The organism is Streptomyces sp. SP18CS02, from assembly GCF_036322365.1.
GTDB lineage: Bacteria > Actinomycetota > Actinomycetes > Streptomycetales > Streptomycetaceae > Streptomyces.
In genome coordinates this window covers 1-230,686 of record NZ_JAQYXC010000280.1, presented here as the reverse complement: position 1 = coordinate 230,686, position 230,686 = coordinate 1, and the positions used below count along the sequence as shown (strand labels likewise).

Below are 230,686 nucleotides of genomic sequence, written 5' to 3'. Positions count from 1 at the left end.
AACCGGTGGTAGTGGTCGACCGCCACATCGCCGGTGTGGCCCTCGAAGACCTTCCCCGGTGTGCGGGAGAAGGTGTCCCAGATGGAGGGGGTACGGCCGTCCTCCTGGGCGGCGCCCTCGATCTGGTAGGCGGCGGTCGCGGAGCCCCAGAGGAAGCCTGGCGGGAACCGGCGGGTCGCGGTGAGCGGCCGGGCATCGGACGCAGTCATATGGGAGCGCTCCCAACGTTATGGCGGGTCAACACGGAGACGCGTCGACGCAGAGACGGGTTCGTGGCGAGGGCGGGAGGTGAGGGCGGCGCGGGACGCGTCAGCTCTTGACCGCGCCCGAGGTGATGCCGCCCACGATGTGCTTGCCGAGCAGGGCGAAGACCAGGAGGAGCGGCACGGTGGAGATGAGCGCACCGGTCAGGACGATCGCCTGGTTCACGGTGTGGTTGCCGGAGCCGAGACCGGCGAGCGCGACCTGGAGCGTCGGATTGCCGTCCGGGGTGAGCGCGATGAAGGGCCAGAAGAAGTCGTTCCACGCCTGCACGAAGACCAGCATGCCCAGGACGGCCATGGCGGGCCGCGCGACGGGGAACACCACGTGCCAGATGACCCGCAGGCTGTGCGCCCCGTCCATCCGGGCCGCCTCCACCAGCTCGATGGGCAGCGCCTCCAGCAGGTACTGCCGCATGAAGAACACGCCGAACGCGGCGACCAGCGAGGGCAGCACGACCGACTGCAGCTGGTCCACCCAGCCCAGGTCGGTGATGATCCGGTACAGCGGGATGACGCTGAGCTGCGGCGGGATCGTCATCGTCGCCACCACGAGCGCCAGCATCACATTGCGGCCGCGGAACGGCAGCTTGGCGAAGGCGAAGCCCGCCAGGGTGGAGAAGAGCACGGTGGACAGCGCCACCAGCCCCGCCACCACGGTGGTGTTGATCAGTGCCTCGCCCATGTCGACCTGGTTCCAGGCGAAGGTGAGGTTCTCGAAGAGGCGGGGGCCGGGCAGCAGCGGTGCCGGGGCCTCGACCACGCGCTCCCCGCTGTGCGAGGCGGCGACGAGGTTCCAGTACAGCGGGAAGAGCGAGACCACGGCGGCCAGGATGAGCAGGAGGTACGTCAGCGGTCCGGCATGGTGCTGCCGTCCGGCCTTCTGCCGCAGCCGCCTCGGCCTGTCGAGTGTGGACGTCATCGAGGTCAGCCCCCCAGCTTGGAGCGGTTCACGCGGGCGACGAGCAGCCGGAAGGCGCCGATCAGGAGCAGCAGCAGGAGCATCACCCAGGCGATCGCCGAGGCCTGTCCCAGTGCGCCGGTCATCCAGCCCTTCTCGTACATGAGCAGGCTGAGGGTCTGGAACTGGTTGCCGCTGCCGCCGCTGACCCCGAGGCTGCCGCCGAACAGCATCGGCTCGCCGAAGAGCTGCGTGGCGCCGATCGTCGAGACGACGATGGTGAACAGGATCGTGGGACGGATCGAGGGAATGGTGACGCTGATGAACTGCCGCCAGCGCGAGGCCCCGTCGAGGGCCGCGGCCTCGTACAGGTCCTGCGGGACGGCCTGCATCGCGGCCAGGTAGATCAGCGCGTTGTAGCCGGTCCACCGCCAGGTGACGATCACCGAGATGGCGATCTGGGCGGGCCACTTGGACGACTCCCAGTCGACCGGATCGAAGCCGACCCAGCCGAGCATGGTGTTGATCAGCCCGTAGTCGCTGTTGAACAGCTGTGCGAACACCAGGGTCGCCGCCGCGATCGACGTGGCGTACGGGGCGAGGACCGCGACGCGGAAGAAGCCGCGGCCGCGCAGTTTGTAATTGAGCAGATGGGCCAGCCCCAGCGCCATCAGCAGCTGCGGAACGGTGGAGAGGACCCCGATGGTGAACGTGTTGGCCAGCGCGTTCCAGAAGAACCCGCTGTCCCACAGGCCGGTGTAGTTGTCGAAGCCGCGCCACTGCGCGTCCCCGCCGAGCTCGACCCGGTGCAGCGAGAGCCAGCCCGTGTAGATCAGCGGGAAGAGCCCGAACGCCGCGAAGCACAGGAAGAACGGGGTGACGAAGGCGTACGGGGTGGCTTTGAGGTCCCAGCGGTACAGCCTGCTGCGCCAGCCGGGGCGGTCGGGTGCCTGTTCCGGGAGGACGGGGGGCGGCGCGGCGGGCGGCGGGGCGCCGTCGGCCGCCGCCCGGACGGAGGTGGCCACGAGGGCTTCCTTCCAGCTCGGTGCGTGTGGTGGTTCGGTCCGGTCACCGCGCCGGCGCGTGCCGGGCGGTCCGTGCGGGTGGCCGCCCGGCGGGGGAGCGCCGGGCGGCCACCCGCGTCCCCCTACTGGTCGATCTTGTCCTCGATCAGCTTCTTCACGTTGTCCCAGGCCTTGTCGGGCGCCGTGCCGCGCTGCTCGATGTCGAGGATGCCGTTGTCGGTGATGAACGTCTTCACCTGGCCGTCGTGCCGGCTGACCGGGGCCGGGGCGATGCCGGCGGCGGCGGTCGAGTAGATCTTGCCGACCGGGGTGTCACCGAAGTACGGGATCTTGGCGTTCTGCACCGCGGGCGAGGCCAGGGTCGCCTTGGTGGACGGGATGTTGCCGTTCACCCCGAAGACCTTCGCGTGCTGCTCCGGGGCGGTCAGCCAGGCGGCGAGCTTGGCGGCCTCCTCGGCGTTCTTGCCGGACTTGGGCACGGCCAGGAACGAGCCGCCCCAGTTGCCCGCGACCGGCGGAGCCGCGATGTCCCACTTGCCCTGGTTGCCGGCGCCGGCCTGGTCCTTGATCATGCCGGTCATCCAGCTCGGGCAGGAGACGGTGGCGAACTTCGAGTTCTTGAAGCCGGCGTTCCAGGTGCCCTTCTCGTCGAACTGCCGCAGCTTGGCGGAGATCCCGCTCTGCGCGGCGTCGACGGCCAGGCTCCACGCCTTCTTCACGCCGGGGCTGTTCTCCCAGGCGAGCTCGCCCTTGTCGTCGGCGTACTGCTGCGGCTGGCTGGCCAGCACGGCCTGGAACAGGCCGCTGGAGGAGTCGAGGAAGGCGGTGCCCGCCGGGGCGTTCTTCTGGTACGTCTTGCCGACGGCGACGTACTTCGCCCAGTCGCCCGCCCAGAGCCGGGCGACCTGGGCGCGGTCGGTGGGCAGCTTCGCCTTGGCGAAGAGCTCCTTGTTGTAGCAGATGGCCATCGGGCCGATGTCGGTGCCGAGGCCGATGAGCTTGCCGTCGGCGCTGGTGGCCTGCTTGACCTTCCACTCCAGGTAGGCCGAGGTGTCGGCGCCGCCGGTCTTGGAGAGGTCCACCCACTTGCCGGCCATGGCCGGGCCGGTGGCCTCGGCGATGTAGCCGACCTCGATGGCCTGGATGTCCGCGAGACCGCTGTTGCGGGAGAGCCGCAGCTTCAGCGTGTCCCAGTACTTCTGCCCGTCGGCCACGTTCGACTCGACGATCTTGATGTTGGGGTGGAGCTTCTCGTACTCGGCGTAGAGCTTGGCCCCGTTCTCGTTGTCGTACCCGAAGGCGCCGAAGGTCCCGATCCGCAGGGTGATCTTCCCGTCGCCGCTCGCCGCGCCGGATCCGCCCTCGTCGCTGCTGCAGCCGGTGATCAGGACCGCGCCGGTCACGAACGCCGCGGCTGCTGCCAGTGCGGGGCGGCGCCCGCGGGTTCTGCTGGAAGTGCGCATTCCATCTCCTCGTCCAGGGTGGTGCTGCTGTGCGCCGAATGAGAGGTCCGAGGTCGGCTTCAGCGGCTCGGCGGCGGCCGGATCGGACATAGCTGCAGGTCGCTCGGGGGTCGGCCGCAGAATGAGTGGGAGCGCTCCCACGTCGTCTGCCGGAAGGTTGCTGCCTCCTGGGGGTGAGTGTCAAGAGATGAAGACGAATTCGTCGGGTGAGGGGCAACCGAGGGTCACGAGCCGAGAGTTGACGTCAGTTCCTGAATGCTCGCAGTGGCGCCCGACGGGTTCGTCCCCTACCTTGGGAGCGCTCCCACGATTGAACGGCGTGCTCCGGGACTCCCGCTGACCGCATCCTCCGGGGCACCCTCTAGGTTGGCTGAGTCATTACCTCATTCGATGGGAGACCGATGGCGGCGAGCGGACGGCAGACCGGCAGGCCCACGCTGGAGGAGGTCGCCGCGCGGGCCGGGGTGGGGCGCGGCACCGTGTCCCGGGTGATCAACGGCTCCCCCCGGGTGAGCGACCGGGCCAGGGCCGCGGTCGGCCAGGCCATCGCCGAGCTGGGGTACGTCCCCAATCGCGCCGCCCGGGCCCTGGCCGGGGCGCGTACCGACGCCATCGCCCTGGTCATCCCCGAGACCGAGGCGCGTCTCTTCGCCGAGCCCTACTTCCTGGACATCATCCGGGGTGTCAGCGCCGAACTCGCCGACGCGGACATGCAGCTGCTGCTGACCCTGATCCGCACCCAGCAGGAGCGGCAGCGGTTCGAGCAGTACCTCGCCGCCCAGCGGGTGGACGGCGTGCTCCTGGTCTCCGTCCACCGCGACGACCCGCTGCCGGACCTGATGGAGGAGCTGCGGCTGCCCACCGTCCTCAACGGCCGCCGCTCCGAGAGCGAGCCGGTGGCGTACGTCGACTCCGACAACGTGGGCGCGGGCCGGTCCGCCGTGGACCATCTGACGGGGCGGGGACGGCGCAGGATCGCGACGATCACCGGGCCGCTCGACATGTACGTGGCGCGGTGCCGGCTGGACGGCTACCGTCAGGGCATCGAGGCCGCGGGGCTCGCGGCGGACGAACGCCTGGTGGCCCCGGCCGACTTCACCGAGGAGGGGGGGCGCCGGGCGATGCGGGAGCTGCTGGAGCGCTGCCCCGATCTGGACGGGGTCTTCGCCGCGTCCGACGTGATGGCGGCCGGCGCCCGTGGCGTGCTGCGGGAGTCGGGCCGCCGGGTGCCCGAGGACGTGGCGCTCATCGGCGTCGACGACTCGGCGGTGGCCCGGCACATGGAACCGGCGCTCACCAGCGTGCGTCAGCCGATCGAGGAGATGGGCCGGGTGATGGCCCGCGTCCTGCTCCAGGAGATCGCGGGCGGCACGGCGCAACCGCGCCAGCTGGTGCTCCCGACGGAACTGGTGGTCCGCGACTCGACCTGAAGCGCGCGGCCTGGAGGGGGCGGCCTGGACGGCGCGGCCTGAAGGGGAGCGGCGCCGCCGCGGGCGTCGGCTCCCGGCCGGCCGCCGTGGCGTACGAGGGCGGCCCGGCGCCCGCCCGGGCCGCACGCCCGCCCTCCGCGACGCCCTGCCCCGCCCGGACCCCGTCCCGTCCCACCCCGGCCCCTCACCCCCGGCTCCGCACCTCTGTCTTCTCACCACGCCTTCGCCGGCGTGCCGTCGGCCTCAAGCCCGTAGCGGCGCAGGTCCTCCCACTCCGCGTGCCCCGTCCTCCGCAGAGCGGCGGCCAGCTCGTCGAGCGCGCTCCCGTACCCGGCGTCGGCGGCCGACCGGTACAGGCGCCGGGCGTCCTCGACGCTCCCCGAACGGGCCCGCAGCCGGGCCGTCACGGCCAGGGCGTCGACGTGTCCCGCGTGGGCGGCACTGCGGGCCGTGGCTTCGGCCCCCTCCCGGTCCCCCGCTTCCTCGCGCAGCCGCGCCAGTTCGGTCAGCGCGCGCGTCTCCCCGAGGGCGACGGCCTTCAGGAAAAGCCGCTCGGCGTCCCGGATCTCACCGGCCTCCTCCCGCAGGTGCGCCAGACCGGCCACGACCCGGCTCGTGCCCGCGAGGGCCAGCCGCTCCGCCCCCTGTTTGTCCCCGCTCTCCTCCCGCAGCCGCACGAACTCGTTGAGCACGAGGCTGTTGCCGCCGAGCGCCGCGAGCCCGACGAGGCGTTCGGCGCCCGCCTTGTCGCCGGCCTGCTCCCGCAGACGGGCGAGGAGGACGAGCGCGCCGGTGTTGCCGGCCCGCGTGGCGGTACGGGCCAGGCTCTCGGCCTGCTGGGAGGCCCGCGCGGTCTCGCGTACCCAGACGAGCTCCGCGAGGGCGAAGGTGCTCCCGCCGTCGGCGGCCTCGCACGCCATCCGTTCGGCCTCCTTGCTGTCCCCCGCCAGCTCCCGGAGCAGGGCGAGCGCGGCCAGCGCGTCGGTGTTGCCCCGGTCGGCGGCCGCCCGGTAGAGCTCCTCCGCACCGCCCGTGTCGCCCGCCCTGTCGCGCAGCCTGCCCAGTTGGGTCATGGCGAACGTACTGCCCGCTTCGGCGGCCGTCCCCAGCAGGCTCTTCGCACCGGGCCTGTCCCCGGCCCGGGTGCGCAGGCGCGCCAGCTCGGTCAGGGCGAACCTGCTGCCCGCGTCCGCCGCCACGCGCAGCAGCCGCTCCGCGCCGGCCGTGTCGCCCGACTGTTCGAGCAGGCGGGCCATCCTGGCCGCCGGGCGGACCCTGCCCGCCCGGGCCGCGGCGACGACGAGGCGTTCGGCACCGCCCCCGTCCCCCTGTCCGTGCCGGATCCTTACCAGCTCCGCCAGGGCGTACGTGTACCCCGCGCGCAGCGCCGCGAAGGCGAGCTCCTCGGCGCCCGCCCCGTCGCCCGCCGCCTCCCGGGAGCGGGCCAGTTCGGGGAAGGTCTGGATCTTCCCCTGTCTGGCCGCGGTGGACACGAGGCGCTCCGCGCTCTCCTTGTCGCCGGCCTCCTGCCGCAGCCGGGCCAGGTCCGCGAGGAGCTCCGTGTCGCCCGTGTCGGCGGCCTCGAACGCGAGGCGTTCCGCCCCTTCCCGGTCGCCGTCCCGCTCCCGTAGGCGCACCAGCTCCCGGCGCACGGTGTGGTCGGCCTCGTAGGAGGCCTCGTAGAGCTCGCGGGCCCCGCCGGTGTCGCCGGTCCTCTCGCGCAGCCGGGCCAGCTCGGGCAGGGCACCGGTGTTCCCGGCCTCGGTGGCGGCCCGGAAGAGGTCCGCGGCGTGCCGCAGACGTCCCCGCACCTCTGCCGCGTGGGCCAGGGCCAGGAGGTCCTCGCCGTGGGCGGCGTGCCGGGCCGCCGACTCCCAGAAGGAGCGGGGCGGGCAGTTCAGCCGCCGCTCGGCGTTGCCGTGCTGCTCCAGGTAGTCGGCGAGGCGGTAGGCGACGGTCGCCAGCCGCTCGCCCCTGCGGCGGACCCTGGTCAGCGGGCCGGGTACGCCGCGGCAGGGCTCGGCGCAGTATTCGAGGGCCGACTCCAGCCAGCCCTCCCCCAGGGAGTCGAGTTCCCGGTCCGTGAGGTAGTCCTCGACCGCTCCTGCCAGCAGCGCGTGGGGCAGCGCGCGTCCGTGTCCCAGGCGCCGGAAGTCCATCGCCGCCCGGATCAGGGCGGCGGCGCCCGGTGGTGCGTAGCGGTAGTGGTCCCGCAGGGCCGGGACACCGGCCAGGAACTGGGTGACCTCGCCGTCGGCGGCCCCCTCCAGGGCGCGGGCCAGCCGGGGGTCGCGGCGGGCCTCGCGGTGGGCCGAGTCGATGTCCGCGCTCGTGAAGGACTTCGGGACGGGGAGGCGCAGCCCTACGCCGGTGAGGAGCTCGCGCTGCTGGGCGAAGGAATCCTGGGTCGCCGACGCGGACAGCACCGTCAGGGGCTCCCAGAAGCGCGGCCACATGGTGGCCAGTACGAGGACGGGGGCCCGGCCCGGGTCGCGCAGGAGGGTGCGCAGACCGGCCGTGATCCGTTCGGCGGTTCTCGCCTCCGGGGCCAGGAGGTAGTGCTGGGCCTCGTTGAGCCAGATCACCGTGCGCGGCCCCACGTCGGCCAGATGACCGAGGGCGGCCTCCGGGCGGGTGGGATCGTACGGATGCCACACCCGCCAGCCGGCCGGCAGCCGCCGCAGCGCTTCCCAGCAGGCACGGGTCTTGCCCGTCGAGGACTCGCCGATGAGGGTCACCAGCAGACTCTCCCCGGCCGCCGCCCGGTCCATGATCCGGTGGAGCTGGCGATCGTGCTCCCGCTCCACGTACGACGGCAGGGTCGGCAAGGCGCCCTGTCCGGGCAGGGTGATGGCCTGGTGCACCTCCAGCGCGAACGGGTCCAGATCCCTCACCGGCACGCCCAGCCGCGGGGTGAGCCGCGCGGCGACCCACAGATCCCTCACCCGGCGCGCCACGTCCGCGACGTCCCAGCGTGCCTTCCGCGCAAGCACGGTCGCCACGGACACGAGGTCGGCCTGGCCGGCCGTCGGCCCGGACGATCCGATGATCCCGCGCACCGACTCCTTCGAGAGACCCGGTCGCGGGGCACGGTCGCGGGTGACCGATGCCGCGATGTACGCGGCGGAAGGCGCGCCGGCCTCCGTGTGGAGCCGGTGCACGAGCTCCTTCAGCGCCCGTGCCGCGGGCGTGGCTCCCGCGGGCTGTCCGATGGGCGGCTGGCTGCCTCCGGGCGGTCCGCCCCTGTCGCCGGTCACCGCAGCATCCTCGCCCATCCGGACGCGCGGCGTGCACGAAGCGGGACAGACACAGGTGCGTGACGGAGGGGCCGTCTTCGGGACCGGCCGGCGCACGCGGAACCCCCGCCCCGGCGGGGTGCCGGGGCGGGGGCTCTGGTCAGGGGCGGGTCAGAGCGCCGGGTAGGCGTTCTTCATGAGCTCCTGGAACTGGGCCGAGAACCAGTGGCCCGACAGCGGGGCGTCCGCGAGGGCGCCCGAGAGGTTGTTGCCGTTGCGCGGGTTGCCCGTGTAGGTCGGGTCGCACATCCGGTCGAAGCCCTTGCCCTCGGTGTTCGGGATCTCCTTGCTGGCGCCGTCGGACTCGCCCGGAGGCTTCATCCAGACGTACGCGTCGATACCGGCGGCGGGGGCCGCCTTCGGGCGCTCGCCCAGACCGGCGCCCGACTGGTTGCACCAGTTGCCGAGGTGGATGCGACGGTCGTACTTACCGCCGTTGACGTAGGTGTCGACCGTGGTCTTCGCCCCCGGCGCGGTCGGCCGGGCCGTGCCGCCCCAGCCGTTGCGGGAGGTGTCGATCAGCATGCCGATGCCGGAGTCGAAGCCCAGCGAGACCAGCTTGGCGCGCATGGCCTGGGCGTAGGACAGCTCGTCGGTGTACCGGTTCCAGTCGACCCACTTCGACTGGCGTACGGAGACGCCGTTCACGCTGTCGTCGATGGTGAAGTGCTCCTCCTTCAGCGCGCTGTAGTTGGCGGTGTTGACGATGAAGCCGTGCACCTTGGAGACCGTGGCGCCCTCGGCGGTCGCGGCCTGCTTGAAGAGCTCGGCGGAGGCGCCGAAGTTGTCGTCCCAGCCCAGCCAGCCGTGATGGCCCGCGTCCACGTAGTTGTAGACGTTGCCCACCGCGCCCAGCTTGTTCAGCGCGTACCCGACGCCCTTGGTGTAGTTGCCGTTCGCCTTCATCACGTCACAGTTGGGCGTGGCGGTGGGGCGGGGCGTGGTGTTGGTGACCAGGTTCGGCAGCGAGTCGATCTCGACCGTGTTGACGATCCGCAGCCCGGCGTACTTCGGGTCGGCGAGGATCGCGGCGATCGGGTCGATGTACTGCGTCTTGTACTTGTCGATCTCGGTCGGGCCGAGCTCGCCGTTGGAGGCGAGCGCCGCGCAGTCACGCCCGGGCAGGTTGTAGATCACCAGCTGGATCGCGAGCTCTCCGGTGCCCTTCTGCTTCAGGGCCTCGTCGAGGTGGTCGCGCAGTCCCATGCCGCCGTTGACGCCCTCGATGGCGGCGATCCGGTCGAGCCACACACCGGTCGGCTGGTTGGCGATCCGGCTGCCGCCGGGCTCGGCGGCGGCCTTCGCGGACCACTCCGGGTTCACGTAGACCTTGGCGCCCGCGTACGGGTTGTCGACCTTGCCACCCGTGGGCGGCGGGTCGGTCGGGCCGGGCGGGTCGGTCGGATCGGTGGCACCGTTGCAGGTGATGCCGTTCAGCTTGAACGAGGTCGGTATGGCGTTCGTCCCGCTGTACGCGGCGTTGAAGCCGAAGGAGGCGGAACCGCCCGTGGCCAGGGTGCCGTTGTACGAGACGTTCCTGGCGCTGACGGCCGCCCCGGTCTGGCTGACCGCGGCGTTCCAGCCCTGCGAGATCCTCTGGTTGCCCGCGAAGGACCACTCCAGGTTCCAGCTGCTCACCGGGTCGCCGGTGTTCGTGACGGTGACGTTGGCGCCGAAGCCGGCGTCCCACTGGTTGGTGACCTTGTACTCGACCTTGCAGCCGGGCGCGGCGGCTCCGGCGGTGGTGGTCATCGCGGTGGCCGTCGCGCCGGTCGCCGCGATCAGTGCGCCGGCGGCCAACAAGGCCGTACGGCGCCGTGAGGGTGCCGTGTCGGTGCGGCTCATACGGTTCGTTCCTCTCAGTCCTGGGCGCGCAGATGGTCGCGCAGCCCGATGCCGAATGCGGTGGGTGTGCCGTCGTAGTTGCTGATCAGGGCCGGACCCGAGGAGCAGTCCCAGGTGTTCCAGGTCCAGCCGAGGTAGGACAGGCCGCGGTCGTCGAACCACTTCATGACGCGGTCGATGAAGGCGTGTCCGCAGGTGTTCTCGCCGATCTCGCCCGCCACCAGCGGTACGCGTGCGGCGACCGGTGCGAGGGTGGAGTTCCAGCACGTCTCGGTGGCGCAGGTGTTGAAGTTGTAGACGTGCCAGGCGGCGGCCAGATTGCCGGCCGGGTCGACCGGTGCGTGGGTGAGCCACTGGCTCAGGTCGTTGGAGTACGCCACCCCGGGGACGAGGACCAGGTTCCGCGCGCCGGTCACGCGGACCGCGTCCAGCAGGTCCTGCATCCCGGCGACCTCGTAACCGATGCCGGGGCAGTCGCCGCCGTCGCGCCAGCAGGTCCACGCCTGGGCGGCGGTGGGGGTGGCCCGGTCCGGGTACGGCTCGTTGAACAGGTCGAAGACGACCCGGCGGTCGTTCTTGAAGGTGTCGGCCACCGAAGTCCAGAAGGCCGGGGTGTACCTGGCGTTGGGCATCGGCTTCTGGCAGGTGGCGTGGACGTCGGCGCAGCCGGCGGAGTTGCCGGTGTACTGGCCCCAGGTCCAGTGGAGCTCGACGACCGGTGTCATGCCGTGCGCCTCGACCCGGGCGACCAGGTCCTTCACGGCGTCGATGTACGCGGTGCCCCGGTACGCGGGGTCGATGTTGTCCAGGCCCAGCCAGCACTCCTCGTTGAGGGGGATACGTACGGTGTCGGCGTTCCAGTCCGCGATCGCCCTCACGGACGGGTCGTCGACCGGGCCGTCGAAGATGCCGCGGCCCTGGACGCACATGAACTCTCCGCCGGAGCGGTTGACGCCGAGCATCCGGCGGGTGGCGCCGTTCTCGTCGACGAGCCGGTTGCCGTTCACGCTCAGCACCGGTGGCCCGTCTGTGGGTTCCGGCGGGTCCGGCGGATCGGTGGGACCGCCCGGGTCCGTGCCGCACGCCGTGCCGTTCAGCGTGAACGAGGCCGGCGGGGGATTGGTGCCCGACCAGGAGGCGAGGAACCCGGTGGTGACCGAGGCGCCCGTGGCGAGGGAACCGTTCCAGCTCTCGTTCACGGCGGTGACCGACGTACCGGACTGGGACCATGCGGCGCCCCAGCCCTGGGACACCTTCTGACCGCCGGAGAAGGAGAAGCCGAGGCTCCAGCCGTTCACCGCCGGACCGTTGTTGGTGAGGGTGACCGCTCCCTGGAAGCCGCCGGCCCATGAGCTCGTGACGCCGTAGTCCACGGTGCACACGGGGGCGGCCGCCCCGGCGGTACCCGCGGCGGCGGACGCCGTCGGTACGACCGGGGAGAGTGCGGTGCTCACCGTCGCGAGCACCGCACCGGCCAGCAGTGCGAGTAAGCGGAAACCCGAACGCGGGGGATGACGTGAAGGGTGACGCGGGGGATGGCGCGGGGGATGTCGCATGAAGCGAGTCCTTGCAGCTCGGGCGCGTACCTGACAATGCGCCGACTGAAATGGAATCGCTCCCACTGGTGGGGCAGACCGTAGCGCCAAGTGGCGTCAAGGAACAGAGGGTCCGTCAATTTTCACTTTCGATTTTCTTCGACTCTTCAAGCACCTTGACCCCCAGGCCCCCTCTCCGCATAGTGGGAGCGCTCCCACTGGTTCAAGGCTTGTGTTCATCTCCGTACGGTCCCCACCTGTACACCCCTCCGCCGAGCCGCGAGGAGAAGCAAGCGCATGTCACCAGGATCAAGAAAACGACCACGCTCCCGGCTGCGCCGGGCCCTGGCCGCGCTGGCCGCCGCCGTCTCCCTCCCCCTCGGGATGACGGCCGTCGCGGGCGCCCCCGCCCACGCCGCCGACGTCCAGTGCAGCGTCGACTACAAGCCCGTCAACGACTGGGGTTCCGGGTTCACCGCCGAGCTGACCCTCACCAACCGGGGCACCGCAGCCCTGGACGGCTGGACCCTGACCTACGATCAGGCGGGCGACCAGAAGCTCACCAACGGCTGGAACGGTGTCTGGTCCCAGTCCGGCAAGGCCGTCACCGTGCGGAACGCCACCTGGAACGGGACCGTCGCGGCGGGCGCGGCGGTCACCACCGGCGCCCAGTTCACCTACACCGGCACGAACGCGGCGCCCACGGGCTTCGCCGTCAACGGCACCCTGTGCGCCGGTGCCCAGCAGCCGCCCGTCGCCGTGCTGACGAGCCCGGCGGCCGGCGCGGTCTTCACGACCGGTGACCCCGTCCCGATGGCCGCGACCGCCGCGGCCGCCGCCGGCGCCACCATCGGCAAGGTCGAGTTCTACAGCGACACGACCCTGCTCGGCACGGACACCACCTCGCCGTACACGTACAGCGCGCAGAACCTGGCCGCCGGCGGTCACTCGCTCTACGCCAAGGCCTACGACAGCCGGGGCGCCTCCGCCGAATCGGCCCCCGTCGGCATCACGGTCGCCGCCGGTCCCGCCCTGGTCGCCACCCCCTCCCAGCTCGGCATCCGCCAGGGCACCACCGGCACGTTCGAGCTGAAGCTCTCCACCCGGCCGACCGCGAACGTCACGGTCGCCGTCGCCCGGACCTCGGGCAACACCGGCCTCAGCGTCACCGCGGGTTCGGCTCTCACGTTCACCCCGGCGAACTGGGCCACCGCCCAGAAGGTGACCGTCACGGCGGCCGCCACCGGCACCGGTTCGGCCGTCTTCACCGCGACCGCCCCCGGCCACACCAAGGCCGAGGTCACCATCGCGCAGCTGGCGGCGGACTCCACGTACGACGCCCGCTTCCTCGACCTCCACGGGAAGATCACCAACCCGGCCAACGGCTACTTCTCGCCCGAGGGCATCCCGTACCACTCGGTCGAGACGCTGATCGTCGAGGCGCCGGACCACGGTCACGAGACGACCTCGGAGGCGTACAGCTACCTGATCTGGCTCCAGGCCATGTACGGCAAGATCACCGGCGACTGGACCAAGTTCAACGGCGCGTGGGACACCATGGAGAAGTACATGATCCCCACGCACGCCGACCAGCCCACGACCGGCAGCTACAACGCCTCCAAGCCGGCGACGTACGCCCCCGAGCACGACCTGCCGTCCCAGTACCCGGCGAAGCTCGACCCCGGCGTCGCGTCCGGCGCCGACCCCCTCGCGGGCGAGCTGAAGAGCGCCTACGGCACGGACGACATCTACGGCATGCACTGGATCCAGGACGTCGACAACGTCTACGGATACGGCAACGAGCCCGGCAAGTGCTCCGCCGGCCCCACGGCCACCGGGCCCTCCTACATCAACACCTTCCAGCGCGGCCCGCAGGAGTCCGTCTGGGAGACCGTCACCCACCCCACCTGCGACAACTTCTCCTACGGCGGCAAGAACGGCTACCTCGACCTGTTCACCGGGGACGCCTCCTACGCCAAGCAGTGGAAGTTCACCAACGCCCCCGACGCCGACGCGCGCGCCGTCCAGGCGGCCTACTGGGCCGACATCTGGGCCAAGCAGCAGGGCAAGGGCGGCCAGGTCACCGCGACCGTCGGCAAGGCCGCGAAAATGGGTGACTACCTGCGCTACGCGATGTTCGACAAGTACTTCAAGAAGGCCGGCGACTGCGTCGGACCGACCGCCTGCCCGGCCGGCACCGGCAAGAACAGCGCCCACTACCTGATGTCCTGGTACTACGCCTGGGGCGGCGCCACCGACACCTCGGCCGGCTGGTCCTGGCGCATCGGATCCAGCCACGCCCACGGCGGCTACCAGAACCCCCTCGCCGCCTACGCGCTCAGCGAGTACGCGCCGCTCAGGCCCAAGTCGGCCACCGGGCAGCAGGACTGGGCGACCAGCCTGGACCGGCAGCTGGAGTTCTACCGCTGGCTCCAGTCCTCCGAGGGCGCCATAGCGGGCGGGGCCACCAACAGCTGGCAGGGCCGCTACGCCACCCCGCCGGCCGGCACGCCCACCTTCCACGGGCTGTACTACGACGAGAAACCCGTCTACCACGACCCGGCGTCCAACCAGTGGTTCGGCTTCCAGGCGTGGTCGATGGAGCGGGTCGCCGAGTACTACCACCAGACCGGTGACGCCGCCGCGAAGACCGTCCTCGACAAGTGGGTCGGCTGGGCCCTGTCCAAGACCACAATCAACCCGGACGGCACCTACCGCATCCCCTCCACCCTCCAGTGGTCGGGCAAGCCCGACACCTGGAATCCGGCGAGCCCCGGCGCCAACACGGGACTGCACGTCACCGTCGCCGACTACACCGACGACGTCGGCGTGGCCGCCGCGTACGCCAAGACGCTGACGTACTACGCCGCCAAGTCCGGTGACGCCGAGGCGAAGAGGGTCGCCAAGGCGCTCCTGGACGGCATGTGGCAGCACCACCAGGACCCGCTGGGCATCGCCGTTCCCGAGACCAGGGCCGACTACAACCGCTTCGACGACCCGGTGTACGTGCCGAGCGGCTGGAGCGGCGTCATGCCCAACGGCGACAGGGTCGACTCCTCGTCCACCTTCGCCTCCATCCGCTCCTTCTACCAGGACGACCCGGCCTGGCCGAAGATCGAGTCCTATCTGGCGGGCGGCTCGGCCCCCGTCTTCACGTACCACCGCTTCTGGGCCCAGGCGGACATCGCCCTGGCCATGGGTTCGTACGCGGAGCTCCTCGAATAGCCCCGCGGCCTCCGCGTACGTCACAGCCGGGCGTGCCGCGCTGCCCGCGGCCCGCCCGGCTCTCTCCCATCCCCCCGCCCGGAGAGGAATCCCCCTGTGCGCAAGAAGAGGAGCCTGCTCATCGGCCTGGCGCTCGCCGCCGGTCTGCTGACCGGCGCGGCGCCCGCCGCCCAGGCCGGGCCCGAGACCCGGCCCGAGCCCCGGGCCGCGGCGGCGGAGCCCTACACCTGGAAGAACGTCCGGATCGACGGCGGCGGCTTCGTACCGGGCATCGTCTTCAACCGGACCGAGAAGAACCTCGCCTACGCCCGCACCGACATCGGCGGCGCCTACCGCTGGCAGCAGACGACCAAGTCCTGGGTGCCGCTGCTGGACTCGGTCGGCTGGGACCGGTGGGGCCACACCGGCGTCGTCGCCATCGCCTCCGACTCCGTCGCCCCGAACCGGGTGTACGCGGCCGTCGGCACCTACACCAACAGCTGGGACCCCGGCAACGGAGCCGTCCTGCGCTCCGCCGACCGGGGCGCGACCTGGCAGAGGACCGACCTGCCGTTCAAGCTGGGCGGCAACATGCCCGGCCGCGGCATGGGCGAACGCCTCGCGGTCGACCCCCACCGCAACAGCGTGCTGTACCTCGGCGCGCCCAGCGGCAACGGCCTGTGGCGCTCCACCGACTCCGGCGTCACCTGGTCCCGGGTCACCTCCTTCCCCAACCCCGGCACCTACCGCCAGGACCCCGACGACACCACCGGGTACGCCTCCGACAACCAGGGCGTCGTCTGGGTCACCTTCGACGAGTCGACCGGCACCCCCGGGAGCGCCACCAGAACCGTCTACGTCGGGGTCGCCGACAAGGAGAACTCCGTCTACCGCTCCACCGACGCGGGCGCCACCTGGACCCGCCTGCCCGGTCAGCCGACCGGACTCCTCGCCCACAAGGGCGTCCTGGAGGCGGCCGCCGGGCATCTGTACCTGGCGTACAGCGACACGGGCGGCCCCTACGACGGAGGCCGGGGCCAGGTGTGGCGGTACGCCACGAGGACCGGCACCTGGCAGGACATCACCCCGGCCGCCGACGCCTCCTACGGCTTCAGCGGGCTGAGCGTCGACCGGCAGAGGCCCGGCACGGTGATGGTCACCGGTTACAGCTCCTGGTGGCCCGACACGCAGATCTTCCGCACCACCGACAGCGGCGCGCACTGGACCCGTGCCTGGGACTACACCTCGTACCCCGACCGCTCCAACCGCTACACCATGGACGTCTCCTCCGTCCCCTGGCTGACCTGGGGCGCCGCCCCGCAGCCGCCCGAACAGACCCCCAAGCTCGGGTGGATGACCGAGTCCCTGGAGATCGACCCGTTCGACTCGAACCGGATGATGTACGGCACGGGGGCCACGGTCTACGGCACCGAGGACCTCACCCGGTGGGACACGGGAAGCCCCTTCACCATCCGGCCGATGGTGAAGGGGCTGGAGGAGACGGCGGTGAACGACCTCGTGTCCCCGCCCTCCGGCGCCCCGCTGATCAGCGCGCTCGGCGACGTCGGCGGCTTCCGCCACACCGATGTCACCCAGGTGCCCGGGCGGATGTTCACCCAGCCGGTCTTCACCACCACGACCTCCCTCGACTACGCCGAGACCAGCCCGAACACCATGGTCAGGGTCGGCGACCTGGACAGCGGACCGCGGATCGCCTTCTCCACCGACAACGGCGCCAACTGGTGGGCCGGGCAGGAACCGCCCGGAGTGTCGGGCGGCGGCACGGTCGCCGCCGCGGCGGACGGCAGCCGCTTCGTCTGGAGCCCCGCCGGGGCGGCCGTGCACACCGCGTCGGGCTTCGGTTCGTCGTGGACGGCCTCCCGGGGCATCCCGGCCGGCGCGACCGTCGAGTCCGACCGGGTCGACCCGAAGACGTTCTACGGCTTCAAGTCCGGCACCTTCTACGTCAGCAGGGACGGCGGCGTCAGCTTCACCGCGAGGGCCACCGGCCTGCCCGTCTCGGGTGATGTCCGCTTCAAGGCGGTCCCCGGCCGCGGCGGCGACATCTGGCTCGCCGGCGGCGCGGCGGCCGGGCAGTACGGGCTGTGGCACTCCACGGACGCGGGCGCGACGTTCACCAGGGCCGCCGGTGTCGAACAGGCCGACACCATCGGCTTCGGCAAGGCCGCGCCCGGCGCCGCGTACCAGACGCTGTACACCAGCGCCAGGATCGGCGGCGTGCGCGGCATCTTCCGCTCCATCGACGCGGGCGCCACCTGGGTCCGCGTCAACGACGACGCCCACCAGTTTGGCTGGACCGGTGCCGCGATCACCGGCGACCCCCGGATCTACGGAAGGGTGTACGTGTCGACGAACGGCCGCGGCATCGTCTACGGCGACGCTACGGGGTGATCACCGACGGCCGGGGTGCGGGCGCCATCCCGGCACCGATGTGGAAACTCGGGTGCGGGGGCTGGTTGTAGGCGGTGTTCTGCCAGGCCAGCCCCGTGCGGTACATGGTGTCGTGCAGAAGCGTGGTGATCCGCGTGTCCGTCTCGTACGGCGTCGAGTAGATCCGCAGCGCCCGGTTGTCGGACGTGCGCCAGACGACCTCCTCGCGCCAGTCCCCGAGGATGTCCCCGGAGAGCGAGGGGGTCGCCTTGGTGCCGTTGCCGGACGCGACGGAGGCCCCCGTCAGCAGCCGGGTGTCCCCGCCGGTGCCGTACTTGTCGATGCGGGTGCCGTCGAGCAGCTCGCGCGAGGTGTCGCCGTCCCACCAGCTCACGAAGTTGGCCGACGACGGCTCACGGCCCTTCGCGGCGCCCGCCTCGTCCCGGACGGAGGTGTCGGAGGCGGACCACACCTCGGCCCCGTCGTTGCCGGCGTGGATGTCGGCGGCCACGCCGCGCCCGTTGTCGCAGCAGGCCGCCAGCTTCCAGCGCACGGCCCCATTGCCCGGGTCGAGGTACAGCGCGGAGGGCTGGGACGCGGACTCGGACACCTTGAAGTACTCCAGGCCCGGATCCCCGGGGTCGAGGTCGGCCAGATGCTGGGCGTCGCCGTGCCCCGTCCTCGCCGTCCACAGGCCGTTGCCGTTGTCGTCGACGGCCATCGACCCGTACACGATCTCGTCCTTGCCGTCCCCGTCCACGTCTCCCACCGACAGGCTGTGCGAGCCCTGGCCGTCGAAGCCCTTGCCGACGTTGGCCGACGCGTCGGTGTCGAAGGTCCAGCGCCGGGTCAACTGCCCGCCGCGCCAGTCCCAGGCCACGATCACCGAACGGGTGTAGTACCCGCGCGCCATGATCAGCGACGGCCTCGCCCCGTCCAGGTAGGCGGTCCCGGCGAGGAACCGGTCGACGCGGTTGCCGTAGCCGTCACCCCACGACGACACGGTGCCGCGCGCCGGGACGTAGCCGGTGGTCCCCATCGCCGCGCCGGTGAGGCCGTCGAACATGGTCAGGTACTCGCCCCCGGCGAGGACGTAACCGCTGGAGTTGCGGTGGTCCGCCGAGGCGCTGCCGATGACCTTCCCGGTGCCGTCGACGGTGCCGTCGGCGGTCTTCATGGCCACCTCGGCCCTGCCGTCGCCGTCGTAGTCGTACACCTGGAACTGGGTGTAGTGGGCTCCGGAGCGGATGTTGCGCCCCAGGTCGACGCGCCACAGCCGGGTGCCGTCGAGCCTGATGCCGTCGACGACGGTGCTGCCGGTGTAGCCGGACTGCGAGTTGTCCTTGGCGTTGGTCGGCTGCCACTTCAGTACGAAGTCGAGGTCGCCGTCGCCGTCGAGGTCGCCGACGGACGCGTCGTTGGCCTCATAGGTGTACGCCACTCCGTCGGGCGTGGTGCCGCCCGCCGGGGGAGTGAGCGGCACGTCCTTGTACCCGGCCCGGAACTGGACGGCGTGCACGGAGTCGCCCTGCTCCACGCCGCCCACGACCGCGCGGACCGTGTAGTCGGCGCTGTTGGGCGCCCCGGCGTGGAAGTAGTTGGTGGAGCCCGTGACGGGCGTCGCGTTCACCTTCGTACCGCCCCGGTAGACGTTGAAGGCGACGGAGTCCGGGTCGGTCGCGAGCCAGCGCCAGCCGACCAGGTTGCCGGTGCCGGTGTGGACGCTGACCACGCCCCGGTCGAGCCGTTCGGCCTGGCGCGCGGTCGCGGCCTCGGACGGCCCGGCGAGAGCGGTGAGCCCGGCGACGGAGACGGCGCCGGCGACGGCCGCGGCCATGAGGGCGCGCAGAGGGCGGCTTCTCCTGCGGGGTGTCTGCGGGTGCTGCACGTTTCCTCCTGGGGGGAGAGAGGGCGTCGCGTACCTCACAGTCGCCGCCGCGGGGGGAACGGTTGCCGGCCCCGGACCGGCCGGGAAGCGGGCGGGGTCCGGAGAACGGCCGAGGCCCCGGTTCGATGAACCGGGGCCTCGATCTTGCAGTCGCGAACCGCTGCCGGATGGAACGCCACGGCTCCAACCGGATCGAGCAGGGCCACGCCGGCCCGCTCCTTGACACCCTGGTCCTTTTCGCCGACGCGACCGGCGTCCCCCTCCGACCTCGTCCGGCCCCCGCCCACCCTGCGGTCCGGCGGCTGCGTCGGATGTCCCCGGTCGGGGGTGGAGGAGAGCCACCGCCCGGCCGCGACGGGGGGGGCGCGGCCGGACGGGGCAGTCGACGGAGCTCAGCCAGCAGGGTGCGGAGCCCGCTCTGGGCGGGGGGCGGGCTCGATGACTCGGGCGGGGTGGTCCAGCCAGATCCGTTGTCCCTCGGCCGAGACGGACAGACCGAACCGGTCGAGCTCGGGCGCGCCCAGCTCGATGTACTCCACGTGCGCCTGCGCGATCTCCTCCCACAGGTCGCGCGGCCCGTACTGCCGCACTTCCCCGCCCGTCGCGGCCGTGGCCGCTGAGCCGTCACCGTCCTGCGCCCACACCTGTACGCCGTCATCGGACTCGGAGTGCCACATGCGCACCCCAGGCAGGCGGGTGCCTGCATACAGGGCGAAGCCGTGGTTGAGGACCTCGCGCGGTTCGACATCGCCGATGGAGGCCTCCCGGGCGGTCGAGTCGTCCACCGATGCGCCGGCCGGGGTGCGGTGTGCGCGCATCGGCATGTACGAGGCCGGGGTGCGGAAGCGACCGGCCGCTACGAGCCCGACGACGTCGAGTTTGACCACCGCGCCGGTCCAGAAGTCGCGGTGGATCGGCGCCACGATGTGGCCGCCGGGCCGGACCTGACGGACGAGGGCGTGCGGGACGTCCCGCAGAGCGCACGTGGCGATGACCCGGTCGAACGGGTCGGTGTCCGGCCAGCCCCACGCCCCGTCGGAGCAGGCCAGATGCGGCAGGTACCCGGCGGCCCGCAGCGCCCGCTGTGCATGGCCGGCCAGCGCGGGGTCGAGCTCGACGCTGTACACCCGGCGGTCGCCGAGCCGCTTGCACAGCAGGGCTGCCACGAACCCGGACGCGGTGCCGATCTCCAGTACGCGGTGACCGGTCTGGATGCTGAGCAGCCCGAGCATCTTGGCGACCATGCTGGGCTGGGAGTTGGACGAGGTGGCGATGCCGGGACCGTCGGTGTGCCCGTCGTCGAGCTGGATGATGACGGGCTCGTCGCTGTGCGCGAGGGCGAGCCGGTCGCCCTCGGTCGTGATGGGCTCGCATCCGGTCGGGCCCTGCCGCCAGATCTGGTGGGGGAGGAAGTCCTCGCGGGGGACGGCTAGCCATACGTCGCGCCATGCGTCGGTGAGCAGACCGCGCTCGTAGAGGTCGTCTACGAGCGCGGCGTGCCCGCCCTTGTGGGCGGTCGTCACATCAGCTCCCGGTGCTGTGCTTGCTCGGGCCGGAACCGTCGGGGGACGGCGGGGCCGGCGGGGGCGTCCACGGCTTGTCGCTCGGCTCGCCGCCGTGCTTACCGTCGTCGGACATACGGACCTCCTGGGTCGTGATCGGTCGTTTCTGCGGGGAGGTAGTGCCCGGCCGCTGCCCCGTCCCCGCCATCGGTCACAGGCAGCGGGCGGAGATCAGGAGCTCGGCCGCTGGGGCCACGCGGTGCGCGTGTAGTAGTGGTAGTGATCACCCTTGTGTCGCGGCGACAGGGTGCAGTGCAGCGGCGGATGGCCGGGGCGGACGCTCCAGCACACGTGGGTGATGGTGCGCGCCGCAGGCTGCTCACTGGGCGGCGTCACGATGCCGCACCGTGATTGGGCGCACATCCGTACAGCTGGCCGCACTTGCGGCACTGCGGCCGACCCTGTTCGTTGGGTGCGATCACGCCGCCACACTCGCAGAAGAGCCGCAGGATCCCCATCGCCAGGATGCGTCGCGTCACGTCGCCGGCCTTACAGTGTTGAGGGGCAGCATCCGCTCGGGCCCGCCCTCGGGGCGGACGAACGCCATCGGGCTCTGGTCCCGGTGGCCGGCCATCCGGGCGGGGTCCTCGTAGTCGCTCATCACGCCGACCAGTACGGCCGTCTTTCCTGTCTTGTCGACGACGAGGCAGCCGATGTCGTCCTCCGTGACAGCATGGGCCTCAGTCGCCGCGATCACAGGGTGCCCGGCCGACGTCGGGCTGTCTCGGCCGTGCAACGGCGGCAGACGCACGTGGGACGAGCTGGCGTTCGAGATGGTGTCGGCCGGCTCGATCGATTCCTCGGGCCGGATCGTACGGCGCGCGCCGTCCGGTAGAACGCGGTACACCTTGATCGTCATCACGGGTTGGGTCTCCCCGGGGTTGTCCGCTTCTGGATACGAGACCAGCGTGGCGCTCCAGGGAGACCGCAGCGCTCACAGATTTGTGAGCGCTGTGAGCGTTCTATAGGCCGATCCAGGCGGCCAGGTGGTTCAGGGTGTCGGGGGGGCGGCGCGCGGTGTGGAGCAGCCCGGTGATCGCGTCCCGGGCGCCAGGGTGATAGCGGGTCTGCTCGGGGGCCACCCTCCGCGCTTCCAGCAGATACCGCAGGGCGTGATCGGGATGCCCGGTCTCCATCTCCGCTACGGCCCGGTCGACCATGTACCGTGCCCGCCGCGAGGTGAGCGTGGAAGCCGGCAACCGAATCCTCCGGGCCTGGGAGAGGGCCTCATCGAAGCGGCGCTGATGCAGCGACGCGGTCATTTCATGCAGCGCCGCATTGACGTAACCGAACGACAGCCAATGCACCTCGGGCGCCTCTCCGCCTACCCGGCCGGCCAGTTCTCGGGCCTGCGCAATGTGCGTGGCAACGGCGGCCGCGTCCTCGGCTCGGGCTGCGACCGCGGCCGCGCCGAGGTGCAGCTGCCCGGCGACGGCCAAGGCCTCGCGCGAGGTATCCCCTTCGAGGAGCCGCTGGCCGGCCTCGATGAGCCGCTGACCGAGCAGGTGATCGGCCCGCTTGTGCCCCAGTGCCCGCTTGTAGTGCCGGATGGCACCCAGGCATGGGTCGGAGGCGCGCTCCGCGGCCCACCCCATGCGGTCAAGAGCGATCGTCGCCAGATCCCGGTGACCCAGCTTCAACGCGACGTCGTGAGCCGTGCGATACGTGGACGCGAGTGCCTGCCACGTGGCCGTCGTGGGGTTGGCCTGCGCAGCGGCGGTCAGCGCGGTGATGAGCGGAGGAAGGTTGCGGGCTGCCTTGCGCAGATGGGTGGCGCGTACGTCCTGGCACACCTGGTCTGCCGCCACGGCGAGGTCAGCCACTGGCCTGGCCGGGTCTGTCATCGGTGCGTCCAGGTCGTACCAGGCCAGTGCCTCGCGGATCGGGCGCACCAGGGCAGCGATGCGGTCTCGCTGGACCTCGCTCACATCAGCGGGGCCGGTAAGCACGGTGGCATCAATCCGGAGCACACAGGCGACCGCATCGACGAATGCAGGGGTTGCCGGTCGCGCCCCGCATTCCACCTGGTTCAGCAGACTGTACGAGTAGGGGATTCGGTCCGCGAGCTGCCGCTGCGTCAGCCCGGCCCGTTTCCGCTGCTCTCGGATGCGGGCGCCTGTGTGCTCGTCGTCGTGGGTGGGCATACTGGTCTCCGTTCCGGACTCGTCATCTGGGACGGTACCCGCGCCATCACGCGCTGGACCCTCAACTGCCCTCATCCCACTCGGGATGGGGGCAGTCGTGTGTGTTCGGATAGGCGCATGACGAGGACCCTGTATCTGTTCTGTTCGGCTGCTCCGCCGACCTTCGACGTAGCGCGCGTGATCGAGGACGCCCAGGCCCGTGGGTGGGACGTGTGTCTGGGACTCACGCCCACCGCGTCACGGTGGCTCGCCCCCAGCATTGACGGCCTGGCCGCGCTCACCGGGTACCCGGTCCGGTCTGAGTACCGGATGCCCGGAGACCCGGATGTGTGGCCCACGGCGGACGCGATCCTGTTCGCCCCCCTGACGTTCAACTCGGTGAACGAATTGGCCTTGGGACTCACGTCGAAGTGGGTCGTGGGCGTGGTGGCCGAGGGAATCGGCAAGGGCATCCCGCTCGTCGCGATGCCGTGCGTGAACGCGGCGTACGCACGACACCCCCAGCTCGACCGATCGATCGAGACGCTACGCGCGGCCGGGGTCAAGGTCCTGTTCGGTGATGGCGGGTTCGTGCCCAACGAGCCGGGCCAGGGGCGTCCAGAGGCGTACCCGTGGGGGCTGGCACTGGACGCTGTTGCGTGAACTGTTCGGCCGCGGAGACCTGACCCCAGAGGGCCGGAAGTGCCTCCCTGCCTGACCCTCAAGGGGTCGGGCAGGGGGCTTCGTCACATCATGGGTACTGCCGGCCGCCGAGGGCCATCGGTAGCAGGCCGGGCCGCTCGGGTGCGGGAGTCGGGGCGGGGCCGGGTGCTCCGGTGCGTCGGCAGATCAGGGCGTCGGGGTCGCCGGCCGGGGCTGGAGGGTCTGTCCGTCGGGGCAGGGCTGGCCAGCGGGGCCGGTCTCGCCCTGGGGGCCGGGCGGGCCGGCCGGTCCGGCGGCGCCGTCCTGCCCGTCCGCATCGTTGGTGTCCGGGGCGCCGGTCTGGCCGACCCCGGGCGCACCGTCGGTCCCCGACCGGCCGGGCCAGCCGGTGGGGCCTGGGGGCCCGGACGGGCCTGTCCCGCCGCGGGACCCGGGTATCGGTGCCGGCACCTGGTCCGGTCCGGCAGATCGGCCACCGCGCAGGCGGGGTCCGGCTCGGCCGGGGTCTCACTCGTGGCCGCGACCTGCGCGTGCAGCACCCGCACATCGCCGACCAGCGTGCTGACCGCGATGCCCCGCAGATGTCCACGGAGCGGGTGGCGCAGGCCGCGAGCGGTACGTCGCCCGGAATCGCTGGCTGCGCCATGAAACCTCGCCACGCATCCATCCGTGAGGCCATCGTCCGCCGTGCGCCTCGACCAGGGTCTGAAACTGTTCAGCGGCAGGGCGCTCGCCGAAGAGTTCCGTCCGCCAGCTCCCGTCCTGGCGCCACTTCACCTGGAAGGCGCAGCTGCCGTCCTTCCTGGGCCGTTCCACGATGCTCGCCGTGGGCAGACGACAGGACCGTTCCCCGGGTCGGTGTTCCCGCGGTGTTCCCGAAGTTCCGGGAATGACGAAGGGCTGACCTGTTTTCACAGGTCAGCCCTTGATCATTCAGGGTGAGTAACGGGACTCGAACCCGCGACATCCTGGACCACAACCAGGTGCTCTACCAGCTGAGCTATACCCACCACGACCGGTCTTTTTCCCGACCGGCCGAGAAAAAGTGTACAGGGTCCGGGAGGGTGCTCGCTCCCGCCTTCCGGGCGGCCTACTTCACGGGTGTCGCGGGCAGCACGTGGCGGGCCGCGATGGCCTTGGCCGTGTCGGAGTCCGGGCCGGGCTGGGCCACGAAGATCGCTTCGCGGTAGTAGCGCAGCTCGGCGATGGATTCCCGGATGTCGGCGAGGGCCCGGTGGTTGCCGCCCTTCTCCGGACTGTTGAAGTACGCCCTCGGGTACCAGCGCCGGGCCAGTTCCTTGACCGAGGAGACATCGACGATCCGGTAGTGGAGGTACTGCTCCACCTTCGGCATGTCGCGGAGCAGGAAACCGCGGTCGGTGCCGACCGAGTTCCCGCACAGCGGCGCCTTGCCGGGCTCCTTGACGTGCTCACGTACGTAGGCGAGGACCTGCTCCTCGGCGTCGGCGAGGGTGGTGCCCCCCGCCAGCTCGTCGAGCAGCCCCGAGGCGGTGTGCATCGCGCGCACCACGTCGGGCATGGTCTCCAGCGCCTCGTCCGGCGGACGGATGACGATGTCCACGCCGTCGCCGAGCACGTTCAGTTCCGAGTCGGTGACCAGTGCGGCCACCTCGATAAGTGCGTCGTCCGTCAACGAGAGCCCGGTCATCTCGCAGTCGATCCACACCATGCGATCGTTCATGCGTCCTACCTTAGAGGGGCGGCCGCCGGGCGGGTGCTGTCGTGCACCTGCCCGGCGGCCGCCCCTGCGGTCCCGCGCGTGCGGTTACGGCGCGCTGCGCTGGCCCGGGAGGGCCGCGCGCCCCTGCGTGTAGGCGTCCGCGTGCGGCTTGCCCGCCTCGGACATCGCCGAGGCGCGCCTCATTCCCGGCGGCACCTGCTGCGGCAGCACCGCCTCCACGGCCGCCGCCGGCACTGCCGTGTCCGCCTGCGGCCGACGGGCCCGGTAGGCGGCCCGGTAGGCCGCCGGGGACGAGCCCAGCTGGCGCCGGAAGTGCCCGCGCAGGGCCACCGGCGAGCGGAAGCCGCAGCGGCCGGCCACCTCGTCGACCGAGTAGTCGGAGGTCTCCAGCAGCCGCTGCGCCTGGAGCACCCGCTGGGTGATCAGCCACTGCAGCGGCGCGCTGCCGGTGAGCGAGCGGAACCTGCGGTCGAAGGTCCGCCTGCTCATGTACGCCCGCGCGGCGAGCGTCTCCACGTCGAACTGCTCGTGGAGGTGCTCCAGCGCCCAGGCGACGACCTCGGCGAGCGGGTCGGCGCCGATCTCCTCGGGCAGGGACCGGTCGAGGTACCGCTCCTGTCCGCCACTGCGGCGCGGCGGTACCACGAGGCGCCGGGCGAGTGCCCCGGCCGCCTCACTGCCGTGGTCCGTGCGCACGATGTGCAGACAGAGATCGATTCCGGCCGCCGTCCCCGCGGACGTCAGCACGTCGCCGTCGTCGACGAAGAGCTCCCGCGGGTCCACATGGACCGACGGGTAGCGCTTGGCGAGCGTCGGCGCGTACATCCAGTGCGTGGTGGCCGGCCGCCCGTCCAGTAAACCGGCGGCCGCGAGCACGAAGGCGCCTGTGCACAGCCCGACGATCCGGGCACCCTCCTCGTGTGCGCGGCGCAGCGCGTCGAGCGCCTCGGCCGGTGGCGGCGAGGTGATCGACCGCCAGGCCGGTACGACGACGGTGCCCGCCCTGCTGATCGCCTCCAGGCCGTACGGCGCGGAGAGCTCCAGCCCTCCGGTCGTACGCAGCGGCCCTTCTTCACCCGCACAGACAAGCAGCCTGTAGCGGGGCACTCCGGCGTCCTGGCGGTCAATCCCGAACACCGAGAGCGGGATGGAACTCTCGAAGATGGGGCCGCCGCTGAACAGCAGCACTGCGACGACCTCGCGACGGCGGCGGCCGGACAGTTTTCGTCCGGTCTCCGGTGCGGCGGAGTCCTGGCTCATGACGCTAAGCCCCCCTCGGTGTTCGCGTCTCCTAGGTCCTGTCGCTCCTGCACGTTTCCCCTCGGTTTTGCACGAGTCCCCAGTCTTCGATAGTCATGATCGAATCTACTGTGTCCCGTGGCGCCGGCGTGACAAGTTCCCCAACCAGCGCTATGTCGACAAGGCAACTTGGCGCGAAGCATTCGATCACGAAGCGTTCCACTCGCGGGCCGCGCAGGGAAGTGCGCCTCACGCGCATGGCCCATCCACGTAGGGTGCGGACGACCCCCACGGTCCTTTCCTCCCTGGTGACAAGGGGGTTGGCAGGCCATTCGGGCAAGGATCGGCCGGTTGGCCGAAGTTGGCTGAAAACATACGGGCGCGTGTGTGCGAACGCGTCAGTCTCCGGGCGCACACCCCGCCCCGGGGCGCCCTCCGTGACGCGCCCCGGGGCTCGTGCGGGAGTGCCGGCCGCGCGGCGGGCCCGGCGGCCGCGCGTGCGCGGGCGAATCCTCCACGAGCGGGCGGACCGGGGTCCGCTCGGAGCGCCGCAGCAGGATCCGGCAGACGGCGGTCACGGCGGCCAGGCCGACGGCCGTGGCGGCGGCGCCGCCGACGGAGGTTCCGTACACCACGAGCACCACGGGTACCAGAGCGCAGCTGAAGGCGGCCCATCGGACCACATCGCTCGCCGATTCGGAGGCGGACGACGGGCTCGGGGCGGCCGGTGGTGCGGGCACGGAGAGCTCCCAGGGGACGGTGGGGCGGGCGGGTGGACCGGGGGGTGTCGGGCGGACGGGGGCGAAAGGGCCGGGCCGGCCGCGGGACACCCCCTGGCCAACGAGTAGCGGAGCGTTCCGGTCACTGGGCCCGAGGGGCGCGACGGGGGTGCCGGAACGGGTGCGAACGGTGTCCGGTGGACGCCTGTAGGGCACATCCGGCATTGCCATACGGGACGGGCTCGTGCATGCTCCCTGGGACGCCGCGTGCAGGGTGGCGGACACTGGGCAGGAGGGGCGTGCCGCCGTACCCTTGGGGGTATGGGGCTGGGAAGACGATTCCCGGACACCGCTCCGCGCCGACCGCTGTTCTGCCGCTCCCTTCCCACAAGGACCTTCTTCGTCGAGACACCGATGGCCGGTCACGAAATCCCTGAACCCGCGGACCGCAGGCAGGTCGCCGATCCCACGGTCGACCCCCTCGCGGCGGAAGAGACACGCCACTCCCGCGATCCCGCGTTCCAGCACGGCGTGGTCGTCGGCTTCGACGGTTCGACCTCCAGTGAGCGGGCGCTCGCCTATGCCATCGGCATGGCCCGGCGCTCCGGCTCCGGGCTGATCATCGTGCACGTGGCCAACCGGCTGCCCACCACGGTCTGGGCGGGCTGCGAGCCGCCGGTCTTCGTCGACGTACCGGATCACCGCACCGAGGTGCTCGGTCTGGAGCTCGCCTGCGCGGACTACCTCAGCGAGGTGCCGTGGATCCTGGTCGAGCGCGGCGGCGACATCTGCCACGAGCTGGAGGAGGTCGGCCGGGAGTACTCGGCCGACGCGATCGTCGTCGGCTCCACCCACGGCATCGTGGGACGGATGTTCGGCTCGGTGGCCGGACGGCTCGCCCGGCGCGCCCAGCGGCCCGTCGTCGTCATCCCGTAGCGTCGCCGTCCCGCGCCGGGACGATCAATCCGCGACGTCCGGGTGCGTCCCGAGGCCGCGACGTCGTCCCGTGGTGCCGCCGGACCGCCTTTCCCCGTCGTCGCGGACGGGGTGGACATGAGAGACCGTCATCTTCCCCTACTGGTACAGGAATTCGGCCATGTTCCGAGGTTGCTTGTGCGCTTGTGAAGGGTAAAGGGACAGTGCTGGGAAGCAGCGCAACCGCACATGAAGGGAGCCCGCCGTGGACAACGACGTCTCTGCGGGAAGCACCACGACCTCCACTCTCGGCCATCTCGCACTCGGCCTGACCCTGCTCGCGTTCGGCATCGGCGGCACCGGCGCGATCGACAACGTCACGGCGGCCGACGCCTCCTCCCTCGCCACCTGGATCGGCGGAGTCGCCCTGTTCGTCACGGGCCTGCTCGGACTGCGCGCGGGCGACGGCCGTACCGGCACGGCCTTCGCGGGGCTGGGCGCCTTCTGGTTCACCTGGGGCACCGGCGTGGGCACCGACGCCTCCGCGGAGGCCACCGGCCTGTTCCTGCTGGTGTGGTCGCTGCTGGCGCTCACACTGACGGCCGCGTCCGCGGGCGCCGGGCTGCTCGGCCAGGGCGTGTACGGACTGCTGTTCGTGTCGCTGCTCCTGGGCGGCGTCGGCTCCTTCGCGGACGTCGGCGGCCTGGCCACGGCGGGCGGCTGGGTCGCGGCGGTGGCGGGCCTCGGGGCCTGGTACGGCGCGACGGCGGGCCTGGCCAGGTGGCCCCTGCCGGGGAGCCGCTCCCCGGGCCGGGGCGTGACGGCCGCCGGCTGACCCGGGGGTCCGGCCCGCACAAGGCCGGCCGGGGCCGCTTCGTGGCCTCGCCGGGACCGCTTCCGGAGCATCCGCGGACCACTTCGGGACCACAAGGCCGGTGTCAGGGCGGCGCCGGCCGTACGGAAAGGGCGACCCCCCGCGCGTTGGTGGCACGCGCGGGGGGGGCGCCGCATTTCCCCGGCCGGGGCCGGCCGACGGCCGCCCCGGCACCGGGCCGGACTACTCCACGGTGACCGACTTGGCCAGGTTGCGCGGCTTGTCGATGTCCCGGCCGAGGGCCAGGGCGGTGTGATAGGCGAGGAGCTGGAGCGGGATGCCCATCAGGATCGGGTCCAGCTCGTCCTCGTTCTTCGGGACGAGGATCGTGTGGTCGGCCTTCTCCTGGACCTGGTGCGCGACGGCGAGGATCCTGCCGCTGCGCGCCTTGATCTCCTCCATCGCGGCCCGGTTCTTCTCCAGCAGGGAGTCGTTCGGGACGATCGCGACGGTCGGCATCGCGGGCTCGATGAGCGCCAGCGGACCGTGCTTGAGCTCGGAGGCCGGGTAGGCCTCGGCGTGGATGTAGGAGATCTCCTTGAGCTTCAGGGAGGCCTCCAGGGCGACCGGGTAGCCCCGGACGCGGCCGATGAACATCATCGACTTGGCGTCCGCGTACTCCGCGGCCAGCTTCTTGATGTCCTCTTCGCCTTCGAGGATCTCCTGGATCTGCGCGGGCAGCCTGCGCAGGCCCTCGATGATCCGCTTGCCGTCGGCGACCGACAGGTCCCGGATGCGGCCCAGGTGCAGGGCGAGCAGCGCGAACGCGACGACCGTGTTGGTGAAGCACTTGGTGGAGACGACGCAGACCTCCGGGCCGGCGTGCACGTACACGCCGCCGTCGGCCTCGCGGGCGATCGCCGAGCCCACCACGTTGACCACGCCGAGGACGCGGGCGCCCTTGCGCTTGAGCTCCTGCACCGCGGCGAGCACGTCGTAGGTCTCACCGGACTGGGAGACGGCGATGTACAGGGTGTCGGGATCGACGACCGGGTTGCGGTAGCGGAACTCGGAGGCGGGCTCGGAGTCGGCCGGGATGCGGGCCAGGCCCTCGATCAGCGAGGCGCCGATCATGCCCGCGTGGTACGAGGTGCCGCAGCCGAGGATCTTCACCCGGCGGATGCCCCGGGCCTCACGGGCGTCCAGGTTGAGGCCGCCCAGGTGGACGGTGGAGAACTTCTCGTCGATGCGGCCGCGCAGGACGCGGTCCACGGCGTCGGCCTGCTCGGAGATCTCCTTGTGCATGTACGTGTCGTGGCCGCCCATGTCGTAGGAGGCGGCCTCCCACTCCACGGTCTCAGGCGTGGCGGTGGTCACCGTGCCCGAGGTGGTGTAGGTGCGGAAGTCGTCGGCCTTCAGGGTCGCCATCTCGCCGTCGTCGAGGGTGACGATCTGGCGGGTGTGGGCGATCAGCGCGGCGACGTCGGAGGCGACGAGCATCTCCTTCTCGCCGATGCCGAGGACGACCGGGGAGCCGTTGCGGGCGACGACGATGCGGTCGTTGAAGTCGGCGTGCATGACGGCGATGCCGTACGTGCCCTCGACGACCTTCAGCGCCTCGCGGACCTTCTCCTCCAGGGTCTCGGCCTGGGAGCGGGCGATCAGGTGGGTGAGCACCTCGGTGTCGGTCTCGGAGACGAAGACCACACCGTCCGCCTCGAGCTTCGCGCGCAGCTCGTCGGCGTTGTCGACGATGCCGTTGTGGACGACCGCGACCTTGTTCTCGGGGTCCATGTGCGGGTGCGAGTTCACGTCGCTCGGGGCGCCGTGGGTGGCCCAGCGGGTGTGGGCGATGCCGGTGGTGCCGGTGAAGCGCTTGGGGACCCGGGCCTCCAGGTCACGGACCCGGCCCTTGGCCTTGACCATCTTCAGGCCGGCGGCCTTCGGGCTGGTGATCACCATGCCCGCGGAGTCGTAGCCCCGGTACTCCAGCCGCGCCAGACCTTCCAGCAGCAGCGGAGCGACGTCACGCCTACCGATGTAACCGACAATTCCGCACATAAAGTCTCTGCCCCTCCGAAAACGTACAGGTGTGTGCTCAGCCGTAGACCATGCGGCGCAGCTGCCGGAGCGAGAGCTCCGGTGGCGCCACGGCGCGGTGCGGCAGTTCCGCCGCGATGCGCTCGAAGATCGCGGAGTTCACGGCGCCGCCGGCCTGGAGCTCGCGATGGCGGCGACGGACGAACTCCTCGGTCGTCTCGTCGAAGTACGCCAGCACGTCGAGCACCACCCGGGACGCCTCACCGCGCGGGAGCGCGGTGCTGCGGACCAGATGGTCGATGAGGTCGTCATGCGACGGGCGGCGTTCGAGCACCCGTAGATACTGGGGTCAGGAAGCGGTTCTTTGCAAGAATCCTGCCCGATATCGGGCAGGACTCTTCGTGATCCACCGCATACGCGAGTGGAATCGGCCCGTCCGTGGTGCATCGTCCGTGACCCGTGACCCGTGACCCGTGACCCGTGACCCGTGACCCGTGACCCGTGACCCGTGACCCGTGACCCGTGACCCGTGACCCGTGACCCGTGACCCGTGACCCGTGGTCCGTGCTCTGCGCTCCGAGTCAGAGCCTTGAGTCGGGGGGAGTCGGGGGCCATCAGTCAGGAGGCCTGAGGCCCTGTGTCCGGGCCGGGAGCTCAGAGCTGCCTGAGAACCGCCTGCTTGGCGGTGGCGAACTCCTCGGCGGTCAGTATTCCCGCCTGGTGGAGCTCGCCGAGCTCCCGCAGGCGCCGCAGCAGCACGTCGTGATCGACGGCGTCGGTGGCAGGGACTGTCGCGGGGGCCGTGGCGGGGGCCGGCCCGGGTGTCGCGGCGGGCGGCGGGGTGAGGGCGGGCGCGGTGCGCGGGGCGTTGGGGTGCGGCAGCCGGGCGACCACGGCGGCGGCCACCAGCGCCATGAGGGGGTCCTTGCGGAAGCCCCACAGCTCCACGGCGTGCGGATCGTGCTTGGGCGCCGGGGCGGGCGTCCCGCCCGTACGGAAACGCAGGTACCCGTTCTCCAGCCCGATGGCCGGCAGCCACTCCACCGCGTCCACGTCGGCCAGCGCGAGGGTGCGGTCCCCGCCGGACGCCTTGGACTCCTCCGTCTTCCAGTTCCACTCCAGACGGATCCGCTCCCCGTCGAAGGTGACGGTGCCGTCACCCGCTCCGACGGTGAGCGGCAGCGCGGGCCCGGGGAGCAGATACCCGGTCACCGGGCCGGACTCCACCTGTTCGAGCAGCAGCGCGCCGCGCACCTCGTCGACGAAGTACTCGGCGCCCCCCGCCCGGTCGTTCGCCACGGTCAGCCGGTACGGGTCCGCGCCGTCCTCCAGCTTGCCCCCGGTGATCGCCAGCAGGGGATCGGCCCCGTCCCGCAGCCGCAGCCGCAGCCGTCCCGCCTTCTTCCCCGCCTCGAACGAGATGCCGGCCAGCGCGCGCAGGGGTACGGCGACCTCGCCCAGCGTCCGGCGCAGCAGTCCGACGCTCCTGTCCCCACCCGGCACGATGCGCAGCGTGTCCCCGTCGAAGGTCCAGGTCCCGTCCTTCTGGATGATCTCGGCCATGGAGGGATTGTTCCATCCGGGTACGCGAGTACGGTCCGCACCGTGACCGCGAACAAGGCGCGCGGCACGCACGGCGGCGCGGGGCGCGCGGCCGCCGGAGCCCGGCCCGGCGGCATCGACCGCCGGCTCCCGGCAGGTGCCCTGGTCCGCGCGGGAGGACCGGCCCGGCCGGACGTACTGGACCGGCGCCCGGGGACCGTCCCGGGCGCCGGCCAGGTCCAGGGTCTCGTGCGGACCGGACCGGGCTCACCGGGCCCGGTCCGGTCCGCACGGGGGCCTCAGCGGGCGAACCGCGCGATGGGGTTCCGCAGCGTGCCGATGAGCTGGAGCGCGCCGGACGGGTCCGCCAGGTCCACCATCTGCCGGTTGTTGCGCAGCTGGAGCCGGTTGAGGCAGGAGAGCGAGAACTCCTCCGCGAACATGTCGTACTGCTTGAACCTGTCCGCCAGCTCCGGCACCGAGTCCTGGTACCCGTGCACGCACTCGGCGACCGTGCGCCAGAAGTCGTCCTCGCCCAGCACCCCCTCCGCGGCGAGCGTCGCGCCCAGGAAGCGGAAGAAGCAGTCGAAGACGTCGGTGAAGACGGACAGCAGTTTCGTGTCCTCGGGCACCTCGACGCGGATGCGCTCGACGGCGGGCGGCAGGACCGCGTCCATGTCCATCACCGCGATCTCCTCGGCGATGTCCTTGAAGATCGCACGCTGGACCGCGCCGTCCTCGACGACGAGGATGACGTTCTCGCCGTGCGGCATGAACACCAGGTCGTACGCGTAGAACGTGTGCAGGATCGGCAGCAGGTAGGCGTCCAGGTAGCGGCGCAGCCAGACGGCGGGCTCCAGGCCGGACTCGGCGATCAGCGCACCGGCGAACGACGCGCCCTCGTGGTCCACGTGCAGCAGGGACGCCATCGTGGCGAGCCGCTGCCCTTCGTCGAGGGTCGGCACCGGGCTTTCCCGCCAGAGCGCGGCGAGCATCTTGCGGTAGGGCGAGTAGCGGTCGGTGGCGGCCTCGTACTCGAGGTGGCGGTAGCCGACGGCCGCCCGCTCACGAATGATCGAGAAGCGGGCCGCCCTGAGGACGCCGTCGCTCTCGATCAGGCCCGCCAGCCAGTCGTTGATGGCCGGGGTGGCCTCCATGTAGGCGGCGGACAGACCGCGCATGAAGCCCATGTTGAGGACCGACAGCGCCGTCTTGACGTAGTGCTTCGACGGATCGCTCGTGTTGAAGAACGTACGGATCGACTGCTGGGCCAGGTAGTCGTCGTCGCCCTCGCCCAGGTAGACCAGCCGCTGCTGGGCGATCTCGGCGGCGAAGGTGACCGACAGCTTGTTCCACCACTGCCAGGGGTGGGCGGGCACCAGGAGGTGGTCGGCGAGGTCGAGACCCAGCTCGGAGAGTTTCCGGGCGAAGCCGTCCACGGCCGCGTCACCGAGCTCCGCGCGGATGAAACCGTCGTAGTCGATGCCCGCGCCGGCGGTGAAGGTGGCGCGGTCGCGGCGGGCGGCCAGCCAGATCAGCCGGATCGGGGTCGCGGCCTCCGGGGCGTACGCGTGGTACTCGTCGATGCCGAAGCCCAGGCGGCCGTTGTTGGCGACGAAGCAGGGGTGGCCCTCGGTCATGCCCGTCTCGACGGCCTGGAAGTCCGACTTCGCCAGCTCGGCGGCGCTCACCCGCGGTTTCGTCGACTTGAACGCCGTACCGGAGAGGGTGGAGGAGATCTCCTCCAGGTAGACCGGCAGGATCTCGTCGCTCAGGCCGAGCGCGCCGCGCAGCCCGATGACGAACTCCAGCGCGTCCAGGGGGAGCTCGGCGCCGTCGCGGTGGCGGGTGATCGAGTCGGCGTCCACCTGCCAGTGGTCGAGCGCGAACCGTGCGGCGGCGAACCGGTACTCGGTCGCGCCGTCGTCGGCGAGGACCCGGTAGCGGTCGTCTCCGAGCGGCTCGGGCGTCAGCAGCCGTTCATGGCTGAACTCGGCGAGTGCCTTGCGGATCAGCAGACGGTCGGCGTCGGCCCAGCGCTCGGGGGTGAGGTGGGAGACGGGGCTCGTGGGGCGCTGGTCGCTCATCGGGCGGCTCCCGCTGTCGCGTGGTCGCGGCTCTTCAGGAACTGCTCCCGGGTGCAGACGCTCAGGTACGCGTCCTTCTCCGGCTTGGCTATCCTCTTGACCTTCTCGAAGCCGACCGCCGCGTTGAGCGCGTGGACGGCCTCGTTGCGCACGTCGGGCTCGACGACGACCCGGACGGTCGCGGGGTCCGCGAACAGCTCCTCCATCACGGCGGTGATCACCGCGCGGGTGAAGCCGTGGACCGGGGTGTCGGTCGGCGCGACGAGGAAGTGCATGCCGACGTCGCCGGGCTGCGGCTCGTACAGACCGGTCAGCTCGACGTACCGGGGGTCGTACCGCTCCATCAGGAACGCCGGCTTCCCGTCGTGCAGCCCGATGAAGGCGTCGTGGTGGGGGTGGGCCGCGATGGCCATGTACTCGCGCTCGACGTCCTGGAGTCTCGCGTCCTGCATCATCCAGAACGCGGCCTTCGGGTGGGTGACCCAGGGGTGGATCAGCTCCGCGTCGCTCGGACCCTCACCGCCGGTGGGGGAGGGGTCGAAGGGACGGAAGGTGAACGTCCCGAGGGGGTGGGTGGTGCTCATACGGAGAACTCCTGGAACGCGATGGACTTCTCGACCGGGTAGTACTCGGTGCCCAGCAGTTCGCCGATGATGTAGGCGTTGCGGTAGGCGCCCATGCCCAGGTCGGGTGAGGTGATCGAGTGGGTGTGCACGCCGGCGTTCTGGAGGAAGACGCCCCGGCCGGTCGTGTCGATGGAGTAGTTGCGCGCGACGTCGAAGCGGCCCTGTCCGTCCCAGCGCAGCCGGTCCTTGACGGGGGCCAGGAACTCCGGGACGACGTACTTGTAGCCGGTGGCGAGCACCAGGCCCTCGGTACGGATCTCGAAGTCCTTGCCCTGCTCCTCCTGGCGCAGGCCGAGGGTGTACGTCCCGTCCTCGTAGGACGCCGTGTTGAGCGACGCGTTGGTGAGCAGGCGGGTGGGGACGGGGCCCTTGAGGTTCTTCTGGTAGAGCAGGTCGAATATCGCGTCGATCAGCTCGCCGTCGATGCCTTTGAACAGGCCCTTCTGCTGGGTCTCCAGCCGGTAGCGGGTGGCCTCGGGCAGCGCGTGGAAGTAGTCGATGTACTCCGGGGAGGTCATCTCCAGCGTGAGCTTGGTGTACTCCAGCGGGAAGAACCGGGGGGAGCGGGTGACCCAGTTCAGCCGGTAGCCGTGCACGTCGATCTCGGAGAGCAGGTCGTAGTAGATCTCCGCGGCGCTCTGACCGCTGCCGACCAGGGTGATGGACTCCTTGGCCTGGAGCGCCTCCTTGGACTGGAGGTAGCGCGAGTTGTGCAGGAAGTCGCCCTCCAGGCCCTGGCACGCCTCGGGGATGTACGGCGGGGTGCCGGTGCCCAGGACGAGGTGACGGGCGCGCAGCGTCTCGCCGCCGTCGGTACGGACGAGGTACAGATCGTCCTCGGCGTCGTGCTCGACCGAGGTCACGGTGGTGGAGAACCGTACGTTGCTCAGCTTGCCGGCGGCCCACTGGCAGTAGTCGTTGTACTCCGTCCGCAGCGGATAGAAGTTCTCGCGGATGTAGAAGGAGTAGAGCCGGCCTCTCTCCTTCAGGTAGTTCAGGAAGGAGTACGGCGACGTCGGGTCGGCGAGCGTGACCAGGTCCGACATGAACGGCGTCTGCAGGTGGGCGCCTTCGAGGAACATGCCCGAGTGCCATTCGAAGTCCGGCTTGGACTCCAGGAAGAGACCGTCCAGCCCGTCGATGGGCTCGGTCAGGCAGGCCAGGCCCAGGTTGAACGGACCGAGTCCGATACCGATGAAATCAAGAGGCGTGGACAAGGTTCTCTCCCAGGTACTGCTCGGCGTGGCCGGCGATCAGGTCGAGGACGGCGGTGATGTCGGACACCGTCGTCTCGGGGTTGAGCAAGGTGAACTTCAGGTACTGGCGGCCGTCGACCTTCGTCCCCGCGACGACCGCCTCGCCCGAGGCGAACAGCGCCTTGCGCGCGTACAGGTTGGCGCGGTCGATGTCGGCCGGGGAAGTGACGGAGGCCGGGATGTAGCGGAAGACCAGGGTGGACAGCGACGGCTGGACGACCACGTCGTAGCGCGGGTCGGCGGCGAGCACGTCCCAGCCGGCCCGGGCCAGGTCGCAGACCTCGTCGAACAGCTGGCCGACACCGTCCGCGCCCATGACGCGCAGCGTCATCCACAGTTTGAGGGCGTCGAACCGGCGGGTGGTCTGGAGGGACTTGTCCACCTGGTTGGGGATCCTCTCCTCGACCGTACGCCGGGGGTTGAGGTAGTCCGCGTGGTAGGTGGCGTGGCGCAGGGTGGCCCCGTCCCGGACCAGCACGGCGGAGGAACTGACCGGCTGGAAGAAGGACTTGTGGTAGTCGACCGTGACCGAGTCGGCCCGCTCGATGCCGTCCAGGAGGTGGCGGCGGGTCGGGGAGGCGAGCAGTCCGCAGCCGTAGGCGGCGTCGACGTGCATCCAGGCGCCGTACTCGGCGGCGAGGTCGGCGATGTCGCCGAGCGGGTCGATGGACCCGAAGTCGGTGGTGCCGGCGGTGGCGACGATGGCCATCGGCGTCAGGCCCTGGGCGGCGCAGCGCTCCAGTTCGGCGGCGAGGACGACGGTCTGCATGCGCTTGTCGCGGTCGCAGGGTATGGAGACCACCGCGTCGCGGCCCAGGCCCAGCAGCGTGGCGGACTTCTGCACGCTGAAGTGGCTGCACTCGGAGGAGAAGATGCGCAGCGTGGCCAGGTCCTCCGTCTTGGCCTCCTCGCGGGCCAGCAGCAGCGCCTGGAGGTTGGACTGGGTGCCGCCGCTGGTGAAGACGCCGTCGGCGGCCTGGCCGAGCCCGATGCGCCCGGTGGTCCAGTCGATCAGGCGGCGCTCGATGAGCGTGCCGCCGGCGCTCTGGTCCCAGGTGTCCAGGGACGAGTTGACCGCGGAGAGCACCGCCTCGCCGAGTACGGCGGGGATCACGACCGGGCAGTTGAGGTGGCCCAGGTAGCGCGGGTGGTGGAAGTAGACGGCGTCACGCAGATAGAGCTCTTCGAGCTCGTCCAGCGCGGCGGACGCGTCGCCGAGCGGCGTGTCCAGATCGACCGCGGCGATGACGGGCGCGAGCTCATCGGGCGTGATGCCGGTGAACGGCCGCCTGGTGGTGGCGAGTCGGTTCGCCACCCGCTCGACTCCTTCGGTGACGGAACGTCGGTACTGCTCCGCCGTCACGTCATTGAGCAGGTGCGAGCGCATGCAATGTCCTCCCTGATGCGGGGACTTAATCGGCCCTCAGGACAGAAGAGGGGGCGAGGGGCGACGTCGTAAGTAAGGTTAGCCTAACCTAAATTTACGCCGCAACTATCCCTCGCCCCCCTTGGGGCACAGCAGTTGTGGGTGAGGTGCGTTACGCCGCCGCGCCGGATTCGACCGCTTCCGTCTCCTCCTGCGGAGCCTCGCGCAGGGCGTCCTCGCTCAGCCCCTTGCGCCAGTACCCGACGAACGTCACCCGGCGGCGGTCGATCCCGCGCTCGCCGACCAGGTGGCGGCGCAGCGCCTTCACCGAGCCGGACTCGCCCGCGATCCAGGCGTACGGGGCCGTGCCCGACAGCCGGGCGGCCCGCACGGCCTCCACGGCGGCCGGCGCGCCCTCCTCCCGCACGAGCCAGGTGACCGTGGCGTCGGCCTCGGTCCTCAGTTCCATCCGGTCGGCGGAGCAGGGGACCTCGAGCCACACCTGGGCCCTGGTGCCGGCCGGGAGCCACTCCAGGATCGCCGAGGCGGCGGGCAGCGCCGTCTCGTCACCCCAGATCAGCACCTCGTCGGCGTCCTCGGGCAGCCGGAAGCGGACGCCCGTGTTGTCGGCGACGGCGGGACCGAGCACCACGACCCGGTCGCCCTCGGACGCCTGCTGCGCCCAGCGGCACGCGGGGCCGACGCTCGTGTCACCGGGGGACGCCGGCGCGTGGAGGGCGAAGTCGATGTCGACCTCGCACGTCCCGTCGCCGGCCCGGCGCTGCTCGCGCACGGTGTACGAGCGCATCACCGCCCGGACGTCGTCGGGCATGGCCCGCCACGCGCCGAGCGCGCCGTACAGGTCCCCGTCCAGGACGGGTGGCATGACCGGCTCGGGCTGGCCCGGTTGCGGCAGGAACAGGGAGAGGCTCTGGTCGCGGCCGCCGGCGGCGAAGCCGGCGAGGTCGTCCCCCGTGAACGTGACACGGACCATCGACGGGCCGAGCCGCAGCGTCCTTGCCACTCGGAGGGAGAAGAACCTGAACGGGGCGGTCTCGGCTGTCGTCATCTGGCTCAGGCCACCTTCTTGGCGTTCTCGATCGCCTTGGCGAGGTCCTCCAGGACCACGGCGCACTTGTCGTACGAGTAGATGGGCTCGGTGACGCGGGGGATGACCTGGCCGGCCTTGACGGCGGGCAGCTGTCCCCAGGTCGGCTTGGAGGTCAGGGCGCCGGGCTGGATGGCCGAGGTCCGGTTGTCCATCATGATGACGTCGGCCGGGTACGTGTCCAGGTTCTCCCAGCTCAGCTCCTCGAAGAAGCCTGCCGCGTTCACCTTCGGCTGGACGAACTTCACGCCCAGCTCCTCGAAGTAGAGCGTGTCGGCGGACGTCTTGGCGAGGGAGACGTAGAAGAGCTCCTGGCTGGCCGAGCCGATCATGACGCGGATCTCCGGCTTCGACTTGGCGGCGGCGCGCAGCCGCGCGGCGGCCTTCTCGAAGCGGGCCTTGGCGTCGACCGCCTTCTTGGCCTTCAGGTCGGCGCCCAGGGACTCGGCGAGCTCCGCGTGGCGCTGGAGGGCCTTGGGCATGGTGGTCTGGGCCGCCCAGAGCGCGACGCTCGGCGCCACCTTCAGGATCTTGTCGGCGGACTGCGGGGGCAGGTACCAGAGGGTGTCCTTCTCCCACATCGCGGAGATGAGCACCTCGGGCGCGAGCTTCACGTACTGCTCGATGTTGAACTCGCCCCAGGTGTTGCCGAGGATCTCGACCTTGGTGATGTCGAGGTCGCCCGCCTGGATGTCGGCCGTGTCCTTGCCCGTCTTCGGGTCCTTGACCGTGGTCGGGCCGAACACGGCCTTGACCTCGACGCCGTAGTCGTACAGCGCGGCCGCCGTGCCGGTGAAGGCGACGATGTTCTTCGGGACGGACTTCAGGTCGACGGCCTTGCCGCGGTCGTCCGTGAACTTCCAGGGGCCGGAGTTCCCGCCGGAGGAGGAGTCCTTGGAGTCCTTGCCGCCGCCGCACGCGACGAGCGCGGCGCCGAGCCCGAGAGCGCCGCCGGCTGCGAGCAGACCGCGGCGGGTGAGGTGGGTGGCTCGGGCGTTGCTGGGCATGGCTGAATCGCTTTCGTACGGCCGATATCCGGCCCTTGGGCAAGTCCGAGGGTAGGTTAGCCTAACCTCAGGGCTTGTTACAGGGGTGCCCCCGCTCCGGCGGTGAACACGCGGCCCGGGGCCCACCGCACATGAGGTCCGCGCCCCGGTGCCGGCACCGGGACGCGGACCTCATGTGGGTCCGCCCCGCCCCTGGGGGCGGAACGGGCGGAAGCGCGGGGGCGGATCAGGCCGGGAGCCCCAACTCGCGGGCGATCAGCATGCGCTGGACCTCGCTCGTGCCCTCGCCGATCTCCAGGATCTTGGAGTCCCGCCACATGCGGGCCACCGGGTACTCGTTCATGAAGCCGTACCCGCCGTGGATCTGGGTGGCCTCCCGGGCGTTGTCGACGGCCACGGTCGACGAGTACAGCTTGGCCAGCGCCGCCTCCTTCTTGAAGGGCTCGCCGCTCACCAGCCGGGACGCCGCGTCACGCCAGCCGACACGGGCCATGTGCGCCCGCATCTCCATGTCCGCGATCTTGAACTGGATGGCCTGGTTGTCGCCGATCGGCCGGCCGAAGGCACGGCGTTCCTTGGCGTACGCCAGGGACTCGTCCACACAGCCCTGGGCCAGACCGGTGGCCAGTGCAGAGATGGCGATGCGGCCCTCGTCGAGGATGCGCAGGAACTGGGCGTAGCCGCGGCCCTCCTCGCCCAGGAGGTTCCCGACCGGTACGCGGACGTCGGAGAAGGACAGCTCGCGGGTGTCCGAGGCGTTCCAGCCGACCTTGGAGTAGGGCGCGGCGACGGTGAAGCCGGGGGTGCCGGAGGGGACGATGATCGTGGAGATCAGCGGACGGCCGTCGTCCTTGCGGCCGGTGACGGCCGTGACCGTCACCAGTCCCGTGATGTCCGTGCCGGAGTTGGTGATGAAGCACTTCGAGCCGTTGATGACCCACTCGTCGCCGTCCCGGCGGGCGGTCGTCCTCGTACCCCCCGCGTCCGATCCGCACTCGGGCTCTGTCAGGCCGAAGGCGCCCAGGATCTCCCCGCTGCACATCCGGGGCAGCCATGTGCGCTTCTGCTCCTCCGTGCCGAAGCGGAAGACCGGCATCGCGCCGAGCGAGACCCCCGCCTCCAGGGTGATGGCCACGGACGAGTCGACCCGGGCGAGCTCTTCGAGGGCGATGCCCAGGGCCAGGTAGTCGCCGCCCATGCCGCCGTACTCCTCCGGGAAGGGCAGGCCGAACAGACCCATGCCGCCCATCTCGCGGATGATCTCGTACGGGAACTCGTGCCGCTCGTAGAAGTCGCCGATCTTCGGGGCGACCACGTCATGGGCGAACTGCTCGACCGTACGGCGGAGTTCCTCGTGTTCGGCGGAGAGCCGGTGATCCAGGGACATGGGGAGTCACTCCTTGTGGGAGAGGGCGCGGACGGTACGGGAGGGACTGGGGCGACCCAGTCGCTCGGCCATCCACACGCTCGTGGCGGTGAGCCGGCCGAGATCGACCCCGGTTTCGATGCCGAGGCCGTGGAGCATCCACACGAGGTCCTCGGTGGCGAGGTTCCCGGTGGCGCTCTTCGCGTAAGGGCAGCCGCCGAGGCCGCCCGCGGAGGCGTCCACGGTGGTCACGCCGTGCTGGAGTGCGGCAAGGGTGTTGGCCAGTGCCTGGCCGTACGTGTCGTGGAAGTGCACGGCGAGAGCCCCGGTGGGCACCCCCGCCCCGCCGAGGGCGGTGAGCAGCCGCGCCACGTGGCCCGGGGTGGCCACACCGATGGTGTCGCCCAGGCTCAGCTCGTCGCAGCCCAGTTCGCGCAGGCGCCGGCAGACGCGGACGACCTGCTCGACGGGGACGGGGCCCTCCCACGGGTCGCCGAAGCACATGGACAGGTAGCCGCGCACCCGCAGGCCCTGCTCGATGGCCCGGGTGACGACCGGGGCGAACATGTCGAGCGCCTCGTCGACGGTGCGGTTGAGGTTGGCCTTCGCGAACGACTCGGTGGCGCTGGCGAACACCGCGATCTCCCGCGCCCCGAGGGCCAGCGCGCGGTCCAGACCCCGCTCGTTGGGCACGAGGACCGGCAGCCGCACGCCCTCGATCCCCCTGACCAGCGGGAAGAGCTGCTCCGCGTCGGCCAGCTGCGGCACCCACCTGGGATGGACGAAGCTGGTCGCCTCGACGGTGGTCAGCCCGGCACCGGCGAGGCGGTGCACGAACTCGGCCTTCACCTCGGTCGGGACGACGCCCTTCTCGTTCTGCAGCCCGTCGCGCGGGCCGACCTCGTGGACGCGTACCCGGGCGGGCAGCCCGGGCCCGGGCACGGTCATCGGAAGCCCCGCGGTCATGACTCCTCCTTCGGGACCACCACGGCCAGCACCTGGTCCATGGCGACGGTGGTGCCGGGGGTGACGTCCAGCTCGGCGACGGTGCCGTCGTGCGGGGCGGAGATGACGTGCTCCATCTTCATCGCCTCGACGACGAGCAGGCCCTGACCGGCGGTCACCTCGTCCCCGACGGCCACCTTCACGACGGTGACGGTGCCCGGCATCGGCGCGGTGAGCGAGTCGGCGCCGGAGTGGGCGGTGCGGCTCAGGGACGCCTCGACCGGGTCGTGGTCCTGCACGTGCCAGCTGTCGCCGTCCCGGCCGAGCCAGTTCCCGGCGCGGTGGAAGGTGTGGGTGATGCCGTCGACGGTGACGGTCACCCGGTCGTCGGTCAGGTGACCGGAGCCTCCGGGCCGGCACGCGACGGGTTCCGCGCCCGCCACGCGCAGCCAGTGCGTCAGCGGCGCGCGACCGCCGCCGATGCGCCAGCCGCTGGGCACCGAGAACGGGTCGGTCCAGCCGGCCGCGTCGGGCCGCGGGCGCAGCCGGTCCTGCCGTACCGCCGCGGCGGCCTCGTACACCTCGTCCGGGATCCCGTCCGGCACCAGGCTCTGCGCGTCCCGCTCCACCAGGCCGGTGTCCAGGTCGCCCGAGACGACGTCCGGGTGCGCCAGCAGACGGCGCAGGAAGCCGGCGTTCGTCGGGACGCCCAGGGTGACCGTGTCCGCGAGGGCGGCGCGCAGTCTGCGCAGGGCCGCGGGCCGGTCCTGCGCGTGGACGATGACCTTCGACAGCATCGGGTCGTACAGGCTGCCGACCTCGGTGCCCTCGCTCAGCCCCGAGTCGGTGCGCACCCCGTCACCCTGCGGCTCGCGCAGCGCCAGGACCGTGCCGCCGGAGGGGAGGAAGCCGCGCGAGGGGTCCTCGGCGCAGATCCGGGCCTCGATCGCGTGACCGGTCAGGGAGATGTCCTCCTGGCGGAACGGCAGCCGCTCGCCGGCCGCGACCCTCAGCTGCCACTCGACCAGGTCCAGGCCGGTGACGAGCTCGGTCACCGGGTGCTCCACCTGGAGACGGGTGTTCATCTCCATGAAGAAGTACGAGGACGGGTCGTTGCCCGGGACGATGAACTCCACCGTGCCGGCGCCCCGGTAGCCGCAGGAGCGGGCGGCCTGGACCGCCGCCTCGCCCATGGCGGCCCGCGTCTCCTCGTCGAGCAGGACCGACGGGGCCTCCTCGATGATCTTCTGGTGGCGCCGCTGGAGCGAGCACTCCCGCTCGCCCAGGTGGACCACGTTGCCGTGGCCGTCCGCCAGCACCTGGATCTCGATGTGCCGGGGCCGGTCGATCCACCGCTCCACCAGCAGGGTGTCGTCGCCGAAGGACGCGCGCGCCTCGCGGCGGGCGGCCGCGATCTCCTCCGGCAGGGCCGACTCGTCCCGGGTGAGCCGCATGCCCTTGCCGCCGCCGCCCGCCGAGGGCTTGAGCAGCACCGGCATGCCAATCTCCCGGGCGGCTGCGGCCAGTTCGGCGTCGCTCAGCCCGCTGCCCGAGGAGCCCGGCACGACCGGGACGCCGGCCGCCCGCACGGTCTCCTTGGCGCGGATCTTGTCGCCCATCAGGGAGATGGCCTCGGCGGACGGTCCGATGAAGACCAGGCCCGCATCGGCGCACGCCCGGGCGAAGGCGGCGTTCTCCGCGAGGAACCCGTACCCGGGGTGGACCGCCTGGGCTCCGGTCCGCCGCGCGGCCTCCAGCAGCCGCTCGACGCGGAGGTAGCTCTCGGCGGCGGGGGGCGGACCGATCCGGACCGCCGTGTCGGCCTCCCGTACATGGCGGGCATCGGCGTCGGCGTCGCTGTACACGGCCACCGAGCGCACGCCGAGGGTCCGCAGCGTACGGATGACGCGGACCGCGATCTCGCCCCGGTTGGCCACAAGGACTGTGTCGAACATCGACATGATCTGGGGTTTCCTCACATCCGGAAGACGCCGAAGCCGGGCTCACCCAGCGGGGCGTTGGCACAGGCGGTCAGGGCGAGTCCGACGGCCTGCCGGGTGTCCAGCGGGTCGATCACGCCGTCGTCCCACAGCCGGGCGGTCGCGTAGTAGGCGTTGCCCTGCGTCTCGTACTGCTCGCGGATCGGCGCCTTGAAGGCGTCCTCCTCATCGGCGCTCCAGTCGTCGCCGAGCTGGTCGCGCTTGACCGTGGCGAGGACGGACGCGGCCTGCTCGCCGCCCATCACGGAGATCTTGGCGTTGGGCCACATCCACAGGAAGCGGGGGGAGTAGGCCCGGCCGCACATCGAGTAGTTGCCGGCGCCGTAGGAGCCGCCGATGACGACGGTCAGCTTCGGCACCCGGGTGCACGCGACGGCGGTGACCATCTTGGCGCCGTGCTTGGCGATGCCGCCCGCCTCGTAGTCCCGGCCGACCATGAAGCCGGAGATGTTCTGCAGGAACAGCAGCGGGATGCCGCGCTGGTCGCACAGCTCGATGAAGTGCGCGCCCTTCTGGGCGGACTCGGAGAACAGGATGCCGTTGTTGGCGACGATGCCGACCGGGTGACCGTGGATCCGGGCGAAGCCGGTGACCAGGGTCTGCCCGTACTCGGACTTGAACTCCTGGAAACGGGAGCCGTCCACGACCCGGGCGATCACCTCACGCACGTCGTAGGGCGTCCGGGAGTCCACCGGCACCGCCCCGTACAGCCCGTACGGGTCGACCTTCGGCTCCTCGACCGGCTCCACCGGCCAGGGCAGCGGGCCGCGCTCCGGGAGCGTCGCGACGATGTTCCGGACGATGCGCAGGGCGTGCGCGTCGTCCTCCGCGAGATGGTCGGTGACGCCGGAGGTACGGGAGTGGACCTCGCCGCCGCCGAGCTCCTCGGCGGTGACGACCTCGCCGGTCGCGGCCTTCACCAGGGGCGGGCCGCCCAGGAAGATCGTGCCCTGACCGCGCACGATCACCGCCTCGTCGCTCATGGCCGGTACGTAGGCGCCGCCGGCCGTGCACGAGCCGAGGACGGCCGCGATCTGCGGGATGCCCGCGCCGGACATCCGGGCCTGGTTGTAGAAGATCCGCCCGAAGTGCTCCCGGTCCGGGAAGACCTCGTCCTGCATGGGAAGGAACGCGCCGCCCGAGTCGACCAGGTACACACAGGGCAGGCGGTTCTCCAGCGCCACCTCCTGGGCGCGCAGGTGCTTCTTGACCGTCATCGGGTAGTACGTGCCGCCCTTGACGGTGGCGTCGTTGGCGACGACCACCACCTCCCGGCCGCTGACCCGGCCGATCCCGGCGATGACCCCGGCGGCCGGGGCCTGGTCGCCGTACATGCCGTTCGCCGCGAGCGGGGCGAGCTCCAGGAACGGGGAGCCCGGGTCCAGGAGTGTGTCGACCCGGTCGCGCGGCAGGAGCTTGCCCCGCGCGGTGTGCCGGGCGCGGGCCTTCTCCCCGCCGCCGAGCCGGGCGGCGGCGAGCCGTGCCCGCAGTCCGTCCGCCAGCTCGTGGTGCGCCGCTTCGTTGGCCTGCCAGGCCGCGGATGCGGGGTCTGCCGCGCTTGCCAGCACGGGTGCCTGCTGCATCGTGTCGAGCCCCCTTGCCCGTGACGACCGAACCAGATGGTGTTAATGAGCGTTAACGCGTGCCGTTCAGGTTAACGAGCGCTAACCGCCCTGTCGAGGTTTCTCTAGAATCAGTCCATGAGCACCAGGACCGACGCCCCGACGCGCCGCGAGCAGATCCTCAAGGAGGCCGCCCGCCTCTTCGCCGAGCGCGGCTTCCACGGAGTAGGCGTCGACGAGATAGGGGCGGCGGTCGGCATCAGCGGCCCCGGCCTCTACCGGCACTTCGCCGGCAAGGACGCGATGCTCGCCGAGCTGCTGGTCGGGATCAGCGAACGGCTGCTCGACGGGGGCCGGCGCCGCGTCGAGGAGACGGCCGGCGAACCGGACGCCCTGCTCGCCGCCCTCATCGACGGCCACATCGACTTCGCACTCGACGACCGCCCGCTGATCACCCTGCACGACCGGGAGCTGGACCGCCTGCGGGACACCGACCGCAAGCGCGTCCGCCAGCTCCAGCGGCAGTACGTCGAGCTGTGGGTCGCGGTGGTGCGCGAGCTCTACCCGGGCGTCACGGAATCGCAGGCCAGGGCAGCCGTCCACGCGGTCTTCGGCCTGCTGAACTCCACCCCCCACCTGGGCACGCCCGCGGCCGGGGACGGGCTTCCGGGCCGCGGCGCCACCGCTGCGCTGCTGCGGTCCCTGGCGCACGGCGCGTTCGGTTCCCTGGCCGGCTGACCGGCCGGACGGACCCCGAGGGGGCCCACGGGGTGGAACGGGGCGGCCACGCGGCGTGGCGGGGCGGCACAATGGGAGCCATGCCGATACCCAGCCGCGCCGCCCTCGTCGAGCACCTCGTCCGCACCCGGATCGCCGGAGACGTCGCCACACCCCGCGACAACAACCTCTCCCACTACCGCAAGCTGGCCAACGGCGACCGCCACTACTGGCTCGGCCTGGAGCTCGGCGACCGCTGGACCGACGAGCAGGACGTGCTCGCCGTGATGGCCGAACGGTGCGGTGTGAACGACGACCCGGCGCACCGGACCGGGCAGGACACCATCGACCCCGAGCTGACCGTCGACGGGCTGGAGCGGATGGCCGCGCGGCTGCGCAAGGCCGCCGAGGGCGGGCAGCGGGTGCTCTTCGCCACCGGGCACCCGGGCGCGCTGCTCGATGTGCACAGCAGGACCGCCGCGGCGCTGCGGGCCGCCGGGTGCGACATCGTGCGCATCCCCGGCGGGCTGACGGCCGACGAGGGGTACGTCGTGCAGTTCGCCGACGTCGCCGTCTTCGGGCGCGGCGCGACCCTGTGGCACACCCACTCGCCCGAGCCGATGAACGCCATCCTGGACCGGCTCGACGTGCGGCCCGACCTCGTCGTGGCCGACCACGGCTGGGCCGGACGCGCGGGCGGACGCGGGGTGGACTCCGTCGGGTACGCGGACTGCAACGACCCCGCCCTGTTCCTCGGCGAGGCGGAGGGCACCATGCAGGTCACCGTCCCGCTCGACGACAACGTGCCCGACCCGCGCTCCTACGAGCCGATGACCGACTACCTGCTGGGCGCGGCCGGGCTGCTCTGAGGCCCGGGGGGCACCGGGCTCCGCGCTCCTTGGGCGGGGGCGCGGGGCCGCGCGGGGAAACGGCGCCCGGATCGCCCGGGCCGGGCGATCCGTCCACGGGCCCCCGGCCCCGCTGCCGCAGGTCATCCGGCCGTGCGACGCCGGAGCCGGGGCCCGCCGCCGCCCAGCTCGGCCCGCGCCGCCTCCCCGCCAAGCGGGAGCGGCGCCACGCGTTCATGGCGCAGCGCCTCCGCGTAGTCCTGGGCGGCCTGCGCGATCTCGTGCCCGCAGACCAGCTCGACCGTCTTCTCGGCCAGCCAGAGGGAGCGCAGGGCCCCTCGTCGGTGCCGTCGCCGGCGGTCGGCAGAACCGGGTTCCTGCTGTCCAGTACCAGCTCGATCCGCTGGGCGGCGCCCAGGAAGCCGACGATGGCCGCCTTGCGTTCCGCACGCTCGGTGGCGCCCCGCTCCCACTGGTGGCGCCGGTTCTCCACCCGGTCGGCCAGATGCTCGCCTATGGGCGTGCCCGTCGTCCCGAGCAGGACTCCGGCGAGCGCGAGGACCGTCCCTCCCGACAACTTCCGTCGCGCACAGCCTGGTCGACCATGAACGGTCCGTCGAGCCCCTCCCGGGGGCCCGGCCGGGGCGCCCCGGACACCCTCTAGTCGCGCGGGACGCGGACGACGCCCTCCTGGATGACGGTGATCGCCAGCCGGCCGTCCCGGGTGTAGATCCGGGCCTGGCCCAGTCCCCGGCCGCCCGCCGCCGAGGGGGACTCCTGGTCGTACAGCAGCCATTCGTCGGCGCGGAACGGCCGGTGGAACCACATGGCGTGGTCCAGCGACGCGCCCACCACGTCGCCGACGGCCCAGCCGCCCCGCCCGTGGGCCAGGAGCACGGAGTCCAGCAGCGTCATGTCCGAGACGTACGTGGCCAGGCAGACGTGCAGCAGCGGATCGGCCGCGTACTCGTCGAGCTTGCCGTTCGCGCGGAACCACACCTGCGAGCGGGGCTCGCGCGGCTCGCCGACGCTGCCCCAGGGCGGTACGTCCACGTACCGCAGGTCGACCGCCGCGCGCGCCTCGATCAGCCGCCGCGCGACGTCCGCGGGCAGGTGGCGCGGCAGCATCTCCGCGGGGGTCGGCAGCGTCTCGGGGTCGGGGGCGGGCGGCATGTCCGCCTGGTGCTCCAGCCCCTCCTCGTACGTCTGGAAGGACGCCGACAGATGGAAGATCGGCTTGCCGTGCTGGACCGCCACCACCCGCCGGGTGGTGAACGAGCGGCCGTCGCGGATGCGGTCCACGGTGTAGACGATGGGCGCGCCCGGGTCGCCGGCGCGCAGGAAGTACGCGTGCAGCGAGTGGGCGAGCCGGTCCCCGGGGACGGTCCGGCCCGCGGCGACGAGCGCCTGGGCCGCGACCTGTCCGCCGAAGACCCGCGGGACGAGCGCCGAGCGGGACTGGCCCCGGAAGTAGTCCTGATCGATCTGCTCAAGATCGAGCAGCCCGAGCAGCTCGTCCAGCGGTTGTGCGCCTGTCGTCACCTGTCCTACAGGCCCATCGACTTGGCGATGATGGTCTTCATGACCTCGCTGGTGCCGCCGTAGATGCGGTTGACGCGGTTGTCCGCGTACAGGCGGGCGATCGGGTACTCGTTCATGTACCCGTAGCCGCCGTGCAGCTGGAGGCAGCGGTCGATGACGCGGTGGGCGACCTCGGTGCAGAACAGCTTCGCGGACGCGGCCTCGGCGGGGGTGAGCTCGCCGGCGTCCAGGGCCTCCAGGGCGCGGTCGGCGACGGCCTCGGCGGCGTCCACCTCGGCCTGGCAGGCGGCCAGCTCGAACTTGGTGTTCTGGAAGGACGCGACCGGCTTGCCGAAGACGGTGCGGTCGGTCACGTACTGCTGGGCGAACCGGATGGCGGCCTTGGCCTGCGCGTAGGCGCCGAACGCGATGCCCCAGCGCTCCGAGGGGAGGTTCTGGCCCAGGTAGTAGAAGCCCTTGTTCTCCTCGCCGAGCAGGTCCTCGACCGGCACCTTGACGTCGACGAAGGCCAGCTCGGCGGTGTCGGAGGTCTTCAGGCCCAGCTTGTCCAGCTTGCGGCCGACCGAGTAGCCCGCGGACTTGGTGTCGACGGCGAACAGGGAGATGCCGTGGCGGCGGTCCTCGGCGGTGGGCGCGGAGGTACGGGCGCACACGATCACGCGGTCGGCGTGCACGCCGCCGGTGATGAAGGTCTTGGCGCCGTTGAGGACGTAGTGGGTGCCGTCCTCGGAGAGCTTCGCCGTGGTCTTCATGCCGGCGACGTCCGAGCCCGTGCCCGGCTCCGTCATGGCCAGCGCCCACATCTCCTCGCCGGACACGAACTTCGGCAGGTAGCGCTTCTTCTGCTCGTCGGTGGCGAGCATCTCGATGTACGGCAGGCCCAGCAGGACGTGCACGCCGGAACCGCCGAAGGAGACGCCCGCGCGGGCGGTCTCCTCGTACATGACGGCCTCGTACTTGTGCGACTCGATGCCCGCGCCGCCGTACTCCTCGGGCACGCGGATGCCGAAGACACCCAGCTCACCGAGCTTGTAGTAGAAGTCGCGCGGTGCCTGGCCCGCGGCGAACCACTCGTCGTAGACCGGGACGACCTCGGCCTCGATGAAGGCGCGGATGGTCTCGCGGAACGCCTCGTGGTCCTCGTTGAATACGGTACGGCGCACGGTGCGACTCCTCCGATGTGCGGGCCCAATTGTCTAAGCGCTTGCTCAGTCTGTCGTCAACGAAGTTACCCAGCGGTCACCCACCCTGTCCAGACCTCTCGCCTGTGATCCAGGCCCGCCCGACGGGGTCGTACCCGTACACGGGCCGCCCCTTCGCCCCGCTCGTCCGGAAGGGCGTGCCGTCCTCGTTCCCGATCCGGACCGTGCCCCGGCGCCCCTGCGAGCTCCACTCCAGCTCCAGGTACCAGCGGCAGTCGCACCCCGCCGCCCCCGCCGAGACCAGCAGCTCCTCCGGCTCGGCGGCGCTGACCGCGTACGGGAAGGAGACCGCCGGGAGCGTCCGGCCCTCCTCCCCGGAGGCGTCGTACCCGTCCAGCGCCCGCGCCACCGGCCGCGGCCGGTCCAGGTCCACCTCGAAACGGCGCGGCGTCACCGCCCCGCCGCACCCGTCGTCCATCCGGTACGCCGCCCACGGCAGCGGCGCGCCACGCTCCACCACCCGCACGTGCAGTGCCTGGAGCACCACCGCCGCCGGGCCCTTCCCCTGCACCGACACCCGCACCAGCGTCTCCCCGCCGTCCACGGCCCCCTGCGCCGCCGCCCAGCTCCGCGCGTCGGCCGACTCCGGCGGGGCAGGGGGTGTCCGCTCCACGAGGTAGGTGTGCCCGCACCCGTTCTTCCAGAGGTGCGAGGCAACCGTCCACGTCAGCGGCGCCGGTGGTTCGGCGGCCCGCTCCCGGGTCTTCCCGGGCAGGAGTACGGCTCCGAGCGTCACCGTCCCCACGACCGCCAGCGCCCCCACGACCACGCCCGTCCAACGCCACCGGAGCCCGCGCCGCCCGGACGGGAGGCCGGGCACGCCCGCGTGCACGGGTCCCCGCTCGGGCTCGGGCACCGCGTCGGGGGCCGGCGCGGGCTCCGGAGCCGGCTCCGGGCCGGGCTCGGGTGCCGGGTCGGGCTCGGGCGCCGGCTCAGGGCCGGGTTCCGGTGCCGGCTCAGGGCCGGGTTCCGGTGCCGGAGGGCGGCGGGCGCCGTCCGCGCGGGTCCAGGCCGCCTCCAGGGCCCGCCGCTCCTCCTCGTCCGCCCCGCACAGCAGGGCGAGGCGGTCGACCACGGCGAACTCCTCCGGGACGGTCGCGCCGGAGCAGTAGCGGTGGAGGGTGGACGCGCTGACGCTCAGGCGCCGGCCCAGCGCCTCGTAACTCCTCCCGTCCCGCGCCTTCAGCGCGCGCACGAGCCGCGCGAACTCCTCGACGGCGGCGTTCTTCGGCATTCCATCCCCTTCGACACTGCGTCCCACCCTTCACGTCCTTGCACGTCAGCGGGGGTGGAATGGTTCCGGGACGGATGGGGGGCGCGTGATCGTTGCAGGCGGCGGGCGCCGGGCCCCACGCTGGTTGAGCACTGACCGACGAACGACCCGACGGGGGATCCACCACCATGAACAAGCTCCGTACCGCACTCGCCGCCGCCGCCGCTGCCGCCCTCGGCCTCGCGGCCCTCGCCACGGCCCCGGCACAGGCCGCCGCCCAGCCCGCCTTCCTCGCCGCCTCCCAGATGCCGCCGTCGTCGACGCCGTGGACCGCCACCCAGGTCTTCACCGGCGTCCCGGAGAACGGCGGCGCCCTCTGCGCCCCGTACAAGATCCCGGCGCAGAACACCCGCTACCGCGAGTTCACCACCGAGCTCGACACCAACGGCGTCCAGATCACCACCGTCGCCGGCACCGAGGCCGACGCCGTGAAGCTGGTCGACACCCTTCGCAAGTCCCTCGCCGGCTGCGGCCCCCTGCTGGAGCGGCAGAACCCGGGCCTGCAGGCCGTCAGCGCCTCGCACGGCAAGCTCGCCGTCGAGGAGGGCGCCTGGGTCTACAGCCTGGACACCGCCGACCCGCAGATCGGCATCAGCGACATCCACCTCTTCTCCGTCGGCCGCGACGGCCGCACCGTCACCCTTGTCCGCTGGGGCCAGATGGGCGACTTCGAGGACGCCCCGCTGACCGCCTTCCGCACCACGACGAAGACCGCCGTCAACAAGCTCCACTGACCCGGGGGCTCCCCCCAAGGGCTCACCACAGCTCCGCAGCGGCGCGGCCCGAACCTGGGCGCGCCGCTCGCTGTTGCGGCGGATCGACTTCGCCGGAAGCCGGAACAGGGACATCGTGCACGACCCGTGGGTTGCCTCCCTGGCGCACTGCCCGCGCCCTGCTCCCCCGGGGGGCTACGACCACCGCAAGGCGAACCAGAGCTCCATCCGTACCTCCGCGTCGTCCAGGTCGGCGCCCAGCAGCGAGCCGCAGCGCGAGACGCGCTGGCGGACCGTGTTGCGGTGCACGCCCAGGGCCGTGGCCGTGCGGTCCCAGTTGCCGTGCAGGGACAGCCAGGCGCGCAGGGTCTCGGTCAGGGGCTCGGTGAGGGGCCGCAGGAGCTCGCGGGCGTGCGCGGCCGCCTCGTCCGGGTCCACCAGGGACCCGAACCCGCCCGGGCGGTGCCGGGCCAGCCCGGTGTGCGCGGCCAGCGCGCGGCGCAGGGCACGCGCCGCCTGGAGGTCGGCCGCGGCCAGGTCCCCGGGGCCGGCCGGGGCGCTCGCACCCAGCGTCCAGCCCGGGTGCGGGGCGACATCGCGGCCGGCGGGCAGCAGCGCCCGTACGGTGCCGTCGTCGCGGACCTCCACCAGCGGGGTGCCCAGCTCCGGCGGGGGCCCGTCACCGCGTGCGTGCACCACCGTCCAGGGCGCCCCGCCCAGCAGCGGGGCCACCTCGGCCGACGGCTCGCCCAGCAGCAGCCGGACCAGCGCGGCCGAGCGCGCCGCCTCGTCGGCGCCCTGGTGCGGGGCGGTGAGCAGCGACAGCAGGACCACCGCGACGCCCGCGATGGTGTGATCGCCCGGTGCCCGGCTCCCCGCCGCCAGGCCCAGGGTGAGGTTCCGGCTGCCGCCCAGGGCGTACGCCGCGAGATGGCAGCCGCCCGCCGTGTCGGTGGCCGAGGCCGGCCGAGCACCCCCGTCCGGGTTCAGCACCCGGACCAGATGGCCGAGGGCCGCGCGGGCTTCCGGCTCCACCGGCCGGCCCGCCGCCGCGTACTCCGAGCCGTCCGGGGCGTACAGCCCGGCGTGGCCGGACAGCCGGGAGGCCAGCGCGTGCAGGACCGCGGGCACCGGATCGGGCCGGGCGGCCGCCGTGGCGAGGGACTGCTGCGCCTCGGTCACCCTGCGCAGCTCGTGGTGGCGGGCCCGCGCCATCAGCCGCCACACCGCCCGGGCGACCGCGGTGAAGGGCGTGCGGGGCGGGACCTCCAGCAGTGGCAGCCCGTACCGGGCACAGGCCTCGACGAGCGCGCCGGGCACCGTGTCGTACACGGGCGTCACCCCGAAGCCGAGCGCCGCCGCACCCGCCGCGACCACCCGGGCCACGTACCGCTCGGGGTCGGTGAGCTGGACGCCCGCCGTCAGCAGCAGTTCGCCGCCCAGCAGATACGGGTACGGGTCCGCCATCTCCGAGGTGTGCACCCAGTGGATGTCCGCCTCCGGGGGGCCAGCGAGCAGCCGCAGCCCCAGCTCCTCGTGGCCGATCAGCGAGCCCAGCGCGATGGGCGGGGCCGGCGGGGTGACAGTCACCTCGGACGACATGGACGCTTCCTCCATCCGAAGCGTGGGCAGTGGATGAAACGTACACTTCAGCGTCGCTTTCCGGCCACCTACTGTCGTGCCCACCGGTGGCCGTGGGTACGGGCGGATGTCCCTGCGGAAGCCGCCGATCCATGCCCCTGCCAAGGCATGTTCCCCGCACGACACGCCACCGAGGTGAACGAAGGAGGGCCCGCCCCATGGCCGTCGACTACACAGTGATCGCCGTCTACCTGGCAGGCATGCTGGCGATGGGCTGGTGGGGCATGCGCCGCGCCAGGTCCAAGAGCGAGTTCCTGGTGGCGGGCCGCCGCCTCGGGCCGTGGATGTACTCCGGGACCATGGCGGCCATCGTGCTCGGCGGGGCCTCCACCATCGGCGGCGTCGGGCTCGGCTACAAGTACGGCCTCTCCGGCGCCTGGATGGTCCTCACCATCGGCCTCGGCCTGCTCGCCCTGTCCGTGTTCTTCTCCGCGCGCATCGCCCGGCTGAAGGTCTACACCGTCTCCGAGATGCTCGATCTGCGCTACGGCGGCAGGGCGGGCGTCATCTCCGGCGTGGTGATGTGGGCCTACACGCTGATGCTCGCGGTCACCTCGACCATCGCCTACGCCACGATCTTCGACGTGCTCTTCGACCTCCCCCGGACGGTCGCGATCGTCATCGGCGGCGCGATCGTCGTGGCGTACTCCACGCTCGGCGGCATGTGGTCCATCACGCTCACGGACATGGTGCAGTTCGTCGTCAAGACGATCGGCGTGCTGCTCCTGCTGCTGCCGATCGCGGTCGTCAAGGCCGGCGGCTTCGCCGAGATGAAGGCGCGGCTGCCCACCGAGTACTTCGCACCCCTCGGCATCGGCGGCGAGACCGTCTTCACCTACGTGCTGATCTACACCTTCGGGATGCTGATCGGCCAGGACATCTGGCAACGCGTGTTCACCGCCCGCACCGACAGGGTGGCCCGCTGGGGCGGCACCGTCGCGGGCACCTACTGCCTGGTGTACGCGGTGGCCGGCGCCGTGATCGGCACCGCGGCCAAGGTGATGTACCCGGACCTGGGCAACGCCGACGACGCCTTCGCCACCATCGTCAAGGACGAACTCCCCGTCGGGGTGCGCGGCCTCGTGCTGGCCGCCGCGCTCGCCGCCGTCATGTCGACCTCCTCGGGCGCGCTGATCGCCTGTGCGACCGTCGCCAACAACGACATCTGGTCGCGGCTGCGCGGCATGGTCGCCGGCCGTGACGGGACGGAACACGACGAGGTCAAGGGCAACCGCGTCTTCATCCTGATCATGGGGCTGGCCGTCGTCGCCATCGCGATCGCCCTGAACGACGTGGTCGAGGCGCTGACGGTCGCCTACAACCTCCTGGTGGGCGGCCTGCTCGTACCGATCCTCGGCGGCCTGCTCTGGCGCCGCGGCACCGCCCGGGGCGCGCTCGCCGCGGTGATCGTGGGCGGCGCGTCCGTGATCGGCCTGATGGCGGCGTACGGGATCCTCGCCAACCAGCCGGTCTGCTACGGCCTGCTGGCCTCGCTCGCCGTGTACGTGGTCGTCTCCCTCGCCACCCGGCCGACCGACGAGGCGATCCTGCGGGCCTGGCGAGCCCGCCTCGCGGGCCGCGCCGAGCCGGAAGGCTCCGCGACCGTGACCGTGACCGAGGCCGCCCCGGCCCACGGCTAAAGTCATATACACGTACTGAACGCAACGAAGCGTAGGAAAGAAGGCACCTGACCATGAGCAGCAACGAGACGCCGCGCGGCCCCATCGACTCGTCCCGCGTCCCGCGGTACGCCGGCCCCGCGACGTTCGCCCGGCTGCCGCGCCTGGACGAGGTCGGCACCGCGGACGTCGCCGTCGTCGGTGTGCCCTTCGACTCCGGGGTCTCCTACCGCCCCGGCGCCCGCTTCGGCGGCAACGCGATCCGCGAGGCGTCCCGTCTGCTGCGCCCGTACAACCCGGCCCAGGACGCCTCGCCGTTCGCCCTCGCCCAGGTCGCGGACGGCGGTGACATCGCCGTCAACCCGTTCAACATCAACGAGGCCGTCGAGACCGTCGAGGCCGCCGCGGACGACCTGCTCGGCACCGGCGCCCGCCTGATGACCCTCGGCGGCGACCACACCATAGCCCTGCCGCTGCTGCGCTCCGTCGCCAAGAAGCACGGCCCGGTCGCGCTGCTCCACTTCGACGCGCACCTCGACACCTGGGACACCTACTTCGGCGCCGAGTACACCCACGGCACCCCCTTCCGCCGGGCCGTCGAGGAGGGGATCCTCGACACCGAGGCGCTCTCCCACATCGGCACGCGCGGCCCGCTGTACGGCAAGCAGGACCTGACCGACGACGAGAAGATGGGCTTCGGCATCGTCACCTCCGCCGACGTCTACCGGCGTGGCGCCGACGAGGTCGCCGACCAGCTCCGCCAGCGCATCGGCGACCGCCCGCTGTACATCTCCATCGACATCGACTGCCTCGATCCGGCCCACGCCCCCGGCACCGGCACCCCCGAGGCGGGCGGCATGACCTCCCGCGAGCTCCTGGAGATCCTGCGCGGCCTGGCCTCCTGCAACCTGGTCTCGGCCGACGTGGTGGAGGTCGCCCCGGCCTACGACCACGCCGAGATCACCTCGGTCGCCGCCTCCCACACCGCGTACGAGCTGACCACGATCATGTCCCGGCAGATCGCCGCGCAGCGCGCCTCCGGCGCGAAGTAACCTCCCGGCCGGGCCCGGCCGCCGCCCGGCCGCCCGCGCGGCGCCCCCCTCCGGGCGCCGCGCCGGCAAGGCGTCGGCCCCCTGCGCACGGCCGCCCGGCCCGGCCCAGCGTGCCGCGCCCCCCACCGCCGACGCGCGCCGCCGGTGTGCACGAAGGAAAGGACGCCACGTGACCCACGACCACGACCTGGTGCTGCGCCCGACCGAGGCGCAGACGGCCGCCGCGCTCGACCCCCCGCCCGGCCGCAACGGCGGCGACCTCGTCATCGAGACGCTGGCCGGGCTCGGCGCCACCACCGTCTTCGGGCTGCCGGGCCAGCACGCCCTCGGCATGTTCGACGCGCTGCGCCGCTCCACGCTGAGGTACGTGGGGCTGCGCGTGGAGAACAACGCGGGCTTCGCCGCCGACGCGTACGGCAGGATCACCGGCGAGGCCGCGCCCCTGCTGCTGTCCACCGGCCCCGGCGCGCTCATGTCGCTCGCCGCGCTCCAGGAGGCCGCCGCCGCGTCCGCCCCCGTCCTCGCCATCGGCAGCCAGGTCCCGGCCGCCGGTCTGGGCGGCGGCCGCCACGGCTACCTGCACGAGCTGCGCGACCAGCAGGCGTCGTTCCGCGACATCGTGAAGTCCGTGCACACGGTGCGGACCGCCTCGCAGATCCCCTCGGCGATCGCCGCCGCCTGGGAGTCCGCCCTGAGCGCCCCGCACGGACCCGTCTGGGTGGAGGTGCCGCAGGACGTGCTGCTGGCGCCGACCTCGCTGCCGGTGGTGACCGCCGTCGACGCGACCCCGCACGAGCCGGTGCCGCGCCCCGAGCTCACCGCCGTCGCCGCGCATCTGCTGGCGAACGCCGAGCGGCCGGCGATCATCGCGGGCGGCGGCGTCGTACGCTCCGACGCCGCCGGGAAGCTGCTGGCCCTGGCCGAGCGGCTGAACGCGCCCGTCGTCACCACCTTCGGCGGCAAGGGCGCCTTCCCCTGGGAGCACCCGCTGTCGCTCCGGTCCTGGCTGGAGGACCGGCACACCACCGACTTCCTGGAGGACGCGGACGTCCTGCTCGTCGTCGGTTCGGGCCTCGGCGAGCTGTCCTCGAACTACCACACCTTCGCCCCGCGCGGACGCGTCGTCCAGATCGAGGCGGACCTCGGCAAGCTGGAGTCCAACCACCCCGCCCTCGGCATCCACGCCGATGCCCGCCTCGCCCTCTCCGCCCTGCTGGAGACGGTCCCCGAGCGGCCGGACGGGACGGCCGCCGGGCGGGTCGCGGACGTGCTCGCGGCCGTACGGGAGCGGATCGCCGGCCAGGACCTCGGCCTGGAGCAGCGGATCGTCGCCGCCGTACGGGACGCCCTGCCGGACGAGTCGCCCAGCTTCTGGGACATGACGATCCTGGCGTACTGGGCCTGGTCCGCCTTCGACGCCCGGCGCCCCAACACGATGCACTCCGCCCAGGGCGCGGGCGGCCTCGGCTACGGCTTCCCCGCCGCGCTCGGCGCCGCGGCCGCCGACCCGGGCAGGCCCGTCCTCGCGGTCTCCGGGGACGGCGGCGCGATGTACTCGATCGCCGAGCTGGCGACGGCGAAGCAGTACGGCCTCGACGTCACCTGGCTGATCGTCGACGACGGCGGCTACGGCATCCTCCGCGAGTACATGACGGACGCCTTCGGCGAGGCCACGGGCACCGAACTGGCCCGTCCGGACTTCGTCGCGCTCGCCCAGTCGTTCGGCGTACCGGCGCTGCGCACGACACCGGAGACGCTCCGGGACGATCTGGCCGCCTCGCTCGCCCAGCCCGGTCCTTCGGTGGTCGTCCTGCCGGCCCTGCTGCGGATGTTCGCGCCCACCCATCTGTGAGCCGCCGCCGCACGACCCGGTGGCGGGCCCGGGCCGCGCGGGGCACGGCCACCGGTGGCGGTGCGCGCGACCCGCGTGTACAACTTTTCGCGCGCCGGTGAGTCTTGTAGACGTGACCCCATTCTCCATAGCCCGCCGCCGACGCGGCGCGATCGGCACCGTCCTCGCGGCCGGCGTGCTGGCCACGACCGTCACGGCGACGCCCGCCGCGGCGGCGCCCCCGGCCGTGACGTGCACGTCCGCCAAGGCGGGGCTGGCCGCCAAGCTGTCCCAGGACATCGCCGCGGCCCTCAAGGGCCGTACCGCGACGACCGCCGTCGCCGTCTACGACCGCACCACCAACACGCACTGCGAACTTCGCGCCACCCAGAAGTTCGACTCGGCCAGCGTGGTGAAGTCGACCGTCCTGGCGACCCTGCTGTGGGACGCCGGACTCAACAAGCGGCGGCTGACCGACCGGGAGGTCACCCTCACCACCGCCATGATCACCCAGTCGGACAACGCCGCCACCAGCACCCTGTGGAAGCAGCTGGGCGTCGGCAAGGTGAGCGCCTTCCTGAAGACCGCCGGCATGACCCAGACCGTGCCCGGGTCGGGCGGCTACTGGGGCCTCACCCAGATCACCGCCCGTGACCAGCGCAAGCTGCTCGGACTGGTCACCAACCGCAACGGCGTCCTGAGCGACAGCTCCCGCTCCTACATCCAGAGCCTCATGCGCCGGGTGGTCTCCTCGCAGCGCTGGGGCACTCCGGCCGGCACTCCCAGCGGCATCACCGCGCACGTCAAGAACGGCTGGCTCTCCCGGGCGACCCACGGCTGGAGGGTCCACAGCATCGGCGCCTTCACCGGTACGGACGCCAACTACTCGATCACCGTCCTCACCCACGACAACAGGACGATGAACGACGGTGTCGCCACCATCCAGGCCGTCGCCCGAGCGGTCCACAAGGACCTGAACCCGGCCGCGGCCGCGAGCCGCCAGCTGTTCATCCCGCCGGCGGTCCCGCAGGAGGCGATTCCTCCGGTGCCCGAGACCGGTCCCGCGTACTAGGTCTCCTCCGCACTTCGCCGGAAACGGCGGGGACGGGACGTAGGACCGAAGGACCGTCTTTGTTGCGGCATGTTGCCGCGGGATGAAAACTGCACGTAATCGCGTTGGTGCCTTCCGGCGGAACGGACAACGGGAGGCACCAGTGGCGGCGGCGGAGCAAGGGTGGGCACGGCGGCTCTCCGGGTATGCCTGGAGGTACCGGCGCAACGTCGTGCTGGCCCTGGGGTCGTCCCTCGCGGGCATGGGCGTCATGGCCCTGGTCCCGCTCATCACCAAGGTCGTCATCGACGACGTCGTCGGCGAGGGGTCCCGCTCGCCGGCCCTGTGGACCGGCCTGCTCCTGGCCGCCGCGCTCGTCGTGTACGTCATGACCTACATACGCCGCTACTACGGCGGCCGGCTCGCCCTCGACGTCCAGCACGACCTGCGCACCGAGATGTACGGCACGATCACCCGGCTCGACGGGCGACGGCAGGACCAGCTCTCGACCGGCCAGGTCGTCGGGCGCGCCACCAGCGACCTCCAGCTCATCCAGGGCCTGCTCTTCATGCTCCCGATGACGATCGGGAACATCCTGCTCTTCCTCGTCTCCCTGGTGATCATGGCGTGGCTCTCCCCGCCGCTCACCCTGGTGGCCCTCGCCGTCGGCCCCGCCCTCTGGTTCATCGCCAGGCGCAGCCGCGTCCGGCTGCACCCCGCCACCTGGTACGCCCAGGCACAGGCCGCCCATGTGGCCGGCGTCGTCGACGGCGCCGTCACCGGCGTCCGGGTGGTGAAGGGCTTCGGGCAGGAGGACCAGGAGACCGGCAAGCTGCGCGACGCGAGCCGGGGACTCTTCGCGGGCCGGCTGCGCACCATCAAGCTGAACGCCCGCTACACCCCCGCCCTCCAGGCCGTGCCCGCCCTCGGACAGGTCGCGATGCTGGCGCTCGGCGGCTGGCTCGCCACCCGGGGACAGATCACCCTCGGCACGTTCGTCGCCTTCTCGACCTATCTGGCCCAGCTCGTCGGACCGGTCAGGATGCTGGCCATGGTCCTCACCGTCGGGCAGCAGGCCAGGGCGGGCGTCGAACGCGTCCTGGAGCTCATCGACACCGAGCCCACGATGAAGGACGGCACCAAGGAGCTGCCCGCCGACGCCGCGGCGAGCGTCGAGTTCGACGACGTCACCTTCGCCTACGAGGACGGGCGCCCGGTCCTCGACGGCTTCTCGCTGGAGATCGGGCCCGGCGAGACCGTCGCCGTGGTCGGCGCCTCCGGCAGCGGCAAGTCCACCGTCTCGCTTCTGCTGCCGCGCTTCTACGACGTGACGCGCGGCGCGGTCCTGGTCGGTGGGCACGACGTGCGCGAGCTGACGCTCGACTCGCTGCGGGCCGCCATCGGACTCGTACCGGAGGACAGCTTCCTCTTCTCCGATACCGTCCGCGCCAACATCGCGTACGGCAAACCCGACGCGACCGACGAGGAGATCACCGCCGCCGCCGAGGCCGCACAGGCCCACGGTTTCATCTCCGCCCTTCCCGACGGGTACGACACCACGGTCGGCGAGCACGGACTGACCCTCTCCGGCGGCCAGCGCCAGCGCGTCGCCCTCGCCCGCGCGATCCTCACGGACCCCCGGCTGCTGCTCCTGGACGACGCCACATCGGCGGTCGACGCGCGCGTCGAGCACGAGATCCACGAGGCGCTGCGGGCCGTCATGGCCGGACGCACCACCCTGCTGATCGCGCACCGGCGCTCCACGCTCGGCCTCGCCGACCGGATCGCCGTCCTCGACGGCGGACGGCTCGCCGACATCGGCACCCACGAGGAGCTGGAGCGGCGCTCCGCGCTCTACCGGCGGCTGCTGACCGACCCCGACGAGCTGGGCGGCGTCTCGCCCGGGCACGCCGTGCGGGTGGCGGTGCCGGAGGACGGCACCTCGCTGCGCGAGGAGATCGACGCCGAGTTCGACGCCGAACGCGGCATCACCCCCGCCCTGTGGGAACGGGACGCCGACGCCGCCGCCCGTCCCGCCCTCCCCGGCGCCGCCCCGGGGGCCGAGGGCGGGCCCGCCACGCCCGAGCTGCTGGCCCAGGTCGAGGCGCTGCCGCCCGCGAACGACACCCCCGAGGTCGACGAGGCTCAGGCCGTGCTGCCGGAGGAGTCGTACGGGCTGCGCCGGCTGCTGCGGGGCTTCGGCCTGCCGCTGCTGGCCAGCCTGACGCTCGTCGCCGTCGACGCGGGCATGGGCCTGGCGCTGCCGGTACTGATCCGGCACGGCATCGACGAGGGCGTGGAGCAGCTCGCCCTCGGCGCGGTGTGGGCGGCGTCCGCGCTGGCCCTGCTCACCGTGCTCGTCCAGTGGACGGCGCAGACCGGCGAGATACGGATGACCGGGCGGACCGGCGAGCGGGTGCTGTACGCGCTGCGTCTGAAGATCTTCGCGCAGCTCCAGCGGCTCGGGCTCGACTACTACGAGCGGGAGCTGACCGGCCGGATCATGACCCGGATGACGACGGACGTGGACGCGCTGTCGACGTTCCTCCAGACGGGCCTGGTGACCGCCTTCGTCTCCCTGGTCACCTTCTTCGGGATCATGGTCGTGCTGGTCGTGATCGACGTGGAGCTCGCCCTGGTCGTCTTCGCCACCCTGCCCGTGCTGGTGATCGGCACGTTCTTCTTCCGCCGGTCGAGCGTCAAGGCGTACGAACTGGCGCGTGAGCGGATCAGCGTCGTCAACGCCGATCTCCAGGAGTCGGTGGCCGGGCTGCGGATCGTCCAGGCGTTCCGCCGGGAGCGCTCGGGCGCGGACCGGTTCGCCGCACGCAGCTCCTCGTACCGCTCGGCGCGGGTGCGCGGCCAGTGGCTGATCTCGGTGTACTTCCCGTTCGTGCAGCTGCTGTCGTCGGTGGCCACCGCCGCGGTGCTGATCGTGGGCGCCGGACGGGTGGAGGCGGGCACCCTGACGGCGGGCGCCCTGGTGGCGTACCTCCTCTACATCGACCTGTTCTTCGCCCCCGTGCAGCAGCTCTCGCAGATCTTCGACGGATACCAGCAGGCCGCCGTCTCACTGGGCCGGATGCAGGAACTGCTGCGCGAGCCGACGTCGACGGCCCCCGCGCCCGAACCGCTGGACGTGCTGTCGCTGCGCGGCGAGATCGCCTTCGAGGACGTCTCCTTCGCCTACGGGACCGCCGACGGGCCGGAGGAGGCCCTCACCGCGGTCGACCTGCGCATACCGGCCGGGCAGACCGTCGCGTTCGTCGGCGAGACCGGCGCCGGCAAGTCGACGCTGGTCAAGCTGGTCGCCCGCTACTACGACCCGACGTCCGGCCGGGTCACCGCCGACGGCGCCGACCTGCGGTCCCTGGATCTCACCGCCTACCGGCACCGCCTCGGGGTCGTCCCGCAGGAGGCGTACCTCTTCGAGGGGTCGATCCGCGATGCCATCGCGTACGGGCGCCCCGGCGCGACGGACGCGGAGGTGGAGGCGGCGGCCCGGGCGGTCGGCGCGCACGAGATGATCGCCACGCTCGACGGCGGCTATCTGCACGAGGTCGCCGAACGCGGACGCAACCTGTCGGCGGGCCAGCGGCAGCTGATCGCCCTGGCCAGGGCGGAGCTCGTCGACCCCGACGTGCTGCTCCTCGACGAGGCGACGGCGGCGCTGGACCTGGCGACCGAGGCGCAGGTCAACCAGGCCACGGACCGGCTCGCGGGCCGCCGCACCACCCTGGTGGTGGCCCACCGGCTCTCGACGGCCGCGCGGGCGGACCGGGTGGTGGTGATGGACCACGGACGGGTCGTGGAGGACGGCACCCACGACGAGCTGCTGGCCCTGGACGGCCGCTACGCCGCGCTGTGGCGCACGTTCGTCGGCGACGAGACCCCGGCGACGGCGTGAGCCGCACGGACCGGGTACGGGGGCGGGCCGGCTGAGTGCCCCGTCCGGTACGGCTGAGTGCCCCGTCCGGTACGGCTGAGTGCCCCGTCCGGTACGGGAGGGGCATGACTCCGCCCCCGGCCGCCCGCCGGCCCCGCGCCCCCGGCCGCGCGTCGGCCGGCTCCTCGTCCGGGGACTCCGTCTCCGCCGGTCCCGCCGGCCGTGCCGAAGGACGGGGACGGCTCGCGCGCTCCGGCGCGTGGCGTGTGCGCGGGGGGAGCCGTGGTGGGGGTGCGGCAGCCGGAAGGCAACCGTCCGGCTCCCGAGCGCGTCGTACGCACGTACGGTCTAGAGGCAAAGGGGAGCAAGGATGTTCGGTGAAGTGGCGGTGGCCCCGATCAGACGACTGCTCGCGCGCGGTCTCGCGGTGCTCGTCGCCGTGAGCGCCCTGACCCTCGCCGGTCCCGGCACCCCACCCGCCGAGGCCGCCGCCGCCTGCTCCGGACGGCTCGTCAAGTCCGTGCCCTTTCCCACGGGTGAGCTGCGGATCTACAAGAGCCGGCAGTACGCCTGCGCCGTCGCGGTCGCCGTCAGGCCGGGGCCGCGCCGTGCCATGTCGGTCTCCGTCCAGCCGCGCGGCGGCCGTGCCGCCGTCGACAAGGGACGGTTCGTCCGGCAGGCCGGACCCGTCACCGTGCACGCCCTCAACCGCTGCGTGCGCGCCTCGGGTCTCGTCGGCGGCCGGGGCGCCTCCACCGGCTGGATTCTGTGCTGAGCTGTGGCGCGAAGGTCAACCGGGTCTGGCCACGCACGCGTTGACCCCGCTAGGTTCACGGCGACCGTCGTGAACCCAGTGGAGGGCGAATGCGCAAGGCGCTCAGATGGCTGCTGTCGCTCGTGGTGCTCATAGGCACCCTGAGCGCGGCCGGCACGGCCACCGCCGCCGGCCCGGACAGCACCGTCGACATCAAGGAACGCATCCTGGCGATCCCCGGGATGAGCCTGATCGAGGAGAAGCCCTACCCCGGCTACCGCTTCTTCGTCCTCGAGTACACCCAGCCGGTCGACCACGGCCGGCCGGCCGGCGGCACGTTCCAGCAGCGCCTCACGCTGCTGCACAAGGACACCGGCCGCCCGACCGTCTTCTACACCAGCGGTTACGAGGTCTCCACCCGCCCCGGTCGTACCGAGCCGACCCAGATCGTCGACGGCAACCAGGTCTCCATGGAGTACCGCTTCTTCACCCCGTCCCGCCCCCAGCCCGCCGACTGGTCCAAGCTCGACATCCGGCAGGCCGCCGCCGACCAGCACCGGATCTTCACGGCGCTGAAGAAGGTCTACACCCGCAAGTGGCTCGCCACCGGTGTCTCCAAGGGAGGCATGACCGCCACCTACTACGAGCGCTTCCACCCCCGCGACATGGACGGCGTGGTCGCCTACGTCGCTCCCAACGACGTGGTGGAGAAGGAGGACGCGGCGTACGACCGGTTCTTCGCGAACGTCTCCACCCGGGAGTGCCGCGACCGGCTGAACGCCCTGCAGCGCGAGGCGCTCGTCCGGCGCGCGCCGCTGCAGAGGACCTACGCCGCGTGGGCCGAGGAGAACGGGGCCACCTTCAAGACGGTCGGCAGCCTCGACAGGGCGTACGAAGCGGTCGTCCTCGACTTCGTCTGGGGCTTCTGGCAGTACCACACCGAGGCGGAGTGCGCCGACATCCCGGACGCCGCCACCGCCACCGACCAGGCCGTCTACGACACCATCGACGGCTACTCCGGCTGGTCCTACTACACCGACCAGGGGCTGGAGTCCGGTGTCCCGTACTACTACCAGGCCGCCACCGAGCTCGGCTCGCCCAGCCTGCGGATGCCGCACCTCAAGGGCCTGACCCGGTACGGCTACCAGCCCGCGCGCAACTTCGTGCCGCGGGAGATCCCGGTGCGGTTCAAGCCGTGGGTCATGCGTGACGTGGACACCTGGGTCCGTACCAGTGCCCGGCAGATGCTCTTCGTGTACGGCGAGAACGACCCGTGGGGCGCCGAGCGCTTCCGCGTCGGCAAGGGCGCCCGCGACAGCTACGTCTTCGCCGCCCCGGGCGCCAACCACGGCGCCAGCGTCTCCGGTCTCGTCGAGGCCGAGCGGGCGAAGGCCACCGCCCGGATCCTGGACTGGGCGGGCGTCGCCCCGGCAGCCGTCGAGGCCGACCCGCGGCGGGCCGAGCCGCTGGCACCGTACGACGCCCGGCTCGACAAGCACCGGCTGGAGCGCGAGCAGACGCTGCGCCCGTAGGGACACGGCCAGGGGGTCACGGGTCGGGTCCCCCATGGCCCGGGGGCCCGGGATCTCGTCGGCCCGCCCCCCGGTCCGGCTGTGCGCGCCGTTCACACGCGGCGCGCACAGCCCACCGGACTCGCCCCGCCCAGCTGCACGTACAGCGCCGTCGCCGCCGGGCACCGCGAACGGTCCTCGACGGCGGCCGCCACCCGGTACTCGGGCCGCTCCTCGCCCGAACCGTCGCAGGCCGTCTCCTTCACCTCGCCCTTGCGCGAGCTGTAGACGCAGTCCCCGACGACGGTGTGCGGCCCGCCGCCGCCTCCCGGGTCGCCCGGGTGCGGCGGTTCCAGGTTGCGCATGCACGCGTACCCCTGGGGCACCGAACCGTCGCCGTCCTCGTCGACCGCCGGCCGGTTCTCCGAGACGTGCAGGACGAAGTCGGTGGTGGACGGGCAGACCGGGCCCGCGGCGGGGCGTTCCACGAACCTGCTGAGCACCCGCGCCCACGCGCTCTCGCTGCCGCAGGAGACCTCCCGGAAGTCCCGCCCGCGGGTGCTGCAGTCACCGGGGCCGAGAAAGACCTCCCCGTAACCCGTCGCCGCGGTGGTGTCCTGGAGGCCGGCCGCCGGGGCGCCGGCCCCCGGAGTCTGCCGGCAGGCGACGGTGAGGACCGCCAGCACGAGGGCGCACACCACCGCCACGCTTCCTTGCCCACGCATGAGGCCCCCCGATCGGTCGGTCCAGCGTGACCCGCAGAGGCGGGTACACGCCAGATTCCTCAGGGGATTTGCGCCGTTTGGGGGTAGTGCGCCGGTGGTGCGTCGTATTTTCTAGTACGTCAGGCCGTAGCCCATCGGATACAACACCTGCGCCGGATCGTCCGCGTGCTGGACGGGCACGGGGAGCCGCCCCCCGGGCCGCGCCCGGCCGGCGATCACCCGTGCGGCGGCACGCAGCTCCACATCGGTCCACGAGTAGGCGGCCACCACGGCGCGCTGACCGCTGAGCCGGGCGATGTCGTACGGGTTGCGGATCGCCACCGCGACCACCGGGACGCCGGTCGCGGACAGCCGGGACACCAGGGTGCGCTGCGAGCTGGTGGCCGACACGTTGTACGTGGCGACGATCACGGCGTCCTTGCCCGCCGCGGCGGCCGCCGCCTCGTCGATCTTCGCGGCGGTGGGGGACAGTCCGGTCGCCAACGCCGTCACCGTGAAGCCCAGTTCGGTGAAGGCGGCGGCGAGCGTGGCGGTCGGGGGCCCCGTGGTCCCGGACGGCGACGCGGGGTCGGCGCCGACGACGAGGAGGTTCCTGGTCCTGCGGCGGTTCAGCGGCAGCAGGCCGCCGTCGTTGAGCAGCAGGGTCGTGGTCCTCTCGGCGATCCGGTCGGCGGCGGCGAGATGCGCCGCCGAGCCGACCGCACGGTCCACGGCCCGGTGGGTGACATAGGGCCTCCGGAACAGACCCAGCCCGTCCTTGAGCCGCAGGATGCGAAGAATCGATTCCTCGATGCGGGCCTCGGTGAGCTCGCCGTTCCGTACGGCCTTGAGGACGGCGTTGTGGGCAACCGCCAGGTTCGGCGGATTGAGCAGCTGGTCGCACCCCGCCTTCAGGGCGAGGACCGGGACCCGGTCGTCGCCGTACTTGGTGCGTACGCCTTCCATGCCGAGCGAGTCGGTGACGACCACCCCGTCGTAGCCCAGCTGTTCGCGCAGGATGCCGGTGAGGATGGGGCGGGAGAGGGTGGCGGGGTCCTCGCTCGGGTCGAGCGCGGGGACGACGATGTGGGCCGTCATGATCGAGTCGATCCCGGCGGCGATCGCGGCCCGGAACGGCGGCGCGTCCAGTTCGCTCCACTGCTCCCGGGTGTGGGTGATGGTGGGCAGTCCGTAGTGGCTGTCGACGGCGGTGTCCCCGTGGCCCGGGAAGTGCTTGGAGGTCGCGGCCACGCCCGCCCCCTGGTAGCCCCCCACCTGGGCGGTCACCAGCCCCGCCACGGCCTCGGGATCGGCGCCGAAGGACCGTACGCCGATCACCGGGTTGGCCGGGTTGACGTTGACGTCGGCGACGGGCGCGTAGTTCTGGCGGATGCCCATGGCGGCCAGCTCCGCCCCGGCGATCCGGGCGGCCCGGTGGGCGTCGGCGCGTGAACCGTGGGCACCCAGCGCCATCGCGCCGGGCAGCAGGGTGGCGGGCTCCCCTATGCGGGCGACGATCCCGTGCTCCTGGTCGGTGGAGATCAGGACCGGGACCGGGGTCGGCTGCGCGAGGGCGGCGCGCTGGATGCCGTTCGACAGGTCGGCGATCTGGTGCGGGTCGCGGGTGTTGTGCGCCCAGGTGAAGTAGATGATGCCGCCGACGTGGTACTTCGCGATGAGCTCGGCGGCGGTGCGGACGCCGATCTCCTTGAGGTTGGCGTCGATGTCGGCCTGGTCGGGGGCGGTGGCCGAGTGCCCGTACACCCGCATGACGAAGAGCTGGCCGACCTTCTCCTCCAGGCTCATCCGGGAGATCAGCCGCTTGAGGCGCCCGAGGAGGTCGCCGTCGGCCGCGCGGGAGGGCGCGGCGGTGGCGGTGGCACCGGTGGCGGAGGCGGCCACCGCGGCGGCGGTGGCGGTGAGAAGGGCCCGTCTGGTGGTGGCCCGGGAATGGGCGGAGGTGGCGCGGTAGTGCACTGGTGCTCCTTCCGGCCGTGCGTGACGAGAGATGAAGGAAACTTCCAAGGAGTCACGGATAGCCCGAAAGTAACTGCCAGGTCAAGGATGTGCGCAGCCCGCGTCGGAATCGGCCCGGGGAAGGGGGGCTCGGTGCCGGGCCGGGCGGGGGCGTGACGGGATGGCCCGCGCGGCGGGCGGGGGGCCGGGCGCGGCCCGGGAGCGTGGGCGGAGGGCCGCCACCGGCGCTGCGGAGGGGGGCGCACCGATGGCGGCGTCCTGCCGGCCGCAGGCGGCTGGAGAGGGGAGTCGGCGATCGCGGTCAGGAGCGAGGGCCGACACCGCTCTGCGGTGACTCACCGGCAGTACGCCCCGTTTGACGGGCCGGCCGCCCGGAAGGTTCCCCGGCGGGCGGAGATTCCGCTGAAATGGTCTCGGTGGTAAGGGAGTTACGGCTGCGGTCAAGGCGGAGGTGAGGGGTCGCGTCGGCCGCCCACGGCCCGCGTCCCACGGCCCGGGTTCACAGCGCTTGACGTGACGTGACGTGACGTGACGTGACGTGGCGGGTCCGGGCCGGCCCGGCCCGGGCGGGAGCGGCGGCAGACCCCGGCGGGCGGGGCCGGCGGGAGGCAGACCACGGCGGGCGGGGCCGGACCTCAGAACATGCGGCTCAGATGCTCCCGGCCCGCGACCAGCAGCGGCGGCAGGGCGGCGGCCTGCGGGTACCAGCGCTTCTCGTACTCCCAGCAGACCCAGCCCTGGGCGTCGTCCGCCGGAGTGTCGAGGCCCCGCACGGCGTCCGTACCGTCTCCGCCGCCGACCGCCAGGGCGAGGCACTCGGCGAGGGGCAGCGCCCCGTGGCCGAGGGGCAGCGGGGTCCTGTCGTCGGCCGACGCGATGTCCTTGACCTGCACGTATCCGAGGTAGGGGGCGAGGACGCCGTGCGTGGCCGCCGGGTCCTCGCCGGCGAGCCAGGGGTGCATCACATCCCAGAGCGCGCCCACGCTCTTGTGTCCGACCAGCCCCACCACCCGGGCCACGTCCGCGCCCGTGCGGTGGGAGTCGTGGGTCTCCAGCAGGATCCGTACGCCCAGGTCCGCGGCGATCTCCGCCGCGACCCCGAGACGCCGGGCGGCCGTCGCGTCCGCCTCCTCCGGGTCCTGGTCGCCGCCGCCGGGGAACACCCGCACGTACGAGGCGCCCAGATCTGCCGCCAGGTGGAGCAGCTGGTACAGCTCCTCGTAGACCGGCTCGTCGTCGCCCGCCGCCGCGACGTCCGCGTACCCGGCCACGGTGAGGATCTCGACGCCCGCCCGAGCGAACTCCTCGGCCACCGCCCGCCGCTCGTGCGCCAGGAGCCCCGCGTGCACCGGTTCTTCCGGGTGGGCGCGCAGCTCCACGCCCTGGTAGCCGGTCCCGGCGGCGAGACGGGCGACGTCGGCGATCGGCATCCCGGGGACACCGAGGGTGGAGAAGGCGTACTTCACGGCTGGAGCTCCTTAACTGTGCCGGGGCCCCGGAACCTACCCCGACGGGCGGGGATCATGGCCGCCCCCGCGCCCGCCGGTCCCGCTTACGGCTGCTCGCGTGGGTACGGCACCCGGCGCGGGTACGGCTTCCCGGGCGCGTACCGCTCCCTTCGCCGTCACGCCGTCACGCCGTCACCTGCGCCGTTCCCCTCGCCGTGACGCGTCCCCCTCGCGGGGCGCGGCTCGCCTCGGCGGCCCCGCGATGCCGGCCCCGCCTCCCCGCGCGGGAGCGCGGTCCGGCCCGCCGCGCCCGGCCCGCCGCGCCCGGCCCGCCGCGCCCGGCCCGCCGCGGCCCGGCGGGCCCGTACGCACCGCTCACGCGTCCCGCGGCGGTGCCGTCGACGCCCGGGCCATCAGGTCCGCGCAGATCGTCGCGATGCCGCCCGGCGGCGGCGTCTCGGTGCCCATCGCGAGCCGCCCCGCCCGCGCGCCCGCCTCGTGCAGCGGCAGCCGGACGGTCGTGAGCGCGGGCACCGCGTCGACGGAGAACGGCAGGTCGTCGAAGCCCGCCACCGAGATGTCGTCCGGGATGCGCAGCCCCTGGTCCCGAAGGGCCGCGCAGGCGCCCAGCGCGACCGTGTCGTTGGCCGCGACCACAGCCGTCAGGCCGGGGTCGCGGCGCAGGAGCTCCAGGGTCGCGTCGTACCCGGACCGGCGGTCGTAGGACCCGTGCACCGTGAGCCGTTCCAGGCCCGCACCGAGACCGGCGGCCGTCATCGCCTCGCGGTGGCCCTCCAGCCGGTGCCGGGTCGTCGTGCGTTCGGCGGGCCCGGCCACGTATCCGATGCGCCGGTGGCCGAGTGCCAGCAGGTGCTCGGCCAGCCGTCGTCCGCCGCCCCGGTTGTCGAAGGTCAGCGCCGCCAGGATGGCTCCACCGGGCACCGGCGGGCGCCCGCACAGCACGATCCGGGTGCCGGCGTCCGCGAGCTTGGCGAGCTTCGCGGCCATCGCGGCGCTGTGGACCGGGTCCTCCAGCGCGCCACCGGTCAGGACGACGGCCGCGGCGCGCTGACGCTGCAGCAGCGTCAGATAGGTGAGCTCGCGTTCCGGCGAGCCGCCCGTGTTGCAGACGACGGCGAGCTTCTCGCCGCCCGCCCGCCCCGAGGCGCCTTCGCCGATGGCGCTCTGCGCGGCCCCGGCCATGATCCCGAAGAACGGGTCCGCGATGTCGTTGACCAGGATTCCGACCAGGTCGGAGGTGGCGGCGGCGAGCGAACTGGCCGGTCCGTTCAGCACGTAGTCGAGCTCGTCCACGGCCTTCAGGACCCGCTCGCGGGTGGACGCGGCGACCGGGTAATTGCCGTTCAGGACGCGGGAGACGGTCGCCGGGGACACCCGGGCGCGGGCCGCCACGTCGGCCAGGGTGACTGTCATCGCTTTCCTCCGAGGAGAGTCGGGCGGGGCCCCTTGTACGGGCCACCGTCGGCAGGCTAGCGTCACTCCTCGTAGAAAGCGCTTGCTACAGGATGGCGCAGGCAGCACGTCGACCACACAGTTGGAGGGACCTTCGTGACACGCAGGACAGTGCGGATCGCCATGAACGGCGTCACGGGGCGGATGGGCTACCGGCAGCACCTGGTGCGTTCCATCCTCGCGATGCGCGAACAGGGCGGCCTGGACCTCGGCGACGGGCAGGTGCTCTGGCCCGAGCCGGTCCTCGTCGGCCGCCGCGAGCAGGCGCTGCGCGAGATCGCGGAGCGCCACGGGCTGACCGAGTGGTCCACCGACGTCGACGCGGTCCTCGCCGACGGGAGAACGGACATCTACTTCGACGCGCAGGTCACCTCCGCCCGCGTCGGCGCCCTCAAGAAGGCGATCGCCGCGGGCAAGCACGTCTACACCGAGAAGCCCACCGCCACGGACCTGGAGGGCGCCCTGGAACTGGCCCGCCTCGCCCGGGCCGCCGGCATCAAGCACGGCGTCGTCCAGGACAAGATCTTCCTGCCGGGTCTGCTCAAGCTGAAGCGCCTCATCGACGGCGGCTTCTTCGGCCGGATCCTCTCCGTGCGCGGCGAGTTCGGCTACTGGGTCTTCGAGGGCGACTGGCAGGAGGCGCAGCGCCCCTCCTGGAACTACCGCGCCGAGGACGGCGGCGGCATCGCCGTCGACATGTTCCCGCACTGGGAGTACGTGCTGAACGAGCTGTTCGGCCCTGTGACCGCCGTGAGCGCGCACGTCACCACGCACATCCCGCAGCGCTGGGACGAGCACGGCAAGCCCTACGCCGCCACCGCCGACGACTCCGCCTACGGCATCTTCCAGCTGGAGAGCGGCGCCGTCGCGCAGATCAACTCCTCCTGGGCGGTCCGCGTCAACCGCGACGAGCTCGTCGAGTTCCAGGTCGACGGCACCGACGGCTCGGCCGTCGCGGGCCTGCGCAACTGCCGTGTGCAGCACCGCTCCGCCACGCCCAAGCCGGTGTGGAACCCCGACCTCCCGGTCACCCACTCCTTCCGGGACCAGTGGCTGGAGGTCCCCGACAACACCGAGTTCGACAACGGCTTCAAGGCCCAGTGGGAGCTCTTCCTGCGCCATGTCGCGCTGGACGAGCCGTACCACTGGGACCTGCTGGCGGGTGCGCGCGGTGTGCAACTGGCGGAGCTGGGCCTGAAGTCCTCGGCCGAGGGCCGCCGCTACGACGTGCCGGAGCTGTCGCTGTGACCGTCCTTCTGCCGGGGGAAGCGGGCTCCACGCGCGCGTACCGCCCGCGCAGCGCGCCTGCGGCCGTCGGCCGGGGCGGGGCGCCGCTCTCCTCCCGTACCGTCTTCTCGGCCGCGCACGTCGTGGCCGATCCGTACGCCGACACCTCTCCCGACTCGGCCGCGGCCGTCGACTGGGACGCCACCCTCGCCTTCCGCCGCCACCTGTGGTCCCACGGCCTGGGTGTCGCCGAGGCTATGGACACGGCCCAGCGCGGGATGGGCCTGGACTGGGCGGGCGCGGCCGAACTGATCCGCCGCTCGGCGGCCGAGGCGAGGGCCGTCGGCGGCCGTATCGCGTGCGGTGTCGGTACCGACCAGCTCGCGCCCGGCGCCCACACCCTGGACGAGGTCAGGGCCGCCTACGAGGAGCAGCTCGCGCTGGTCGAGGAGAGCGGTGCGCAGGCCGTCCTGATGGCCTCGCGGGCCCTCGCGGCCGCGGCCCGTACCCCCGACGACTACCTCGACGTCTACGCCCACCTGTTGCGGCAGGCGGCCGAACCGGTGGTCCTGCACTGGCTGGGCCCGATGTTCGACCCCGCCCTGGAGGGCTACTGGGGCTCGGCCGACCTTGATCTCGCGACCGACACGTTCCTCAAGGTCATCGCCGAGCACCCGGACAAGGTCGACGGCATCAAGGTGTCCCTGCTGGACGCGCGGCGCGAGGTCGACCTGCGCCGCCGGCTGCCGCACGGTGTGCGCTGCTACACCGGCGACGACTTCCACTACCCCGAGCTGATCGCGGGCGACGAGCGCGGCTTCAGCCACGCGCTGCTGGGCATCTTCGACCCGCTCGGCCCCCTGGCCGCCGAGGCGGTGCGGATACTGGACACCGGGGACACCAAGGGGTTCCGCGAGCTCCTCGACCCGACCGTGGAGCTGTCCCGCCACCTCTTCCAGCCGCCGACCCGCTTCTACAAGACGGGTGTGGTCCTGCTCGCCTGGCTGGCCGGGCACCAGGAGCACTTCACGATGGTCGGCGGCCTTCAGTCGGCCCGCTCCCTGCCGCACCTGGCCCGGGCCTACGAACTCGCCGACGGACTGGGCCTCTTCCCGGATCCGGCGCTCGCCGAGTCCCGGATGAAGTCCCTGCTCACGGTGTACGGAGTCACCCAGTGACCGAATCCATTGAACCCGTCGCACCTGTCACACCCGTCGCACCTGTCACACCTGTCGAGTCTCCCGGGTCCCCCGGCTCCTCTCGGTCCTCCGCGTTCCGCGGGGCGGACGGGCCCGCCCTCGCCCGTTTCAGCGTCAACCAGATGACCGTCAGACAGCTGGCGCTTCCCGACCTCAGCGCCCACTGCGCCCGGCTGGGCATCCCCGGGATCGGCCTGTGGCGCGAACCGGTCCAGGCGTACGGGGTCGAGGCCGCCGCCAAGCTCGTACGTGATGCCGGACTCACCGTCACCACCCTGTGCCGAGGCGGGTTCCTGACCGCCACGGACCCGGCCGAGCGGGCCCGCGCACTGGACGACAACCGCGCCGCCATCGACGAGGCCGAGACGCTCGGAACGGACACCCTGGTCCTGGTCTCCGGCGGTCTGCCGGCCGGCGACCGGGACCTGGGCGGGGCCCGGGAACGGATCGCGGACGCGCTGGCCGAGCTCGCCCCGTACGCGGGCGAGCGGGGAGTGCGGCTGGCGATCGAGCCGCTGCACCCGATGTTCGCGTCGGACCGCTGCGTCGTCTCCACCCTCGACCAGGCCCTCGGTCTCGCCGAACGCTTCCCGGCATCGCAGGTGGGCGTGGTCGTGGACACGTACCACATCTGGTGGGACGACCGGGCTCCGGCGGCGGTCGAGCGGGCCGGCGCCCAGGGCCGGATCCACTCCTTCCAGCTCGCCGACTGGATCACCCCCCTGCCCGCGGGAGTCCTCAACGGCCGCGGCCAGATCGGCGACGGGGCGATCGACATGGCGCGATGGCGCGAACGGGTCGACGCGGCGGGCTACGACGGGCCGATCGAGGTCGAGCTGTTCAACGACGAGCTGTGGGCACGGGACGGCGTGGAGCTCCTGGAGGAGACGGCGAGGCGGTACGCGCACGCGCTCAAGGCCACCTCCCCCCACTGATGCGCACAAGCGGTCCTCTCGGGGCCGCTGTTCGGCTGCGAGTTCGATGAAAGGATTCCGGAAAAATTACTGCGCGCATCCGTGCAACCCTTCCGGCGTGACGGGTGTCGTACTTGGCATCGGGGCTTCCGGGGAGGGATCCGGGGGGATCGGGAAGCCCGGATCGAGGGGGGAGCGCGCGGGGCCCGGTCCATGGACCGGGCCCCCAGGCCGCGTCGTCCGGCTCCCGCCGGCCTCGCGTCCGTCCCGGTGCCGGGCCACCGCGCCGCCCCCGCGACCCCGCTCGGCGACCGACTGCTCCGGACCCGGGCCGCAAGCCCGTTCCCCGTGTCCGCCAACGGGTGCGGCACGGGCCCGGCCTGCGGTGGCGGTGGGTTGTCCACAGGCGGATCACGCTGTCCGACCCACCCGGTAACGTCGAGTCATGTCCAGTCTCGCGGTGGTCGAAGGGGTTCTTGAGCGGATCACCTATGCCAATGAGGAGAGCGGCTACACCGTCGCGCGCGTCGACACGGGACTTGGCGGTGGCGACCTCCTCACGGTGGTCGGCTCGCTGCTCGGCGCGCAGCCGGGGGAATCGCTGCGCATGCAGGGCCGGTGGGGGTCGCATCCGCAGTACGGCAAGCAGTTCACCGTGGAGAACTACACCACCGTTCTGCCTGCCACCATCCAGGGCATCCGCCGCTATCTGGGCTCCGGCCTGATCAAGGGCATCGGCCCGCGCATCGCCGAGCGGATCGTCGACCACTTCGGCACCGACACCCTCGACGTGATCGAGGAGGAGCCCGCCAGGCTGATCGAGGTGCCCGGCCTCGGCCCCAAGCGGACCAAGCTGATCGGAGCGGCCTGGGAGGAGCAGAAGGCGATCAAGGAGGTCATGGTCTTCCTCCAGGGCGTCGGCGTCTCCACCTCCATCGCGGTCCGCATCTACAAGAAGTACGGGGACGCCTCGATCTCCGTGGTGAAGAACCAGCCGTACCGGCTGGCGGCCGATGTGTGGGGCATCGGCTTCCTGACCGCCGACCGCATCGCGCAGGCCGTCGGCATCCCGCACGACAGCCCCGACCGGGTCAAGGCCGGTTTGCAGTACGCCCTTTCGCAATCCACCGACCAGGGACACTGCTTCCTGCCCGAGGAGCGGCTCATCGCCGACGCGGTGAAACTGCTCCAGGTCGACAGCGGACTCGTCATCGACTGTCTCGCCGAGCTCGCCGCCGACCCGGAGGGCGTCGTACGGGAGAAGGTCCCGGGCCGGGAGGGGGAGCCGCTCACCGCCGTCTACCTGGTGCCGTTCCACCGTGCCGAGGTCGCCCTGGCCGCGCAGCTCCAGCGCCTGCTGCGGGCCGCCGACGACCGCATGCCGGCCTTCCAGGACGTCGCCTGGGACAAGGCCCTGGCATGGCTGGCCGACCGGACGGGCGCCGAACTCGCCCCGGAGCAGGAGGAGGCGGTCCGGCTCGCCCTCACCAGCAAGGTGGCCGTCCTCACCGGCGGGCCGGGCTGCGGCAAGTCCTTCACGGTGCGCTCCATCGTCGAGCTGGCCCGCGCCAAGCAGGCGAAGGTGCTCCTCGCGGCGCCCACCGGCCGGGCGGCCAAGCGGCTGGCCGAGCTGACCGGGGCCGAGGCGTCCACCGTGCACCGCCTGCTGGAGCTCAAACCGGGCGGCGACGCGGCGTACGACAGGGACCGGCCACTGGACGCGGACCTGGTGGTGGTGGACGAGGCGTCCATGCTGGACCTGCTGCTCGCCAACAAGCTGGTGAAGGCGGTCGCGCCCGGAGCCCATCTGCTGCTGGTCGGTGACGTGGACCAGCTGCCGAGCGTGGGCGCCGGGGAGGTGCTGAGCGATCTGCTGGCCCCCGAGGGCCCGGTGCCCGCCGTGCGGCTCACCCGCATCTTCCGCCAGGCGCAGCAGTCCGGTGTCGTCAGCAACGCCCACCGCATCAACTCCGGTGTGCAGCCGCTCACCTCCGGCCTCTCGGACTTCTTCCTCTTCGTCGCGGACGAGACGGAGGAGGCGGGCCGCCTCGCGGTGGACGTCGCGGCCCGACGGATACCCGCCAGATTCGGCCTTGATCCACGCCGGGACGTCCAGGTGCTGGCGCCCATGCACCGCGGGCCGGCCGGTGCGGGCACGCTCAACGGTCTCCTCCAGCAGGCCATCACCCCCGCGCGGCCCGATCTGCCGGAGAAGAGATTCGGCGGCAGGGTCTTCCGCGTGGGCGACAAGGTCACGCAGATTCGCAACAATTACGAAAAGGGTGCAAACGGGGTCTTCAACGGCACGGTCGGCGTCGTGACCTCGCTCCAGGTGGAGGACCAGCGGCTGACCGTGCTGACCGACGAGGACGAGGAGGTGGCCTATGACTTCGACGAGCTGGACGAGCTGGCGCACGCGTACGCCGTCACGATCCACCGCTCCCAGGGCAGCGAGTATCCGGCCGTGGTGATTCCGGTCACCACCGGCGCTTGGATGATGCTCCAGCGGAATCTTCTGTACACGGCCGTCACGCGCGCCAGGAAGCTCGTCGTCCTGGTCGGCTCCCGCAAAGCGATCGCTCAGGCCGTCCGCACTGTTTCCGCTGGTCGGCGCTTTACCTCACTGAGCCATCGACTGACAGGTGAGGTACGGATGGGAAACATCACGTAGGACTTTCGCAAGCGGGGCGAAGGGGGCAAGATGAGCAGGTTGGCGGCACTGAGTGCCGCCAACTGGCCGAATGGCCGACCCCGAGTGCACTCTGCTGAGCCAAGTGGGGGATGGTAGAGACAGTCAGGGCACCTCGAAGAAGAGGCACAACGTCGGTGAGGGATGACGTGAGCGACAACTCTGTAGTACTGCGGTACGCGGACGGTGAATACACCTACCCGGTGGTCGACAGCACCGTGGGTGACAAGGGCTTCGACATCGGGAAGCTCCGAGCTCAGACCGGGCTGGTGACCCTGGACAGCGGTTACGGCAACACTGCCGCCTATAAATCCGCGATCACCTACCTCGACGGCGAGCAGGGCATCCTGCGGTACCGCGGCTACCCGATCGAGCAGCTGGCCGAGCGCTCCACCTTCCTCGAGGTGGCGTACCTGCTGATCAATGGTGAGCTTCCCAAGGTCGACGAGCTGTCGACCTTCAAGAACGAGATCACCCAGCACACCCTGCTGCACGAGGACGTCAAGCGCTTCTTCGACGGCTTCCCTCGTGACGCGCACCCGATGGCGATGCTGTCCTCCGTGGTCAGCGCGCTGTCGACGTTCTACCAGGACAGTCACAACCCGTTCGACGAGCAGCAGCGCCACCTCTCGACGATCCGGCTGCTGGCCAAGCTGCCCACGATCGCCGCGTACGCGTACAAGAAGTCGATCGGTCACCCGTTCGTCTACCCGCGCAACGACCTCGGGTACGTCGAGAACTTCCTGCGCATGACCTTCTCGGTCCCGGCCCAGGAGTACGAGCTCGACCCGGTCGTGGTCTCCGCGCTCGAGAAGCTGCTGATCCTGCACGCGGACCACGAGCAGAACTGTTCCACCTCCACCGTGCGTCTGGTCGGCTCCTCGCAGGCCAACATGTTCGCCTCGATCTCCGCCGGCATCTCGGCCCTGTGGGGCCCGCTGCACGGTGGCGCCAACCAGTCGGTCCTGGAGATGCTCGAAGGCATCCAGGCCAACGGCGGCGACGTCGACTCCTTCATCAGCAAGGTGAAGAACAAGGAGGACGGCGTCCGGCTGATGGGCTTCGGCCACCGGGTCTACAAGAGCTTCGACCCGCGCGCCAAGATCATCAAGGCGGCGGCGCACGACGTCCTCTCCGCGCTCGGCAAGTCCGACGAGCTGCTGGACATCGCGCTGAAGCTTGAGGAGCACGCGCTCTCCGACGACTACTTCGTCTCGCGCAACCTCTACCCGAACGTGGACTTCTACACGGGCCTCATCTACCGCGCGATGGGCTTCCCGACCGAGATGTTCACCGTGCTCTTCGCGCTCGGCCGCCTCCCGGGCTGGATCGCCCAGTGGCACGAGATGATCAAGGAGCCGGGTTCCCGCATCGGCCGCCCGCGCCAGATCTACACGGGCGAGGTCCTGCGGGACTTCGTGCCGGTCGAGAGCCGCTGACGCCGGTCGAGGACCGCTGACGACGTCCCCGGACGTCTCCGTACAGCGAGAAGCGCCCCGCCGCCGATCCCCCCACGGGTCGGCGAGCGGGGCGCTTCCCATTTCCCCGGAGCGGATTCCCCCCACGGGATCCGGCCGGGCGTCTGCTGTGTTCCAGCAGAGGCTCGCGCGCGATCTGCCGGGGTACGTACGGGAGGGCCGCTCAAAGCTCCCCGTGCACGTGCCCCGGCCAACGCTTGCCCGGGACGTCCCCCAAGACATCCCGCGAACGTCCCCCAAGACGTTCCTGGCATCGCCAATCTAGACTCGCGAGCCGTCCAAATGGTTACCCCTCAATATCTGTGATCTAGGTCTCTTTGTGAAGGTCTTGTGGGTCACGTGAATGTGAATTCACGGGAACGTCCGATGTTGAGGGGTATTTGTCACCACATACAAGGACGGGAGCGTCGCAAGGGGACGCACTCCGCGCCGGGCGACCCGGACGGTTCCGGAAAACGCGGCCGGGCCGCCCGTCTGCACGGTGCGGCCCGGATGGCGGAATCGGCCGGTCAGGCTCGGCCGGCCAGCTCGTAACCCGCCTCGTCCACGGCGGCGCGGACGGCGTCCTCGTCCAGGGCCGACTCGGAGATCACGGTCACCTGGCCGGTGGAGGCCACCGCCTTCACCGAGGTGACCCCCGCGATGCCGGAGATCTCCTCCGACACGGCCCCTTCGCAGTGGCCGCAGGTCATCCCCTTGACCTGGTACACGGTGGTGACGCCGCCCGCCGTGTCCTCCGCCGCGCCGCCGTGGCAGGAGCCGGCGGGTGAGCAGCAGGAGCCGGTGGCGGCCTGGGGGAGCTCGGTCTTCGTCTCGGCGGTCATGGCGTTCTCCTCATCGGGTCGAGGCATCTCGATCGTACGAAGTCATGGTGCGCCAGGGGTCCCTGGGAATGCCGTGACCCCCTGACGTCTCCACTGTATACCCCTAGGGGGTATGGATTCCAGCTGGCTCTCCCTCGGCCGGCCCAACGTGGCGGGAAGGATCCTCCGGCGGGGGCGCCCCGGCCCTGGTGACGGTGGCCATGGGCACCTCGCGGGTGACGCACACCAGGATGCCGGGACCCCGGAGTCGCCCCGGCCGCCCTGAAGGACGCCGTGGTGGCGCGCGGCCCGCCGGTCCCGCGGTGATGCAGCGGACCGGGCGGGCCACGGTGGCCGCCGGCACCACGGGGTGTCCGCCACAGCCGCTTCGGGCTCGGTGAGGGCGGCGCGGGGGCGGGGCGCCGGCGGGGGCGTCAGGTTCGGGACCGCCGGGACGCAGGTGGGCCGTCAGGTTCGGGACCGCCGGCGCGGGGACGGGCGTGGGTGGGGCGTTAGGTTCGGGACCGCCGGCGCGGGCGGGGCGTGGGTGGGCCGTCAGGTTCGGGACCGCCGGCGCGGGGACGGGCGTGGGTGGGGCGTTAGGTTCGGGACCGCCGGCGCGGGCCGGGCAGTCGAGCGAGGGGCGAGGCCGATGAGGGCAGTGATGTTCGAGGGATACGGGCAGGACGCGGACGTCCGGGAGCTGCCCGATCCGGCGCCTTCGCCGCAGGGCGTGGTCGTCCGGGTCGAGGCCACCGGTCTCTGCCGCAGTGACTGGCACGGCTGGATGGGCCATGACCCCGACATCACCCTTCCTCATGTTCCCGGGCACGAACTGGCCGGCGTGGTCGAGGCCGTGGGCCCCGCGGTCACCCGCTGGCGGGCCGGGGACCGCGTCACCGTGCCCTTCGTCTGCGCCTGCGGCACCTGCGCGGCCTGCGCGGCGGGGGACCAGCAGGTCTGCGAGCGCCAGACGCAGCCCGGCTTCACGCACTGGGGGTCCTTCGCCGAGTACGTGGCGCTGGAACACGCCGACACCAACCTGGTGGGTGTGCCCGACGGGATGCCGTTCGCCACGGCGGCCGGGCTCGGATGCCGGTTCGCGACCGCCTTCCGGGCGGTGGCGGCCCAGGGCCGGGTGGCGCCCGGCGAGTGGGTGGCGGTGTACGGCTGCGGTGGCGTGGGGCTCTCGGCGGTGATGATCGCGGCGGCCTGCGGGGCCCGTGTGGTGGCCGTGGACGTGTCGCCCGGCGCGCTGGAGCTGGCGCGGAGGTTCGGCGCGGCGGAGTGCGTGGACGCGTCGGCCTCACCGGCCTCGTCGGCGGGAGCGGGAGCGGCGCCGGGCAGCGGTACCGCCGCTGCCGTCCGGGAGCTGACCGGCGGCGGCGCGCACCTGTCGATCGACGCACTCGGTTCCCCGGCCACCTGCGCGGCCTCCGTGGAGAGCCTGCGCAGGCGCGGGCGCCATGTCCAGGTCGGTCTGCTCCCGGCCGCCGCCGGGGACCCGGTCGTTCCCATGGCCCGCGTCATCGCCCTGGAACTGGAGATCCTGGGCAGCCATGGGATGGCCGCCCATGCCTACGGCCCGATGATGGAGATGGCCAGCTCCGGCGTCCTGCGCCCGGACCTGCTGGTCACCGCGCTGATCTCCCTGGACGAGGCCCCGGCCGCGCTCGCCGCCATGGGCACCTCGCCCGGGGCCGGCGTGACGGTCATCCAGCCGTGGCGGAGGTGACGCCCGGGGCGGTCCCGGTCCGGGTGCCGGTGCCGGGCGAGGCGCCGTCGCCGGCGTCGCGGCCGACGGCTGGGGTGGTCGCGGTGCCGGTCGTGGCGGGGTGGCCGCGGTGGACGGCCCACTCGCGGGCGAGCACCGCCATGGAGAACGAGTCGATCCACTCGCCCCGGTGCAGCAGCACCTCGCGTTCGACGCCCTCCAGGACGAAGCCGACCTTCTCGTAGGTCCGCACGGCGCGTGGATTGAAGGCGAAGACCCCCAGTGAGACGCGGTTGAGGCCCAGGTGTCCGAAGCCGTGGGCGAGGAACAGCCGGATCGCCTCGGTGCCGAGCCCCCGGTCGCGCCCCCGGGGGCCCACCAGGACGCGGAAGTTGCAGCTGCGGTTCGCCTCGTCCCACTCGTTGAACACCAGCTCGCCCACCACCTCGCCGGAGGCGCGATCGACCAGCGCGAGGTCGAGCCGGTCGCTCTGCGCCCCGCGCGACCCGTACCACGAGCGCAGCCGCTCTTCGGGGAGAGGGGGCTCGTCATCGGCGCTCCCGGTGAACCTCCGCACCTCGGGGTCCCGCAGGATCTCCGCCATCACGGCCGTGTCCGCCTCGGTGAACGGGCGCAGCACCACCCTGTCGCCGGTCAGCGTGGGCTTCACGGAGAAGGCGCCTGTCGTGTCCTCGCTCATCCGGCGATCCTCGGCCGCCGGCCGGCCGCCCGCAACGGAATATCGGGCCGGCCCCGTACCGGGCGGGGTACGGGGCCGGCCAGCCAGCCAGCCAGCCGGCCAGCCGGCCGGGCGGGCCGCGCCGGGGCCGGGCGGGTCAGTCCCGGCGTGGCCGGTTGCCGGGGCGGTTGGCGACCCAGGTGCGGATGGTGTCGGCGTACCAGTAGGGCCTGCCGCTCTCCAGATGGTCGGGCCGGGGAAGCAGACCGTGCTTGCGATAGGACCGCACGGTGTCCGGCTGCACCCGGATGTGCGCGGCGATCTCCTTGTACGACCAGAGTTGTCCGTCCGTCATGTGTGGTACCTCCCTGCTCGCCGCGGGGCGGCCCGGGAGGGCCGCCGGGGGAGCCGCGGCGTTGACGCCGGCGATCACTGAGCCTGTGTCCGCTGAACGACGCCGAGTGACCGCCGGGTAACGCCTGTTGAGCATCTGTGACGAAAGATCCGTGTAATGGAGATATGCGTGACAAGGACGGGACGGTCGTGGCGCAACCGATCGCACCCGCGCCTGTGCGGGAGACCGGCTCAGGCGCCGCAGGAGCGCAGGAAGCGCCGGGTCCGTTCGGCGATGGGGTACGGCTTGTCCGGCGGGCAGGGATACATGTCCTGTTCGACGATGGCGAAGAGGTCCACGCCCAGCGCCTGGGCCGCGGTCAGCACGGGTTCGAGCGCGGGCACTCCGGCCGGCGGCTCGCACATCACGCCACGGGCGACGGCCGGACCGAAGGGGGTGCCCGCGGCGACGACGTCGGCCAGGATCGCGGGATCGACCTGCTTGAGGTGGAGGTAGCCGATCCGCTCCCCGTACGTCTCGATGAGCTTGACGCTGTCACCGCCGCAGTAGGCGTAGTGCCCGGTGTCCAGGCAGAGGGCGACCAGGTCCGGATCGGTGGCGTCCAGGAAGCGGCTGACGTTCTCCTCGCTGTCGATATGGGTGTCGGCGTGCGGATGGACGACGATCCGCAGTCCGAAGCGGTCCTGCACCTCCAGGCCCAGGCGCTCGGTCAGCGTGGTCAGCGCGCGCCACTGATCGGCCGTCAGCGTGCGGTCCTCCAGCACCTGCCCGGTCTTGTCGTCCCGCCAGAAGGACGGGATGACCACCAGATGGCCGGCGCCCATCGCCTGCGCGAGGGCGGCGTTGTCCGCCACGTGCGCCCAGGTCCGGTCCCAGACGGCCGGACCGTGGTGCAGCGCGGTGAAGACCGTCCCGGCGGAGACCTTGAGCCCGCGGCGCCGGGTCTCCTCGGCGAGCCGGACGGGGTCGGTGGGCAGATAGCCGTACGGACCCAGTTCGATCCATTCGTATCCGGCCTCGGCGACCTCGTCGAGGAAGCGGTGCCACGGGACCTGGAGGGGATCGTCCGGGAACCAGACACCCCAGGAGTCCGGGGCGGAGCCGATCCGGATGCGGGACAGCGGCGGCGGCGACAGCGGCGTCATGGGGGCCAGCTTGGACAGAGCGCGCGTGGAGCGTCAAGACTTGGTCCGAATGTAAGGACAAAATGTTGACAGGGTTTCGGCGTACGGGCTAGACCTGGACACCGGCCGGACATGGTGCGGTGCCGACGCGAAGGGGACGTGCATGGAGAACGATCCGACCGGTGCGACCGATCCCGCCTCTCCGGGCGGTCCGGCCCATCCGTACGACCTGATCACCATGGGGCGCATCGGGGTGGACCTCTACCCCCTGCAGACGGGCGTCCCGCTCGCCCATGCCGAGACCTTCGGGAAGTTCCTCGGCGGCTCGGCCGCCAACGTCGCCGTCGCCGCCTCCCGGCTCGGGCGGCGGACCGCGGTGATCACCCGTACCGGCGCCGACCCGTTCGGCGACTACCTCCACCGGGAACTGCGCGCGTTCGGCGTCGACGACCGCTGGGTGACACCCGTCGACGCGTACCCGACGCCCCTCACGTTCTGCGAGATCTTCCCGCCGGACGACTTCCCGCTCTACTTCTACCGGCAGCCCAAGGCCCCCGATCTGGAGATCCACGGGCACGAACTGGACCTGGCCGCGATCACCGCCTCCCGCATCTTCTGGATGACCGGCACGGGCCTGTCGGCCGAACCCAGCCGTTCGGCCACGCTGGCTGCCCTCGCACAGCGCCCGGAGAGCGGCACCACGGTCTTCGACCTCGACTGGCGGCCGATGTTCTGGGAGAGCCCGGAGGACGCCCGCCCGCACTACGCCGCCGCCCTCCCGTACGCCACCGTCGCCGTCGGCAACCTCGACGAGTGCGAGATCGCCACCGGGGAGCGCGAGCCCCATGCCGCCGCGCGGGCGCTCCTGGCCGCCGGTGTCCGGCTCGCCGTCGTCAAGCAGGGCCCCAAGGGCGTTCTCGCCATGAGCGCCGACGGCGAGAGCGTCGACGTCCCGCCCGTTCCCGTCGACGTCGTCAACGGCCTCGGCGCGGGTGACGCGTTCGGCGGAGCGCTGTGCCACGGACTGCTGGCCGGCTGGGGCCTTGAGCGCACCCTTCGCTACGCCAACGCCGCCGGCGCCATCGTCGCCTCCCGGCTCGCCTGCTCCTCCGCGATGCCCTTCCCCGACGAGGTCGCCCGGCTCCTGGCGGGCGGGGCGCCCGGAGCCGTGGAACGCGAAGGCGGACGGCCGTGACCGGCGTCGACCCGGCCCGGCTCGTGGAGGTCCGCGCCCGGCACCCCGAAGCCGTCGCCGAGGCCGCCGCCCGCCGCCGCCGGCGACCGCTGATGGCCGGCGCCGGCCGGCTGATGATCGTGGCCGCGGACCACCCCGGGCGCGGCGCCCTCGCGGTCGGAGACCGGCCCTTCGCCATGGCCAACCGGCTCGATCTGCTGGAGCGGCTCTGTCTGGCCCTGTCGCGTCCCGGTGTCGACGGGGTGCTGGCCACCGCCGACATCCTCGACGACCTCCTGCTGCTCGGCGCCCTGGAGGACAAGGTGGTCATCGGCTCCATGAACCGCGGCGGCCTCGCGGGCGCCGCGTTCGAGCTCGACGACCGCTTCACCGGCCACCGCCCGCAGGACATCGCCCGCCTCGGCTTCGACGCCGGCAAGCTCCTGCTGCGCATCGACCACCAGGACCCCGGCTCCCTCGCGACCCTCCACTCCGCCGCGCGCGCCATCGACGCCATGGCGGAGCACCGGCTGCCCGTGTTCGTCGAGCCGTTCCTGTCCCGGCGCGGCCCGGACGGGCAGCTGCGCAACGACCTGAGCGCCGGGGCGGTGACCACCTCCCTGGCCATCGCCTCCGGCCTCGGGGGCACCTCCGCCTACACCTGGCTGAAAGTGCCCGTCACCGACGATCCGGACGACATGATGCGGGTCATGGAGACGACGACCCTGCCCGCGGTCCTGCTCGGCGGCGACGTGGGGGACGACCCCGAAAGGGCGTACGGGAAATGGCGCGGGGCCCTGCGACTGCCCACCGTCCAGGGGCTGGTGGTGGGCCGCTCACTGCTCTACCCGGCCGACGGGGACGTGGCCGCCGCGGTCGACACGGCCGTGGGTCTCCTCTGAGGCACCGGAGCCCGGAGGGCTGCCGGGCGGACGGAGCGCCGGGCGGAAGAGCTGCCGGGCGGAGGAGTTACCGGAGGGCCGTTGGGCCGAAGGCTCGCCGGACCGGGGGACCAGGGCTTCGAGGGGGTACGGAAGGATCATGACCGAGCAGCAGTTGTTCGTACCGGACGGCGCGGCCGCCCAGGGGCCCTACGCCCTCCACATCGATCCGGAGCGCGCCGGGTGGGGCTACTCCGCCCTGCGGGTCCTCGAACTCCGCCCGGGCCGAACGCACCTGTTCGACACCGGGGACAGCGAGTGGATCGTGCTTCCGCTGTCCGGTGGTTGTACGGTGCATGTGGACGGCGAGCTCCTCGAACTGCGGGGCCGGGAAAGCGTGTTCGCCGGTGTCACGGACTTCGCGTACGTACCGCGTGGCGCCCACGCCCAGATCGCCTCCGGCGCGGGAGGCCGCTTCGCCCTGGCAGGAGCGAAGTGCGAGCGACGACTCCCCGCTCGCTACGGCCCCGCGCCGGAGGTCCCGGTCGAAGCCCGGGGCGCCGGCACCTGCGCCCGCCAGGTGCGGAACTTCGCCTCGGCCGACGCCTTCGCGTGCGACCGGCTCATCGCGGTGGAGGTCATCACCCCGGGCGGCAACTGGTCCTCCTACCCGCCCCACAAGCACGACGAGCACCTCCCCGGCGAGGAGGCCGAGCTCGAAGAGATCTACTACTTCGAGATCGAGGGCGGGGCGGCGGGCTACCAGCGCGTCTCGCCGTCCCGGCCCGGCGGCGCCGACGTCCTCACGGAGGTCCGCACCGGCGACGCCGTCCTGGTCCCCGACGGCTGGCACGGCCCGTCCATCGCCCCGCCCGGCCACACCATGTACTACCTCAACGTCATGGCGGGTCCCGGCGACGAACGGGAGTGGCGCATCCGCTTCCACCCCGACCACACGGAGGGATACCGATGAGCACCCGACGGCTCACGACCGCCCAGGCCCTCGTCGTCTTCCTGGCCCGCCAGTACACCCAGCGCGACGGGCGGCGCCGACGCCTCATCGGTGCCACCTGGGGAATCTTCGGCCACGGCAACGTCGCCGGCATCGGCCAGGCCCTCATCGAGCACGGCGACGAGATGCCGTACCTCCAGGGCCGCAACGAACAGGCCATGGTGCACGCGGCCGTCGGATACGCCCGCCAGTCGAACCGGCTCTCCGCCCACGCCGTCACCACCTCGATCGGACCCGGTGCCACCAACCTGGTCACCGGCGCGGCCCTTGCCACCATCAACCACCTCCCCGTCCTGCTCCTGCCGGGCGACACCTTCGCCACCCGGCCCGCCGACCCGGTCCTCCAGCAGCTCGAAGTGCCCCACGCCGGTGACGTCTCCGTCAACGACACGCTGCGCCCCGTGTCGAAGTACTTCGACCGGGTGACCCGCCCCGAGGCGCTGGTCCCGGCCGCGCTCGCCGCCATGCGCGTCCTCGCCGACCCCGCCGCGACGGGCGCCGTCACCCTCGCGCTGCCGCAGGACGTGCAGGCGGAGGCGTACGACTGGCCGGAGGAGTTCTTCGCCGAACGCGTCTGGCACGTGCGCCGCCCGGCCCCCGATCCCTACGAACTCGACACGGCCGCGGAGCTCGTGCGGGCCGCGCGGCGGCCGCTGATCATCGCGGGTGGCGGGGTCCACCACAGCGCCGCCGAGGACGCCCTGCGCGCGCTCGCCGACGAGACCGGGATCCCCGTCGCCGCCACCCAGGCCGGCAAGGGGTCCCTGCCCCACGACCACCCCGCCGACGTCGGGGGCGTCGGCCACACGGGCACCGCCACCGCCGACGCGCTCGCCCGCAAGGCCGACCTGGTCATCGGCGTCGGCACCCGCTACTCCGACTTCACCACCGCCTCGTCGACCCTCTTCGCCGACCCCGCCGTCCGCTTCCTGAACCTCAACATCACCGGTTTCGACGCCCACAAGCTGGCCGCGCACCCCCTTGTCGCCGACGCGCGCACGGGTCTCCAGGAGCTCGCCCGCGTCCTGCGGGGCCATCGCGTCGACCCGTCGTACGAGACGCGGTACGGACAGCTTAAGGAGGGCTGGGAGAGCCGTGTCACCGCCGCCTTCGCCGCGCCCCGCGACGACCTCCCGCCCACCCAGGCGCAGGTCCTGGGAGTGCTCGACACCCTGGTCACCGACGCCGACATCGTGATCAACGCGGCCGGTTCGCTCCCCGGCGACCTGCACAAGCTGTGGCGGACCCGCTCGCGGGACCAGTACCACGTCGAGTACGGGTACTCCTGCATGGGCTACGAGATCCCGGCCGCCATCGGGGTCGCGCTCGCCGCGCCCGGCCGCCCGGTCTGGGCGCTGGTCGGCGACGGGACGTATCTGATGAATCCCACCGAGATCGTGACGGCCGTCCAGGAGAACATCCCGGTCAAGCTCGTCATCCTCCAGAACCACGGCTACGCCTCGATCGGCGGGCTCTCCGAGTCCGTCGGCGCCGAGCGGTACGGCACCGCCTACCGCTACCGGGAGCCCGACGGGACGTACACCGGCGCCCCGCTGCCGGTCGATCTGGCGGCCAACGCCGCCTCGCTCGGTATGCGCGTCCTGCGCGCCCGCACCCTGCGTGACCTGCGGGAAGCCCTCGCCGATGCCCGGACTTCAGCCGTCCCCACATGTGTCTACACCGAGACCGCAACGGCAGACACAGTGTCGGGCGCGCCCCCCGCCGAGGCATGGTGGGATGTGCCCGTGGCCCAGACCGCGACCCGCACATCCGCGATCAGGGCCCGGGAGGAGTACGACCGGCAAGTCGCAGCCCGACGCCGCCACCTGTAGAGGAGTACGTACGTCATGACGAAGACCGTCAACCACTGGATCGGTGGCAGGACCGTTGAGCGAGCGGCGGGCGCGTCGGGCAACTGGGGCCCGGTCACCGACCCGGCGACCGGCGCCGTCACCACGCGGGTGGCACTCGCCTCCGTCGAGGAGGTCGACTCCGCCGTCGCCGCGGCCAAGGCCGCCCATGCCACCTGGGGCACCTCCTCGCTGGCCCAGCGCACCGCGGTCCTGTTCAGGTACCGCGCCCTGCTGGACGCCCACCGCGACGACATCGCCGCGCTGATCACCGCCGAGCACGGCAAGGTCCACTCGGACGCGCTGGGCGAGGTGGCGCGCGGTCTGGAGATCGTCGAGCTGGCCTGCGGGATCACCACCCAGCTCAAGGGGGAACTCTCCACCCAGGTGTCCCACCGCGTCGACGTCGCCTCGATCCGCCAGTCGCTGGGTGTCGTCGCGGGCATCACGCCGTTCAACTTCCCGGCCATGGTGCCCATGTGGATGTTCCCGCTGGCCATCGCCTGCGGCAACACCTTCGTCCTCAAGCCGAGCGAGAAGGACCCCTCGGCCGCCAACCTGCTCGCGGAGCTGGCCACCGAGGCCGGTCTGCCCGACGGCGTGCTGAACGTCGTCCACGGCGACAAGGTCGCGGTCGACGCGCTGCTCGCCCACCCCGACGTCGCCGCCGTCTCCTTCGTCGGGTCCACGCCGATCGCCCGCTACATCCACACCACCGCCTCGGCCAACGGCAAGCGGGTCCAGGCGCTCGGGGGCGCCAAGAACCACATGCTGGTCCTGCCCGACGCCGACCTGGACGCGGCCGCGGACGCGGCGGTGTCGGCGGCGTACGGGTCGGCGGGCGAACGCTGCATGGCGATCTCGGCCGTCGTCGCCGTCGGCGCCATCGGCGACGAGCTGGTCGACAAGATCCGCGAGCGCGCCGAGAAGATCAAGATCGGACCGGGCAACGACCCGACGTCCGAGATGGGACCGCTGATCACCGCGGCCCACCGCGACAAGGTCGCCTCGTATGTGACGGGCGCCGCCGCCCAGGGCGCGGAGGTCGTCCTGGACGGCACCGGCTACACGGTCGACGGCCACGAGAACGGCCACTGGATCGGCCTGTCCCTCCTGGACAGGGTGTCCACGGACTCCGACGCCTACCGCGACGAGATCTTCGGCCCGGTCCTGTGCGTCCTGCGCGCCGAGACCTACGAGGAGGGCGTGGAGCTCATCAACGCCTCTCCGTACGGCAACGGCACCGCGATCTTCACCCGCGACGGCGGCGCTGCCCGCCGCTTCCAGCTGGAGATCGAGGCGGGCATGGTCGGCGTCAACGTCCCCATCCCGGTCCCGGTCGGTTACCACTCCTTCGGTGGCTGGAAGGACTCGCTCTTCGGTGACCACCACATCTACGGCAACGACGGCGTGCACTTCTACACCCGCGGCAAGGTCGTCACCACCCGCTGGCCGGACCCGTCCGAGGCACCGGCGGGCGTGGACCTGGGCTTCCCCCGCAACCACTGAGCCCGCCACCACCGGGCCCGCCACCACCGGGCCCGCCACCACCGGGCCCGCAGCCACCGGGCCCGTAAACGACCGGGCCCGGTCCCCGCGCTCGGAGGCGCGGGGACCGGGAGGGCGCGGCACGCCCGCTGCCCGAGGAACGCCCCTGCCGGCGGGGAGCGGGCCCCTCGGGCAGCTGGTGCCGCAGGGGTCAGAACAGCGAGTGCAGCAGCTTGTTCGGGGAGCCCGTGCGCGGGTCCTGCACCTTGCCGCTCGTGGCGTTGGCGACCAGGGCGTCACGCACCTGGGCCGGGGTCGCCGACGGGTTGGACGACAGGTAGAGGGCCGCCACGCCCGCCGTGTGCGGGGTCGCCATCGACGTGCCGGAGATCGTGTTCGTCGCCGAGTCGTCGGTCCGCCAGGCCGAGGTGATGTTCACCCCGGGCGCGAAGAGGTCCAGGCAGGTGCCGTAGTTGGAGAACGACGCGCGCTTGTCCGCGCTGTCGGTCGCGCCGACCGTGATCGCCTCGGGGACGCGGGCGGGGGAGGAGTTGCACGCGTTCACCGGCAGGCCGAGGAAGTTGCCGTTGCCCGCGGCGACGGCGTAGCTGACGCCGGACGCGATCGACTTCTTGACCGCGTTGTCCAGGGAGGTGTTCGCTCCGCCGCCCAGGCTCATGTTCGCGACGGCCGGCTTGACGGCGTTCGCCGTCACCCAGTCCACGCCCGCGATGACACCCGCGGTCGATCCGGACCCGTTGCAGTCCAGGACGCGCACGGCCACCAGCTCGGCGGCCTTCGCCACGCCGTACGTCCGGCCGCCGACCGTGCCCGCGACATGCGTGCCGTGCCCCTGGCAGTCCTGGCCGTTCTGCCCTCCGCCGACCGTGTCGGTCCCGACGACGGCACGGCCCTCGAACTCACTGTGCGAGGTACGGATACCCGTGTCGATGATGTAGGCGTGCACGTTCGAGGCGGTGGTGCCGTACGTGTACGTCTTCGACAGCGGCAGATCCCGCTGATCGACCCGGTCCAGGCCCCAGGTGGCGCCGGACTGCGTGTCGTTGAGGCGCACGGTCGCGTTCTGCTCGACGTACGCGACCCTCGGGTCGGCCGCCAGCGACGCGGCCTTCGCCCGGGACATGCTGGCGGAGAAGCCCTTGAGCACACTGCGGTACCGGTGCTTGGGGGTGACGCCCAGATCCGCCGCGCGCGTCGAACCGTCCTTGAGGACGACGATCCAGCTGTTCTCGATGGCGGTCGACGAGGGGGCGAGACGGAGATCGCCGAGCGGTGCGCTCCGCGCCGTGGGGGAGACGGCGATCTGGAGGCCGGCCGCGAGGGCGATGACGGGTATCAACGCGCCGAGGCGGCGGGATGTGGTTCTCATCGCGGGCACCTGACCTTTCGTAGTCGGGACCGGGCACCACAGACTCCCGGCTGGTCATGTACCGCACAAGGCCGACGCCGGGCTTCGTCGCCGAACCCCTACGCGACCATGGCGATTCCTCCACCGGGAGGACGGGGCGCCCCGGGGCGCGACCCCGTGGCGCCCCGGAACCGGCCGGCATACCGCGTCTGGAGTACGGAGCCGTCACGGCGTACTCCTCAAGGAGGCTGCCGGGCTCCCCCCGGCGGCAGCCGAGAGGAAGCCCTGTTCCGCTTAGGGTCGAGACATGCAGATCCGACTTCCCCGGCCGCCCGGGCGCAGGACGGCCGCCCTCGCCGTCGCCGGCGTGCTGCTCGCGGGCGCGGGCACCTGGACCGCCGTCGCCTCGGACGAGCAGCCGGCCGTCCAGCGGCAGGACACGGTGATGGAGATGCCGGGGGCGACGATCGACACGTCGTTCTTCACGTCCGGCGCGTCCGGGGACTCCGGCGGTTCCGGTCCGGGCGGTGGCCGCCGTCCCGCCGTGCTGCTCGGCCACGGCTTCGGCGGCAGCAAGGACGACGTCAAGGAGCAGGCCGAGAAGCTGGCCCGGGACGGCTACGCGGTTCTGACCTGGTCCGCGCGCGGCTTCGGCGCCTCCACCGGCCGGATCGGGCTCAACGACCCGGAGTTCGAGGTCAAGGACGTCTCCCGGCTGATCGACTGGCTGGCGAAGCGCCCCGAGGTCGAGCTGGACCGGGCGGGCGACCCGCGCGTGGGTGTGTCCGGCTCGTCGTACGGCGGGGCGATCTCCCTCCTCGCGGCCGGGCACGACCAGCGGGTGGACGCCATCGCGCCCCGGATCACCTACTGGAACCTCTCCGACGCGCTCTTCCCCGACGGGGTGTTCAAGAAGCTCTGGGCCGGAATCTTCTTCTCGACGGGAACGGAGGCCGGACCGGGCACGCCCACCGCGCCCACCGCCCCCACCGCCCCCTCGGCTCCCGCAGGGGGCGACGCCCCGGGGCAGGGCGAGGCTCCCGGAGCCGCTGCCCGGAGTGACGCCACAGGCCGGAGCGGGTCCGCAGCCCCGTCCGCCTCCGGCACCGCCGCCGCGTGCGGCCGCTTCCAGGACGTCCTGTGCACCATGTACGAGCGGGTCGCGGTCGCGGGCAAGCCCGACGCCGCCGCACGCGCGTTGCTCTCCGAACGCAGCCCGTCGGCCGTCGGCGACCGGATCAAGGTGCCCGCACTCATCGTGCAGGGCCGGTCGGACTCGCTCTTCCCGCTCTCGCACGCCGACGCGATGGCCAAGGCGATCAGCGCCAACGGCGCCCCCGTCGCCGTCGACTGGATCGCCGGCGGTCACGACGGCGGGGACGGGGAGACCGACCGCGTCGAAGGCCGCGTCGCCGACTGGTTCGACCGCTACCTGAAGCGGGACAAGGGCGTGGACACCGGGCCCGCCTTCCGCGTCAGCCGCACCGGAGGCATCGACTCGACCGACGGGCAGGCCCTGCTGCGCGGCGCCACGAGCGAGGACTACCCGGGGCTGCGCAGCGGCGACCGCACGATCGCCCTCACCGGCCGGGAGCAGACCTTCCGCAATCCCGCCGGGGGCACTCCGCCCGCCATCTCCGCCGTCCCGGGCATCGGCGGCGGACTCTCCCAGCTCTCCTCCTTCGGCGTCGGCCTCTCCCTCGACTTCCCCGGCCAGCACGCGCGGTTCGACTCCCGGCCGCTCACCGAGACCCTGCACGTCACCGGCTCGCCGACGGTCCGCGTCAAGGTCACGTCGGACACCGGTGAGGCGGTCCTGTTCGGGAAGGTGTACGACGTCGGGCCCGACGGCCGTCAGCAGGCCCTGCCCTCCCAGCTCGTCGCCCCCGTGCGCGTCGAGGACGCCGGGAACGGCAAGGACGTCCGGCTGACCCTTCCGGCCATCGACCACGAGGTCGAGGCCGGGCACCGGCTGCGCCTCGTCCTCGCCGCCACCGACCTCGGCTACGCCTCACCGCAGGCCCCCGCGCTGTACACCGTCGGCCTGACCGGCGGGCTCTCCGTACCGACGGCGCCCGCCGTCACCGCCCAGGCGGCCGGGCTGCCCTGGTGGGTCTGGGGCCTTCCGGCCGCCGGCGCCGTGATCGCCGCGGCGCTGCTGCTGACCGCGAGGCGACGTACCACCGCACCCGCGCCCGACCCCGAGCTGGCCGATGTGCCGCTCACCATCGACGGCCTGACCAAGCGGTACGCCGGATCCACCGACCGGTACGCGGTCCGTGACCTGTCCTTCCGCGTCGAGAAGGGCCAGGTTCTCGGGCTCCTCGGCCCGAACGGTGCCGGCAAGACCACCACCCTGCGCATGCTCATGGGGCTCATCACCCCGGACGACGGCGGGATCCGGGTATTCGGGCACGCCATCCGTCCCGGCGCACCCGTACTGTCCCGGGTCGGCGCGTTCGTCGAGGGCGCCGGTTTCCTGCCGCACCTGTCGGGCCGCGCCAACCTGGAGCTGTACTGGCAGGCGACCGGCCGTCCCGCCGAGGACGCCCATATCGAGGAGGCGCTGGAGATCGCCGGCCTCGGGGACGCCCTGGCCCGCGCGGTACGCACGTACTCGCAGGGCATGCGCCAGCGCCTCGCGATCGCCCAGGCCATGCTCGGCCTGCCGGACCTCCTCATCCTCGACGAGCCGACCAACGGGCTCGACCCGCCACAGATCCGCGAGATGCGGGAGGTGATGATCCGGTACGCCGCCGGGGGCCGGACCGTCATCGTCTCCAGCCACCTCCTCTCCGAGGTCGAGCAGTCCTGCACCCATCTGGTGGTCATGGACCGCGGCCGGCTCGTCCAGGCGGGCCCGGTCGCCGAGATCACCGGCGGCGGGGACACGCTGTCCGTCACCACGGCCGGTGAGGTGCCCGAGCAGCTGGTCGAGAAGATCGGCGCGCTGCCGGGCATCGGCTCGGCCGTATCCGTCGACGGAGGTCTGCTGGTACGGCTGGACGGGGCCGGCGCCACCACCCTGATCGCCGAACTCGTCCGGCTGGACGTGCCGGTGACCGGGGTCGGACCGCACCGACGCCTGGAGGACGCGTTCCTCACCCTGATCGGAGGAGGAGCCGCATGAACCGTGTGCGCCGCGTCGGTACGGACACCGGAACGGGCACGAGCGACGGACCAGGCCCTGGGCCCGGCTCCGGCGGCGGCCGGGCCGCGCGCCCGGGGGCCGAGGGCACGGACGTGGCGAAGGGCTACCGCGCCGGGCGCACCCTGCCGCTGCGGGTCGAGGCCGTGCGCCAGCTGAAGCGGCGCCGCACGCTGGTCATGGGCGCGATGCTCGCCGCGCTGCCCTTCGTGCTGATCATCGCCTTCGCGATCGGAGGCACCCCGGAGGGGCGGGGCAACGGGCGCATCACCCTGATGGACACCGCGACCGCCTCCGGTGCGAACTTCGTCGCGACCTGCCTCTTCGTCTCGGCCGGGTTCCTGCTGGTGGTGCCGGTGGCGCTGTTCTGCGGCGACACCGTGGCGTCGGAGGCCAGCTGGTCCTCCTTGCGCTATCTGCTCGCGGCTCCGGTGCCGCGCGCCCGGCTGCTGTGGTCGAAGCTGGCCGTGGCCCTCGGCTTCAGCGCGGCCGCGATGGTGCTGCTGCCGCTGGTGGCGCTCGTCGCGGGCACGGTCGTGTACGGCTGGGGCCCGTTGGAGCTGCCCACCGGCGGCTCCCTGGCCGCCGCCGACGCGCTGCCGCGCCTCGCGCTGGTGGTGGCGTTCATCTTCTGCTCCCAACTGGTCACGGCGGGGCTAGCCTTCTGGCTGTCGACCAGGACGGACGCACCGCTCGGTGCGGTCGGAGGCGCGGTCGGACTGACGATCATCGGCAATGTGCTGGACGCCGTGACGGCGCTCGGCACCTGGCGGGAGTTTCTGCCCGCCCACTGGCAGTTCGCCTGGGCCGACGCGCTCCAGCCGCAGTGGGAGTGGGGCGGCATGCTCAAGGGCACGGCGGTGTCGGTGACGTACGCCCTTGTCCTGTTCGCGCTCGCGTTCAGGGGATTCGCCCGCAAGGACATCGTGTCCTGAGCCGGGCCCGCCGGGCCCGGAGCCCGGCGGTGCGGGGCCCGGCGGTGCGGTTCCCTCGGCGTCCGTCCGGCTCCCGGGTCAGAGCCAGCCTCGACGAGCCGCTTCCGCTCCCGCCCGGAAACGGCTCGTCGTGCCGAGGGCCGCGAGCAGTTCGCCCACCCGGCGGCTGTACGTCCGTCCCGATATGCCGAGCCTGGCCGCGGCCGTCTCGTCGGTGAGGCCGGCCAGCAGGGCCTCCAGCACCGGGCGCAGGTGCGTGGGCAGCGCGCCCGGCGGCGCGGGCACCGCTGTGATCTCCTCGCCCGCTTCCCACCACGCGTGGTGCGCGCGCACCAGGGCCTGGACGACCACCGGGTCGCGGATCAGCAGCAGCCCGTTGTAGAGCAGTTCGAGGTCGAGGGGGACGGCCGCGACCGAGCGGTCCACGACGATCATCTTGAACGGGATCGACTCCGTCAGCCGGGCGCGGCCGGGCAGCCGCGCGGCGGCCGTGACATCGGCCGCCGTGACCCGGGCGAGCGCGTGCCGCGGCACGATCTGCCGCACCACACCGACCCGTTCGGCCGCCGTGCGCACACAGGCGCCGGCCAGCTCCAGAAACGGCTCCGGGATCGACTGGCCCAGGCAGGCGGCGGGGTCGTCGAAGGTCAGCAGCTCGCGACGGGCCGACTCGGCGAGGGCGGCGAGCGTCGCGCAGATCTGTCTCGTCCCGCGCACCGACTGCCCGGCCGGCCGCGGTTCCAGGCGCGGCACCGGTCGTGGCGCCTGGCCCGATGGCTGCCGCGGTGCCTGTGAGGGCACCCCGCGCGCCGGATTCACTTCCCTCAACGCCGTTCGGCCGAGCACGGAGCCCAGAACGTTCGCCACGGCCGACCACCCCCGTCATCCACTCGGAACGTACGCAACTCCATGTACGCATGTGACTGCGTACGGTGACAAGACCCAGATCGGCGGTTGGCGAGTCCAAGCCATGACCGCCGTGGCGGTCCTGCCCGCCCCTCCGGAAGGGGCAACTCCGTTGTGCGGCAGGCGATGTGGGGGTCCTGCCGCCACGCCCGCGCACGCCTTCGCGGCGCCGCCCGACCGCCGCGTCCACGGCTTCCGTGTGCCGGGAGCGGCGCGCCGCAAGGGGGCTGCGGGACCCGCGGCGCCCCGCGATGATGTCCGGATGCTGCCGACTCTGCTGCTCGCCCTCGCCGTCTTCTGCACCGGCCTGTACGCGGGATCCATGCTGATCTTCCGTACCGGGATCATGCCCGCTCTCGCCCGGCTGACCGACGAGGAGTTCGTGACGGTCATGCGCCGCGTCAACGAGTACGTACCCCGGGTGGTCTTCCTGATCGTCTTCGCCGGGGTCGTGCTCCTCCCGGCCGCCGCTCTCGCCGTTCCGGCCGACGGCGGCTGGGGCGCCCAGCGCCGGCTGGTCCTCGCCGGGCTGCTCTGCGCCGTCCTGAACCACGTGGTGACCATGGCCGGAAACGTCCCGCTCAACAACGCGCTCGCCGCCTCCGAGGGCAGCGCCCCCGCCCGGGTCCGCGCGGCGTTCGAGTCCCGCTGGAACACCTTCCACCTGCTCCGCACGCTGCTGATCACGGCCGCTTTCGCCCTTCTGGTGGCCGCCGCCGCGGTCTGACGCGGGATGGGCCGTTTGCAGTACGGCGACTGGCGCCGGCGTCCCGGCCGTGTCGCCATGGTCGGCGGGGGCCCCTGAGCGTGGGGGCCCCGGACCGACCGACGAGAACGGACAAGCCACCGTGATCCGTATACGACACTGGGCCGCGACGGCCTTCGCCTGCCTCGCCCTGACCGGTAGCGCCGTCGGACCGGTGCACGCCGCCGACGGCCCCGGAACCGGGACGGCCCCGGCCGCCGGCACCGCGCCCATCGACGACGCGTACCTGCGCGCCGGCCACCAGGGCAATCTGACCGAGATCGCCGCCGGCCAGGACGCGCAGCGGCACGCCGTCTCCGCCTGTGTGAAGAGCGCGGCAGCCACCCTGATCCGCGACCACACGAGGCTCGACGAGAGCACCAGGGCCCTGGCCGGAAAGCTCGGCGTCGATCTGCCGGCCGCCCCCACGGTCGAGCAGCAGGACATGCTGAGGACCCTGGAATCCAAGGCCGGGTCCGGCGCGTACGACGCCACCTGGCTCGACGCCATGACCAGCGCGCACCAGAAGACGCTCGCGCGGATCGACAACCAGATCTCCACCGGCAAGGTGGCCGAGGTGACCGCCGCCGCCCGGGCGTCGCGACCGGTCGTCGCCTCCCATCTGGCCATGGTGCGCGGCGGAGGCTGCCACGACACCGCCACGCCCAGCGCCATCCACGCCGGCGACGGCGGCCAGGCGGCGGCCCTGGCGGCCGAGGTGCCGATCGCGGTCGCCGTGCCGGCCCTGGCCATCGGCGGCGTTCTGGTCGCGGGCGTGGCCTTCTGGGCGGCGGCGCTGATCCGCCGCAACGACAGCCGCTGACATGGGCGGGAGCCGCTGACCATGGGCGGGCGGCCCGGCGCCCGGCCCGGCCCGGACCGGACGCCCGCCCGGCCCGGGCGGCCGGACGCCGTCCGCACCGTCGCCCCCGCCCCCTCAGCCGCCCCGGTCGCCGTGGTGGCCACAGCCGTGAGCGTGGTCGTGGCCGTCGCCCTGACCCTGATGCGGCCGCCGTCCGGCGCGCCGCACGCGGGGCTCGCGGCCGACGCCGGGGCGCTGCCCACCGCGGCCGCCCCGCCACCGGCCCCGCCCGCGCATTCGCCGCCCGTCACGCTGGTCGTGCCAGGGCACATCGCCCCCATGCCCGTGGACCCGGTGGCCGTGGGGCGCGAGGGGGCGTTGGCGTTGCCGGCCTCCCCGTTCCGGCTGGGCTGGTGGGCGCTCGGCGCACGCCCCGGGGACGCGCGCGGCACCGTGCTCCTGGCCGCCCACCTCGACTCCGCCGAGCAGGGCGCCGGACCGTTCCAGGCGCTGCACACCGTGCCCCTCGGCGCCGATGTGCGCCTGACGACGGCGGACGGGGTCCGTCACACGTACACCCTCGTCGCCCGCCGTACCCACCCCAAGGCGGCCCTGCCGCGCGACCTGTTCGCCGCGGACGGCGTGCCGAGGCTGGCGCTGGTGACCTGCACCGGGGCGTACGACCCGGGCAGCCGGGCGTACGCCGACAACCTCGTCCTCTACGGCGTGCCCGCGCGCGGGGGACAGCCTGTGGAGCCCGGCGCCGGGTCCTGACGGGCCGCGCCGCCTCGGCCCCGCGCGGACGGGCCCGTCGGCCACGGCCCGGCGGGCGGGCGGTACGCGCCCCGGGCCGGGCCGACGATCCCGTGGGGCCGGAGTCCGATGAGCCCGGGGGCGATACCGGCCCCGCCCATGACCTGCCCCCATACCACCGCGGTCTCGACGGGGCAAGGGTGCGCCGTACCGGTGACCCCGGGGGCTTAACCTCTGGTCCACCGGTCCAACACGGTCACCGGTTGTATCAACTCCCCCATCCTTGAGGAGTGTTGTGACACGCAAGAGGAGTGCCTCCGTCGCCACCGTCGCGGCGGTGCTCGTCCTGGGCGGCCTCGTCGTCGGAGCGAGCGGCACATCGGCGAAGCCCGGGACATCCCCGGAACCCGGCACCGGCTCGATCGGGCAGGCGCGGACCGTGGTGGTCGCCGCGCCGCAGGCGGCACAGCTGATGTGGTGACGCCGGTGATACGGAGGCGGTGACGCGGCGACGCGGACGCCATGGGGAATCGGGGACACGGCAGGCGCCGGCGACGGGACGGCCGCCCCGGTGCCCCGCCCGGCCCGGTGCCCCGCCCCGCCCGGTGTCCGCCCGGCCCGGTGTCCGCCCGGGAAACTCCCGCCGCACCGCCGTCGCCCTCCCTCCCGGCTTCCCGGGAGGGAGGGGGCTCAGGAGCCGGTCACCCCCTGGTCCCCGAGCAGACGGCGCAGACTCTCCGCCTCCGTACCGGCATCGAGGCTCAGGTAGAGCGCGACCGCCTGCTCGCCGTAGTGGCGGGCCAGGGCGATGCTGCGCGAGGACAGCGCCGTGCGGGCCAGCCCGGCCAGCGCGTGGGCCGCCCCGAGGGGGAACCCGATGCCGTGGGCCACCTCCAGTGCCTGCTCGTAGACCTTGAGCGCGGTGCCCAGCCGCCCCGACTCGCGGTGCACCCCTCCCACGCCGATCAGCGCGCGCTGGCGCTCGTACGCGCTGCCGATGCCCGCCGCGACCCTCTCCGCCATGTTGAAGTGCAGCAGGGCCTCGCCCCTGCGTCCGTTCTCCGCGTACGCCGTCCCCATGCTGATCAGAACGTTCGCCTCGCCGAGCGCGTCGCCACCCGCCCGGTGGCTCTCCAGGGCCCGCTGGAAGCAGACGAGCGCCCGGGCCGTGTCGCCGGTGGCCTGGTAAACGCCGCCCAGGTTCGTGTCGAGGATGGCGAGCTCCTGGCGCCCCCCGCACCTGCGCACCAGCGCCAGCGAGCGTTCGTAGTGGTCGCGGGCCTGTTCGTACCGTCCCTGGAGGCTGTGCAGTTCGCCCATGTTGTTCAGCGCCATGGCCTGGCCGCGCAGATCGCCCAGCTCCTCGTTGATGCCGACGAGGGAGCGGAAGATGCGCAGTGCCTCGCCGTACCGCCCGGCGTAATACAGCGCGGCCCCCTGCACGTTGAGGCATTCGGCCTCGCCGAAGCGGTCGCCGGCCCGTCGGTACAGCTCCAGCGACTCGCCCAGCAGCCCCAGCGCCGTGGCGCCGTGGCCCGCCGCGAGATGGGCGCGGCCCGACTGGAAGAGAGCGTCCGCGCAGCCGTGCGCGTCACCGAGGTCCCGGTAGAGGGCCAGGGACTCGGTCGCGTACCGCAGCGCCTCGTCGTGGCCCTTCTGCGCCAGCACGCCGGCGCGCTCCACCAGGATCCGGGCGAGTGCCGCCCGGTCACCGAGGGCGCGCAGGGCGGGAACGGCCGCCCCGTACAGCTCGGCCGCGATGTCCCAGGTTCCCCAGAGCTTCAGCGAGGCGGCCAGGACGTGCGGGAAGAGCGCGGCGTGATCCGGGGCCTCCACGGCCGCCGTCCGCGCCACGGCCAGGAGGTTGGCGCGCTCCACGGAGAGCCACACCGACGCCTCGTCCGCGTCGACGAAGCCGGGTGCGTAGGGCGACTCCCGGCCGGCCCCCAGGGGCAGTGCCCGGCGGTGCGGATGGGCCAGGCCGTCGGCCCGGTGGGCGGCCGTGAGGTAGAAGGCGACGAGCCGGCCGACCGCCGCACGGCGGTCGCGTTCCGGTTCGGTCCGCGCGCAGATTTGGAGGCCGAAGGCGCGGGCCAGGTCGTGGAGCCGGTAGCGGTCGCGTACCGGCTCCTCCAGCAGGTGTCCGTCGAGCAGCTCCTCCAGGCCGCCCCGTACCTCGGCGGCCCCGGAGGTTCCCGGGCCCGGCCCGGCCAGCGCCGTCGCCGCGCGCAGCGTGATGTCGGGCCCCGGGTGCAGCGCCAGCCGGCGGAACAGCCGCTGCGCCGGGCCGCTCAGCTCGGTGTAGGAGAGGCGGAAGGCCGAGGCGACGCCGTCGTCGAACTCGTCGAGCGGATCGGCCGCCTCGGCCAGCCGGTCCAGGAGGTGCTGGAGGTCCCACGCGTCCCGGTGCCTGAAGCGGCTCGCCAGCAGCTGGACCGCGAGGGGATGGCGGCCGCACGCCTCCACGACCCGCGCCAGGGCCGCCGACGCTCCGGACAGCCGGCCGGCGCCCGCGATCCTGGTGAACAGCGCCGCCGCCTCCGCCCGTGAGAGCACGTCCACGAAGAGCGAGGTGGCACCGTCGAGCCCCACGAGACGGTTGCGGCTGGTCACGATGGCGCGGCAGGACGGCGAACCCGGCAGCAGCGGCCTGACCTGGGCGGCGTCCCGCGCGTTGTCCAGCACCACCAGGGCCCGGTGACGGGCCGTCCACTGCCGCCACCGGCCCACCCGCTCGTCGAGCGACGCGGGCAGGTCCCCGGTCGCCCCGGTCGCCTGGAGCAGCACGGCCAGCGCCTCGGCGGGCTCGAACGGCGGCCGGCCGCTGAAGGCGTGCAGGTCCACGTAGAACTGGCCGTCCGGATAGGTCTCCCGCAGCCGATGCGCGGCGTGCACGGCGAGGGCCGTCTTCCCGATGCCGGGCATGCCGTGGATGACGGTGAGCGGCATGGCCGTCGACCCGCGTCCCGGCGCGGGGTCCCTCAGCAGGATGCGCATCTCCCCGGTGCGCCCGGTGAAGTCCCGGGTGTCCCGTGGAAGGCTGTCGCCCGGCGCGTACGCGCGCGTCCGTCCGGTGCCGTCGGCCGTCTCCATCAGCGCGCGGTCCTGTTCCAGGATGCGCAGGTGCAGCTCCTGGAGTGCCGGACCGGGCTCGATGCCCTGCTCGTCGTGGAGACGGTTGCGCGTGCCGCGGTAGAGGGCGAGCGCCTCGTCGTGGCGGCCGGAACGGTACAGCGCCAGCATCGCCAACGAGATCACGCCCTGGGCCAGCGGGTTCTGCGCGGCCAGCTCGTACAGCTCCCCGATGAGGTCGGCGTGGCGGCCCAGTTCCAGCTCCAGGCGGATCCGTTCCTCCCGGACCCGCCGGTGGTCCTCGACCAGCCGGGCCCGTGCCGAGGCGGCCCACGACCCGGCGAACTCGGCCAGCGGCTCGCCCCGCCAGAGCGCCTCGGCGGCGTGCAGCAGCCCGACCGCCAGCTGCCGCTCACCGCGCTCGGCCGCCGCGCCCGCGTCCCTGCGCAGCCGCTGGAAGCGGGTCAGGTCGACGTCCTCCGGATCGGCCCGCAGCTGGTACAGCCGCGGCGACGGCCGTTCCACCCGGGCGAGATCACCGGCCGCGCGCCGCAGCCGCCCCCGCAGCCGCGACAGGTAACTGTGCAGGGTGTCCAGGGCCGTCCGGGGCGGATCCCCGTCCCAGACCCGGTCCATGAGCGTGTCCACGGTGACCGGCTCGCCCCGGGCGTGCGTGAGCACGGCCAGTACGTAGCGCTCCTTCACCGATCCCAGCTCGTACTGCTGGTGGTGATGCCACAGCTCAAGGGGTCCCAGAGCAAGAAGATCCACCATCGCCCCCGACGGGTGTGCTTCCTCCTGCCGTTCTCCGGCAGGACCCCGCACTTTTCGTACGGCACTCAACTTACTTTTTCGGTGCCGGCAGGGGTGGCGGACAGAGGCGCACGGATGCGTGGCGGGCGCACGGGACCGGCCGGGACCGGCCGCGGGGTCGCGCGGCGGGCGTACGGCCCCCGGCCCGGGCCGCCCCGGTGCGGCCCGGCCGGGGCCGGTCCGGGCCCCACGGGGAACACGGCCGCCGGCCGCGGGCGGAGGCGGGACGCGCCGCCCGGCAGCCGGGGACGACGGAAACGACCGGGCGGGTGACGGGGGATCCGGGCCGCCTCGCGCGGGGCGGCCCGGACCGGTGACGGGGCCCGGGAACGGCCGCGGGACGCGTCCGGACCGGTCACGCGGCAGGGCCGGGATGCCCGGTCGCACGGGGAGTGCAGGATTCCTGCAAGTCCGCCATCCAGAGCCCGGGGCACAGACCTGGACGTGGCCGTGACACGCGGCCGGCCGGACCGGGTGACCGGTCCGATGGTCAGAACCGGGGGATTGATTCGATGAGCGTGACAGTGCCGGAGGCGCACTGGCGGCATGTTCCCGTGCGCCTGGACGTCGAGCGCTGGGCCACCCGCCACATCCGCAGGAGGGTCCTCGCCGTGGTGCACACGGTGACCGCCGGGCAGCGGCTGCTCGACGCGGTCCGACTGCTGGAGGGCGACTCGCGGGTGCAGGTGTTCTTCACCTCGGCACCCGATGTGTTCAGCAACGGCGTGGCCGACTTCCTGGAGCAGCTCAAGGGGCTGGTCCTGCCGTGGAGCCAGGCGGTGCAGACGGAGTTCGACCTCGCGCTGGCCGCCAGCCACGGCAGCCTCCACGAGCTGCACGCGCCGGTGATCGTGCTCCCGCACGGAGCCAGCCACAACAAGAGGGAGCCGGCCGGGCGGCGGGGCCGCGTGGTGGCGGACCGGGGCGTGTACGGACTCAGCAGGCAGCGGCTGATCAGGGACGGGACGGTGGTGCCCGAGGTGATCGTCCTCGCCCACCACGAGGAGCTGACCCGCCTCGGGCGTGAGTGCCCCGAGGCGCTGCCGGCGGCGGAGGTCGTCGGCGACCCCTGCTTCGACCGGATCAGCGCGAGCCTCGCCTCACGGGCGCTCTACCGCGAGGCCCTGCACACCAGGGCCCGGCAACGACTGGTCCTGGTGTGCTCGACCTGGGGGCCCGACTCCTTGCTCGGCCGGGGCTGGGACCTGCTGGAACGGCTGGTCACCGAGCTGCCCAGGGACGAGTACCGGGTGGCCGCGCTGCTCCACCCGCATGTGTGGAACGCCCACGGCGAATGGCAGATCCGCAGCTGGCTTGCCGGACTGGGGCGCTCCGGACTCACCCTGATCAGCCAGTACGGCGACTGGGCGGGGGCCCTCGTCGCGGCGGACTACATCGTGGGCGACCACGGATCCGTCTCCCTGTACGGGGCGATGACGGGCGCACCGGTGCTGATGGCCGGCACGCCCGTACCGGATGTGGACCCGGGCTCACCGCTCGCCGAACTGAACTCCTTCGCCCACCGGCTGGACCGGGACCGCCCGCTGCCGCAACAGCTCAACCGCAGCTCGGCGGCGTACCGTCCGCACCGCTACGAACAGGTCGCCGCCCGCATCACCTCCGAGCCCGGCCGCTTCGCCCAGAAGATGCGCGCGCTGCTCTACCGCAAGCTGCGCCTGCGCGCACCCGCCGCGCGACCGACGACGGAACCGGCGCGGCTGCCCGTGGTCCTGCCCTACGACGAGCCGGGCAGCGTGCTGTCATGAGGGCCGCCCCGGTCACCGCGGCCGTCCACCCCACTCCGGTGGTCACAACAGCCACGGTGGGCCCCGATCACCCCGCCGCCTCTGGGCACCTCATCCATGCCGTGGCCCCCACAACCCCTGAACACCCCATCCGCCTCACCTGCCCTGCCCACCTCGCGGGCTCTGCCCACCCCGTGGGCACCACGCCCGCCGCGGGTACCACGCACCCCGCGGGCCCTGCCCACCCCCCGGGCACCACGCACCCCGCGAGCTCTGCCCACCCCGCGCGGTTCTCGGCGTACCGGACCCGGGTCACCCTGGCGCACCCGGCGCTAGGCGGCCCCGTCGTGGACGAGCACCTGCGGATCCGGATGCCGGCCCCGGAGCCCTGGCCCCTGCTGGCCGATGTGCTGCACGGGGAGGGGGACGGGCCCCGGTACACCGCGGAGCTGGCGGCGGCCTGCCCGGGCGCGCTGGTGGTGGCCGCGCACCGGGGCTCCGCCTGCTGGTTACGGCTCGGCCCCGACGGCCCCCTCCTCACGCTGAGGGCGGGCGGAAGCGCCCCGGCGGTGCCCTGGGGCATCTGGGCCTCGCTGGCCCACGCCTGGCTGGTGGCCGGTCTGCCCATGGGCGTCCTGGCCATCGTGTCCCTACGGCTCCTTCAGCCGGCCCCTTCCCCCGGTTCCGCGCCCTTCGGGTCGTTCTCCGCGTGCGCCAGCCGCCGCAGCCCGGCCTCCGCGGCCCGTGCCTCGGACGACTCCCGCCGGCCGACGGCCGAGTGGAGAGCGAGCGCCTCCTCGTAGCGCTCCCGGGCGAGCTCCGGCTGCCCGCGCCGTTCGGCGAGCCCGGCCAGGGCCGCCAGGGCGCGGGCCGCCTCGTAGCCGGCTCCCACACCGCGCAGTACCTCCAGCGCCCCGCGGAGCCGGTCCTCGGCCTCGTCCAGCTGGCCACGGGCGAGGAGCGCGCGGCCGAGCAGGACGGCCGCGCGTGCCGCGTTGTACGAGTCGCCCTCGTCCCGCAGCGTGGTGTACGCCGTGCCGGCGTGGCCGGCCGCCTCCTCCGGGACCTCCCGCGCCAGGGCGACATCGGCGAGATTGAGGCGCGCCAGCGCCCCGGCCCGCCGGTCGCCGCAGCGGGGCAACTCCGCCGCGGCGCGGGCGTACAGCTCGGCCGCCCCGTGCAGGCGGCCCAGTCGCTGGAGCGCCAGACCGCGGTAGTTGAGGGTGCGGGCGCGACCGAGGGCGTCGCCGTCGGCCTCGAAGAGCCCGGCCGCCCGCTCGAACATCTCCAGGGCCCGTTCGTGCTCGCCCAGGCCCAGTTCACCCACCCCGCCGGAGGTGAGCATCCGGCACTCGGCAGCCCTGTCTCCCGATTCCCGCGCCGCGACCAGGCCCTCCTGGTGAGCGGCGCGCCACTCCTCGTAGAACTTGCGCCGCAGGAACAGCGGCCAGACGGCGTCGGTGAGCTGCCAGGCCAGGTCGGGGAAGCCGGCGGGCCGGGCGCTCCGGACGACCGCCATCAGGTTGGGCAGCTCGCGCTCCAGCCAGTCCAGCGCGCCTTCGGCGTCGTCGCCGACGTCGGGCGTCAGGACGTCGCCGTGGTCCCGGCGCATCGTGCGGTGCTGGGGGTCGATGATCTCCTCGGCGCGGGTGGCGCCGGCCAGGTAGTGGTCGGCGATCCGCCGCAGGGCGGCCGCGCGCTCCTGCGGGGACTCCTCCTCCTCGGCCTTGGCGGCCGCGTGCAGCCGTACGAGATCGTGGAAGCGGTAGCGCTCGTCCCCCGCGTCGACCAGCAGGTTCGCGTCGTGCAGCGTGTCGAGCTGCTCGTCCGCGTCCTCCATGAGCACGGCCGAGGCGGCCGCGCCGGCGAACTCCCGCCCCGGGTGGAGCCCCAGCAGCCGGTAGAGCCGGGCGGCCTTGGGCGGCAGTCCCTGGTACGACAGATCGAGCGCCGCGCCCACATTGTGGTCGCCGTCGATGGCCAGCACCTCCAGCCGCGCGTGCTCCTCGCTCAGCGCGCGCACCATGGAGTGGATGCGCCGCCGGGGCCGCGCCGCCAGCCGGGCCCCGGCCACCCGCACCGCCAGCGGCAGTCCGGCGCACAACTCGACCAGTGTGCGCGCCTCCTCGGGCTGCGCGGCCACCCGGTCGTCGGCGAGCGTGGCGGCCAGCAGCTCGACGGCCGCCTCCGCCGTGAGCGGTTCCAGGTGCAGGGCGAAGCAGCCGTCGACGGTCAGCCCCGGTATCCGCCGGCGGCTGGTCACCGCCGTCACGTTCCGCCCGCCCGGCAGCAGCGGCCGGACCTGGGCCGCCGTGGCGGCGTCGTCGAGCAGCACCACGAGCCGGCGGTCCACCGTCAACGACCGGTACAGCGCCGTCCGTTCGGCCAGACCGACGGGCACCTGCCCCGCCGGCACGCCCAGGGCCCGCAGAAAACGGCCCAGCACCTCCCCCGGGGACGTGGGCCCGCCGGAGGCCTGCGCGCCCAGGTCCGCGTACAGCTGGCCACCGGGAAAGCGAGGCCGCAGTGAATGCAGCCAGGCGAGCGCGACAGCGGTCTTGCCGACCCCGCCCAGCCCGCTGACGGCGACGAGCGTGGAGTGTCCGTCCCGCTCGACGTGCAATCGGTGGCCCTCCAGGGCCTTCTGCTCCGCCGTCCGGTCGGTGATGCGGACGGACGGAGGTAACTGCCAGGGCGCCCGGGGCGGCCCGGCGGCCCCGTCGCCCCCGATGCGTATCCCCCCGTACACCACCCCGGTCTGCACGGTGGCCCCGTGCACCGTGCCGCTCAGCTCGTTGCCGACCGAACCGCTGTGACCACTGCTCTCGTGCCCCCGCATCCGTCCCCCCTCCGAACGCGCGAGTAACAGTTCATGAGGACATCCTTTCCGTACGCGCAATCGATATCCGCTGCGGCGGGGGTGATCTGGATTTCGCGTGCTCCCGCCATCGGGCCCGTACCGGCGCGGAGCCCGCGACCGTCGCCGTACGCTTCCGGGGAGAGCACCACTCAGCCGCCGACCGGGGGTCTCCGCGTGAGTGATCAGCCCAGGAAGCCGTTCCTGTACGTCGTCGTCTGCGCGGCCGGCATCGCCGGCGAGGTCGGCAAGCTGATCACCGCCGCGCGGGAGGAGGGATGGGAGGTCGGCGTCGTCGCCTCCCCGCAGGGCCTCCGTTTCATCGACGCGCCGGCGATCGAGGCCCTGACCGGCCACCCCATCCGCTCGGCCTGGCGGTCGCCCGGCGACCCGCGCCCGCTGCCGCCGCCCGACGCGATCGCCGTCGCGCCGGCGACGTTCAACACCATCAACAAGTGGGCGGCCGGGACGGCGGACACCCTCGCCCTGGGCATCCTCTGCGAGGCCTACGGACTGGGCGTCCCGACCGTCGTGCTCCCGTGCGTGAACGCGGCCATGGCGGCCCACCCCGCCTACCGGCCGAGTCTGGACCGGCTCCGGGCCATGGGCGTCCTGATCGGCGGCCGGGCTCCCGCACCCGAGGGCGGCGGGGCGGAGGCGTTCCGCTGGGAGGAGGCCCTGGAGCTGCTGTCCGCCCGGGACGCCGGCGCCCGGTAGCGCTGCTCCGCCGAGGTGGCCGGCGCCCGGTGCGCCTGCGCTGCTCCGGTACGGGGGTCCGGCATCCGTGCCCCGTCAGGTGTCCGGTCACCGATGGCGCGGCCACGCGGGGCCCGGCCGGCCGGCGGGCCCGGCCCGGCACTGCTCCCGGACCCGGACAGCAGAAAGGCCCTCCTCTGGGGAGGGCCGGGCGGTGCGCCCCCGGCAGGACTCGAACCTGCGGCCAAGCGCTTAGAAGGCGCCTGCTCTATCCACTGAGCTACGGGGGCCGGTGGTGGCCATGTGGCCTGGAGCCCCGGTTGGGTGGTTCCGTGACCTCGCCGGGGACAAGGATAGGGCTCCGATCACCTTGACCCGGTCGCTTCACCTGCGTGGCACGATGTGGAGGTTCAGTGAAGCGAACCGATAATCGCAGGCAGGTGCGATTCCCGCAGCGCTTTTCGCGTCTCGCGGGCCGGGTGTTGTGCACTCGTTATGCCTGTGTCCCACTCATCCCGTCTGTCCCATGTGTCTGACCGGCGCGCAGAGATGCCCATACGCTTCAAAACGGTGCCGAAATTGGGCATTCTTCGCATGTGGTGACCTTGGACGTACGGCCTCAGCTCATCGACGCACTCTCCGCCCTGCGCGACTGTGTCGCCGCCGTGCGTCTTCCACTCCCGCTTCCAGGGGCTCCCCGGGCGAGGCAGACGCGGGCCGAACTGCTCGCACAGCTCGACGACTACCTGGTGCCCCGGCTCAGGGAGCCCGAGGCGCCGCTGCTCGCGGTGGTGGGCGGCTCCACCGGGGCCGGCAAGTCGACGCTCGTCAACTCCCTCGTGGGACGGCGTGTCAGCGAGGCGGGGGTGCTGCGGCCCACCACCCGCACGCCCGTCCTGGTCTGTCACCCCGAGGACCACCACTGGTTCGCCGGGATGCGGGTCCTGCCCCACCTCACCCGCGTCTGGCTGCCCCAGCACGACGACGAGACGGACGGGGCCGAGCCCGCCGCCACCGGCGAGCGCACCCTGCGGATCGAGACCGCCCACACCCTGCCCCGCGGGCTCGCGCTCCTCGACGCGCCCGACATCGACTCGCTCGTCGTCGAGAGCCGCGAACTGGCCGCCGAGCTGATCTGCGCCGCCGACGTATGGGTCATGGTCACCACCGCCTCGCGGTACGCCGACGCCGTGCCCTGGCACCTGCTGCGCACCGCCAAGGACTACGACGCCACGCTGATCACCGTCCTCGACCGGGTTCCCCACCAGGTCATCGGCGAGGTGTCCCGGCAGTACGAGGCCCTGCTCGTCCGGGCGGGACTGGGCGAGGTGCCGCGTTTCACCATCCCCGAACTGCCCGAGTCGGCGGGCGGCGGCAGCGGCCTGCTGCCCGACACCGCCGTGGCCGCGCTGCGGGACTGGCTGGTCCACCGGGCCCACGACCCGGCCGCCCGGCAGCAGGCCGTCGGGCGTACCGCCATCGGGGTCATCGACTCCCTGCGGGCCCGGATGCCGGAGCTGGCCGCGGCGGTCGCCTCGCAGTACGCCGCCGCCGTACGCCTCACCGGCGCCGTCGACCAGGCGTACGAGCGGGAGGGCGAGCGCGTGCGCACCGAGCTCCAGCGCGGGGCCGTCCTGGCCGGGGACGCCCGCACCCGCTGGCGCGGCTACCCCCGCGACTGCTCGGCCACCGAACTGCTCGACTCGCTCGCCGAGTCCCTGGGCGCCCTGCTCCAGTGCGCCGTGGCCGCCGCCGACGAACGCGTGCAGGAGGCGTGGCGGCGGGAACCGGCCGCCGGGGCGCTCGACCGCGCGCACCCCCCGTCCGACCGCGAGGCCGGCGAGCGCATCGGCATGGCCGTGCGGCGCTGGCGCCGTGTCCTGGAGGAGGTCGCCGAGGACGAGGTGCGGCGGATGGAGCGCAACGCCGCGCCCGACCCGGAGACCGTGGCGGCCCTCCTCGCCGTCGTCCTGCTCGGCGGGCGCCGGGCGAGCGGCGCGGGGGAGCGGCTCGCCGAGCTGCTCGGCGTGCAGGGCGCGCTGCGGCTGCGCGACCGGGGCGGCGAGCTGGTGACCGCGTACATCGACCGCGTGCTGCACGAGGAGCGCAGCCGGCGCCTGGCCCCGCTGGACGCGCTCGACGTGACGCCGGAGCCGCAGGCCGAACTGATCGCCGCCCTGTCCGTACTGCAGAGGGAGAGGTGACGGCGTGAGCGCCGTTGACGAACGCTGGGACGACGGGCTGATCGCCCGACGCGCGAACGAGCACGCGGTGTTCGACGACGCGTACCCGCCGGAGGAGCCCCATGTGCCGATCGGCGGAGCGTACGCGGGCAGCCTGCGCGGCCGCCTCGACGCGCTGCGGGAGCTGATGGGGCTGTCGTCCACACGGCTGGACGGCGCGACGCTCGCCGAGGCGGGACGGGTCCTGGACGAGGCCGCCGCGCGCCAGCGGCTGTCGTCGGGGCACACCGTCGTCGCGATCGCGGGCGCGACCGGCAGCGGAAAGTCCACCCTGATCAACGCCCTGGCCGGGGTCCCCGTCTCGGAGACCGGCCTGCGCCGGCCCACCACTTCCGCACCCATCGCCTGCACCTGGTCCGAGGGCGCCGCCGGGCTGCTCGACCGGCTCGCCATCCCCGGGCGGCTGCGGCGCAAGCCACTGGCGGGCGGGGCCGGGGACGAGGCGCTGCAGGGCCTGGTCCTGATCGATCTGCCCGACCACGACTCCGCGGTCGTCGCCCACCGTGAGCAGGTGGACCGGGTGCTCGCCCTGGTCGACGCGGTGATCTGGGTCGTGGACCCGGAGAAGTACGCGGACGCGACGCTGCACGAGCGCTACCTGCGGCCGCTCGCGGGGTACGCCGAGGTGACGTTCGTGGTGCTCAACCAGGTGGACCGGCTGCCGGGGGAGGCGGCCCACCAGGTCCTCGACGACCTGCGGCGGCTCCTGGACGAGGACGGCATGGCGCTGGGCGAGCACGGCGAGCCGGGCGCCGCGGTGCTCGCCCTGTCCGCGCTCACGGGTGAGGGAGTGGCGGAACTCCGCGAGACCCTCGGCGCGTTCGTCCGACGGCGGCACGCGGCCGAGCGACGGCTCTCGGCGGACGTGGACGCGGCGGCGGTGCGCCTGAGGCCGGTGTACGTGGCCGAGGGGCGCCCCGGGCTCGGTGAGCGTTCCCGGGAGGACTTCGGTGCCCGGCTGGCGGTCGCGGTCGGCGCCTCCGCCGCGGGCGAGGCGGCGGAGCGCGAGTGGCGGCGCAACGCCGGCCGGGCGTGCGGCACACCATGGCTGCGGTTGTGGCGCTGGTACGAGGGGCTGCGCACGCCGGGCGGAAAGACGGAACCGCGCCCCGAGACGCCGGTCGAGGACGAACTCACGGCACGGCAGCGGGTCGAACAGGCGGTGCGGGTCGTCGCCGACGAGGCGGCGCGCGGGCTGCCCCTGCCGTGGGCCCAGGCGGTGCGCGAGACGGCGGTACGGGGCGCGCAGGGGCTGCCCGAGGCGCTGGACGAGCTGGCGGTGACCGTCGGGGAGAAGCGGGAGGGCGGACGGCCTTCGAGACCGGCGTGGTGGCCGGCCGCCGTGCTCGCGCAGGCCGCGATGACGCTCCTTCAGTTCTACGGCGCTCTGTGGCTGGTGGGTCAGATCGTCGGTGTACTGGAGCCGGGGCTGCTGCCGCCCGTTCTGGTCATGCTCGGAGGGATCGTCGGCGGGCCGCTGGTGGAGTGGGCGTGCGCGGCGGCCGCGCGGGGGCCCGCACGGCGCTACGGGCAGGAGACCGAGCGGCGTCTGCGGGAGGCGGCCGCCGCCTGCGGGCGGGCCAGGGTGCTCGACCCGGTCGCGGCGGAACTGATGCGCTACCGGGAGGTGCGCGAGCAGTACGCGACGGTGTCGGGGCGGGGCGGCCGCGCGAGGTGAACGAGGCCGGACGGGCGCCTGACCGTCCCCTTTCGGGTGACGGAGTTGTGCACAGCCCGGCCCCTGTCCACAGGCCCGGACGGAATTCCGCCGCCGGGTCCAGCATGGGACACACGCGGAGCCGAGGGACGGCGAGCGGGGAATCGGGAACGGGGAGGGGTGGTCGTCATGAACGACACCATGGTGACGCTGGTGGGCAATGTCGCGACGAGCGTGGAATACCGGGACACCGGCACGGGCGGATTCGCGAAATTCCGGTTTGCCGTGACCGCGCGTCGATGGGATCGCGAGAGGGCCTCCTGGACCGACGGTCCGACCAGTTTCTACACGGTGAACGCATGGCGGGCGCTCGGGTCGAATCTGGCCGCGTCGGTCACGCTCGGCGACCCGCTCGTGGTCCACGGGCGACTGAAGGTGAGGGACGAGGAGCGGGACGGCCAGCGAAGGACGTTCGTCGACATCGACGCGGTGTCGGTGGGGCACGACCTGTCACGCGGCACCGCGGCCTTCCGGCGCGTGGCTCGCGGTGAGTCCTCCGGGGCGGCGTCGCCGCGTCCGCAGGCGGGGGAGGGGGCCGCCGAGGAGGAGCGGACCGCGGTGCTGGTCCCCTGAAGGGGCGTTGGCCGGGAAGGACGCGGGCGGGGGTGGCGGCAGCGGACAGGGACAGGGATCGGACCCGGACGGGGAGGGGTGACGGGACGGGGGCGGGAGGCGGCGGGCGTGGCGGCCGGCCCGGCCTCCCGGTGGGTGGGCGAGGACGGCGCAGCGGACGTCCTGACGGCGTGGGGTGCGGCTGGCGGGGCCGGGCTGGTTCCCGGCCGGGCCGGGTGGTGAGCGGCGGAGGGCGGAGCACTGACGGGTGGGGCGGGTGCCCGAGCCGGATCCGGGCGGCCGGCGAGGTGTCTGACGGCGGCCGTACGGGGCCCCTCCGCGTGCTCCGGCCGGAGCACGCGGAGGGGTGGCGCCGGTTCCACGGGACGGACGAGGCCGCACGAGCGGGGGAGGCGAGTCCTGACGGGGCGGCGTCGGATACCCGCCCCCTGTGGCAGGCGGGCAGGCGGGCAGGCGGGCAGGCGGGGCAGACCGGCAGGCGGGGCAGACCGGCAGGCGGGCAGGCGGGCCGACGGGGCAGACCGGCAGGCAGGCCGGCGGACGGAGCCGGATCCACGTGCCGGGCGGGGACGCACAGGCCGTGCGAGTGCGACGGAGGAGGCCTTCTGGAGAAGACGGTCACGGGCGGCGCCCGGCCGCTGCTGCGGCCGTTCCTGGCAGGCGAGTTGAGAAAGGGGGGGAGCGACTCGGATGACAACTCCCTGTAAGGGATGGATCGCTGATGTGGAGATTTCACGAGCTCCCGGGCGCCTGTTGGCCGTTCGCGATAACGATTCCGATTCGGAATGGTTGTCTGACGGTATGACGGGGGACTGTGCATGGTCGCCTCTCTAGGATTTCGGGGTACTCACGGGGCACTTGCGTCGGCAGGCGAGGCACTCCCCCCACGCGTCCCACGCGAAAGAGCCTCGTCCAGAGGGGAATTCTGTGTTTGCTGCGTTTTCTGTACGGAGGCGGAAGGGCGGCGCCGCTCGTCTCGCCGCCGCGGTCCTGACCTCGGGGCTGATCGCGGGCGCCTCCATAACGGGCACCGCCGTGGCCGTCGCCGACGAGGCCCCCCAGCACCAGGGCGGGGCCGCGGCCACCCTCCAGGGGCTGACCACCTTCGACCGGGCCGTGCTCCACGCCGACGGCAAGGACCAGGAGATCCCCGCCGGCCTGTTCGAGATGACCGTCGACGGCGGCGGGACGCTGAAGACGTACTGCATCGACCTCCACAACCCCACCCAGGAGAAGGCCAAGTACCTGGAGACCTCCTGGGACCAGACCTCGCTGGCGGGCAACAGGGACGCGGGCCGGATCCGCTGGATCCTCCAGCACTCCTACCCCCAGGTCGACGACCTCGTGGGACTGGCGAAGCAGGCCGGCACCGGACCGCTCACCGGGCAGACCGCGGCCGCCGGCACCCAGGTGGCGATCTGGCGGTACTCGGACGACGCCGAGGTCGAGGCGCTCGACCCGGCGGCCGAGAAGCTCGCCGACTGGCTGGAGAAGGAGGCCGAGAACCTCGCGGAGCCCAAGGCGTCGCTCAGCCTGGAGCCCGGCGCCGTCTCCGGGCGGGCCGGTACCCGGCTCGGGCCGGTCACCGTCCGTACCAACGCCGACCGCGTCACGGTGACCCCGCCCGCCGACGCGGCCGCCACCGGGGTCAGGATCACCGACCGGGCCGGCCTCCCCGTCGTCGACGCGGTCAACGGCGGCGAGCTCTACTTCGACGTGCCCGCCAAGGCCGCCGACGGGTCCGCGGCGCTCACCCTGCAGGCCACCACCTCCGTGCCGGTGGGGCGCGCGTTCGCCGGTGCCACCAAGAGCCAGACGCAGATCCTCGCCGGGTCGAGCCGGTCGACCGTCTCCGCCACGGCCACCGCCACCTGGGCGCAGGCGGGCGCCATCCCCGCGCTCTCCGCCAGGAAGAACTGCGCCAAGGGCGGCATCGACCTCACCGCCGCCAACACCGGCGACGCCCCCTTCACCTTCGAGCTCATGGGGCTGCGGTACAGCGTCCGGGCGGGTGCGTCCCGGACGGTGACCCTCCCGGTCGCCGAGGACCAGACGTACGACTTCACCATCACCGGGCCCGGCGGCTTCACCAAGAGCTTCAAGGGGATCCTGGACTGCAGGACCACCGGCAGCACGGCCACCATGACCACCCCCCGGCCCGGTTCGCAGCCCAGCCCGCTCTCCGGCGGCGCCACCTCGACCGGAGCGGCCGCCACGGGCGGCAGCGGGGACCTGGACCTCGCCGAGACCGGCGCGTCCGGCACCACCCCGATGATCGCGGGCATCGCCGTCGCGTTCGTGGTGATCGGCGGAGCCGCCGTCTTCCTTGTCCGCCGCAAGAAGGACGTCGCCGACGGGGAGTGACCCCGCCGTCGGTGACCGTGACCCCCGGGTCACGGAGTGCGACGGCCGGCGCGGCCCCGGTACGTGCGGAAACGTGCGAGCGGGGCCGCCTCTGTATCAGCCCATCGGGTGCTGGTTTCCATCGGGGGACGGACGTCAGGCAAGATGGGTGTATCTGCCCACTCTCCTAATGCCGGACGGTTTCTCTTGGCTGAGTACATCTACACGATGCGCAAGACGCGCAAGGCGCACGGCGACAAGGTCATCCTCGATGACGTGACGCTGAGCTTCCTGCCCGGCGCCAAGATCGGTGTGGTCGGCCCGAACGGTGCCGGTAAGTCCACCGTGCTCAAGATCATGGCGGGCCTGGAGCAGCCCTCCAACGGTGACGCGTTCCTGTCGCCCGGCTACTCCGTCGGCATCCTGCTCCAGGAGCCGCCGCTCGACGAGACCAAGACGGTCCTGGAGAACGTCCAGGACGGCGTCGCCGAGGTCAAGGGCAAGCTCGACCGGTTCAACGAGATCGCCGAGCAGATGGCGACCGACTACACCGACGCGCTGATGGAGGAGATGGGCAAGCTCCAGGAGGAACTGGACCACGCCAACGCGTGGGACCTGGACGCCCAGCTGGAGCAGGCCATGGACGCGCTGGGCTGCCCGCCCGGCGACTGGCCCGTCACCAACCTCTCCGGCGGTGAGAAGCGCCGCGTCGCGCTCTGCAAGCTCCTGCTGGAGGCCCCCGACCTGCTGCTGCTCGACGAGCCCACCAACCACCTGGACGCCGAGTCCGTCCAGTGGCTGGAGGCGCACCTCGCCAAGTACGCCGGCACCGTCGTCGCCATCACCCACGACCGGTACTTCCTCGACAACGTCGCGGGGTGGATCCTGGAGCTCGACCGTGGCCGCGCCATCGGCTACGAGGGCAACTACTCCACGTACCTGGAGACCAAGCAGACCCGTCTGAAGGTCGAGGGCCAGAAGGACGCCAAGCGCGCCAAGCGGCTCAAGGAAGAGCTTGAGTGGGTCCGCTCCAACGCCAAGGGACGGCAGGCCAAGTCCAAGGCCCGCCTCGCCCGGTACGAGGAGATGGCCGCCGAGGCCGACAAGATGCGGAAGCTGGACTTCGAGGAGATCCAGATTCCGCCGGGCCCGCGTCTGGGCAGCGTCGTCGTCGAGGTCGAGAACCTCCACAAGGCCTTCGGCGACAAGGTCCTCATCGAGGACCTGAGCTTCACCCTGCCGCGCAACGGCATCGTGGGCATCATCGGCCCCAACGGCGCCGGCAAGACCACGCTGTTCAAGATGATCCAGGGCCTGGAGGAGCCGGACTCCGGCTCGATCAAGGTCGGCGACACCGTCAAGATCTCCTACGTCGACCAGAGCCGCTCCAACATCGACCCGAAGAAGACGCTGTGGGCGGTCGTCTCGGACGAGCTGGACTACATCAACGTCGGCCAGGTCGAGATGCCGTCGCGGGCGTACGTCTCCGCGTTCGGCTTCAAGGGCCCGGACCAGCAGAAGCCCGCGGGCGTCCTCTCCGGCGGTGAGCGCAACCGTCTGAACCTCGCGCTCACCCTGAAGCAGGGCGGCAACCTGCTGCTCCTCGACGAGCCGACCAACGACCTGGACGTCGAGACCCTCTCGTCCCTGGAGAACGCGCTGCTGGAGTTCCCGGGTGCGGCCGTGGTCGTCTCCCACGACCGCTGGTTCCTCGACCGGGTCGCCACGCACATCCTCGCGTACGAGGGCGACTCCAAGTGGTTCTGGTTCGAGGGCAACTTCGAGTCGTACGAGAAGAACAAGATCGAGCGTCTCGGCCCGGACGCGGCCCGTCCGCACCGTGCGACGTACAAGAAGCTGACCCGGGGCTGAGGCGACCGCAGTGGCTCGACATATCTACAGCTGCCCCTTGCGCTGGTCGGACATGGACGCCTTCGGGCACGTCAACAACGTGGTGTTCCTCCGTTACCTGGAGGAAGCCCGCATCGACTTCATGTTCCGGCTGGCGCCGGGGAACGGCTCGCCGTCGTTCTCCGGTGGTTCGGTCGTGGCGCGGCACGAGATCGACTACGTACGACCGCTGGTCCACCGGCACGAGCCGGTGATCATCGAGTCGTGGGTGACGAAGATCGGTGCGGCCTCGCTGACCATCGCGTACGAGGTGAAGGACGCCGAGGGGCCCTCGCAGGTGTACGTGCGGGCCTCGACCGTCGTCGTCCCGTTCGACCTCGCCGCTCAGCGTCCGCGCAGGATCACGGCCGAGGAGCGGTCGTTCCTGGAGGAGTACGTGGACGACGGCATGCAGGGAGAGGCCGCCGCCGCATGACGGCGCCTCTGCACTTCGCCGATCCCAGGGAGGCGGCCGGCCTGGCCGCCTTCCTGGCCCGGCTGATCCACTACGACCGGGCCGCCGCCGTCCGCCTCCAGGCGGGCAACGGCGTCCTGGCCGTATTCGGGCGGCCGCCGTCCTTCGAGGTGCTGGCCGTCCGCACGGCCGGCCTCATGGACGACGAGCCGCTCGACGTCACTGTCTCCGCCGGTGAGCTCCTCGACGGCATCGAGGAGACGGTCGGCAAGGCCATCGTGCCCGCCCCCGTCACCGGCCCGCCCTGGACCGGTCTGCTGCCCCCGCGCGGCGGCTGGCAGGAGGTGGCCGGGCTCCCCGACGCCGCCGGACTGCGCAGTGCGGTCGCCGCGGCCGTGGCCGAGTTCCGCGCCAGGGACGAGGCACTGCCCGACGAGCTCCGCACCCGCGCGGAGCGCGAGCGGATCGGCCGCGAGATCTGGTCCCGCACCCTGGGCACGACCGGTCTGCCCCTGCGTGCCGTGCACGCCGCCCAGTCGCTCGGCTTCCTCCCGGCGCACGAGTCACTCCGCCGGCTGCCGGTGGTCCTGCTCAGGGCGGGCGCGTGGCTGCGGCTGCGGACCCCCTTCGGGTCGGTCGCCGTCCGTACGAACGGGCTCGGCGGGCTGAGCGTCACCCCGGTACGCCACAAGGCGTAGCGGGGGGACCCACGAGCACCACAGGCTCCACGGGCCCCGGAGGCCCCACAGGCTCCGCGGGTAGCAGGAATCTAGGACTCGCGGCTGTCCGGCCACACCCCGATGTGGTCCTGCTCCAGCTCCAGCATCACCCGCTGCTCCATGCCCAGCGCCGCCGTGTGCTCCGCCGGGAGCGGGAGCCGGCCCGCCCGGTCCGCCGCTTCCCGCCGGTCGAGCGGGACGTGGGCGGAGACGACGAGGGAGGCGGCGGGCGCGGCGCGGCCGCCCAGGGTGTGACGGAGGGCCGCGTCCCCCATGGAGCCGCTGAACGCGACGAGCGCGGCGAGCGCCGAGGTGGTCAGCAGGACGGCGAGGAGGGCGGCCGCGAGCAGCAGCCGGTGCGCGCGGACGCGCAGAAGTACGAAGCCCGTCACCCGTCCCGTCCCCCACCGGTGTCGAACGCCTGGGCGTTCGGCCGATGCTTTCAGAGGCGGGAGGGCCCGGTAACCGCTTGCGGGCGGACCTTGACGTGATCGTGACCGTCGTCCGGCACCGGATCTCCGCCTTCCGTCGGGGCCGGGGTGCGGCGCCCGCAGCCACGGGACGGCGGCCGCCCCGGGCAGGGCGGCCGGCGGGGTCACCCCGCCGTGTTCACCATCGACGCCGCCGCGTACGTCATGTAGTCCCACAGCCGGCGCTCGTGCTCCTCGGGCAGCCCGAGCTGCTCGACGGCGGCGCGCATGTGCGTGAGCCAGGCGTCGTGGGCCGCCGCGTCGACGGTGAACGGGGCGTGCCGCATCCGCAGCCGCGGGTGCCCCCGGTTGTCGCTGTAGGTGCGGGGGCCGCCCCAGTACTGCATCAGGAAGAGCGCCAGCCGCTCCTCGGCCGGGCCCAGATCCTCCTCCGGGTACATCGGCCGCAGCAGCGGGTCCCCGGCCACCCCCTGGTAGAAGAGATGGACGAGGCGCCGAAAGGTCTGCTCGCCGCCGACCTGCTCGTAGAAGGTCTGCTCCTGAAGGCCGCCCTGCGGAATCTCGTTCACCCGTCCATCGTCTCAGACGCACCGGCCGAGGACCTGAGCCCTGGTTCCTCCCGTCCGGAACCCGGCATCGATCCCGCCGGGCTCCCGTGCGCCTGCCGGGCGTACTCGCCTCGGTCCTCCCCGGGCGGGAAGGTGGAGGCATGGGCATACACCCGGAGGACCCGTTCGCGGGGCCCGCCGCCGAGGCGCGGCGGGAGCTGGTGCGGGAGATGGCCGCGATGGGGGAGCCGGCGGACCCGGCCTGGCGGGCGGCGTTCGAGGAGGTCCCACGGCATCTGTTCGTGCCGCACTTCTACGACGGGACCATGGGCGGCTACGAGCGGCTGTCGTACGACGACCCCGACCCCGGCCGGCGTGAGCGCTGGCTCCGCGGCGCCTACGCGGACCGGCCGCTGGGCACCTGTGTGCGCGACGGGGACCTCGTCTCGTCGTCCAGCCAGCCCTCGCTGATGGCCGCCATGCTGGACGCCCTGGAGGTACGGGACGGCGACGACGTCCTGGAGATCGGCGCCGGCACCGGGTACAACGCGGCGCTCCTGGCGCACCGGCTCGGCGACGAGCGGGTGACCACCGTCGACCTCGACGAGGACATCACGGCAGCCGCACGCGGCCATCTCTCGGCGGCCGGCTACGCCCCTGCCGTGATCACCGGCGACGGGGCGGCCGGCTGCCCGGAACGCGCGCCGTTCGACCGGATCATCGCGACCTGCACCCTGCCCTCGCTGCCGGCCGGGTGGCTCGCCCAGTGCCGGCCGGGCGCGCGCGTCCTGGCCCCGCTGTCCACCGGTCTGATCCGGCTGCGGGTACGGGACGCCCGGCACGCCGAGGGGCGCTTCCTGCACACCTCGGCGTACTTCGTGCCGCTGCGCGGCGGCAGCCCGCCCGCGCCGTCCGTGCACACCGGCGGCCTGCCCCGGCGGGCGATCGAGAACGAACTGTTCCGCTTCCTGCTGACGCTGACCGCCGGCCGCCTCGACCCGCACGAGGCGTACTCGCTGTGGCAGCGCGAGCACCGGCCGGGCCGGGAACGGTTCGGCGTGACCGTCGGCGACGGCCGGCAGTGGGCGTGGCTGGACGATCCCGAGGGGCCCTACAGCTGGCCCCTCGGGACGACCGGCTGACCGTGCCCGGAGGCACGGCCCGCGGGCTCAGGGGGTGTCTCGCCGATCGTGCAATCCGGCCCGGCCCGGACGGACGGCCCTAACCGCGGCGGATGGTGATCGTCGTCCAGGCGCCGACGTGGACCCGGTCGCCGTCCTTGAGCGGCACGGGGACATAGGGCTGGATCGGGTCCTCGCCGCCGTTGAGCGTGGTGCCGTTGGTGGAGTTCTGGTCCACCACGGCCCAGGAGCCGTCCGGCTGCTGCACCAGCACCGCGTGCTGGTGGGAGACGCCCGGGTCCTCCGGCGGCACCGACAGGTCGATGTCGGGGGACTCGCCCGTGGAGTGCCGCCTGCGGCCGACGCTGATCTGGTTGCCGGACAGCGTCACCTGCTGCTCGGGCGAGTACGCGGGCAGGTTGAGGCCCGCCGCGTCGGGCCCGCTGCGCTGCATCATCGCGAGGAAGTAGTCACGATCGGGCGCGACGACCGCCGTCCAGCCCGCAGGGGTCTGGTACTGCGGCGGCTGCGGGGCCTGAGGCGCCTGCGCACCCTGCGGCGGGTGTGACATCTGAGGTGCCTGCGGCGACTCGTGCTGCTGGGGCTGCTGGGGCTGCTGGGCCTGCGAAGGCGGCGGCAGCATCCAGTCGTCACCCCCGCCACCGGCAGGCCGGGGCTGCGGCGGGGCCGGGGGGCCGGGCTGGCGGAACGCCTGCGGAGGCTGCGGCGGACCGGACGGCTGCCGGAACGCGTCGGGCACCGGCGGCGCGGGCGGACCCTGCGGCTCTCCCGTCAGCGGCTCGGCCGGCCGGTTCACCTGGGACGGCCGGGATGCCTGGTACTCGAACGGGTCCGGCGGACGCGGCGGCTGCGGCTGGGACGGCTGGGGCTGGAACCCGGGCGGCAGGTTCAGCCCGGGACCACTGCCGGGTCCACCGGGACCGCCGGGTCCGGGGTGACCGCCGGGTCCACCGGGACCGCCGGGTCCGGGGTGACCGCCGGGTCCACCGGGTCCACCGGGTCCGGGGTGCCCGCCGGGTCCGCCGGGCCGGCCGTAGCCGCCGGGAGCTCCGGGGCCGGGACCGCCGGGTCCGGGGTGACCGCCGGGTCCACCGGGTCCGGGGAAGCCGCCGGGACCCGGCGGAGGCGCCACCGGCGTGTAGGAGGTCGCCGTGTTGGTCAGGAAGTTCCAGCGGCACTCCTCGCAGAAGGGCGCCATGGCCTCGCGCGGGGTGCGGCACTGGGGGCAGAGCTCCGCCTGGGCGGTCGCGTTCGGATCGCCGGCCGGGCCGGGATAGCCGTACGCGGGCGGCGGCGGGGGAGGCGGCGGAACGGCACCCGCAGGCGCGCCCGCCCCGGCCATGCGATGGCCGCAGACCTCGCACCAGTCGTCGGAACCCGACTGGTGTCCGTTCGGGCAGGTCGGCATGTCGGCGCTTCCCCCTCTCCTTCGCCCGGCCGTCGGCCGGGCACGTCCCTGCTACTTCGCTTCCCTACTTCTTCACGCGAACCGTCTTGGTGGACCGGGTTTCGAGAGTCATCTCGTCCGCCTCCGCGACCTTCGCCTTCAGTCGCACAGTACCGGTCGCCGCGTCGACCACATCAACCACCTTCGAAAGCAGTTTCGCGGTGTCCGCGTTTCCGGAGGCGGCCGCCAGCTGTACGGCGCGGCCCAGTTTGGCGGTCGCTCCGTCAAAATTGCCCGACTTGCGAGCGTCCAACCCTTGTTGAATGACTTGCGCCAGTTCGGCCTGTCCGGTGTAGTGCGCGACCTGCGGGTTGATCGAGGTGGACGCCGCCATGTCGTCCGTCCACACCGCCCGTACGAGACCCTGCGACAGCGCCTGCGGCGCCCCGCCCGACGGGTCGGGCAGGATCAGCGACACCCGGGCCGCCAGCATCTCCTGTCCGACGGCGGCCTGCGGCACCCGTACGGACACGTGGTAGTCGCGCGACTCGTCACCCCACGAGCCCGTCGGATAGTCTCCGGCCCGCGGCCCGGCCTCGGTACGCCGTCCGGTCAGGTCCTCCACGGAGGGCGCCACCTGCTTGACGAACGTGATCTCCGCGCCGACCGGGGTCCACAGCCGCAGCGCGACGTCCGCGACCTCCTTGCCCATCGCGTCCTCCATCATCCGCGTGAAGTCCGCGGCCAGGCCGGACGGATCGGCCACGATGTCGGCCGTGCCGAGCAGGGCCGAGGCGATGCCGGTGACCTCCTTGACCTCCCAGTCCGTCCCCACGCCCCGGGCGTCGCACGTGAAGCGGCCGGCGCAGGCGTCGAGCGCGGCCCGCAGGTCCTCCGGCGACTCGTGCTCGTTGCGTCCGTCGGTGAGCAGGATCCCGTGCCGGATGCCCTCCCTGCCGGACGGCCCCGCCTCCGCGGAGCCCAGCAGCCGGTCGGCCAGCCGCAGCCAGGTGCCGATCGCGGTGCCGCCGCCCGCGCTCAGCCTGCGCAGAGCCTCCTTGGCCAGGGCGCGGGTGGCCGGATCCGCCACGGCCAGCCGTCCGTTGCCGGGATAGACCTCGGTCGCCACGTGCGTCCCGGCGACCACCGCGAAGGCGACACCGTCACGCAGGGTGTCGATCGCCGCCGCCGTGGCGTCGCGCGCGTTGCGCATCTTCGTCGACGGGTAGTCCATCGAACCCGAGCAGTCGACCATGATCACCACGGCGGCGCCCGGCGTCCCGCCGGGGACGTGCGAAGGCGAGGAGGACGCCCCGGAGAGCGCCGTCCGGCCGCTGGTGCCGCCGCCGGTCGAGGTGACCGTCACGATCGCGTTCACCTCGCGCCCGCCCTCCGGCAGGTACTCGTTCTGGTACACGTCCACCGAGAACTGCGGGACGTTCGACTTGGAGAAGTTCGCCATCTCATCGGCTCCTCGGACTGCGCACAACGGAAGCAAGCATGAAGGGGGTTGAACGCCGGGCGGAAGGGTGCCGAAGCCTCGGTCGTGCCTACGCGCAGGCCGATCCTGCCCCCTGTGCCGGTACGGCGAACGGCAGCACGGCCACTGTTACGTTGTCGTGGCCCCCGCCGTCGAGGGCGTGCCCGACCAGGACCTGGGCGCCGTGCAACGGCCTTCCGGCGGCGTCGGACGGCACCACGCGGGCCATCTCCTGCGCGGCCTCGGCGTAGTTCCACAGCCCGTCCGTGCAGACCACGACCACACCCGGCCGGTCCGGTGTGAAGGACACGGTGTGCGGGTCGAGTTCGTAGGCGTCGGCCCCCAGCCAGCCGGTGATGGCGTGGGCCCGCTCGTCCGCGTACGCCTCCGCCTCGTTCATCAGGCCGGCCGCCACCATCTGCGCGGCCCACGAGTCGTCCTCGGTGAGCCGGGCCGCGGGGCAACTGCGGTCGTCCGGCACCCAGTAGGCGCGGCTGTCGCCGATCCAGCCGACGACCAGCAGGCCGCCCGCCGTGACCGCGCCGACCAGGGTGCAGGCCGGCGCGTTCTGGTGGCGGTGTCCGTCGATCCCCGGGTCCGCCCGGCCGTCGTCGTCGGCCAGGGCGTTCACGGCCTCGGCGGCCGTCACGATCGCCTCGTGCATCGCCTGCTGCGGATGGGTGCCGCGCGGCAGCGACCCGAGCAGCGACTCGTTGGCGGCGGCGGCCGCCGCCGCCGAGGCCTCGTCGGGCCGGGTCGCCGACGACACCCCGTCGCACACGATGGCGATGACCGCCGGTGAACCGTCCGGCAGGGCCGTCGACGAGACCGCGAAGGAGTCCTCGTTGCGGTGGTGGCGCAGCCCGCGGTCACTGACCGCCGCGACCGCCTCCAGCTCCTCCTCCATGTGGTCGCGCTCGCGGGGCTGGGCGTGACCGCAGTTCTCGCAGTAGCCGTCGGCGTCGACGCGCCCGGCCCGGCAGGCGACGCACAGCGTGGGGCCGGCGGGCGGGGCCGGCGCGTGCCCGGCGGCGCGCGGGTCCGCGGGACGCGGGTCGGGGGCGGCCAGCTCGAAGTCCCCGCCGACGGTGGCCCCGTCCGTTCCGGTGGTCGCCGTGCCCTCGACGGTGTCTCCGTTCCCTGCGGTCCGCTCGTCCGGGGCGGCGCCGGGGCCGGGGTCCGGGTCGTCGAACCGGACGACGGGCGGCGGCTCCTGGACGGCCGCGGCCTCCTCGCCCTGCGCCGCCGGCCACGCGGCCCCGGGGGCGGGGGTGCCTATGGCCGGGGTGGGACGGTCCTGCGGGAGCGGCGGTACGGCCGACAGGTCGTACCCGCACGCACCGCAGAACAGGTCACCCGACTCCAGCGGCTCCTCACAGCCGGGGCAGGCTGACAACTGGTGCATCTGGGACATCACTCACACCCATGTCCGGGGGCGGTAGCGGTTGGCCCGCTCCACCAGGTCGATCCTCTCCTCGCCGTGCTGAGCGAGCCGGGCGAGTACCCGGTACGAGCGTTCCAGTCCGAAGCGCAGTCCGCGCTCGTCCGGTTCGCTGCCCAGCAGCAGCGTCTGCACGGGCCTGGCCCCGGAACCACCGGAGAGTACCCAGTCCAGAGCCGTACCCAGAACTTCGGCCGTCAACTGTTCGCGCCGTACCGCGTCCAGACCGAACTGCTCCAGCGCGGCCACCTGGTCGGCGGCGGCCGTCAGGTCGTCGGTCAGCGGATCGTGCGCCGAGCGGTTGCGCAACCGGGCCCGCACCGCCGCCACCCGCGCCGCCGTGTAGTGGATCGACGCCTCCGGTACGGACTCCAGGGCCCGTACCGCACCGACCCGGTCGCCGGCCGCCAGCCGCACCCGCGCGAGGCCGAACGCGGCGCTCACGTAGCTCGGGTCGGTCGCCCACACCAGCCGGTAGTACTCGGCGGCGTTGTCCAGCTGGCCCAGCACCTCGGCGCACACGCCCAGGGCCAGCTTGGGCGCCGGCTCACCGGGGAAGGCGTCGTAGACCGCGTCGAAGGCGAGGGCGGCGCTCTCGTCGTCACCGGTCGCCAGGGAGACCAGGCCCCGGTACCAGACGACCCGCCAGTCGTCGCGGTGGTGGCTCTCCAGGGTGTCCATGGCCCTGGCCGCCGAGGCCGTGTCGCCCGTTTCGAGCCGGGCGCGAAGCTCGCGCAGCAGCAGCTCCGGGGAGCTCACGGGCGCGGTGCGCAGGGCGGCGAGGAGGTCGGCGGGCGCGGTGGCCATGAGCCCGGACAGGAACCCGGCGTTCTCGTCGTTCGGGTCGACGTGCGGCACGGGCAGCGCGAGCGCGGCGAGGCGGACATCGAGCGCGGCGAGCAGCGGGGGCGCGGCGCCCCCCGGCCCCCGGACGGCACCCTGCCCGGGGACGCCCCGGCGCCCGGGGACCGGGGCCCCGGCACCGCCCTGCGCCGGAACGGCGACGGGCGCGGCGGCCCGTCCGGGAGCGGGCGGGGAGGTCCCGGCGTCCGCGCCCCTCCTCCGCCCCCCGGCGCCGATCCGCCCGAACGGTCCGGGGCCCTTCGCCGCGGCCCGCGCCCCCAGCACCGACACCTCACCGGCCCGCTCGGCGAACAGCCGGGTGTCCGGCACCCGGGGTTCCGGCCCGAACAGGGTCGACAGCGCCGGCCGGGGCTGCCCCGTCTGGAGCGCCACCACCTCCCGCAGCACGCCCGTCAGCTGCTCGGCCATCTCCTCCGCCGAGGCGAACCGGCGGGCCGGGTCCGGGTCCGTCGCCCGCACCAGGAACCGGTAGAACGACTCGTACGACCGGAACACCTCGATGTTGTCCGGGTCGGGCAGCGAGTCCACGAAGACGTTCGTGTACCCCTGGAAGTCGAACGTCAGCACCGCCAGCGTCCGCGCGACCGTGTACAGGTCCGAGGCGACCGAGGGCCCGACCTCCCCGACCTCCGGGGCCTGGTAGCCGACCGTGCCGTAGATGGCCGACTCGTCGTCGTCCATCCGGCGGACCGCGCCCATGTCGATCAGCTTCAGCTGGTCCTCGGTCTGGATCGCGTTGTCGACCTTGAAGTCGCAGTACAGCAGGTTGCGGCTGTGCAGGTGGCCGAGCGCCTCCAGCGCCTCGATCCCGTACGCGCAGGCCTGCTCGACCGGCAGCGGATCCCGGGCTCCGTCGGCGCCCCGCCGCCCGTTGGCGATCTCCTTCAGGGACTTGCCGCCGACGTACTCCATGACGATGTAGCCGTCGAGCGAACCGGTCCGCTGGTCCAGGTGCTCCACGAAGTTGTAGATGCGGACGATGTTGGAGTGCTCGATCTCGGCGAGGAAGCGGCGCTCGGAGATCGCCGCGGCCATCGCGTCCTGGTCCCCGGTGTCCAGCAGGCCCTTGAGCACCACCCAGCGGTCGGAGACCGCGCGGTCGACGGCGAGGTAGATCCACCCCAGGCCGCCGTGGGCCAGGCAGCCCGCCACCTCGTACTGGCCGTGCACGATGTCGCCCGGGCGCAGTTTGGGCACGAACGAGTACGGGTGGCCGCACTTGGTGCAGAAGCCCTCCGTGCGCCCCGCCCGCTCGCCCCGCGAACGCCCCACCGCCGCGCCGCAGTCCGCCCGCGAGCAGAACCGCCTGCGCTCGGGGACCTCCGGGTTGTCCATGACCGCCGTCCGCGGATCGGGCCGCGGCACACCCGGCACGGACACCAGGCCCGCGCCCAGCCGGTTGCGTCCGGACTGGCTGGTGGAGGAGCCGGAGCTGCGCACCGACACCGACCGGGACGGCGAGCCGCCCGACAGGGAGCGCGACAGCCGCCCGGAGACGGAACGCCGCGACGTCGAGGACCGTGAGGAGCGTGAGGAGCCCGACGAACGCGCGGAGCGCGCGGAGCGGGCCGAGGGCCCCGTACCGCCGGCCGTCCGGGCCCCGGGCCCCGCGCCTGTGGCGCCGCGCGCCGCCGACGGGGCCCGTGCCACGACGGGGGCGAGCCCGCAGGTGTCGCAGTACATCTCGCCGCCGCCCATGTCCTCGTACGACCCCTCGCAGCCGGGCCGCTGGCACGTTCTCATCGCATCCCCCCACGGTCGGCGGGCCCGGTCAGGACCTCCGCCGCCGCCTCCTGGTAGCGCAGGACCGCCTGCCCGGCGACCCGAAGGTCGCACGGGGCGCTCCACAGCATCCGGCGCGCCGCGTCGTACCGCTCGATCAGCAGCGGATCCTCCGCCATGCCGTGCCGGGCCACCTTGGCCCGGTACGCGTCGAGGCGCCCGCGCAGTTCGGCGCGGACCGCGAGCGGCGCGGTGACGGCCGTCAACGACGCGCGCGCCCGCAGCAGTTCGTCCTCCGCCTCCCGCTCCAGCGACTCCAGCAGCGGTGAGAGCCGGTGCCACTGGGCATGGCGCCGGTACTCGGCGGCGGTGGCGAGCCGCTCCTGGAGGGCGGTCGGCGGGCCGCTCACGGCCGGCACCTCCGACGCGGCGATCTTCGCCAGCACCTCACCCCGGGCCGACCGGGCCTCGGCGAGCGTCCGGTCGGCCCGCGACAGCACATCGCGCACCCGCAGCAGCCGGGTCTCCGAGTCCTGCCGGACCTGGAGCACCGCCTCGATCTCGCGGCGCACGTCCTCCAGGGCGCGGGCCGCCCGGTCGTACCGCTCCGTGTCGGGCCGGCCCCCGCCGGGCGCCGAACTGCCCATGGCGGGCCGCCAGAAGGCCAGCGGGTCGGTCACCACCTGGGCGCGCAGCCCGGCCAGCTCCCGGGTGATCGACTCCAGATCGTCCCCGGCCGGGTGCTCGCCGGGCCGCACCCCGACGGAGTGGGCCAGTGAACGGGTCCGGTGCAGCTCCGCCGCCAGCAGATCTATCCGGGCGGGCAGCGCGGACCACACCGCGTCCGCGGTCACCACCAGGTCGAGCGAGCTCGCGTACAGCTCGTTCATCCGGTTCACCAGCCGTTCCAGCGTGAACCGCTCGGACAGCCTGGCCGGCCCGGACACCGATGGCGCGATGGCGGTCCCGCCGATGACGACGCTCTCCCCGCGCAGCCGCCCGGTCAGCTCCGCGAGGTCCTCGCGGTTCGGCCAGCGGCGCCGTGAGCGCAGCTCGCGGATGCCCTCGACGGCGTCGCTGTAGGCGTCGAAGTACGTCCACAGCAGGGTGATCGTCTGTTCGGTGGCGGCCCAGCGCTCCTCGGTCGTGCCGGTCAGCTCGGCGCCTTCGAGGAGCCTGCGGCCCGCGTGGTCCTGCAGGGCGAGCAGTGAGTCCTCGACCGCCTTGTGCTCCGCTCCGAGCCGCGCCAGCGCACGGTCCACCTCGTCCCGGTCCATCACCGGCCCGGGGGGCTCCGTGACGCTCATCGATCACCTCTCCGCTCTCGCCCGCAAGGTCAGTCGGTCCGGTACTTCGGTGCCGGCGGCCCGGTGATGCCGGGCAGGTCGGCCTTGAGCCACTTCTCGTACGCCGGCATCCAGGCGTCCCGGCGGTACTCGACGAGCACCTGGTTGACCCGCCGTACCAGGTCGTCGTTGCCGAGCTTCGCGGCGACGCCGTAGTACTCCGTGGTGAACGGCTTGCCCTTCAGCTCGATCCCCGGGTCCTGCGCCGCCTGTCCGGCGGCCAGCGCGTTGTCCGTCACGATGGCGTCGACCTCGCCCAGCTGGAGCAGGACCAGACAGTCCAGCTGGCTGGCCGTGGGGTACAGCTGCGCGCCGTCGCTCTCCCGCGTGCCCGTGATCCTCGCCCCGAAGGCCTCCTTCTGCAGGACCTCGTGGGCGAGCGTTCCCTTGCCCGAGCAGACCCGCTTGCCGGCGAGGGAGGCGTCGTACCCCGTGATCGCCGACGTCCTGGGGGCGAGGACCTGCTGGCCGACCTGGAAGTAGGCGGTGGAGAAGGCCACCTCCTGGATCCGTTTGCAGGTGATCGACATCGTCCGCACGACCAGGTCGACGCTGCCGTTCTGCAGGGCCGAGGTGCGCTGCGAGGTGGGAATGGCCCGGTAGATGATGGCGTCCGGGCTGCCGAGGATGTCCTCGGCGATGGCCCGGGCGAGTTCGATGTCGAAGCCTTCGAGGTCTCCGGTGGCCGGGTCGCGGTAGCCCCAGCGGTAGCTGCTCTGGTCGATCCCGACGACCAGTTTGCCGCGCGCCTTGATCGCCTTGACGGACGCGCCGTCCGCGGCGGAGGGCGGCAGCGAGGCCTCGGGCTCCTGGCACGCGACCGCCTTGGCCTGAGCGGCACTGCCGGCGCCCGTCACGAGAGGGGCGTCCGTCCCGCCCCGGGAGAGCGGCAGCAGGGTCAGCGCGGCGGTCAGCCCGCACGCGGCGGCCATCGCCGCCACCCCGCCCCAGCCGCGCAGGCGGCCGTCGCGTGTCCTGCCGATGCGGTTCATCGTTCCTCCTCCCGCGCTCACCGGTACTCCGCCAGCCTGCGGTTGACGCCCATGACGGCCCCCGCGGCCCCCAGCACGGCCAGTACGGCGGCCCCGACGGCAAGCCCGGTCAGCGCGTCCCGTCCGTCGGCCGCGGCCCGGGTGAACTCCTCCTGCTCGTGGGCCAGGGCCTTCTCCAGCGCCGCGTCCACCTGGTCGAAGGACTGCCCGGTGGTGTCCTTGTCACCGATCACCCCGGCCAGCGCCGCCTCGTAGTCGCCCGCGGTGTCCTCCTTCCGGACCACCGCGTGGCGCTTGCGCCACTCGCCGACATGGGCCGCGGCCCGGGCGAGCGGTTCGCCGCCCGCGGTGTCGTCGGCCAGCCGGTCCGCCCGGTCCAGCGCGGTGTTCAGCAGGGCCATCTCTTCGCCGTACTCGGTCTCGTAGCGGTCCTGGCCCTCGGTCGTGATCACCGCGCCACGGGCCACCAGGGTCAGGTTCTCGTTCGCGCGGGCCTTCAGGGAGCTGATCCGCGCCTCGTTCAGCACCTTGAGCGAATCCTGGCCGTGCGCCTTGGCCTCGCCGAGCTGCGCGCGGGCCACCCCGTGACCCACCGCGAGCCACATCAGGACGGCCACGGACGCGGCGGTGGCCGCGAGCAGACCGTGGTTGAACACCCGGTTCGTCCGCAGGTACGTACGCCGCTGGGCCCACAGGAGGGCGCCCGCCGCCAGCGCGCCCACGGCGAGCGAGAGCAACGGCCGGCGGCGGGCGTCCCGGTCGTCCTGCCCCAGGCGCGCGGTCTCCGCCTCGTACAACCGCTCGGCGGCGGGCAGCATCTGCCCCGACATCAGTTCGTTGGCGTACCGCAGATACGCGCCGCCCAGGGGCAGTCCCTGCCGGTTGGCGGCCCGCGCGCGCTCGACCAGCCCCGCATAGCGCGGCAGCCCCACGCCGAGGGTGGTGATCTCCCGCGTGGACTGGTCCGAACCGCGGCTGTTGGCGGCGGCCTTGACGAGCAGCCGGGAGGCGGTCGCGAGGTCCTCCTGGTACCGCTGGTGGACGGCGGCGGGCTCCTGGCCCCTGGCCAGGAAGCCGCTGGTGGCCGCGGTGTCGGCGTCGGCCAGCGAGCGGTAGATGCTGGCCGCGTCCGCGCTCAGCGGCTGGCTCCGGCTCACCACGTCGTCCGCGGCCGCGGCCCGGTCCGTGACCTCGAACGCGGTGACCGCCCCGAACGCCACGACCAGCGCGGCCAGTACGGCTCCGATGATCCGCAGGCGTCCCGGTTCGGTCGTCGCCGCGGCCCGTAGCCTGGCCCCGCCCTCGGCCCACGCGCCGCGCCGGGCGGACGGCCGCGCCGGCGTGGACGCGGACGGCGGTACGGACGGTGGCGCGGCCGGTGGCCGAGGCACACCCGGTGCGATTGTCACGTGACCTCCCCCTCGGTCGCCGGCCCCGGTCCCCTCCCGGTGGGCCGGGGGAAGACTGCCCGGCCAGCAGTATGGCCGCAGTGACCGACATCCACACCACAGTTGACTCGATCTTGCACCTGTCGTGCCGGACCCCCCGGCCGCACCCGCACGCGTGCCCCACCCTGAATACGCCGTGCGGGGCCGATCGGTTCCCCCTCACTCCACCGCCGGCTCCCCCGCAGCCGTCGTCGGCCGCGACCGGCCGGCGGACTCCCGGGCGGGCTCTCCCGCCGGCTCCAGCGCCGGCTGTGCCATGAACCGCGGCCGGGTCCCGTGGTGCGGCTGCGCCGCGTGCACCAGGAACGGATGGCACAGGTACACATCGCCCGGCCGCCCCGTCGCGTGCACGACCTCCCGATGCCGGGAGACCGCGTCGATCTCCGGCCCGATCCGCATGATCGGCGCCCCCTCCTCGCCGTACGGCTCCAGCAGCGCCGGGATGTCGTGGTGCGAGCCGACGCGGATCCGGGTCGGCGCGTCCTGCTCGCCGACCTCGCTGAACAGGAACAGCATCAACAGCGCCCGGTCCCGGGAGCGGTGGTTCGCGTAGTACCCCTCCGCCCCCTGCGGCAGATAGCTGCCCTCGATGTGCCAGCCCGCGTCGTCCGGCTCCTGCGCGTGCGGGAACCGCAGCGGGAACGAGCCGAGGAAGGCACGGGGCGCCCACCGCCCCGGACCCACCAGCCGGTCGAACGCGTCGTGGAGCACGGGGGTGTTGGCGGCCCTGCGGAAGGGTTCCTGCCCCATGCCCCAGACCCAGTGGACCGGCCGGGTCCAGGTCGCCGGATCGTCCGGGTCGCAGCCGGTCTCCCGCCACAGCAGCGCGGCGCACTCGGCCGCCACGTCCGCGGGGAAGGCGCCTTCCAGCTTCACGAACCCGTCGGCCTCGAAACGCCCACGCGGTATGTCGTCAGGCATGCCCCGATCCTGACGGCAGGGGTGGCGGCGACGCACCCCGGTTTCCGGCGGAGTGCCCGGGGCCCCGGGGCGGCCGGACGGCCTCACGCGAAGTGGGCCCGCAGCCGTGCCCCGGCCTCGGCGGGGGCCGCCACGTGGTCCAGCCCCAGCAGCGCCGCCCCCAGGACCGGCGACTCGGTCACCACGCGCACGTACGCCCTCGGCGCCTTCGCCGCGAGCAACTCGGCGATCACCGGGTTCAGCTCCGGGTGCCCGGCCGCCAGCACACTGCCCCCCAGCAGGACCGGAACCTCCTCCTCCAGCAGGTCGAGCCGGGTCAGGGCGACCGTCGCGAGCGCGACGACCTCCTCCGCCAGCCGCCGCACCAGCGAGCGGGCGACCGGATCGCCCGCCGCACCGGTCGCGAACAGCACGGGCGCCAGCTCATGCCGCCGCTCGGCCGCGATCCGCCCCAGGTGCAACGCCTCGATCAGCGCGTACACGCTGCCCAGGCCGAAATGCGCGGGAAGCGTGCGGGCCAGCTCCGTCGGCTCGCCCCGCCCGTCCTCCGCCCGGGCCGCGAACCACATCGCCTCCTCCGAAAGCCCCGAACCACCGCCCCAGTCACCGGAGATCCGGCCGAGCGCGGGGAAGCGGGCGGTCCGCCCGTCGGGCAGCATGCCCACGCAGTTGATGCCCGCCCCGCACACCACGGCGATCCCGCGCGGCTCGTCGACGCCGGCGCGCAGAATGGCGAAGGTGTCGTTGCGCACCTCCGTCGTCGCGCCCCAGCGCCGCGCCCGCACCGCCTCGGCCAGCTGCCGCTCCTCCACCGGCAGGTCGGCGTTGGCGAGACAGGCCGACACGTGCGAGACGTACGGCGGCCCGGCCAGCCCGGCGGCCGCCGACGCCGCGGCGACCGCGTCGGCCAGCACGTCGACGGCGGCCTCGACACCCACCACCGGCGGCTGGAACCCGCCCCCGCGCGCCGCGCCGAGCACCGTCCCGTCCGCGCCGACCACGGCGACGTCCGTCTTGCTGTTGCCGGCGTCGATCGCCAGCACCAGAGGGTTCACGCCCACGCCAGATGCTCCCGGTTGTGCGCGATCAGCCGGTCGGTGAGCTGTTCGGCGTACTCGAACTGACCCACCAGCGGATGGGCGAGCAGCGCCTGGAACACCCGGTCGCGGCCCCCGCGCAGCGCGGCCTCCAGCGCCAGGTCCTCGTACGCGGTGACGTGGGCGACCAGCCCCGCGAAGAGCGGGTGGAGCGCGGGGACCGGGAGCGGGACGGCGCCGCTGCCGTCGACCGCCGCCTGCACCTCGACGACCGCGTCGTCCGGCAGGAAAGGCAGCGTGCCCCGGTTGTACGTGTTGACGACCTGCACGGACGGCCCGCGCCCCCCGAGCAGCGACGCCGCCAGGTCCACGGCCGCCTCCGAGTAGAACGCCCCGCCGCGCCGCGCGAGCAGCTCCGGCTTCTCGTCCAGCGCCGGGTCGCCGTACATCTCCAGCAGCCGCGCCTCCATGGCCGCGACCTCGGCGGCCCGGGAGGGCTTGGTGCGCAGCTCACGGACGACCTCGTCGTGCGCGTAGAAGTAACGCAGGTAGTAGGAGGGGACGACGCCGAGCCGGTCCAGCACCGCCCGCGGCAGGCGCAGATCCCGGGCGACGGCGTCACCGTGCTCGGCGAGCAGCCCGGGCAGGACGTCCTCGCCGTCGGGCCCGCCGAGCCGTACGCCCGTCTCCCAGGAGAGGTGGTTGAGGCCGACGTGGTCCAGGTGGACGTCCCCGGGCGCCACGTCCAGCAGCCGGGCGAACCTCCGCTGGAACCCGATGGCCACGTTGCACAGCCCGACGGCCTTGTGCCCGGCGCGCAGCAGCGCCCGGGTCACGATGCCGACCGGGTTGGTGAAGTCGATGATCCAGGCGTCCGGGTTCGCACGGCGGACCCGCTCGGCGATGTCGAGGACCACCGGCACGGTCCGCAGCGCCTTGGCGAGGCCCCCGGCGCCGGTCGTCTCCTGGCCGACGCAGCCGCACTCCAGCGGCCAGGTCTCGTCCTGCTGCCGGGCCGCCTGCCCGCCGACGCGCAGCTGGAGCAGCACCGCGTCGGCGCCCTCCACCCCCGCGTCCAGGTCGGACGTGGTGGTGATGGCGCCGGCGTGGCCCTGCTTGGCGAAGATCCGCCTGGCCAGCCCGCCGACCAGCTCCAGCCGGTCGGCGGCGGGGTCGACCAGGACCAGTTCGGTGAGGGGAAGGGTGTCGCGCAGCCGCGCGAAACCGTCGATCAGTTCGGGGGTGTAGGTGGATCCGCCCCCCACGACAGCGAGCTTCATAACCTTCGGCTAACCCTTCACTCCGGTCAGTGTGACTCCCTCGACGAACGCCTTCTGGGCGAAGAAGAACACGAGGATCACAGGGGCCATGACCAGGACGGTCGCGGCCATGGTCAGATTCCAGTCGGTGTGGTGCGCGCCCCTGAACGACTCCAGGCCGTAGCTGAGCGTCCACGCCGCCGGGTTCTCCGAGGCGTAGATCTGCGGCCCGAAGTAGTCGTTCCAGGCGTAGAAGAACTGGAACAGCGCGACGGCCGCGATCCCGGGGCGGGCCATCGGGAGCACCACCCGCACCAGCGTGCGCAGCTCGCCGCAGCCGTCGACCTTCGCCGCGTCGAGGTACTCCTCGGGGATCGTCAGCAGGAACTGGCGCAGCAGGAAGATGGAGAACGCGTCACCGAACGCCATCGGGACGATCAGCGGCCACAGCGAACCGGAGAGGTCCAGCTGCCGCGCCCAGAACAGGTACATCGGGATGATCACCACCTGCGGCGGCAGCATCATCATCGAGATCACCAGCGTCAGCGCGAGCCGCCGCCCGCGGAAGCGGAACCTGGCGAGCGCGTACGCGACGGGGACCGACGACAGCAGGGTCAGGACGGTGCCGAGCCCGGCGTACAGCAGGGTGTTCTTCCACCAGGTCAGGAACCCCGGCGTCTCGAACACCCGGACGTAGTTGTGCCACTCCCAGGTACGGGGAACGAGGTCGCGGGTCAGCGCCTGCTGGTCGCTCATCAGCGAGGTGAGGAGCAGGAAGACGAACGGCAGCACGAAGAACAGCGCCGCCGCCACGCCGAGGGAGTGGACGGCGATCCAGTGCAGCAACGCCTTGCGGCGGGCCGTGCGCGCGGCAGGGGTCACCGGCTCCACGCGGGTGGACGGCCGGTCGAGGACGTCGGTCATGGCGGTCAGTCCCCTGCCTGGAGGAGGCCGCCGCGCCGCCGTATCAGCAGCGTGGTGCAGGCCATGGCGAGAGCGAAGAGCACCAGGGCGACCACACAGGCGGCCCCGTAGTCGAAGCGCTGGAAGCCCAGGTTGTGGACGAGCTGCGGCAGGGTCAGCGTGGACTTGTCCGGATAGCCCGGCTCGAACTGCTGGCCGCTGTTGCCGATGATGCCGGAGGCGACCTTTCCGGCCACCAGGGGCTGGGTGTAGTGCTGCATGGTCTGGATGACCCCGGTGACCACGGCGAACATCACGATCGGCGAGATGTTCGGCAGCGTCACGAACCGGAACCGCTGCCAGGCCGACGCCCCGTCCAGCTCAGCCGCCTCGTACTGCTCCTTCGGTACGTCGAGCAGCGCGGCCATGAAGATCACCATCAGGTCCCCGACGCCCCACACCGCGAGCAGGGTCAGCGCGGGCTTGGACCACGCCGGGTCGTTGAACCACCCGGGCGCGGGCAGGCCCAGGTCGGCGAGGATCGTGTTGACCGGCCCCGTACCGGGGTTGAGCAGGAAGACGAAGGCGAGCGTCGCCGCCACCGGCGGGGCGAGGTACGGCAGGTAGAACAGGGTGCGGAAGACGCCCGTCCCGGTCCTGATCCTGGTGATCAGCAGCCCGACGCCGAGCCCGAAGACGACCCGGCAGGAGACCAGGACCATCACCAGCCACAGCGTGTTGCCCATCGCCGGCCAGAACGCCGGGTACGCGGAGAAGACGTACGACCAGTTCTCCAGCCCGTTGAAGACGGGCTCCTTGAACCCGTCGTACTCCATGAAGGAGAAGTAGACGGTCGACAGCAGCGGATAGGCGAAGAAGACGCTGAAACCGATCAGCCAGGGCGACATGAAAGCCGCTGCCCGAAGCGCCGAGCGACGACGCTTGGCCCGCAGGGTGTGCGTGGTCACTTGGCCTTCTCGATGTCCGTGTCGATCTGCCGGGCCGTCTTCTCCAGCCCGGCCCTCAGATCGCTCACCCGGCCGGCCTCCCACTGGTAGCCGAACTCCTGGAGCGTCACCTGGTACGCGCCGCCGTTGACGGACGCCGGCGTCGTGCTCGACCTCCGGTGCCGTGCGATGTCCAGGAACGTCGTGAAACGCGGGTCCAGCTTCAGCTTCGGCGAGGCCAGCGCCGCGTTTGTCGAGGGCACGTTGCGCAGCTCGTTCGCGAAGCCCACCACGGCGTCCGTGTCGGTCGTCATGTACTTCACCAGCTCCCACGCGGCGTTCTGCTTCTCACTGGTGGACGCGATGCCCACGATCGTCCCGGAGAGGTAGCCCTTGCCGTAGTCGCCCGCCTGGTCGTCGGGGACGGGCAGCGGCGCGACGCCGACCTCGAAGGGCACCTTGGCGTCGGCGGTCATGCCCAGCCGCCACTCGCCGTCCAGCTGCATCGCGACCTGACCGGTGTGGAAGGGGTGCTTCGCGCCCCACTCGTCACCGAAGGTGTTGCGGTACTTCTCCAGCTTCTCGAAGCCGCCCAGCTTGGCGATCAGGTTCTTCTGCCAGGTGAACATGGCGGCGAAGGCCGGGTCCTGGGCGACGCTCGACTTCCCGTCCTCGCCGAAGTAGGTCGCTCCCCACTGTGCCGCGAGGTGCCCCGGAGTCGTCTCGTATCCGTGGAAGTTGGGCATGAACCCCAGCTGTTCGTACGAGTCGCCCCTGGTCTTCGTCAGCTTCTGCGCGACCCGGTCGAACTCGCTCCACGTCGTGGGCGGCTCCGTGATCCCCGCCTTCTCGAAGGCGTCCTTGTTGTAGTACAGCCCGTACGCGTCCCCCAGCAGGGGCAGGGTGCAGCGCGTGCCCTCGAACTCGGTGTAGGCCAGCCTCGGCGCGGCGAACGTCCTGACCAGATCGAGCTTCGACTTCTCGATGAACGGCTTCAGATCGGCGAACGCGCCCGAGGAGCAGAACCTGCCCACGTTGTCCGTCGAGAACGACGACACCACGTCGGGCGCGTTGGACCCGCCCGCGCGCAGTGCCTGCTGGATCTTGTCGTCGGTGATGTTGGGGACGGCCTTGACCGTGATGTTGGGGTGGGCGTCCTCGAACCGCTTGATGTTCTCCTCGACCGCCCGCACCTCGCCCGGCGCCGACCAGCCGTGCCAGAAGGTGATCGTGACCTTGGCGGAGGGGTCGTCCGTGGCGCCGCCCCGGGCCGATCCCGTACAGGCGGTGGCGAACAGGGCTATGGCGGCGGTCGCGGCGAGCGCGCCGGCGGTTCTGCGGGGCATGGCGGTGTCTCCCTGGGAGCAGGTGGTCGCTAGCGAGAGGTGTCGAAGACGGTGTCCCGGGTGGCGGCCAGGGCGCTCTCCAGCGCCCCGCGCAGCACCGGGTGTTGCTGGACCTCGCCGATGACGAGCCGGGGCCGGGCGGCGGCCAGCTCACCGAGCTCGGCCTGCACCCGCTCCCGCAGCGGCTCCCCGCCGGGGACGATCGCGCTCCCCGACAGCACCACCAGCTCGGGGTCGAGCACGGCGACGAGGGAGGCCAGGCCGGTGGCCAGACCGGTCGCGACGGCGTCGAGGAGCCGGCGGTACGGCCCGGAGTCCGCCTCGGCGGCACGCGCCATCAGCGCGGCGGCGACCTCCACGTAGTCGCCCTGCGGAAGGTCGTCGATCCCGAACCCGCGGGCCAGCCGGGGCAGCACCTGCGCACCCGCCAGCTCCTGGAACCCGCCGCTGCCCGCCTTGCCGACCTGCCGCACCAGCGGGGTGCCCGGCACCGGCAGGAAGCCGACCTCGCCGGCGCCGCCGGTGAACCCGCGGTGCAGCCGCCCGCCCAGCACGAGGGCGGCGCCCAGGCCCTCCGCGTTCCACAGCAGGACGAAGTCCTCGTGCCCGCGCGCCGCCCCGAGCCGCTGCTCGGCCAGCGCCACCAGGTTCACGTCGTTCTCGTACTCGACCGGCATCGGCAGCACGGCCGCCAGCTCGTCGAGCAGCGTGGGGGAGTGCCAGCCCGGCAGATGGGAGGCGTACCGCAGCCGGCCGGTCGAGGGGTCGAACGCACCCGGTGTCCCGATCACCAGCCGGTGCACCTCGCCGCGCGTGAGCCCGGCGGCCTTCACGGCCCCGTCCAGCGCCTCGGTGACCTGCCGCACGACCCCGTCGGCGCGCCGCCCCGGCGTCGCCAGCTCGAACTCGCCGACGGTCTCGCCGGTCACATCGGCGACGGCCGCCCGGATGCGCCGGGGGTTCACATCGAGCCCGGCGGCGTACGCGGCCCGTGCGTTCACGGCGTACAGCTGCGCGTTGGGCCCCGGCCGCCCCTCGGTGGTCCCGGTGGCGACCACCAGCCCGGACGCCTCCAGCCGGGCGAGCAGCTGGGAGGCGGTGGGCTTCGACAGCCCGGTGAGCTTCCCGATCCGCGTCCGCGACAACGGCCCGTGCTCCAGCAGCAGATCGAGCGCGGCCCGGTCGTTCATCGCCCGCAGCACACGCGGCGTACCGGGCGTGGTTCCGGGCGTGGTTCCGGCCACCTGGGGACACACCTGCCTTCGGCTGCGTCGTGCTCCGGGAGGAGCACTGTTAGGAAAGTTTCCTAATGGGCCCTGAACCTAGGGCGCGGGCTCGGGGGGCGTCAATAGCTTGCGACATGAACGGTCGACTGCGGTCACAGGGCAATCAAAGAGTTACCAAGAGTGATGGTGATTCTGCTCATGTTCGCAATGCTCTGGGTCGGTTTGGTTAGGGCCAGGTTCTTGCAAGGGGCACAAGTTTTCGATGTAACCGCTTGCCTCCGGTCGACCGCACTCCGTAGTGTCCGGCTCGATCTCCTGGTTTCCGGCCGCCTCGGATGTGCGGAACTGGCACGGGTGCCGGAGCCGTCGTGGGGTCCAACCCCTGGATGTTCCTTGCGTCTTGCCTGTCGTGGCCGGCCTGTCTTACGAGAGGCGGCGCTTCTGTGCAGCGATGCCGATCGATCGGCCTGTGGCTTGTGGCGGCCTGTGGCTATGGGATGGCCAATGCGTCCGCATAGGAGAAACGCGGCCTCCTGCAGTGGGACTTGCCAATTCAATACGAGCTACGCGTGATATTTCAAGGTGGTATTTCGCCATGGTTCAGCGATCCAGCTTCTGTGTTTGCGTCATCCTGGTGGCGACTTTCGCAGTAATCGGTACCGGGTGCTCTACCCTTGAGGACTCTGCCGGTAATTATCCGAAGGCGTTGGTGAGGGACTCGAATTACCTTGCACGGAACTGGTCTGGTCCCCGAGGCGCCTCGTTGGGCTTGGGCGAGGATGGCAGATTTTCTGCAACCGGTCTTTTGGGTGAATATTTCGGTTGCCCCGAAAGTGTTCCGGGGGTCAGCGAGAAGACTGGTCAGGGAAGCGGGAGCGCCAGAGAGAGCGAGGGGGCTAGTGCGGTGTTTCTGAAATTTAGCGATGGCTGCACTTCTACGCTCTGGCTAGGTGCTTACAAAGAGAAGGAAGTTCTCTGGAACACTGCCGAGCTCAATGACTCCCTGGTCACCCTGGAGTAACGGAGTTCTTCGTGTCCCGCCGTGATGCCCGGCGCAATGGAGCAGCGCTTCCGGCCCGCAATGCGGCCGGGCCGTACGAGCGCGGCCGGCACCGGTTACTTCCGCGGCCGCATCGACGACGTTGTCCTCTCCCAGTGGGCCCGCGACGTCCAGCACCTCCGGGCCGAGGCGTCGGAGCTGAGCGAGAACGGTCAGCCGACCCTCGCGCTCATGGCTCATGGGGACGCGTCCGTGTCGGGGGGAGGGTGCTGAAGCAACGGACGGCCTGTCCGGTGGGGGACATGACGCTCTCGTCGGCCGGTGCGGTGATCGATGGCACGGAGGGCGCTCTTCTCCTGGACGGCGCGAACGGCCGCGCGTCGGTGACCGGCGGGCCGCTTGTCGACGGGAGCGGGTCCTTCACCGTCTCCGCCAAGGTACGGCTGGACAGTGCCTGCCTGGAGGCGAAGCCGGACGGCTACCGGGCCCAGGGCGTGGGGGAGCGTGCCGGCGCCGCCTCTTCGTGGGGTTGCGGGTGGTCAAGTACGGGCCGGGCGAGTGGCTGTGGGAGTTCCCCCGCACCGTCGTCGACGCACTGACACCCGTCACGTCCACCCAGGCATCGAGCAGCGGCAGCTCGTCGCCGTTGTTCATGGCGACGCCCAGGGAACGAGGGGCGCGTCGGCAGCGGGCCGGCTTCACCTCCATACCGGTACGCACCTATACCGGTACGCCCCGAGAATCCAGCGGGAAGCGGTCCGAACTCCACGGAGTTCAGCAGGTCAGTGGTGAACTGTCGGTCGGCGGGGGGCACTCCCGACACCGGATTCCTGCCGGGCGTCCTGAAGGTCCCCGCACAGTCCGCCGGCGGACGTGCTCCTGGGCGACGGCGCCCGGGACGAGGGCGCCCCGCCGTTCTTCACGGCGGGGCGCCCCTGGGCTCTTCGGAGTGCTACTTCGACAGGTTCGTCGGTGTCGGCGCGGGTGCCGGCGACGGCGTCGGGGCCGGGGTCAGGGGGGTTGCCGCGACCGACTGGGGGGAGGTCGAGGAGGCGAACGCCGAGGGGGCCGACATCGAGGCCGTCGGGTCCGGGGCGGACTCCTCCGGCTGGGCCGGGATGCCGCCCACGATGCGGATGCCCGCCTCGTCGAAGGCCCGCTTGACGCGCCAGCGCAGTTCCCGCTCCACGCCCAGCGCCTTGCCCGGCATCGTCTTGGCCGAGAGGCGGATCGTCATCGAGTCCAGCAGCACCTCGTTCAGGCCCAGGATCTCCACCGGGCCCCACAGGCGCTCGTTCCAGGGCTCCTCCTTGGCCATCGCCTCCGTCGCGGCGGCGATCACCGAGCGCACGTGGTCCAGGTCCTCGGACGGGCGGACCGTGACGTCGATCGCCGCCGTCGCCCAGCCCTGGCTCAGGTTCCCGATCCGCTTGATCTCGCCGTTGCGGACGTACCAGATCTCACCGTTGTCGCCGCGCAGCTTCGTCACCCGCAGTCCGACCTCGATCACCTCGCCCGACGCCACCCCCGCGTCGACCGAGTCACCCACGCCGTACTGGTCCTCAAGGATCATGAAGACGCCGGACAGGAAGTCCGTGACCAGGTTGCGCGCGCCGAAACCGATGGCCACACCCGCGACACCCGCCGAGGCGAGCAGTGGCGCAAGGTCGATCTTGAAGGCGCCGAGGATCATGAGCCCGGCGGTGCCGAGGATCAGGAACGAGGCGACCGAGCGCAGGACGGACCCTATGGCCTCGGAGCGCTGACGACGGCGCTCCGCGTTGACCAGCAGACCGCCCAGTGCCGTGCCCTCCACGGCCTGTGCGCTGCGGTTCATGCGCTCTATGAGCTTGGTCAGCGCACGCCGGATCAGCATGCGCAGGACCAGCGCGACCACCACGATCAGCATGATCCGCAGACCGGTGTTCAGCCACGTGGACCAGTTCTCCTCGACCCAGCCTGCGGCCTCGCCGGCCTGCTTGGCCGCTTCGTCGAGCGTCACCGGCTGGGGGGTGGGGTCGGCGTCCAGTAGGACGGGCACGGCGGGAACCTCCAGGCATCAAGGGTGGACCAACCACACTAACGGGGCATCGGGGGTGGTTCGTTGCCATGTTCGAGGGAGAGGTACATCTCACCTGGGGATGACCTGGGTGTGGTCGAAAACACTTCGAGCCCGTTACCGGTACGTGGTGGCGCTTCGACCTGGCATGAGGAGAGACTGAGAGCAGATCGTCCCGGCGCGAGCCACGCGCCGCCGGCGTACAAGGAGGCATCCGTGCCGCATGTCCTGGTCCTCAACGCGTCGTACGAGCCCCTCGGCGTCGTACCGCTCCGCCGCGCGCTCGTCCTCGTCCTCGAGAACAAGGCCATATGCCTCGAGGAGTCCGGCGCCTTCATGCACAGTGCGACCCGTGCCATCGCCGCCCCCAGCGTCGTCCGACTGAAGCGATTCGTCCGGGTCCCCTACAGGGGGCCCGTTCCACTCACCCGCAAAGCGCTCTTCGCCCGCGACGGAGGGCGCTGCATGTACTGCGGTGGCGTCGCAACCAGCGTCGACCACGTCGTTCCGCGCAGTCGCGGCGGTCAGCACGCCTGGGAGAACGTGGTGGCGGCCTGCCGCCGCTGCAACCACGTCAAGGCCGACCGGCACCTGCGGGAGCTGGGCTGGCGACTGCACCAGCAACCCGCCCCGCCGTCCGGTCTGGCCTGGCGGATCATCGGGACCGGACACAGGGATCCGCGCTGGATGCCCTACCTCCAGCCATACGGCGCGGAGGACGCGGTGGCCCGGATCGACGGCGTCTCAGCCTGACGATCCGGGCCTTTGCTGTTCCTCGGGCGTGTCAGGGGCGTCGGACGCGTCGGCTGCGCCCGGTGCGCCGGCTCCGGCGGGGGTCTCGGCGCCGGCGGGGCCCGTGGGCCCCTCGGGCGCGGTGGTGCCGCCGGGGGTCGTCCCGGTGCCGGGGGTGCCGGGGGCATCGGTCCGGGGCGCGGTCACCGCGTACGCCTCGACGGCGAACAGCGAGTAGCCGTACCGGGTGGCCCGCTCGTCGCCCTGGACGCGGACGAAGCGGGTGTCGCGGGCGTCCATGCGGACCGCCTCACGGCGCCCCTTCCCGTCCTTGACGGTGGCGGCCGTGCGCCAGGTCCGGCCGTCGGCCGACACCTGGATGCGGTACTTCCTCGCGTACGCGTCCTGCCAGTGCAGGACCACCTGCCCGACCCGGGTGGGCGCGGGCAGCTCCAGCTGCCACCACGCCCCGTCCTCGGCCGGTGACGACCAGCGGGTCGCCGGGTCCCCGTCGACCGCCGCCGAGGCCGGGAAGTCGGGTGTCTCGTCCCCGGAGGAGGAGGCGGCGGCGCCCCGGGCCAGGTCCGGGCCGCCCGTCCTCGGGAAGGCGCGGACGGTCAGCGTGCGCTCCTCGCCCGCGAACGACAGGGGTACCCGGTACTCGCCCGCCGGGGTCCCCGGCGCGACGGTGATGTCGACCGGCACCTTGGCGGCGGCGCCCCGGGGCACCGTGATCTCCTTCGGCACGGTCACCCGGATGCCCTTGGGGGCCCGCGCGGTGAGCGCGCCGCGCACCGCGCCGGGGCGCTGGGCGGCGAGGACCGCCCGCACCCGCTGCGGGGCGCCGCCGATCTCCGCGTCCGTCTCGCCGCGCTCCAGGTCGAGGGTGGCCTGCGGCTCGTCCGCGAACCACGGCACCAGCGAGCGCACGGTGGGCGCCGCCCCCGTCCAGGTGATGCGCACCGCGTCGGTGCGCAGGCCCTTCGTCGCCGCCTGCGTCCAGCCGGTCGGGGACAGGGTGCCCAGGGGCCGCCAGCCCTCGCCCGGCACGTGCGCCTCCACGCTGCCGGTGCCCGAGCCGGGCGCCGTCATCGCGGTCACCGCCTCGACGGGCCGGGTCCGCTCCAGGCGCAGCGTGTACGTGCCGCCCTCGGGGGAGTCGTCACGGGCCGCCTCGCCCGCCTCGCGGGTCTGGCCGGTCCAGACGGCGCCCTCCGCCGCGGCCCGGGTCAGGAACGGGTCCAGCACGCCGTGGCCCACCTTGACGGGGCTCGCCGTCAGGGTCGTGCGCAGCGGTTCCAGGTCCAGGGAGGCCCGCCAGGCCGCCGGCCCGTCGCCCCGGGCCTGCGCCTGGAGCATGTCGACGGCGGCCTCGCCCGCCCGGCCGTACCGCGACAGCTGCTCCAGCCAGGGCCGTACCTCGTCGTCGAACCGCCCCTCCGCGGTCCCCCGCAGCCGCTCCGGGGCCTCCCGCATGACGGTGAACGCCGCCCGCAGCCTGCCCGCCGCCGCGTCGCGCGCCGCCGCGTCCGGCCGGGACCGGGTGTGCCAGAAGTCCGCGAGCAGCGGCCGCAGGTAGGCCGACTCCTGGGGGTTGAGGATCGACGACGCGTCGTTCCCGGCCAGGGCCAGCAGCGCCTCACGGGTCCGGGCGTCGTCACCCGCCAGGTCGTTCACCGCGGCCCGCCAGGATTCCTGCGGGCGGTAGCCCTTCGGGTTCCATGCGAAGTCGGCCGCGGTGAAGACCGGGATGCGGGACGCGGACGGCTGCTCCATGGCGTTGGCCAGGAGGGCGGCCGACCCGGCGGCCACGGCGGGCTCACGGCCCGTGTAGGGGCCCAGGAAGACGCGGTCCTGCGCGTAGTCGTTGACCGGGTAGTTGTCCATCGTGACCAGGGGGTGCTTGAACGCGTCCCGGGCCCCGGCCAGTTCGCGGCCGGTGATGGTGCGGGGCACCACGCCGACGCCCGTCCACGCCACCTGCACCCGGTCGTCCAGCTCGGCGCCGAGCGCCGTGCGGTACTCGGTGGCACCGTCCTGGTAGAACTCCGTCGGCATCAGCGTGAGCGGCTCCGCTTCCGGGTTCCGCCCGGCAAGGTGTCCGGCCAGCGCGCTCGCCACCCGGGCCTGGGCCTTCGCCGCCGCCTCGGGGCCGCTGCCGAAGACCTCCGAGTCCTTGCGGCAGTGCCACTCGCTGTAGCTGACGTCCTGGAACTGGAGCTGGAAGGCGCGCACCCCCAGCGCGTACATCGAGTCGACCTTGCGCAGCAGCGCCTTCACGTCGTCGTCGGACGCCAGACACATCGACTGGGCGGGGGCGACGGCCCAGGCGAGGGTCACGTGGTTGCGCCGGGCCCGCTCGGCGAGCTCACGGAACTCGGCCCGTTGCGCCGCCGGGTACGGGTCGCGCCACTGGGACTGGCGGTACGGGTCGTCGCCGGGCGCGTAGAGGTACCGGTTCTGCTTGGTGCGGCCCATGAAGTCGATCTGGGCCAGTCGCTGTTGATGGCTCCACGGGCGGCCGTAGAAGCCTTCCGTCATGCCGCGCACGGCGGTGCCGGGCCAGTCCCGGACGAGGACGCCGGGGACGGCGCGTTCCGTTATGAGCTGGCGCAGGGTCTGGACGGCGTGGAAGAGGCCGTCGCCTCCGACGCCGTCGACGGCGACGGTGTCCCGGTTCTCGTACCGGCCGGTGGCGATCCGGTAGCCGCCGGAGGGCAGGTCGTTGCGTTCGGGTGCGCGAAGGGCGCGCAGTGCGCTCTGCGCGCCGGTGCCGCCCATCAATATGACCGGTCCGCGCCCCCCGGGGCCCTGGTGCACCGTGCGGACACCCGCCTTGCGCAGCACCCCTTCGAGGGCGGCCACGGCGTGCGGATCCGCGCCCGCGCCCGTCACCACCGTCACGTCGTCGCCGAGCGCCACCGCCGTACCGCCCGCCCGGACCGACTGCGGCCGCGGCCACACGGCGGGCAGCGCGGAGCCGCCGTCCCGCTCCGGAACGGCGGTGGCGGGGGCGCCGGGGGAGCCGGGTGCGGCCAGCGCGCCGGGCGCGCCGCCGAGCAGCCCGCCGATGACGGCGACCGCGACAGCTGTCGCGGTCCGCTTTCTGCGCCCGACCTGCACGCGCGTCTCCCCTCGTCTTTGGTTGTCCTGCGGGTAGCTTTACCGGTGGCCGTACTGGTGGGTTCGAGCCCACCACCCACTCGCCGAAGGTGTCAATGTGTGTGGCCGATGTGTCGTATTTGCCCACCGGGTGCCGCAGGGACACGAAGTACCTTCCAACGCCCCGGCCGGAAAACGGAATGTGACTGACGCCACGTTCGGCGGATGTGGCGGCGTCCGCTGGGTAGGGCTGGGGTGTCCCACCGTCACCGCACAGGGAGGCCGTCGTGGCCGCTTCCGCCCAGCTCCTGCTGTCCGCCCTCTCCAAACAGGTCCCCGGCCCCGCGCCGCGCGGGCCGCGCCTCATCAGCAAGCCGCCCCTGACCAGCGTGCCCCCGCTCCCGGACCTCCTCCCCGGCCCCCTCACCAGCGAGCCCCCGCTCGCCGACGCGGCTCCCCTGACCAGTGAGCCCGCCCTCACCGACTTCACCCCCCTGACCAGCGAGCCGACCGCGCACGGCACGGCCGGCGGACCGGAGTCCCCAGGAGCCTGAATTGACCCTTGCCCGGCTCGCCGCGCTGCACGGTGTCGCCACCGCCTACGCTCCGTCCCCCGGCGTCACCGTCCCGGTCCCCGACGCCACGGTGATCACGGTCCTCGCCGCCCTGGACGTCGACGCCTCCACCCCCCGGGCGGTACGCGCGTCCCTGGCGGCCGCGGAGGCGGCCGGGGCGCGGCGGCTGCTGCCGCCGACGCTGGTGCTGTGGACGGACGCCCTGCCGGAGCTCCCGCGCCCGCTCGCGGACCTCCCTCCGGGCACCGTGCTGCGCGTCACGACCGAGCAGGACCAGCTGGTGTGCGGCGAGAGGCCGCCGTGGGCCGAACTGCCGCTCGGCGTGCACCGGCTGGAGGCGAGGGCGCGCGACGGACGCACCGCGCGCTGCGCGCTCGTCGTCGCCCCCGCGCGCGTGCCCCAGCCCGCCGCCCGCGGCTACGGCGTGCTCGCGCAGCTCTACTCGCTGCTGTCGGGGCGCTCCTGGGGCATGGGCGACCTCGGTGACCTCCGCGAGCTCGCCGAGTGGTCCGGACGGACGCTCGGCGCCGGGTTCGTGCAGGTCAACCCGTTGCACGCGGCCGTACCCGGAACGCCCACCGACCCCTCCCCGTACCGCCCCTCCTCGCGGCGCTTCCCCGACCCCGTCCATCTGCGGGTCGAGGACGTCCCCGAGTACGCCTACCTCCGCGGCCACCTCGGCGAGGAGGAGCGCGGAGAGCTGGACGCCCTCCTCGACCGCGCCGGCGAGCTGCGCGACGGGGTCCTGCGCAAGGGCGAGTTGATCGACCGGGACGCGGTGTGGGTCCTCAAGCGGCGCGCCCTGGAGCTGGTGCGGAACGTGCCCCTCGGCCCGGGCCGGCGGGCCGCCCTGCGCGCCTTCCGCGCCGCCCACGGGCAGGCGCTGGAGGACCACGCCACCTGGTGCGCGCTGGCCGAGCGCTACGGCGCCGAACGCCACCAGTGGCCCGAGGGCCTGCACGACCCCAGGTCCCCCGAAACGGCCCGGGCGCGCGAGGAGTTGCGGGACCGGGTCGACCTCCACTGCTGGCTCGCCTGGCTCACCGACGAGCAGCTGGCCGCCGCGGCGGGGGCCGCCCGCGAGGCCGGGATGGCCGTCGGCATCGTCCACGACCTGGCCGTGGGTGTGCACCCGGACGGTGCCGACGCCTGGGCGCAGCAGGAGGCGTTCGCCCGCGGGATGTCCGTGGGCGCCCCGCCGGACGCGTTCAACGCGCGCGGCCAGGACTGGGGCCTGCCCCCGTGGCGCCCCGACGCGCTGGCCGCCTCCGGGTACGCCCCCTACCGCGATCTGCTGCGCGGACTGCTGCGCCACGCGGGCGCCCTGCGCATCGACCACGTCATGGGCCTGTTCCGGCTCTGGTGGGTGCCCGAGGGCCTTGAGCCGACGGACGGCACCTATGTGCGCTACGACGCCGACGCGATGCTCGCCGTCCTCGCCCTGGAGGCCCACCGCGCGGACGCCGCCGTCATCGGGGAGGACCTCGGGACGGTCGAACCGGGCGTACGCGAAGCGCTCCAGCGGCGGGGCGTGCTGGGGACCTCGGTGCTCTGGTTCGAACGGGACTGGGAGGGCACCCGCCGGCCGCTGCCCCCGGCCGGCTGGCGGGAGGACTGCGTGGCCACCGCCACCACCCACGACCTGCCCTCCACCGCCGCGCGCCTGACCGGCGAGCACGTCGAGCTGCGCCACCGCCTGGGCCTGCTCGCCCGGCCGCTGGAGGAGGAGCGTGCCGAGGACGCCGAGGAGGTCGCCGAGTGGCTGGAGTACCTGACGGGTCTCGGGCTGCTGGCACCCGGCGCGCGCGACGAGGAGGCCGAGATCCGCGCGGTCTACCGCTTCCTGCGGCGCACCCCCGCGCGGATGGTGGGCGTCTGGCTGCCCGACGGGGTCGGCGACCGCCGTCCGCAGAACCTGCCGGGCACCTGGAACCAGTACCCGAACTGGCGGCTGCCCGTCGCGGACGCGCGAGGACGCCCCGTCACCCTGGAGGAACTCGCCGCGTCCCCCCGGCTCGACGCCCTGATGGCCGAGGTCCGACCGCATACGGCACCCCCGGGCGCGCGGCTCGTCTAGGCGTTCGCTACGTTTGCACCGTGGACAAGAAGAACGCCCTGCGCGCCGGCGCCGTCGCGGCCGGTACGACGCTGATGATGCTGCTCATGTCGTCCCCCGCGCTCGCGGTCACCCGCGACGACGGTGACGACCCGGGTTCCGGCCTGAGCGTGATCGACACCCTCGGTCTGTTCGTCGCCGCGCCGATCCTGCTGTTCCTCGTGATCGCCGGCCTGGTGATGATGCTGGACAAGTCCAAGAAGCAGGTCTGATCCCCCGGGGTTCCCCTTCCGGGAGCTCCTTCGCCGCCGGGGCGTCCCCGTCCGCGCCCGCGGCCGACCGCGTTCGGCCGTATCCGCCGCGCGGTCCGCGCGCGTTCGCCCCTCCGGCCCTTCTCCGACCCGCCCGGGCGGCAGTGTCCCTGCCGCCCGGGCGGTCGTGTGTCACGCGCCCGACGCCATGAGCAGCTTTCGCAGGAGCTCCGCCAGCTGCCGCGCCTCCGACTCGTCCAGCGCGGACTCCAGCGCCGCGCGCTGCACCGCGAGTCCGGCCTCCACGGCTTCGTCCACCAGTTCGCGGCCCCGTTCGCTGAGCGTCACGCGCAGCCCCCGCCGGTCGTGCGGGTCGGGGCTGCGGCCCAGCAGCCCGGCCCGCTCCAGTCTGTCGAGCCGCCCGGTCATCCCGCCCGTCGTGAGCATCAGCGTCGCCGACAGCTCGCGGGGCGACAGCGTGTACGGCTCCCCCGAGCGGCGCAGCGTCGCGAGGACGTCGAACTCCCCCCGGGAGACGCCGAAGGGCGCGTACGCCTTGCCCACCTGGTCGCTCATCGCGTTGGCGAGCCGGTAGACGCGTCCGTAGACCGCCATCGGGACCGTGTCGAGGTCCGGGCGCACCACGGCCCACTGGGCGGTGATCGCGTCGACGGGGTCCTGGCCGGGGGAGGGGGTGGAGGTGCTCATGGCGGCAGTGTGCGGTGTTCCTCCGGTCACTGGCAAGAAAGCGGCACGCACGTAAGTGACATGGCTCTAAGTCGCTTGCATGTAAGTAGCTTAGCGCTAAGCTACTTGCCACCAAGCTCACTGGAGGGGTCAGCCGTGTCCCGCAGAACCGCCGTCATAGCCCTCACCGCCCTCGCGCCGGTCTCATGGGGCTCCACCTACGCCGTCACCACCGAGTTCCTGCCGCCCGACCGGCCGCTGTTCACCGGGCTGATGCGCGCGCTGCCCGCCGGTCTCGCGCTGCTGGCGATCACCCGCACGCTGCCGCGCGGTGCCTGGTGGTGGAAGTCGGCCGCCCTCGGGGCGCTGAACATCGGCGCGTTCTTCCCGCTCCTGTTCCTCGCCGCGTACCGCCTGCCCGGCGGGGTCGCCGCGGTCGTCGGTTCGGTCGGACCGCTCTTCGTCGTGGCGCTCGCGGCCCTGCTGCTGAGGGAGCGGCCCACCGCGCGCGCCCTGCTCGCCGCGATCGCCGCGGCCTTCGGGGTGAGCCTGGTCGTGCTGAAGGCGGGGGCGGCGCTGGATCTCGTCGGCGTGCTGGCCGGGCTGGCCTCCGCCGTGTCGATGTCCGCGGGCACGGTCCTGACCAAGCGCTGGGGCCGGCCCGAAGGGGTGGGCCCGCTGGTGCTGACCGGCTGGCAGCTCAGTGCGGGCGGGCTGCTGATCGCCCCCGTCGCCCTGCTGGTGGAGGGCGCGCCGCCGGCCCTGGACGGCCGTGCGATCGCCGGGTACGCCTACCTCGCCCTCGCCAACACCGCCGTCGCGTACTGGCTCTGGTTCCGTGGGATCGAGCGGCTGACGGCCACCTCCGTCACCCTGCTCGGGCCGCTGTCGCCGATCTCGGCGGCCGTCATCGGCTGGGCGGCGCTCGGTCAGGCGCTGGGTCCGGTGCAGCTGGCCGGCATGGCGATCGCCTTCGGGGCCACCCTGGCCGGGCAGCTGCCGTCCCGCGGAACGTTCAGTCCAGCTGAAAGGAATGGTCAGGAACTTTCGGTGGACCCGCGCATTCCCGCGGTGCGACGGTAGGGCCCGAGCCGAGCCCCCGGGAGGGGGAGACGAGGGGTGACCGTGGCAGTCCTGGATCGTGTCCGTACCGCTGGACGGGCGGCCGGGGGAGGGTCGCCGGCCGGGGCCGGCCTGCTCCTGGCCGCCGTCGCGACGGTCGTCTGGTCGGGCAGCTTCGTCACCTCCCGCGCCCTGCACGACTCGGTGCCGCCGGTCCAGGCCGCCTTCTGGCGCTGGATCGTCGCGATCCTCGCGGTCGCGCCCTTCGCCGCCCGGGAGACCTGGCGTCAGCGGCGGGTCCTCCGCGACCACCTCGGCTTCGTCGTGGCGGCCGCCCTGCTCGGTGTCACCGTCAACAACACCCTCGTCAACCAGGCCGGCCTCTCCACCTCCGCGGGCACCATGGGCATGATCATGGCCGCGTCCCCCGTGCTGATGACGGTGTGCGAGGGGATCGGAGGCACCCGTCCCGGGCCCCGCCGTCTGACGGGCATGCTGATCGCCTGCGCCGGGGTGGTGCTGCTGGTCGGCAAGGGGTCCCCCGGCCTCGCCGCGGGCGACCTGTGGATGGTGGCGGCGGCGGTCTGCTTCGCCTCGTACAGCGCGCTCCTCAAGCGGCGCCCGGCGCGGATCGGGGGGCCGGTCCTCCTCCTCGCCACCTTCGTGCTCGGCGCGCTGATGCTCCTTCCGGCGTACGGGATCAGCCTCACGGTCGAAGGCGGCTTCGAGCCCTCGCCGGGCACGGTCGGGCCGCTGGTGTACGTCGGGGTCTTCTCCTCCGCCCTCGCCTTCTTCGCCTGGAACAAGGCGATCGCGCTGATCGGCGCCGCGCGGGCGGGGATCGTCTACTACCTCCAGCCGGTCTGCGTGACCCTGCTGTCATGGGCCCTGATCGGCGAGCGGACGGGGCCGCTCCAGTTCCTGTGCATGGGCCTGATCCTGGGCGGAGTGATCCTCGGGACGGCCCGGGCGAGGTGAGGGACGGCGGCGCGGACGACGAGAGGGCCTCGCCCGCCGCTGGTCGGGCGGTGGGCGAGGCCCTTCCCGTCGGGACGACGGGGCGGAGCGGACGGTCAGCCGTCCGCCCGTGCGGTCAGCAGGGGATCACGTACCAGACGGGGGACCAGTTGTAGCTGGAGCTCGCCGAGTAGGCGCCCGGCGTGGTGTAGATGGTGCTCCGGTTCTGGTCCTGGAACCGCGCACGGGTGCCGGGGGTCTGGTTGTTGATCCAGGAGCCGTAGCCGTTCCAGTTCGACAGGGCGTAGCTGCCGCACCGGTACAGGTTGAACTGGGCCCCGGTGAAGTTGGTGCCGGTGAACATGCAGAAGTTCTGGGCCGGGCAGTCGGCGCGGGCGTCGCGCTTCGCGCCGGGCAGGGGCAGCACGATCTCCCCCCGGCCCTCGACCTCGATCCGGTTGAGGGCGACCCGCGTGCCGCCCTCACGGGCGAGATGCCGGTCGACCGCCTCCTGGAGGCCGGCCTGCTGGTGGTCGGTGAGGCCCGCCCGCTCCGCCTCGGCGGCGAAGTCCTGGTGGGCGGAGAGCGGCGCGGCGGTCGCCGTGGATCCGAGCGCCGTGGCGGCGACCAGTGCCATGATCGCGAACAGCGCGGCGGTCAGCTTGCGCAGAGACATGCGTGTTTCCCCCTGGGTTCCGCGGGACGAACGCCCGTCGCCCTTGCGGCGGGCATGCCAATGAGTGTCGTGGCCGGGTGTGCCCCGGACAACCGATTCCTTCGCTCATGTCCTGAAGACGCCAAAAGGGCCTTGATCACCCGACCGCCCTGAAAAATCCCCGTGCCGGGCGGGGCCGGGCGGGTGCCCCGGGCCGTCCCGCCCGGCCCGGAGGGTGGTCGGCCCGGCCCGGAGGGTGGTCGGCCGGGGCCGGTGCCGGGTCTCCGGATAGGTTGCCCGGCATGAGCGAGTGGGACATCAAGAAGCTCCAGATCCTGCGCACCCTGCGCGACCGCGGCACGGTGACCGCGACCGCCGAGGCACTGCTGATGACCCCCTCGGCCGTCTCGCAGCAGTTGTCGAACCTCTCCCGGCAGCTGGGTGTCCGCCTGCTCGAAGCGCACGGGCGGCGGGTGCGGCTCACGGACGCCGCCCATCTCGTGCTCCGCCACGCCGAGGCGGTGTTCGCCCAGCTGGAGCGCGCGGACGCCGACCTGTCCGGATATCTGGCGGGCGAGGCGGGGGAGGTGAGGGTCGGGGCGTTCTCCACCGCCGTGCCCGCTCTGGTGGTGCCGGCCGTGCGCGGGCTGCGGACGGCCCACCCCGGGCTGGAGGTACGGGTACGGGAGGCCGAGGCCGCCGAGGCGTACGAGTTGCTGTCGGCCGGGGCCGTCGACCTGGCGCTCTCGCTCGCGGCCCACGCGCCGACGGCCCGGGACCCGAGGTTCACCCGCGTACCGCTGCTCGCCGATCCGCTGGACGTCGCCCTGCCGGCCGGGCACGCGCTGGCCGGCGCACCGGGGCTGCGGCTCGCGGACCTGTCGGGCGAGCGGTGGATCTTCGGGGGCAGCGGACCGTGGTCGGAGATCACCACGGCGGCGTGCGAGGCGGCCGGGTTCGTGCCCGAACAGGCGCACTCCGCGGCGGGCTGGACGGCCATCCTCGCCATGGTGGAGGCCGGGATGGGGATCGCGCTGGTTCCCCGGATGGCGGCGGCCGAACGGACGGCCGGTGTGGTGACGCGGGTGCTGGAGGCCGACCAGCCGCGCCGTCACGTGGTGGCCGCGGTGCGCCGCGGCGCGGAGGGCGCCCCTTCGGTGGCCCGGGTGCTGGCGGCGCTGCGGGGCGTGGCGGCCCGGCGATGACGCCGCACCGACGCGGCGGTGCGCCCTCCTGCCCGGGGCGCCGCGCGAGCCGGCGGCCCACGGCCGGGCGGCGGCGAGCGGCCACCGGCCACCCAGCAGACCTTTCAATCCAGCTGAAAGGCCAGTGAAGAAACATTCGATGGACCTGACCCGTCCGTCGGGCCGACAGTCGGAACATGACCTTCGAACCGAGCGCCCCCAGCGACCAGAACCCGCACGCCAACGACGCCGCCCCCTACGCCGGAGGCGACCCGTACGCCGACTACCGCGGCGGTGAGTTCGCCTTCACCGAGCTGGTCGACCTGGCGGACCGACGCCTCGGCGCCGGGGTCGTCGCCGCCAACGACGAGTTCTTCGCCGAGCGGGAGAACCTGCTCGTACGCGAGCGCGCCGTCTTCGACCCCGAGCGCTTCGGGCACAAGGGCAAGATCATGGACGGCTGGGAGACCCGCCGCCGGCGCGGCACCGACGGTGACCGTCCCTTCCCCGCCCGCGAGGACCACGACTGGGCGATCGTCCGTCTCGGCGCCCCGGGCGTCATCCGCGGGATCGTCGTCGACACCGCCCACTTCCGGGGCAACTACCCCCAGCGCGTCTCCGTCCAGGCCACGACCGTCGGAGTCCCGGGTGGCCCCACGCCGGGCCCGGAGCAGCTGCTCGCCGACGACGTGACATGGGAGGAGATCGTCCCGCCCACCCCCGTACGGGGCCACGCGGCCAACGGCTTCGACGTCACCACCGAGCGCCGGTTCACCCATGTGCGCCTGTGCCAGCACCCGGACGGAGGCGTCGCCCGGCTGCGCGTCCACGGCGAGGTCGTGCCGGACCCCGAGTGGCTGGAGCTCCTCGGCACGATCGACCTCGTCTCCGTACTCAATGGCGGGGTGTACGAGGACGCGTCGGACCGGTTCTACTCGTCGCCCACCCAGATCATCCTGCCGGGCACCTCACGCAAGATGGACGACGGCTGGGAGAACCGGCGCCGCCGGGTCCGCGACACCAACGACTGGGTCCGCTTCCGGCTGGCCGCGCAGGGGGCGATCCGGGCCGTCGAGATCGACACCGCGTACCTGAAGGGCAACTCGGCCGGCTGGATCGCGCTCCAGGGCCGCGACGGCGACGCCGGCGAATGGTTCGAGATCATCCCGCGGACCAGGCTCCAGCCCGACACCCCGCACCGTTTCGTGCTCCCCGGCCGGGCCGTCGCCACGCACGTGCGCCTGGACGCCTTCCCCGACGGCGGCGTGGCCCGTATGCGTCTGCACGGGTCGCTGACGGAGCAGGGCGCCGCCGCCCTGCGCACCCGGTACGCGGAACTCGACGGCCGTACCCGCGCCTGACACCAGGCCGGACCCCAGGCCCGACACCACGCCCGACACCAGGCCGGACCCGACGCCTGACCCCACGACGAAGCGGCGCCCCGCAGGGAAGGGCGCCGCTTCGTCCGTCGTGGCGCGCGCCCCGAAAGGGGCGGCGTCATGGGCTCAGGAGGCGGCGGCGTCCGCCGACCGGGCCCTCAGCGCCCGCTCCACGCCCGCACGGGACTCCGAGATCAGACGGCGCAGCGCCGCGTTGGGCCTGGCGCTCTCCAGCCAGGCGTCCGTCGTGTCCAGCGTGGCCTGCGAGACCTGGAGCGACGGGTACAGCCCCACCGCGATCTGCTGGGCGATCTCGTGCGAGCGCGTGTCCCACACCTCCTTGACCGAGGCGAAGAACCGCTCCGTGTACGGCGCGAGGAGCTCACGCTGGTCGGTCTGGACGAAGCCGCCGATCACCGCCTCCTGCACCGCGTTCGGCAGCTTGTCCGACTCGACGACCGACGCCCAGGCCTCGGCCTTGGCCTCCTCCGTCGGCCGCGCGGCGCGCGCGGTGGCCGCGTGCCGCTCGCCCGCCGCCGTCCTGTCCCGCTCGTGCTCGGCGGCGATCTCCGCCTCGTCGTACACGCCCGTGGCGGCCAGCCGCTCCACGAAGGCCCAGCGCAGCTCGGTGTCGACGGCCAGGCCCTCGATCGACTCGCTGCCCTCCAGCAGACCCGTCAGCAGGTCGAGCTGCTGCGGCGTGCGGGCCGTGGCCGCGAACGCACGCGCCCACGCCAGCTGGTGGTCGCTGCCCGGTTCGGCGGTGCGCAGGTGCGCCAGCGTCGCCTCGGTCCAGCGGGCCAGCGCCGTGTCGCGCCGCTCCGGCGCCGCGTACAGGTCCAGCGCCAGCTTCACCTGGCGGTGCAGCGACTGGACCACACCGATGTCGGACTCCTTGCCGATGCCGGACAGCACCAGGTCCAGGTACGCCTGCGTGGGCAGCTCGCCGTCCCGCACCATGTCCCAGGCGGACGCCCAGCACAGCGCGCGCGGCAGCGACTCGGTGAAGTCGCCCAGCCGCTGGGTGACGTTCGCCAGCGACTCCTCGTCGAGGCGGACCTTCGCGTACGTCAGGTCGTCGTCGTTGAGCAGCACGACGGCCGGACGCCGCTTGCCGGCCAGCTGGTCCACCGGGGTCAGTTCGGCCGCCGCGATGTCCAGCTCGATCCGCTCCACGCGGACCAGCTTGCCGTCGGTCACGTCGTAGAAGCCGATGGCGATCCGGTGCGGCCGCAGCGTCGGCTCGCCCTTGGCGCCCGCGGGCAGCGCCGGCGCCTCCTGCCGGACCGCGAACGAGGTGATGACGCCGTTCTCGTCGGTGGTGATCTCGGGCCGCAGGATGTTGATGCCGGCCGTCTCCAGCCACGCCTTGGACCAGGTCTTCAGGTCGCGGCCGGAGGTCTCCTCCAGCGCGCCCAGCAGATCGGACAGCCGCGTGTTGCCGAACGCGTGCGCCTTGAAGTAGGCCTGTACGCCCTTGAAGAACTCGTCCATGCCCACGTAGGCGACGAGCTGCTTGAGCACCGACGCGCCCTTGGCGTACGTGATGCCGTCGAAGTTCACCAGGACGTCGTCGAGGTCCCGGATCTCCGCCATGATCGGGTGGGTGGACGGCAGCTGGTCCTGCCGGTACGCCCAGGTCTTCATCGAGTTGGCGAAGGTGGTCCACGCGTGCGGCCACTTGGAGCCCGGGGCGTACGCCTGGCAGGCGATCGACGTGTAGGTGGCGAACGACTCGTTCAGCCACAGGTCGTTCCACCACTCCATGGTGACGAGGTCGCCGAACCACATGTGGGCCAGCTCGTGCAGGATCGTCTCCGCACGCACCTCGTACGCCGCGTCCGTCACCTTCGAGCGGAAGACGTACTGGTCGCGGATGGTCACCGCGCCCGCGTTCTCCATGGCGCCGGCGTTGAACTCCGGCACGAACAGCTGGTCGTACTTGGCGAAGGGGTACGCGTAGTCGAACTTCTCCTGGAACCAGTCGAAGCCCTGTCGCGTCACCGCGAAGATCTCGTCCGCGTCGAGGAACTCGGCCAGCGACGGACGGCAGTAGATGCCCAGGGGCACGGACTGCCCGTCCTTCTCGTACGAGCTGTGGACGCTGTGGTACGGGCCCGCGATCAGCGCGGTGATGTACGTGGAGATGCGCGGGGTCGGCTCGAAGACCCAGAGGTCGTCCTTCGGCTCCGGCGTCGGCGAGTTCGAGATGACCGTCCAGCCGGCGGGCGCCTTGACGGTGAACTGGAAGGTCGCCTTCAGGTCGGGCTGCTCGAAGCTGGCGAACACGCGCCGCGCGTCCGGCACCTCGAACTGGGTGTAGAGGTAGGCCTGCTCGTCGACCGGGTCGACGAACCGGTGCAGGCCCTCACCGGTGTTCGTGTACGAGCAGTCGGCGACGACCTTCAGCTCGTTCGGTCCCTCGTGCAGGTGTGCGAGCTCGATCCGCGCGTCCCGGAAGACCGCGGCGACATCGAGCGACTTGCCGTTGAGCACGACCTGGTGCACGGCCGGCGCGACCAGGTCGATGAAGGTGTGTGCCCCGTGCTCGGCGGACTCGAAGCGCACGGTGGTCACGGACCGGAAGGTGCCGCCCTCCTGCGCGCCGCTCAGGTCGAGGTCGATCTCGTACGAGTCCACGGTCAGCAGCTTCGCGCGCTGCTGCGCCTCTTCACGGGTCAGGTTCGTGCCAGGCACCCGGTCATCTCCTCCGTATACGACATACGACGTTTACGGTCATCCTTCCACGCTGCCCCTCAGCCGCGCACAGCACATTTCCACGGGCCGTCGCCGGCGATGCGCAGCAGGCCGGGGCCGGGTACGGGAGCGCTCACCCGCGTGTCGCCGATCTCGTTGACGAGCAGGTCCTGGTCCTCCTCGTCGTACTCCGGCTCCTGGGGCGGCCTGTGCTGGTGGACCGTGAAGTTGCTCTCGCCGCTGTGGAAGAAGTCCAGCACGCCGGCCGGTCCCTCGTAGACGACCAGGTCGTGGGCGACGCCCTCGATCCGGTCGGAGAAGCGGCGGGCGTGGGCCAGCGGCAGCACCCGCAGGGTCCACGGCGTGTCGGCCTCGACGCGCAGGCCGAGCGGGCGGTCCCGCGGGACCAGGGCGACCGTCCGGGCCTGGACGTCGTCCTCGTACGCCGTGAGGAGGAAGTCCACGCCCCGGCCGTACTCGTCGCAGGACTCGATGGTGGTGGAGATGGAGTTGCGCGACTCGATCTCGACGAGCACCCAGCCGGGCGGGATCGCCGGGTCGCAGCGGACGGTCTCCTTGCCGCGGCCCTGGTGGACGAAGGGCCGGAAGGTCCGCTCGTACGGCGGGCCGGCCGCCTGGAGGGCACCGTGCGGACCGGCAGGGCCCGGATGGCCCGCGGGGGCATCGGCACGGCCGGCGGCGGGGGGCGTGTGACCCGCGTACCCGGTCGGGGCGTACCCGGGGTCCGGGTGGCCGGCCTCGGGTGCCGCGTACCCGGGTGCCGCGTACCCGGGCGGGGCCGGCGCGGGGGCCGGGGGCGGCGGGGGAGTCCGCTCCACACGGATGCCGAAGTCCGTCGCCAGGCCCGCCAGGCCCGTGGCGTAGCCCTGTCCCACGGCGCGGAATCGCCAGCCGTCCGCCCGGCGGTAGAACTCGCCGAAGACGAACGCCGTCTCGGTGGTCGCGTCCACCACCGGGAAGTACGCCACGGACGCGCCCGTGGCGTCCGCGACCCGCATGTCCAGCTCCGGCACCCGGCCGAAGGTGCCGCCGTCGCAGGAGGCGGCCACCACGACCCGGTTCACCGAGGCTTCCACCCGGGACAGGTCGATCCACAGCCAGTCGGCGGCCGTCTCTCCCGCCGGGTCGGACTTGCCCATGTGGCGCACGGCGCCGGAGGGATGTACGCGCTGGTTGTAGAAGACGAGGTCGGCGTCGCCCCGCACCAGCCCGCCGCCGTCGAGCAGAAGCGCCGAGACATCGATGTCGGGGAGCCCCGGCCCGGTCCGCCAGCAGACGGCGACCTGGAGGGGGCCGGAGGCGGGCACCGGCAGATTGGCACCCTTGGGTATCTGCGTCATGGGCGGATCTTGTCACTTCAGGGCCCTGAATCGAACGCAATGACCGAATTCCGCCAGCGTCCTGTCACGTCCGCGCGGAGTCTGAACCCATGACCGCATCCACCGCACCCGCGGCCGCCGCACCCGCATCCACCGCACCCGCCGCGTCCGGCACGTCCACCGGGCCCGGCGCGTCCACCGGGCCCGGCGCGTCCGTATCCGTATCCGCATCCGCGTCCACGACGCCGGGGGCGCCCGCGTACACCGCCCGTCCCCTCGATCCCGCAGCGCTGGAGCAGCTGAGGGAGACGGACGACGCCGGGCGGACCTGCCGGCCGTACCCCGACCCGGAGGGCGGCGCCCCGCTGCGCTGCTGCCTGCGCCGCTCGGAGGCCGGGGAGCGGATCGCGCTCGTCTCGTACGCCCCGCTGCGCCGCTGGGCCGCCGGGACCGGGGCCAGGCCCGGTGCGTACGACGAGCAGGGGCCCGTCTTCATCCACGCCGACGCGTGCGACGGCCCGCGGGGCACGGGCTACCCCTTCAGCGGGCCGGGCGCGCTGCGCACCCTGCGCCGCTACGACGCGGAGGGCCGGATCGTCGGCGGCCGCCTCCTGGAGATCCCGGAGGCGGCCGGCCGGGCCGTCGAGGCGTTCGATCGGGCCCTCGCGGAAGCCTTCGCCGACCCGGCCGTCGCCCTGGTGCACGTCAGGGCCGTCGAGTACGGCTGCTTCCACTTCGAGGTCAGGCGCGTCAGGCGCTGAGCTCCCGGGCGACCAGCTCCGCGATCTGCACGGCGTTCAGCGCCGCGCCCTTGCGCAGGTTGTCGTTGGAGACGAAGAGGGCGAGGCCGTTGTCGACGGTCTCGTCCACGCGGATGCGGCCCACATAGGAGGCGTCCTTGCCGGCCGCCTGGAGCGGCGTCGGGATCTCGGAGAGCTCGACGCCCTCCGCGTCCTTCAGGAGCTCGTACGCGCGCTCGACGCTGATCGGGCGGTCGAAGCGGGCGTTGACCTGCAGGGAGTGACCCGAGAAGACCGGCACGCGGACACAGGTGCCGGACACCTTCAGCCCGGGGATCTCCAGGATCTTGCGGGACTCGTTGCGGAGCTTCTGCTCCTCGTCCGTCTCGAACGAGCCGTCGTCGACGATCGAACCGGCCAGCGGCAGCACGTTGAAGGCGATCGGACGCTTGTAGACGCCGGGCTCGGGGAACTCCACGGCCGCGCCGTCGTGGGTCAGCTCGGCCGCGCGCTCGGCGACCTGCTTGACCTGGCCGTCGAGCTCGGCGACGCCGGCCACGCCGGAGCCGGACACGGCCTGGTACGTGGTGGCCACCAGGGCGGCCAGGCCCGCTTCCTGGTGCAGCGGCTTCAGCACGGGCATCGCGGCCATCGTGGTGCAGTTCGGGTTGGCGATGATCCCCTTGGGGCGGTCCTTGACCGCGTGCGGGTTCACCTCGGAGACCACCAGCGGCACCTCGGGGTCCCGCCGCCAGGCGGAGGAGTTGTCGATCACCACGGCGCCCTGCGAGGCGACCTTCTCGGCGAGCGCCTTGGACGTGGCGCCACCGGCGGAGAAGAGCACGATGTCCAGACCGGTGTAGTCGGCGGTGGAGGCGTCCTCGACGGTGATGTCCTGGCCCTGCCACGTGATGGCGGACCCCGCCGAACGGGCGGAGGCGAACAGCCGCAGCTCGTCGACCGGGAAGTTCCGCTCGGCAAGGATCTTGCGCATGACCGTGCCGACCTGACCGGTGGCTCCGACGATTCCGACCTTCACGGGACTCCTCCATAGGTGCGTGCGACCTGCTGGTCGCTTCCATCATGCGTATGTTCCCGGTCGCCTTGTCCAATCCATTGTCCGAGGGACGGGACACACGGGACCGCCCGAGGGCGCTCCGCGGACGATGCGCACGGGCCCCACCTCGTCCGGCGGCACCCGCTCCCGCCCGGCGTCCGCGGGCTTCGTGCGGCCCTCGCCGGGCGGTGACGCACGAAAGGGCGGGCGCCCGGCCGGGCGCCCGCCCTCACTCCTGTGCCCCGGGTGCTACGGCGTGACCTTCTCGATCACGACGCTGCCGGTGCCCGCGGCGGTGCCGCGCGCGTTGAGCAGCCGCACCTCGCCGAAGAACTGCCGGCCCTCGGGGGCCGCGCCGTTCACCAGCACCTCGGCGGTGACCGGCGCGGTCGCGCCGTTCGCCAGGGTCACGGTCTTCGACTCGTCGACCGTGACCGTTCCGAGCGCGGACGAGAAGTACACGTCCTTGTAGTCGTACGTGGTCGAGCCGGAGGGCACCGCGTACCCGTCGACGACGATCGTGTACGTGCCGGCGGCCGGCTTGATCAGGGAGACGGACTCCTCCGAGTCGCCGTCCGCGGACTGGCCGACGGTCTGGCTGCCCTTGAGGACGGTCAGGTCCAGGTCGGCGGCCTTGTCCGAGGTGTTGCCGATGGCGACGTCGAGGCGCTCGACGCCCTCACCGACGGTGACGGTGGTGACCTGCTGCTCGTGGTTGGCGATGGTCGGGGCCCCGACCTTCGCGGAGCCCAGAGAGCCGCCCTTCAGCCTGCCGTCGATGGCGGCGAAGCCGTTGGTGACCTTCCACTCCACCGCGGCCGGCGTGCCGACCTTGGCCTCGGGGACCGTCTTCACGGCCGGGTCGAACGCGGCTCCCAGCAGCGTCACGTCCAGCTTGTACGGGTTGTCGAGGTCCGGCGACGTACGGCGCGACTCGACCTCGATCTCCCAGACGCCCGGCGCCGGGTCGGCGTACGAGCGCGCGTCCGGACGGCAGGTGTTGGCCGGGTTGTAGTGCGGGTAGCACAGGCTGGACGCGGTGTCCTCGACGGCCACACCGTAGGGGTGGATGGAGATGAACCGGGTCTGGCTCTTCTCCTTCAGCCCGCTGAGCGCGACTTCGAGGGTCTGGGCGCCCTGCGGGACGGTCACGAAGTACGACCTGTGGCTGTTGCGCTGCACCGAGCCGCTCGCCGAGAAGGCGTACCCCGGCTTCACCAGCTGCTGCGAGACGACCACGGTCGAGAGGATCTGCCGGTCGACGCCCTCGGTGCGCACGTCGTCCACTTCGAGGATGGCGCTGTGCACACCGGCGGTGCGGGCCTTGGCCGCGACCTTGACGGTGACCGGCTTGTTCAGCGGCAGCACCACCGAGCCCGAGCCGGGCAGGTCGAACGTGCCGTCGTTGTACTTCCAGTCCAGCTCGTGCCGCAGCGGACGGTCCGGGCCGGTCGTACGCGTGATCGTGACGTCGTAGAGCTTCTTCTGGCCTGTCTTGAGACCGCCCTCGCGGTCGTAGATGCCCGTGCCGGGCTTCTTCAGCTCCTGCTCCAGCGCGGTGTCGACGGGCGCGGCGACCGTGTACTCGTGCGCGGTCGCGCCGTCCTTGACCGACTGCCAGGCGTCCACGATGTCGATCAGGCCGGAGCCCTGCTCGTGCGCCGCGACACCGGGGATGCGGTTCGCGGTGCTGGTCAGCGCGGTGCGCAGGGTGAGCGGGGACAGCTCGATCTTCTTCTGCCTGGCGGCGGAGATCAACAGCGCGCTCGCGCCCGCCGCCTGCGGCGAGGACATCGAGGTGCCGTTGAGCATGCCGTACCCGGCGGGCAGCTTGTAGCCGGTCTCCGGGACGCCGGCGCCGGCCTGCCAGGTCGGGATGGTGTTCACGGCGGAGCCGGGCGCGGAGATCGTCGGGGTGAAGCCGCCGTCCTCACGCGGGCCGCGCGAGGAGAAGGGGAACATGGCGTACTTCTTCTGGACGCCCGAGGCGTAGTTCGACGCCCAGGTCTCCTTGGAGATCGCCGCACCCACCGAGATGACCTTGTCGGCCAGGCCGGGGTCGCCGATGGTGTTGATGCCCGGACCCTCGTTGCCGGCCGAGATGACCAGCTGGACGCCGTAGGTGTCGATGAGCCGGGTGTAGAGCGCGGCGCGGGCGTTGTCGCCGGAGTTGAGCGCCGGCAGTCCGCCGATGGACATGTTGATGATGTCCACACCACGGTTGACGACCAGGTCCGCCATGCCCTCGGTCAGCGCGGTGTTGGTGCAGCCGCCGGACCAGGTGCAGGCGCGCGAGGAGACGAGCTTGGCGCCGGGGGCGGCGCCGTTCATCCGGCCGCCGAAGAGGCCGTTGGCGGCGGTGATGCCGGCGACGTGGGAGCCGTGCGCGGACTCGACGACACCGATGTTGACGAAGTCGGCCTTCGCGCCGGCCGCGTTGTACTCGACGTCCTTGCGGATCTCGACCACGAACGGGATGCGCTCGGCGACCTCGGTCGCCGGGTCGTCCGTACCGAACCAGCCGACCTGGAAGCCGTCCTTGTAGGGCTTCATGGCCACGTCGTCGGTGAAGTCGGCGTTGCCGTTCAGGTCGAGGCGGACCGTGCCGGCCGCCGCGTCGTACAGCACACCCCACACGTCGGTGGTGTCGCCGTCCCGGTTGAGGTCGCCGGCCATGTCGCCGCCCTTGGTGGCGGCCTCCGCGAAGGTCTGGTACTTGTACGAGCCCGCCGGCGCGGTCCAGGTGCGGCCGGCCGCGGTGAACACCGGGCCGGTGACCTCGGTGGTCATGGCGCGCCAGGTGGCGTCCCCGTCCGTGACCGGGTCGGTGGCGGTGACCCAGTCGGTGATCTTGCGCTCGCCGGTGGTGGTCCTCTGCAGCGCCGGGTGGCCCAGGTCGACACCGGAGTCGAGGATGCCGATGGTCACCCCGCGGCCGTCGGCCTTCGGGTTCTTCTTGACGAAGTCGACCGCACCGGTCTCGAAGGACGGGTTGTACGGGTTCTTCGCCGGGGTCTTCGCGTCGGGCGCCGGGTAGGCGGTGGCCGACCCCGCCGCACCGGACCCGGCGGTGGTCCCCGCGTCGGGCGACGGGTCGTCCAGCACGATCTCGTGCTGGAGGTCGATGCCCTGGACGGAGGAGAGCTTGGCGGCCGCGGTGAGCGCGGTCTCCGCCGTGGCGGTGGGCAGCGTGGCGCGGACGTAGCCGAGCTTGTCGTACGTCGTGCCGAGCGTCGCGCCCTTGACGGCGTCCAGCTGGGCCGCGACCTGTTCGGTCTGGCCGGGGGCGGTGGCCACCATGACGGTGACGGTCTTCTCGCCGCCGGCCTCCGCCGCGGCCAGCCGCTCGGTGTCGGCGGAGCCCAGCTTGTCCGAGGTGCCCGCGGGGGCGGTCTTCGCCGGTGCGGTGCCGGCCGGATCGTCGGCGGCGAAGACCGGCGCGGAGCCGGCCGCGACCAGTGCGGCGACCAGGCCGGCCGCGGCGGCCACCCGGGCCGCGCGTCTGTGCCCGGGGATCGAGCTACCGGATATGGAGCTCTGGGATTCGGGGGTGGTCATCAGCATCCCTGTTTGTGAATGAAGGGGTCCGGAATTCGGTGCCGGATGACCGCTCACCCTTTCGTAAGTGGCGGTGGTTTGTGGAGGGTTGACGGAGGCGGGATGCGGTCATGGCGTACATCCGCCATTGCGGGATGTACGCCATGAAGAACAAACCGGCCCTTACGGCCCGTCGGTCATCGCCTTCGGGGCCGGGGCCGGGGCCGGTGCCGGCGGTGGTGACGCCGGTGACCTGTGGGGACTCCCCCGCATGCTCAACCTTCCTTGGCGCGGGCGTAGTGCCGGGACGCCTTGGCGCGGTTGCCGCACACCGCCATCGAGCACCAGCGCCGGGTGCCGTTGCGCGAGGTGTCGAAGAAATGCAGGATGCACGCCTCGTGCGCGCAGGAGCGGATCCGGTCGGGAGCCGTCCGCAGCAGGTCGAGGTAGTTCCGCGCGGCCGTCCAGCCCGGACCCCAGGACGGATCGGCGAACTCGGCCTCCTCGCCGGGGCCTTCCGGGGTGAGCGTGGCCCGGATGCGGCCATGGGCGAGGACCCCGTTCAGCCGGGCGGCGGCCTCGGGGTCCCCGGGCGAGCCGACGACGGCGGCCAGTGCCTCGCGGGCGGCGACCAGGTGCTCCAGGGTCGGCGCGTCGGCGCGGAACCGCCCGTCGAGACCGTTGCCCGCCAGCCAGATCGCCGCCCCGCGGACATCGGTGAGCAGGTCCTGGCGCACGCCCTCCATGTTCCAGCGGGTGTTGAGCAGGTCCAGGGAGACCGGCTCGCCGACCAGGGGACGCGGATCGGGCCCGGGGGTGGTCATCCGTGCGGTCTCCTTCGGGTCACTCCCCCTTGCTAACCCCTCAATCGTACGTGAGTGGTTGACCACCTCATGTCTAACCCCTAAAGTCGCATTCAGCGGTTAGAACTCCGACGAGAGGGATACGGCATGACGGCGATCAGCACGCTGCGCACCGGACACATCGGCCTCAACGTGACGGACATGGGGAGGTCCCTCGCCTTCTACGGCGACGTCCTCGGCTTCGAGGTGCTCGGCGAGGGCAAGGAGGACGGCAGGCGGTACGCCTTCCTCGGCCAGGAGGGCCGGCTCGTCCTCACCCTCTGGCAGCAGGCGGACGGCGGCTACGACCCGGCCGTCGCCGGACTGCACCACCTGGCCTTCGAGGTCGGGACCATGGACCGGGTCAGGGAGGCCGAGGCCGTGCTGAAGGCGCACGGCACCGCGTTCGCGTACGACGGCGTGGTCGCCCACCGCGAGGGCGCGGCCTCCGGCGGGATCTTCTTCCGCGACCCCGACGGCACCCGCCTGGAGATCTACGCCCCGACCGGGGCCGAAGAGGCGTCCGCACCCGTCGAGTCCGCGCCCACCTGCGGCTTCTTCTAGGAGGGCGGCGCCCATGAACGGTCCGTACCACGAAGGATCACTGGCCGTGCAGCGCCGGGTCGGCGTCCGTGGGCCCGCCGACCACGTCGGCCGGTCCATCGGCGCCGGCATCCGGCCGGTCGCCGCCGCGTTCCTGGAGCTCCAGCCCATGCTGGTGATCGGTGCGGCGGACCCCGACGGCCGGGTCTGGAGCTCCCTGCTCACCGGGGCGCCCGGCTTCGTACGGGCCACCGGGCCGCACACGGTCTCGGTGGCCGGCGGCGTGGCGGACGGCGACCCGCTCGCCGTGGCCCTCGCGGGGACGGCCGGGGCCGGAGGGCCCGAGCGGGCAGGTCCCGAGCGGGCCGGGGGGCCGGAGCGGGCCGGTCCGGCGCACGAGCACGGAGCGCGGGCCGATCCCCTTCCCGTCGGGACCATCGCGCTCGACCCGCGCACCCGTCGCCGGATGCGGCTCAACGGCACCGCGCGGCCGAGTCGGCGGGGCCTGGTCGTCGAGGCGGCTGAGGTGTTCTCCAACTGCCCCAAGTACCTGCAGAGACGGGAGCTGTTGGCGGCCGCCCCGGAGGCTCCGGCAGGTGCCGTACGCCACGGCGGCCGGCTCACCCCCGGCCAGGCCCGGTTCGTCGGCGCCGCCGACACCTTCTTCATCGCCACCGTCGGCCCGGACGGCGCCGACGCCAGCCACCGCGGCGGCAACCCCGGCTTCGTACGCGTCACTTCGCCCACCGGGCTGCACTGGTCCGACTACCCGGGCAACGCGATGTTCCTGACCCTCGGCAACCTGGAGACCGATGCCCGTGCCGGGCTGCTCTTCCTCGACTGGAGCACCGGCGCCACGCTCCAGCTCAGCGGTACCGCCCGCGCCGAGTACTCCGGCGAGGGCAGGACGGTCCACTTCACGGTCGACCGGGTCGTGGAGCGCGAGGGGGCCGGTCCGCTGCGTTGGTCCGCACCCGAGTACTCACCGGCCAACCCGGATTAACCTCCTTGTATGAACAGAAGGTTGAGGGTCGCGGCCTATGCCGTGTGCGTCCGGGACGGCCGGATCCTGCTGGCCCGGGGCACCGCGGCCGACGGCTCCAAGGAGTGGACCCTGCCCGGCGGCGGCATGGACCACGGGGAGGACCCGTTCGACACCGTCGTGCGCGAGGTGGAGGAGGAGACCGGCTACACCGCCGTGGTGACCGCCCTCCTCGGCCTCGACACGAAACGGCTCCGCCTTCCCGGGAGGTTCGGCGCCACCACCGACTTCCAGAGCCTGCGCATCCTCTACGAGGGCCGGATCACCGGCGGTGAACTGCGCCCCGAGGCCGACGGCACCACCGACCTCGCCGCCTGGCACCCGCTCGACGAGGTGCCCTCCCTCGCGCGCATCGGGCTGGTCGACACCGCCCTGCGGCTGTGGCGCGAGCGGCCTCCCGAGGGCCGTGCCCCTCGAAACGGCTGAAAACCGCTCAACCTTCACGGACTTGTCAACGCTCCGCACCCCACCTGAGTCCTGGACAACGACCGCACCATCAGCGACGGCGGGCACAGCGGGAGCGGCGACCGCGCACACCCACACGGTGGCGCCGGCCCGCGGCCCGCGAGCGGCCAACGCCGTCGCACTCGACGAGGGAGCTCAGGATGTCCGTACAAGCGGTACGACCGGTCCGGACGGCGCTGGCGGCGGCCGTGACGGCGGCGGCGGTGACCGTCACCGTGTTCGCGGGCGGCCCCGCCACGGCGGCCGACGGAAAGGCCGGCGGGGAGCACCGCGGGACGCAGGAGGCGATCGACGCGGTCGTCCGGGCCGGGGTGCCCGGCATGCTGGTCCAGACCCAGGACCGGCGCGGCACCTGGAACGGTACGGCCGGGGTCGCCGACCGCCGGACGGGACGCGAGCGCCTGCCGCAGGACCGCTACCGGGTCGGATCCATCACCAAGACCTTCGTCGCGACGGTGCTGCTGCAGCTGGAGGCCGAGGGACGGCTGGACCTGGACGACCCGGTGGAGCGGTGGCTGCCCGGCGTCGTGCGCGGGAACGGCCACGACGGCCGGAAGATCACTTTGCGCCAACTGCTCAACCACACCAGCGGCGTCTACAACGTCACCGCCGACCCGGGCTTCCAGAAGAAGGTCTTCGGCCCCGACTTCCTCCGGCACCGCTACGACACCTGGACGCCGGGGCAGCTGGTGGCCCTGGCCATGACCCACGAGCCGGACTTCGCACCCGGCACGGACTGGCGCTACTCCAACACCAACTACGTCCTCGCCGGAATGGTCGTCGAGAAGGCCGCCGGCCGCCCCTACGCCAAGGAGGTCGAGCGCCGCATCCTCAAGCCGCTCAAGCTGCGCGCCACCAGCCTCCCCGGCACGGACGCCCGCATGCCCTCGCCGAGCGGGCGGGCGTACTCGACGCTGGGGGTGCAGGGCCCCGAGGCGAAGATCCACGACGTCACCGAGCTGAACCCGTCCATCGCCGGAGCGGCCGGGGAGATGATCTCGAACTCCGCGGACCTCCAGCGCTTCGTCCAGGCGCTGATGAAGGGGAGACTGCTGCCGCCGCGGCAGATGAAGGAGCTCACGGACACCGTAGCGACGGGGGACGAGGGTTCGCCGACCCGCTACGGGCTGGGCCTCATGTCCCAGAAGCTGAGCTGCGGCAAGGAGGTGTGGGGGCACACCGGGGGCATACACGGCTCCGGTTCCGGCATGATGACCACCCGCGACGGCCGCCATTCGCTGGCGCTGAACGTCAACGGCGACTGGGCGGGTGACACCGACGCGGTCGTGGAGGCCGAGTTCTGCGGCTGACCCCTCATCGGGGCTGCACGACCACGTACGCGGCCGGCGGCCGGTCACCCGCGGCCATCAGCGCCGTCCGGACGACGACCGCCTGCTGCTCCTGGGCGTCCCGCAGCTTGCGGGGCGTGGTGTGCACGACCGTGATGCCGAGCCGCTCCAGCTGCTCGCGCTTGCGCGTGTACTCGGACCACATCGCGTCGTCGTCCTGACGGGGCGCCCGGGTGTCGAGCTCCAGGGCGACGGCGTGGTCGGGCCAGTACGCGTCCACGCCGCCGAGGTGCGGGCCGCCGGGCACCCGCAGGTCCACGTTCCACAGCGGGTCCGGCAGCCCGTGCGCCCGCACCATCTCGTACAGCCGGTCCTCGGCCAGCGACCGCCCCTCGGCGAGCAGTGAGTCGACGGCGTCCACCACATGGGGGCGGGACAGCAGCCGGGCCCGGTTCAGCTCCAGCACCACGGCGGCCGGCTCGCAGTGGCCGCCGCGTACCGCCTCGGTCAGCAGACGGCGCACCGCGTGGGCGTCCGTCAGAGGGCCGACCGTGTCCGCGAGGGCCCGCGCCACCGGCGCCACCGGCAGGTCGGTGACCTCCACGGGCGCGGGCAGCTCGGTGGCGCGGACGATCCGGACGAAGCCGGTCGACCGCAGCCTCCGGGTACGCGGCACCAGGACGTCGATCCGGTCCAGGGACGGCAGCGGGGGAGCCGACGGGAAGCGGTACAGCGCCAGCGCGGCCGGCCCGGTGATCAGCGCCTGGCCGTACCCGGCCCCGCCGGTCCCCTCGCCCGCACCGGCCTCCGCGCCCTGCCCCGAGCCGTCCCCCGAACCGTCCTGGACCGGCGGCCTGCCGGCGTACAGCAGCGCGGCGTGCAGCCGCTCCTCGCTGGTGGGCATGCCGGGATGCAGGAGGTACACCCCCGGCAGCAACTGCTGCCAGGGCCCGCCGGCCCGGCACTGCGCCGCGGCCTCGGCGGCCGGCACGCCGTGCGCCCGCAACCGCGCGGCGGACAGCACCCGTCGGCGCACATCGGCGAGGCGCGAGAGGTGGGAGAGGGGGAGGGGGGAGAGCGGGGCGTCGTTCTTCATGGCCCGGGGATTCCCGCCGACCGCACCCCCGCTAACCGCTGTTACACGTCCGTCGACAATCCGGGACATCCCCGTCCTAAAGTACGGGCGTTCGAATGCCGATCAGGGGCTTCGGAAAGGCACCCCGGGGCGCCGCGCCCGGATCCGGCCGGGGGCCCCGGAAGGCCCGCGGCCCCGCCCCGGATCCCGGCCCCGCCCCGGATCCGGGGGGCGGGGGCCCGGAAGAACCCGGGCCCCCGGCCGGAACGGTTCAGCCGGCCGCCGCGTCGCAGGCCTGGGCCCGCAGCGAGCGGGCCAGGTCGTCGCTCGCCTCCAGCACCAGGCGGCGCAGCGCCGGCGCCGCGGAGGCGTGGGCGGAGAGCCACGCCTCCGCGGCCGCCGACGTCCCCTCGTGGTCCTGGAGGCTCGGGAACATCCCCCGGACCACGTCCATCCCGATCTGGATGGAGCGCTCCGCCCACACCCGCTCGATGGCCTCGAAGTACTTCGCGGCGTAGGGCGCCAGCAGCTCGCGCTGCGAGGGCTGGGCGAAGCCCCCGATCGTGGCCTCCACCAGCGCGTTCGACAGCGCGTCCGACTCCACGACCTGCGCCCACGCCTGCGCCTTGACCGCCGCCGACGGGCGGGCGGCGAGACAGCGCACCTGATGGCGCTTGCCCGACGCCGTGGCGTCACGGGCCAGTTCCGCTTCGATCGCCGACTCGTCCGCCCGGCCGTGCGCGGCCAGCGGCTCCAGCAGCGACCAGCGCAGCTCCTGGTCGACCTCCAGGCCGTCGATCTTCGCCGTGCCGTCCAGCAGCCCCTCCAGCAACTGGAAGTCCGCCGCGGTGGCCGCCGTCGCCGCGAAGAACCGGGCCCACGTCAGCTGGTGCTCGCTGCCGGGCTCCGCCAACCGCAGCTCCCGCAGCGCCCCGCCCGCCAGCAGCCGGCCGCCCTCCTCGCGCCACGCGGGCGCCGCGTAGTGCACGAGCGCCGTCCGCGCCCAGGCGTGCAGCATCTGAAGGACCCCGATGTCGGACTCCCGGCCCGCGAAGTCCAGCACCAGCGACACGAAGTCCCGCGCCGGCATCAGCGCGTCACGGGTCAGGTTCCACAGCGCCGACCAGCACAGCGCGCGCGCCAGCGGGTCGGTGACATCGCCCAGGTGCGTCCGCAGCGTCCGCAGCGAACCCTCGTCGAAACGGACCTTGCCGTACGTCAGGTCGTCGTCGTTGACGAGTACCAGCGCCGGCCGCTCCGCGCCCACCAGCTCCGTCACCACCGTGCGCGTACCGGTGATGTCGACCTCCGCGCGGGCGTAGCGCACCAGCTCGCCGGCCTCCAGGCGGTACAGCCCGACCGCGGCCCGGTGCGGGCGCGGCTCCCCGCCGTCCTGGAGCACGGCCAGCTCGGTGATCCGGTCACCCGCGTCGTAGGTCACCACCGGCGTCAGGGAGTTGACCCCCGAGGTCTCCAGCCAGGAGCGCGACCAGGACCTCATGTCCCGGCCGGACGTCTCCTCCAGCACGGACAGCAGGTCGGCCAGGGTCGTGTTGCCGTACGCGTGCCGCTTGAAGTAGCGCCGGGCGCCCTCCAGGAACGCCTCCCGGCCCGCGTACGCGACCAGCTGCTTCAGCACCGCCGCGCCCTTGGCGTACGTGATGCCGTCGAAGTTGAGTTTGGCGTCCTCCAGATCGCGGATGTCGGCCGTGACCGGATGCGTCGACGGCAGCTGGTCCGCCCGGTACGCCCACGCCTTGCGGTTGTTGGCGAAGGTCACCCAGCCGTTGGTGAACCGGGTCGCCTCCACCATCGAGAAGGTGCCCATGAAGTCCGCGAACGACTCCTTCAGCCACAGGTCGTCCCACCACTTCATGGTGACCAGGTCGCCGAACCACATGTGGGCCATCTCGTGCAGGATGACGTTCGCCCGGCGCTCGTACGCCGCCTGCGTCACCTTGCCGCGGTAGATGTACTCCTCGCGGAAGGTCACCATGCCCGGGTTCTCCATGGCGCCGAGGTTGTACTCGGGAACGAAGGCCTGGTCGTACTTCCCGAAGGGGTAGGGATAGTCGAAGTTGTCGTGGAAGAAGTCCAGCCCCTGCTTGGTGATCAGGAAGACGTCGTCCGCGTCGAAGTGCCTGGCCAGTCCCTTGCGGCACATGGCGCCCAGGGGGATCTCCAGGTCACCCCGCCGGTAGGTGTCCGTCACATGGTGGTAGGGGCCGGCCACGACCGCCGTGATGTACGTGGAGATCGGCGCCGTCGGCGCGAACCGCCAGACCCCGCCCTCCCGGCTCTCCTCGGCGCCGTTGCTCCACACCGTCCAGCCCTCGGGTGCCGTCACCTCGAAGCGGAACGGGGCCTTGAGGTCCGGCTGCTCGAAGTTGGCGAACACGCGCCGGGCGTCCGCCGGCTCGTACTGGGTGTAGAGGTAGACCTCGCCGTCCTCCGGGTCGACGAACCGGTGCATGCCCTCACCGGTCCGGCTGTACGCGCACTGCGCGTCCACGACCAGGACGTTCTCGTCGGCGAGGTCGTCGAGCGCGATCCGCGCGCCGTCGAAGACGACCGCCGGGTCCAGCTTCCGCCCGTTCAGCGTGACCGCGTTCACGGCCGGGGCGACCAGGTCGGCGAAGGTGGCGGAGCCCGGCGCGGTCCGGCGGAACCGGATCGTCGTCACCGACCGGAACGTGCGCTGTTCCGCCTCGCTCTCGCCGATCGCCGACCGGAGGTCGAGCGCGACCTCGTACGCGTCGACGGACAGCAGTTCGGCCCGCTCGCGGGCCTCGTCGCGGGACAGGTTCTCACCGGGCACGGGCACTCCTTCGTGTCTCGTTGGTCAGCGAAGATCCTCCCACGGGGCGCGCACTGACGTGCGGTCCCCGGGAATGCCTCCGATCGCCCGTGACGTTCCCCGCAGACAAGCGCAGGCACGGCACCGAGGAGAGAGATGTCCGAGAGCAGGACCACCGCCGATTTCTGGTTCGACCCGCTGTGCCCGTGGGCCTGGATCACCTCCCGCTGGATGCTGGAGGTGGAGAAGGTCCGTCCGGTCGACGTGCGGTGGAACGTGATGAGCCTCGCCGTCCTCAACGAGAACCGGCTGGACGAGCTGCCCGCCGAGTACGCCAAGACGATGTCGACCGTGGCGTGGGGCCCGGTCCGGGTCGTCGTCGCGGCCCGGCAGCTGCACGGCGACGAGGTGGTCGGCCCGCTCTACACCGCGCTCGGCACCCGTTTCCACGTCGAGGGACTGGGCCTGACCCGCGAGGCCGTCGTGGCCGCCCTGGAGGACGTCGGCCTGCCCGCCGAGCTCGCCGAGTACGCCGACAAGGACACGTACGACGGCGAGCTGCGCGTCTCGCACAAGGCAGCCATCGACAAGGTCGGCGAGGACGTCGGGACACCGGTCATAGCCGTCCCGGGCGCGGACGGCGAGCAGGTCGCCTTCTTCGGCCCGGTCGTCACCCCGGCCCCCAAGGGCGAGGCCGCGGGCCGGCTGTGGGACGGCACACTGCTGGTGGCCTCGACGCCCGGCTTCTACGAGATCAAGCGCACCCGTACGCAGGGTCCCGTCTTCGGCTGACCGGCTGACCGGCGGGCGCCAGGGCGCGCCGGAGCGAACAGACGGCCCCCCGCGAGTCCTGTCCTCGCGGGGGGCCGTCCTTCAGCCGCCTGCCCGGTGAAGGTTGAGAAGACGATCACGAGCAGGACGTCATCGCGTCACCCGGTCACGGGGTGATGAGCGGCGTGCGCTCCTTGGCCGCGGCGTAGCGCCTGGCCACGTCCTGCCAGTTGACGACCTGCCACATCGCCTCGATGAAGTCCACCTTCTGGTTCTTGTACTGGAGGTAGAAGGCGTGCTCCCAGGCGTCGAACACCAGGATCGGCACCGAGCCCTGGCCGACGTTGCCCTGGTGGTCGTAGACCTGCTCGACGATGAGGCGGCCGCTGACCGGCTCGTACGCGAGCACGCCCCAGCCGGAGCCCTGGGTGGTCGCGGAGGCCTTGGACAGCTGCGTCCTGAACTTGGCGAACGACCCGAAGGACGCGGCGATGGCGTCGGCCAGCTCTCCGACACCGTCGGCGGCCAGCGGCTCGCCACCGCCGCCGTTCTTCCGGCCGGTCATGTTGTGCCAGTAGATCGAGTGCAGGATGTGGCCGGAGAGGTGGAACGCGAGGTTCTTCTCCAGGCCGTTGATCGAGCCCCACTGCTCCTTGTCGCGCGCTTCCTCAAGCTGTTCGAGGGTGTCGTTCGCCCCCTTGACGTAAGCGGCGTGGTGCTTGTCGTGGTGCAGCTCGATGATCTGCGGATTGATGACCGGGTCGAGCTCCGCGTAGTCGTACGGAAGTTCAGGAAGTGTGTAGATCGCCATGTCCGAGCCCTCCGACTGCTTATTGCACATCTTATGCAGGTGCAGGCTAACAGCAGTAGTGTCGGAAGGTGATCAGCCCTGGGGCCGCGCGTCGCGGGCGGTGGCCGCGAGGTCGGGGAAGTCGGTCACCACCGCGTCGACGCCCCGGTCGTAGTGGCGCGCGTACTCGGTGAAGGCGTCGCCGAAGGCGTGCGGGTCCGTGCCGCGCCGCAGGTCGGCCGGCAGGTACTGGTTCTCGGCGCGGAAGGTGTGGGCGCCGACCCTCAGGCCCGCCGCGTGCGCGTCCGCCAGCAGTGTGGAGGGCGGCACCAGGGACGACTTGTCGGCTCCGATCCACCGCGCGTAGCGGGCGATGGCGCGGAGCCCGGACGGCGTCGCCATTTCCCGGTACGTCAGGTCGTGGCCGTACGGCCCGCCGCTTGTGCCGAGGGCCTGCCACAGCGGCACGCCCACCCGCTCGCCGGCGATCCGCAGCAGACTGGACGGTTCGAAGGACTGGATGACGCACTCGTGCGCGCCGAGCCGGTTGCGGCGGACGGCGTCGGCGAGGACCGGTTCCAGGGGCAGCCCGACCGAGCGGAAGTACGTCGGGTGCTTGGTCTCGGGGAAGACGCTGACCGTGCGGCCGTGGCCGCGCGAGAGCCGGCGCGCCAGGTCGACGACCTCCTGGAAGGTGAGGATCTGCTGGCGCCCGTCGTGGACGGTGTTGCGGTCCCGTACGAGGGGGAGGCGTTCGACCGCCCGCAGGGTCTTCAGTTCGGCGAGGGTGAAGTCCTCGGTGAACCAGCCCGTGACGGCCCGGCCGTCGACGGTCCTGGTGGTGCGGCGGCCGGCGAACTCCGGGTGGCGGGAGACGTCGGTCGTGCCCGAGATCTCGTTCTCGTGGCGCGCCACCAGTTGGTGGTCCTTGGTGGAGACGAGGTCCGGTTCGATCCAGTCGGCGCCCGTCTGCACGGCGAACGTGTAGGAGGCGGCGGTGTGTTCGGGCCGCCAGCCGGCGGCGCCGCGGTGGCCGATCACGAGCGGTGCGCGCGGGGCGGGCCGGTCGTCGGGGCGCCCGTCGCGGGCGACCGCTCCGGCCGGAGCGGTGGCGGTGGCGGACAGGGCGGCGGTGGCGCCCGCCGCGAGGAGTACCGAACGTCGTCTCATGCCCGGACGGTAGGCGGCGGGGGCCGCCGGGGCGCGGACACTTCACGCCCTGTGCGGACGCTCTTCACCCGCCCGTACCCGGTTCCGCCCGTGCCGGAAGCCGCCCGTACGGGAGGACGGGCGGGGCCCCCGGTGTGTCGCACACCGGGGGCCCGCCCAGGACGGTCGTCAGTCCTTGCCGGCCGTTCCGGCCGGAGCGGCCTGCGGGGTGACCTCGGCAGTCGCCGCGGACTTCTCCTTGCGCCGCTGTACGAGGTACCCGATCACCGCGAGCCCCAGGGTCAGCAGGCCCGTGGCGTACAGCTGGTGCCGCGTGCCCTCCTCGCGGAACATCAGGACGAAGATCGCCGCCATGCCGGCCAGCGCCACGCACGTCAGGTACGGGAAGGCCCACATCCTCACGACCAGCTTCTCGGGCGTCTCGCGCTCGGTGCGCCGGCGCAGCACCAGCTGCGAGACGGCGATGAAGATCCAGACGACCAGGATGATCGCGCCGATCATGTTGAGCAGCCAGACGAAGACGTCGTCGGGGCGCCAGTAGCTCAGCAGCACGCAGAAGAACCCGATGACGGACGACGTCAGGACGGCGACGCGGGGGACCCCGCCGGAGATCCTCCCGAGTGCCTTGGGGCCCTGACGGCGTGCCACCAGGGAGTTGGCCATGCGGGAGGCGCCGTAGATGTTGGCGTTCATCGCGGAGAGCAGTGCGACCAGCACGACGACGTTCATGATCTCGCCGGCGGCCGGGATGCCCAGGTGGTCGAGCGTGGCGACGTACGGGCCCTTCTCCGCGACGGCCTTCTCGGTCCAGGGGAGCAGTGTGACGACGACGGCCATCGAGCCGATGTAGAAGACGCCGATCCGCCACATGGCGGTCCGTACGGCCTTCGCGACACCCTGCACCGGGTGCTCGGACTCGGCCGCCGCGATGGTGACCGTCTCCAGGCCGCCGTACGCGAACACGGAGGCGAGGAGGCCGACGATCAGGCCCTCGGAGCCGTTGGGCAGGAACCCGCCCTGGCCGGTGAGGTTGGCCGTGCCGGGGGCGTCGGTGCCGGGCAGCACACCCGCGATCGCCAGGACGCCGATGCCCAGGAAGAGGACGATGGCGCCGACCTTGAGCGCGGCGAACCAGAACTCGAACTCGCCGAAGTTCTTCACCGCCGCCAGGTTGGTGACCGTGAAGACCACCATGAACAGGGCGACCCAGATCCATGAGGGCGTGCCGGGGAACCAGCCGACCATGATGTTCGCGGCGCCGATGCCCTCCAGACCCACCGCCACGCAGAGCAGGAACCAGAACGACCAGCCCGCGGTGAAGCCCGCCCAGGGGCCGAGCGCCCGCTCGGCGTGCACCGAGAAGGAGCCGGACGCCGGGTTGGCCGCCGACATCTCGCCCAGCATGCGCATCACGAGCATGACGAGGGCGCCGGAGAGCGCGTAGGCGAGGACGATCGCCGGGCCGGCGGCGGCGATGGCCGTGCCGGAGCCCACGAAGAGGCCGGCGCCGATGACACCGCCGAGGGCGATCATCGAGAGATGGCGTTGCTTGAGGCCGTGCGAGAGCGGGGAGTCGGGAGGGGAGTCGTTCTTCGTCGGCTCCGCCGACGCGGGCGCGGAAGTCCGGGACATGGGCGTGCCCTGTTCAGTAGCTGAGACGGGGTGCGGGTGCGGCCCACGGTCCGGGCCGGCCCACAGTCTGTTGCGGGGCACCGCTCACAGGGAATGACCGACCGCTATACGGACACCGTGCTCACACAATGTGAAGATCTGTACACACTATCGTCACATTCGGCGGGCGCGCAGTTCGCGTGCCCCCGCCACCAGGAGCACGGTCCCGGTCGCCGCGGCCGACCACAGCACCTGGGGCCGTGACCCCTCGTCGGTCAGCATCAGCACCAGCACGGCGCCCATCGCGGCCAGTGCCGTCCAGGTCAGCCAGGGAAAGCCCCACATGCGCAGGGTCAGCAGCTCGGGCGTCTCCCGTTCGATGCGCCGGCGCAGTCGCAACTGGGAGACGGCGATCAGGCTCCACACGAACAGCAGCACCGCGCCGACCGCGTTCAGCATGTAGAGGAAGACGGAATCCGGCCACTTCAGATTGAGCAGGACGGAGACGAAGCCGAACGCCACCGATGCCAGCACGGCCCGGCGCGGCACCCCGCCGCCCGACACCTTCAGCAGGCCCCGGGGCGCCTCGCCCCGCTCCGCGAGGGAGAAGACCATCCGCGACGAGCCGTACAGATTGGCGTTGAGCGCGGACAGCAGGGCCACGAAGATGACGACGTTCATGATCTCGCCGGCCGCCGGAACCCCGATGGAGTCCAGCACGGCGACGTACGGGCTCTTCCCCGGCTCCATCGACGTCCACGGCAGCAGCGTCACGATCACCAGCATCGAGCCGATGTAGAAGAAGAGGATGCGCCATACCGCGCTGCGCACCGCGCGGGCGACGTTGCGCGCCGGGTCCTCGGACTCGGCGGCCGCGATCGTCACGACCTCCAGCCCGCCGAAGGCGAACACGACCGCGAGGACACCGGAGACCACGCCGTCCCAGCCGTTGGGCAGGAAACCGCCCTGCCCGGTCAGGTTGGCCATGCCCACCGGGTCCGTCTCGGGCAGCACGCCCAGGACGGCCAGCACGCCGAGGACGAGGAAGAGGACGATGGCGCCGACCTTGAGCGCGGCGAACCAGAACTCGAACTCGCCGAAGTTCTTCACGGCCGCCAGGTTGGCGGCCGTGAAGACCACCATGAAGATCAGCACCCAGGCCCACTGCGGGACGGCCGGCACCCAGCCCGCGGCGATCCCCGCCGCGCCGGTCGCCTCCACCGCGAGCACGACCACCAGCAGGAACCAGTAGAGCCAGCCCACGGACAACCCCGCCCAGCGGCCCAGGGCGCGCTCCGCGTGCACCGAGAAGGCCCCCGAGGCCGGCATGGCCGACGACATCTCGCCGAGCATCCGCATGATCAGCATCGCGAGGGTGCCCGCGATCAGGTACGACAGGACGATGCCGGGCCCGGCGACCGCGATGCCGGCGCCCGAGCCGACGAACAGCCCGGCGCCGATCACCCCGCCCAGGCCGAGCATCGTCAGATGGCGCTGCTTCAGTCCGTGGGACAGGGGCTCGGACTCCGGGGCCGACGGCGTGGGCGGGGCGTCGTGCATGGCGCTCGTGCTCTCCGGGGGTCTCCGGGGTTTGGAAGGACCCCACAGTCTCTCCGCAGAAGGCCCCCTGGCGCAAAAGGGGCCGTCCACCCGGTCTGGCTCGTGACGAGGGTCACGTCCCATGACGCTTACCGGGCGGGCTTTGTCTGAACTCCACCAAGTGCCTGACCGTCGCTTTGTCATCGGCTGACGGTGATCGAGCGTTCACTCGTGGGCTACGGTCGGCCTGTTCCCAACTGCCCTCACCCCGCGGAGAACCGATGAGCACTGCTGCCGCCCCCATCCGTACCGGAGCGGTCCTCGCCGACCTGCTGCCCGCCAGCCGCACCCGCGACATCGCGCTCGTCGTCGGCGGCGCCGCGCTCACCGGTATCGCCGCCCAGATAGCCCTGCCGGTGCCGGGCTCGCCCGTCCCGGTCTCCGGCCAGACCTTCGCGGCCCTCCTCGTCGGCACCGCGCTCGGCGCCCGCCGCGGCTTCCTCTCCCTCGCGCTGTACGCGGTGGTCGGCATGGCCGGCGTGCCGTGGTTCGCCGAGGCCAACTCCGGCTACACGATGCCGTCCTTCGGCTACATCCTCGGCATGCTGCTCGCCGCCACCGTCGTGGGCGCCCTCGCGCGCCGCGGCGCCGACCGCTCGGTCCTGCGCACGGCGGGCACCATGGCGGTCGGTTCCCTGATCATCTACGCGGTCGGCGTCCCCTACCTGGCCCTCGCCACCGGGATGACGCTGACGCAGGCGATCGCCGCGGGTCTGACGCCCTTCCTGATCGGCGACGCCCTCAAGGCCGCCCTCGCGATGGGCGCCCTGCCCACCGCGTGGAAGCTCATCGGCCGCAAGGGCTGACCGGGTGGCTCACTGAGCCGCCGTCAGCTCCTCCTGAAGAGGTTCGCCGGGTCGTACCGCTCCTTGACCACGGCGAGCCTCTTCTCCGTCTCCGGGTCGTACAGCCCCCGCGTACGGTCCCCGGCCGCGAAGGTGAAGTTGAGCGAGCGCCCCACGGCCGACGGCCCGAGCGCCGCGAACACCTCCTCGTACCGGGCGCGCACCGCCTCCACGGCGGTGCCGTCCAGCCCCGACAGCACCCGCACCAGGAACCGGGCGTCACGGTGCGGGACCGCGTTGGGGTGGCGCCGGGCGAGCGCCCCGCCCAGGTGGTTGATCTGGGTCACCGTCCACACCGGCGACCGCGGGCCGGTCAGGGCCAGCAGCGTCCGCGCCGACCCCGCGTCCAGGTCCCGCATCATCAGACTGTCGCCGTAGTAGGCGTGGGGCCGCTCCGGGTCGTTGTGGATCGTCGGCGACTCGCCGTACGCCATCTCCCGCATCGAGTCCGCCACCGCCGGGCCGATCGCCCGCAGGGGCGCCACAAGCCGTTCGCCCTCCTCGGCGCTTCCGCTGTACGCGACGCGGATCGACGCCGTGTAGCGTCCGCGCAGCTGCGCGGGGAGGAACGGCAGGTCCGGGCAGACCATGACGCCGATCGACGACGTCAGCTCCTCCGGCACGGTCCGCGTCCACTCCAGATACGTCCGCACCGCCTCGTCGACCCGGTCGTCGGCGAACATCAGCGAACCGCCGTAGAGCCGGGTGACCGGCACCAGGCCCACCTCCATGGCGGTGACCACCCCCAGGCGGTGCCCGCCCCCGAGCAGGGCCCAGTGGAGCTCGGGCTCGCTGCGCGCGCTCGTCGTCCGCAGTTCGCCGTCGGCGGTGACGACCTCCAGGGCGCGCACATGGTCGGCGGTGTAGCCGAACTGCCGCGCCAGCAGTCCCAGACCGCCGCCCAGGGTGTACCCGACCGCGCCGACATCGGGCGCGGAACCGTTCAGCGGGGCCAGCCCGTGCGGCGCCGCCGCCTCGGCGACCCGGCTCCAGCGGACCCCGGCCTCGATCCGGGCGGTCCGCGCGGCCGGGTCGACGCGCACCCCGTCCATGCGGCGGGTGGTGACGAGGACGCCGCCCTCGGACGCGCCGGGCAGCCCGTGCCCGGTGGCCTGCACCGCGAGGGGCAGACCGCGCCCGGCGGCGTACCGGACCGCGGAGCGCACCTCGTCGGTGTGGGCGGCCCCGACGACCAGAGCGGGCCGGAACCTGAAACCGGTCTGGAAGCCGGCCACCTCCTCGTCGTATCCGGCGTCCGCGGGACGCAGGACGACGGCGGCGTCCGGCCCCGAGGGGGTCTCGCGCGTCGTGTCGCGGACCGGGCGGTCCGTGCCGTGGGCCGTCGTGCCGTGGCCGGCGTCGTGGGTCGTGCCGTGGGTCGTGTCGTGCGTCATGCAGGGCTCCCCGCTCGTTCCTCCGTGTGGGGGAAGCCTGTCGCCGATACCTGACACCCGCCGTCAGGTTTTCGCGGGACGCGCGAGATCCGGGCACTGCGGCACCCCGGACACGGGATACCGGCACTGCGGCACCCCGGACACGAGAAGGAGATCGCCGCCCCGCGCGCAGGGCACGGGGCGGCGATCTCCTTTCCGGACCGGGGGCCGGGCGGGGCGGCGGTTACGACCCGGAGACCGAGTCCTTCAGGCCGCCGGCCTTCGCGCGCGTCCGGTCGCGCACCACCGCGATCACGATCACCACGGCCGCCACCAGCATGGACAGCAGCACCTGCTCACGCGGGTCCCCGCCCTTGTACAGCATGTAGCCGAGCACGAACGTGATCATCGCGATCGTCGCCCAGGTCAGGTACGGGAAGAGCCACATCTTCACGACGAGCTTGTCCGGCGTCTCGCGCAGGATGATGCCGCGCATCCGCAGCTGCGTCAGACAGATGACCAGCCACACGAAGAGCGCCACCGCGCCCGAGGAGTTCAGCAGGAAGGCGAAGACCGTGTCGGGCCACTTGTAGTTGAAGAAGACCGCCACGAAGCCGAAGAGCACCGAGGCCAGGATGGCCGCCACGGGCACGCCGCGCGCGTTCGTCCGCGCGAACGACTTGGGGGCGTCACCGCGCTGGCCGAGCGAGAAGGCCATCCGGGAGGCCGTGTAGAGGCCCGAGTTGAGACACGACAGCACGGCGGTCAGGACGATGACCTCCATGATCGTGCCCGCGTTGGGGATACCGATCGAGTTCAGGGCGGCGACGTACGAACCGTCGTTCTTGATCGCGTCGGAGTCCCACGGCAGCAGCGTCAGGACGACGAAGATCGAGCCGAGGTAGAAGACGGCGATACGCCAGATCACGCTGTTCGTGGCCTTGGTGACGGCCCGCTGCGGGTCCTCGGACTCGCCCGCGGCCAGCGTGACGATCTCACTGCCCATGAAGGAGAAGACGACCATCAGCACACCGGTGAGAATGGCTCCCGCGCCCATCGGGAAGAAGCCGCCCGAGTCGGTGAGGTGCGCGAACCCGGAGCCCGGGTTGTCGGAGCCCGGCAGCACGCCGAAGACGGCGAGCAGACCGATGATCACGAACGCGCCGATCGCGACCACCTTGATGCCGGCGAACCAGAACTCGAACTCGCCGTACGACGACACCGACGCCAGGTTCGTCGCGGTCAGCACGACCATCACGATCAGCGCCCACGCCCACTGCGGCACCGCGGGGATCCAGCTCTCCAGGATGTCGGCGCCCGCGGTCGCCTCGACGGCGAGCACGACGACCCAGAAGAACCAGTAGAGCCAGCCGATCGAGAAGCCGGCCCAGCGGCCCAGCGCGCGGTCGGCGTACTCGGAGAAGGACCCGGAGGTCGGCCGCGCGGCAGCCATCTCGCCGAGCATGCGCATCACGAACACGACCATCGCGCCGACGAGGACGTACGAGAGCAGAATGGCCGGCCCGGCGGCGGCGATACCGGCACTGGACCCGACGAACAGGCCGGCGCCGATCACACCGCCGATGGCGATCATGGACAGGTGGCGGTTCTTCAGCCCGGCCTTGAGACCGTCGGAGGACTGCGGAATACCGGGTTCTCCGGTCTCCCCGCCTTCCTTCGGCAGGGTCGACTGCGTGGTCATGGACGATTCCTTACGTCTGTGGGGCACTCGGGTGACGAGCCCGTGCATTCAAACCCGAGACCCGGACAGGCCGAAAGACCCGATTCCGGATCGTGATGCGAACACCTTCCGGGCCGGGCGGCCCCGACCCCGCTGACCGCTACCCCCTCGCCCGCGTGCCACACTCGGGTGCATGCGCGTGTACCTCGGCTCGGATCATGCCGGATACGAACTCAAGAACCACCTCGTCGAGTGGCTCAAGGCACATGGCCACGAGCCCGTCGACTGTGGTCCCCACATCTACGACGCCCAGGACGACTACCCGCCGTTCTGCCTGCGTGCGGCGGAGCGGACGGTCGCCGACCCGGGCAGCCTCGGCATCGTCATCGGTGGCTCGGGCAACGGCGAGCAGATCGCCGCGAACAAGGTCAAGGGCGTCCGGGCGGCCCTGGCCTGGAGCGAGCAGACGGCCGCCCTGGGCCGCGAGCACAACGACGCCAACGTGATCGCCATCGGCGGCCGTATGCACTCCCTGGAGGAATCCACGAAGTTCGTGGAGATCTTCCTCGGCACCCCGTACTCGGGTGAGGAGCGTCACACCCGCCGCATCGAGATGCTCGCGGGGTACGAGGCCACGGGCGAGCTTCCCCCGATCCCGGCCCACCACCCGCAGCAGGGCTGAGCGCCCGTCCTTCGTGCCGCAGGGTCTCCCGGATCCCGTCCGGGGGACCTTCGGCATGCCCCGGCACGCCGCCCAGCAGGACATCAGCGACACATCAGGAGAGCCCGCCGTGCCCGAAGGGCATACGATCCACCGTCTCGCCGAGGACCACATCGCCCGCTTCGGCGGCCGCGGCGTCCGGGTCAGCAGCCCGCAGGGCAAGTTCTCCGGCAGCGCCGCGCTCCTCGACGGCCAGGTGCTCGACACGGCGGACGCCCACGGCAAGCACCTCTTCCTGGGCTTCCCCGCCGCCGGGGGCTGGGTCCACATCCACCTCGGCCTCTTCGGCAAGCTCGGCTTCGGTACGACACCGGCCCCGCCTCCCACCGAGACCGTACGGCTGCGCCTGGTCAACGGTGAGCACTACGCCGACCTGCGAGGGCCCACCACCTGCGCCCTGATCACCGAGCCCGAGAAGCAGGCGGTGCACGACCGGCTGGGGCCCGACCCGCTGCGGGCCGACCCCCGGCACCCCCGGCACCACGACGGGGAGAAGGCGTGGCGCCGGATCTCCCGCTCGAGGACCACCATCGCCGCCCTGCTCATGGACCAGAAGGTCATCGCGGGCGTCGGCAACGTCTACCGGGCCGAGGTCCTCTTCCGGCACGGCATCGACCCCTACCGGCCCGGCAAGGACATCTCCGAGGCCGAGTGGACCGCGATCTGGGCGGACCTCGTGGTGCTGATGCGCGAGGGCGTGCGCAACAACCGCATCGACACCGTCCGCCCCGAGCACACCCCCGAGGCGATGGGCCGCCCGCCGCGCGTCGACGACCACGGCGGCGAGGTCTACGTCTACCGCCGGGCCCATCTGCCCTGCCTGGTCTGCGGCGGAGAGATCCGCACCGCCGGTCTCGCCGCCCGCAACCTCTTCTGGTGCCCCGGCTGCCAGCGGGCCTGACGCCCCGCCCCGGGGGCCCGCCGGCGCCCGGGCAGCGGACGGGGCCGGCCCGGAAGGCGTCCTGATCGTCAAGGCGTCCCGATCGTCAAGACACCTCTAGAAGCCGTGCGGCAGCCACGGCGCGACCGTCGACCCGAAGGCCGTGGACGCCTCCGCCAGCGCTCCCTCCCGCAGCTCCCGCACCCGGCCCGCCGCCGCCAGCGACTCCAGCGAGACGCCGCCCAGATAGGCCGCGCCCAGATCCCGCACGGACAGCGCCAGTTCCGCCGGGTCGTCCGTACGCGCGCAGGACGCGCCCTTGCCGTCTCCGGTCAGCCGCCAGCGGCCCGTGTTCCAGGGGCAGAAGGCGTCCTCGACGTCCAGGACCACATCGACCGGCGTCCGATAGGTGCGCGCCTCCAGGGCCGCGCCCAGTTCGACCAGCCGCAGATGCAGGGAGTCGTGCACCCGCACCTGGCACCGGCGGATGTCGGAGACCAGGTGCTGCCAGGCGTCGTCCACCGGGCGGTTGCGCACCGTGAGCGTGGACATCAGGTCGATGTCGAGGAGGTATCGCCACAACGCGGCGTAGGCCGCCGGGTCCAGGGCGCCCAGGTGCTGGAGGACGACGGTCCCCCGGGGGCCCGTGACCTCCCACTCCGGCTTGGTCGTGTAGAGCGCGAACCCGACGGTTTCGCCGTCCCGCTCGGCGAGCACGCACTGCAGCGGCGACCCGCCGTCGCGGGCGCCGGGAGGGTCGAGCACCGGCAGGCGCTCCCAGCCGGGCCGGCGTTCGAGCATCCCGGGGCGCCCCGGGACCAGCCGCGCGTACACCGCCTCGCACCTCTCGATCACGTCCACGGGACGGGCGAGCCGCAGCGCTACGTCATCCGTCCCCTCCGGGACGGACAGTCGCACGCGCGTCGTATCGATCTCCGCGCGCAGCTGCTGCGTCGCGATGCCGTATCCGAACCGCCCGTAGATGTCCGGTTCGGACGCCGTGAGAACGGCGAGCGGCTCGCCCCCCGCGCGGATGTCGTCGAGCTGGCGCCGCATCATGGAGGTGAGGATGCCGCGGCGCCGGTGCGTCGACGCCACGCTGACCATGGTCACGCCCGCCGTCGGCACCGAGGAGCCGCCCGGCACCGACAGCCGGAACGTGAACGCCCCGGCCGTGCCCACGCAGGCGTCCCCGTCCCAGACGCCGATCGAGCGCTCGTACTCGGTGAGGGAGTCCCACAGCTCGCGCTCCTCGGGGCCCTCGGGGACGCCGCCGAACGCGAGCTCCAACTGCGCGAACCAGTGGTCCCATTCGCCCGGGCGAAGCACCCGGAGTTCCGTCGTCATATGCCATGACTATCAGCGCGCCTCACTCGTAGCGACCCAATTTCGAACGCAATGTCGGAGGGGTCCCCCTGCGCTCCACCCGGCGGGATGGATAGGGTCCAGGCCAATGGCCCGGAGCGCACGAGTGGACGCGTACACGGCCCGGATGCGGAAGTCGGTGCACCGGGCCCGTATCGCGCTGCGCAAATCAGGGGTCGACTACTTCCGCGGCGACGGCTCGGACTGGATCGCCCTGGCGGGCCTGCTCCTGACCGTTCCGGCGATCACCCTCTGCACGATCGCCATGCCGGTGTGGTGTTCGCCCTCCGCCCTGGTCCTGCCCATCGTGGCGGGAGGTCTGCTGCTGCGCCCGGCCAGCCTGCTCGGTCTGTACGCGGCGTCCGCGGGCGCCCTCATCGTGGAGTCGTTCGCCCTGGGCCCGTACACGGAGGGCGCCGCCCGCGTCACCCCGGGCACGGTCCTGGTGGTCGCCGCGTGCGGGCTGTTCGGGCTGCTCATCGCCCAGTTCCGGGCCCGGGTCGGCGTGCCCTGGCGGCGCGGCGGGACCATGCTCTTCGACCTGCGCGAACGCATCCGGGTCCAGAGCGCCCTGCCCCCGCTGCCCAGGGGCTGGCACCACGAGATGGCGCTGCGGCCGGCCGGCGGCCAGTCCTTCTCCGGTGACTTCGTGGTCGCGGCCCGCACCGGCGGCGGCCGGACCGCGAACGGCGGCCCCAGCGGCCGCACCCTGGAGGTCGTCCTCACCGACGTCTCCGGCAAGGGGATGGACGCCGGATCGCGGGCCCTGCTGCTGTCCGGCGCCTTCGGCGGTCTGCTCGGCTCGCTGCCTCCGCACGACTTCCTCACGGCGGCCAACGGCTATCTGCTGCGCCAGGACTGGGACGAGGGCTTCGCGACCTCCATCCACCTGGTGCTCGACCTGGACACCGGCGACTACGAGCTGCTGTCGGCCGGGCATCTCCCGGCGCTCCAGCTGCACGCGGGCAGCGGCCGCTGGGAGGAGAAGGCGGGCGAGGGCCCGCTGCTCGGCGTGTACGACGGTGCCGAGTTCCACCCGGTCAAGGGCTCGCTGCGCCCCGGTGACGTGCTGATGCTCTTCACCGACGGTCTGGTGGAGGCGGCGGACCGGGACATCGCCGAGGGCATCGACCGGCTGACGGGCGAGGCGGACCGCTATGTGACGTCCGGCTTCGAGGGCGCCGCCTGGCATCTGATCGAGGCGTGCGCCAAGGACGTGAACGACGACCGGGCGCTGCTGCTGATCTCCCGGGACGCCTGAGGCGCCCCGAGACCGTCCCGCGCCCGGACCTTCCGGAGCACCGGCCCGGGTTCCGTCGGCCGTCCGCCCGGCAGGACGCGGGCCGGCTATCGCGACCGGCCGGCCGCCGGCGGGCCGAGACCTCCCCCGCCGGAGGGATGCCCACCGCCGTCCCGGCCGCGCTCCCGGGGTACGGTCACCGCATGCCGCAGCTGACGCTCGCCCAGGTCGAATCGCTCGCCCGTCGGGCCCACGAGGGGCAGACCGACAAGGCGGGGCGTCCGTACGCCGAACACCTCCGGGCGGTCGCCGAGGGGGTACGGGCCCGGGGCGGCAGCGACGAGCAGATCGCGGCGGCCTGGCTGCACGACGCGGTCGAGGACGACGCGCTGCCGGCCGAGTGGCTCGCGGCGGCCGAGCTGCCGCAGTCCGTCAAGGACATGGTCCTGGCGCTCACCAAGCGTCCGGGCGAGGACCTGGCGGCCTACGCGGAGCGCGTCCTCGCCGTGCCGGGCGCCCGTCTGGTCAAGGAGGCGGACCTCGCACACAACGCGGACCCGGACCGCCTCGCCGTTCTGGACGAGGCGACCCGGGCCCGGTTGAGCGCCAAGTACGCGAGGGTGCGGGCCCTGCTCGGCCTCACCGCCGGCTGACGGCCTCCCGTTCGCCGGCGTCCCGACGGAACGCCCACGTCATCCTCGGCTCGGTCACGCACCGCAGCACCCGTCGCACGGGCGGCGTGCACAGCAGCGTGACCGCGGCCGCCGCCGTCAGGGTGACGGCGACCAGCCCGACGGGTTCGGTGAGCCAGTGGTTCGCCTCCACCAGGCCCCAGTAGTCGAGGGACTTCACCAGGAACCCGTGCAGCAGGTAGCCGCAGATGGTGCCCGCGCCCAGGGAGGTGAACCAGGTCCTGCGGCCCGGCACCCAGGCGAGGAAGGCGATCGTCAGCAGCAGCCCGCAACCGAACAGCGCGACCGTCATGACGGGCCCGGACCACCAGGGCGCGCCCAGCTCCTCGGCGCTGGTGGAGCGGTAGAACCAGCTCATCCGCAGCCGCGGCGCCATCCAGTAGGTGAAGGCGGCGGCGCCGGCGAACAGGGGCAGGGCGAGCAGCCGTACCTCGCGCCGCCGCACCATCCGGAAGTGCTCGGGCTTCAGCGACAGCCCCAGGACGAAGAAGGGGAGGAACTGGAGCACCCGCTGGAGGTCGAGGTCGGCGCCGATGCCCGGGGTGAGCGAGCCCAGGGCGGCGATCGCCAGGGCCACCGGCAGCGGGTGGCGCAGCGTGCGCCACAGGGGAGTGGACAGGCGCCAGATGAACAGCGCGATCAGGAACCAGGTCAGATAGAAGGGGTCCGTGAGGCTGAAGGGGTGGGCGGGGTCGTTGTCGGCCCAGCGTTTGTAGAGCGTGTACGCCACCTCGAAGACGACGTACGGCACGACCAGTCCCGTCACCAGCCGCTTCAGCTGGTCGGGCCGCCCGGTGAAGCCGCGGGAGAAGTAGCCGGACACCACGATGAAGGCCGGCATGTGGAAGGTGTAGACGAGCATGTAGAGCGCCCGCGTGGCGCGGCTGCCCTCCATGACGGGCTCCCACGCGTGCGCCACGGCCACGAGCACGATCGCCAGGTACTTCGCGTTGTCGAAGTACGCGTCCCGCCCCGCGGGTCTCTCCACGGCCCTGGTCTGCGTGCTGGTGACGGCGGGCTCCGCCTCCCGGACCGGGGGGAGCGGGGCCCTCTGATTTACCTGCGGGGCGTGGAACATCCCAGGCACCCTAGCCGGGCTTCGAGGATTCCGTAAAACGCCCCGGAGCGGTTCCCCATTGAATCCGGCACGGCCGTAGAACGTCCCCAATGCCCTAATTAATACCCCTTAAAGGGGGCATTTCGTTGCGCCATCATCAGTAATGAATTACTGCTCGGTCACGCTGCGGATTTCCTGTGACCAGTATGTGTGTGCACTGAAATGATCACCTGAATTCCTGTCGGCGTTCATGGCGTCCGGCCCTCGCCGCTCCGGCGTGCGCCCGGCCCGTGCGCGCCCTCGGGGTGCCGCGCCCCCGCGCACAAGCGGCGCACAAAAGACGCGATCCCTTCACCGACGATGTGTCACGAGGCGGCGTGAGCGGGAAGGTTGGTGGCACGATGGAGCCGGCGGGGGCGCATCGGCCGTATGCCCCCGGGCCGGCAAGGCGGACCGACCGAGGGTGTGATCAGTGTGGCCATTTCACTGTCTGTGGTGCTGCTGTTGGCGATCATCCTCGTGGTGTTGATCCGGGGCGGATCCCTCAAGGGCGGACCCGCCGTCGTCGCCATACTCTTCGGGTTCTTCCTCGCCTCCTCGGGCATGGCCCCGTCGATCAACCGCTTCCTCAACTCGATAGCGGACACGATCAACCGCATCACCTTCTAGGAGGCGTCCGGAGAGTCCCGGCGTCCGTCCGAAGGGCCGTGGATCCTCCGCGCGCTCCTTTCCGGGGCCGCCCGCGCTCGCACGCCCGCCACCCCGGGGCGAGACTGGGAGGCAGGGAGACGGGGGCTGCGCGGTGGACCCGCCGAGGAGGAGTCATGGCGGCAACGACACGGAACGAGGCCCCCGTCGCGATCCAGGGCGGCGGCGTGGAGCTGCGGACGGCGGACGTCGGCGGTCGTATGACCGCGGCCTTCGTGCGCCTGCCGAGCGGTACGGACATGGGCCCGGCCCTCAAGGGGCTGCCCGGCGATCTCTGCCAGTGCCCCCATTGGGGGTATCTGTTCAAGGGGCGGCTGAGGATGCGCACCGCGGACGGGGAGGACGTCTACGAGGCGGGGCAGGCGTTCTACTGGTCGCCCGGCCACGCCCCGGAGGCCCTGGAGGACTGCGAGTACCTGGACTTCTCGCCCACGGCGGAGTTCCACGAGGTCATCGAGCACATCAAGGCCGGCGCGGCGGCCTGAGGCGACGCCCGGGGACGGCAACGGCCCGGGGGGAGGAGACCTCCCGCCCGGGCCGAGGCCGGATGGAGCGGGCGACGGGAATCGAACCCGCGTAGCTAGTTTGGAAGACTAGGGCTCTACCATTGAGCTACGCCCGCACGTGACGCACGGAGGATCACGAGGACCGCCGTACGTGGAGCATCGTAGCGGGTCCCGGGGTGTGGTCGCACACCCGTGAACGTGCCGACGCAGTGGCCGCGGGCATGTACCCTACGTGTCGCACCGACGGGGTGTGGCGCAGCTTGGTAGCGCGTCCGCTTTGGGAGCGGAAGGCCGTGGGTTCAAATCCCGCCACCCCGACCACGCCGTTTCGGCGCCGCGCCGCCCACCCGCAACCAAGATCACATTGTGGGCCTCATCCCGCTTGCGGTTACTATGCAAGCTGCGTGCCCGTGTGTCTCTCTGACCGGGCCGATCCGCTGGAACCGTCACACACGGGACCGGCGAAATCCATGAATCAGCCACAAGGAGACCGAACCGTGAAGAGCGCCGTGGAGACCCTGAACCCGACTCGGGTTCGGCTCACTGTCGAGGTGCCCTTCGAGGAGCTCAAGGACAGCCTCGACGCGGCGTACAAGAAGATCAACCAGCAGGTCACGGTCAAGGGCTTCCGCAAGGGCAAGATCCCGGCTCGTGTGATCGACCAGCGGTTCGGCCGTGGTGCTGTGCTGGAGGAGGCCGTCAACGACGCCCTCCCGAAGTTCTACACCGAGGCGGTCAACGAGGCCGAGCTGAACCCGCTGGGTCAGCCGGAGGTGGACATCACGGAGCTGAAGGACGGCGAGACGCTGGCCTTCACCGCCGAGGTCGACATCCGCCCGGCCATCGAGATCCCGGACTACTCGGGCATCGAGGTCACCGTCGACGCCGTCGAGGTCACCGACGAGGACGTCGAGAAGTCGGTGGAGCAGCTGCGCGAGCGGTTCGCCTCCACCAACCCGGTCGAGCGTCCCGCCGCCGAGGGCGACGTCGTCACGATCGACCTGCAGGCCAAGGTCGACGGCGAGGTCCTGCCCGACGGTGTCGCCGACGGCGTCTCGTACACCATCGGCTCCGGCGAGCTCCTCGAAGGCATCGACGAGGCCGTCACCGGCCTGGAGGCCGGCGGGGAGGCCACCTTCACCTCGCAGCTGAAGGGCGGCTCCGCCGAGGGCAAGGACGCCGAGGTCACCGTCAAGGTCACCGCCGTCGCCGCCCGTGAGCTCCCCGAGCTCGACGACGACTTCGCCCAGATGGCGTCCGAGTTCGACACCCTCGACGAGCTGAAGGCCGACAGCCGCAAGCGCCTCGAGAACATGAAGCAGTACGACCAGGCCACCCAGGCCCAGGAGCGCGTCCTCGACGAGCTGCTGAAGCTGGCGGAGGTCCCGATCCCCGAGAAGCTCCTCGCGGACGAGATCAACACCCGCAAGCACAACCTGGAGCACCACCAGCTCGGCCAGATGGGCCTCGACCTCGCCAAGTACCTGGAGATCCAGGGCAAGACCGAGGAAGAGTTCGACGCCGAGACCAAGGAGCAGGCCGAGAAGGGCATCAAGACGCAGTTCATCCTCGATGAGCTCGTCAACAAGGAGAAGCTGAACGTCAACCAGGAGGAGCTCACCGAGCACCTCATGCGGCGTGCCGCCTCCTCCGGCATGAGCCCCGACCAGTTCGCCCAGGCCGTCGTCGAGGGCGGCCAGGTGCCGATGCTCGTCGGCGAGGTCGCCCGCGGCAAGGCCCTCGCGGTCGTCGTCGAGGCCGCCAAGGTCGTCGACACCAACGGTGAGCCGGTCGAGCTGGACGACGAGTCCGACGAGACCGCGGAGACGGTCGAGGCGGCCTCCGAGGACGCCCCGGCGGCCGACGAGCAGGCCGAGGGCAAGTCCGAGGCCTGAGGCCTCGCACGACCCCAGGGCGGGCTCCGGACGCTTGACGCGCCCGGGGCCCGCCGTCGTACTCGTGGCCTCATGGCCGCCCCAACTACCTTGCGCTCCCAGCGAACAGTTCGGGAAGCGGGATGGCGCCCGCCTACCAGCGCGTTAGGGTCCATGAATACGAGGGCAGGGGAGTCCCCGCCCCCAGTACGAGAGACGCTGAGACGGCCGGAGCCGTCAGAGACGAGCAGGTGGATACGTGACGAATCTGATGCCTTACGCCGCGGGTGAGCCGTCCATCGGTGGTGGCCTCGGCGACCATGTCTACAACCGGCTGCTCGGCGAGCGCATCGTCTTCCTCGGCCAGCAGGTCGACGACGAGATCGCGAACAAGATCACCGCGCAGATGCTGCTCCTTGCCGCCGACCCGGACAAGGACATCTTCCTGTACATCAACAGCCCCGGTGGCTCGGTGACGGCCGGCATGGCCATCTACGACACCATGCAGTACATCCCCAACGACGTCGTCACCATCGGTATGGGCATGGCGGCCTCGATGGGCCAGTTCCTGCTGACCGGCGGCAGCGTCGGCAAGCGCTTCGCGCTGCCGAACACCGACATCCTGATGCACCAGGGCTCCGCCGGCATCGGCGGTACCGCCTCGGACATCAAGATCCAGGCCGAGTACCTTCTCCGTACGAAGAAGCGCATGGCCGAGATCACCGCGCGCCACTCCGGTCAGACCGTCGAAACGATCATCCGTGACGGCGACCGCGACCGCTGGTTCACCGCGGAGGAGGCCAAGGAGTACGGCCTCATCGACGAGATCATCTCTGCCGCTTCGGGCGTTCCGGGCGGTGGCGGCACCGGCGCCTGAGCCGAACCGTCCCCACCCCCAGCCCGCTGAACGCCACCAGGATGGTGAACACCCATATGAGCAACTTCTCCGCGAGCGGCCTCTACACCGGCCCGCAGGTGGACAACCGCTACGTCGTTCCGCGCTTCGTCGAGCGCACCTCGCAGGGCGTGCGCGAGTACGACCCGTACGCGAAGCTCTTCGAGGAGCGCGTGATCTTCCTCGGCGTGCAGATCGACGACGCCTCCGCCAACGACGTCATGGCCCAGCTGCTGTGCCTGGAGTCGATGGACCCGGACCGCGACATCTCCATCTACATCAACAGCCCCGGTGGGTCCTTCACCGCGCTGACGGCCATCTACGACACGATGCAGTTCGTGAAGCCGGACATCCAGACGGTCTGCATGGGCCAGGCGGCCTCCGCCGCGGCCGTGCTGCTCGCCGCCGGTACGCCCGGCAAGCGGATGGCCCTGCCCAACGCGCGCGTCCTGATCCACCAGCCGTCCGGCGGCACCGGCCGTGAGCAGCTCTCCGACCTGGAGATCGCGGCCAACGAGATCCTGCGTATGCGTACGCAGCTGGAGGAGATGCTGGCCAAGCACTCGTCCACGCCGATCGAGAAGATCCGTGACGACATCGAGCGCGACAAGATCCTGACCGCCGAGGACGCCCTGGCGTATGGACTGGTGGACCAGATCGTCTCGACCCGTAAGAGCACCGCCGCGGCGGCTGCCTGACGCCCGACCTTCCCTTGGCACGGACCGCGTCCATCGGACCCACGTCCATGTGAACCGTGCCAAGGGGGGCCCGAACGGGGGGCCCGGCAAGGTACCGTCGGATATGAGGCACCAGGAGTCGGCTGAACCAAGCCGCTCCCAGGCGAAGGGGAAGCACCTCGTGGCACGCATCGGTGATGGCGGCGACCTGCTCAAGTGCTCGTTCTGCGGAAAGAGCCAGAAGCAGGTGAAGAAGCTCATCGCAGGCCCCGGTGTGTACATCTGCGACGAGTGCATCGATCTCTGCAACGAGATCATCGAGGAGGAGCTCGCCGAGACCTCCGAAGTGCGGTGGGAGGAACTGCCCAAGCCGCGCGAGATCTACGAGTTCCTCGAGGGGTACGTCGTCGGTCAGGAGCCCGCCAAGAAGGCGCTCTCCGTCGCGGTGTACAACCACTACAAGCGCGTCCAGGCCGGCGAGAACGGCGGCGGGCAGGGCCGGGACGACGCGATCGAACTCGCCAAGTCCAACATTCTGTTGCTGGGCCCCACGGGCTCCGGCAAGACCCTCCTGGCCCAGACGCTGGCACGCATGCTCAATGTGCCGTTCGCCATCGCCGACGCGACGGCGCTGACGGAGGCGGGCTACGTCGGCGAGGACGTCGAGAACATCCTCCTCAAGCTCATCCAGGCCGCCGACTACGACGTCAAGAAGGCCGAGACGGGCATCATCTACATCGATGAGATCGACAAGGTCGCCCGTAAGAGCGAAAACCCGTCGATCACCCGGGACGTCTCCGGCGAAGGCGTCCAGCAGGCCCTGCTGAAGATCCTGGAAGGCACCACCGCGTCCGTGCCCCCGCAGGGCGGCCGCAAGCACCCGCACCAGGAGTTCATCCAGATCGACACGACGAACGTGCTGTTCATCGTGGGCGGCGCCTTCGCGGGCCTGGAGAAGATCATCGAGTCGCGCGCGGGTGCCAAGGGCATCGGCTTCGGCGCCACGATCCGCTCCAAGCGCGAGATCGAGGCGAGCGACCAGTTCCAGGAGGTCATGCCCGAGGACCTGGTGAAGTTCGGGATGATCCCCGAGTTCATCGGCCGCCTCCCGGTCATCACCTCCGTGCACAACCTGGACCGCGAGGCCCTGCTCAAGATCCTCGTCGAGCCGCGCAACGCGCTGGTGAAGCAGTACCAGCGCCTCTTCGAACTCGACGGCGTGGAGCTGGACTTCGACCTTCCCGCCCTGGAGGCCATCGCCGACCAGGCGATCCTGCGCGGCACGGGGGCGCGCGGTCTGCGCGCCATCATGGAGGAGGTCCTGATGTCGGTGATGTACGAGGTTCCGTCCCGCAAGGACGTGGCCCGTGTCGTCATCACCGCGGACGTCGTCCACAACAACGTGAACCCGACGCTGGTGCCCAGGGTCGTGAAGAACGAGGGCCGCCACGAGAAGAGCGCGTAGGCGGTACGACACAGGGGCGCCCGGCCGGTTCCAGCAACCGGCCGGGCGCCCCTGTCGTGTGCGGGCCCCGCTGATCAGACCTTGGAGCGCGAAGCCTTGTAGTGCTGGGCGGTCAGCTCGGCCACCTGGTCGAGATTCATCTGCTTGCCCGTCATCGCGCCCGTCACGTCAATGGCGTTGACCACGCCGAAGGTGCTGTAGTCGGCCCAGATGCAGGTGGGGACCTGGAACTCCTTCGGCCCGTTCTTGACGCTGCCGTCACCCTCCGCGTTCAGGAACTTGAGGTTCTGGCACTTGATGAGCGCGCCCTCGAAGCCGGCGGGCTTCTTCTCCTCGGGGCTGCCGACGGGCTCGATCTTGAGGCCGTCGGCGCCGGCCGGCGACTGGTTCTCCTTCTTGGTGTAGTTGGCGAAGCCCAGGTCGACGGCCTTCTCCGGGTCGGCGATCTCGCCCCATGTGCCGTTGAGGCTCATGCTCTTGCCCGTCATGGGGTCGGACTCGCCCCCGGACTTGTAGTTCGCCATGACCATGGTGGGGTTCTTGATCCCCATGGCGGTGGCGTTCGCCTTCTGCTTGTCGTTCATCGGGAGCGGCACGTCGGGGCCGTCCTTCTTGTACTCGCCGATCGACGCCGCCGGCGTGATCTTGTACCCCTTGGTGTCGGCCGCCACCGCGCTGTTGCCGCTGCCGCTGCCGCCGGAGCCGAGCAGGAAGTACGCGCCGCCGCCGATGACCGCCAGTGCCACGACCACCGCGCCGATGATCAGGCCGGTCTTCTTCTTCGGGGCCGGCGGGGGCGGCGGCGGGTAGGCGCCCGGGCCCGCGCCGTAGGGAGCCTGCGGGGGCTGGCCGTACGGTCCCGGCTGCTGCTGCGGGTAGCCGTACCCCTGCGGCGGCTGCGGCGGGACGCCCTGAGGAGCCTGCTGGGGGTAGCCGTAACCGGGCTGGGGTGCCTGCGGCTGCTGGCCGTAGGGTCCCGGCTGGCCGTACGGTCCCGGCTGCTGGGGCTGTCCGCCGTACGGGCCCGGCTGGTTGTAGCTCATTAAGGAGTTCCCCTCCGAATGCTTATGCGTTCCTCACATCCTGTCCGAGCCGGTCACTTCACGGGGCGGCGGGGTGCACACCGTTACCGAACATTCCCGTTTCAGTACGGGCCTGTGACACCCCTAAACTGGGGCCCGTGACCGAGAACACTCAGCAGCAGCCAGCATCCGTCCCCGAACTGCCGACCCAGTACGCGCCGGCCGAGGTAGAGGGGAAGCTGTACGAGCGCTGGGTAGAGCGCGGTTACTTCACCGCTGACGCGAAGAGCGACAAGCCGCCGTACACCGTCGTCATCCCGCCGCCGAACGTCACCGGCGCACTGCACCTGGGCCACGCCTTCGAGCACACGCTGATCGACGCCCTCACCCGCCGCAAGCGCATGCAGGGCCACGAGACCCTGTGGCAGCCCGGCATGGACCACGCGGGCATCGCCACGCAGAACGTGGTCGAGCGCGAGCTCGCCAAGGAGGGCAAGTCCCGCCACGACCTGGGGCGCGAGGAGTTCATCGAGCGCGTCTGGAAGTGGAAGGGCGAGTCCGGCGGCCAGATCTCCGGCCAGATGCGCCGCCTCGGCGACGGCGTCGACTGGGAGCGCGAGCGCTTCACCATGGACGAGGGCCTCTCGCAGGCCGTCCAGACCATCTTCAAGAAGCTGTACGACGACGAGCTGATCTACCGCGCCGAGCGCATCATCAACTGGTGCCCGCGCTGTCTCACGGCGATCTCGGACATCGAGGTCGAGTACCAGGACGACGACGGCGAGCTGGTGTCGATCAAGTACGGCGAGGGGGACGAGACGCTCGTCGTCGCCACCACTCGCGCCGAGACGATGCTCGGCGACACCGCCGTCGCGGTCCACCCCGACGACGAGCGGTACAAGCACCTCGTCGGCAAGCAGATCAAGCTGCCGCTGACCGACCGCACGATCCCCGTCGTCGCGGACGAGCACGTCGACCCCGAGTTCGGCACCGGGGCCGTCAAGGTGACCCCGGCGCACGACCCGAACGACTTCGAGATCGGCCAGCGCCACAGCCTGCCGAACATCGCGGTCATGGACGAACACGCGATCATCACCGCGCACGGCCCCTTCCAGGGCCTGGACCGCCTGGAGGCCCGCTCCGCCATCGTCGGCGCGCTGCGCGCCGAGGGCCGCATCGTCGCCGAGAAGCGCCCGTACACGCACTCGGTCGGCCACTGCTCGCGCTGCAAGACCACCATCGAGCCGCGTCTGTCGATGCAGTGGTGGGTCAAGGTCGGCCCGCTCGCCAAGGCCGCGGGTGACGCGGTCCGCGACGGCAAGGTCAAGATCCACCCGCAGGAGATGGAGAAGCGCTACTTCGACTGGGTCGACAACCTCCACGACTGGTGCATCTCGCGCCAGCTGTGGTGGGGCCACCGCATCCCCGTCTGGTACGGGCCGAACGGCGAGGTCGTCTGTGTCGGACCCGACGACGAGGCCCCGACGGGCGAGGGCTGGACGCAGGACAACGACGTCCTCGACACGTGGTTCTCCTCCGGCCTGTGGCCGTTCTCCACGCTCGGCTGGCCCGAGGAGACCGAGAGCCTCGCGAAGTTCTACCCGAACTCCGTCCTGGTCACCGGCTACGACATCCTCTTCTTCTGGGTCGCCCGGATGATGATGTTCGGCCTGTACGCGATGGACGGCACCCCGCCGTTCCACACGATCGTGCTGCACGGCATGGTCCGCGACCAGTTCGGCAAGAAGATGTCGAAGTCCTTCGGCAACGCGGTCAACCCGATCGACTGGATGGACAAGTACGGCTCGGACGCCCTGCGCTTCACCCTCGCCCGCGGTGCCAATCCCGGCACGGACGTGCCGATCGGCGAGGACTGGGTCCAGGGCTCGCGCAACTTCGCCAACAAGATCTGGAACGCCACGCGCTTCGCGATGATGAACGGCGCGACGATCGAGGGCGACCTGCCGCCGGTCGGGCAGCAGTCGGCCACCGACCGCTGGATCCTGTCCCGCCTCAACGCGACGGTCGCCGAAGTCGACGCGCTCTACGACGACTTCCAGTTCGCCAAGCTCTCCGACGCCCTCTTCCACTTCGCGTGGGACGAGGTCTTCGACTGGTACGTCGAACTGTCCAAGACGACGTTCATGGCGGGCGGCGACGGCGCGAAGGTCTCGGCCCGCGTCCTCGGCGAGGTCCTCGACGTCACCCTGCGCCTGCTCCACCCGATCGTCCCGTTCGTCACGGAGACGCTCTGGACGGCGCTGACCGGCCGCGAGTCGCTCGTGATCGCCGACTGGCCGGGCGACAGCGGCTTCCGCGACGCGGCCGCCGAGCAGGAGATCGAGACCCTTCAGCAGGTCATCACCGAGGTCCGCCGCTTCCGCGCCGACCAGGGCCTGCAGCCCGGCCAGAAGGTCCCGGCCCGCCTGGCCCTGGACGGCACCGCGCTCGCCCCCCACGAGGCGGCCATCCGCCAGCTCCTGCGCCTCCAGCCGGAGGGCGACGCCTTCACGGCGACGGCGACGCTGCCGGTGGCGGGCGCCACGGTCGCGCTCGACCTGTCGGGCACGATCGACGTCGCCGCGGAGCGCAAGCGCCTGGCCAAGGACCTGGCCGCCGCCGAGAAGGAGAAGGCCCAGGCCGAGGGCAAGCTGGGCAACGAGGCGTTCCTCGCCAAGGCGCCGGACCAGGTGGTCGACAAGATCCGTGGGCGTCTGTCCAAGGCGGAGCAGGACATCGCCCGTATCCAGGGCCAGCTGGAGAACCTTCCGCAGGCGTGAGCCGCCGGCGCCGTCCGGCCCGGGGCCGGACGACATGAGGTGAGGGGCGCGGGGACGGCAGGGAACGACGGGGCGCGCGCCCCGCGGCCCCGCGCCGCTCCCGCGCCCCGTCGCGTCCGGCCGGACGCGGTCGGCGGAAGCGGCGGAAGCGCCCGGCCGGGGACTGCCCGGCCGGGAGGCCCGTGGGGGCGGGCGCGGTGTCCCCGTCCGGCGGGGACCGCGCGGGCCCTCAGCGGGTGCGGCGGGCCGTCGCCGGGGCGAGGAGCTCGTGGAGCGTGTCGAAGTCCTCCACACAGCGGCCCGCGCCCAGCACCACGCAGTCCAGCGGGTCGGCGGCCACGAACACCGGGATGCCCGTCGCCGACGCCATCCGCAGGTCCAGCCCCGGCAGCAGCGCCCCGCCGCCGGTCAGCACGATCCCGTGCTCCATCACGTCGCCCGACAGTTCGGGCGGGCACTCCTCCAGCGTCCCCCGGACCGCGGAGATGACCGCCTCGACCGGCTCGTCCAGCGCGCCGCGGACCTCGAAGGCGGTCAGTTCGACCGTCGTCGGCAGGCCGGCGACCTTGTCGCGCCCGCGCACCCGGAAGGTCCGTCGCTCCAGGTCCTCGTCGCCCGGCACCGGCCAGGCCGAGCCGATCGCGCACTTGACGTCCTCGGCGGTGCGCTCGCCGATCAGCAGCCCGTGCTCCTTGCGCACGTGGTCGGTGATCGCCGCGTCGAGCCGGTCTCCGCCGACCCGCAGCGAGCGGGCCGTGACGATCCCGCCGAGCGAGATCACCGCCACCTCGGTCGTACCGCCGCCGATGTCCACGACCATCGAGCCGCGCGGGTCCGACACCGGCAGCCCGGCGCCGATCGCCGCCGCCATCGGCTCCTCGATCAGGTGGACGGCCCGCGCGCCCGCCCGCCGGGACGCGTGCACGATGGCGCGTCGCTCGACCGGAGTCACCCCGCTCGGCACGCAGACGACCATCCGGATACGGGGCCGGCGGCCGGGCACCGCCTTGCGCACGAAGTGCCGGATCATCTCCTCGGCCGCCTCGTAGTCACTGATCACCCCGTCCCTCAAGGGGCGGATCGCGGTGATCGAACCGGGAGTGCGGCCGATGGTCTGCTTGGCCTCCGAGCCGACCGCCGACGCGGTCCGCGAGCCCTCCCGGACGGCGACCACGGACGGTTCGTCGAGCACGATGCCCTTGCCGCGGGCGTAGAGGAGGGTGTTCGCGGTGCCGAGGTCGATACCTATGTCCATGATCGCCAAGTCTGCCGGGCGATCCCGCCGGCCGAGGGGACCAAAGTCCCGAACCGGACGGGCGGAAGGTCCTCCGTCGTCGCCGTGCCGGGCCTCGCCGCCCCCTCGGGCGTCCACCGGCCGTCCCTCGACGGCCGGTGTCGGCGGTGCTCCGTAGACTGGTCCTGTGAGTGAGCAGCCCTCGTCCAGCGACAGGTTCGACGACATCGTCGACGCCGAGACCGACCGAGACCCCGACCTGGCGGTGATCGAGGCCGGCAGCCGCACGCTGCGCGCCCAGGCCGGCCCGCCCCAGGGCGATCCCGTGCCCGCGCGCCCCGCCGACCCGGAGGTGGACAAGGCGCTGCGCGAGGTGGAGCAGGACCTCGCGACCCGCTGGGGCGAGACCAAGCTGGAGCCCTCGGTGGCGCGGATCGCGGCCCTGATGGACGTGCTGGGCGAGCCCCAGCGCGCGTACCCCTCGATCCACATCACCGGTACGAACGGCAAGACGTCCACCGCCCGGATGATCGAGGCGCTGCTCTCGGCGTTCGAGCTGCGCACCGGCCGCTACACCTCGCCGCACGTGCAGTCGATCACCGAGCGGATCAGCCTGGACGGCGCGCCGATCGACGCCGAGCGGTTCATCGAGACGTACAACGACATCAAGCCGTACGTCGAGATGGTCGACGCGGCCCAGGACTACCGGCTCTCCTTCTTCGAGGTCCTCACCGGTATGGCGTACGCGGCGTTCGCCGACACGCCGGTGGACGTGGCGGTCGTCGAGGTCGGCATGGGCGGCAGCTGGGACGCGACGAACGTGATCGACGCGTCGGTCGCCGTGGTGACGCCGATCGACCTGGACCACACCGACCGCCTGGGTTCCACGCCCGGTGAGATCGCCACCGAGAAGTCGGGGATCGTCAAGGAGGGCGCGACCGTCATCCTGGCCCAGCAGCCGGTCGACGCGGCCCAGGTGCTGCTGAAGAAGGCCGTCGAGGTGGACGCCACGGTGGCCCGCGAGGGCATGGAGTTCGGTGTCGTCGCCCGTGAGGTGGCGGTCGGCGGGCAGCTGCTGACGCTGCGGGGGCTGGGCGGCGAGTACGAGCAGGTCTTCCTGCCGCTGTACGGCGCGCACCAGGCGCACAACGCCGCGGTGGCGCTCGCGGCGGTGGAGGCGTTCTTCGGCATCGGTGCCCAGCAGGCGACCCGCACGCTCGACATGGACACGGTCCGCAAGGCGTTCGCGTCCGTCGCCTCGCCGGGCCGGCTTGAGGTCGTGCGGCGCAGTCCGACCGTCGTGCTGGACGCCGCGCACAACCCGGCGGGTGCCCGGGCGACGGCCGACGGCGTCACCGAGGCGTTCGGCTTCTCGCGGCTGATCGGCGTGGTCGGCGCGAGCGGGGACAAGGACATCCGGGGCCTGCTGGAGGCCTTCGAGCCCATCTTCACCGAGGTCGTCGTCACGCAGAACTCCAGCCATCGCGCGATGGACGCCGACGCGCTCGCCGCGGTCGCCGTGGAGGTCTTCGGCGACGAGCGGGTGGTGGTCGAGCCGCGTCTGGACGACGCGCTGGAAGCGGCGATCACCCTGGCCGAGGAAGAGGGGGAGTACGCGGGAGCGGGCGTCCTCGTGACCGGTTCGGTGATCACGGTCGGCGAAGCCCGGCTGCTGCTGGGAAGGGGCTGACCTCTCGATGCGTACGCTCTGTGCGTCCACGCTGATCGGCGAGTTCTTCGTCATCGGATTCGCCGGGCTGGTCGCCATGAAGGACGACAGCCTGACGATGGGCACCGTCTGGACGGTGTGCGGCATCGCGATGCTGCTGTCGGTCCTGCTGTGCGGTGTGATCACCCGCCCCGGGGGGATACAGCTCGGCTGGGGGCTCCAGATCGCCCTGATCGCCAGCGGTTTCGTCGTGCCGATCATGTTCTTCCTCGGCGCGGTCTTCGCGGGGCTGTGGTGGGCGTCGGTCCACTTCGGCCGGAAGATCGACGAGGCGAAGGCGCGCTGGGCCGCCCAGAGCGAGGCCCAGCCGCAGTAGCGAGGCGCCAGGACCGGGTGCGCTTGCTCCGTATGGCCCCTGTAGCCTCACCCTCACCGCACACGCATGTCTGCAAGGAGCCGTCACACATGACCCAGCGCACGCTCGTCCTGCTCAAGCCCGACGCCGTCCGCCGTGGCCTGATCGGCGAGGTCATCGGCCGTATCGAGCGCAAGGCCGGCTGGACCATCACCGCTCTGGAGCTGCGCGACCTGGACCAGGAGACGCTGGAGCAGCACTACGGCGAGCACAAGGGCAAGCCCTTCTACGAGCCGCTGGTCGCCTTCATGTCCTCCGGTCCCGTCGTCGCGCTCGTCGTCGAGGGCGAGCGGGTCATCGAGGGCGTGCGCCAGCTCGCCGGGCCGACCGACCCGATCGCCGCCGCGCCCGGGTCCATCCGGGGTGACTTCGGCACCATCGTGCGGGAGAACCTGATCCACGCCTCGGACTCCGAGGAGTCCGCCATTCGGGAGCTGAAGATTTTCTTCCCCGGTCTTTCCTGACCCGGTGTCAGCCATACAGCGCTCATGACCTGGGGCGACCGAAGGAATTTCGGTCGCCCTTCGGCATATGACGGGACCGACCGGGAACGCATCCGTCCGACACCTCGTCACCTATACAGAGGCGGACCACCGCGCCGTGTCCGCGCAGGCGGCACTACGATGGAATCTCCGCGCCACACCATCCACGTCGCCGTCCTGAGAAGCCGTCAACGCTCTAATTGGGAAGGCCCGACGCATCCTCATGGGAAACAAGGGGAACTCAATGTCGTTCATCGGCCGTGACATGGCTGTCGACCTCGGGACCGCCAACACGCTGGTGTACGTCAGGGGTCGCGGCATCGTCCTCAACGAGCCGTCCGTGGTCGCCATCAACACCAACACCGGCGGCATCCTCGCGGTCGGTGCCGAGGCGAAGAAGATGATCGGCCGGACTCCTGGCAACATCGTGGCCGTCCGGCCGCTGAAGGACGGCGTGATCGCCGACTTCGAGATCACGGAGCGGATGCTCCGCTACTTCATCCTCAAGATCCACAAGCGGCGCTACCTGGCCCGCCCCCGGGTCGTCGTCTGTGTGCCGTCCGGTATCACCGGAGTCGAGCGCCGCGCCGTCATCGAGGCGTCCACCCAGGCGGGCGCACGCCAGGTCCACATCATCGAGGAGCCGATGGCCGCGGCGATCGGCTCGGGCCTCCCCGTCCACGAGGCGACCGGCAACATGGTGGTGGACATCGGTGGCGGCACCACCGAGGTGGCCGTCATCTCGCTCGGCGGAATCGTCACGGCACAGTCGATCCGGGTCGCCGGCGACGAGCTGGACAACGCGATCATCCAGCACATCAAGAAGGAGTACAGCCTCCTCCTCGGTGAGCGCACCGCCGAACAGATCAAGATCACCATTGGCTCGGCGTACGACCTCGACACCGACGAGCACACCGAGATCCGCGGCCGCGACCTGGTCTCCGGACTGCCCAAGACCGTGGTCATCTCGGCCGCCGAGGTCCGCAAGGCCATCGAGGAGCCGGTCAACGCGATCGTCGACGCGGTCAAGACGACCCTGGACAAGTGCCCGCCGGAGCTCTCCGGTGACGTCATGGACCGCGGCATCGTCCTCACCGGCGGCGGCGCCCTGCTGCGCGGGCTCGACGAGCGGCTGCGCCGCGAGACCGGCATGCCGATCCACATCGCCGAGGATCCGCTGGACTCGGTGGCGCTCGGATCCGGCAAGTGCGTCGAGGAGTTCGAGGCGCTCCAGCAGGTCCTGGACGCCCAGCCGCGCAGGTAGCACCTGACCCGATGTCAGCCGTACGGGCGCTGCCAGACCCGTACGGCTGATCGTTGGTATAACGGCACAAACATTCCTACGAGGAAGGCACGGCCGCCCCACGTGAGGGACACACGAGAGAGCCGGCTACTCCTGGTGCTGCTGATCGCCATCGCGTTCGCGCTGATCACGGTGGATATCCGCGGAGGCGAGGAGTCACCGGTCGACGGCGCCAGGCAGGCCGCCGCCACTGTCTTCGGTCCGGTCGAGAACGGCGTCGCGGCCGCTGTCGACCCGATCGGCAACGCCATCGGAGCGGTACGGGACTCCGGCGAACGCCACAGCCGCATCGCCGAGCTCGAACGCGAGAACGCGACGCTGAAGGCGAGGCTCGGCAGCGACGACCGCAACAGAAGCCGTGTGCGCGAGCTCGACAGCATGCTGAAGAAGGCCGGTGCCGGCCAGTACGGCATCAAGGCGGCCGAGGTCATCGCCATAGGAGCGGCCCAGGGCTTCTCCTGGACCGTGACCATCGACGCCGGCTCGGACGACGGCATCAAGCGCGACATGACGGTGCTCAACGGTGACGGACTCGTCGGCCGTGTCACCACCGTCGGCCCCGGCACCGCGACGGTCCTGCTCGCCAGCGACCCGGACTTCACCGTCGGCACCCGTATGGAGAAGACCGACGAACTGGGCTTCGCCACCGGACAGGGCGACCGCCCGCTGCTGGTGCAGCTCCTCAACGGCAAGGCCAGGGTCAAGCCGGGCGACCGGCTGGTCACCTTCGGCTCCCAGTCCGGCAAGCCGTTCGTCCCCGGCGTCCCGGTCGGCGAGATCGTCCGCGTCGACCCGTCCCGCGGCGGCCTGACCCGCAACGTCTTCGTACGCCCCTACGTCGGCTTCACCAAGCTCGACATCGTCGGCGTCGTCGTACAGGCCCCCCGCAGCAACCCGCGCGACATGGTCCTGCCCGCCAGGCCGACGCCCTCGCCGACGGTCACGGTCACCGTCACCCCCTCGGCCGGCGCCGGGGAGCAGAACGACGCGCGGAACCAGAACGAGAACGACGCCCAGGCCACCCCGCGGCCCACCGCGAGCGGCCGGTCCGACGAGCAGGACGGGTAGCCCATGCGTTTCAACCGGATGCTCCTCTCCACCACCCTGGTCGTCGTCGCCCTCGTCATCCAGGTCACCGTCCTCGCCCGCCTCCAGCTCCCGGGCGCCGTCCCCGACCTGCTGCTGCTCGTCGTCCTGGCCCTGGCCTTCGTGTACGGACACGTCGGCGGAGCCCTCGTCGGCTTCGGTGCCGGCCTCCTCGCCGACCTGGCCCCGCCCGCCGACCACGCCGTCGGACGGTACGCCCTGGTGCTCTGCGTGATCGGCTACCTCGCGGGGCTCACCAAGCCCGAGACCGGCCAGCTGCGTTCCGCCACGGGCCCGATGGTCATGGTGGTCGCCGCGGCCGTCGGCTCCACCCTGCTCTACGCGGGCGTCGGCGCCTTCGTCGGCGACACCGCCGCCCGCCACGTCGGCCTGGTGCCCCTGCTGTTCACCGCCGCGCTCTACGACCTGCTGCTGGCGCCCTTCACCGTGCCGCTGATCATGGCGCTCGCCAGACGCGCCGACAACGATCCGCTCGCCGACACGCCCAGCGGTGTCACCGATGTGTCCTCCCGCTGGACGGCCTCCGGCACGGGGCTGCGGATCGGCAACCAGCGCGGTGTCATGCGGATCAAGGCCGCCCGCAACAGGGCGGCCCGGGCCGGACGCATCAAGGGCGTCAAGCGACTGTGACCGAGGGGGCAACCGCGTCATGAGCAACATCCCGGAGACCGGCCGGACCCCCCGGGTCCAGATCCGGCTCATCGTCATCCAGGTCCTCGTCTTCTCCATGCTGCTGACCCTCGGCGGCCGCCTCTGGTACCTCCAGATCCGCAACGGCCAGGAGTACACCGACGAGGCCAGGAGCAACCACGTCCAGCGGGTCGTCTCCCCGGCCGTGCGCGGCTCGATCCTCGACGCCCGCGGCGTGCCGCTCGCCGACAACGAGACCCGCCTCGTCGTCTCCGCCTCGCGCACCGAGCTGATGAAGATGAAGGACGACGGGAAGGGCGTCCTGACCCGGCTCGCCGGCGTGCTCGGCATGAAGCCGAAGGACGTCATGGACAAGGTCAGGCTCTGCGACTCGCAGACTCCGCAGCCCTGCTGGAACGGTTCCCCGTACCAGCCGATCCCCGTCACCAACAAGGCCACCACACAGCAGGCGCTCCAGATCCGGGAGAGTTCCGAGGACTTCCCCGGCATCACCGCCGAACCCACCGCCGTACGCCGCTACGCGGCACCCGGCAAGGCCCGCACCTCCCAGGTCCTCGGCTACCTCTCGCCGGTCACCGACGACGAGATCCAGAAGGCCAAGGACACCGACTCGCCGCATCTGCGCTCCGACCAGGTCGGTCGCTCCGGCCTGGAGCGCACCTATGACAAGCAGCTGCGCGGCAAGGCGGGCGTCACGTCCTACGAGGTCGACAAGGTCGGCCGGGTCATGGGCCAGACCGAGGCCGACCCGGGCGTGCCCGGCTCCAACGTCGTCACCAGCATCGACGCCCGGGTCCAGGCCGTCGCCGAGTACGAGCTCCACGAGGCGATGAAGACCGTCCGCAAGGAGACCGACCGGGTCACCGGCCGCAAGTACGAGGCGGACTCCGGCGCCGTGGTCGTCATGGAGTCCAAGACCGGCCGGGTCGTCGCGATGGCCTCCCAGCCGGACTACGACCCCAACGCCTGGATCGGCGGCATCTCCGCCAAGGACTACGCCAGGCTCACCGACAAGAAGTCCAACTATCCGCTGCTCAACCGGGCCATCCAGGGCCAGGCACCCGCGGGCTCCGTCTTCAAGGTGGTGTCGGCGAGCGCGGCCGTGCGGGCGGGCTACCCCTTCGACGGCATGTACAACTGCAGCAGCTCGTACAACATGGGCAACCGGAGCTTCGCGAACTTCGAGTCCAAGGGGCACGGCCCCATCACCCTGGGAGACGCCCTCAAGTACTCCTGCAACACCGTCTTCTACCGCCTGGGCCACCAGGAGTGGCAGCGTGACGGCGGGATAAAGCCGAAGAAGGACGCCCACGACTGGTTCTACCGGACCGCCCGGGACTACGGCTTCGGCGCCGAGACCGGCATCGACCTGCCGAACGAGGTCAAGGGCCGTATCCCCGACCGCAAGTGGAAGAACGACTTCTGGGCCGCCAACAAGGACGCCTGGTGCAAGCAGGGCAAGAAGGGCGGCACCTACGTCGAGCAGATCGCGTACGAGAGCTGCCTCGAAGGCAACCAGCTGAAGGCGTTCGACAGCATCAACTTCGCCATCGGCCAGGGTGACGTCCTCATCACCCCCATCCAGCTGGCCACGGCCTACTCCGCCATCAGCAACGGCGGCACTCTCTACAACCCCACCATCGGCAAGGCCGTCATCAGCCCCGATGGCAAGAAGATCGAGGAGATCAAGCCCCAAGCCCACGGCAGGCTGCCGGTCGACGCCGCGACCATCAGCGACCTCGACAAGGGTCTGCGCTCCGTCGTCGGACCCGGCGGCACCGCCAACTGGCGGTTCCAGCACTGGCCGCAGGACAAGATCCCGATGCGGGCCAAGACCGGCACCGCCCAGGTCTACGGCAAGCAGACCACCTCGTGGTTCGCGACCTACACCGACGAGTACACGATCGTGATGACGATCTCCCAGGGCGGCACGGGCTCCGGCGCCTCCGGCCCCGCCGTGCGCAACATCTACGACGCCCTCTACGGACTCGACGACGAGGGCAACCAGGACCTCAAGCGCGCCCTGCTGCCCCAGCCGCAGAAGACCCTGCCGAGGATCCTCCCCGACGGCACCATCGAGGCTCCGGACATCAAGCCGTACGACCCCGAATCGCAGAAGGTCGACCCCGCCGAGGCGGGGAAGCGACAGGAGCTCGCGGGTCCGCCCCCCACCTGGCAGAGGGACTGATCGACATGACCGGATCCCACGGCTTCTCCGTCTCGCGGTACTCCCCGGACCGCGGCACCTGGTCCAGGCTCACCGCACGCGACTCGATGGTGCGCAGGCTCGACTGGCCGCTGATGTTCTCCGCGCTCGCCCTCGCCTTCATCGGGTCGCTCCTGGTGTGGTCCGCGACCCGGGGCCGTACGGAGCTCAACCACGGCGACCCGTACTACTTCCTCTTCCGCCACGTCCTCAACACCGGCATCGGGCTCGTCCTGATGGTCGGCACCATCTGGCTCGGCCACCGCACGCTCAGGGGCGCCGTCCCCGTGCTCTACGGCCTCTCGGTGGTGCTCGTCCTGCTGGTGCTCACCCCGCTCGGCGCGACCATCAACGGCGCGCACGCGTGGATCGTGATCGGCGGCGGGTTCTCGCTCCAGCCGTCCGAGTTCGTGAAGATCACGATCATCCTGGCCATGGCGATGATCCTGGCCGCCCGCGTCGACGCGGGCGACCAGGTCCACCCCGACCACCGCACCGTCGCCAAGGCCCTCGGGCTCGCCGTCCTGCCGATGGCGGTCGTCATGCTGATGCCGGACCTCGGCTCGGTGATGGTCATGGTGGTGATCGTCCTCGGCGTGCTGCTCGCCTCCGGCGCCTCCAACCGCTGGATCTTCGGCCTGATGGGCGCCGGCCTGATCGGCGCCCTCCTGGTCGCCGCGCTCGGCGTGCTCGACGAGTACCAGATCAACCGCTTCGCCGCGTTCGCCAACCCGGAGCTCGACCCGGCCGGCGTCGGCTACAACACCAACCAGGCACGCATCGCCATCGGCTCCGGCGGCCTCTACGGCGCCGGGCTCTTCAACGGGCACCAGACCACCGGACAGTTCGTCCCCGAACAGCAGACGGACTTCATCTTCACCGTCGCGGGCGAGGAGCTCGGGTTCGTCGGCGCCGGCCTGATACTGGCCCTCCTCGGCGTGGTGCTGTGGCGCGCCTGCCGCATCGCCCGCGAGACGACCGAGCTCTACGGCACGATCGTCGCCGCCGGCATCATCGCCTGGTTCGCCTTCCAGGCCTTCGAGAACGTCGGCATGACACTGGGCATCATGCCCGTGGCGGGTCTGCCGCTGCCGTTCGTCTCCTACGGCGGATCGTCGATGTTCGCGGTCTGGGTCGCGATCGGACTGCTCCAGTCGATCCGGGTTCAGCGGCCGATAACGGCATAGAACGGGCCGGACGGGCAACTAGTCCGGAATGACGGCGGACACGAAGCGCGAGATCGAGCGGAAGTACGAAGCCACCCCCGGCGGCCGGACACCCGACCTGACCCGGGTGCCAGGGGTGTCCGACGTGGTGGCCAAGGGCGTCGTGGAACTCGACGCCGTCTACTACGACACCACCGACCTGCGCCTGGCCGCCGCCGGCATCACCCTGCGGCGCAGGACCGGCGGCGAGGACGCGGGCTGGCACCTCAAGCTCCCCGTCGCCCCCCACGCCCGGGACGAGATCCACGCCCCGCTCGGCGAGGGCGACGACGTGCCGCCGTTCCTGGCCGCCCTCGTACGGGCCAGGACCCGCGACCGGGCGCTCGTACCGCTCGTACGGCTGCGCACCGCCCGCGACGTCCACCACCTGGTCGACGGGGAGGGGCGCCTGCTCGCCGAGGTCAGCACCGACGCCGTCCGCGCGCGACGCCTCACCGACGACCGCGCCACCGTCCGGTGGACGGAGATCGAGGTCGAGCTGGGCGACGGGACGGACCCCGCGTTCCTGGACGCCGTCGACAAACGGCTCCGCAAGGCCGGGACCGTCCCCTCGGAGGCGCCGTCCAAGCTGGCCCGGGCACTCGCCGAGACCGGTCGCGCCCCCGAGCCGGCCGCGCCGGCCGGGCCGCCCGACGACCGGGCGACCGCGGGCGACCACGTCCTCGCCTTCGTGCGGGAACAGGTCGAGGCCCTCCTCGGCTACGACGCCGCCGTCCGCCGGGACCTGCCCGACTCGGTGCACCGGATGCGGGTCGCCACCCGCCGGCTGCGCAGCGCCTTCCGCACGTTCCGCAAGGTCCTCGACCGCGAGGTCACGGACCCGCTCGGCGAGGAGCTCAAGTGGCTCGCCGCCGAGCTGGGCGTCTCCCGCGACCAGGAGGTCCTGACCGAGCGGCTGACCGCGCGGATCGAGGCGCTGCCCGCGCCCGTCCTGCTCGGCCCGGTCCGGGGCAGGCTGCGCGCCTGGTCCACCGTCCGCGGCGTCCGGGCCCGCGAGCGCACCCTCGCCGCGCTGAACGGCGACCGCTACCTCGCCCTCCTCGGCTCGCTCGACGCGCTGCTCGCCGCACCGCCCCTGCGGCCCGCCGCCCGCAAGGCGCCGGCGGGCGTGCTGGCCAAGGCGGTGCTCAAGGACCACGACCGGCTGGCCGGGCGGATCACCCGCGCCCTCTCGCTCCCGGCCGGCAAGGAGCGCGACCTGGCCCTGCACGAGGCCCGCAAGGCGGCCAAGCGGGAGCGCTACGCGGCGGAGGCGGCCAGGCCCGCGCTGGGCAGGCCCGCCAAACGGCTGTCCAAGCGGATCAAGGCCGTGCAGAAGGTCCTCGGCGACCATCAGGACAGCGTCGTCGCCCGCGAGGAATTGAGGAACCTGGCGATCCAGGCCCACTCGGCGGGTGAGACCTCCTTCACCTGGGGCCTGCTCCACGGGCAGGAGGAGGCCCTGGCCGCCGAGTGCGAGCGGAAGCTGCCGCACGCGTGGGAGAAGGCGTCGCGGGGGAGGACGCGGGCGGATCTGGAGCACTGAGCACCGGGGTACGCTTGAGAGTCACCCCCTTGCCAGCTCACCGAAGGTTCGAGATGTCCGAGTCGGTCTTCCCACAGCTCGAAGCTCTGCTCCCGCACGTGCAGAAGCCCATTCAGTACGTCGGCGGTGAGCTGAACTCCACGGTCAAGCCATGGGAGTCCTGCGACGTCCGCTGGGCTCTCATGTACCCGGACGCGTACGAGGTCGGCCTCCCCAACCAGGGCGTCATGATCCTCTACGAGGTGCTGAACGAGCGTGAGGGCGTCCTCGCCGAGCGGACCTACAGCGTCTGGCCGGACCTCGAGGAGCTGATGAGGGAGCACGGCGTCCCGCAGTTCACCGTCGACAGCCACCGGCCGGTGAAGTCGTTCGACGTCTTCGGCCTGAGCTTCTCCACCGAGCTCGGCTACACCAACATGCTCACCGCGCTCGATCTGGCGGGCATCCCGCTGGAGGCCCGGGACCGTACGGTCGACGACCCGATCGTGCTCGCGGGCGGTCACGCCGCCTTCAACCCCGAGCCGATCGCCGAGTTCATCGACTGCGCGGTCATCGGCGACGGCGAGCAGGCCGTCCTCGACATGACGGAGATCATCCGCGCCTGGAAGGCCGAGGGCCGCCCCGGTGGCCGCGAGGAGGTCCTGTTCCGGCTCGCCCGGACCGGCAACGTCTACGTGCCCCGTTTCTACGACGTCGAGTACCTGCCCGACGGCCGTATCGGACGCGTCGTCCCCAACAGGTCCGGTGTGCCGTGGCGGGTGTCCAAGCACACCGTCATGGACCTCGACGAGTGGCCCTACCCCAAGCAGCCCCTCGTCCCGCTCGCGGAGACCGTCCACGAGCGGATGTCCGTCGAGATCTTCCGCGGCTGCACCCGCGGCTGCCGTTTCTGCCAGGCCGGCATGATCACGCGCCCCGTGCGGGAGCGAAGCATCACCGGCATCGGCGAGATGGTCGAGAAGGGTCTCAAGGCGACCGGCTTCGAGGAGGTCGGCCTGCTCTCGCTCTCCTCGGCCGACCACACCGAGATCGGTGACATCGCCAAGGGGCTGGCCGACCGGTACGAGGAGGACAAGATCGGTCTGTCCCTCCCGTCGACCCGCGTCGACGCCTTCAACGTCGACCTCGCCAACGAGCTGACCCGCAACGGCCGTCGCTCCGGCCTCACCTTCGCCCCCGAGGGCGGCTCCGAGCGCATGCGCAAGGTCATCAACAAGATGGTCTCGGAGGAGGACCTGATCCGTACGGTCTCCACCGCGTACGGCAACGGCTGGCGCCAGGTGAAGCTGTACTTCATGTGCGGCCTGCCCACCGAGACCGACGAGGACGTCCTGCAGATCGGCGACATGGCCGTCAACGTCATCGCCGAGGGCCGCAAGGTGTCCGGGCAGAACGACATCCGCTGCACCGTCTCCATCGGCGGGTTCGTCCCCAAGCCGCACACCCCCTTCCAGTGGGCCCCCCAGCTGAGCGCCGAGGAGACCGACGCCCGGCTGGAGAAGCTCCGCGACAAGATCCGCGGCGACAAGAAGTACGGCCGCTCGATCGGCTTCCGCTACCACGACGGCAAGCCGGGCATCGTCGAGGGCCTGCTCTCGCGCGGTGACCGCCGCGTGGGCGCCGTGATCCGCGCGGTCTACGAGGACGGCGGCCGCTTCGACGGCTGGCGCGAGCACTTCTCGTACGACCGCTGGATGGCCTGCGCCGAGAAGACGCTGCCCGAGTACGGGGTGGACGTCGACTGGTACACCACCCGCGAGCGCACCTACGAGGAGGTCCTGCCCTGGGACCACCTGGACTCCGGTCTCGACAAGGACTGGCTCTGGGAGGACTGGCAGGACGCCCTCGACGAGACCGAGGTCGACGACTGCCGCTGGACGCCGTGCTTCGACTGCGGCGTCTGCCCAGCGATGCAGACCGAGATCCAGGTCGGTCCCACCGGCAAGAAGCTGCTGCCGCTGACCGTGGTGAAGTGACCGCGGGCGCCGCGTAACGTCCGTGCAACGGCCCGGCCCGGGGAGGAAACCCCGGGCCGGGCCGTTGCGTCCTGCCCATCATGGACCTGGAGAAGCACCCGCGCCCCGCACCCGCCCCCTACGAGGGCGGTGAGGGATGCCTGACGGCGGCGATCAGGATGCCCGTGCGGATCGTGGTGCTGCTGGTGGTCGTGCCCGTCCGGCTGGTCCTTGACGCCCTCGCCGCCTGCGGCAGGGCCCTGTACCGGGTGCTGCTGAGCCCCTTGATCCGGGGGCTGGACCGGGTGTGGGACCACATGCTGGCGCCGGTGGGTCGGGGGATCGTGTGGTGCGTGGCGGCGGTGGTGAGGTACGGCGTGGTCGCTCCGGTCTCGTGGCTGTACCGCCGGGTGCTCACTCCGCTCGGCCGGGGCGTCCGGCTGCTGATGTGGGCGGTGTTCGTCCGGCCGTGGACCGCGCTGCACCGGTGGGTGCTCACCCCTCTGGGGCACGGGCTGACCTGGCTGTACGCCAACGTGCTCGCCCCCGTCGGCCGCGGACTGTGGGCGGTGCCGGTCCTGCTGGTCCCGTTCCTGGTCGTCGCGCCCGCCGTCTTCGTGTACCGCTGGATCCTCAGCCCGGTGGGCCGCGTCCTCCTCGCGGTCGGCCGCGAGATCGTCGGCGCCGTCGAGGTGGCCTGGCGCGTCGCCGGGTACCTCTCCCGGGCCGTCGGCCGCGGACTGAAGTGGCTCGCCTGGCACCTGGCCGGCCGCCCGGCGAGCTGGTTCTACCGGCAGGTGTGCACTCCCGTGGGCCACTTCGTGCGCGACGGCCTCTGGAACCCGGCCCGACGGGCCGCCGCCGAAGTGGGCCGGGCGGCCGCGGCGGCCCTCGCCTCAGCCCGCGAGACCGTGCGCCGGGCCCGCCGGGACGCCTGGCGCGCACTGGCCGGCGGGCCCCGGGAGGCTCGGGCTGTGGAACCGCGCGCGACTCCGGCGCGTACTCTGGGTAGTACAACAACCGCTCCTGGCGCGGCGCCCGCACCCGAGATCTCCCTGAGCAAGCAGGGGTGAGCCGGGCGGGACCCCTGGGGGCCACCCGCATTTCGTGGCGGTGCGCCACCCGCGCCCGCCCCGCACCGAGGAGAAGAACCACTGGGCAAGCGACAGCCCGAAGGCCCGCCGCCCGCACCGGCAGTGCAGCGCATCCGCCTGCGCTACACCAAGCGCGGCCGCCTCCGGTTCACCAGTCACCGCGACTTCCAGCGCGCATTCGAACGGGCGCTGCGCCGCGCCGAGGTGCCCATGGCGTACTCGGCGGGATTCACGCCGCACCCCAAGGTCTCGTACGCCAATGCCGCACCCACCGGCACGGGCTCCGAGGCCGAGTACCTGGAGATCGCGCTCACCGAGGCACGCGACCCCGACAAGCTGCGCGAGCTGCTCGACGAGTCGCTGCCCGCCGGCCTCGACATCACCGACGCGGTCGAGGCACGCACCTCGGGCCTCGCCGACCGGCTCACCGCCTCCGTGTGGGAGCTCCGGCTCGACGGGGTCCCGGCCGACGACGCCGAACGCGCCGTCGCCGCGTTCCTCGCCGCGGAGACCGTCGAGGTCCAGCGCAAGACGAAGAACGGTATGCGGACCTTCGACGCGCGCGGCGCGGTCGCGGCTCTCGAAGCGGCCGCGGCACAGCCTGATAGGCCCGCGGACGGCCCCTGTGCGATACTGCGCCTGGTTGTTCGGCACGTGACACCTGCCGTACGACCCGACGACGTCCTGTCCGGTCTCCGAGCTGTGGCCGACCTGGCGCCGCCGGTCCCCGCAGCGGTGACCAGGCTGGCGCAGGGGCTCTTCGACGAGGAGACCGGCACGGTGACCGACCCGCTCGCGCCCGACCGCGAGGCAGTCACGGCCGCCCCACCCAAGGCCGCCGGACACGCCTCAGCGACGGCGACTCCCAATGCCGGAGGCGGGGCAGGTCCCGCGTAGGGGCGGTCGTTGCAGCGCGGCCCTGGTACTCGGGAGCCACCTGGGTCGGGCCGCGTACAGACACAAAAGACTTTCGCCAGGCCGTACGCACAAGGCGTACGGAACCGGCGAGCCAGATATCAGCTCCCGTGCGGCGCCCGCGCCCCGGACGGCGGCCTTCGCGAATGGTGCGATGCCGCGGCCGGACCGGAACCAGGCGCGGCGCCCGGGAGCGTGACGGGAGAACCGCCCGCATGCTTGAGCCGAACGAATCCGGCACCGCCGGAACCGAGGACGACAACAACTCTCCGAGCGACACGCTGCCCCCGCGCCGCCGGCGCCGTGCGGCGTCGCGCCCCGCCGGGCCGCCGGCCGCCCCCCAGACCCCCGAATCCGCCGGGTCCGCCACCCCGGTGCCGCAGACCGAGGCCGCCGTGGAGGCCGCGCCGGTCGAGGAGGCGCCCGTGGCGCGTCCGCGTCGTCGTGCCACGCGCAAGGCGACGGCTCCGGCCGGTGCGCCGAAGGCCGCAGAGGCTCCCGTGGAGGAGTCCGCGCCGGTCGAGGCCCCGGTCGAGGAGGCCGCGCCGGTCGAGGAGGCGCCCGCGGCCCGTCCGCGTCGTCGTGCCACGCGCAAGGCGACGGCTCCGGTCGGTGCGCCGAAGGCCGCAGAGGCTCCCGTGGAGGAGTCTGCGCCGGTCGAGGCCCCGGTCGAGGAGGCCGCGCCGGTCGAGGAGGCGCCCGCGGCCCGTCCGCGCCGTCGCGCCACCCGTAAGGCGACCGCTCCGGCCGGTGCGCCGAAGGCCGCCGAGGCCCCTGCCGAGGAGACCGCCCCGGTCGAGGCCCCCGTCGAGGCCGAGGCCCCCGCCGTGGAAGCCCCCGCCGCCGAGGCGCCCGCCGACGAGGCCGAGGCCGCCCCTCGCGGTCGTACGCGTCGTCGTGCCACCCGCAAGGCGACCGCTCCCGCCGGTGCGCCCAAGGCCGCCGAGGCCCCTGCCGAGGAGACCGCCCCGGTCGAGGCCGCCGCTCCGGCCGTCCAGGCCGAGGCGCCCGCCCAGGAAGCCGCCCCCGTCGAGGAGGCGCCCGCGGCCCGTCCGCGCCGTCGCGCCACCCGTAAGGCGACCGCTCCCGCCGGCGCGCCGAAGGCCGCCGAGGCTCCCGTGGAGGAGACCGCCGAGGCCGTCGCGGAGACGGGTGAGAGCCTGCCCGCCGACACCGTCGCCCAGATGACCGCCCAGGGGGGCGAGGTCGCCGCGGCCGAGAAGGCCGCCACCCGTGGCCGCGCCCGTCGCCGGGCCGCCTCTCCCGAGTTCACCGCCGAGCCGGCCAGGGCGCCCGAGCAGTCCCGTGGCCGCCGCGCGGCACGCCCCGCCGTCGCGGTCTTCCAGGCCCCGGTCTTCACCGAGCCCATGTTCCAGACGCCGGAGACCGCCGCGGCGATGGCCGCCGCCGAGGCCGCCGGCCGTCGGCACGAGGCCGCCGAGGAGGTCGAGGAGGTCGAGGAGGTCACCGAGCCCGCCAAGGCCGCCGCACCGGTGGAGAGCGCCGAGAAGCCGGAGACCGGCGGCCGTCGCCGCCGTCGCCGCCGCGGCGAGCCCGCCGAGGCCGTCGAGCCCGCCCCGCAGGCCGCGCCGGCCGCCCAGGAGGCCGAGCCCGAGCCCGAGCCCGAGGCCGAGGCCGAGGCCGAGGAGATCGCCGCGGGCGAGGAGGGCGACGAGTTCGAGGACCGTCCCTCGCGTCGCCGCCGTCGCGGTGGCCGTCGTCGCCGTCGCGGTGAGACCGCGGAGGCCGACGAGGCCGGCGAGCAGGACGAGGCCGAGGCCGACGAGGAGGACGCCGAGCAGGCGGAGGACGAGGCCGAGGACGAGCACGACGCGGAGGACGAGCACGAGGGCGACACCCCCTCGGCCGCCGGCACGAGCAGCTCGCGCCGCCGTCGCCGTCGTCGTCGTCGCAGCGGTGACCTCGGCGGGGACGCCGACGGGGGCACCGACGACCCGGAGCGCACGATCGTCAAGGTCCGCGAGCCGCGTCCGGCCCGCGAGAAGGCCGAGCCGTCCGACGAGGTGCAGTCCATCAAGGGCTCGACCCGTCTGGAGGCGAAGAAGCAGCGCCGTCGCGAGGGCCGCGAGCAGGGCCGCCGCCGTGTGCCGATCATCACCGAGGCCGAGTTCCTGGCCCGCCGTGAGGCCGTCGAGCGGGTCATGGTCGTCCGCCAGAACGGCGAGCGCACCCAGATCGGCGTCCTCGAGGACAACGTGCTCGTCGAGCACTACGTCAACAAGGAGCAGGCCACCAGCTACGTCGGCAACGTCTACCTGGGCAAGGTCCAGAACGTCCTGCCTTCCATGGAGGCCGCCTTCGTCGACATCGGCAAGGGCCGCAACGCCGTCCTGTACGCCGGTGAGGTCAACTTCGAGGCGCTGGGCATGGCCAACGGGCCGCGCCGCATCGAGACCGCGCTCAAGTCCGGCCAGTCCGTCCTCGTCCAGGTGACGAAGGACCCGATCGGCCACAAGGGCGCCCGGCTGACCAGCCAGGTCTCGCTGCCCGGCCGCTACCTGGTCTACGTGCCCGAGGGCTCGATGACCGGCATCAGCCGCAAGCTGCCCGACACCGAGCGTGCGCGTCTGAAGACCATCCTCAAGAAGATCGTCCCCGAGGACGCGGGCGTCATCGTGCGCACCGCCGCCGAGGGCGCGAGCGAGGACGAGCTGCGCCGTGACGTCGAGCGGCTCCAGGCGCAGTGGGAGGACATCCAGCAGAAGGCGAAGAGCGGCAACGCCCCGACCCTTCTCTACGGTGAGCCCGACATGACCGTCCGGGTCGTCCGCGACATCTTCAACGAGGACTTCTCGAAGGTCATCGTCAGCGGCGACGAGGCGTGGGAGACCATCCACGGATACGTCTCGCACGTCGCCCCCGATCTGGCGGACCGGCTGCAGCGCTGGACGTCCGAGGTCGACGTCTTCGCGACGTACCGGATCGACGAGCAGCTCATGAAGGCGCTGGACCGCAAGGTCTGGCTGCCGTCCGGCGGCTCGCTGGTGATCGACAAGACCGAGGCGATGATCGTCGTCGACGTCAACACCGGCAAGTTCACCGGCCAGGGCGGCAACCTGGAGGAGACCGTCACCAGGAACAACCTGGAGGCGGCCGAGGAGATCGTCCGGCAGCTGCGCCTGCGCGACCTGGGCGGCATCGTCGTCATCGACTTCATCGACATGGTGCTGGAGTCCAACCGGGACCTGGTGCTGCGGCGACTGCTGGAGTGCCTGGGCCGGGACCGTACGAAGCACCAGGTGGCGGAGGTCACGTCGCTGGGTCTGGTCCAGATGACCCGCAAGCGGGTGGGCCAGGGCCTGCTGGAGTCCTTCTCCGAGACGTGTGTCCACTGCAACGGCCGTGGTGTCATCGTCCACATGGAGCAGCCGACCACCCCGGGTGGCGGCGGCAACGGCAAGCGTTCCAAGAAGCGCGGCCGCGGTGGCGCGGACCACACGCACGAGCACGAGCAGGTCGAGGCCCAGGCGGCCGAGGCGGAGGGCGAGAGCGAGGCGGAGGTGGCGGCGGAGCTCGCCGCCCCGGTGTCGCTCGCCGAGCCGCTGCCGGACACCATGGCGGCGGACGAGGAGCTGTACTCCAGCGCGGCGGAGGCCGAAGCGGCCGCCGGCCGTGGCCGCTCGCGTCGCCGTGCGACCCGCAAGGTGTCGGCACCGGCCGGTTCGCCGAAGCGGTCCGCCGCGCCGGTGGCGGAGCCGGTGTCCGAGCCGGTCGTCGAGGAGGCTCCGGTCGCCGTGACCCCGGCGGCCGAGGCGCCCGCCGAGGAGACCGCCGAGGAGACCGCCGTGGTCCGGGCACCCGTGGAGGAGGCGGCCCCCCAGGGCCGTACCCGCCGTCGGGCGACCCGCAAGGCGTCGGCCCCGGCCGGTTCGCCGCAGCAGGCCGACGAGGCCGCGGCCGTGGTCGTGGCCGACGAGCCGCAGCCCCAGGAGCCGGCCGTCGTGGAGCAGCCCGAGGCGCAGCCCGTCGCCGAGGAGGCCCCCGTGGCCGCCCCGCCCCGGGCCCGTCGCCGGGTGGTCCGCAAGGCCACCGCTCCCGCCGGTCCGCCCTCGGGCGCCGAGGAGGCCGCGGTCGTCGTGGTGAGCGGCACTCCGCAGGGTGACGCCGACGAGGCCACCGCCGAGGAGGCCGAGGAGGCCGCGCCGGCCAAGAAGACGGCGCGCAAGACCGCCAAGAAGGCCACGGCGAAGAAGGCCGCCACCAAGAAGACGGCGGCGAAGAAGACCGTGGCGAAGAAGACGACGGCCAAGAAGGCCGCCACCACCAAGAAGACGGCGGCGAAGAAGACCGCCGCGGCCGAGTAGCGGGGCAGCTCTCCGTGACCCCGGTCACGGAGGGCTGAACACTTCGTGAGCATCGTCCGAACGTTCCGCGTTCCGCCCCGGATTGCCCCGGGGCGGAACGGGGATTTCGTTTCGGAATCGATGCCTCCCCCTGTTAACGGGGCCCGAAATTGCCTTGGAAATTCCTGATAATGTGACGCCCGGTCGCTGCCGTGGGCGGGCCCCGCCCGTTCATCACGGCCGGTGACCGACCCGGTTCCGGGACAGACCGGTCCCAGCATTCCTCGGTAGGGCGTCGGCATCGCGCCGGAGGGGTACGCGCGGCCTCGAGAGACGTCCGCGGCACCCCAGACCTCTGCCACAAAGAGCTCTTGCGGTGTTCATAGGAGGACGTCCATGCCGAGCATCAACGAGCAGCCCATCCCCGCTGCCCGCCCGGTCATCGGTGAAGAAGAGATCGAAGCCGCCGTACGCGTACTGCGCAGCGGCCGTGTCGTGCAGGGCCCCGAGGTGGCCGCCTTCGAGGAGGGCTTCTCCGAGCTGGTCGAGGGGCGCCACTGCGTGGCCGTCAACTCCGGCACGTCGGCGCTCCACCTGCTGCTGATGGCGCTGAACATCGGCCCCGGCGACGAGGTGATCGTCCCCTCCTTCTCGTTCGCCGCCTCGGCGAACGCGGTCCGTCTGGTCGGCGCCGACGTCGTGTTCGCGGACATCGAGCCGGGCTCGTTCAACCTGGACCCGGCCGCCGTCGAGGCCGCCATCACCCCGCGTACCGCCGCGATCATGCCGGTCCACCTGTACGGCCACCCCGCCGCGATGGACAAGATCATGGCCATCGCCGACAAGCACAAGCTCGCCGTCGTCGAGGACGCCTGCCAGGCGCACGCGGCGGCTCTGAACGGCACCCCGGTCGGCGCCTTCGGCGCGGGCGGCACGTTCAGCTTCTACCCGACGAAGAACATGCACTCCCTCGAGGGCGGCATGATCTCCACCGGTGACGCCGAGACCGCCCGTACCCTGCGCCTCCTGCGCAACCAGGGCATGGAGCAGCGGTACGCGAACGAGATCGTCGGCGCCAACATGCGCATGACGGACGTCTCCGCCGCCGTCGGCCGGGTGCAGCTGGGCAAGCTGGGCGGCTGGACCGAGCAGCGCATCGCCAACGCCGCGTACCTCTCGGCGAACATCAGCGCGCCGGGCGTGGTCACTCCGATGGTCGCCGAAGGCGCGCGGCACATCTACCACCAGTACACGATCCGAGTACAGGGCGACCGCGACGCCGCGATGGCGAAGCTCACCGAGGCGGGCGTCGGCAACGCCGTGTACTACCCGACCCCTATCCACCGGCTGAAGCCGTACTGGGAGCCGGACCAGAAGGCGGGCCGCACCTGGGACCTGCCCGAGACGGAGAAGGCCGCCGCCGAGGTCGTCTCGCTTCCGGTCCACCCCTCGCTGACCCAGAACGACCTTGAGCGCATCGTGGCCGCCGTGAACGCGCTGGGAGAGAACCTGTGACTGCTGCTGGACTGCGGGCCGGCCTGATCGGCCTCGGCTCGATGGGGCGCCACCACGCCCGCGTACTGGCCGGCCTGGACGGCGTCCAGCTCGTCGGTGTCGTCGACCCGATGGGCGACAAGAACGGCTGGGCCCAGGGTGCCCCCGTGCTGTCGACCGTCGAGGAGCTGATCACCCTCGGAGTCGACTACGCCGTGGTGGCCTGCCCGACGGCGCTGCACGAGGAAGTCGGCCTGAAGCTGGCCGAGGCCGGGATCGGCGCGCTCATCGAGAAGCCGGTCGCGGACACCGTCGAGGGCGCCCGCCGGCTGGTCGAGGCCTTCGAGTCGCGCGGCCTGGTGGCCGGTGTCGGCCACATCGAGCGCTGCAACCCCGCGCTGCGGTCCCTGCGCACCCGGCTGGAGGCCGGCGAGCTGGGCGACGTCTACCAGGTCGTCACCCGCCGCCAGGGCCCCTTCCCGCACCGCATCGCCGACGTCGGCGTGGTCAAGGACCTCGCGACCCACGACATCGACCTGACGGGCTGGGTGACGGGGCAGCAGTACACCTCGATCGCCGCCCACACGGTGTCGAAGTCCGGCCGCCCGCACGAGGACATGGTCTCCGCCGTCGGTCAGCTCTCCGACGGCACGATGGTCAACCACCTCGTCAACTGGCTGAGTCCGCTGAAGGAGCGATTCACCTCGGTCACCGGTGAGAAGGGCTGCTTTGTCGCGGACACCCTCACCGCCGACCTCACCTTCTACTCCAACGCCGCCGTGGCGACCGAGTGGGAGGCGCTGCGGGCGTTCCGCGGCGTGTCCGAAGGCGACATGATCCGCTACGCCATCCCGAAGCGCGAGCCGCTCCTCGTCGAGCACGAGCTCTTCCGCGACGCGATCCTCGGTGAGTCGAGGGACATCTGCACACTGCGTCAGGGTCTGCGTACGGTGGAGGTGGCCGCCGCGGTTCTGGAGTCGGCCTCCAGTGGCACCACCGTCACGTTCGCGGCCCAGGACCGGACGGAAAATGGCACCCGATAACAGTGATGTCGTTGCGCGGGCCCGCAAGGGCCCGCGCGGCCGGATCGTCATGCTCGTCGACAACGGCGTGCACGGCGACTCCCGGGTACAGAAGCAGGCGAGCTCGGCGGCCGCGGCCGGCTGGGACGTCATCCTGCTGGGCAAGCTGACCGGCAGGGAAGAGCAGGACACCTGGAAGCTCGGCGACGCCGAGGTCAGGCTCGTTCGGGTGAAGTCGAAGATGTCGACTCGTCCCGGCGACCTGCGCGGTGCCCCGCTGCGCCGGCCGCTCGCCTACTCGTCGGACCGCGTCGCCGCGTTCCGGCAGCAGCAGGTGAAGGCGTGGCGCGCGGACCTGAGGGTCCGTGGGGCCGCGCTGAAGGCCGGGGAGGACCGGTCGCTGCTCGGACCGGCCGCCGGCCGGGCCTGGCTGGCCGTGCCCCGGGCCGCCGCCAGGGCGACGTCCCGCTGGGTCGCGCTGCGCAACCGCGAGACCCGCAAGCTGCGCAACATCCGGCGCACCCGCTCCACGCCCCTCGACAAGGCGACCACCGCCTTCTGGCTCAAGACCATGGGCGACCGCGCCTGGCGACGGCTCGACCCGGGCGTCTGGGACTTCGAACTGGCCTACGGGCCGGTCATCGACGAGCTGAAGCCCGACATCATCCACGCCAACGACTTCCGGATGCTGGGCGTCGGCTCGCGGGCCGCGCTGCGCGCCCGGGCCGCCGGCCGCCGGGTGAAGCTCGTCTGGGACGCCCATGAGTTCCTTCCCGGAGTGCGCTCCTGGGCCAACGAGCGCAAGCTGCCCGCGATGGTGGCGTACGAGCGGGAGCACGCCAAGTACGCCGACGCGGTGATGACCGTCTCCGGCGGCCTCGCCGATCTGCTGCAGAAGTCGCACAACCTGCCCGAGCGGCCGGCCGTGGTGCTCAACGCGCCCGACGCCGAGGCCACCTCGCGGTTCACGGACGAGCCGGTCCCCGACGTCCGCGCGCTGTGCGGCATCGGCCCGGACGTCCCCCTGCTGGTCTACAGCGGCCTGGCGGCCCGTCAGCGGGGCCTGGGCATCATGGTCGAGGGACTGACCGAGCTGCCCGAGGCGCACGCCCTGTTCGTGGCGAGCAGCCCCGAGCTCCCGTACATCCAGGAGCTGATGGCCCGCGCCGAGGAACTCGGCGTCCGCGACCGGGTGCACGCCGTGCCGTACGTGCCGCACTGGCAGGTCGTGCCCTTCCTCAGCGGCGCCGATGTGGGGGTCATCCCGATCCACCACTGGCCGAACCACGAGATCGCGCTGATCACCAAGTTCTTCGAGTACTCGCACGCCCGGCTGCCGCTGGTGGTCAGCGATGTGAAGACGATGGCCGAGGTGACCCGGGAGACCGGCCAGGGCGAGGTCTTCAAGGCCGAGGACGTCGCCGACTACGTACGTGCCGTCCGGGCCGTGCTCGCCGACCCCAAGCGGTACACCGCCGCCTACGAGGTCGAGGGACGGCTGGACGAATGGACCTGGGAAGCCCAGGCCAAGGTTCTCGATGAGGTCTACACCCGACTGATGCAGGGAGCGGGGGATGGCAGGAACCCCTGACGTCAGCGTCGTCGTCGCCGTCTACAACACCATGCCGTACCTCACCGAGTGCCTGAACTCCCTCGTGGGACAGAGCATCGGGCTGGACCGCCTGGAGATCGTGGCCGTGGACGACGGCTCGACCGACGACAGCGGCCGCGAACTCGACCGTTTCGCGGAGAAGTACCCGGACACCGTCAAGGTGATCCATCAGGAGAACTCCGGTGGCCCGGCCGCGCCCAGCAACCGGGCCCTGGACGTCGCCTCCGGACGGTTCGTCTACTTCATAGGCTCCGACGACTACCTCGGCGAGGAGGCGCTGGAGCGGATGGTGACCTGCGCCGACGAGCACGGCTCGGACGTCGTGGTCGGCAAGATGGTCGGCACCAACGGCCGGTACGTCCACCAGGCGCTGTACAGGAAGAACGATCCGGACGTCAGCCTGTACGACTCGGCGCTGCCCTTCACGCTGGCCAACACCAAGCTGTTCCGGCGCGACCTGGTCGAGCAGCACAAGCTGCGCTTCCCCGAGGACATGCCGGTCGGTTCCGACCAGCCGTTCACGATCGAGGCGTGCGTCCGGGCCCGGAAGATCTCGGTCGTCGCCGACTACACCTGCTACTACGCGGTGAAGCGCGGAGACGCCTCCAACATCACCTACCGGGCGAACCACCTCGCGCGACTGCACTGCGTCAGCGAGATCATGAAGCACGCGGCCGGCCTCATCGAGGCCGGGCCGCGGCGTGACGCCGTCTTCCAGCGGCACTTCACCTGGGAGCTCGCCAAGCTCATCCAGGAGGACTTCCCCTCCCTGGACGGAGAGACCCGGCGCGAGGTGTGCGCGGGCATCGCCCGGCTCGCCGACGAGTACTTCACGGAGCCCATCCGTGACGCGCTGGACGTGAAGCGCCGGGTACGCATCGGGCTCGCGCAGCGCGGTGCCGTGGACGAGCTGGTCAGGGCCATCGCCGACGAGACGGAGCACGGCGCGCCGCCGCTCCTGCTCGAGGACGGCCGGGCCTTCGTCCGCTACCCGGGCTTCCGGGACGGCGGGCTGGACCTGCCGGACCGGCTCTTCGAGATCATCGGCGAGTCCGTGCCCCGGCAGCTGGCCGGCGGTACCGCCCTGGTCGCGGCCGACTGGGAGCAGGACGGCGAGCGGATGGCCGTCTCCCTCGCGGTCCGGGTGCCGGTCACCGGCGACACCGGCTCGGCCGTGCTGCGGCTGGCCGGCAAGGCGATGCCCAAGAGCGCCGACAAGCCGGGCGCCCGCCGGCTGCCGGTGGGAACCGAACTCCCCGCCCCGGCGGGGGAGCTGACCCGCGAGGAGACGGCCGACGGCACCGCCACGGTGCTGCGCGCCCGCGTCCCCGTGCAGCCGAGCAGGGCCAAGCTCGGCGTCCGCGTCTACCTGGACGTGGCAGGCTCGACGTACGAGATCCCGGTGCCGACCCGCGGCCTGCCGCTGCCCCTGGCCCGGCGGTGGCGGGAGAGGATCCCGTACCGGATCTCCGCCAACGCGAACCCCAAGGGGCGGTTGGTGATCACCACGGCTCCGCTCTGGGAGCCGTCGCACGGCGTGGGCAAGCGACTGCGCCAAATGATGTCCCGTGTGAAGAGGAAACTGACCCGATGAATATCTGTGTAGTCGCGCTCGGAAAGATCGGCCTGCCGCTCGCGGTGCAGTTCGCCGCCAAGGGCCACAAGGTCATCGGCGCCGACGTCAACGAGAAGGTCGTCGAGCTGGTCAACGCCGGTACCGAGCCCTTCCCCGGCGAGCACGACCTCGACGTCAAGCTCAAGCAGACCGTCGACGCCGGGCTGCTGACCGCGACGACCGACACCACCGCCGCCGTCGCCCAGTCCGACGCCGTCGTGGTCGTCGTCCCGCTGTTCGTGGACGCCGAGGGCACGCCCGACTTCGGCTGGATGGACTCCGCCACCAAGGCCATCGCCAAGGGTCTCAAGCCCGGCACCCTCGTCTCCTACGAGACGACCCTGCCGGTCGGCACCACCCGCACCCGCTGGGCGCCGATGCTCCAGGAGGGCTCCGGCCTGACGCCGGGCGAGGACTTCCACCTGGTCTTCTCCCCGGAGCGGGTGCTCACCGGCCGTGTCTTCGCCGACCTTCGCCGCTACCCCAAGCTCGTCGGCGGCATCGACGAGGCGTCCGCCAAGCACGGCGTCGAGTTCTACGAGGCGGTGCTGGACTTCGACGTCCGCGAGGACCTGCCGCGCCCCAACGGCGTCTGGGACCTGGGCACCGCCGAGGCCTCGGAGCTCGCCAAGCTCGCCGAGACGACCTACCGCGACGTCAACATCGGCCTGGCCAACCAGTTCGCCCGGTTCGCCGACCAGAACGACATCGACGTCAAGAAGGTCATCGAGGCCTGCAACTCGCAGCCCTACAGCCACATCCACCAGCCGGGTATCGCCGTCGGCGGCCACTGCATCCCGATCTACCCGCGGATGTACCTGTGGAACGACCCGGAGGCGACCGTCGTGCGCTCGGCCCGCGAGGCCAACGCCGCGATGCCCGAGTACGCCGTCGACCTGCTGGCCGCCGCCTACGGCGACCTGACCGGCGTCAACGTGCTGGTGCTCGGTGCCGCCTACCGCGGTGGCGTCAAGGAGACCGCCTTCTCCGGCGTCTTCCCGACCGTCGAGGCGCTGAAGGCGCGCGGCGCGGTGCCGTTCGTCTCCGACCCGATGTACACCTCCGAGGAGCTCGCCGCGCACGGCCTCACCCCCCACCAGGGCGAGAAGGTCACGGCCGCGATCCTCCAGGCCGACCACGCCGAGTACCGCGAGCTGACCCCGGCCGACCTGCCGGACGTCACCGTGCTGGTCGACGGCCGCCGCACCACCGACCCGGCCGCCTGGCAGGGCGTGCGCCGCGTCGTCATCGGCGGCTGATCCGACGGATCCGTACGGCAGAGGCGGTGCCCCCGGCCGGGGGCACCGCCTCTGCCGTGTCCGCCGGGAAGAGCGGCCGGCCGGTCAGCTCAGGAAGTCGGCGAGGACCGCGGCCGTCCGCGTCCCGTCGTGGTACTTCCGGGCGAAGCGGGCCGAACGCTCGCCCAGCAGCGCCGTCGCGTGCCGGTCGTCGAGCAGCGACTCCAGGGCGGTCCGCAGGCTGTCGGGAGTGGCGTTGACCACCGGATTGTCCTCGCCCAGCGCCTCGGCGACCGTCTCCGTGAGGTACGCGACGACCGGCTTGCCCGCCGCCATGCCCTCGCACGCGAAGGTGCCGTAGCTGCCGATCGCGAACTGGTCGACGACGATGTCCGCGTCCTTCACCAGCTCCCGCATCTCCGTCCAGTCGACCTGCTCGGCCAGCCGGAACTCGATGACGCCCCGGTCGTGCAGCTCCGTCAGCACCGGCAGAGCCCGGTCCGTGCCCTTGGTCCAGCGCTTCGAGGGGGCGTGCAGCACCACCGGCCGCTCCCGCTCCATCACCGGCCGGTCGCAGGCGAACGCGTCCACGTCCACCACCAGCGGCGCCCACCTCGCCGACGGCAGGTCGTCCAGCAGGTCCGGGGTGGTGACGAACGACGGCAGACCGAACCGCTCGGCCGTGGCGCGGTTGCGCTCGGCGACCTTCGTCAGGCGGTCGACCATGCCCTCGGGCGCGTCGTGGAAGAGGGAGTGCGCCACCCGGTCCATGTGGTGCAGCGGATGGCGGATCTCGCTGCCGTGGGCCAGCAGCGCCACCTTGATGCTGGTGCGCAGCAGCGCCGGCAGGTCGTCCTCCAGGTGGCTGCCGTTGAGCCGGCCCAGGACCGGCAGGAAGGCGTCGGCCAGCACGTGCGTGTAATTGCGGAAGACCCGCTCGGCCTGCTCCAGCATGACGGTGAGCCGGCCCAGCTTGGAGCTGTCGAGGTAGATGTCCGCCGGGTAGTTGAAGGTGCCGGGCGCGGTGGCCATGAACACCTGCGCGGACACGTCGGGCCTCGTACGGCACACGGCGTGGGCGAACGAGGCGAGCTGCCCCGCGTAGTTCGCCGGGCCCAGACCCAGCCGGACCGGCGTCTGCCGGGTCAGCGGCGTCCAGGTCGGCAGCGGACGCGCGGGCCTGGCGTCCGCCTTCGGTACGGGGACGGGCTCGCCGTCCCAGCCCAGCTCGGGGCGCGGGGAGAGGGCCGGGCCGCCGGCCAGCTCCCGGTAGAGATCCAGCAGGGGCCGCACCCGGTGCTCCCAGGTGGCGGTCCGCCGGGTGTCCTCACCGGTCCGGCGCTCCGGGTCGACGGCGGCGGAGAGCGCCTTGGCGAGGTCGGTGGGGCCCGCCCCGCACGCGTCGACGACCGGCAGCCCGGCCTGCGTGTACAGGGAGCCCAGCAGGTCGCGGGCCGGCTCGTCGCCCGCCGCGCAGGCGCACGACGCGACAGCCGCGTCGGCCGACGCCAGAAAGGAGGCCGTGAGGCCGGGCGGCGGCGAGGCCGGGGTGTGCACCCGGTCCCGTACGTCCCGCTTGTCGGCGAGCGCCAGCACCGCCTCGGGCACCTCCGCCGCCGACACCAGCGCGAGGTGGTGCTCGGGCAGCTGCGCCAGCGCCGCGAAGACGGTCTCCAGGTGGTGTCCGTCGAGAGCGCCCGCGTACACCCACAGCGGTCCGGCGCCGTGCAGCCCGCACAGGTTGCGCACGGCGGGCAGCGGCTTGCCGTCCGTCGCGGCGGGAGCGGGCAGCGCCTCGCGCACGACCAGGGGGCTGCCGGGCACCTGCTGGGCGAGCCGTTCGGTCGCCGCCGTCAGCGCGTCGGCGCCGCCCGCGAACTCCCGTTCCAGCGAGCGGTAGGCGCTGGCGCGCCGCTCCGGCGAGAGGTCGGCCTCCTCCGTGGCGGAGGAGATGTCGTACAGCCACCGGGTGCGCACGCCCCGCGCCCGCAGCCGGGCCGCGCTGAGCGCGGCCGTGGCCAGCAGCGACACGTCGTGGACATGGACGATCCGCGGCTCCAGCTTCTCCAGCTCGCCGCCCACCGCCAGGTCCTCGTCGAGCAGGACGGGCCAGTCGACACGCCAGTCACCGGTGGGCGCGTCCGCCCTCAGATCCTGACGGCCCTCCCAGCGGTACACGCGCACCCGCATCCGGTGCACCTCGCGCCGCATCCGTATCCACGCCTTGGCCCCCTGCCGGGCGGGCGCCCCCAGCGAGCCGGCCCGGGCGGTGGACTGGCGGACCCAGGCTCCGTGCCCGGCCTGGAGACGGCCGAGCTCGCCCGACGCGGTCAGCCCGTACTGGGTGATCATGCGGCGGAGCCGGTGGCCCTTGGCGCGCTGCGCGGCGCGGTCCCGCAGGGCGGTGCCGACGGGGACCCGGACGACCTGGACAGGCCCGAAGGCGGACCGTTCCACCTCCGTGCCCGTGCCCGGTGCGAGGATCGTGACGTCCCAGCCGTCCCGTGCTGCGGCGACCGCCGTCCGTCCCGTGCGGGAATCGACGGCTGTGTCGGGACCGGCCAGGATGACCAGCCGGGACGGTTGAGCGGACTGCGGCATCAAGACACTCCCGGGGAACTGTCCCGCCCGATGGCGGCGGTGGGGGGCGGCCGACCGGCCATGAGGGGGCCTTGACGGGGCCCCGCGGCCGTGGCCGGCGCGCAATCCTGCCATGCTAGCGTTTTCGGGTGTCTACCATCCCTGCTCCCAAGCATGTGATCTACCTGGCGATCGGGTTCCCGCCCGCCGCGAAAAGTTGCGCCTACCGGATGCGGGAAACCGCCAACCAGTTCATCGCACAGGGCTGGGACGTCACGGTGGTGACCATCGCCGACGAGTCCTGGGAGCGGGACTTCGGCCTCGACCACACCCTCTCCGAGCGGGTCGACCCGCGGGTGCGCATCGTGAAGCTGCCGCTCGTGCGCGAGGACCTGGAGACCGACATCCGGCTCTTCTCCGAGGACCGCGCGCTGCGGCCGGTCCAGTGGGCCGCCGCGTACCGCAAGAAGGGGATGAAGGACTTCCCCGAGCCGATCTACGGCGGATGGAAGGCCGACCTGGAGCGGGCCGTCACCCGCATCCACCGCGACCGGCCCGCCGACCTGGTGCTGGCGACCTGCGTGCCGTACGTGAACATGGCCGCCGCCCTGCACCTGTGGGAGACCCAGCGAGTCCCCTACGCCATCGACTTCCGCGACGGCTGGTCCGTCGACGTGATCGGCGCCGGTGAGGCGTTCGCCCCCGACTCCTTCTCCGGCCGGTGGGAGCGCAAGGTGCTGAGCCAGGCACTGTCGCTGTGGCTGGTCAACGACCCGATCGCCGACTGGTACCGCGAGCGCCACCCCGACCTCGCCGACCGCTTCCACGTGGTGCGCAACGGCTACGACGAGGACAGCGTCCCGGCGACGACCCGCACCCCGGACCCCGAGGCCGGCCTGACCTTCGGCCACCTGGGCGTGGTCACCTCGCCGCCCCGCATCCTCAAGGCCGTCCTCGACGGATGGCGCATCGCCCGCGAACGCGACCCGCTGGTGGCCCGCTCGCGCATGGAGATCCGGGGCCAGATCGGCTCCGGCGCGGCCCGTGAGGCCAACGCGCACATGGAGATGATCCGCCAGGCCCACGCGCAGGGGCAGGCGGTCTCCTTCGGCGGACCCGCCCCCAAGGCCGAGGTCCCCGACATCTTCGCGAGCTGGGACGTCCTGCTGCTGATGATCATGGGCGGTAAGTACATGACGTCCGGCAAGGTGTACGAGTACGCGGCGACCGGCCTGCCCGTGATGTCCGCGCACGCCGTGGAGCACGACGCGACCACCGTCATGACCGGCCACCCGCTGTGGACCGGCGCCTTCGGCTTCGACGAGGAGGCGCTCGCCGGCGCCTACATCGACGCCGCCCGGATCGCCGTCGAGGCGACCGACGAGGACCGCGCCGCGGCCCGCAAGCACGCCGCGCAGTACGCACGCGCCACCCAGATGGGACCGGCCGTACGCCGCCTGATCGCCCGGGTCGACCCGGGTGCCACGCAACTGGGGGAGCCCGGAGTGTCGTCTCCGTCCTCGAGCACGCACGAGGTGGAGGACCTCTCGGCATGACCCATGTACTCCTGATCGCGGGCGCCCTGCCGCAGCCCGCGGTCCTCAAGGCATCCCTGGAGAAGTTCCGGGCCGCGGGCGCCACCGTCGAACTGGTGGGTCTCTTCGCCGGCGCGGACATCGAACCGGGCCTCGGCCTCGGCGGGCTCCGCTCGCTGACCGAGGCGGCCGCCGAGCGCGGCCCCCAGTTCGAGAAGAGGGTCGCCAAGCTCGCCGGACCCCGCCGCATCTGGGCCTGCGTCGAGCAGGACCGCCAGGTCCGCCGGTACGGGCGCCGGGCCCAGGTCCTGGTCGCCCTGGACGCCCCCGCCGTGTACGCGGTGTGGCGCCTGGCCCAGCGCAACCGGCGCGCCGACGCCGTCTTCGGCATCGCCCCGGCCCTCAAGGCCCTCGAAGCCCGCCGTGAGCGCCCCGTGCACTACGCGCTGCGCGACGCCGCCCGCAGCGTCCCCTCCCCGGTGGTCGCCGCCCGCTCCACCAAGCGGGCCGCACGCCGCGGCGCGGGCGCCGCACTGCGCCGCGCCTCCTCGCCGGCCGTCATGCGCACCGCGCTCGGTGCCAAGGCCTGGCGCAGCGCGGTCGTCGCGCCCAAGGTGCCCGACCGGCTGCGCGCCAAGCTCGCCCGCCGGGTCAGCACCAGCATGGCGAAGGGCGGCCGCAAGGCGGGCGCCACCATGGTGCTCAACGCGGCCGCCCAGCACACCGCCAACCGCGCGCTGCGCGCCGACCTGCTCGCCGAGGCCGCCCGCGCGGACCTGGCGCGCGGGCACGACGACACGGCCCTGCGGTCCACCGCGTACCAGGCCGCCCTCGCCCTGGCCGACCAGCGCTACAAGAAGGGCGACGCGAAGAACGCCGCGGCCTCCCTCTCCTCCGCGCTCACCCTGGCCTTCCACCGGGCCATCCACTTCGACGGGCTCACCTCGCCGCTCGCCGACGACCCGGCCGCCTACCTCGCGCCGTTCCGCGCCTCGGCCGCCTTCACCGCCCTGAGCGCTCCCCGCGGCCGCACCGCGCCCGCCGCGCCGGCGCCCACCGGACGCCCGCTGCGGCTGCTCGTCACCACCTACTCCAACGCCAACTTCCTCCAGCCCATCCGGGACCGCTACGACGGCCACCCGGGCGTGGAGATCCGCTTCCTCGACCTCAAGGAGGACGAGACGCTGCGGCCGCTCGCCAAGGGCGGACAGCGGATGATGGAGTACGCGCTGGGCGGCCAGAAGGCCTTCGGCGACCAGGTCGAGCAGGCCCTGCGGCCGCACCTGGACTGGGCGGACACCGTCTTCGTCGACTGGTGCACCAACGCCGCCGCGCTCTTCACGCTGGTCGACCCGGGCAGCACCCGGATCGTGGTCCGGCTGCACAGCTACGAGGCCTTCACCTTCTGGCCGCACCTCGTCGACCTCTCCCGCGTCGACGACATGGTCTTCGTCGGCGACCACCTGCGCGACCTGGTCGTGGAGACCCTGCCGGGCCTGGCCGGTCCGGACGGGCCCGGCCTGCACGTCATCGCCAACGCCATGGACCTGGAGCGCTTCCAGCGCGACAAGACCGGCGCCGACGCCCGCTTCACCCTGGGCCTCGTCGGCGTCAGCGCCGTCGCCAAGGACCCGCGCTGGGCCCTGGACGTGTTGCGCCTGCTGCGCGAGCGCGACGAGCGCTACCGCCTCGTCGTCATCGGCAACGGCCTGGACCGCAAGGCCAGCGCCGCCGCCCGCGCCTACGACGACCTGCTCCAGCGGGACCTCGCGGAGCTGTCCGACGCCGTCGAGCTGGTCGGCCGCACCGAGGACGTCCCGGGCGCGCTGAGGGGGGTCGGCGTGATACTGAGCAGCTCGGTGCGCGAGAGCTTCCACTGCGGCCTGGTCGAGGGCGCCGTCAGCGGTGCGCTGCCGGTGGTGCGGGACTGGCCGTTCTTCGCCGGCAAGGACCACGGCGCCCGGACGCTGTTCCCGGCCGACTGGGTGGTCACCACGCCGCGCGAGGCCGCCGACCGGATCCTCGCGCTGACCGCCTCCGAGGACGCGTGGACCGAGGCGACGGCCACGGCGGCCAAGCACTCGCTCGCCACCTGGGACTGGTCGGTGATCAGCCCGCAGTTCGACCGGTTGCTGCTGGGCGACTGACGCACGGCACGGCGGACACGAAGAGGCCCGGGCTCGTCTGAGCCCGGGCCTCTCGTCGTTCGTCGGCGGACCGTCAGGTCAGGGGGAGTGGGTCGAGACCGTCAGCAGATAGGTCCCGTACGCGCTGGAGATCAGCGTGGCGCCCGCCAGGATGGTGCAGACCACCACGGGCCGCGCTCTGGCCAGCGGCTTGGCCAGCGGGATCAGCAGGATGAAGGCGGGGATCAGGAACCGCGCCTTGGAGTGGAAGTACCCGGCGCCGCCGATGGTGATCAGCAGGATCATCACCCCGTAGATCAGCAGCGGGGCGGGCTGACGCTGGAGGACGCAGATCAGCAGCATGACCACGGCCACGGTGACGGTGGCGGCGATGACCACCGCGTCCAGGACGACCGTGGGCCGCGTGAAGACCTGGGCCATCCGCTCCAGGGTGTACCGGCCGCCGTCGAAGGACGTGCCCCACCGTTCCTGCACCTTGAGATAGCCGTCCCAGCTGCCGGCGCGGTAGCCGACCCAGCCGAACCAGGCGAACCAGCCGAGGGGGGCGACGAGGACGGTGGTGACGAGGCGGGCGACGGGCCGCTTGCCGTCGGGTCCCGGCCGCCACAGGGTGTAGAGGGCG

171 protein-coding genes, 4 tRNA genes and 3 pseudogenes (1 of these 178 cut by a window edge) are annotated in these 230,686 nt (G+C 72.3%); 91 read left to right on the top strand and 87 right to left on the bottom strand.

Annotated elements, in window-relative coordinates:
• From PUR26_RS15125 to PUR26_RS15110, 4 genes are all read right to left on the bottom strand, one after another.
• Positions 1–209, bottom strand: part of the annotated coding region (locus tag PUR26_RS15125; protein ID WP_329872867.1) for a glycoside hydrolase family 1 protein (this coding region is incomplete at its 3' end). Its footprint begins 402 nt before the window's first position; 209 of its 611 annotated nt are in view.
• 100 nt (positions 210–309) lie between these two features.
• The gene (locus tag PUR26_RS15120) at positions 310–1,182 is read right to left on the bottom strand and encodes a carbohydrate ABC transporter permease (RefSeq protein ID WP_329872866.1); all 873 of its coding nucleotides are present in this window, start codon (positions 1,180–1,182) and stop codon (positions 310–312) included.
• A 5-nt stretch (positions 1,183–1,187) separates the two neighbouring features.
• Positions 1,188–2,186, bottom strand: a complete 999-nt coding sequence (locus PUR26_RS15115) for a carbohydrate ABC transporter permease (protein ID WP_329872865.1) — start codon at positions 2,184–2,186, stop codon at positions 1,188–1,190.
• 122 nt (positions 2,187–2,308) lie between these two features.
• Positions 2,309–3,649, bottom strand: coding sequence for an ABC transporter substrate-binding protein (locus tag PUR26_RS15110; RefSeq protein ID WP_329872864.1), 1,341 nt, complete (start codon positions 3,647–3,649; stop codon positions 2,309–2,311).
• Positions 3,650–4,050: 401 nt separating this feature from the next.
• On the opposite strand from PUR26_RS15110, the gene PUR26_RS15105 reads away from it, so the two are divergent.
• Positions 4,051–5,079 (top strand): LacI family DNA-binding transcriptional regulator, encoded by a 1,029-nt coding sequence (locus tag PUR26_RS15105; RefSeq protein ID WP_329872863.1) that lies wholly within the window; start codon positions 4,051–4,053, stop codon positions 5,077–5,079.
• Positions 5,080–5,291: 212 nt separating this feature from the next.
• Here the strand turns inward: PUR26_RS15105 and PUR26_RS15100 are convergent, their stop codons facing one another.
• The 3 genes from PUR26_RS15100 to PUR26_RS15090 form a co-directional block, all read right to left on the bottom strand.
• Complete coding sequence (locus tag PUR26_RS15100) at positions 5,292–8,336, bottom strand: transcriptional regulator (protein WP_329872862.1); 3,045 nt, start codon at positions 8,334–8,336, stop codon at positions 5,292–5,294.
• A gap of 150 nt (positions 8,337–8,486) precedes the next feature.
• Complete coding sequence (locus tag PUR26_RS15095) at positions 8,487–10,220, bottom strand: glycoside hydrolase family 6 protein (protein ID WP_329872861.1); 1,734 nt, start codon at positions 10,218–10,220, stop codon at positions 8,487–8,489.
• A 14-nt stretch (positions 10,221–10,234) separates the two neighbouring features.
• Positions 10,235–11,776 (bottom strand): cellulose binding domain-containing protein, encoded by a 1,542-nt coding sequence (locus PUR26_RS15090; protein WP_329872860.1) that lies wholly within the window; start codon positions 11,774–11,776, stop codon positions 10,235–10,237.
• Between the two features lie 276 nt (positions 11,777–12,052).
• Here PUR26_RS15090 and PUR26_RS15085 point away from each other — a divergent pair, with 276 nt between their 5' ends.
• Both PUR26_RS15085 and PUR26_RS15080 read left to right on the top strand, forming a co-directional pair.
• On the top strand, positions 12,053–14,980 hold the full coding sequence (locus PUR26_RS15085; protein WP_329872859.1) for a glycoside hydrolase family 48 protein: 2,928 nt from the start codon (positions 12,053–12,055) through the stop codon (positions 14,978–14,980).
• Between the two features lie 96 nt (positions 14,981–15,076).
• Positions 15,077–17,371: a xyloglucanase gene (locus tag PUR26_RS15080; RefSeq protein WP_329872858.1), complete on the top strand. Its 2,295-nt coding sequence runs from the start codon at positions 15,077–15,079 to the stop codon at positions 17,369–17,371.
• Here PUR26_RS15080 and PUR26_RS15075 read toward each other — a convergent pair.
• From PUR26_RS15075 to PUR26_RS15055, 5 genes are all read right to left on the bottom strand, one after another.
• Positions 17,361–19,187, bottom strand: coding sequence for a rhamnogalacturonan lyase (locus tag PUR26_RS15075; protein WP_329872876.1), 1,827 nt, complete (start codon positions 19,185–19,187; stop codon positions 17,361–17,363). The genes PUR26_RS15080 and PUR26_RS15075 overlap by 11 nt on opposite strands.
• Before the next feature lie 443 nt (positions 19,188–19,630).
• Positions 19,631–20,761 (bottom strand): methyltransferase, encoded by a 1,131-nt coding sequence (locus tag PUR26_RS15070; protein ID WP_329872857.1) that lies wholly within the window; start codon positions 20,759–20,761, stop codon positions 19,631–19,633.
• A 210-nt stretch (positions 20,762–20,971) separates the two neighbouring features.
• Entirely contained in the window at positions 20,972–21,136 is a 165-nt protein-coding gene (locus tag PUR26_RS15065; protein ID WP_329872856.1) for a hypothetical protein, read from the bottom strand.
• A 139-nt stretch (positions 21,137–21,275) separates the two neighbouring features.
• Positions 21,276–21,659, bottom strand: a complete 384-nt coding sequence (locus PUR26_RS15060) for a hypothetical protein (RefSeq protein ID WP_329872855.1) — start codon at positions 21,657–21,659, stop codon at positions 21,276–21,278.
• Positions 21,660–21,762: 103 nt separating this feature from the next.
• Positions 21,763–22,944 (bottom strand): helix-turn-helix domain-containing protein, encoded by a 1,182-nt coding sequence (locus tag PUR26_RS15055; RefSeq protein WP_329872854.1) that lies wholly within the window; start codon positions 22,942–22,944, stop codon positions 21,763–21,765.
• Positions 22,945–23,061: 117 nt separating this feature from the next.
• Between PUR26_RS15055 and PUR26_RS15050 the strand changes: the two genes are divergently transcribed.
• Positions 23,062–23,586 carry a flavoprotein gene (locus PUR26_RS15050; RefSeq protein ID WP_329872853.1) on the top strand — a complete coding sequence of 175 codons (525 nt, stop codon included), beginning with the start codon at positions 23,062–23,064 and terminating at the stop codon, positions 23,584–23,586.
• A 937-nt stretch (positions 23,587–24,523) separates the two neighbouring features.
• On the opposite strand, the gene PUR26_RS15045 is transcribed toward PUR26_RS15050, so the two are convergent.
• The 4 genes from PUR26_RS15045 to PUR26_RS15030 form a co-directional block, all read right to left on the bottom strand.
• Positions 24,524–24,596 (bottom strand) — tRNA-His (locus tag PUR26_RS15045).
• Between the two features lie 80 nt (positions 24,597–24,676).
• Complete coding sequence (gene orn / locus PUR26_RS15040) at positions 24,677–25,288, bottom strand: oligoribonuclease (protein WP_329872852.1); 612 nt, start codon at positions 25,286–25,288, stop codon at positions 24,677–24,679.
• Between the two features lie 84 nt (positions 25,289–25,372).
• Positions 25,373–26,548, bottom strand: a complete 1,176-nt coding sequence (locus PUR26_RS15035) for a helix-turn-helix domain-containing protein (protein WP_329872851.1) — start codon at positions 26,546–26,548, stop codon at positions 25,373–25,375.
• A gap of 377 nt (positions 26,549–26,925) precedes the next feature.
• Positions 26,926–27,267, bottom strand: a complete 342-nt coding sequence (locus PUR26_RS15030; RefSeq protein ID WP_329872850.1) for a hypothetical protein — start codon at positions 27,265–27,267, stop codon at positions 26,926–26,928.
• A gap of 393 nt (positions 27,268–27,660) precedes the next feature.
• Here PUR26_RS15030 and PUR26_RS15025 point away from each other — a divergent pair, with 393 nt between their 5' ends.
• Positions 27,661–28,182: a universal stress protein gene (locus tag PUR26_RS15025; protein WP_329872875.1), complete on the top strand. Its 522-nt coding sequence runs from the start codon at positions 27,661–27,663 to the stop codon at positions 28,180–28,182.
• Between the two features lie 244 nt (positions 28,183–28,426).
• Complete coding sequence (locus tag PUR26_RS15020; protein ID WP_329872849.1) at positions 28,427–28,996, top strand: GPR1/FUN34/YaaH family transporter; 570 nt, start codon at positions 28,427–28,429, stop codon at positions 28,994–28,996.
• A gap of 222 nt (positions 28,997–29,218) precedes the next feature.
• On the opposite strand, the gene glmS is transcribed toward PUR26_RS15020, so the two are convergent.
• From glmS to PUR26_RS14955, 13 genes are all read right to left on the bottom strand, one after another.
• On the bottom strand, positions 29,219–31,036 hold the full coding sequence (gene glmS, locus PUR26_RS15015) for a glutamine--fructose-6-phosphate transaminase (isomerizing) (RefSeq protein ID WP_329872848.1): 1,818 nt from the start codon (positions 31,034–31,036) through the stop codon (positions 29,219–29,221).
• A 37-nt stretch (positions 31,037–31,073) separates the two neighbouring features.
• Complete coding sequence (locus PUR26_RS15010; protein WP_329872847.1) at positions 31,074–31,349, bottom strand: hypothetical protein; 276 nt, start codon at positions 31,347–31,349, stop codon at positions 31,074–31,076.
• A gap of 320 nt (positions 31,350–31,669) precedes the next feature.
• The gene (locus tag PUR26_RS15005) at positions 31,670–32,578 is read right to left on the bottom strand and encodes a DUF4429 domain-containing protein (protein ID WP_329872846.1); all 909 of its coding nucleotides are present in this window, start codon (positions 32,576–32,578) and stop codon (positions 31,670–31,672) included.
• Between the two features lie 278 nt (positions 32,579–32,856).
• Positions 32,857–34,644 (bottom strand): IucA/IucC family protein, encoded by a 1,788-nt coding sequence (locus PUR26_RS15000; protein ID WP_329872845.1) that lies wholly within the window; start codon positions 34,642–34,644, stop codon positions 32,857–32,859.
• Positions 34,641–35,228, bottom strand: a complete 588-nt coding sequence (locus PUR26_RS14995) for a GNAT family N-acetyltransferase (protein WP_329872844.1) — start codon at positions 35,226–35,228, stop codon at positions 34,641–34,643. Before PUR26_RS14995 ends, PUR26_RS15000 begins: the two co-directional genes overlap by 4 nt.
• Positions 35,225–36,487: a lysine N(6)-hydroxylase/L-ornithine N(5)-oxygenase family protein gene (locus PUR26_RS14990; protein WP_329872843.1), complete on the bottom strand. Its 1,263-nt coding sequence runs from the start codon at positions 36,485–36,487 to the stop codon at positions 35,225–35,227. Before PUR26_RS14990 ends, PUR26_RS14995 begins: the two co-directional genes overlap by 4 nt.
• Entirely contained in the window at positions 36,471–37,913 is a 1,443-nt protein-coding gene (locus tag PUR26_RS14985; protein WP_329872842.1) for a pyridoxal phosphate-dependent decarboxylase family protein, read from the bottom strand. Before PUR26_RS14985 ends, PUR26_RS14990 begins: the two co-directional genes overlap by 17 nt.
• 151 nt (positions 37,914–38,064) lie before the next feature.
• A complete protein-coding gene (locus PUR26_RS14980; protein WP_329872841.1) occupies positions 38,065–38,961 on the bottom strand; it encodes a siderophore-interacting protein in 897 nt (298 codons plus the stop codon).
• 5 nt (positions 38,962–38,966) lie between these two features.
• Positions 38,967–40,007, bottom strand: a complete 1,041-nt coding sequence (locus tag PUR26_RS14975; RefSeq protein WP_329872840.1) for an ABC transporter substrate-binding protein — start codon at positions 40,005–40,007, stop codon at positions 38,967–38,969.
• Positions 40,008–40,233: 226 nt separating this feature from the next.
• Positions 40,234–41,394 (bottom strand): acyl-CoA dehydrogenase family protein, encoded by a 1,161-nt coding sequence (locus PUR26_RS14970; protein ID WP_329872839.1) that lies wholly within the window; start codon positions 41,392–41,394, stop codon positions 40,234–40,236.
• A 6-nt stretch (positions 41,395–41,400) separates the two neighbouring features.
• Entirely contained in the window at positions 41,401–42,339 is a 939-nt protein-coding gene (locus PUR26_RS14965; protein WP_329872838.1) for a hydroxymethylglutaryl-CoA lyase, read from the bottom strand.
• Positions 42,336–44,279, bottom strand: a complete 1,944-nt coding sequence (locus PUR26_RS14960; RefSeq protein ID WP_329872837.1) for an acetyl/propionyl/methylcrotonyl-CoA carboxylase subunit alpha — start codon at positions 44,277–44,279, stop codon at positions 42,336–42,338. Before PUR26_RS14960 ends, PUR26_RS14965 begins: the two co-directional genes overlap by 4 nt.
• Before the next feature lie 14 nt (positions 44,280–44,293).
• A complete protein-coding gene (locus tag PUR26_RS14955; RefSeq protein ID WP_329872836.1) occupies positions 44,294–45,901 on the bottom strand; it encodes a carboxyl transferase domain-containing protein in 1,608 nt (535 codons plus the stop codon).
• Positions 45,902–46,018: 117 nt separating this feature from the next.
• Here PUR26_RS14955 and PUR26_RS14950 point away from each other — a divergent pair, with 117 nt between their 5' ends.
• Positions 46,019–46,618: an SACE_7040 family transcriptional regulator gene (locus PUR26_RS14950; protein WP_329872835.1), complete on the top strand. Its 600-nt coding sequence runs from the start codon at positions 46,019–46,021 to the stop codon at positions 46,616–46,618.
• An 80-nt stretch (positions 46,619–46,698) separates the two neighbouring features.
• Positions 46,699–47,466: a phosphatase gene (locus PUR26_RS14945; RefSeq protein WP_329872834.1), complete on the top strand. Its 768-nt coding sequence runs from the start codon at positions 46,699–46,701 to the stop codon at positions 47,464–47,466.
• A 639-nt stretch (positions 47,467–48,105) separates the two neighbouring features.
• Here the strand turns inward: PUR26_RS14945 and PUR26_RS14940 are convergent.
• From PUR26_RS14940 to PUR26_RS14930, 3 genes are all read right to left on the bottom strand, one after another.
• Positions 48,106–48,987: an acyl-CoA thioesterase gene (locus tag PUR26_RS14940; RefSeq protein WP_329872833.1), complete on the bottom strand. Its 882-nt coding sequence runs from the start codon at positions 48,985–48,987 to the stop codon at positions 48,106–48,108.
• Positions 48,988–48,992: 5 nt separating this feature from the next.
• Positions 48,993–50,150 carry an acyl-CoA dehydrogenase family protein gene (locus PUR26_RS14935; RefSeq protein ID WP_329872832.1) on the bottom strand — a complete coding sequence of 386 codons (1,158 nt, stop codon included), beginning with the start codon at positions 50,148–50,150 and terminating at the stop codon, positions 48,993–48,995.
• Positions 50,151–50,226: 76 nt separating this feature from the next.
• On the bottom strand, positions 50,227–51,423 hold the full coding sequence (locus tag PUR26_RS14930; protein WP_329872831.1) for a helix-turn-helix domain-containing protein: 1,197 nt from the start codon (positions 51,421–51,423) through the stop codon (positions 50,227–50,229).
• A gap of 167 nt (positions 51,424–51,590) precedes the next feature.
• Here PUR26_RS14930 and PUR26_RS14925 point away from each other — a divergent pair, with 167 nt between their 5' ends.
• On the top strand, positions 51,591–52,196 hold the full coding sequence (locus PUR26_RS14925) for a hypothetical protein (RefSeq protein ID WP_329872830.1): 606 nt from the start codon (positions 51,591–51,593) through the stop codon (positions 52,194–52,196).
• 174 nt (positions 52,197–52,370) lie between these two features.
• On the opposite strand, the gene PUR26_RS14920 is transcribed toward PUR26_RS14925, so the two are convergent.
• On the bottom strand, positions 52,371–53,777 hold the full coding sequence (locus PUR26_RS14920; RefSeq protein ID WP_329872829.1) for a helix-turn-helix domain-containing protein: 1,407 nt from the start codon (positions 53,775–53,777) through the stop codon (positions 52,371–52,373).
• Between the two features lie 197 nt (positions 53,778–53,974).
• Between PUR26_RS14920 and PUR26_RS14915 the strand changes: the two genes are divergently transcribed.
• The 7 genes from PUR26_RS14915 to PUR26_RS14885 all read left to right on the top strand — a co-directional run bounded on the left by PUR26_RS14915 (position 53,975) and on the right by PUR26_RS14885 (position 65,541).
• The gene (locus PUR26_RS14915; protein WP_329872828.1) at positions 53,975–55,456 is read left to right on the top strand and encodes a sodium:solute symporter; all 1,482 of its coding nucleotides are present in this window, start codon (positions 53,975–53,977) and stop codon (positions 55,454–55,456) included.
• A 53-nt stretch (positions 55,457–55,509) separates the two neighbouring features.
• The gene (gene speB, locus PUR26_RS14910) at positions 55,510–56,487 is read left to right on the top strand and encodes an agmatinase (protein WP_329872827.1); all 978 of its coding nucleotides are present in this window, start codon (positions 55,510–55,512) and stop codon (positions 56,485–56,487) included.
• Positions 56,488–56,656: 169 nt separating this feature from the next.
• Entirely contained in the window at positions 56,657–58,339 is a 1,683-nt protein-coding gene (locus tag PUR26_RS14905) for a thiamine pyrophosphate-binding protein (RefSeq protein WP_329872826.1), read from the top strand.
• Positions 58,340–58,451: 112 nt separating this feature from the next.
• Positions 58,452–59,390, top strand: coding sequence for a serine hydrolase (locus PUR26_RS14900; RefSeq protein ID WP_443077079.1), 939 nt, complete (start codon positions 58,452–58,454; stop codon positions 59,388–59,390).
• Between the two features lie 142 nt (positions 59,391–59,532).
• Entirely contained in the window at positions 59,533–63,276 is a 3,744-nt protein-coding gene (locus PUR26_RS14895; protein WP_329872825.1) for an ABC transporter ATP-binding protein, read from the top strand.
• A gap of 349 nt (positions 63,277–63,625) precedes the next feature.
• Positions 63,626–64,030: a hypothetical protein gene (locus PUR26_RS14890; RefSeq protein WP_329872824.1), complete on the top strand. Its 405-nt coding sequence runs from the start codon at positions 63,626–63,628 to the stop codon at positions 64,028–64,030.
• An 89-nt stretch (positions 64,031–64,119) separates the two neighbouring features.
• The gene (locus PUR26_RS14885; protein WP_329872823.1) at positions 64,120–65,541 is read left to right on the top strand and encodes a S28 family serine protease; all 1,422 of its coding nucleotides are present in this window, start codon (positions 64,120–64,122) and stop codon (positions 65,539–65,541) included.
• Positions 65,542–65,633: 92 nt separating this feature from the next.
• Here PUR26_RS14885 and PUR26_RS14880 read toward each other — a convergent pair whose 3' ends face one another.
• From PUR26_RS14880 to PUR26_RS14865, 4 genes are all read right to left on the bottom strand, one after another.
• On the bottom strand, positions 65,634–66,245 hold the full coding sequence (locus PUR26_RS14880; RefSeq protein WP_443077078.1) for a hypothetical protein: 612 nt from the start codon (positions 66,243–66,245) through the stop codon (positions 65,634–65,636).
• A 111-nt stretch (positions 66,246–66,356) separates the two neighbouring features.
• Positions 66,357–68,201, bottom strand: a complete 1,845-nt coding sequence (locus PUR26_RS14875; RefSeq protein ID WP_329872821.1) for a glycoside hydrolase family 3 protein — start codon at positions 68,199–68,201, stop codon at positions 66,357–66,359.
• Between the two features lie 635 nt (positions 68,202–68,836).
• Positions 68,837–69,667, bottom strand: a complete 831-nt coding sequence (locus PUR26_RS14870; RefSeq protein ID WP_329872820.1) for a sugar phosphate isomerase/epimerase family protein — start codon at positions 69,665–69,667, stop codon at positions 68,837–68,839.
• 357 nt (positions 69,668–70,024) lie between these two features.
• A complete protein-coding gene (locus PUR26_RS14865; RefSeq protein WP_329872819.1) occupies positions 70,025–71,083 on the bottom strand; it encodes a LacI family DNA-binding transcriptional regulator in 1,059 nt (352 codons plus the stop codon).
• Between the two features lie 135 nt (positions 71,084–71,218).
• Here PUR26_RS14865 and PUR26_RS14860 point away from each other — a divergent pair, with 135 nt between their 5' ends.
• The 5 genes from PUR26_RS14860 to PUR26_RS14840 all read left to right on the top strand — a co-directional run bounded on the left by PUR26_RS14860 (position 71,219) and on the right by PUR26_RS14840 (position 78,590).
• Positions 71,219–72,370, top strand: coding sequence for a Gfo/Idh/MocA family protein (locus tag PUR26_RS14860; protein WP_329872818.1), 1,152 nt, complete (start codon positions 71,219–71,221; stop codon positions 72,368–72,370).
• Positions 72,367–73,527, top strand: coding sequence for a dihydrodipicolinate synthase family protein (locus tag PUR26_RS14855; protein WP_329872817.1), 1,161 nt, complete (start codon positions 72,367–72,369; stop codon positions 73,525–73,527). The genes PUR26_RS14860 and PUR26_RS14855 overlap by 4 nt, the downstream gene beginning before the upstream one ends.
• Positions 73,528–73,670: 143 nt before the next feature.
• Positions 73,671–74,483 carry a sugar phosphate isomerase/epimerase family protein gene (locus tag PUR26_RS14850; RefSeq protein ID WP_329872816.1) on the top strand — a complete coding sequence of 271 codons (813 nt, stop codon included), beginning with the start codon at positions 73,671–73,673 and terminating at the stop codon, positions 74,481–74,483.
• A 424-nt stretch (positions 74,484–74,907) separates the two neighbouring features.
• A complete protein-coding gene (gene recD2, locus PUR26_RS14845; protein WP_329872815.1) occupies positions 74,908–77,133 on the top strand; it encodes an SF1B family DNA helicase RecD2 in 2,226 nt (741 codons plus the stop codon).
• A gap of 167 nt (positions 77,134–77,300) precedes the next feature.
• A complete protein-coding gene (locus PUR26_RS14840) occupies positions 77,301–78,590 on the top strand; it encodes a citrate synthase (protein ID WP_329872814.1) in 1,290 nt (429 codons plus the stop codon).
• 548 nt (positions 78,591–79,138) lie between these two features.
• Here the strand turns inward: PUR26_RS14840 and PUR26_RS14835 are convergent.
• A complete protein-coding gene (locus PUR26_RS14835; protein ID WP_329872813.1) occupies positions 79,139–79,453 on the bottom strand; it encodes a heavy-metal-associated domain-containing protein in 315 nt (104 codons plus the stop codon).
• Between the two features lie 631 nt (positions 79,454–80,084).
• On the opposite strand from PUR26_RS14835, the gene PUR26_RS14830 reads away from it, so the two are divergent.
• Positions 80,085–81,167 carry a zinc-dependent alcohol dehydrogenase family protein gene (locus PUR26_RS14830; RefSeq protein ID WP_329872812.1) on the top strand — a complete coding sequence of 361 codons (1,083 nt, stop codon included), beginning with the start codon at positions 80,085–80,087 and terminating at the stop codon, positions 81,165–81,167.
• On the opposite strand, the gene PUR26_RS14825 is transcribed toward PUR26_RS14830, so the two are convergent.
• The 3 genes from PUR26_RS14825 to PUR26_RS14815 all read right to left on the bottom strand — a co-directional run bounded on the left by PUR26_RS14825 (position 81,145) and on the right by PUR26_RS14815 (position 83,325).
• The gene (locus tag PUR26_RS14825; protein ID WP_329872811.1) at positions 81,145–81,846 is read right to left on the bottom strand and encodes a GNAT family N-acetyltransferase; all 702 of its coding nucleotides are present in this window, start codon (positions 81,844–81,846) and stop codon (positions 81,145–81,147) included. The two genes, PUR26_RS14830 and PUR26_RS14825, sit on opposite strands and share 23 nt — an antisense overlap.
• A 136-nt stretch (positions 81,847–81,982) precedes the next feature.
• Entirely contained in the window at positions 81,983–82,180 is a 198-nt protein-coding gene (locus PUR26_RS14820; RefSeq protein WP_329872810.1) for a helix-turn-helix transcriptional regulator, read from the bottom strand.
• A gap of 230 nt (positions 82,181–82,410) precedes the next feature.
• Positions 82,411–83,325, bottom strand: a complete 915-nt coding sequence (locus PUR26_RS14815; RefSeq protein WP_329872809.1) for a sugar phosphate isomerase/epimerase family protein — start codon at positions 83,323–83,325, stop codon at positions 82,411–82,413.
• A gap of 142 nt (positions 83,326–83,467) precedes the next feature.
• Here PUR26_RS14815 and iolC point away from each other — a divergent pair, with 142 nt between their 5' ends.
• The 5 genes from iolC to mmsA all read left to right on the top strand — a co-directional run bounded on the left by iolC (position 83,468) and on the right by mmsA (position 89,730).
• Positions 83,468–84,499, top strand: coding sequence for a 5-dehydro-2-deoxygluconokinase (gene iolC, locus PUR26_RS14810; RefSeq protein WP_329872808.1), 1,032 nt, complete (start codon positions 83,468–83,470; stop codon positions 84,497–84,499).
• Positions 84,496–85,380, top strand: a complete 885-nt coding sequence (locus tag PUR26_RS14805) for a Cgl0159 family (beta/alpha)8-fold protein (protein WP_329872807.1) — start codon at positions 84,496–84,498, stop codon at positions 85,378–85,380. The genes iolC and PUR26_RS14805 overlap by 4 nt, the downstream gene beginning before the upstream one ends.
• A 139-nt stretch (positions 85,381–85,519) precedes the next feature.
• Positions 85,520–86,332, top strand: a complete 813-nt coding sequence (iolB, locus tag PUR26_RS14800; RefSeq protein WP_329872806.1) for a 5-deoxy-glucuronate isomerase — start codon at positions 85,520–85,522, stop codon at positions 86,330–86,332.
• Complete coding sequence (gene iolD, locus PUR26_RS14795; RefSeq protein WP_329872805.1) at positions 86,329–88,203, top strand: 3D-(3,5/4)-trihydroxycyclohexane-1,2-dione acylhydrolase (decyclizing); 1,875 nt, start codon at positions 86,329–86,331, stop codon at positions 88,201–88,203. The genes iolB and iolD overlap by 4 nt, the downstream gene beginning before the upstream one ends.
• Positions 88,204–88,218: 15 nt before the next feature.
• Positions 88,219–89,730 carry a CoA-acylating methylmalonate-semialdehyde dehydrogenase gene (gene mmsA / locus PUR26_RS14790; protein ID WP_329872804.1) on the top strand — a complete coding sequence of 504 codons (1,512 nt, stop codon included), beginning with the start codon at positions 88,219–88,221 and terminating at the stop codon, positions 89,728–89,730.
• A 190-nt stretch (positions 89,731–89,920) separates the two neighbouring features.
• On the opposite strand, the gene PUR26_RS14785 is transcribed toward mmsA, so the two are convergent.
• Positions 89,921–91,099: a S8 family peptidase gene (locus tag PUR26_RS14785; RefSeq protein WP_329872803.1), complete on the bottom strand. Its 1,179-nt coding sequence runs from the start codon at positions 91,097–91,099 to the stop codon at positions 89,921–89,923.
• Between the two features lie 286 nt (positions 91,100–91,385).
• Here PUR26_RS14785 and PUR26_RS14780 point away from each other — a divergent pair, with 286 nt between their 5' ends.
• A complete protein-coding gene (locus tag PUR26_RS14780; RefSeq protein WP_329872802.1) occupies positions 91,386–94,208 on the top strand; it encodes an alpha/beta fold hydrolase in 2,823 nt (940 codons plus the stop codon).
• Complete coding sequence (locus PUR26_RS14775) at positions 94,205–95,161, top strand: ABC transporter permease (protein WP_329872801.1); 957 nt, start codon at positions 94,205–94,207, stop codon at positions 95,159–95,161. Before PUR26_RS14780 ends, PUR26_RS14775 begins: the two co-directional genes overlap by 4 nt.
• 78 nt (positions 95,162–95,239) lie before the next feature.
• Here the strand turns inward: PUR26_RS14775 and PUR26_RS14770 are convergent, their stop codons facing one another.
• Positions 95,240–95,878 (bottom strand): DNA-binding response regulator, encoded by a 639-nt coding sequence (locus PUR26_RS14770; protein WP_329872800.1) that lies wholly within the window; start codon positions 95,876–95,878, stop codon positions 95,240–95,242.
• Positions 95,879–96,329: 451 nt separating this feature from the next.
• Between PUR26_RS14770 and PUR26_RS14765 the strand changes: the two genes are divergently transcribed.
• The 4 genes from PUR26_RS14765 (at position 96,330) to PUR26_RS14750 (ending at position 98,848) form a co-directional block, all read left to right on the top strand.
• The gene (locus PUR26_RS14765; RefSeq protein WP_443077077.1) at positions 96,330–96,794 is read left to right on the top strand and encodes an anthrone oxygenase family protein; all 465 of its coding nucleotides are present in this window, start codon (positions 96,330–96,332) and stop codon (positions 96,792–96,794) included.
• A 121-nt stretch (positions 96,795–96,915) separates the two neighbouring features.
• Positions 96,916–97,635 (top strand): DUF4142 domain-containing protein, encoded by a 720-nt coding sequence (locus PUR26_RS14760; protein WP_329872799.1) that lies wholly within the window; start codon positions 96,916–96,918, stop codon positions 97,633–97,635.
• 147 nt (positions 97,636–97,782) lie between these two features.
• Positions 97,783–98,388 carry a class F sortase gene (locus tag PUR26_RS14755; RefSeq protein ID WP_329872798.1) on the top strand — a complete coding sequence of 202 codons (606 nt, stop codon included), beginning with the start codon at positions 97,783–97,785 and terminating at the stop codon, positions 98,386–98,388.
• Positions 98,389–98,662: 274 nt separating this feature from the next.
• Positions 98,663–98,848, top strand: coding sequence for a hypothetical protein (locus PUR26_RS14750; protein WP_329872797.1), 186 nt, complete (start codon positions 98,663–98,665; stop codon positions 98,846–98,848).
• A 209-nt stretch (positions 98,849–99,057) separates the two neighbouring features.
• Here the strand turns inward: PUR26_RS14750 and PUR26_RS14745 are convergent, their stop codons facing one another.
• The gene (locus PUR26_RS14745; protein ID WP_329872796.1) at positions 99,058–102,213 is read right to left on the bottom strand and encodes an AfsR/SARP family transcriptional regulator; all 3,156 of its coding nucleotides are present in this window, start codon (positions 102,211–102,213) and stop codon (positions 99,058–99,060) included.
• A 551-nt stretch (positions 102,214–102,764) separates the two neighbouring features.
• Here PUR26_RS14745 and PUR26_RS14740 point away from each other — a divergent pair.
• Positions 102,765–104,018: a hypothetical protein gene (locus PUR26_RS14740; RefSeq protein WP_329872795.1), complete on the top strand. Its 1,254-nt coding sequence runs from the start codon at positions 102,765–102,767 to the stop codon at positions 104,016–104,018.
• Between the two features lie 640 nt (positions 104,019–104,658).
• On the opposite strand, the gene PUR26_RS14735 is transcribed toward PUR26_RS14740, so the two are convergent.
• Entirely contained in the window at positions 104,659–106,836 is a 2,178-nt protein-coding gene (locus PUR26_RS14735; RefSeq protein ID WP_329872794.1) for an ATP-binding protein, read from the bottom strand.
• Between the two features lie 195 nt (positions 106,837–107,031).
• Between PUR26_RS14735 and PUR26_RS14730 the strand changes: the two genes are divergently transcribed.
• The gene (locus PUR26_RS14730) at positions 107,032–107,571 is read left to right on the top strand and encodes a flavoprotein (protein WP_329872793.1); all 540 of its coding nucleotides are present in this window, start codon (positions 107,032–107,034) and stop codon (positions 107,569–107,571) included.
• A 196-nt stretch (positions 107,572–107,767) separates the two neighbouring features.
• Here the strand turns inward: PUR26_RS14730 and PUR26_RS14725 are convergent.
• Positions 107,768–107,840: transfer RNA gene (locus PUR26_RS14725), tRNA-Arg, on the bottom strand.
• 315 nt (positions 107,841–108,155) lie between these two features.
• Here PUR26_RS14725 and PUR26_RS14720 point away from each other — a divergent pair.
• From PUR26_RS14720 to PUR26_RS14690, 7 genes are all read left to right on the top strand, one after another.
• Complete coding sequence (locus PUR26_RS14720; protein ID WP_329872872.1) at positions 108,156–109,754, top strand: dynamin family protein; 1,599 nt, start codon at positions 108,156–108,158, stop codon at positions 109,752–109,754.
• A gap of 4 nt (positions 109,755–109,758) precedes the next feature.
• Positions 109,759–111,471, top strand: a complete 1,713-nt coding sequence (locus tag PUR26_RS14715; RefSeq protein ID WP_329872792.1) for a GTPase — start codon at positions 109,759–109,761, stop codon at positions 111,469–111,471.
• 168 nt (positions 111,472–111,639) lie between these two features.
• On the top strand, positions 111,640–112,083 hold the full coding sequence (locus PUR26_RS14710; RefSeq protein ID WP_329872791.1) for a single-stranded DNA-binding protein: 444 nt from the start codon (positions 111,640–111,642) through the stop codon (positions 112,081–112,083).
• Between the two features lie 927 nt (positions 112,084–113,010).
• Positions 113,011–114,447 (top strand): Cys-Gln thioester bond-forming surface protein, encoded by a 1,437-nt coding sequence (locus PUR26_RS14705; RefSeq protein WP_329872790.1) that lies wholly within the window; start codon positions 113,011–113,013, stop codon positions 114,445–114,447.
• A gap of 186 nt (positions 114,448–114,633) precedes the next feature.
• Complete coding sequence (gene ettA, locus PUR26_RS14700) at positions 114,634–116,298, top strand: energy-dependent translational throttle protein EttA (RefSeq protein WP_329872789.1); 1,665 nt, start codon at positions 114,634–114,636, stop codon at positions 116,296–116,298.
• A gap of 10 nt (positions 116,299–116,308) precedes the next feature.
• On the top strand, positions 116,309–116,752 hold the full coding sequence (locus PUR26_RS14695; RefSeq protein WP_329872788.1) for an acyl-CoA thioesterase: 444 nt from the start codon (positions 116,309–116,311) through the stop codon (positions 116,750–116,752).
• A complete protein-coding gene (locus PUR26_RS14690; RefSeq protein WP_329872787.1) occupies positions 116,749–117,429 on the top strand; it encodes a hypothetical protein in 681 nt (226 codons plus the stop codon). The genes PUR26_RS14695 and PUR26_RS14690 overlap by 4 nt, the downstream gene beginning before the upstream one ends.
• A gap of 71 nt (positions 117,430–117,500) precedes the next feature.
• On the opposite strand, the pseudogene PUR26_RS14685 reads toward PUR26_RS14690, so the two are convergent.
• The 3 genes and pseudogenes from PUR26_RS14685 to PUR26_RS14675 form a co-directional block, all read right to left on the bottom strand.
• Positions 117,501–117,623, bottom strand: a pseudogene (locus tag PUR26_RS14685) (ABC transporter ATP-binding protein); the annotation flags it as partial.
• Positions 117,609–117,842 (bottom strand): annotated as a pseudogene (locus tag PUR26_RS14680) (hypothetical protein); the annotation flags it as partial. The pseudogenes PUR26_RS14685 and PUR26_RS14680, both read right to left, overlap by 15 nt.
• 203 nt (positions 117,843–118,045) lie before the next feature.
• The gene (locus PUR26_RS14675; protein ID WP_329872786.1) at positions 118,046–118,450 is read right to left on the bottom strand and encodes a globin; all 405 of its coding nucleotides are present in this window, start codon (positions 118,448–118,450) and stop codon (positions 118,046–118,048) included.
• 140 nt (positions 118,451–118,590) lie between these two features.
• Between PUR26_RS14675 and PUR26_RS14670 the strand changes: the two genes are divergently transcribed.
• A complete protein-coding gene (locus PUR26_RS14670) occupies positions 118,591–119,571 on the top strand; it encodes a methyltransferase domain-containing protein (protein WP_329872785.1) in 981 nt (326 codons plus the stop codon).
• A gap of 79 nt (positions 119,572–119,650) precedes the next feature.
• On the opposite strand, the gene PUR26_RS14665 is transcribed toward PUR26_RS14670, so the two are convergent.
• The 14 genes from PUR26_RS14665 to PUR26_RS14600 form a co-directional block, all read right to left on the bottom strand.
• Positions 119,651–120,979, bottom strand: a complete 1,329-nt coding sequence (locus PUR26_RS14665) for an FHA domain-containing protein (RefSeq protein ID WP_329872784.1) — start codon at positions 120,977–120,979, stop codon at positions 119,651–119,653.
• Positions 120,980–121,043: 64 nt separating this feature from the next.
• Positions 121,044–122,420, bottom strand: a complete 1,377-nt coding sequence (locus PUR26_RS14660) for a vWA domain-containing protein (RefSeq protein ID WP_329872783.1) — start codon at positions 122,418–122,420, stop codon at positions 121,044–121,046.
• 88 nt (positions 122,421–122,508) lie between these two features.
• Positions 122,509–123,852, bottom strand: a complete 1,344-nt coding sequence (locus PUR26_RS14655) for a PP2C family protein-serine/threonine phosphatase (protein WP_329872782.1) — start codon at positions 123,850–123,852, stop codon at positions 122,509–122,511.
• A gap of 3 nt (positions 123,853–123,855) precedes the next feature.
• On the bottom strand, positions 123,856–126,486 hold the full coding sequence (locus tag PUR26_RS14650) for a serine/threonine-protein kinase (RefSeq protein WP_329872781.1): 2,631 nt from the start codon (positions 126,484–126,486) through the stop codon (positions 123,856–123,858).
• Positions 126,483–127,772 (bottom strand): hypothetical protein, encoded by a 1,290-nt coding sequence (locus tag PUR26_RS14645; protein WP_329872780.1) that lies wholly within the window; start codon positions 127,770–127,772, stop codon positions 126,483–126,485. Before PUR26_RS14645 ends, PUR26_RS14650 begins: the two co-directional genes overlap by 4 nt.
• A gap of 29 nt (positions 127,773–127,801) precedes the next feature.
• Positions 127,802–128,803: a glutamate ABC transporter substrate-binding protein gene (locus PUR26_RS14640; RefSeq protein ID WP_329872779.1), complete on the bottom strand. Its 1,002-nt coding sequence runs from the start codon at positions 128,801–128,803 to the stop codon at positions 127,802–127,804.
• A 17-nt stretch (positions 128,804–128,820) separates the two neighbouring features.
• The gene (locus PUR26_RS14635) at positions 128,821–130,212 is read right to left on the bottom strand and encodes a hypothetical protein (protein WP_443077076.1); all 1,392 of its coding nucleotides are present in this window, start codon (positions 130,210–130,212) and stop codon (positions 128,821–128,823) included.
• A 198-nt stretch (positions 130,213–130,410) separates the two neighbouring features.
• A complete protein-coding gene (locus PUR26_RS14630) occupies positions 130,411–131,172 on the bottom strand; it encodes a phytanoyl-CoA dioxygenase family protein (protein WP_329872778.1) in 762 nt (253 codons plus the stop codon).
• An 83-nt stretch (positions 131,173–131,255) separates the two neighbouring features.
• Positions 131,256–132,233 (bottom strand): N-acetylglucosamine kinase, encoded by a 978-nt coding sequence (locus PUR26_RS14625; RefSeq protein WP_329872777.1) that lies wholly within the window; start codon positions 132,231–132,233, stop codon positions 131,256–131,258.
• Positions 132,224–133,489, bottom strand: a complete 1,266-nt coding sequence (locus tag PUR26_RS14620; protein WP_329872776.1) for a 6-phospho-beta-glucosidase — start codon at positions 133,487–133,489, stop codon at positions 132,224–132,226. Before PUR26_RS14620 ends, PUR26_RS14625 begins: the two co-directional genes overlap by 10 nt.
• 9 nt (positions 133,490–133,498) lie before the next feature.
• A complete protein-coding gene (locus PUR26_RS14615) occupies positions 133,499–134,392 on the bottom strand; it encodes a carbohydrate ABC transporter permease (RefSeq protein WP_329872775.1) in 894 nt (297 codons plus the stop codon).
• A 5-nt stretch (positions 134,393–134,397) separates the two neighbouring features.
• Positions 134,398–135,339, bottom strand: a complete 942-nt coding sequence (locus tag PUR26_RS14610; protein WP_329872774.1) for a carbohydrate ABC transporter permease — start codon at positions 135,337–135,339, stop codon at positions 134,398–134,400.
• On the bottom strand, positions 135,336–136,664 hold the full coding sequence (locus PUR26_RS14605; RefSeq protein WP_329872773.1) for an ABC transporter substrate-binding protein: 1,329 nt from the start codon (positions 136,662–136,664) through the stop codon (positions 135,336–135,338). The genes PUR26_RS14610 and PUR26_RS14605 overlap by 4 nt, the downstream gene beginning before the upstream one ends.
• A gap of 29 nt (positions 136,665–136,693) precedes the next feature.
• Complete coding sequence (locus tag PUR26_RS14600; protein WP_443077081.1) at positions 136,694–137,854, bottom strand: ROK family transcriptional regulator; 1,161 nt, start codon at positions 137,852–137,854, stop codon at positions 136,694–136,696.
• A gap of 1,093 nt (positions 137,855–138,947) precedes the next feature.
• Here PUR26_RS14600 and PUR26_RS14595 point away from each other — a divergent pair.
• Positions 138,948–139,163 (top strand): hypothetical protein, encoded by a 216-nt coding sequence (locus PUR26_RS14595; protein WP_329872771.1) that lies wholly within the window; start codon positions 138,948–138,950, stop codon positions 139,161–139,163.
• A 679-nt stretch (positions 139,164–139,842) separates the two neighbouring features.
• On the opposite strand, the gene PUR26_RS14590 is transcribed toward PUR26_RS14595, so the two are convergent.
• Positions 139,843–140,931, bottom strand: a complete 1,089-nt coding sequence (locus PUR26_RS14590) for a mechanosensitive ion channel family protein (protein ID WP_329872770.1) — start codon at positions 140,929–140,931, stop codon at positions 139,843–139,845.
• Positions 140,932–141,165: 234 nt separating this feature from the next.
• Here PUR26_RS14590 and PUR26_RS14585 point away from each other — a divergent pair, with 234 nt between their 5' ends.
• Positions 141,166–141,702: an HNH endonuclease gene (locus PUR26_RS14585; RefSeq protein WP_329872769.1), complete on the top strand. Its 537-nt coding sequence runs from the start codon at positions 141,166–141,168 to the stop codon at positions 141,700–141,702.
• Here PUR26_RS14585 and PUR26_RS14580 read toward each other — a convergent pair.
• Positions 141,694–144,804 (bottom strand): beta-N-acetylglucosaminidase domain-containing protein, encoded by a 3,111-nt coding sequence (locus PUR26_RS14580; protein ID WP_329872768.1) that lies wholly within the window; start codon positions 144,802–144,804, stop codon positions 141,694–141,696. The genes PUR26_RS14585 and PUR26_RS14580 overlap by 9 nt on opposite strands.
• 266 nt (positions 144,805–145,070) lie before the next feature.
• On the opposite strand from PUR26_RS14580, the gene PUR26_RS14575 reads away from it, so the two are divergent.
• From PUR26_RS14575 to PUR26_RS14565, 3 genes are read left to right on the top strand one after another with little or no spacing between them, the layout of a single operon-like run.
• Positions 145,071–145,337 carry a hypothetical protein gene (locus PUR26_RS14575; protein ID WP_329872767.1) on the top strand — a complete coding sequence of 89 codons (267 nt, stop codon included), beginning with the start codon at positions 145,071–145,073 and terminating at the stop codon, positions 145,335–145,337.
• Between the two features lies 1 nt (position 145,338).
• Positions 145,339–147,435, top strand: a complete 2,097-nt coding sequence (malQ, locus tag PUR26_RS14570; RefSeq protein WP_329872766.1) for a 4-alpha-glucanotransferase — start codon at positions 145,339–145,341, stop codon at positions 147,433–147,435.
• Positions 147,436–147,455: 20 nt separating this feature from the next.
• Complete coding sequence (locus PUR26_RS14565) at positions 147,456–147,686, top strand: hypothetical protein (RefSeq protein WP_329872765.1); 231 nt, start codon at positions 147,456–147,458, stop codon at positions 147,684–147,686.
• Positions 147,687–147,857: 171 nt separating this feature from the next.
• Here PUR26_RS14565 and PUR26_RS14560 read toward each other — a convergent pair whose 3' ends face one another.
• On the bottom strand, positions 147,858–148,373 hold the full coding sequence (locus PUR26_RS14560) for a MarR family winged helix-turn-helix transcriptional regulator (RefSeq protein ID WP_329872764.1): 516 nt from the start codon (positions 148,371–148,373) through the stop codon (positions 147,858–147,860).
• A gap of 135 nt (positions 148,374–148,508) precedes the next feature.
• On the opposite strand from PUR26_RS14560, the gene PUR26_RS14555 reads away from it, so the two are divergent.
• Positions 148,509–149,435 carry an EamA family transporter gene (locus PUR26_RS14555; RefSeq protein ID WP_329872763.1) on the top strand — a complete coding sequence of 309 codons (927 nt, stop codon included), beginning with the start codon at positions 148,509–148,511 and terminating at the stop codon, positions 149,433–149,435.
• 42 nt (positions 149,436–149,477) lie between these two features.
• Entirely contained in the window at positions 149,478–150,392 is a 915-nt protein-coding gene (locus tag PUR26_RS14550) for a DMT family transporter (protein ID WP_443077080.1), read from the top strand.
• A 115-nt stretch (positions 150,393–150,507) separates the two neighbouring features.
• Here the strand turns inward: PUR26_RS14550 and PUR26_RS14545 are convergent, their stop codons facing one another.
• The gene (locus PUR26_RS14545) at positions 150,508–151,047 is read right to left on the bottom strand and encodes a peptidase inhibitor family I36 protein (protein ID WP_329872762.1); all 540 of its coding nucleotides are present in this window, start codon (positions 151,045–151,047) and stop codon (positions 150,508–150,510) included.
• A 281-nt stretch (positions 151,048–151,328) separates the two neighbouring features.
• Between PUR26_RS14545 and PUR26_RS14540 the strand changes: the two genes are divergently transcribed.
• Positions 151,329–152,231, top strand: coding sequence for a LysR family transcriptional regulator (locus PUR26_RS14540; protein ID WP_329872761.1), 903 nt, complete (start codon positions 151,329–151,331; stop codon positions 152,229–152,231).
• Positions 152,232–152,407: 176 nt separating this feature from the next.
• Positions 152,408–153,571, top strand: coding sequence for an allantoicase (gene alc / locus PUR26_RS14535; protein ID WP_329872760.1), 1,164 nt, complete (start codon positions 152,408–152,410; stop codon positions 153,569–153,571).
• Between the two features lie 144 nt (positions 153,572–153,715).
• Here the strand turns inward: alc and pepN (PUR26_RS14530) are convergent, their stop codons facing one another.
• A complete protein-coding gene (gene pepN, locus PUR26_RS14530; protein ID WP_329872759.1) occupies positions 153,716–156,286 on the bottom strand; it encodes an aminopeptidase N in 2,571 nt (856 codons plus the stop codon).
• Between the two features lie 59 nt (positions 156,287–156,345).
• Positions 156,346–157,647, bottom strand: coding sequence for a TerD family protein (locus tag PUR26_RS14525; RefSeq protein WP_329872758.1), 1,302 nt, complete (start codon positions 157,645–157,647; stop codon positions 156,346–156,348).
• Between the two features lie 269 nt (positions 157,648–157,916).
• Here PUR26_RS14525 and PUR26_RS14520 point away from each other — a divergent pair, with 269 nt between their 5' ends.
• Entirely contained in the window at positions 157,917–158,387 is a 471-nt protein-coding gene (locus tag PUR26_RS14520; protein WP_329872869.1) for a DUF1203 domain-containing protein, read from the top strand.
• Here PUR26_RS14520 and PUR26_RS14515 read toward each other — a convergent pair.
• The 3 genes from PUR26_RS14515 to PUR26_RS14505 all read right to left on the bottom strand — a co-directional run bounded on the left by PUR26_RS14515 (position 158,377) and on the right by PUR26_RS14505 (position 163,784).
• Entirely contained in the window at positions 158,377–159,405 is a 1,029-nt protein-coding gene (locus PUR26_RS14515) for an aspartate-semialdehyde dehydrogenase (RefSeq protein WP_329872757.1), read from the bottom strand. The genes PUR26_RS14520 and PUR26_RS14515 overlap by 11 nt on opposite strands.
• Positions 159,406–159,672: 267 nt before the next feature.
• Positions 159,673–162,981 (bottom strand): S8 family serine peptidase, encoded by a 3,309-nt coding sequence (locus PUR26_RS14510; protein WP_329872756.1) that lies wholly within the window; start codon positions 162,979–162,981, stop codon positions 159,673–159,675.
• A 254-nt stretch (positions 162,982–163,235) separates the two neighbouring features.
• Positions 163,236–163,784, bottom strand: a complete 549-nt coding sequence (locus PUR26_RS14505; protein ID WP_329872755.1) for a CGNR zinc finger domain-containing protein — start codon at positions 163,782–163,784, stop codon at positions 163,236–163,238.
• Positions 163,785–163,910: 126 nt separating this feature from the next.
• On the opposite strand from PUR26_RS14505, the gene PUR26_RS14500 reads away from it, so the two are divergent.
• From PUR26_RS14500 to PUR26_RS14485, 4 genes are all read left to right on the top strand, one after another.
• Complete coding sequence (locus PUR26_RS14500) at positions 163,911–164,366, top strand: VOC family protein (protein WP_329872754.1); 456 nt, start codon at positions 163,911–163,913, stop codon at positions 164,364–164,366.
• Between the two features lie 13 nt (positions 164,367–164,379).
• Positions 164,380–165,348 carry a pyridoxamine 5'-phosphate oxidase family protein gene (locus PUR26_RS14495; protein WP_329872753.1) on the top strand — a complete coding sequence of 323 codons (969 nt, stop codon included), beginning with the start codon at positions 164,380–164,382 and terminating at the stop codon, positions 165,346–165,348.
• 9 nt (positions 165,349–165,357) lie between these two features.
• Positions 165,358–165,813 (top strand): NUDIX hydrolase, encoded by a 456-nt coding sequence (locus PUR26_RS14490; RefSeq protein ID WP_329872752.1) that lies wholly within the window; start codon positions 165,358–165,360, stop codon positions 165,811–165,813.
• Between the two features lie 179 nt (positions 165,814–165,992).
• Entirely contained in the window at positions 165,993–167,162 is a 1,170-nt protein-coding gene (locus PUR26_RS14485; protein WP_329872751.1) for a serine hydrolase domain-containing protein, read from the top strand.
• 4 nt (positions 167,163–167,166) lie between these two features.
• On the opposite strand, the gene PUR26_RS14480 is transcribed toward PUR26_RS14485, so the two are convergent.
• Both PUR26_RS14480 and pepN (PUR26_RS14475) read right to left on the bottom strand, forming a co-directional pair.
• On the bottom strand, positions 167,167–168,237 hold the full coding sequence (locus PUR26_RS14480; protein WP_329872750.1) for a hypothetical protein: 1,071 nt from the start codon (positions 168,235–168,237) through the stop codon (positions 167,167–167,169).
• 250 nt (positions 168,238–168,487) lie between these two features.
• Positions 168,488–171,034: an aminopeptidase N gene (gene pepN, locus PUR26_RS14475; protein WP_329872749.1), complete on the bottom strand. Its 2,547-nt coding sequence runs from the start codon at positions 171,032–171,034 to the stop codon at positions 168,488–168,490.
• 135 nt (positions 171,035–171,169) lie between these two features.
• Between pepN (PUR26_RS14475) and PUR26_RS14470 the strand changes: the two genes are divergently transcribed.
• Entirely contained in the window at positions 171,170–171,805 is a 636-nt protein-coding gene (locus PUR26_RS14470) for a mycothiol-dependent nitroreductase Rv2466c family protein (protein ID WP_329872747.1), read from the top strand.
• Between the two features lie 145 nt (positions 171,806–171,950).
• Here the strand turns inward: PUR26_RS14470 and PUR26_RS14465 are convergent, their stop codons facing one another.
• The 4 genes from PUR26_RS14465 to PUR26_RS14450 form a co-directional block, all read right to left on the bottom strand.
• A complete protein-coding gene (locus tag PUR26_RS14465) occupies positions 171,951–172,595 on the bottom strand; it encodes a superoxide dismutase (protein WP_329872745.1) in 645 nt (214 codons plus the stop codon).
• 72 nt (positions 172,596–172,667) lie between these two features.
• On the bottom strand, positions 172,668–173,744 hold the full coding sequence (locus PUR26_RS14460; RefSeq protein WP_329872743.1) for a glycerophosphodiester phosphodiesterase family protein: 1,077 nt from the start codon (positions 173,742–173,744) through the stop codon (positions 172,668–172,670).
• A 168-nt stretch (positions 173,745–173,912) separates the two neighbouring features.
• Positions 173,913–175,376 carry an amino acid permease gene (locus PUR26_RS14455; RefSeq protein ID WP_329872740.1) on the bottom strand — a complete coding sequence of 488 codons (1,464 nt, stop codon included), beginning with the start codon at positions 175,374–175,376 and terminating at the stop codon, positions 173,913–173,915.
• Between the two features lie 153 nt (positions 175,377–175,529).
• Entirely contained in the window at positions 175,530–176,915 is a 1,386-nt protein-coding gene (locus tag PUR26_RS14450) for an amino acid permease (protein ID WP_329872739.1), read from the bottom strand.
• A 260-nt stretch (positions 176,916–177,175) separates the two neighbouring features.
• On the opposite strand from PUR26_RS14450, the gene PUR26_RS14445 reads away from it, so the two are divergent.
• On the top strand, positions 177,176–177,760 hold the full coding sequence (locus PUR26_RS14445; protein WP_329872738.1) for a biotin transporter BioY: 585 nt from the start codon (positions 177,176–177,178) through the stop codon (positions 177,758–177,760).
• A gap of 23 nt (positions 177,761–177,783) precedes the next feature.
• Here PUR26_RS14445 and PUR26_RS14440 read toward each other — a convergent pair whose 3' ends face one another.
• Positions 177,784–179,193, bottom strand: coding sequence for an FAD-binding oxidoreductase (locus PUR26_RS14440; protein WP_329872737.1), 1,410 nt, complete (start codon positions 179,191–179,193; stop codon positions 177,784–177,786).
• A 223-nt stretch (positions 179,194–179,416) separates the two neighbouring features.
• Positions 179,417–180,874, bottom strand: coding sequence for an amino acid permease (locus tag PUR26_RS14435; RefSeq protein ID WP_329872736.1), 1,458 nt, complete (start codon positions 180,872–180,874; stop codon positions 179,417–179,419).
• Between the two features lie 172 nt (positions 180,875–181,046).
• Here PUR26_RS14435 and PUR26_RS14430 point away from each other — a divergent pair, with 172 nt between their 5' ends.
• The gene (locus tag PUR26_RS14430; protein ID WP_329872735.1) at positions 181,047–181,535 is read left to right on the top strand and encodes a ribose-5-phosphate isomerase; all 489 of its coding nucleotides are present in this window, start codon (positions 181,047–181,049) and stop codon (positions 181,533–181,535) included.
• Between the two features lie 109 nt (positions 181,536–181,644).
• On the top strand, positions 181,645–182,475 hold the full coding sequence (locus PUR26_RS14425) for an Fpg/Nei family DNA glycosylase (protein ID WP_329872734.1): 831 nt from the start codon (positions 181,645–181,647) through the stop codon (positions 182,473–182,475).
• 96 nt (positions 182,476–182,571) lie between these two features.
• Here PUR26_RS14425 and PUR26_RS14420 read toward each other — a convergent pair whose 3' ends face one another.
• Positions 182,572–183,801 (bottom strand): GNAT family N-acetyltransferase, encoded by a 1,230-nt coding sequence (locus PUR26_RS14420; protein WP_329872733.1) that lies wholly within the window; start codon positions 183,799–183,801, stop codon positions 182,572–182,574.
• 106 nt (positions 183,802–183,907) lie between these two features.
• Between PUR26_RS14420 and PUR26_RS14415 the strand changes: the two genes are divergently transcribed.
• The gene (locus tag PUR26_RS14415; RefSeq protein ID WP_329872732.1) at positions 183,908–185,080 is read left to right on the top strand and encodes a PP2C family protein-serine/threonine phosphatase; all 1,173 of its coding nucleotides are present in this window, start codon (positions 183,908–183,910) and stop codon (positions 185,078–185,080) included.
• Between the two features lie 182 nt (positions 185,081–185,262).
• On the top strand, positions 185,263–185,712 hold the full coding sequence (locus tag PUR26_RS14410) for an HD domain-containing protein (RefSeq protein WP_329872731.1): 450 nt from the start codon (positions 185,263–185,265) through the stop codon (positions 185,710–185,712).
• On the opposite strand, the gene PUR26_RS14405 is transcribed toward PUR26_RS14410, so the two are convergent.
• Complete coding sequence (locus PUR26_RS14405; RefSeq protein WP_329872730.1) at positions 185,699–186,829, bottom strand: acyltransferase family protein; 1,131 nt, start codon at positions 186,827–186,829, stop codon at positions 185,699–185,701. The two genes, PUR26_RS14410 and PUR26_RS14405, sit on opposite strands and share 14 nt — an antisense overlap.
• Before the next feature lie 453 nt (positions 186,830–187,282).
• On the opposite strand from PUR26_RS14405, the gene PUR26_RS14400 reads away from it, so the two are divergent.
• Both PUR26_RS14400 and PUR26_RS14395 read left to right on the top strand, forming a co-directional pair.
• Positions 187,283–187,477: a hypothetical protein gene (locus PUR26_RS14400; RefSeq protein WP_329872729.1), complete on the top strand. Its 195-nt coding sequence runs from the start codon at positions 187,283–187,285 to the stop codon at positions 187,475–187,477.
• Between the two features lie 155 nt (positions 187,478–187,632).
• Entirely contained in the window at positions 187,633–188,001 is a 369-nt protein-coding gene (locus PUR26_RS14395; protein ID WP_329872727.1) for a hypothetical protein, read from the top strand.
• Between the two features lie 63 nt (positions 188,002–188,064).
• Here the strand turns inward: PUR26_RS14395 and PUR26_RS14390 are convergent.
• A tRNA-Gly gene (locus PUR26_RS14390) sits at positions 188,065–188,138 on the bottom strand.
• A gap of 128 nt (positions 188,139–188,266) precedes the next feature.
• On the opposite strand from PUR26_RS14390, the gene PUR26_RS14385 reads away from it, so the two are divergent.
• The 5 genes from PUR26_RS14385 (at position 188,267) to clpX (ending at position 192,933) form a co-directional block, all read left to right on the top strand.
• Positions 188,267–188,343 (top strand) — tRNA-Pro (locus PUR26_RS14385).
• 176 nt (positions 188,344–188,519) lie between these two features.
• Positions 188,520–189,917 (top strand): trigger factor, encoded by a 1,398-nt coding sequence (gene tig / locus PUR26_RS14380; RefSeq protein ID WP_329872726.1) that lies wholly within the window; start codon positions 188,520–188,522, stop codon positions 189,915–189,917.
• Between the two features lie 238 nt (positions 189,918–190,155).
• Entirely contained in the window at positions 190,156–190,773 is a 618-nt protein-coding gene (locus PUR26_RS14375; protein ID WP_329872724.1) for an ATP-dependent Clp protease proteolytic subunit, read from the top strand.
• Positions 190,774–190,814: 41 nt separating this feature from the next.
• Positions 190,815–191,489: an ATP-dependent Clp protease proteolytic subunit gene (locus PUR26_RS14370; protein ID WP_329872722.1), complete on the top strand. Its 675-nt coding sequence runs from the start codon at positions 190,815–190,817 to the stop codon at positions 191,487–191,489.
• Positions 191,490–191,649: 160 nt separating this feature from the next.
• On the top strand, positions 191,650–192,933 hold the full coding sequence (clpX, locus tag PUR26_RS14365; protein ID WP_329872720.1) for an ATP-dependent Clp protease ATP-binding subunit ClpX: 1,284 nt from the start codon (positions 191,650–191,652) through the stop codon (positions 192,931–192,933).
• Positions 192,934–193,007: 74 nt separating this feature from the next.
• On the opposite strand, the gene PUR26_RS14360 is transcribed toward clpX, so the two are convergent.
• A complete protein-coding gene (locus PUR26_RS14360) occupies positions 193,008–193,976 on the bottom strand; it encodes a hypothetical protein (protein ID WP_329872719.1) in 969 nt (322 codons plus the stop codon).
• A gap of 137 nt (positions 193,977–194,113) precedes the next feature.
• On the opposite strand from PUR26_RS14360, the gene PUR26_RS14355 reads away from it, so the two are divergent.
• Positions 194,114–196,735: a valine--tRNA ligase gene (locus PUR26_RS14355; RefSeq protein WP_329872717.1), complete on the top strand. Its 2,622-nt coding sequence runs from the start codon at positions 194,114–194,116 to the stop codon at positions 196,733–196,735.
• Between the two features lie 229 nt (positions 196,736–196,964).
• On the opposite strand, the gene PUR26_RS14350 is transcribed toward PUR26_RS14355, so the two are convergent.
• Positions 196,965–197,990: a rod shape-determining protein gene (locus PUR26_RS14350; protein WP_329872716.1), complete on the bottom strand. Its 1,026-nt coding sequence runs from the start codon at positions 197,988–197,990 to the stop codon at positions 196,965–196,967.
• Positions 197,991–198,156: 166 nt separating this feature from the next.
• On the opposite strand from PUR26_RS14350, the gene folC reads away from it, so the two are divergent.
• The 18 genes from folC (at position 198,157) to PUR26_RS14260 (ending at position 223,823) form a co-directional block, all read left to right on the top strand.
• A complete protein-coding gene (gene folC / locus PUR26_RS14345; RefSeq protein WP_329872715.1) occupies positions 198,157–199,659 on the top strand; it encodes a bifunctional tetrahydrofolate synthase/dihydrofolate synthase in 1,503 nt (500 codons plus the stop codon).
• A gap of 7 nt (positions 199,660–199,666) precedes the next feature.
• Positions 199,667–200,014: a DUF4233 domain-containing protein gene (locus PUR26_RS14340; protein ID WP_329872714.1), complete on the top strand. Its 348-nt coding sequence runs from the start codon at positions 199,667–199,669 to the stop codon at positions 200,012–200,014.
• 89 nt (positions 200,015–200,103) lie between these two features.
• Entirely contained in the window at positions 200,104–200,517 is a 414-nt protein-coding gene (gene ndk, locus PUR26_RS14335) for a nucleoside-diphosphate kinase (protein ID WP_329872712.1), read from the top strand.
• A gap of 262 nt (positions 200,518–200,779) precedes the next feature.
• On the top strand, positions 200,780–201,799 hold the full coding sequence (locus PUR26_RS14330; protein WP_073751217.1) for a rod shape-determining protein: 1,020 nt from the start codon (positions 200,780–200,782) through the stop codon (positions 201,797–201,799).
• 102 nt (positions 201,800–201,901) lie between these two features.
• Positions 201,902–202,906: a rod shape-determining protein MreC gene (mreC, locus tag PUR26_RS14325; RefSeq protein ID WP_329872710.1), complete on the top strand. Its 1,005-nt coding sequence runs from the start codon at positions 201,902–201,904 to the stop codon at positions 202,904–202,906.
• A gap of 3 nt (positions 202,907–202,909) precedes the next feature.
• Positions 202,910–203,575 carry a rod shape-determining protein MreD gene (mreD, locus tag PUR26_RS14320; RefSeq protein WP_329872708.1) on the top strand — a complete coding sequence of 222 codons (666 nt, stop codon included), beginning with the start codon at positions 202,910–202,912 and terminating at the stop codon, positions 203,573–203,575.
• A gap of 19 nt (positions 203,576–203,594) precedes the next feature.
• Positions 203,595–205,784, top strand: coding sequence for a penicillin-binding protein 2 (gene mrdA / locus PUR26_RS14315; RefSeq protein ID WP_329872707.1), 2,190 nt, complete (start codon positions 203,595–203,597; stop codon positions 205,782–205,784).
• Between the two features lie 5 nt (positions 205,785–205,789).
• Positions 205,790–206,989, top strand: a complete 1,200-nt coding sequence (gene rodA, locus PUR26_RS14310) for a rod shape-determining protein RodA (protein WP_329872705.1) — start codon at positions 205,790–205,792, stop codon at positions 206,987–206,989.
• 28 nt (positions 206,990–207,017) lie between these two features.
• Positions 207,018–208,553 carry a CYTH and CHAD domain-containing protein gene (locus PUR26_RS14305; protein ID WP_329872703.1) on the top strand — a complete coding sequence of 512 codons (1,536 nt, stop codon included), beginning with the start codon at positions 207,018–207,020 and terminating at the stop codon, positions 208,551–208,553.
• 53 nt (positions 208,554–208,606) lie between these two features.
• Positions 208,607–210,529: a TIGR03960 family B12-binding radical SAM protein gene (locus PUR26_RS14300; protein ID WP_329872701.1), complete on the top strand. Its 1,923-nt coding sequence runs from the start codon at positions 208,607–208,609 to the stop codon at positions 210,527–210,529.
• Positions 210,530–210,609: 80 nt separating this feature from the next.
• Positions 210,610–211,581: a hypothetical protein gene (locus PUR26_RS14295; RefSeq protein WP_329872700.1), complete on the top strand. Its 972-nt coding sequence runs from the start codon at positions 210,610–210,612 to the stop codon at positions 211,579–211,581.
• Between the two features lie 123 nt (positions 211,582–211,704).
• On the top strand, positions 211,705–212,499 hold the full coding sequence (locus PUR26_RS14290; protein ID WP_329872698.1) for a TIGR03936 family radical SAM-associated protein: 795 nt from the start codon (positions 211,705–211,707) through the stop codon (positions 212,497–212,499).
• 233 nt (positions 212,500–212,732) lie between these two features.
• Positions 212,733–216,842, top strand: coding sequence for an Rne/Rng family ribonuclease (locus PUR26_RS14285; protein WP_329872696.1), 4,110 nt, complete (start codon positions 212,733–212,735; stop codon positions 216,840–216,842).
• 375 nt (positions 216,843–217,217) lie between these two features.
• Entirely contained in the window at positions 217,218–218,336 is a 1,119-nt protein-coding gene (locus tag PUR26_RS14280) for a DegT/DnrJ/EryC1/StrS family aminotransferase (protein WP_329872695.1), read from the top strand.
• The gene (locus tag PUR26_RS14275) at positions 218,333–219,358 is read left to right on the top strand and encodes a Gfo/Idh/MocA family protein (protein ID WP_329872693.1); all 1,026 of its coding nucleotides are present in this window, start codon (positions 218,333–218,335) and stop codon (positions 219,356–219,358) included. Before PUR26_RS14280 ends, PUR26_RS14275 begins: the two co-directional genes overlap by 4 nt.
• Entirely contained in the window at positions 219,345–220,928 is a 1,584-nt protein-coding gene (locus tag PUR26_RS14270; RefSeq protein WP_329872692.1) for a glycosyltransferase family 4 protein, read from the top strand. The genes PUR26_RS14275 and PUR26_RS14270 overlap by 14 nt, the downstream gene beginning before the upstream one ends.
• Entirely contained in the window at positions 220,912–222,543 is a 1,632-nt protein-coding gene (locus tag PUR26_RS14265) for a glycosyltransferase family 2 protein (protein WP_329872691.1), read from the top strand. Before PUR26_RS14270 ends, PUR26_RS14265 begins: the two co-directional genes overlap by 17 nt.
• Positions 222,540–223,823 carry a nucleotide sugar dehydrogenase gene (locus PUR26_RS14260; protein ID WP_329872689.1) on the top strand — a complete coding sequence of 428 codons (1,284 nt, stop codon included), beginning with the start codon at positions 222,540–222,542 and terminating at the stop codon, positions 223,821–223,823. Before PUR26_RS14265 ends, PUR26_RS14260 begins: the two co-directional genes overlap by 4 nt.
• A gap of 84 nt (positions 223,824–223,907) precedes the next feature.
• On the opposite strand, the gene PUR26_RS14255 is transcribed toward PUR26_RS14260, so the two are convergent.
• Positions 223,908–226,403: a glycosyltransferase gene (locus PUR26_RS14255; RefSeq protein ID WP_329872687.1), complete on the bottom strand. Its 2,496-nt coding sequence runs from the start codon at positions 226,401–226,403 to the stop codon at positions 223,908–223,910.
• A 209-nt stretch (positions 226,404–226,612) separates the two neighbouring features.
• On the opposite strand from PUR26_RS14255, the gene PUR26_RS14250 reads away from it, so the two are divergent.
• Together PUR26_RS14250 and PUR26_RS14245 are read left to right on the top strand one after the other, a co-directional pair.
• Positions 226,613–227,938: a glycosyltransferase gene (locus PUR26_RS14250; RefSeq protein WP_329872868.1), complete on the top strand. Its 1,326-nt coding sequence runs from the start codon at positions 226,613–226,615 to the stop codon at positions 227,936–227,938.
• A complete protein-coding gene (locus PUR26_RS14245) occupies positions 227,935–230,064 on the top strand; it encodes a glycosyltransferase (protein ID WP_329872685.1) in 2,130 nt (709 codons plus the stop codon). Before PUR26_RS14250 ends, PUR26_RS14245 begins: the two co-directional genes overlap by 4 nt.
• Before the next feature lie 78 nt (positions 230,065–230,142).
• Here the strand turns inward: PUR26_RS14245 and PUR26_RS14240 are convergent.
• Positions 230,143–230,686: pseudogene (locus PUR26_RS14240) on the bottom strand (glycosyltransferase family 39 protein); the annotation flags it as partial.

Bases quoted from the DNA above. Each gene is read 5' to 3' on its own strand.
- PUR26_RS14665 (WP_329872784.1), bottom strand. From the start codon at position 120,979: ATGCCGACCTGCCCGAACGGACACCAGTCGGGTTCCGACGACTGGTGC.
- PUR26_RS14960 (WP_329872837.1), bottom strand. From the start codon at position 44,279: ATGTCGATGTTCGACACAGTCCTTGTGGCCAACCGGGGCGAGATCGCG.
- PUR26_RS14405 (WP_329872730.1), bottom strand. From the start codon at position 186,829: ATGTTCCACGCCCCGCAGGTAAATCAGAGGGCCCCGCTCCCCCCGGTC.
- PUR26_RS14260 (WP_329872689.1), top strand. From the start codon at position 222,540: ATGAATATCTGTGTAGTCGCGCTCGGAAAGATCGGCCTGCCGCTCGCG.
- PUR26_RS14470 (WP_329872747.1), top strand. From the start codon at position 171,170: ATGTCCGAGAGCAGGACCACCGCCGATTTCTGGTTCGACCCGCTGTGC.
- PUR26_RS14920 (WP_329872829.1), bottom strand. From the start codon at position 53,777: ATGTCGTCCGAGGTGACTGTCACCCCGCCGGCCCCGCCCATCGCGCTG.
- PUR26_RS14995 (WP_329872844.1), bottom strand. From the start codon at position 35,228: ATGAGCACCACCCACCCCCTCGGGACGTTCACCTTCCGTCCCTTCGAC.
- orn (WP_329872852.1), bottom strand. From the start codon at position 25,288: ATGAACGATCGCATGGTGTGGATCGACTGCGAGATGACCGGGCTCTCG.
- PUR26_RS14950 (WP_329872835.1), top strand. From the start codon at position 46,019: ATGAGCACCAGGACCGACGCCCCGACGCGCCGCGAGCAGATCCTCAAG.
- PUR26_RS14735 (WP_329872794.1), bottom strand. From the start codon at position 106,836: ATGCGGGGGCACGAGAGCAGTGGTCACAGCGGTTCGGTCGGCAACGAG.
- PUR26_RS15090 (WP_329872860.1), bottom strand. From the start codon at position 11,776: ATGCGACATCCCCCGCGCCATCCCCCGCGTCACCCTTCACGTCATCCC.
- PUR26_RS14690 (WP_329872787.1), top strand. From the start codon at position 116,749: ATGACGGCGCCTCTGCACTTCGCCGATCCCAGGGAGGCGGCCGGCCTG.
- PUR26_RS15110 (WP_329872864.1), bottom strand. From the start codon at position 3,649: ATGCGCACTTCCAGCAGAACCCGCGGGCGCCGCCCCGCACTGGCAGCA.
- PUR26_RS15085 (WP_329872859.1), top strand. From the start codon at position 12,053: ATGTCACCAGGATCAAGAAAACGACCACGCTCCCGGCTGCGCCGGGCC.
- iolC (WP_329872808.1), top strand. From the start codon at position 83,468: ATGGAGAACGATCCGACCGGTGCGACCGATCCCGCCTCTCCGGGCGGT.
- PUR26_RS14420 (WP_329872733.1), bottom strand. From the start codon at position 183,801: ATGACGACGGAACTCCGGGTGCTTCGCCCGGGCGAATGGGACCACTGG.
- PUR26_RS14650 (WP_329872781.1), bottom strand. From the start codon at position 126,486: ATGAGAACGTGCCAGCGGCCCGGCTGCGAGGGGTCGTACGAGGACATG.
- PUR26_RS14820 (WP_329872810.1), bottom strand. From the start codon at position 82,180: ATGACGGACGGACAACTCTGGTCGTACAAGGAGATCGCCGCGCACATC.
- PUR26_RS14830 (WP_329872812.1), top strand. From the start codon at position 80,085: ATGAGGGCAGTGATGTTCGAGGGATACGGGCAGGACGCGGACGTCCGG.
- PUR26_RS15035 (WP_329872851.1), bottom strand. From the start codon at position 26,548: ATGAGCCAGGACTCCGCCGCACCGGAGACCGGACGAAAACTGTCCGGC.
- PUR26_RS14460 (WP_329872743.1), bottom strand. From the start codon at position 173,744: ATGAGACGACGTTCGGTACTCCTCGCGGCGGGCGCCACCGCCGCCCTG.
- PUR26_RS14340 (WP_329872714.1), top strand. From the start codon at position 199,667: ATGCGTACGCTCTGTGCGTCCACGCTGATCGGCGAGTTCTTCGTCATC.
- PUR26_RS14600 (WP_443077081.1), bottom strand. From the start codon at position 137,854: ATGAACGACCGGGCCGCGCTCGATCTGCTGCTGGAGCACGGGCCGTTG.
- mmsA (WP_329872804.1), top strand. From the start codon at position 88,219: ATGACGAAGACCGTCAACCACTGGATCGGTGGCAGGACCGTTGAGCGA.
- rodA (WP_329872705.1), top strand. From the start codon at position 205,790: ATGACCGGATCCCACGGCTTCTCCGTCTCGCGGTACTCCCCGGACCGC.
- PUR26_RS14480 (WP_329872750.1), bottom strand. From the start codon at position 168,237: ATGAAGAACGACGCCCCGCTCTCCCCCCTCCCCCTCTCCCACCTCTCG.
- PUR26_RS14265 (WP_329872691.1), top strand. From the start codon at position 220,912: ATGGCAGGAACCCCTGACGTCAGCGTCGTCGTCGCCGTCTACAACACC.
- PUR26_RS14485 (WP_329872751.1), top strand. From the start codon at position 165,993: ATGTCCGTACAAGCGGTACGACCGGTCCGGACGGCGCTGGCGGCGGCC.
- speB (WP_329872827.1), top strand. From the start codon at position 55,510: ATGAGCAGCAACGAGACGCCGCGCGGCCCCATCGACTCGTCCCGCGTC.
- PUR26_RS14985 (WP_329872842.1), bottom strand. From the start codon at position 37,913: ATGCGCTCGCACCTGCTCAATGACGTGACGGCGGAGCAGTACCGACGT.
- PUR26_RS14305 (WP_329872703.1), top strand. From the start codon at position 207,018: ATGACGGCGGACACGAAGCGCGAGATCGAGCGGAAGTACGAAGCCACC.
- PUR26_RS14865 (WP_329872819.1), bottom strand. From the start codon at position 71,083: ATGACAGTCACCCTGGCCGACGTGGCGGCCCGCGCCCGGGTGTCCCCG.
- PUR26_RS14710 (WP_329872791.1), top strand. From the start codon at position 111,640: ATGAACGACACCATGGTGACGCTGGTGGGCAATGTCGCGACGAGCGTG.
- PUR26_RS14765 (WP_443077077.1), top strand. From the start codon at position 96,330: ATGCTGCCGACTCTGCTGCTCGCCCTCGCCGTCTTCTGCACCGGCCTG.
- PUR26_RS15000 (WP_329872845.1), bottom strand. From the start codon at position 34,644: ATGAGCGACCAGCGCCCCACGAGCCCCGTCTCCCACCTCACCCCCGAG.
- PUR26_RS14945 (WP_329872834.1), top strand. From the start codon at position 46,699: ATGCCGATACCCAGCCGCGCCGCCCTCGTCGAGCACCTCGTCCGCACC.
- PUR26_RS14435 (WP_329872736.1), bottom strand. From the start codon at position 180,874: ATGACCACGCAGTCGACCCTGCCGAAGGAAGGCGGGGAGACCGGAGAA.
- PUR26_RS14835 (WP_329872813.1), bottom strand. From the start codon at position 79,453: ATGACCGCCGAGACGAAGACCGAGCTCCCCCAGGCCGCCACCGGCTCC.
- PUR26_RS14640 (WP_329872779.1), bottom strand. From the start codon at position 128,803: ATGAACCGCATCGGCAGGACACGCGACGGCCGCCTGCGCGGCTGGGGC.
- PUR26_RS14930 (WP_329872831.1), bottom strand. From the start codon at position 51,423: ATGCCGAAGAACGCCGCCGTCGAGGAGTTCGCGCGGCTCGTGCGCGCG.
- iolB (WP_329872806.1), top strand. From the start codon at position 85,520: ATGACCGAGCAGCAGTTGTTCGTACCGGACGGCGCGGCCGCCCAGGGG.
- PUR26_RS14440 (WP_329872737.1), bottom strand. From the start codon at position 179,193: ATGACGCACGACACGACCCACGGCACGACCCACGACGCCGGCCACGGC.
- PUR26_RS14655 (WP_329872782.1), bottom strand. From the start codon at position 123,852: ATGTCCCAGATGCACCAGTTGTCAGCCTGCCCCGGCTGTGAGGAGCCG.
- PUR26_RS14255 (WP_329872687.1), bottom strand. From the start codon at position 226,403: ATGCCGCAGTCCGCTCAACCGTCCCGGCTGGTCATCCTGGCCGGTCCC.
- mrdA (WP_329872707.1), top strand. From the start codon at position 203,595: ATGAGCAACATCCCGGAGACCGGCCGGACCCCCCGGGTCCAGATCCGG.
- PUR26_RS14350 (WP_329872716.1), bottom strand. From the start codon at position 197,990: ATGGACATAGGTATCGACCTCGGCACCGCGAACACCCTCCTCTACGCC.
- PUR26_RS14775 (WP_329872801.1), top strand. From the start codon at position 94,205: ATGAACCGTGTGCGCCGCGTCGGTACGGACACCGGAACGGGCACGAGC.
- PUR26_RS14890 (WP_329872824.1), top strand. From the start codon at position 63,626: ATGTTCGGTGAAGTGGCGGTGGCCCCGATCAGACGACTGCTCGCGCGC.
- PUR26_RS14745 (WP_329872796.1), bottom strand. From the start codon at position 102,213: ATGGTGGATCTTCTTGCTCTGGGACCCCTTGAGCTGTGGCATCACCAC.
- PUR26_RS14620 (WP_329872776.1), bottom strand. From the start codon at position 133,489: ATGAAGCTCGCTGTCGTGGGGGGCGGATCCACCTACACCCCCGAACTG.
- PUR26_RS14430 (WP_329872735.1), top strand. From the start codon at position 181,047: ATGCGCGTGTACCTCGGCTCGGATCATGCCGGATACGAACTCAAGAAC.
- PUR26_RS14490 (WP_329872752.1), top strand. From the start codon at position 165,358: ATGAACAGAAGGTTGAGGGTCGCGGCCTATGCCGTGTGCGTCCGGGAC.
- PUR26_RS14415 (WP_329872732.1), top strand. From the start codon at position 183,908: ATGGCCCGGAGCGCACGAGTGGACGCGTACACGGCCCGGATGCGGAAG.
- PUR26_RS14285 (WP_329872696.1), top strand. From the start codon at position 212,733: ATGCTTGAGCCGAACGAATCCGGCACCGCCGGAACCGAGGACGACAAC.
- PUR26_RS14965 (WP_329872838.1), bottom strand. From the start codon at position 42,339: ATGACCGCGGGGCTTCCGATGACCGTGCCCGGGCCCGGGCTGCCCGCC.
- PUR26_RS14505 (WP_329872755.1), bottom strand. From the start codon at position 163,784: ATGACCACCCCCGGGCCCGATCCGCGTCCCCTGGTCGGCGAGCCGGTC.
- PUR26_RS14360 (WP_329872719.1), bottom strand. From the start codon at position 193,976: ATGAGCTACAACCAGCCGGGCCCGTACGGCGGACAGCCCCAGCAGCCG.
- PUR26_RS14780 (WP_329872802.1), top strand. From the start codon at position 91,386: ATGCAGATCCGACTTCCCCGGCCGCCCGGGCGCAGGACGGCCGCCCTC.
- PUR26_RS14330 (WP_073751217.1), top strand. From the start codon at position 200,780: ATGTCGTTCATCGGCCGTGACATGGCTGTCGACCTCGGGACCGCCAAC.
- PUR26_RS14915 (WP_329872828.1), top strand. From the start codon at position 53,975: ATGGCCGTCGACTACACAGTGATCGCCGTCTACCTGGCAGGCATGCTG.
- PUR26_RS14370 (WP_329872722.1), top strand. From the start codon at position 190,815: ATGGTGAACACCCATATGAGCAACTTCTCCGCGAGCGGCCTCTACACC.
- PUR26_RS14605 (WP_329872773.1), bottom strand. From the start codon at position 136,664: ATGCCCCGCAGAACCGCCGGCGCGCTCGCCGCGACCGCCGCCATAGCC.
- PUR26_RS14815 (WP_329872809.1), bottom strand. From the start codon at position 83,325: ATGACGCCGCTGTCGCCGCCGCCGCTGTCCCGCATCCGGATCGGCTCC.
- PUR26_RS14450 (WP_329872739.1), bottom strand. From the start codon at position 176,915: ATGCACGACGCCCCGCCCACGCCGTCGGCCCCGGAGTCCGAGCCCCTG.
- PUR26_RS14250 (WP_329872868.1), top strand. From the start codon at position 226,613: ATGCGGGAAACCGCCAACCAGTTCATCGCACAGGGCTGGGACGTCACG.
- PUR26_RS14545 (WP_329872762.1), bottom strand. From the start codon at position 151,047: ATGTCTCTGCGCAAGCTGACCGCCGCGCTGTTCGCGATCATGGCACTG.
- PUR26_RS14595 (WP_329872771.1), top strand. From the start codon at position 138,948: ATGGAGCAGCGCTTCCGGCCCGCAATGCGGCCGGGCCGTACGAGCGCG.
- PUR26_RS14980 (WP_329872841.1), bottom strand. From the start codon at position 38,961: ATGACGACAGCCGAGACCGCCCCGTTCAGGTTCTTCTCCCTCCGAGTG.
- PUR26_RS14500 (WP_329872754.1), top strand. From the start codon at position 163,911: ATGACGGCGATCAGCACGCTGCGCACCGGACACATCGGCCTCAACGTG.
- PUR26_RS15025 (WP_329872875.1), top strand. From the start codon at position 27,661: ATGGCCGGTCACGAAATCCCTGAACCCGCGGACCGCAGGCAGGTCGCC.
- PUR26_RS14455 (WP_329872740.1), bottom strand. From the start codon at position 175,376: ATGTCCCGGACTTCCGCGCCCGCGTCGGCGGAGCCGACGAAGAACGAC.
- PUR26_RS14525 (WP_329872758.1), bottom strand. From the start codon at position 157,647: ATGACGCAGATACCCAAGGGTGCCAATCTGCCGGTGCCCGCCTCCGGC.
- PUR26_RS14955 (WP_329872836.1), bottom strand. From the start codon at position 45,901: ATGCAGCAGGCACCCGTGCTGGCAAGCGCGGCAGACCCCGCATCCGCG.
- PUR26_RS14975 (WP_329872840.1), bottom strand. From the start codon at position 40,007: ATGCCCAGCAACGCCCGAGCCACCCACCTCACCCGCCGCGGTCTGCTC.
- recD2 (WP_329872815.1), top strand. From the start codon at position 74,908: ATGTCCAGTCTCGCGGTGGTCGAAGGGGTTCTTGAGCGGATCACCTAT.
- PUR26_RS14445 (WP_329872738.1), top strand. From the start codon at position 177,176: ATGAGCACTGCTGCCGCCCCCATCCGTACCGGAGCGGTCCTCGCCGAC.
- PUR26_RS14465 (WP_329872745.1), bottom strand. From the start codon at position 172,595: ATGGCGATCTACACACTTCCTGAACTTCCGTACGACTACGCGGAGCTC.
- PUR26_RS14395 (WP_329872727.1), top strand. From the start codon at position 187,633: ATGGCGGCAACGACACGGAACGAGGCCCCCGTCGCGATCCAGGGCGGC.
- glmS (WP_329872848.1), bottom strand. From the start codon at position 31,036: ATGTGCGGAATTGTCGGTTACATCGGTAGGCGTGACGTCGCTCCGCTG.
- PUR26_RS14885 (WP_329872823.1), top strand. From the start codon at position 64,120: ATGCGCAAGGCGCTCAGATGGCTGCTGTCGCTCGTGGTGCTCATAGGC.
- PUR26_RS14540 (WP_329872761.1), top strand. From the start codon at position 151,329: ATGAGCGAGTGGGACATCAAGAAGCTCCAGATCCTGCGCACCCTGCGC.
- PUR26_RS14300 (WP_329872701.1), top strand. From the start codon at position 208,607: ATGTCCGAGTCGGTCTTCCCACAGCTCGAAGCTCTGCTCCCGCACGTG.
- PUR26_RS14825 (WP_329872811.1), bottom strand. From the start codon at position 81,846: ATGAGCGAGGACACGACAGGCGCCTTCTCCGTGAAGCCCACGCTGACC.
- PUR26_RS14510 (WP_329872756.1), bottom strand. From the start codon at position 162,981: ATGACCACCCCCGAATCCCAGAGCTCCATATCCGGTAGCTCGATCCCC.
- alc (WP_329872760.1), top strand. From the start codon at position 152,408: ATGACCTTCGAACCGAGCGCCCCCAGCGACCAGAACCCGCACGCCAAC.
- PUR26_RS14270 (WP_329872692.1), top strand. From the start codon at position 219,345: ATGGCACCCGATAACAGTGATGTCGTTGCGCGGGCCCGCAAGGGCCCG.
- PUR26_RS14410 (WP_329872731.1), top strand. From the start codon at position 185,263: ATGCCGCAGCTGACGCTCGCCCAGGTCGAATCGCTCGCCCGTCGGGCC.
- PUR26_RS14495 (WP_329872753.1), top strand. From the start codon at position 164,380: ATGAACGGTCCGTACCACGAAGGATCACTGGCCGTGCAGCGCCGGGTC.
- PUR26_RS14740 (WP_329872795.1), top strand. From the start codon at position 102,765: ATGAGCGTGACAGTGCCGGAGGCGCACTGGCGGCATGTTCCCGTGCGC.
- PUR26_RS15005 (WP_329872846.1), bottom strand. From the start codon at position 32,578: ATGGCCGAGATCATCCAGAAGGACGGGACCTGGACCTTCGACGGGGAC.
- PUR26_RS14295 (WP_329872700.1), top strand. From the start codon at position 210,610: ATGGACCTGGAGAAGCACCCGCGCCCCGCACCCGCCCCCTACGAGGGC.
- PUR26_RS14630 (WP_329872778.1), bottom strand. From the start codon at position 131,172: ATGCCTGACGACATACCGCGTGGGCGTTTCGAGGCCGACGGGTTCGTG.
- PUR26_RS14925 (WP_329872830.1), top strand. From the start codon at position 51,591: ATGAACAAGCTCCGTACCGCACTCGCCGCCGCCGCCGCTGCCGCCCTC.
- PUR26_RS14660 (WP_329872783.1), bottom strand. From the start codon at position 122,420: ATGGCGAACTTCTCCAAGTCGAACGTCCCGCAGTTCTCGGTGGACGTG.
- PUR26_RS14645 (WP_329872780.1), bottom strand. From the start codon at position 127,772: ATGAGCGTCACGGAGCCCCCCGGGCCGGTGATGGACCGGGACGAGGTG.
- PUR26_RS14880 (WP_443077078.1), bottom strand. From the start codon at position 66,245: ATGCGTGGGCAAGGAAGCGTGGCGGTGGTGTGCGCCCTCGTGCTGGCG.
- PUR26_RS14615 (WP_329872775.1), bottom strand. From the start codon at position 134,392: ATGACCGACGTCCTCGACCGGCCGTCCACCCGCGTGGAGCCGGTGACC.
- PUR26_RS14970 (WP_329872839.1), bottom strand. From the start codon at position 41,394: ATGTCCCTGGATCACCGGCTCTCCGCCGAACACGAGGAACTCCGCCGT.
- PUR26_RS15095 (WP_329872861.1), bottom strand. From the start codon at position 10,220: ATGAGCCGCACCGACACGGCACCCTCACGGCGCCGTACGGCCTTGTTG.
- PUR26_RS14670 (WP_329872785.1), top strand. From the start codon at position 118,591: ATGGGCATACACCCGGAGGACCCGTTCGCGGGGCCCGCCGCCGAGGCG.
- PUR26_RS15120 (WP_329872866.1), bottom strand. From the start codon at position 1,182: ATGACGTCCACACTCGACAGGCCGAGGCGGCTGCGGCAGAAGGCCGGA.
- PUR26_RS15060 (WP_329872855.1), bottom strand. From the start codon at position 21,659: ATGACGATCAAGGTGTACCGCGTTCTACCGGACGGCGCGCGCCGTACG.
- iolD (WP_329872805.1), top strand. From the start codon at position 86,329: ATGAGCACCCGACGGCTCACGACCGCCCAGGCCCTCGTCGTCTTCCTG.
- PUR26_RS15075 (WP_329872876.1), bottom strand. From the start codon at position 19,187: ATGGCCGCGGCCGTCGCCGGCGCCGTCTCCGTCGCCGGGCTCACCGCT.
- PUR26_RS15050 (WP_329872853.1), top strand. From the start codon at position 23,062: ATGACGAGGACCCTGTATCTGTTCTGTTCGGCTGCTCCGCCGACCTTC.
- PUR26_RS14560 (WP_329872764.1), bottom strand. From the start codon at position 148,373: ATGAGCACCTCCACCCCCTCCCCCGGCCAGGACCCCGTCGACGCGATC.
- PUR26_RS14850 (WP_329872816.1), top strand. From the start codon at position 73,671: ATGACCGTCAGACAGCTGGCGCTTCCCGACCTCAGCGCCCACTGCGCC.
- PUR26_RS15055 (WP_329872854.1), bottom strand. From the start codon at position 22,944: ATGCCCACCCACGACGACGAGCACACAGGCGCCCGCATCCGAGAGCAG.
- PUR26_RS15105 (WP_329872863.1), top strand. From the start codon at position 4,051: ATGGCGGCGAGCGGACGGCAGACCGGCAGGCCCACGCTGGAGGAGGTC.
- PUR26_RS14245 (WP_329872685.1), top strand. From the start codon at position 227,935: ATGACCCATGTACTCCTGATCGCGGGCGCCCTGCCGCAGCCCGCGGTC.
- PUR26_RS14280 (WP_329872695.1), top strand. From the start codon at position 217,218: ATGCCGAGCATCAACGAGCAGCCCATCCCCGCTGCCCGCCCGGTCATC.
- ndk (WP_329872712.1), top strand. From the start codon at position 200,104: ATGACCCAGCGCACGCTCGTCCTGCTCAAGCCCGACGCCGTCCGCCGT.
- mreD (WP_329872708.1), top strand. From the start codon at position 202,910: ATGCGTTTCAACCGGATGCTCCTCTCCACCACCCTGGTCGTCGTCGCC.
- PUR26_RS14785 (WP_329872803.1), bottom strand. From the start codon at position 91,099: ATGAGAACCACATCCCGCCGCCTCGGCGCGTTGATACCCGTCATCGCC.